Raw genomic sequence first — 219,246 nt, 5'->3', positions numbered from 1 at the left:
CAAATCGGCGTTTCCGGCGATTCCCCGGGTCAGAACCGAAGTCCCAATCCGCTACATCCGGACCCCCAAGCCACCGCCTCAGCGACTGACTCGTTGCTCCGAAGCAACTTTTATAGCTTAGAACCTTGTTTCCTTCTCGTCAAATCGGCGTTTCCGGCAATTTTTTGTTCAGAAAATCATCAGTTCTTTAGTTATTTCCATCTAGGAATAGGTGCCGGCCACAAAGGGACTCAAACACATCTTCGCTACATGATCCGCACATCATGCGGGCCACTGACGTTACACCGTTGAGGGCGCAGTAGTCTAGGCCTGCATTTCAGTTCGGGGTTGGCCACCGTTTTCCCGCTTTCGCGGCTGGCGACTTGAAGAACTATACACACGGATCCACGGGGTGGCAAAACCGGCGAAGGGGCCGCTGCGGAGCCGCTGAATCCGCGTGATTCCGGGGTTTTCATCCCCCGGGCGGCAGCTTGGCCTGACGACTGTGAGGCAGGTCTCCCCCGCTGGATCGGACCGGTAGGCCGCCAGTGCTCTGCCGGTGCGGGGCGCGGTCCCCATCCTGTCAGCTGAGGCTGCACTCCGGCGGGCAAAAAGGGGCACCCCCGGGGATGTTCACCTGACCGTCATGCGGTGGTCAGATGCTCGTCCACGGGGGTGCCCGGATGCTCGGCGGTTGCGGCGATCAGTTCGTCAGGTCCACCAACGCCATGTTCTTCTTCCCACGGCGGATCAGCAGGTACTTGCCGTGCAGCGCGTCCCCGGTGCCGAAGACGGCCTCCGGGTCGGCCACCTTGACGTTGTTGACGGAGGCACCGCCGTCCTTGACGGTGCGGCGCGCCTCCGACTTGGAGGACGAGAGCCCGGTGGCCACCAGCAGGTCCACGATGCCCACGGGCCCCCCGGCACCCAGGCCGGCTGCCGCGGTCGGCAACTCCGCGGTCGCCGCCGCGATGGTGGGCTCATCCACGCTGGTGAGGTCGCCCTGGCCGAAGATCGCGGCGGAGGCACTGATGACCTTGCTCGTGGCGTCCTCTCCGTGCACGAGCGAGGTCACCTCCCACGCGAGCGTCTTCTGCGCCTGACGGCGGAACGGCTCGTCCCGCACCGCGGACTCGAGGTCCTCGATCTGCGCTCGGTTCAGGAAGGTGAAGACCTTGAGCCGGTCGATCACGTCAGCGTCCGCGGTGTTGAGCCAGAACTGGTAGAAGGCATACGGCGAGCACATGCGGGCGTCCAGCCAGATGGCGTTGCCCTCGGACTTGCCGAACTTGGTGCCGTCCGAGTTGGTGATCAACGGGGTGCCGATGGCGTGGGCCGAGACCCCCTCCACCTTGCGGATCAGGTCCGTTCCGGACGTCAGGTTGCCCCACTGGTCCGAGCCACCCGTCTGCAGCACACAGCCGTAGTCCCGGTAGAGGTTCAGGAAGTCCATGCCTTGGAGCACCTGGTAGGAGAACTCGGTGTAGGAGATCCCCTCATCCGAGTTCAGGCGCGTGGCCACCGTCTCCTTCTTGACCATGGTGCCCACCCGGAAGTGCTTGCCGATGTCCCGCAGGAAGTCCAGGGCACTGAGCTGGCCGGTCCAGTCCAGGTTGTTGACCATCCGGGCCGCGCTGTCCCCCTCGAAGGAGAGGAAGCGCTCGATCTGCCCGCGCAGGTACCCCACCCACTCCGTGACGGTGTCCCGGTCATTCAGCACCCGTTCCGCCGTCTGCCGCGGGTCCCCGATCAGGCCGGTGGAACCGCCGACCAGTCCCAGCGGCCGGTGGCCGGCGAGCTGGAGGCGACGCAGCACCAGGATCTGCACCAGGTTGCCCAGGTGCAGCGACGGGGCCGTCGGGTCGAAGCCGCAGTAGTACGTGATCGGGTCACCGGCGAGCAGTTCCTCCAGCGCGGACTCGTCCGTGGACACGTGCACGAGCCCGCGCCATTGCAGCTCGCGCCAGATGTTCTCGAACGATGGGTCATTGCTCTGGCCGGCCAGAGCCGGGTTCACGGCGCCGGGGCCGGTGGACGTGCTGGTCACGATGGAGTGCCTCTCAGGGGAATCGACAGGGTGAAGATCAAGGAAGGAATCAGGGCCCGACGGCGGACGGCCGGCTACCCCAGGCCAGCGGGCAGTTCGCCCGTGGTCACCACGCGCAGGGTCTGGGTGGAGCGGGTCATCGCCACATAGAGGTCGCCGACGATGCCGCCGGCCTCCTGGACGATCTCGGCCGGCTCGAGCAGGACCACCGCATCGAACTCCAGCCCCTTGGCCTCGCCCGGGGTCGTGGCCACGATGTCCTGGCCGAGCCCCCCGCCGCCTGCACCGACGCGCTCCCCATAGGTGGCGCGCAACAGCTCGGCGACCTCACGTTCGAGGGATACCGGCGCGATCACGGCGAGCAGGCCGCCGTCGATCCTCTCCAGATCCTCGGCGATGCCGGCCAGCAGGGCCGCCTCCCGCTCGGGCCCGGAGACCCGGGTCACGGTGGGCTCCCACTCGCCCTCGCGGACCGCCTGCGGGGTGGACACCGGCAGGCCGGCGGCCTGGGCCACCTTAGCGGCCAGTCGCGTGATCCTGGCGGGCGTGCGGTAGTTCACGGTCAGCTCCTCCAACCGCCAGCGCTCCTGGACGAAGGGCTCGAGCGCCTCGGCCCAGGAGGTCACGTTGGCGGCCGAAGAGGCCTGGGCGATGTCCCCCACGATGGTGAACGACTTCAGCGGACACCGGCGCATCAGCAGCCGCCACTGCATCGGCGACAGCTCCTGGGATTCGTCCACCACCACGTGGCCATAGGTCCAGGTGCGGTCCGTGGAGGCCCGCTCGGCCGCCGGGACGTACTGGTCTGACGCCTGGTTGGCATCAACGAGGGCCTCCGCGGAGACCACCCCGTCCACGCCGAAGTCCTCGAGCATGGCGTGCACGTTCGTCAGGGTGGCCTCGGCATTGGCCAGGTCCCGCTTGCGGGCGGCCTTCTCATCCGCCTGGGTGCGGCCCGCGGAGGCGTCCCACTCCCCCAACAGCTCGGCGGCCTCGTCCAGGAGGGGGACGTCCGCCTCCGTCCAGGGGGCGTCGGCGGCCCGGAGCAGGCGGCGGCGGCGCGTGGAGCTGAGGAACGGGGCCGCCCTCTCGAGGTGTTCGGGTTTGGAGAACAGATCCGTCAGGAGCTTCTGGGGGGTCAGCGGCATCCAGCACAGGTTCAAGGCGACGCGCACGTCCCGGGAGGTGCGCACATCCTCGGTGAGGTAGGAGCGATCGATGTTGTTTCCCGCTCCGGAGGATTTCTCCAGCTTGTCCTTGAGCTGATCCGCCAGTTCCCGGACCATGATCTTCACGAAGGTGGCGCGGGCCTCGTTGTGCGGTTTACCCGTGGCCCGGGCACGGTCCTGCGCCCGGCGGACCTGCTTGGGGCGGATCGTCAGCACGGTGCCCCCCACGTCCAGCTGACGCGGTCCCGCCGGGACCCGCTGGCGATTGGCGACGGCGCTGGCCATCACGTCTGCCATGAACAGCTGGCCCTTGATCTGGGCGATCCGGCGGTCCGTCTCGGGGACGGCCTGGATGCCGGGCATGAGCCGGCCGAGCGAGGACATGACCACGCCGGTCTCCCCGAGGGAGGGCAGCACGCGGTCGATGTACCGCATGAAGGACTGGGAGGGGCCCACCAGGAGCACCCCGGCGGTCTTCAGCCGGTCGCGGTGGGTGTAGAGCAGGTAGGCCGCCCGGTGCAGCGCGACGGCGGTCTTGCCGGTCCCCGGTCCCCCTTGGACCACGAGCACACCCTTCAGGGGCGAGCGGATGATGGCATCCTGCTCCGACTGGATGGTGGCGACGATGTCCCCCATCTGGCCGGTGCGCCGCGCCGTGACGGCCGCCAGCAGGGCTCCGGGGCCGTGATGCACCGAGGAGTCGTCCAGCAGGGTGGCATCCAGGACGTCGTCCTCGAGGTCCACCACCGTGCGACCGCGCAGCATCAGGTGGCGGCGGCGGCGCACCCCGAGCCGCTGGTGGGCCGTCGCCTGGTAGAACGCCCCGGCCTCCGGCGCACGCCAGTCCACCATGAGCCGGAGTTGGTCCTCATCCGTCAGGCCGATACGGCCGATGTAGCGCTCGTCCCCGCCGTCCAGGTCCAGGCGACCGAACACCATCCGGTCGTCCACGGCATACAGCTGGGCCAGGCGGTCCTCATAGAGCGTGGCGAAGGCGTCCCGCTCGGAGACGTTCTGCACGGATCCCTGCGGCCCCTCCCGGCGGACCCGGGCCAGCTGGTCCTCCTTCTCGGCACGCAGTTCGTCCAGACGCTCATAGAGCCGGGCGACGTAGCCGCGCTCATGCTCCAGTTCGGTTTGGTGGACGGGAACCACATCAGTCATGCCTGGCACACCTTAGGACTATCGATGGTGCCCGTGCAGGGTCCGACGAATCCGCCAGAACCCCCAGGCACCTCGGAACGAGTGACCATCCATGGTACAGCCGTTGGGATGAACGAAATGTTAATGGGGCCTAGTCAGCCACGGCGCCGGGGCTTCGCCGCCCGGTAGGTCGAGACCGAAGGCTCGTCAGGGAGCCAGAACCGCCAGGGGAAGTCCGCGGTACCACCGGGACCGGAGACCCCGGTGCGCGGGCCGCTCAGGGTGCCGGGCCGGCGTCGTGCCCGGAGCCCGGAGAGCCACACGCCGTCCGGGACCTCGGCACCGGCAGCGGGCTGGAGAACGGATCGAGGGGCCGGGCCGCCCAGCAGTACGGAGCCGTCATCACCGGCCCCCAGGCCCAGGCATTGGGCCAGCCGGGCCGGGCCGGAGGCCAGCCGAGGCCCGCCCGGCGCCCGGGGTCCGCGCCGCTCGGTGGCGGCCTCCAGCCCGGCGGTGACCTCCCCCGCCCGGATCAGGACGGCCGAGCTGGACCCCGGAGTCCCGCAGACGATGTTCAGGCACCAGTGCATGCCGTAGGTGAAGTACACGTAGATGAAACCCGGTGGACCGAACATGGTCTCGTTCCGCGCGGTGCGGCCCCGGTAGGCGTGCGAGCCCGGGTCCAGGGCCCCCTCATAGGCCTCGACCTCCGTCAACCGCACGCTCACCGCGGCCCCGGCACGGGCCACGGTGAGCGTGGACCCGAGCAGCAGCGGTGCGGCGCGCAGTCCCCCGCGCTCCAGCACCGGCCAATCCGAGAATTCGCCGGCCGGGCCCGCCGGATCGTCTGGACCGGTCCCCGTCAGCTCGCCACCACTCACGGCAGGACGGAGGAATCCCCGAAGGCGCGGAGCGGGGCGAGCTGGCGCCGCAGCTCGGCCAGCTGCGCCTCGACCGCCTCCGGTGCGGTGCCGCCCTGGGCGTTGCGCGAGTTCAACGAACCGGACGTGGACAACACGGTGCGCACCTCGGGCGTCAGCGCCGGGGAGATCGCCGCATAGTCCTCGTCCGTGAGGTCCCACAGCTCGACGCCGCGCGACTCGGCCACCCGGACGGCCTCGCCGGAGAGTTCATGGGCGTCACGGAAGGGCACTCCGGAGCGGACCAGCCATTCGGCGATGTCCGTCGCCAGCGCGAAACCCTGCGGCGCCAGCTCCGCCATCCTGGACGTGTTGAACGTCAGGGTCGCGATCATCCCGGAGACCGCGGGCAGCAGGAGCTCCAAGGTGTCCGCCGCGTCGAAGACCGGCTCCTTGTCCTCCTGCAGGTCACGGTTGTAGGCCAGAGGCAGGCCTTTGAGGGTGGCCAGCAGACCGGTCAGGTCACCGATCAGGCGGCCCGACTTGCCCCGTGCCAGCTCCGCCACGTCCGGGTTCTTCTTCTGCGGCATGATCGAGGACCCGGTGGAGTAGGCGTCGTCCAGGGTGACGAAGCCGGCCTCCTTGGTGGCCCAGAAGATGACCTCCTCGCTGATGCGGGACAGATCCACGCCCACCATGGCGCAGACCCACGCGAATTCGGCGAACACATCACGGGCGGCGGTGCCGTCGATCGAGTTCCACGCCGCGGAGGAGAAGCCCAGCTCGGCGGCCACCGCGTTCGGGTCCAGCCCCAGCGAGGAGCCGGCCAGCGCACCGGAACCATACGGGGACACGGCGGCACGGCGATCCCAGTCCACGAACCGCTCCACGTCCCGGGTCATGGACCAGGCGTGGGCCAGCAGGTGGTGACTGAGCAGGACCGGCTGGGCGTGCTGCAGGTGGGTCCGGCCCGGCATGGGGGCATAGGGGTGCGCCTCCGACTGGGCGATCAGCGCGTCCACCGTATCCAGCAGCCGGGAGGCGATGAGCCGGGCGTGGTCCCGCAGGAACATCCGCCCCAGCGTGGCGATCTGGTCGTTGCGGGACCGTCCGGCCCGCAACTTCCCGCCCAGCGCAGGTCCGGCCCGTTCGATCAGACCACGCTCCAGCGATCCGTGCACGTCCTCATCCGTCTCCGCAGCCACGTAGGCCCCGGAGACCACGTCCGCCTCGAGCGTGTCGAGCGCCGCCAGCATGCCGGTGAGCTCGGCCTGGTCCAGCAGGCCGGCCGTGTGCAGGACCCGTGCATGGGCGCGCGAGCCGGCGATGTCATAGCGGGCCAGCCGCCAGTCGAAGTGGGTGGACTTGCTGAGGGCGGCGAGGGCATCCGCGGGACCGCCGGCGAACCGGCCGCCCCACAGGGAGCCCTCATTCGTGCCGTGGCGTTCGGACACGGCTCAGGCCCCCGTGTTCCCGGCGTTCCCGGCGCTGTTCTTGTTGCTCAACCGGGCGACGTCCTCGAGGGAGTCCACCGAGCTGCCGCCGGCCACCCGCAGGTCGCGCTCGGTGGCGACCTTGGAGGACAGGCCGAAGATGTCGATGAACCCGCGAGCCGAGGACTGGTCGAACGCGTCGCCCTCGTCATAGGTGGCCAGGTTGAAGTCATACAGGCCGGTCTCCGAGCGGCGGCCCTGCACGGTGGCGCGGCCGCCGTGCATCTCCATCCGGATGTCCCCGGAGACGTACTTCTGGGACTCGTCGATGAAGACGTCCAGGTTCTTCTTCAGCGGGGAGAACCACTGGCCGTCATAGACGATCTCGGTCCAGCGCTGGTCCACGGACTTCTTGAACCGGGCCTGCTCGCGCTCCAAGGTGATGTTCTCCAGCTCGCGGTGTGCCGTCATGAGGGCCATCGCGCCCGGCGCCTCATAGATCTCGCGGGATTTGATGCCCACGAGGCGGTCCTCGACGATGTCCACCCGGCCGATGCCCTGGGCACCGGCACGGCGGTTCATCTCCTCGATGATCTGCAGGGCGGACAGGGAGCGGCCGTCCAGGGCGGTGGGGATGCCCTGCTCGAAGGTCACGGTCACCACGTCCGGAGCCGGCGGGAAGGCCGGGTCATCGGTGTATTCGTAGACGTCCTTGGTGGGGCCGTTCCAGATGTCCTCCAGGAAGCCGGTCTCGACGGCGCGGCCCCAGACGTTCTGGTCGATGGAGAACGGATTCTTCTTGGTGGTGACGATCGGCAGCTCGTTGCGCTCGGCGTATTCGATCGCCTTGTCCCGGGTCAGGGCGAGGTCGCGCACCGGGGCGATGCACTTCAGGTCCGGCCCCAGCGTCTGGATGCCGACCTCGAAGCGCACCTGGTCATTGCCCTTGCCGGTGCAGCCGTGGGCCACGGTCGAGGCACCGAACTGGCGGGCTGCGGCCACCAGGTGACGCACGATGACGGGGCGCGAGATGGCGGAGACCAGGGGGTACGCGTCCATGTAGAGGCCGTTGGCCTTCAGGGTGGGCATGCAGTACTGCTCGGCGAACTCGTCCCGGGCGTCGGCCACGTAGGCCTCGACCGCGCCGCAGTCCAAGGCACGCTGGCGCACCGTCTCCAGGTCCTCGCCGCCCTGGCCCACGTCCACGGCCACGGCGATCACCTCGGCACCCGTGGCCTCGGCGATCCAGCCGATGGCCACGGACGTGTCCAGTCCGCCCGAGTAGGCCAGGACGATGCGATCTGTCATTGCGTGCTCCTTAAAGATTGCCTGCGTGGCCGCCCGAGGTCGGGACGGCCGCTCCGCTCTATGCAGCAGTCTACATATTTATGCAGGATTGCCGAAGCCGGATCCACTCACGTCGTTCCCTCACCGTAATCTGGTGGAATGACAAGCGATACCCCAGACGCCACCCCAGAGCTGACGGACGAGCAGCTGGACTTCCTCAACTCCCTGTTCGACCTGGCCCGGGAGGGCGATGCGGACCAGTTGCTCCCCGTGCTCGACCAGGGGGTGCCGGTGAACCTGGCCAACCACAAGGGCGACACCCTGCTGATCCTGGCGACCTACAACAACCACCCGGCGTTGGTGAAGGCGCTGCTCGAGCGCGGCGCCGAGGTCAACCGGCTCAACGCGCGCGGACAGTCGGCACTGTCCTGTGCGGTGTTCATCCAGAGCGAAGAGTCCGTCCGGGCCCTGCTCGCAGCCGGCGCCGACCCAGACGAAGGCCCGGTCAGCGCCCGAGCCGCCGTGGAGATGTTCGGGCTGGAGTCCATGCGCACCCTGCTGGACACACCATGAGGGCACCATGAGAATCTGCACGAGGATTTGACGTTATCGTTCTGATGCCTTTCACTAGTCCTAGTCCTGCTTCGTGATCTTATCGTGATCTAGCAGGAAGCCTGCGGAGCTCCCCCACCTGCACCGTCCCTTGGGAGCCCCGCGCCGTGAACTCCATCGCGGACGGCGGACGGTGCTGCATGGACGGTCGGGGACGGCCTGAGCAGTGGTGGGCCGAAACCCTCAAACACCATGCAGAAGACCTCCACTGCCACTCAGTCCACCCGCGGCACCATCGTCCGCCGCTCCGCCGCCGGCCTCGCCGGCCTGGCTGTCGCCGGCGCCAGCCTGACGGCGCTGTCCGCCCCTGCCACCGCCGCCCCGGCCTCCAGCTGGGACGCCCTGGCCCAGTGCGAGTCCGGCGGAAACTGGTCCATCAACACCGGCAACGGCTACTACGGTGGCCTGCAGTTCTCCCAGCAGTCCTGGAATGCCGCTGGCGGCTCCGGCAGCCCGGCCAACGCCTCCAAGGGCGAGCAGATCCGCGTGGCCGAGAACCTGCTGTCCATGCAGGGCTGGGGCGCCTGGCCCGCCTGCTCCGCCAAGCTGGGCCTCTACGGCAACGGCGGCAGCGCGCAGGTGACCAGCCAGTCGTCCGAGTCCTCGACCCAGACGAAGCAGGCCCCCAAGAAGCAGGCCGCGCCGAAGCAGCAGGCACCGAAGAAGCAGGCTGCCCCGAAGCAGCAGGCCCCGGCCCAGCAGGCTCCGGTTCAGGAGGAGCGCGCCTCCTCCGTCTCCCCGGTGGAGAAGTCCGAGGAGACCATCACCGTCCAGGCCGGTGACACCCTGTCCAAGCTGGCTGACGCCAACGGCGTCGAGGGCGGCTGGGAGGCCCTGTACGCGGCGAACACCGACGTGGTGTCCGACGCCAACCTGATCTTCGTCGGCCAGACCCTGCACCTGCCGGCCTGATCCATCTCGACGCATCGCGTCACCACCGGTTGAGCGGCCCCGGCGGGCCGTGACCGGACCAGTAATGCGCTGGATGGGGAGCACCCCCATCCAGCGCATTCCTGTCTCTGCCCGGCGGCCGATAAGGTGTCAGCAGCAGATTTCCCGCCGGATCCCGCCGTGCCTGCCGTGCCCGCCGGGATCGCGGCGCCGGGGCATCCAGAATCTTTCCTCAGGGGGACACCATGACACTGACCAGCACCTCCACACGGACGTCCCGACGTCTGTCCCGCCCCAGGCCGCACCACCGCCGGACCCCACGCGTCCTGGCCCTGACCGCGTTGGGTGCCGCCGCGGCCCTGGGTCTGGGCGCCTGCGCCGGATCCGGTGTGCCGGACCTGCAGGAGGTGTGGCCCGAGGCCTACGCCTCGATCGAGGACGCCTCCTCCGTGGCGGTAGACGGCAACGTGAGCCAGGGCGGCCAGGATACAACGGTCAAGTTTGCTGGTCAGATCGACGACTCCTCCTACGCCGGCAGGGTCTCCATGAACGGCGTGACGATCGAGATCATCGGCAACACCGAGCACGCCTATATGAAGCCCAACACGGCCTTCTATGAACAGAACGGCGGCGCCCAGCTGCAGGACATGGTGGGTGACAAGTGGCTCCGGGTGTCCGCCGGCGAGGGCGTATTATCCATGTCCACCCTGTGGGAATCCATCTTCAGGGACATCCCCGAGGGTGACGAATTCAGCAATTCGGACTACACCTCCGAGAAGGTGGAGCTGGACGGCGAGCAGGTCTACAAGTACACCGTCAGCAACGAGGACACCGGCAAGCCGGTCAGCGTCTATCTCTCGCAGGACAACCGGCTGCTGCGCGTCGAGGCCGAGGCCGGCGCCACGGACGAGGCCTCCGGCGACCCCTCCGGTTCCGCCTCACCCTCGGCGTCCGAGTCCGCTGCCTCCGACGCCGCGGCCGAGTCCGGCATAGGCACCATGGATTTCGAACATTGGAACAGCGTTGGGCCAGCCGAGATGCCGGCCGAGGACGAGGTCTTCGCCGTCCCGGCGATGTAGCCCCCGGCCCTCGCGACCGAGAGGGACTATCCCGCGTACTCGAGGAAGCGGCCGGCCACGGCGACCCCGCCGTCCGGCGCGCGGGTGACGATCATGATCGTGTCATCGCCGGCGATGGTGCCGAGGATGTCCGGCTGGCGTGACTGGTCGATCACGCTGGCCAGGAACTGCGCCGCGCCGGGCGGGGTCCGCAGGATCACGAGATTGGCACTGGACTCGGCCGCCACCAACAGGTCGCGACACAGGCTGGACAGGCGACCCTCCACGGCCTCCGGCGGCCGGCGGCCGGCCAGCTCTCCGGTCACGGGGCCTTCCGGCGGCACGGAGTACACCAGCTGGCCGCCCACCCCCCGCACCCGGTAGGCGCCCAACTCCACGAGGTCCCGGGACAGGGTCCCCTGCGTCACGGAGACGCCCCGGTCCCCCAGGGCCGCGAGCAGCTCCGCCTGGCTGTGCACGTCCGTGTCCGCGAGCACGTCCTTGATGGCGGCCTGACGGGCGGTCTTGGTGGACGGCGTGCTCATCGGGCGGCGCTGTCCGGAGCGGTCGCCAGGCCGGAGCGGTACAGCAGCCAGGCAATCAGGGCCTTCTGGGCGTGCAGGCGGTTCTCCGCCTCGTCGAAGACCACGGACTGCGGGCCGTCGATGACCTCGGCGGAGACCTCGAACCCCCGGTACGCAGGCAGACAGTGCAGGAAGATCGCGTCCGGCGCCGCCTTCCCCATGGCCTCGGCATCCACCGCGTAGTCGCGGAACAGGGACTGCCGGGCCTCCTTCTCGTCCTCCTGTCCCATCGAGATCCAGGTGTCGGTGACCACCACGTCCGCCCCCTCCAGGGCCTGCGCCGCGTCCGTGGTCACCAGCACCGATCCCCCGGTCTCGGTGGCCCGGGCCTCAGCGGCCGCCACGACCCCTGCCTCGGGCAGGTAACCGGACGGTCCGGCGATCCGGACGTGCATCCCGGCCGTCACCCCGGCCAGCAGGTAGGAGTTGGCCATATTGTTGGCCGCGTCACCGAGGTAGGTCATGACCAGACCCTCGGTGCGGCCCTTGTGCTCGCGCACGGTCAGCAGGTCCGCCAGCAGCTGACAGGGGTGGTAGTCATCCGAGAGCGCGTTCACCACGGGCACGGTGGCGTGCTCGGCCATCTCCTCCAACCCCGATTGCGCGAAGGTCCGCCAGATGATGACGGAGACCATACGGGACAGCACCTGCGCCGTATCGGCGATGGACTCCTTGTGCCCCAGCTGCGTCTCCCCCGGGTTGATGATGAGCGGCTGTCCGCCGAGATCGGCGATGCCCGCCGCGAAGGACACCCGGGTCCGGGTGGAGGTCTTGTCGAAGAACACGATTCCCGTCTGCGGCCCGGCCAATGGACGGTGCCGGTACCTCTCGGCCTTCATCGCCTGGGCCAGGTCCAACACCTCGGACTGCTCGGTCGGGGAGAGATCCGTGTCGACCAGGAAGTGCCGGAGGGCCGACGCCGTAGCGGCTGCGGGGGCCGGGGTGGTACTGGTGCTCATGCGCTCTTCTCCTGCGTCGGGGCGGCTGTGGTCGGTGCCGGGGCACCCTGCACCAGGGCGGACTCCAGGAGGGAGGGCAGATCGGCGACCAGCTGGTCGGCCTCCGGCTGGCCCAGCACCAGCGGCGGTGCCAGCCGCAGGGTGGAGGGCCCGGTCGCGTTCAGCAGGTAACCGGCCTCCAGACCGGCACGGACCAGGGCAGGCGCCAGGCCGCCGTCGGGCACGGGGTGTTCAGAACCCGCCGGGACGGTCACGTCCACCCCGATCAGCAGGCCGTACTGGCGTACCGCGCTCACACCGTCCACCGCCCGCAGGGCTCCGGCGAGCCGGGCACCCAGGGTGCGGGCATGCTCCAGCAACCCCTCCTCCACGATGGTGTCCAACACCGCCAGGCCCGCAGCCGTGGCCACTGGGTTCCCGCCGAAGGTGGTGCCGTGCTGACCCGCCGTGAGCAGCTGCGAGGCCCGGGGCCCGAAGCTGAGCAGGGCCCCGATGGGGATGCCCCCGCCGAGGCCTTTGGCCAGGGTCATGGCATCCGGGACCACGGGGTCCTGCTGGCCGGTGACGGCCGGGTTCTGGTGCGCGAACCAGGTACCGGTGCGGCCCGTGCCCGACTGCACCTCGTCGAAGATCAGCAGGGCACCGTGCCGGCGGGTGAGATCCCGGGCGGCCTGAAGATAGCCGGCGGGCCAGCCGTGCACCCCGGATTCCCCCTGCACGGGCTCGATGACGACGGCGGCCACGGTCTCGTCCACCGCCGCTTCCAGCGCGGCGACGTCCCCGGCCGGGAGGAACTCGATACCGCCGGGCAGCGGTTCGAAGGGCTCCCGGTAGGCCGGCTTCCAGGTCATGGCCAACGCCCCCAGGGTGCGGCCGTGGAAGCTGTTCTCCAGGGCGAGGACCCGCGTGCGGCGTCCGGAGGGGTCCTCGTGGCCGTGGCGGCGGGCCAGTTTGAGGGCCGCCTCGTTGGCCTCAGAGCCGGAGTTGGCGAAGAACACGGTGGATCCCTCGGGGGCGTCCGCCAGACCCAGCAGCCGTTCCGCCAGACCGATCTGCGGTTCCGAGGTGAAGAGGTTGGAGATGTGGCCCAGGGTGCCCAGCTGCCCGGTCACGGCACGCAGGAGCGCGGGATGGGCGTGGCCGAGGGAGTTGACGGCGATCCCGCCGAGGAAGTCGGTGTACCGCCGGCCGTCCGCATCCCAGACGTGCACGCCCTCGCCACGGACCAGGACGCGGCTGGGGGCGCCGAAGACGCCGGTCAGGGCGGAGGTGTAGCGGTGCAGCAGGGTCTCGTTGGACCCGGCGGTTCTCTTCTCAGTCATCATGCTCCCGGGAGGTGGTGGTCATCCGGCAGGACCTGGGTGCCCACGCCGGCGGTGGTGAAGATCTCCAGCAGCATCGAGTGCGGCTCGCGGCCGTCCACGATGTGGGCCTGCGGCACGCCGCCGTCCACGGCCTTCAGGCAGGCCGCCATCTTCGGGATCATGCCGGATTCCAGGGCGGGCAACAGCTCGCGGAGTTCTGCCGCGCCGAGGGAGGAGACGAGCGAGGTGCGGTCCGGCCAGTTCGAGTAGAGCCCCTCGACGTCCGTGAGGACCACGAGTTTCGAGGCCCCCAGAGCCACGGCCAGGGCGGCGGCGGCCGTGTCCGCGTTGACGTTCAGCACGTCCCCGGTCGGCTGCCCGCCGGAGTCGACCTCCGGGGCCACGGAGGAGACCACCGGGATCCGCCCGTTGTCCACGAGGTCACGGATGGCCGTGGGGTTGACCCCGGTGACCTCACCGACCAGTCCGAGGTCAACGGGCTCACCGTCCACCTCGGTGCCGGTCCGTCGGGCCCGGAAGAGGGCCGCATCCTCGCCGGACATCCCGACGGCGTAGGGCCCGTGGCTGTTGACCAGGCCCACCAGCTCGCGGCCCACCTGGCCGGTGAGGACCATCCGGACCACGTCCATGGCCTCGGCGGTGGTGACGCGCAGCCCGCCGGCGAATTCGGACTCGATGCCGAGCCGGTCCAGCATGGTGTTGATCTGCGGGCCGCCCCCGTGCACCACCACGGGGTGGATGCCGCAGTGGTGCAGGAAGACGATGTCCTCGGCGAAGGCACGGCGCAGCTGCTCCGAGACCATGGCGTTGCCGCCGTACTTGATGACCATGGTGGTGCCGGCGAAGCGTTGGATCCACGGCAGCGCCTCGATCAGCACGGCGGCCTTGGCCGCCGGGAGGAACGGGGTCTCAGGGGATTCAGTCACGGCGGCGCTCAGCTCGAGTAGAAGGAGTTCTCATGCACGTAGTCGTGCGTGAGGTCGTTGGTCCAGATCGTGGCCGAGGCCTCACCGGCGTGCAGATCGATCACCACGTGAACCTCGCGTCCGGTGAGGTCCACCAGCTCACGGTCCTCCCCCACGCCGGCGGCACGGCAGACCTGCACCCCGTTGAAGGTGACGTCCAGTTGGTCCGCGTCGAAGGGGGCCACGTCCTCCGGCACGGTGCCGACCGCGGAGATCACCCGGCCCCAGTTGGGGTCCTGGCCGAACACGGCCGTCTTGAACAGGTTCGAGCGGCTGACGGCACGGGCCACCGCCTCGGCTGCCTCCTCCGTGGTGGCGTTGACCACCTGGATGGCGATCTCATGGGCCGCGCCCTCGGCATCCCCGATCAGCTGCCGGCACAGGTCAGCGCACACCGCGCGCAGCCCCTCCTGGAATTCGCCCGCCTCGGGAACGGTGCCGGAGGCGCCGGAGGACAGCAGCACCACGGTGTCATTGGTGGACATGCAGCCGTCCGAGTCCGTCCGGTTGAAGGTGGTCCGCACGGCCTCCCGGAGGGCGGCGTCCAGTTCCGCGGGCGCGAGCACCGCATCAGTGGTGATCACGCACAGCATGGTGGCCATCCCCGGGGCCAGCATGCCGGCTCCCTTGGCCATGCCGCCGATCAGGTACCCCGGGCCGTGGTGCACCGCGTTCTTCGGGTGGGTGTCCGTGGTCATGATCGCCTCGGCGGCGGCGTTCCCGCCGTCCTCGTCCAAGGCGGTGACCCCCGCGGCCACGCCGGGCAGCAGCCGGTCCATGGGCAGGGGGATCCCGATCAGCCCGGTGGAGCACACCACCACGTCACCGGCGGAGACCCCGAGCAGCTGCGCCGCATGCTCCGCGGTGGCATGGCTCTGCTGGAATCCCTCCGGCCCGGTGGCGGCATTCGCACCGCCGGAGTTCAGGACCACGGCATCCACGCGGCCGTCGGCGAGGACCTGCCGGGACCAGCGGACCGGAGCGGCGGCCACCCGGTTGGCCGTGAACACCGCGGCGGCGTGAGAATCAGGACCGTCATTCACGACGACGGCCACGTCCGGTTTGCCGGTCGACTTCAGTCCGGCGACCACACCGGAGGCGCGGAATCCCTGGGCGGCGGTGATGCTCATGGCGCGGTCCCCTGCTGGTTCAGGCCCGTCTGCTCGGCGAAGCCGAGGGCGATGTTCATGGACTGGATGGCGCCGCCGGCGGTGCCCTTGGTCAGGTTGTCCAGGGCGGCGGAGACGATGACGCGGCCGGCGTGGGCATCCACGGCCAACTGCATGACCACATGGTTGGAGCCCAGCACGGACTGCGTGGTGGGCCACTGCCCCTCGGGCAGCAGGTGCACGAAGGTCTCGTCCGCGTAGGCCTGCTCCCAGGCAGACCGGAGCTGGCCGGCGTCGACCCCGGGTTTGATCCGGGCGGTGGCGGTGGCGAGGATGCCGCGGGGCATCGGGGCCAGGGTCGGCGTGAAGGAGACGGTCACGGGCTGGCCTGCCGCCTGGCTGAGCCCCTGTTCGATCTCCGGGGTGTGGCGGTGTCCGCCGCCCACGCCGTAGGGGCTCATGGACCCCATGACCTCGCTGCCGAGCAGGTGCGGCTTCAGCGACTTCCCGGCCCCGGAGGTCCCGGAGGCCGCCACGATCACCACATCCTCGGGCTCGAGCAGCCCGGCGGTGAAGCCGGGCGCCAGCGCCAGCAGACAGGTGGTGGGATAACAGCCGGGCACCGCGATGCGGGAGGCCCCCGCCAGCTGCTGACGCTGGCCGGGCAGCTCGGGCAGGCCGTAGGGCCAGGTGCCGGCGTGGCCGGGTCCGTAGAACCTCTCCCAGACCTCGGCGGACTCGAGCCGATGGTCCGCGCCGGCGTCGATCACGAGCGTTCCCGGCGAGCGCGATTCGAGTTCTGCGGCGATCGCGCCGCTGGCGCCGTGGGGCAGGGCCAGGAACACCACGTCATGGCCGGAGAGCACCTCCGCGGTGGTCTCCTCCAGGACGCGGTCCGCCAGTGCATGCAGGTGGGGTTGGAGCGCACCCAACCGTTCCCCCGCATTGGAGTGTGCCGTGATGGCACCGATCTCCACCTCGGGGTGGGCAAGGAGGAGACGCAGGACTTCTCCCCCGGCATATCCGCTGGCACCGGAGACGGCAACTGTGTGACTCATGGACCCATCCTAGGGTAAATATGCAGTCGTGCCAATATTTATGCATACGGGGGCGGCCGGACCTGACGGCTTGCCGGTTCATCCTCCTGCCACCCGGCGTCCGCCGTCACGCCACCCTCCACACCCCCACGGGGGCACGAGCCCGGATACGGTAGGGACCATGATGGAAAACTCCCTGCCCACCACCCAGCACGCCGTGCGCGTGGACGTCTCCGGCGGCCCCGAGGTCCTGCACTGGACCGAGGTCGAGGTGCCCGCCCCGGGCCCCGGCGAGGTCCTGGTGAAGACCGCGGCCGCCGGGCTGAACTTCATCGAGACCTACCAGCGGTCCGGCGTGTACCGCATGCCACATCCCTTCGTCCCCGGATCGGAGGGATCGGGAACGGTGGTGGGCCTCGGTCCGGACATCAGCGCCGGCACGGTGTCCCTCGGTGATGTGGTGGCCACCGCCGCCGGGTCCGGCACCTATGCCGAGTACTTCACCGCCCCCGTGGGCCAGCTGCTCCCGGTGCCGGCCGGGGTGGACCCCGTGCACGCGGCCGCCATCCCCCTGCAGGGGCTGACCGCCCACTACCTGTGCCGCTCCACCTTCCCCGTGGAATCCGGGCAGACCGTCCTGGTGCATGCCGGGGCCGGAGGGGTGGGCCTGCTGCTCACCCAACTGTGTGTGGCGCGCGGCGCCACCGTCATCTCCACCGCCTCCACCCCGGAGAAGAAGGAGCTGTCCCGGCAGGCCGGCGCCAGCGAGGTCCTCGACTACACGGGCTTCGCGGCCCGGGTCCGTGAGATCACCGGCGGCGAGGGAGCCCACGTGGTCTTCGACGGCGTCGGGAAGGACACCTTCGACGAGTCCCTGGACTCCCTGCGCGTGCGCGGCACGCTGGTGCTCTTCGGAGGCTCCTCCGGACAGGTCCCACCCTTCGACCTGCAACGACTCAACGGCGCCGGCTCACTCTTCGTCACCCGACCATCCCTGGCCTTCTATACGCGCACCGCTGAGGAGACGCGGTGGCGGGCAGAGGAACTCTTCGCCGCCCTCGAGGCCGGCACGCTGGACTTCCGGGTGGGGGCGACCCACCCGCTGTCCGAGGCCGGACGGGCCCATCAGGACCTCGAGTCCCGCCGGACCACAGGGAAGTCGCTCCTGCTGCCGTGAGTTCCCCCGACACCGTGCCCCATCGCCGGCCGCAGTTGCCCGCCGCCGAGAAGGCCCCACCGGCCCGTACGCTCGTAGACATCCTGGTGGCCACGGCCGAGCAGCACCCGGAGGCCCCGGCCCTTGACGACGGTGACACCCTGCTGAGCTATGCCGAGTTGCTGGACGAGGTCAAGGCCATGGGCCGGGCCCTGCACGGGGCGGGCCTCGGCGCCGGAGACCGCATCGGCATCCGCATCCCCTCGGGCACGGTGGAGCTCTACATCGCCATCCTGGCCACCCTGTACATCGGGGCCGCATATGTCCCCGTGGACGCCGATGACCCGGAGGAGCGGGCCCGGCTGGTGTTCTCCGAGGCCGGGGTCGCGGCCATCCTCGGTGCCGACGGTCAGGTGCGGACCTCCTCGAAGCGCCCCAAGCCCTTCCCCGCCCCGCGGCCGGCCCGGCTCGACGACGACGCGTGGATCATCTTCACCTCCGGCTCGACGGGTACCCCCAAGGGGGTGGCGGTCACGCATCAGAACGCCGCCGCCTTCGTGGACGCCGAGGCCCGGATCTTCCTACAGGATGATCCGCTCGGACCGGACGACCGGGTCCTGGCCGGCCTCTCCGTGGCCTTCGACGCCTCCTGTGAGGAGATGTGGCTGGCCTGGCGGCACGGCTCCTGCCTGGTCCCCGCCCCACGATCGCTCGTGCGGTCCGGGATGGACCTCGGCCCCTGGCTGGTCTCCCGCTCCATCAACGTGGTCTCCACCGTGCCCACCCTGGCCGCCCTGTGGCCGCCGGAGGCCCTCGAGAACGTCCGGCTGCTGATCTTCGGCGGTGAGGCCTGCCCACCCGACCTCGCGGCCCGGCTGGCGGAGGACGAACGCGAGCTGTGGAACACCTACGGCCCCACGGAGGCCACCGTCGTCGCCTGCGCCGCGCCCATGGACGGCACCGGCCCCGTGCGCATCGGCCTGCCCCTGGACGGCTGGGACCTGGCGGTCGTGGACCCCACCACGGGGATCCCCGTGGCCGAGGGTGAGACCGGTGAGCTGATCATCGGCGGCGTCGGGCTCGCCCGCTACCTCGACCCCGCCAAGGATGCCGAGAAGTACGCCCCGATGCCCACCCTCGGCTGGGACCGTGCCTACCGCTCCGGCGACCTCGTGGTCTGGGACCGCGAGGGACTGCTGTTCGTGGGCCGCGCCGACGAGCAGGTCAAGCTCGGCGGCCGCCGCATCGAGCTGGGCGAGATCGACGCAGCGCTGCAGGCCCTGCCGGGCGTCGCCGGCGGTGCCGCCGCCGTGAAGACGACCCCCGCCGGGACCCAGCTGCTCATCGGGTACCTGGCCGTGCCGACGTCGACCCCCACGCGGGACCGACCGGATCTGAAGGCCTTCCGGAAACAGCTCGAGAGGGACCTGCCCGGCGCCCTGGTCCCCCGCCTGGTCACGGTGGACACCCTGCCCACGAAGACCTCCGGCAAGGTGGACCGCCAGGCCCTGCCCTGGCCGCTGCCCGGACAGGCCGGCCAGGGCTCGGGCCACGGTGGCTCGGGCCCGAACGCCGAGCTGCCCGTGGACCCCGAATCCCCCGGCGGCTGGGTGCTGGGCCACTGGGCGGACGTGCTGGGCTCCGCGCCGGAGGACCTGGACACCGACTTCTTCACCTCGGGCGGAGGCTCCCTGGCCGCCGCACAGCTGGTGTCCAGGCTCCGTAGCCGCTACCCGCGCGTCACCGTGCGGGACATCTATGCCCACCCGCGGGCCGGTGCCCTGCTGGAGGCCGTCACCGGCAACGACGGCCGGCCGGTGGAACCGGCCGCGCCCGTCCAGCCCCGCCCCGTGGCCCGCACCGCCCGCAAGGCCCAGGTCTTCCAGACCCTGATGGGCATCCCCCTGGTGATCCTGGTGGCCATGCGGTGGGTGGTCTACCTGGCCGCCGGCTCCACCCTGGCCGCCGCCTGGGGCATCCTCCCCGAGGCGGCGAGCGTGTCCTGGTGGTGGGTGCTGGCCGGCTGGCTGGTCTTCGTCTCCCCGCCCGGCCGGATGATGATCTCCGTGATCGCGGCCCGCTCGCTGTTGCGCGGGCTGAAGCCCGGTTCCTACCCGCGCTCCGGCAAGGTCCACCTGCGCCTGTGGCTGGCCCAGCACATCTCCGACCTGGTGGACCCGGTGTCCCTCGGCGGTGCCCTCTGGGTCCCCGCCTATGCCCGGCTCCTCGGAGCCAGGATCGGCCGGCACGTGGACCTGCACTCGGTCCCGCCGGTCACCGGACTGCTGGATCTCGGCACGGGCAGCTCGATCGAACCCGAGGTGGACCTCTCCGGCTACTGGATCGACGGGGACGTGGTGCATATCGGCGCCATCACCGTGGGCGAGGACGCGACGGTCGGCTCCCGGTCCACCCTGATGCCGGGGACCACACTCGGCACCGGAACGGTCATCCAGGCGGGCTCCACCGTGTCCGGCAAGGCCAAGGACGGCATCGAATACGCCGGCTCCCCCGCCCGGCGGCTCGGCCAGGCCATCTACTCCGGGCCCAACATCGCACCACCACGGGCCACCGGATGGCTCGTGCTCTCCACGATCGGCTCCGGCCTGTTGGCCCTACTGCCCTTCGTCGCCGCCACGCTCGCCGCCCTGGTGGGCGTGTGGTCCCTGACGTGGTGGCCGGATTGGTCCGCCGACGGCGCCGGCACCGCCCCCGGGACGCTCGTGGGCTCGGCCGGCCGTCTCCTCGCGGCGAGTCCCCTGATCGCGGCCGTGTGGTTCGGGGCGAACATGCTGTTCACGGTGCTCTCGGTTCGCCTGCTGTCCCGCGGGGTGAGCGAGGGGTTCCACGCCGTGCGCTCACGCATCGGCTGGCAGCTGTGGGCCACCGAACGGGTGCTGGACACGGCCCGGGACCTGCTCTTCCCGATCTACGCCTCCCGGTTCACCCCCACGTGGCTGCGCTGGCTCGGAGCCACGGTCGGGTCCAATGTGGAGGCCTCCACCGTGGTCCTGCAGCCGGCTCTCACGGAGATCGGGGACGGCGCCTTCCTGGCCGACGACACCATGATCGGTTCCTATGAGCTGTCCCGCGGCTGGATGTACGTGGGCCACGCCAAAGTCGGCAAGAAGTCCTTCCTGGGCAACTCGGGCATGCTGGCCGCCGGCCGCAAGCTCTCGAAGAACGCGCTGGTGGCCGTGTTGTCCGCCGCACCGGAGAAGACCAAGGCCGGCTCGTCCTGGCTGGGTTCGCCGCCCGTGCGCCTACGCCGCACCGAGGTGGAGGCCGAGGACGCCCTCACCCACGATCCCCCGGCGCGGCTCAAGCGGGCGCGCAGCGGGTGGGAGTCCCTGCGACTGCTGGCGGTGTGGACCTCCGCGGTCATCGCCCTGGGCGTGGCCCTGGCCCTGGACGGACTGGCCCAGCTCGGCGGTGGCTCTGCGGCGGGTCCCGGCCCCGGCGGCTGGTGGCTGGCTGCGCTGTTGGGCGGAGTGGTGCTGATGCTCGCCGGTGCGCTGGCCGCCGGCACTTCCGTGGTGGCCAAGAAGGTGTTCGTCGGTCGGATCGAGGCCGGCGAACACCCCCTGTGGAGTTCTTTCATCTGGCGCAACGAGGTGGCGGACACCTTCACCGAGATGGTGGCCGCCCCCTGGTTCGGCCGCCTGGCCTCGGGCACCCCCTCGCTGGTGTGGTGGCTACGGGCCCTCGGCGCGAAGATCGGCCACGGGGCCTGGATCGAGTCCTACTGGCTCCCCGAGGCGGATCTCGTCACCCTCGGCGACTCCTCCACGGTCAACCGTGGGTCCGTGGTCCAGACGCATCTGTTCCATGACCGCGTGATGTCCCTGGACACCGTGGAGCTCGGCGAGGGCTCCACCCTGGGCCCGAACTCCGTGATCCTGCCGGCCGCCTCCATCCAGGACGGCGCCACCGTGGGCGCGGGCTCCCTGGTCATGCGCGGCGAGATGGTCCCCGGCCACTCCTGGTGGACCGGCAACCCGGTGGCGCCGTGGAAGGGCCCCAAGGTGAAGGGCCGGGCCGCGGCCATCACTAGACTGGAGAAGCTCGAGGAGAAGGCCGAGCGGGCCGCCGAACGCCGGGCCGCGGCAGCCGCCGCCGCCTCCTCGTCCCCCGTGTCCGACACCCCGCCCGCGTCCTTTGAGGAGAGCACCCGACCGTGAGTGAAGAGACCCCGGCCCTCCCCGACCCCTACGTGCCCGGGTCGGGGACCGGCGACTTCACGGTCAGACACTACGACCTCCAACTCGAGGTCAAGCTGGCCGCCAACCGGATCGCCGGGCGGGCCCGCCTCGAGGGCACCGTCCTGAACCCCCTCAAGCGGGTCGAGCTGGACCTGCACGCCCTGGGCGTGGGCAAGGTCAACGCCCGATCCGGTCCGCGTGCCGTCACGGTGACCAAGACGGCCGTGCGGCACGACCGTCTGATCATCGAGCTGGGCAGCCAGCTGGAGGCCGGCTCGGACCTGACCCTGGACATCGCCTACTCAGGGGTCCCGCGCATGCTCCGGGGCCTGTGGGGCGAGATCGGCTGGGAGGAACTCGAGGACGGTGTCCTGGTGGCCGGCCAGCCCAACGGCGCCCAGACCTGGTTCCCCTGCGTGGACCACCCCTCCGTCAAGTCGACGTACAGCATCGCCATCACCACGGATGCCGGCTACCTGCCCGTGTGCAACGGCGTCCCCACCGGCCACCGACGGCGTTCCTCGCGGGAGGAGTGGACGTGGGAACTGCGGGAACCCACGCCGAGCTATCTGGTCACGGTCCAGATCGGCCGCTATCAGCTCGTGGCGGTCCCCGAGCACGACGCCGGCCACCAGAGTCCCGCGGATTCCGTCCCGGTGTTCCTGGCCACCTCGCCGGCCCTTATGGACCGCGCCCAAGCCGCGCTCGGCCTCCAGACGCGCATGGTCGACTGCTTCAGCCGGCACTATGGCCCCTACCCCTTCGAGCGGTACACCGCGGTCGTGACCGATGACGAACTGGAGATCCCCCTCGAGGCGGCGTCCCTGTCCATCTTCGGCTCCAACCACCTGGACGGGTCCTGGGCCTCGGAGCGGCTGGTGGCGCACGAGCTGGCACACCAGTGGTTCGGCAACGCCCTGACGCTGCGGCAGTGGAAGGACATCTGGCTGCACGAGGGCTTCGCCTGTTACAGCGAATGGCTGTGGAGCGAGGAATCCGGCCAGGCCTCCCTCCGCACGCAGGCCCGCCGGGCCTGGCGTGGGCTGTTCGTCAAGCTCCGGACCATCGTGGTCGCAGATCCCGGGCCAGAGCTGATGTTCGATGACCGGATCTACAAGCGTGGGGCGCTGACCCTGTACGCCCTGCAATGTGCGCTCGGATCCGAGGTCTTCGCCGCGTTGATCCGGTCCTGGGTGGCCGAGCATCGGCACGGGACGGTGGACACCGCCCTGTTCCTGGACCACGCGGACCGCCACGCCCAGGGGGCCGGGCATCCGGAGGGTTTCACCACCGAGGTGATGAGCCCGTGGCTGTTCGAATCCGCGCTGCCGGCCTTCCCTGCTGCCGAGGCGTCCTGAGCAGCGGCGGCCTTCCGTATGATGGATCCGTGGTGAACAAAGAACAGCAACGTCATCTGATGGGCGCCTATATCCGTCAGCAACGCCGTATCGCGGACCTGTCCATGCGCCAGGTCTCCGCCATGGTGGGCATCTCCAACCCGTATCTCTCCCAGATCGAACGCGGGCTGCGCGCCCCCTCCGAGGCGGTGGCCGCCGGGATCGCCACCGCACTGGGCGTCGGCGTGGACGACCTCTACGAGAAGGAGCCCGGCCGGCCGGGCTCGGCGGACTCCGGGGCCCAAGGCTCGGCAACGGCAGGATCGGCAGCTGCGGATCCGGTTCCGGGCGGCCCCGACCAACCCGACGTGCTCAGCGCCATCCACGGGGCCCAGGAGCTCTCTCCGGAGCAGCGGACCTCACTGGCGGAGATCTACCGGTCCTTCGTCCGTTCCAACCAGAGCGACCAGCCCGGCTGACCCGTTCATCCACCGGACCGCCATCAGCCGGACTGCAGAGACGACTGACGCCCGGCTCCCACCTGTTGGGTGGGCACCGGGCGTCAGTCAAGGCCAGAGTCTAGTGACCGGCCGTCGGCAGGATCACGGCGTGGTCGGCGGGCGTTCCGCGGCCGGAGCGCTCTCCGGTGCGGTGGGCCCCTGAGTAGTGGCCGCCGCCTTCGTGGCCGTGGCAGCGGCGGTCGAAGCGCCCGGCGCCGGCTGGACCGGCGTCGACTCCTGGACTGGTGTCGACTCCTGGACCGGCTTCGCCTGAACGGGCTGAGCCGTGGTCGGGGTCGGGGTGGTGGCCGCCTTGGGTGCAGCAGCCTTCGGGGCAGCCGCCTTGGGAGCGGCAGCCTTCGGGGCAGCCGCCTTGGGTGCAGCAGCCTTCGGGGCAGCCTCCTTGGGAGCGGCGGCCTTCGGAGCAGCAGCCTTGGCAGTCTTGGCCTTCGGCGCAGCAGCCTTCGCGGTTGCCGTCTTGGGAGCAGCAGCCTTCGTGGTCTTGGCGTTCGGCGCAGCAGCCTTCACAGCCGCCGTCTTGGGAGCAGCAGCCTTCACAGCCGCCGTCTTGGGAGCAGCAGCCTTCACAGCCGCCGTCTTGGGAGCAGCAGCCTGGGTGACCGTGACCTCCTCGAACATGGTCGGCTGGGTCTGACTCGGCTCGTCGGTCAGGACCTCGGGATCATCCTCCAAAGTGGGCGTGGACAGTGCCCCCATCTCGGCGAAGATGACCGGCCAGTGCTTGGCCAGGGCCTCGTGGCTCATGAACAGGCCCAGGTGACCGCTCGAGGCGGACTGACGGCCGATGCGTTCTGGCGGCGTGGAGACGTAGTCGGCCAAGGCCCACACCTGGTCGGCGGGGGTGATGTGGTCGGTGCGGCCCGCCATGAGGAACAGGGGGCAGCGGATGTTCTTCAGGTCCACGGTCTGGCCCTCCACCCGCAGCTCACCCTTGATCAGCGAGTTGCGGATGAACAGGTGTTCCACGATCCACAGGTAGAACTCGCCCGGGATGTCCTGGGTCCACTGGAACCAGTCCTCAAAGGTCCGGTGGCGCTCCACGTAGTCGGCGTCGTGCATGTTCGTCAGCAGCTGCAGCGACCTGGAGAGCCCCTGGTCCGGCTGCAGGGCCTTGAACCCGTCCAGCAGGAACCGGCCCGGCAGAACACCGTTGTTGGCCGAGACCGCGGACCGGAAGTAGGACATGTCGTCTTCCGGGGCGAGAATCGTGAGCCAATCGTGGATCAGGGGTTCGCCGGCGTGGAAGTCGATGGGGGCCCCCGCAATTGCCAGCGAGTTGACCCGGTCTGGATGCAGGGCCGTGAAGATCGTGGCCAGCCAGCCGCCCTGGCAATCTCCGATCAGGTTGATCTTCCCGCCGAGCTGGTCGGAGACCTCTCGGAGCAGCACCATGTAGTCGTCGATCCCGGAGTCCTTGGTCTCCTGGGTCGCACCGATCCACTCCATGCTGTAGATCCGGGAACAGCCGTTCTCACGGCCGACCATGATCTGGCTCTGGTCCTGCGCGAAATCCACGATGCTGGAGGCATGTCCGGCCTGCGGCGGCAGGATCACCGTGGGGATCTGCGTGGGGTCGGCATCCGGGGCCGAATAGTCCCGCAGTAGCGCCAGCGGCCATTCACCGACCACGATCTGCTGTGCCTCATGAGCCCACGGCGGACGCTGGCGGGCCGCCAGTGCCACATTCCAACGGGTCAGGTCCCTCATCAGATCCAGAGGTGTGGCGCGGCGGCTGAAAGCGCCGGCCCAGTAGTCGATCACGGAAGTGTTGATGGTGTTCCACGCGCCCAGGCTCGCAGCGACCATCGAATCGATGACTGCGGGCGGGACGGTGGGACGGAGTGTGCTGTGCACAATGCCTCCTAGAAGTTTGGGTGGGGCCTGCAGACGAACCGACTGTGATGCCGGACACGTTGGGGATTGATATTACTCTGGGGTTCGGCGTCACGGCGCAGCAACGCCGAACGGCCCTGCCGAAATCGACAGGGCCGTTCGCCGTGGCGACGTCAGGGCCGGAGCCCCTCAGGTCACTTGAGCAGCTGGCGAGCAGCCTTCACCCACGCGTCGGCAACTTCCTCGGCGAACTGGATCTGGGTGGAGGAGGTCTCCTTGACCCAGTCGACCTGGCTGTTGCCGGCGATCTGGCGCTGCATCTGGAAGAAGCTCTTGGCGGCCTTCTCGTAGTTGTCGACAACCACGCGGGAGTTGGACTTGGCAGTCTCGGCCACGGCGGAGTTGAACTCCTTGGCGCGCTCGGTGTTCTGCTCGAAGCGCTTGGTGGCCTCTTCGGCCATCTTGCTGGCGGTCTGGTTGGCATTGGCGGTTGCGGCCATGATGACTCCTTGACGGTTGTTCTTGCGTTCACCGGCAGCTTGTCCTGCCTGCTAATAAAGTTAGCAGGACTTGCTAACTCATGCAAATTCCTTCGTCAGGTGAAATCTGTTACATGTCCATGCCGCCGTTGACGCCCCACACCTGCCCGGTGATGTACGAGGACTTGTCGGCGCAGAGGAAATGCACCACGCGCGCGATCTCATCGGGATCAGCCAGTCGCGCCAGTGGGATCTTACCCTTGATCTTGTCCATGACCTTCTCCGGGACGGCCTCGGCCATCTCGGTGTTCACATAGCCCGGCGTGACGGTGTTGACGGTGACCCCGATCGACTGGTCGTGCAGCTTGCCCGCGCGGTCCAGGTGGAAGATCGCTTCCCGGGCCAGCGTCTTGGTCAGGCCGAACAACCCCGACTTGGACGCCGCGTAATTGGCCTGCCCGATGTTGCCCATCTCTCCGATGATCGAGGAGACGTTGACGATGCGACCGGTACCACGCTCGAGCATGTGCTTGAGGGCGGCCTGGGCCATGTAGAAGGTCCCGGAGAGGTTGACCTGGATCACCGAGTCCCAGTCATCGTCCTCCATCTTCAACACGGTGCGATCCCGGGTGATCCCGGCGTTGTTGACCAGGATGTCCAACTTGCCATGCTCCTGCAGGACGTCCGCGATGGTCTGGCGCGCGTCCTGGGCCTTACCGACGTTGCCCGGATGGACGGTGAACTTCCCCTCCGGGAAGCTCGCACGCAGGGAGGCCAGGAATTCCTCCGCGCGCTCGTGGTCGCGGCCGTATCCCAGCGCCAGATCCGCGCCCTGACCGGCCAGGCTCCGACTGATCGCGGCACCGATGCCGCGCGTACCGCCCGTGACGAGAGCGGTGCGTCCAACCAGCTTGGTTCCCTGGGGTCCAGTGACTACTTCTGACATCGTTGTCTCCTCGAGTGTGTGGTGGGGGTTCCGGGTCACTCCGGACGGTTCGTTTGGCTCCGGGGTTCGAGCCACGCATTGAGATGGGGCCAGATCTCGCCTCGGGCCCGGGATCCGGCCATCAGGCCGATATGTCCGCCGACGCCGTCGAGGTGTTCTACGTCCGTACTGGTCAGGACGTCGAACACCGGCATGGTGCCGTCACGCGGGGCGATGTGGTCTTTGGTGGCGGTGACCACAAGGATGGACTGCTTGATGACCGAGAAGTCCACCTTCTGACCCCGCAGCCGCACGCGCCCCCGGGCGAGGCGGTTCTCCTTGTACACCCACGTCACCCACTGCCGGAAGGCCCGCATGGGGAAGTTCGGGTTGTCCGCCACCCACCGGGCCATGGGCTGGTACGCGCTCCGGTCCGCCGTGCCGTCCTGCACCTGGCGGAACAGTCGCAGCGGCGTCCCGACGTAGTTGGGCACGGGCTTGAGCAACTTGTTGACGGTGTCCACATAGGAACCGGGCAGGAAGGCCCCGTGCTGGCCCAGCCAGTCGGTGTCCAACTCATCGTTGCCGAGCAGCGTCTCGTAGGTGGTGTTCGCCGCGTCGAAGGGCATCGTGAGCGGAACCCAGTTCCGCACCGGGGCGTCCGGCGTGACGGACAGGTACATCCCGGTCAACACGGCGCCGATGCACCATCCGATCAGCGTGATCTCCTCGGCACCACTGGCCCGCCGCACCTCGCGGATCGCCCGAGGGACGTACTCGAGGGCGTAATCCTCCAGCCCCGTCTCCGCGTCCTCCTCGTCCGCATAGCCCCAGTCCACCAGGAAGACGTCATAGCCCTCCTCCAACAGGAACTCGACGAAGGAGTTTCCGGGCCGCAGATCGAAGATGTCCGGGCGGTTGATGAGCGCGAACGTCAACAGGATGGGCACCGGGTGCCTGCGCCGGGAACTGCGGTACCGGTACAGGGTGGTCTTCCGGTAGGTCCAGACGATCTCCTTCGGCGAGACCCCGACCGCCGCATCCGCCGTGGTGAGCTGGATGTTGGTGTACTTCCAGAGCACGGACGGCAACTCAGCCATCTCCTTCATCAACGACCACATGGGTCATTCCCCCTGGTCCGTGGCGGAACCCTGATGACGCCGACGCTCCTCGGCCAGATCGTCCTCCAGTCGTTCGACGGTCTCGAGGACCGCTTCCAGCTTGTCCTCGTTGCGGGCCAGCTGGCGGTGCAGGGAGACCACATCGGCACGGCCTGCGACCCGCGCATTGCGCACGGCGAGGTCCATGACGTCATTGCCGATCCGGCTCAGCGCCACGAGGTTCCCGGCGGCCTGGCCGAGCATCTCGCCGAAGGCCTTCGTGTTCACGACCTCATCGAGCGCCGGGGTTGCTGTGGACAGGAAATCATCCATCATCTTGCGGAATTGCTGGGAACCATTGGTGCGGGATTCTTCGGACATGCAGCCCTTTCGTCGTCGGGGTGGGCCCGCCTACACCGGTGCCCTACCTCGCGTTGCACGGAGTCAAGGTCCACAGTACAGACACCGTCAGTCGATGCGTGGCGATTCCGCCGACCATGTCGCCAATACCGTAAAGTAACCCGCCGCGCACGGCTCCGGCCCGACATGGCTGGGCCTCAGCGGTCTCCCGAGCGCCCGGGATCCTCGTGGCGCAGCAGGCAGAGCATTCCCGTCAGCCCCTTCCCCACCGGCCCGCCGGGCCAGTGGTCGCCGGCGACCACCACGGCCTCCGGGTGGCCGGGGATCTGCGGGGTCAGTGTCCCCGGCGCCGTCACGCGCACCTCGGAGGGATCACCCTCGAAGCCGGTTCCACGCGCCTTGACCACGGCCTCCTTGAGGGACCAGAGCGCGGCCCGGACAGCGGGCTGCTCCGCGGGTGCACAGCGGGACACCACGGCGGTCTCCTCCGAGGAGTAGGCGACCTCCCCGAGCCCGTCAGCCGAGGAGAAGGCCGGGGCACCCGAGACCTCGAGGTCTACGCCGATGCGCCACCCGTGGCCCGATGCCACGGGATCGACCCACGCCGTGGCCAGCCAGCCACCGGCCCGGCTGAAGCTCAGGGCGGGCAACGCCTCCGCCTCGTCGGCACCGGTGAGGGCATCCGGACCGCGCCTCCGCCGCGCCAGGGCACTGTAGGCCAGCCTCGGGGCACCATGATCCTGCGCACCGCACCGGGGACAGTGGTGGACCACCGTGAACGTGCCCGGACGGTGGCCGAGGGAGACCGCCAGGAAATCCAGGGCCTCACGACGCTGGTCACCGGCCTGCGGGCCCGTGAGCACCACGTGCCAGTCGGGCGCCGGGCCTGCGGACGGGCCCACGCCGTTCCCTTCGGATTCCGGCTCCGTGTTCACGTCCTGCCCCGGGGTCCCGGCGCCCTAGCGCTGAACGGCGCCGTGGCGCTGGGCGGCCAGCTCGGTGGCTGCGGCACGGGCCGCCGAGGCCTCATCAGCGGTCAACGTCCGGTCCGGAGCCCGGAACCTGAGGGTGAAGGCCAGCGACTGATGGCCCTCCGCCACGCCCGGCCCGGCGTAGACGTCGAACAGGGAGACATCCTCGAGCAGGGACCCGGCTCCCTGACGCAGGGTGGCCAGCACGTCCCCGGCCACCACGTCCTGCGCCACCACGAGGGCCACGTCCTGACTGGTGGCGGGGTAGGTGGACAGCGGCTGGGCCACCACCACGCCGGCCGCGGCCGTCACGAGCGCGTCCAGGTCCAGCTCCATGGCGACGGTCCGCGCCGGCAGGTCGGCGTCCTCGAGCCAGGCCGGCAGCAACTCACCGGCGACACCGATCACGATCTCGCCAGCCTCAGCACCACCGGCGGTGCCGGAATCGTGAGGGGCCGCGGCCAACCGTAGTTCGGCGGTCCGGCCCGGGTGGAAGGCCTGATGACGGCCTTGCGCCACCTGCAGCTCCACCCCGAGGAGGGCGGCGATGTCCTGCGCCGTTCCGAGAGCGTCCTGCCAGTCGTAGGCCCGCGGCGCGTGTCCGGGGCCCGGCGCGGAATCGTGGCCGGTGAACACGGCGGCCACCCTGTGCGGCTGGTGTGGGATGCCGGCATCCAGACCGGCCAGGACCTCATCGGTCGGCCTCAGGCCCAGCGGTGGGATCGAGGCCGAGCCCAGCTGGTCTCCCGGCAGGAACACCAGCCCGGACTCATAGAGGGAGAGGTCTCGGAACCCACGGGAGTGGTTGCGCCGGGCGATGTCAAGCAGTCCCGGCAGCAGGGAGGTGCGCAGGTAGCCGAACTCCGCGGAGATCGGATTGGCCAGGTGCACCATCCGCTGTTGCGAGCCCTCCTCCTCGGTGGCCGATCCGAAGAGCCGGTTCTGGGCCTCGGAGACGAAGGGGTAGGCCAGCACCTCGGTGAGCCCGGAGTCCGCGAGCCCCTGGACCACCCGGCGTCGGGCCGCCTGCTCGCGGGTCAGTCCGCGGCCGGGAGGGGCCACCGGCAGGGTCGAGGGGATCTGGTCGTAGCCGTTCAACCGGGCGATCTCCTCGACCAGGTCCTCACGGATCTCCAGATCATGGCGCCAGGAGGGCGCGGTGACGGTGAAGACCGGGCCGGCCGGGCCGGCGTCGTGCCCCACGCCTTCACCACCGTCAGTCCCGGAACGCCGGACCGTGGCACCCAACTCGCGCAGGACGTCCTCGATCTGCTGCTCGGTGTACTCGATGCCCATCCGGGCCCCCGGGTAGGAGGCGGGCAGCTCGATGACCTTCGGTTCGGGGCGGGAGCCCACGTCCGTGATGCCCGGTCCGGCGGTGCCGCCGGCCAGGGTGGTCAGCAGCTGCACGGCGCGCTCGGCGGCCTCGTCCGCGATCTCCCAGTCCACGCCGCGCTCGTTGCGTTTGGAGGCCTCGGAGGGCAACCGGTGCCGGCGGCGGCTGCGGCCCATCGAGACCGGGTCGAAGTGCGCCGACTCGATCAGCACGGTCGTGGTGGACGCGGTGACCTCGGTGGTGCCGCCCCCCATGACGCCGGCCAGGCCGATGGGACCGGAGCCGTCCGTGATGAGCAGGTCCTCAGCGTCGAGTGCGCGGTCCTTGCCGTCCAGCGTGGTCAGGCGCTCGCCTTCGGCGGCCCGGCGCACGACGATCTCGCCGTCGAGCTTCTGGGCGTCGTAGAAGTGCAGGGGCTGACCCAGCTCCCACATGACGTAGTTGGAGATGTCCACGGCCAGGGAGATGGACCGCATCCCGGCCAGGCGCAGGCGCTGGGCCATCCACGGCGGGGTGGGACGGGAGGCGTCGATCCCGGTGACCGTGCGGGCCACGAAGCGGTCGCAGCCGGGCACCCCGTAGATGGGGCGGGTGTCAGCCAGGCGGACCGGGTGGCCCTCGCCGTTGGCTTCCGGGACGGTGACCAGCGAGGCCGGGTCGGTGAACGGCACGCCGGTGGCGTGGGCGTATTCACGGGCCACCCCGCGCAGGGAGAAGGCGTAGCTGCGGTCCGCGGTGACGTTGATCTCCGCGGCCTCGTCCCGCAGGTTCAGCAGTTCGAACACGTCCGTCCCGGGCTCGGGGTCGTTGCCGTGCTCCGCGGAGAAGCCCAGGGTGGAGAGCACGATGATGCCGTCATGGTCATCCCCCAGCCCCAGCTCGCGGGCGGAGGCGATCATCCCGGCCGAGACATGTCCGTAGGTCTTCCGCGGGGAGATCCGGAAGTCACCGGGCAGCACGGCACCGGGCAGGGTGACGATGACCTTGTCCCCCACGTGGAAGTTGTGGGCGCCGCAGACGACACCCTGCACGCCGGAGGGGTCGATGCCGTCTCCGGTCAGGGTCTGCTCGGCCCCTTCCGGGACCACCCGGACCTGGCACCAGTGGATGGTCTTGCCGTTGGACTGCGGCTCGGGGACCATCTCGAGGACCTGCCCGACCACGATGGGCCCGGACAGCTCGTCGGCAGGACGGTGGACGTCTTCCTCCTCGAAGCCGACCCTGACCAGATCAGCCATGACGTCCTCGGCGGTGGCGTCCGCCGGGACCGGGACGAATTCACGAAGCCATGACAGCGGGATACGCATGGGTCAGATCTCCATTCCGAAGTGCTGGGAGAAGCGGATGTCGCCTTCGATCATGTCCCGCATGTCGGGGACCTCGTTGCGGAACATCAGGGTGCGCTCCACGCCCATGCCGAAGGCGAACCCGGAGTACTCCTCCGGGTCGATCCCGGCGGCGCGCAGCTCGTTGGGGTGGACCATGCCGCAGCCGCCCCACTCGATCCACTGCGGACCGCCCTTGGCCCCGGGGTGCCAGATGTCCATCTCGGCGCTGGGCTCGGTGAACGGGAAGAAGTTCGGGCGTAACCGGATCTTCGCCTGCGGACCGAACATCTGCCGGGCGAAGTACTCCAGGGTGCCGCGCAGGTCCGCCATGGTCAGTCCACGGTCCACGGCCAGGCCCTCGAACTGGTGGAAGACCGGGGTGTGGGTGGCATCCAGCTCGTCCGTGCGGAAGGTCCGCCCGGGGCACAGCACGTAGACGGGGGTGCCGCGTTCCAGCATGGCCCGCATTTGCACCGGGGAGGTGTGGGTGCGCAGCACCAGGTGGGATTCGGGCGGGTCCACGAAGAACGTGTCCTGCATCTCCCGGGCCGGGTGGTCCGGCTTGAAGTTCAGGGCGTCGAAGTTGAACCACTCCGATTCGACCTCGGGGCCTTCAGCGATCTCCCAGCCCATGCCGATGAAGATGTCCGAGACACGCTCCTGCAACACGGAGAGCGGGTGGCGGGCCCCCACCCGGCGGCGGCGCACGGCGGTGGTGACGTCCACGGTCTCCTCCACCAGCATGCGCTCGGCGTGCTCCGCCTCGAGGACCTCGGTGCGGGCGGCGAGCGCGGACTCCATGGACTTGCGGGCGGCGCCCATGAGCTTGCCGGCGGTGGACTTGAGCTCCTTGGGCAGGGTGCCGATCCCCCGGTTCGCCAGGGTCAGCGGGGCCTTCTCCCCCGTGTGGGCTAGCCGGGCGGCCTTGAGCCCGTCGAGGTCCGCGGCCGCCGCGAAGGCGGCCAGGGCGTTCTCGACGGCGGCGTTCACGGCGGTCTCGTCCGCCGGGGAGAGCTCCGGCCCGGTGGGCTCTAACTGATCAACAGGGGGGTGGTCCGTCATGGCGGGAATCGACCTTCGTGCTCTGCTGGGGCGGGTGGTGTCTTCGGCATCCGGCCGCCCGCACCCGGCGGGAGACCCCGTCCAGTCTAGGGTCCCGTCCGGCGGGCGCGCACACCGGTCTCCTATGCTTCACCCATGCCGCCTGCCCCGCCCGCCCCGTCCGCCCGGTGCCGCCTGCGCCAGCTGGTCAATGCCGCCAACCTGACCACCCCGCTGGGGCTGGTGCTGGCCCTGTGCGCCGGTTGCCGGATCCAGCGCGGTCCGGAGGGGCTGCTCCTGGCGTTCGGTTACCGGTGGGGATTTCCCGACGGCGGCGCCTTCACCGTGGGCAATATGGTCCTGTTCCGGCCCCACACCCTGCCCACGGCCCGGTTGCTGAACCATGAGTCGAGGCATGCCACCCAGTACGCATGGTGCCTCGGCCTGCCGTTCCTGCTGTTGTACTCCGCCGCGGCCGGCTGGTCGCTGCTGCGCACCGGGGACCCGGCCTCCCGGAACGTCTTCGAACGCCACGCGGGGCTGGTCGCCGGCGGGTACCGCGAGCGCCCCGTCCGGTGGCCGCAGCGCTCGGACTGACCGCCGCTGGCTAGGATCAGGGGTGGCCTTCCCGGGCCACCTAACCTGCGAACCCGCCTGCCACCTCAGGAGTCACCACGCGCCGCCCACCCGTAGCCAGCCCGTTCCTGCCCTGGATCATCGTCGGCATCGTCATCCTGGCGCTCAACCTGAGGGCGCCGATCATCGCCCCCACCGCCATCCTGGGGGACATCCAGTCCGGCACCGGGCTCAACGCCGCCGGGGCGGGCCTGCTCACGGGATTGCCGATCCTGCTGTTCGCGCTGGCTACGCCGCTGGCCACTCGGACCATCGGACGCTGGGGCTCGGAGGCCACGGTCTTCGCCTGCCTCGCGGGCGTGCTGGCCGGCACCGCGTTGCGCTCGGTGGGGCCGGCGTGGCTGGTCCTGACCGGCACCGCCCTGATCGGCTTGTCCCTGACCCTGGGGAACATCGTGGTGCCGGTCATCATCCGCCGGGAGGTCCCGTGGGACCGGGTGTCCCTGGCGACCGGGCTGTACTCGGCCGGCATGAACGTGGGCTCAATGGCCACCCTGCTCGGCACCGGCCCCCTGGCCGACCTCGTCGGCTGGCGGTGGGCCCTGGCCCTGTGGGGGGTGCTGACCGTGGTCGGGCTGGCCTACTGGATGGCGCTGGTGCGCCGGCGGATCCGGAGTCACCCCCCGGCCACCGCCGCGGGCGGACCCGGGTCCACCCTGGGAACCGACGGCGCCGCTGCCGCCGAGACCCCGGGCGACCCGGCGCCCAGAGTCCGGCCCACCCCACAGTTCCGCCGGGTCATGTGGCTGCTGGTCATCGCCTTCAGCGGCCAGTCGGCCGGCTACTACACCACCACCACGTGGCTGCCCTCCATCCTGGCCGACTCCCACGGCCTGGACACGGCAGGCTCGGGCGCCACGGCCTCCCTGTTCCAGGTGGCCGCGATCGTCGGGGCCCTGGGCGTGCCACTGCTGGCGGCCCGGACCCGGCCGTGGGTCCCCATGGCGGCCGTGGCCCTGCTGTGGCTGTCCCTGCCGCTGGGGCTGCTGCTGGCCCCGGAGGCCTACGTGCTGTGGTCACTCACGGGCGGGGTGGCCCAGGGCGGCGGCTTCACCGCCATCTTCTCCATCATCGCCCGCCTGGCCCGCACGGACCGTGAGGCAGCCTCCGGTTCGGCCTCCGTTCAGACCGGCGGCTATCTGGCCGCCACCCTGGCGCCACCGGCGGCCGGCTGGCTCCACACGAGCACCGACGGCTGGACCGCGCCGATCCTGCTCATCCTCGTGGCCACGCTCGCCTTCACGGTCGCCGGGCTTCTGGCCGCCCGGGCCTCGGCGCGCGACGGCGGCTAATGACGGCTAATACAGTGCGCCCGCCGCCTGCTGGAGGTCCGACGCCGGCCGGGCGGCTTCCTGTGCCGCGATCACCAGGGCGCGGGCGAGGTCAGCGGCCGGCAGTGCGGGCCACGGCTCCGCCTCGGCCGCTCGCCGTGGGGCCCCTTCATCCCACGGCAGGTGGATGAACCCGGCGCTACGCACGGAACCGCCTTGGGCCTCGGCACGGCGCATCACCTCGTAGAAGACGTGGTTGCAGACGAAGCTGCCCGCGCTCAGGGACAGCTCGGCCGGGATCCGTGCGCCGTGCAGCGCGGCCACGGTCCGCTTGACCGGCAGGCTGGAGAAATAGGCGGCGGGGCCGGCGTCGTCGATGGGGTCTCCGGCCGGCTGATGGCCGGCGTTGTCCGGGATCCGGGCGTCCTGGAGGTTGACGGCCACCCGCTCCACGGCCACGTGTGACCGGCCACCGGCCAGTCCACACGCGATCACCACGCCGGGGCGATGCCGGGCCAACGCCGTCTCCAGGACTCTGCTGGATCCGGCGAAGGTGCAGGGGAGCCGCTCGGCGACGGCGTCCACCCCCAGCCGGCGCAGCGTTCGGGCTGCCTCCCGTGCGGCGGGCCAGGACGGGTTGTGCCTCTCCCCGCCGAAGGGTTCGAACCCGGTCAGCAGGGTCCGGCCCGGGTGTGCTGCCAGGTGTGGGGAGGACATGCCGACCAGCCTAACGCCCCCTTGCAGAACCCTTAGTACATGTGTTCTAATCGATGCATGCGATGGGAAGCGCAGACACTGCGGGCCGGGGACGGATCAGAGCGGGGCGAGGGTGGCACACCAGCCGCACCAGCCGCCCTGCTCCCGCTCTCCGGCCTGCAGCGTTCCATCACCACGCCGGAGTTCGCGGACACCACCTTCCATGAGGTCCTGGCCAAGTCCGCCCTCAACAAGGTTCCGGACTCCTCCCCCATGCCCTTCCGCTGGACCGTCAACCCCTACCGCGGGTGCACCCATGCCTGCCGGTACTGCTACGCCCGCAGCACCCACGAGTACCTGGAGTTTGACGCGGGCGCGGATTTCGACCAGCAGATCGTGGTCAAGGTGAACACCCCCGAGATCCTCCGGCGCGAGCTGAACCGGCCCAGTTGGAACCGCGAGCTGGTGGCCCTGGGCACCAACACGGATCCCTACCAACGGGCCGAGGGCAGGTACCGGCTCATGCCCGGGATCATCACCGCCCTGGCCGATTCCGGTACCCCCTTCTCCATCCTGACCAAGGGCACGCTGCTGGGACGGGACCTGGACCTGCTGGCCTCCGCCTCCCGGCAGGTGCCCGTGCAGGTCTCGGTGTCCCTGGCCATGCTGGATCCGGGCCTCGCCCATCAGGTCGAACCCGGCACCCCGACACCGGCCGCCCGGCTGAATCTCGTCGAGAGACTCTCGGCAGTCGGCGCGGAGGTGACCGTCATGGCCATGCCGTTGCTCCCGTGGCTCACGGATTCGGACCAGCACCTGGAGGACCTGATGGCGGCCCTGGCCGGGGCCGGCGCCACCTCCGTGATGGCCGGGGCGCTGCACCTGCGGCCCGGCGCGCGCCAGTGGTACCTGCAGTGGATCGAGCAGGATCACCCGGACCTGCTGGACGGCTACCGCCAGCTCTATGGGCGCAGCTCCTATGCCCCCGCCTCGTACCGCAAGGCCCTGACCCGGCGTGCCACCGCCGCGGCACGCCGTCATGGGTTGCACCGGGACGGCGCCCACCGCATCACCCATCCGGACGGCGAGGGGCGGGGCCCGGCGGCGGATCGGCCACGCGGGTCTGGGGCGCCCGTGGCGCCCGCAGTACCGGGCCCTGCCGCCGCCCCGGCCCCCCCAGCCGGCGTTGTTCTGAGGTCAGGGGCGCAGCAGGTCCACCAGGGCATCCACGATCGGCCGGTCCGCGGGGATCCAGTCCAGCTCCTGGAGGGTGGATCTCTCCAGGGCGCGCCAGTCCAACAGGTCGTGATCCTCCAGGGGATGCGGCTCACCGCTGACGATCACCGCCGTGAAGACCTGCATCCTGGCCCCGTTGCCCAGCAGCCAGCCCTCCGGATGGTCGGCCGCCACCTCCCGGTCCAGGCGGATCTGCACACCGAGCTCCTCCTGCACCTCGCGGATGAGGGCCTCTCGTGCGTCCTCCCCCGGTTCCACCTTGCCACCGGGGAACTCCCACAGGCCGGCCAGGGACTCCGGGGCATTACGGCGTCCGGCCAGCAGCACCGTGGGCTCAGCCAGGTCATCCAGGATCGCGGCACCGACCACGGGACGGGGCCCGGCCACCGGGGTGATGTTGCTCATGGGCCCCGATCCTACCGACCGTTCCGGGCGCCGTGACCGTAGTCTGGATCAGTGCCGTACACCGCTGATGATGCCCCCGCACCCACCACCTCGCCCCGGAACCGGCCCATGCTGCCGGGCATCCTGGCGTTGGCCCTGGGTGGGTTCGCCATCGGGACCACCGAGTTCGCCATCATGGGTCTGCTCCCCGAGGCGGTCGCCGAGCTGGACGTCGACCTACCCGCCGGCGGCATCCTCATCTCGGCCTATGCACTCGGCGTGGTGGTCGGGGCCCCGCTGCTGGCCGCCGGCATGGCCCGGATCGACCGGCGCACCTCCGCCCTGTGGTTGATGGCACTGTTCGTGGTCGGTCATGCGGCCAGCCTGCTGGCCCCGGACTTCAACACCATGCTCATCGCACGGTTCCTCTCCGGCCTGCCGCACGGCGCCTACTTCTCGGCCGCCGCCCTCGCCGCCGCCCACCTGGCCGGCCCGGCCCGCCGCGGACAGGCCATCGCCTGGGTCATGTCCGGGCTCTCGGTGGCCAACCTCATCGGCGTCCCCCTGGCCACCTGGCTCGGGCAGACCTCCGGTTGGCGGTGGATGTTCATCCTCACCGGCCTCTTCGGCGCCGCCACCCTGCTCGCCGTGGCCCTACTGGTCCCGCGGGTACCCGCACCGCAGGGTGCCTCGGTCCGCAGTGAACTCACGGCCCTGAAGTCACCGACCCTGTGGCGGGCCATCCTGGTCGGCACCATCGGCTTCGCCGGCATGTTCGCCCTGTACACCTACATCGCCCCCGTCTTCACGGAGGTCGGGGGCATGCCGCCACGGTTGGTCCCCCTCCTGATGGGCCTCTACGGGGTCGGCATGGTAGTGGGCACCCTCGTGGGGGGTGCCCTGTCCGACCGCTCCGCACGGCGCACGCTGCAGTGGATGCTCGGGATCGTCGCCGTCTCCCTGGCCTGCTTCAGCCTGACGGCACAGTGGTGGATGGTGTCCCTGATCCCCCTGCTCGGGGCCGCCGCAGCCGCCTCCGCACTCGTCCCGTCCCTGCAGGTCCTGCTCGTGGACGCCGCACCGCAGGCGCCCCAGCTCTCCGGCGCACTCAACCATTCGGCCCTGAACCTGGCCAATGCCATGGGCGCCTGGGTGGGCGCCGCCGTCATCCAGGGCGGGTTCGCCCTCCAGGTGCCGGCGGGCGCCGGGGCCGCGCTGGCCGGGGTGGGCCTGGTGCTGTCGCTGATCCTCTTGCGCCCCCGACATCCCTGAATTCCCGCACCGGCTTGCTAAGTTGTGATGTGGCGGGGCACAATCGTCGTCCACCAGAAGTGGACCAGGACCTGCTGCGGATGGAGACTATCCCCATCCGCTTCGCCACGAGAGTACGAACAAGAAGGGGTACACACCATGGGCTTCATCAGCTGGATCATCCTCGGACTCATCGCCGGCGCCATCGCCCGGCTCATCCTTCCCGGCAAGCAGGGCAGCGGCTGGATCGGCGCCCTCATCACCGGACTCATCGGCGCCGTCCTCGGCGGCTGGATCGCCAGCCTGGTCGGTGTCGGGGCCATGGACGAGTTCTGGAGCTTCGGCACCTGGATCTTCGCCATCATCGGCGGCATCATCGTCGCGTTCATCTGGCAGGCCATCTCCGGCCGGATGGCCAAGAAGGCCTGACCCACGCGAACACCGAGCCGGTGCGGGCACCGGCTCACACCCAGAGGGCGCCCCCGTCAGCGGGGGCGCCCTCTCGGCGTTCTCGGAGCCTGGCACCTCAGAGCCGGCGCAGGTCAGACCTGCGCGTGTTGGGCCATCGCGGAGGCATAGAGGCAGACGGTCGCCGCCGTGGCGACGTTCAATGATTCGGCCCGGCCGTACAGCGGCACGGCCACCCGCTCGGCGGCCAGCTCCAATTCCTCCGCGGACAGGCCTTGGGCCTCGTTGCCGAAGAGCCAGGCGGTGGGCCCGGACAACAGGTGCGACGGCGGCCGGTCCAGTCTCACGGTTCCGTAGCCGTCCGCCGCGAGCACGGTCAGCCCACGTCCCCGCACCTCACCGGCGGTCTCGGAGGGGTCTGCCGCCGTCACCAGGGGGACGTGGAACAGGGATCCGGCCGTCGAGCGCACCACCTTGGGGTTGAACACGTCCACGGAACCGGAGGTCAGCACCACCGCATCGGCCCCGGAGGCATCGGCCGCCCGGAGGATGGTGCCCGCATTGCCCGGATCCTGGACCCGGCACAGGACCGCCACCAGGCGGGCGGTCTGCAGGCCGGCCCACACCGAACGGGCGTCCGTCTCGGGGATGCGGCAGACGGCGATGATGCCCTGTCCCGTGACGGCATCGGCCATGGCGTTCAACACCTCGTCCGTGGCGTGACGGACCGGCAGGCCACGGGCCGCAGCCCGCCAGACGAGGTCGGCGAGTCCGGGGTCGCGCTCGGAGAGCCGCGGGGAGAGATAGACCGTCTCGACCACCCGCCCGGGGACCCACTGGGCCGGTGCGAGGCCCACGGCCGGTGGGCCTGCACTCTCGGGGGCACCGCTCGCACCGGACTCCAGACCGGCGTCCACGAGGCCCAGGTGCGCCCGCAGCGCCTCCCGTGCGGATTGAGGGCCCTCGGCCAGGAAGAGGCCCTCCCTCAGACGAGACGAGCGCCCCGCCAGACGTGCGACCCTCCGCACCCGGTCTGCCCGGGGGTTGGTCATCACGTCCTGTACGGGGCGCTCGTTCATTTGGTGTTCCGGTGGCGGTACGGCCTTTCAGCAGCACCGCCGGTGGATGCGCGTGCTTACTTGGCAGCGACCGGGGCGTTGACGTCAGCCGGCAGGGCCGCGCGGGAGGCCTTCACCAGGGCGGTGAACGCGGCGGCGTCCGTCACGGCCAGCTCAGCCAGCATGCGGCGGTCGACCTGGATGCCGGCCAGCTTGAGGCCCTGCATGAACCGGTTGTAGGTCATGTCGTTGGCGCGGGAGGCCGCGTTGATGCGGGTGATCCACAGGCGACGGAAATCGCCCTTGCGCTTCTTGCGGTGCTGGTAGTTGTAGACATACGAGTGCAGCAGCTGTTCCTTGGCCTTGCGGTAAAGGCGGGAACGCTGTCCGCGGTAACCTGCCGCGCGGTCAAGGACCACTCGGCGCTTCTTGTGGGCGTTGACTGCCCGCTTCACACGTGCCACGTGCGTACTCCTTAGAATCGGTGCCGACCGCGGGTTATCTCTGGCCGCGGCGGCGAGCTGTGTGCGGCCCTGGGGCCACGGGGAATGTCAGATGCCCAGCATCCGCTTGATGACCTTGACGCTGCCCTTGGACACCAGCTGGTCAGAGGCCAGACGGCGGGTCACCCGGGAGGACTTGTGCTCCAGGTAGTGGCGGCGGTTGGCCTGCTGTCGCATCAGCTTGCCCGAGCCCGTCACGCGGAAGCGCTTCTTGACTCCGCTGTGGGTCTTCATCTTCGGCATGGCTGCCGTTCTCCTTCATGTCGGCTGTCCCCCGCGGGGGCGGACAGTGCTACGTGGACCTCGCGGGGAGGCGGGGCCGATCTGGTCCGTGCCGGTGGTGGCCGGCGCGGAAGGGTGGTGCTGGCCTACTTGCCTCCGCCCGGCTTGGGGCCCGGTTTCGGGGCCCCACCGGGCTTGGGAGCCGCGGCCGGCTTCGACGCACCCGGCTTGGGTGCCCCGGCCGGCTTGGCAGCAGCAGGCTTCGGAGCTGCAGCCGGTTTGGCAGCAGCAGGCTTGGGAGCTGCGGCCGGCTTGGCCGGGGCAGCGGGCTGGGGGGCGGCAGCCGGCTTGGCGGCAGCCTTCGGGGCAGCGGCCTTCGGGGCAGCGGCCTTCGGCGCTTCAGCCTTCGGGGGCGTGGCCTCGGGGGCTGCAGCAGGCTGGGCCGCCTCAGGGGACGGTGTTGCCGGCGCTTCAGTCTTCGGAGCCTCGGCCTTCGGCGCTTCAGTCTTCGGCGCTTCAGTCTTCGGAGCTTCGGCCTTCTGTGCAGGGGCCGAGTCGCCGGACTGGGCCAGCTTCTTCAACTCCTCTGGCATGGCGTCCGACATGGCGCTGGACAGCGGCGCCGACGAGGTGTCCTCGGCGACCTTCTCCTTCGCCTCGCGGGCCGCCACATCACGGCGGGACCCGACGCGATCCGGCTTCGGCTCCTGATGCTTGCGGGCCTCGGCACGGGCCTCGGCCTTGTTCTTCAGGGGGCCGATCACCATGACCATGTTGCGCCCGTCCTGACGGGGGCTGGACTCGACCATGCCCACATCCGCCACGTCCTCAGCGAACTTCTCGAGCAGTCGGATGCCCAACTCGGGGCGCTGCTGCTCACGGCCGCGGAACTGGATCATGGCCTTGACCTTGTCCCCCGCCGTGAGGAACTTCCGGGCATGGCCGGTCTTGGTCTCGTAGTCGTGCTTGTCGATCTTCAACCGGAAGCGGACTTCCTTGAGGATCGTGTTGGTCTGGTTCTTCCGCGCCTCGCGGGCCTTGACCGCAGCCTCGTACTTCCACTTGCCGAAGTCCATCAGCTTGCAGACCGGCGGCTTGGCCGTGGGGGCCACTTCAACAAGGTCCAGATCGGCCTCGGCAGCTAGACGTAGCGCATCCTCGATGCGCACAATTCCCACCTGTTCGCCCTGGGGGCCGACCAGGCGCACCTCGGGCACGCGGATCCGTTCGTTGATTCTTGGCTCGCTGATCTTACAACTCCTGTGTTTGGGATCTTCGGTTGCTGGACCGCCTTCCCGGGCGGACCACTGCAGCGGGTCCGGAAACGAGAAAAGCCTCCGTGCTCAATGCAGTCGGAGGCCTGACCGGCAGACAATCCGCCGATCCATCGATCAGCCGTCCCCAAGGGGCTGGCATGACCGGTGACCCGGCAACTCGGCCCGTTCGACGACGGACATCCTGCTGGCGCGGGTGGGAGTAGGCCTCCACTTGATGGCTGGCCCCGTCGTCCATCTCACACTCGCTTGCGGCGGAAACGGGAACGGACCCAGCTGGTCTGTGACAAGCTTACCAGCATGAATGACGAACAGCAGAATCCCACTCCCACCGACGATCCCGTCAGCGACCGGGTCCGGGAAATCCATGAGGTCCCGGCCGTGGAACTCATCAACACGGCCGCCGTGCACCTCATGACCGCCTCGGCCGTCAAGGTCGGTCTGGCCGATATGCCCAACGCCGAGGAGCTCATCGACCTCGACGAGGCCCGCAAGCTCATCACGGCCCTGGCCGGGCTGGTCACCGCCGCCGCCCCCGAGATCGGCAGTCAGCACGCCGGTCCGTTGCGAGACGGCCTGCGCTCCCTGCAGCTCGCCTTCCGTGAGGCCTCCGCCTTCCCGGACGCCCCGGGGCAGGGCCCGGGCGAGAAGTACACCGGCGCCGTGAACTGACACCTCCGCCCCACACCCGGCTCGGCCCCGTCTGCGGACGGGGCCGAGCCTTTTTCAACGGTCCACGCCGGCCAGGTGCCCGGCGGCCTGACGGGTGAACATCAACAGCAGGGCCGCGGCGGCCGGCAGCAGGAACATCAGACCGACGCTCACGTTGCCGGCCGTGAAGAAGCTGATGGACAGGATCACCGCGAACATCTCGATCACCACCACGGCAGCACGGGTCCAGGCCCGTCCTGCCCAGAGGCCGAGACCGGCAGCGCCGATCCACACGCCCGCCAAGACGAACAGGACCGCCAGGAAGATCTGGGCACCTACGCCGAGGGCACCCGCACCGATGGCCATGGCTGATGCCACGGCGGCACCCAGCACCGCGAGGGACTGGAGGAGCAGCACGCCGGTCAGTGCCGTCACGGCCGGAGGGCGGGTCCTGCCCCGGCGCGGATCGGGCGTCCCGGTGGTGGCCAGAGGGGATGAGGTGGGCACGGAGGCAGTCTTCCTGTTGCGCGGTTGGAGCCCCCATGACCCTTGACAGTGGTCACGATGGGCCGCCATAGTCTACGGGACGCGTCATCAGGGGCGATCGGCGTCGTATGATACCCGCCACAAAACGTACTGGACCCCTTGTTTACTCGCAGACAACATGAAAAGCTATTTCACGAAGTTCCGCGGGGGTCGTCGCAACGGCCCTTTTTTGTTGCCTACGGCCGCATGTCGGCCGAGCCGCCCCCGCCTCAGGACTACCGTCCGATGACCCGAGACAGGTTTGCCGGGGCAACTCGTGTGCCCGGCATTGAATGGAGTGAGCGATCAGCATGGATTGGCGTAGCAGGGCAGCGTGCCTGGACAAGGACCCGGAGCTTTTCTTCCCGGTGGGGAACACAGGTCCAGCCCTGCTCCAGATCGAGGAAGCCAAGGCCGTCTGCCGCACCTGTGAAGTGGTGGACACGTGCCTGCAGTGGGCCATCGAGTCCGGCCAGGACTCGGGCGTCTGGGGCGGTATGAGCGAGGACGAGCGCCGCGCCCTCAAGCGCCGCGCGGCCCGAGCCCGACGAGCCTCCTAAGGCACCCACACCGCTGCCGGCCCCGGCGGCCGGCCCCCAGCTGGCCATTGACAGGCCCTGACCCGCCACGGGTCAGGGCCTGATCCATCTCCCGGCCGGTCAGTACTCCGGGACGGGCGCGAGGATCACGACGTCGGTCCCACCGTCCTGACGCGCCGTCCAGTCGATGGTGCCGCGAAGATCCCCGGTCACCAGGTTGCGGACGATCCGCAGGCCCAGCCCGGGGCTCAGCCCCGGCTCCGGCACGACCTCGGCCCGGCCGTGCTGGTGGGGCGGGGGCGCCGAACCGTCCGCATCCGGCGCGGCGGTGCGGCCGGCGTCGTGCTCCTGACCGCGAGGCGCACCCGGCACGGCACCGGTGTCCCACAGGCGCACCTCGAGCCATTCGCCGGTGGGGGTGTGGGTCCGGCGCGCCACCAGACCCACCTGCCCGCCCTCCGCTCCGGTCCCGTGCTCCACGGCGTTCATGGCGAGCTCGTTGATCACCAGGGCCAGTGGCGTGGCCAGATCCGAGGGCAGGTCACCGAAGCCGCCGCCGAACTCGGTGCTGACCACACGGCCATCCCCGGCCACCTCCACCGCCAGCCGAAACTGGCGGCCCAACAACTCGTCCATGTCCACGTGCTGATCGAGCCCACGGGACAGGGTCTCGTGGACCAGGGCGATGGTGTCCACCCGGCGCATGGCCTGCTCCAAACCCTTCTTGGCCTCCTCCGAATGCATGCGCCGCGACTGCATGCGCAGCAGGGAGCCCACGGTCTGCAGGTTGTTCTTCACCCGGTGGTGGATCTCCCGGATGGTGGCGTCCTTGCCGATGAGCTGCTGTTCGCGGCGACGCAGCTCGGTGACATCGCGCAGCAGGACCAGCGCCCCGAAGCGGCCCCCGTCATTGCGCAGGGGCACGGTGTGCAGGGTGAGGTTGACCGAGCGGACATCCAACTCGGCCCGGGCCGCCGCCTTGCCCGTCAGCACCAGCGGCAGGGATTCGTCCACCGGCCGGCGCTCATCCTGCAGGTCCGTGACGATCCTCGCCAGGGATCGGCCCTCCAGAGATTCCGTCTCACCGAGCCGGCGGAAGGCGGAGACCGCGTTCGGAGTGGCGAAGTCGACCGTCCCGTCCGCCTGCAGCCGCAACACCCCGTCGCCCACGCGCGGAGCGCCCCGGGGAGAGCCACTGGCCGGATCGTCCGGGGCCGGCCACTGTCCATGGGCCAGCATGGTCAGCAGCTGGGTCGCACTCTGGCGGTAGACGAGTTCGAGCCGGGACGGGGTGCGCTGCCCGGTGAGGTTCTGGTGCACCGTGACCACGCCGATGGTCCGGGACTCCCGGCGCACGGGCCAGACCGCCACCCGCATGGAGCTGTCCGGCCCGTGGACCGAGGGGGCCGTGGCGGACGGCTCCCCTGTGGACCACGTCTGCGCCACCAGGGACTTCAGGTCCGTGCGCACCCGGCTGCCCACGATGTCGCGGTGCAACGAGGTCTGGGCCGTGAAGGGCCGCGCCTGTGCCAGCGCCACGAAGCCCCGACCGGTCGTCGGGGTCCCCTCGACCGGATACCACAACACGAGGTCGGCGAAATCCAGATCGGCGATCAGCTGCCATTCGCTGACCACCGCCCGCAGCCAGTCGACATCACCGTCCGCCAGATCTGGATCGCCGTAGAGGGGATCGGTGAACAAGGCCATGGGACAGTTCTACTGGGCCGTGACCGATCGCAGTTGGCGCAACGCCACAGACAGGGCCGCCAGATCGTCCGCATCGGACTCCCTGATCTCATCCAGGAAGCTCTGCGCGCGTTCCAACCGGGTCGCGTTCTCAGACTCCCAGGCGGTGACGAGCTCCTCGCTGTCACCCGCAGCCCCCTCCCGGCCCTCGCCGAGGACCGCCATCGTGACGCTGACCAACAAGGCGTAGAGATCGTCCCGCATGGCAGCGCGGGCCAGCGCCTTCCACCGGCCGCCGCGGGGCAGGTCCGTGATCTGGTTGAGAAGCCCCTCGGCATCGAAACGCTCATACAGCCGGAAGTAGACATCCGCCACGTGCCGTGGCTCCTGCCCGGACTGCCGCGCCAGCCGGACGACGTCCAGCAGGCCGAAGGACTCGAACAGCACCGAACGCTTGCGGGCCAGGTCCTCCGACAACCCCGCCTGCAGGGAGAGGTCCCGCCAGTGCGCGTAGCGTTCCGCGTCCTGGCCGCGCATCAGCTCGGGCAGCACCCCCACGAGGGACTGCAGGGGCTCGGCGTAGTACTCGACCACCTCACCGATCCCCTCGCCTTCGGAGCGATGGTTGACGAGCCACCGCACGGCACGGTCCAGCAACCGCCGGGCATCGAGGTAGACCCGGGCCCTGAACTCCCCGTCCACGCTGGCCGGCAGGTCCCGGATCGAGTCGAAGTAGTCGCCGTAGCCGTAGATCTCCTTCATGGCCGAGTAGGCGGCCACCACCGTGGCCGCGTCGGCGCCCGTCTCCTCCATGGCCCGGAACACGAACGTGGTGCCGCCCGTGTTGACCACGTCATTGGCCACCAGCGTCGCGACGATCTCGCGGCGCAGAGGATGATGCTGGAGCTGATCGGCGAACCGCTCCCGCAAGACGGAGGGGAAATAGGCGTCCAGGGTCCGGTTGTACCACGGGTCGTCCGGCAGGGCGGTGGCCAGCAGCTGTCCGGCCAGATTGGTCTTGGCGTAGGCCACGAGGACGGCCAGCTCCGGGGTGGCCAGCGATTTCCCGTCCCGGAGGCGCTCGTCCAGCTCCGCGTCGTCGGGCAGGTATTCCAGTTCGCGGTCCAGGTCAGCGTGTTCCACCAGCCACCTGATGTGGCGTTCAAAACTCGGCAGCCACTCGGCGACCTTCTGTGAGTCGTTGCGCAACAGGGTGTTCTGGTCGATGTTCGTGGTCAGCACCAACTCAGCGACCTCATCCGTCATGGATTCGAGCAGCTCGGCCCGCTCGGCCGCCTCGAGCTCGCCCGACGCGACCAGTTGATCGACCATGATCTTGATGTTGACCTCATGGTCCGAACAGTCCACGCCCGCGGAGTTGTCGATGGCATCGGTGTTGATCAGCACCCCGGACAGGTTGGCCTCGATCCGGCCCAGCTGGGTGAATCCGAGGTTGCCGCCCTCCCCCACCACGGTAGTGCGCAGGTCGCCACCGTTGATGCGGATGGCGTTGTTGGCACGGTCCCCCACCTCGGCATGGTCCTCCGCCTCACCCTTGACATAGGTTCCGATCCCGCCGTTGTAGAGCAGGTCCACGGGCGCCTTCAGGATGGCCTGGAGCAGGTCGTTGGGCGGCAGCTCCGCGGTGGTCTCGGGCAGGTCGAGCAGGGAACGGACCTCCGGGGTGATCGCGACTGATTTCGCCGTGCGGTTGTACACCCCACCGCCCGTGCTGATGAGCGAGTCGTCATAGTCGGACCAGGACGATCGCGGTAGCCCGAAGAGCCGTTGTCGCTCGGCGAAGGACACTGCCGGGTCCGGGTTCGGATCCAGGAAGATGTGCAGGTGGTTGAAGGCCGCCACCAGCCGGATGTGCTCGGAGAGCAGCATGCCGTTGCCGAAGACGTCCCCGGACATGTCCCCGATCCCGACCACGTCGAAATCCTCGGACTGGGTGTCCCGGCCCAGGGAGAGGAAGTGACTCTTCACCGATTCCCAGGCCCCCCGGGCCGTGATGCCCATCGCCTTGTGGTCATAGCCCACCGAACCGCCGGAGGCGAAGGCATCACCCAACCAGTGGTCGTACTCAGCAGAGATCTCGTTGGCGGTATCCGAGAAGGCCGCCGTCCCCTTGTCCGCGGCCACCACCAGGTAGGCGTCGTCCCCGTCATAGCGCACGATCCGGTCCCGGGTGGAGAAGACCGTGCCCTCCGGTGTCCGGGTCTGCTGGTCGGTGATGTCCAGCAGCCCACGGATGAACGTCCGGTAGGCCTGTTTGCCGGACTCGATCCACGCGCCGCGGTCCGCGGCGGGATCCGGGAGCCGCTTGGCGAAGAATCCCCCCTTGGCACCCGCGGGCACAATGACGGCGTTCTTGACCTGCTGCGCCTTGACCAGGCCCAGGACCTCGGTCCGGAAGTCCTCCCGGCGATCCGACCACCGCAGGCCGCCGCGGGCGATCGGACCGAACCGCAGGTGTACGCCTTCCACCTCGGGGTCGTAGACCCAGATCTCCCGTGACGGGCGTGGTTGGGGTGCGAACGGCACCTCGCCGGTGGCGATCTTGAAACTCAACCTTCGGTGGCCCTGGAAGAAGTTCGTGCGCTGGGTGGCCCCCATGACCGTCAGGAAGCCGCGCAGGACCCGCTCGGCGTCCAACGTGGCCACCGCGTCGAGCGCCTCCTCGGCCCGTTCGCGAACCTGCTCCACGGCCTGGTGCCGAGCCGCGCCTGCGCTCGCGCCGTCGTCGTCCGTGGCCTGCGGCGCCGTGGGGTCGAAACGGGTGAAAAAGTAGTCGATCAGGATCCTCGTCACCGACTCGTTGGCCAGCAGCGCGTCGGCCATGAACTCGAAAGAGTTCTGCATGCCGAGCTGGCGAAGGTACTGCGCGTAGGCGCGGAGCATGCTCACGGTCCGGGCGTCGAGCCCGTGGAAGATCACGAGGCGGTCGAGGGCATCGGACTCGGTGATCCCCGTGGTGGCGGCCACCACGGCATCCTCCAGCAGGCCGGCGGTGGACTGGTTCTCCGTGCCGAGCGGGTATCCGAGGGCGAAGTCGTAGAGGTAGAACTTGCGGCCGTCGGCGGGTTCCACCTCGAAGGGGCGCTCGTCCAGCACGGACAACCCGAGGTGGTGAAGCACGGGCAGCACCTCCGTGAGGGTCCGCGGGCGGTCCGAGTAGAACTTCATCCGCCCCACGCTCATGTCCGTCACGCGTTCCTCCGCGATCCGGGAGCGCTCGTCCTGGTCCTCGGGAACAACATGCACCACGGGGGAGCCGTCCTCGGGCATCGCGTTGAACCGCCCGATGTCCTCCAGGGCGTTGTCGATCTCGTAGGCGACGCGGTACGCCGGGGGGAAAGCCTCATCCCACAACAGGGCGGCGTCCACCCCCGAGTCGGCTCCGAACGCCTCCACGGCCTGTTCGTCCACTCCCTCCTTCCAGGAGCGGACGGCGCGGACGAGGCGGCTCTCCAGGTCCTTCGCATCCACCGGTGCGCCGCGTTCACGCTCCCGGGGCAACCGGACGCGGAAGTACAGCCGCGCGAGCACAGACTCCGTGAGCCGGACCTGGAAGTCGAGTGACTCGCCTCCCAGGCTCTCGAGCAGGACGTCCTGGATCCGGCCGCGGACATCCGTGTTGTACCGGTCACGGGGCAGGAACACGAGGGCGTTCATGAACCGGCCGTAGGTGTCCGGACGCAGGAACAGCCGGGTCCTGCGGCGCTCCTGCAGCTGCAGGATCTGCCGGCACGTGTCCCACAGCTCCTCGACCCCCACCTGGAACAGTTCGTCACGCGGATAGGTCTCGAGGATCTGCTGGAGCTCGGCCCCGGAGTGCGAGTCCCGGGGGAACCCGGACAGCTGCAGTACGGCGGCGGCCTTCTCCCGCACCAACGGGATGTCCTCGACCGAGACGGAGTAGGCCTTGGGGTCCCAGAGGCCCACGAACCGGCGCTCACCGGTCACCTTGCCGTTGCGGCCATAGGTCTTGACCGCCACGTAATCCATGTAGGCGGAGCGCTGTACCCGGGATCGGGAGTTCGCCTTGGTGATGATCAACGGGATGGGCCGCTCGATCTGATTGCGTCCGGCGATCGAGAGCGGCGCCGGCGGCGTGGTGGGCCGCTGCCGCAGGATGCCGAGTCCGGTGTCCTCCACCGGGACGAGCACCTGCCCGTTGTCACCGCTGTGCAGCAGGTACTCCCGGTATCCGGTGAACGTGAAGTGGCCGTCCTCCATCCAGTTCAGCAGCTCGCTGCTCTCCCGCACGCCCTGCACGGCGGGCGGGGCGTCGTGGGCCAGGGTGCGGGCCGCGGTGAAGGCGGCCGAACGCATCCGGTCCGCGTCCGCGATCGCCGCGCGCACGTCCGCGAGGACCACGTGGAGACCCTTCTCGAGGCGTTGCGCCTCCTCCTCGTCCATGGGTCCCACCGTCTGGATGCCGATCCAGGACTCGATGCCCGCCCGTTCCCCCTCGCCGCCCACCAGCGGGCCGAGGTCGGCGAGCGCCGCCGTGGTGTCACCGCTGGCAGTGGCCTGCTGGGCAGGGATGCGATGGACCGCGGTGAGGTGGCCGGAGTCCTTGACACGGTGGGTGATGACGGTCGGGTGGGCCACCATGCGGATGGCATGGCCCTGGCGGGTCAGCTCACTCGTCACCGAGTCGACAAGGAAGGACATGTCCTCATGGACGATCTGCACCACGCCATGGGGCCGGCTCGGCGTCACCCTGACCACGGCCTCGTGGGTGCCACGGGCCTCGGCCATCGCCACGTGCCGGGCCACCAGCTTGCGGCGGGAGTCCGAGGACAGTTCCGCCAGGTCGGCCTCGGAGACGTGCTCGAAGTAGGCACTGGCCAGGTTCTCGAGATCGGCCATGGCGTCCGGGGTGTCGGCGGCCTGCTGGTCGGTCCACAAGGGGGTTGACGATGACATCTGGGGGTGTCCTCTTCCATCGCATGCAACGGCACCGGAGCCGCCCGGACGTATGCCGGATCGGTCCGTGTGAGCGGAGCGTCATTGGTCCACTAGTGCGAGCCTAACGGCCCGCACGTCAAAGCGGGAATGCCGCGCCAGCTAACCGTGGGGGCCCCTTCAACTCCGGCCGAGCGCCCGGAGAACACGGCGTCCGACGCCGGCCCGTGCGGTCACAGCGGAGCCCTCGCCGGACGCGTGCCCCGCCAGACGGGCCACGGCCCGCCTCAGCGCGGAGGAGGGAGCAGCTTCCGCCAGCACCTGTCCGCCGAGCAGCGCCCGGTCCAGGGACCGGCGGTCCCACGGCAGGAAGGCCGCCACCGACCAGGAGCCCCCGAACCGCTCGACCACGCCGGTGATCTGGGACCTCGGGGCCACGCCGGAGGCCTCGGCCCGGACCTGGTTCACCACGACCTCCACCACGGTTCCGTCTCCGGTCTCCACGTGGTGGCCCAGCTCGTCGAGACCGTGGATGAGCCGTGGCAGTCCCACGGGATCCCCGGTGCCCACGGCGATGATGCGGTCCGCGGCGCCCAGCCCGGCCAGCGTGGCCGCGTTGCGCTGGGGCGCCGGGATGTCGAAGCTGAGCTCCTCGTCCTCCTCCAGGCAGAACCCGCAATCCACCACCACCTCGTCCCAGCCGGCGGCAGCGGCCGCCAGGACATCGTCCACGGCGGACCGCCTGAGCTCAGGCCACCGGTCCGCCCGGGTCAGCCCGGTCAGGACCTGCAGGGTGGTCCCGGCCACCCGGGCCCGCAGGGCCGAACGTTCAACAGCCGCGGGCGTGATCCCGCCCTGGTCCGCCAGCCGACAGGCCTGGGCGATGCCCGCGGATTCCTCCAGCAGTCCCACGTGCACTCCGGCCGAGGCGGCGTAGGTGTCCAGGTCCACCAACAGGGTCCGCCGGCCGGACAGGGCGAGCTCCACCGCCAGGTTCACGGCCACCGTGGTCCGGCCAGGGCTCCCGGCCGGCCCCCAGACGGCGGTGACCCGGGGCGGCTCGGGCACCTCCTCTTCGGTCGGTACCGGGGCGGAGTCCGCGGATTCGGCGCCAGGGTCCACTGCGGGACCGGTCCTCGTGCTGGGTCCTTCATCGGCCCCTCCCTCAGTCCCGTCCTCCGTCCCATCGTGAAGCTCTGCCGAGCGGTCCTCAGGCCAGGCGTCCGGTAGGGCGCCCAGGTCCCCGTCCGACCCGGCGACTCCCGCCGTGACGGGATGACTGGGAGTCGTGGCGGCCTCCACGCCTCCCCTGCCGTGACCACCTTCCGCAGGACGGTCCGGGGCCGACCGACGTCCCCGGGACCGTGCTGCGGGTCCGGACCCGGCCGGAGAGGCGGGCTGTGGTGGGCCCTGAGCCGTGGCGTCTGTCAGCAAGGCGACCAACTCCTGCGGGCTCACCTCCGGCGAGGCCACGGGTACCCCGAGCCGGGTCAGCCGCTCGCGTTCCTCCGCCACCTCGCTCAAGGCCACGACGGCCACGGTCCGTCCACCCCACCCCTCGTCGGCGAGGGACGCGATGAAGGTCAGGGTGAGTTGTTCCGTGTCCCCCGCCACGAGTACCGCATCGGCCAATCCGGCCCGGGCCACCGAGATCAGTTCCGCGAGGCTTTCGCACCGGCGGATCACGGTGACCGGCCCGCGGAGCCTCTCTAGCCCGGACACATGGTCATAGCCGGGCATGATCGTGGTGGCCACCGAGATGCTGTGCATGCGCCCTCCTACCGGCCCACGAGGGAGGGGACCACGCTGATACGGGCGCCGTTGCCCTTCGCATCCAGCACCTGCGGCAGTTCCTCCGGACCGACCAGGACCTGTACGGTGACGCCACTGCTTGCACCGAACGACCCCGAGGCGTCGTTGACCTCGGACAACTCGGCTGAGGGGGCCACGAGCTCAGGTTCGGCGAAATCCTGGCTGCCGTCGCGCACGGCGATCCACACGTCCACGCGGGCCCCGGCTCCGGTCCCCTCCGGCAGGGGGTCGTCCACGGTGAGGGACACCGGCTGGCGGGATGCCGGATCCATGCCGGCCACCGCCCCAGCTGGAAGCAGCTCCCCCTGACGGACGGTCCCCACCACCGAGGAGTCCTCGGGGAAGGGTTCATGGGCGGGCAGATAGTCGTCTGCGGCATCGCCCAGCCGCGCTTGGACCACTGTCAGCTGGCCTGATTCCACGACTTCTCCGGGGACCAGGTCTTGGCCCGCCGCCCAATACCCGTCCGACGAATCGAGGGACTGCACCAGGGCCACGGTGCCGGCCACGGACAGCAGCACCAGTAGCAGCCCTGCCAACAGGCGTGGGTCGCGCCACCCCGGCCTGCTGAGCCGGGGTGCCTCCACGGTGTTCTTCCCCTCCACGCGCATTCTCCCTCTTCGGCCGGGGCGGATTCTTCTCCACCGTCATCCGAGTCCAGACTAGCCATGCCGCACGACGTCGAGGCGCCCTTGTGGACAACACCATCGTCCGGGTACCCCTGTGGACAACTGCCCCCTGACGATCATCCCGTGGGACAATGGTGACGACCACTGACCGCTTCCGATCCGGAGGACCGATGCCACGCTTCCTCACCCTGACCGATGTCGCCGAGGAGCTCCAGATCTCCATGGCCCAGACGCGGACACTGGTGCGCAGTGGCGATCTTCCGGCCATTCAGATCGGCGGCCGTGGCCAGTGGCGTGTGGAACAGGTCAAACTCGACGAGTACATCGAGGACCTCTACGTGCAGCAGGCCGCCAAGGCTGAGGCGCGGAAGTCCGGGGTCACTCAGACCGAGGACGCCTGAGCCGAGCGCATCACGTGGATGGCCCCGAAGGGGATCACCCGGAGTCCACGGACGTTGCGGCCGCGCCGTTGTTCGTCGCGCGGGTGCACGGCCAGGTCCAGGTGGTCCAGACCCACTCGGTCGATGGTGCCCTCACCGAGGACGCGGCCGTCCCGGCCCGAGACGAGGACGCCGGCCCGAGCTCGAGACAGTGACCGGAACAGTGAGCCGATCGTCAGGTTGCGCCGCCCCGGCGAGGAATCCGGCACCGTGACAGCCAGTGGACTGTCGATGGCGGCCACCGCGTCAAGGCTGATCACGAGGCTGCCATTCTGGTCGGTCCCCCCGAGCCAGGTGGCGCCCACCGTCGAGACCGTCAGCTCCAGGCGCTGCCCGTCCTCCAACAGCACGGTCAACGGCCTCCCGAGGGCACCGCGCAACCGGTCTGCCAGCACGATCGAGGCACGCTCGCCACGGGTCAGCTCCGCGGCCTCCATCTCCGTGTCCTGCCACCTGCCGTGGGCCAGTTGGGCCTCGAGGTCCGCGAACAGCCCATCCCATCTCATGTCCACAGCCTAGAGCCAGCCACCCGCATTCAACCGTCCCTCCCCCGGCGCACCAGGCCAACAGGACACATGAAAAGACACTCATCAAGCTCATGAGGCACTAAGAAGCATCAAACCTCATCACTTGACACTATCCGGGATCTATTGTTGCCTTGAGTCACTCACCACGAACTGCGGGGCCCACGGCGCCCGCCGAGCCACAAGGGGCACACCATGGGCGAACGTCCAGACGACCGCCGTCCGCCATTGCGCGGCGAGGACCTGTTCCTGAGCCTGTTGTGCACGGCCGCAGGGCCACTGCTGTGGTGGTCCGGCACCACCGCAGTGGTCGACACACCGTCCGGTGGGGGAATCCAGTTCGTCGAGCGCTCCGTGGCCTCCCTGTGCGTCGTCGCCGGTGCGCTCATCGCGGCGTGGTGGTTCGTGGCCGTCCTGGGCGCCGTTCTGGCCTCCTGCGGGCACCGGTGGCAGTCGGCTCGGCTGGGCCGGCTGGCCCACGTCGGCAGAACACTCTCGCCCGCCTTCCTGCGCCGCGTGGCAGCATCGGTACTCGGCGTGAATGTCCTGTTGGCCCCTGGGGCGTGGGCCGCTGACGGCCCCGGCCTCGGCCTGGAACAGTCCGGTCCCCCGGCCGCACCCACAGCCCTATCGCCCGTCGCTCATTCCGTGGCCCCCCACCCGGGCTGGCGTCCCCGGCCCGCAGCACCCTCCGTGTGGTCCACGGTGGCGCCATCGGCGGCCGCCACGTCGGGCGCCACTCCGGCCACCGGGGAACTGGCCTCGGCAACTCTCGATTCGAGAGTGGACCCCAGCCTGCCGACGCCCGCCTGGAAACCCGAGACGCCGACCCCGGCCACACCGGGGTCGACCCGCACGGCCCGGCCCTCCGCCGAGGAGCCCACCACGCTCTCGGTGCGCCACGGAGACTGCCTCTGGGACATCGCCGCCCACGAGCTGGGCCCCACGGCAACGGACCTGGAGGTCGACCGCCGCTGGCGCCAGTGGTACCACCACAATCGGTCCCTCATCGGCGCCGAGGCCGACCTGCTTCTACCGGGCACGGTCCTGACGGCCCCGCCCTTCGACTAGTGCCACCGCCCGTACCCACCACGATCGCTTTCCCATCACGGCTATCCCATCGCCAGAGCAACCGGAGGAATCATGACCACGCTGACCACGGCAGCAACCCCGAGCCAGGAACGGCCCCTGAACCTGACGCGGTCCCCCGTCCCCGCGTCTCTGCCGCCCCTCGCCGGGCCCGGGACCGCGGGAGCCGCTCAGCGGCAACCCACAGATCGGTCCGGCACAGCGTGGGCGCCCCGCCTGCATCCGGACCACAACCACCAGGCCGGAGACCGCGCCCGGCAGGAACTGCGCCGCGAAGAGGAACGCACCGTCCGTGCCCTGGCTCGGATCGTGGCACTGGCCTGCGTGGAGGCCGAACTCGGCTTGCGGCCCGCCCGCCAGCTGTCCAGGTGGCTTGACCTGCCGACCTACGGCAAGATGGTGCGCCGCTCAGAGCTCGCCCAACGCATCCGGCTGGCCGGACCCGGGCACGCGGTCACCGCCCCCACGGCTCTCGGCGCCCGGGTCTGTCCGGCGGGCGACGGTGTCTATGAGGCCAGCGCGACCATCCAGATGCCGGACCGCGCGAAGGCCATGGCCCTGCGCCTCGAGCAGCACCGGGGACGGTGGAAGGTCACGGCCCTGGAACTGGGCTGAACCGCCGGGTCTGCCACGGTCAGCGGCGGCTCTTCTTGGCCTTCTTGCCACCACCACGCGAGGCGGACGGGGTACCGACCCCGGGGGCTCCGTTGTTCGAGCCGTTCTGGCCGGATCCACCATCGGTGCGGCGCACCTGCGTGGTGACGTCCCCCGAGTCGGACGGGGCGGAGAAGCGCAGGGTGGACGGTTGCCGCGGTGCCTCCAGTCCCTTGACGTTCAGGACCGGGGTCATGGTCGCCGACCGGGCATCCTGAACACCGGGCAGCGAGGTCGGAGCCGGGGCGGTCTGGACCTCCAGGTTGAACAGGTAGCCGACGGACTCCTCGCGGATGGCCTCCATCATGGACTGGAACATCAGGAAACCTTCGCGCTGGTACTCCACCAGGGGGTCGCGCTGCGCCATGGAACGCAACCCGATGCCCTCCTTGAGGTAGTCCATCTCGTAGAGGTGCTCCTGCCACTTGCGGCCGATCACGGAGAGGACCACCCGCCGCTCCAACTCGCGCAGGGCCTCTGAGCCGATGGCCCGTTCGCGGTCCTCGTAGGCCAGCTTGGCGTCCGACACCAGCTCCCGCTTGAGGTCCTCGCCCTTGAGCCTGGCCAGTCCGCCGGACTCCTCCACGACCTCCTCGGCAGTGACGCCCACGGGGTACATCTGCTTCAGGTCGGTCCACAGCTGATCCAGATCCCATTCGCCGGCATGGCCGATCGCGGTCGCCTCGTTCACGATGGCCGTCACCGAGTCCTCGAGGAAGTGCTGGATCTTCTCCTCCAGGTCCTCACCTTCGAGGATCTGCCGGCGGTCCGTGTAGATCGCCTCACGCTGGCGGTTCATCACGTCGTCGTATTTCAGCACGTTCTTCCGCTGCTCGGTGTTGCGCGATTCCACCTGCTGCTGAGCGTTCTGGATGGCACCGGAGACCATCTTCGATTCCAGGGCCATGTCATCCGGGACCGAGGCGGAGTTCATGATGCGGGATGCCGCCCCCGGGTTGAACAGGCGCATCAGGTCGTCCGTCAGGGACAGGTAGAAGCGTGACTCGCCAGGATCGCCCTGGCGTCCGGAACGGCCACGCAGCTGGTTGTCGATCCGGCGGGACTCGTGGCGCTCGGTGCCGAGTACGTACAGACCACCGAGCTCGATGACCTCCTCGTGCTCCTTCTTGACGTGTTCCTGCGCCGCGGCCAGGACCTCGTCCCACACCTCCTCATACTTCTCGGCGTCTTCCTCCGGGTCCAGGCCACGCTGCTGCATCTCGGCCACCGCATTGTGCTCCGCGTTGCCGCCGAGCATGATGTCGGTGCCGCGGCCCGCCATGTTGGTCGCGACCGTGACGGCGCCCTTGCGTCCTGCCTGTGCCACGATCGCGGCCTCACGGGCGTGGTTCTTGGCGTTGAGCACCTCGTGCCGGACGCCGTTCTTCGCGAGCAACTTGGAGAGGTACTCCGACTTCTCCACGGAGGTCGTGCCGACGAGCACGGGTTGGCCGGCTTCGTGCCGTTCGGAGATGTCCTTGACCACCGCGTCGAACTTGGCGACCTCGTTCTTGTAGATCAGGTCTGTCTGGTCCGAGCGCTGTTTGGGCCGGTTGGAGGGGATCACCACCACGCCGAGCTTGTAGGTGGACATGAACTCACCGGCCTCGGTCTCCGCCGTGCCGGTCATGCCGGAGAGCTTGGAATAGAGGCGGAAGTAGTTCTGCAGCGTCACGGTGGCCAACGTCTGGTTCTCCGCCTTGATCTGCACCCCCTCCTTCGCCTCGATGGCCTGGTGCATGCCCTCGTTGTAACGACGTCCTGCCAGCACGCGTCCGGTGTGCTCGTCCACGATGTTGACCTCGCCGTTCAACACGACGTAGTCCTTGTCCTTCTTGAACAGTTCCTTGGCCTTGATGGCGTTGTTCAGGTACTGGATCAGCGGTGTGTTCGCGGACTCGTAGAGGTTGGTGATGCCCAGCCAGTCCTCGGTCTTCTCGATTCCGGGCTCGAGGATGCCGACCGTCTTCTTCTTCTCGTCGACCTCGTAGTCCTCGTCCAGGGTCAACTTGCGGACCAGCTTGGAGAACTCCGTGTACCACCGCGAGGCGTCCCCCTGCGCCGGACCGGAGATGATCAGCGGGGTACGGGCCTCGTCGATGAGGATGGAGTCGACCTCATCGACGATGGCGAAGTGGTGGCCCCGCTGGACCAGCTCGTCCTGGGACCACGCCATGTTGTCCCGCAGGTAGTCGAAACCGAACTCGTTGTTGGTGCCGTAGGTGATGTCCGCGGCGTACTGGGCGCGGCGGGTGGCCGGGTCCTGGTTGGCCACGATCACACCGGTCTCCAGGCCCAGGAAGCGGAACACGCGGCCCATCAGCTCGGACTGGTAGCTGGCCAGGTAGTCGTTGACGGTGATGATGTGCACGCCCTCGCCGGTCAGGGCGTTCAGGTAGGCCGGGGCGGTGGCCACCAGGGTCTTGCCCTCACCGGTCTTCATCTCGGCGATGTTGCCGAGGTGCAGGGCCGCACCGCCCATCAGCTGGACGTCGTAGTGCCGCTGGCCCAGGGTCCGCCCAGCCGCCTCACGCACGGCCGCGAAGGCCTCGGGCAGCAGGGAGTCCAACGACTCGCCCTCGGCAATCCGCTCACGGAACTTCTCCGTCTCCGCCCGCAATTCAGCGTCGGACATCTCGCGGAACTCGTCTTCGAGAACATTGATGGCGTCAGCGAATCCCTTGAGCTGTTTGAGGACCTTCTTGTCCCCGGTCTTCAGGATTCGTTCGATGAAAGATGCCACGTGCCTAGACTCCCTGTTCCCCGGTCCACCGGGTGCGTCGGTATGCGTTGCGCTCTGTGTTCCCTCCATGGGCCGGTGGCCGCAGGGATACCAGCACAGTCTACGGTCAAAAGGCTGGGAGCTTCCTCACGGTCCGCCGCAGTTCCCCTGTCAGGTCACCCTCGGCGTCCGTGTCCACCACCGTCTCCTCCAGCCCCAGCCATCGGGACAGTTCCGCCAGCTCGGCGGGCAGTTCGAAGACCACGTGCCCGACGCCGGCCCGCGGGTTGGCCGTGGTCGTCCCGTGGGCCGGGGGCCCGCCGGGGATCCCCTCCGGGTCCTCGGACCAGGCCCCGCGCACCCGCAACAGCCGAGCGCTGCGGTCGGCCTTGAGGTCGACCTGGGCGGCCAGCTGCTCGCCCAGCAGGAACAGCAGTGAGTAGTAGCCGCGGGTCCGCTGCGGGGCCGGGGTGTAGATCCCGAGTCGATACCGCACGCCGAACAGTGCCTGAACCCGGGGCCGGTGGAACACCAGCGGGTCGAAGGGGCTCACGAGCGCCCGGCCGGTGGCCCGGCGTGGCACGGTGGCCTCGACATGCCGCCAGGCCGGCACGGACTTTCCCCGGGGAGCCGGCCACCGGGTCGGTTCGAGGATTCCCGCACGGTGCAGCTCGTGGGCGGCGGAACGGGCGGCGGAACGGGCGGCGGCGACCGGGAGCCTGAAGTAGTCGGCGAGGGAGGCCTCGGTGGCCACCCCGAGGGCCCGGGAGGCGACGCGGACCAGTTCGACGGCGGCGGCGTGGGGCTCCGGCACCGACTGGTCCTGCGCGAGGCGCTCGCCCGGGAAGAACCTGCGCTCGAACTGGGCGGTACGGCCGGCACTGGCGATGCGACCTGCGGCGAAGAGGTCCTCGAGGACCCGCTTCACCACGGACCAGTTCCATCCCCAATTCCCCTCGGACCGGCCGTGATCGCCCAACTGGGCCTCGACCTGCCGGGCCGTCAACGGCGGGGAGGCGTCCAGCAACATCAGGATCCGGGCTGAGAGGGAATCCCGGAGCAGCGGGTCCAGTTCGGTGGCCGTCATCCAGGTGCGGCGCTGCACGGCCAGCAGCGCCGGCCTGAGCCGCACCGGGACCAGGGAGGCCTCATGGGCCCAGTACTCGGTCCAGCTGCGGGGATTGCGGTGGGACAACCTGTCCAGCAGTGCGGGGTCATAGGGACCGAGGCGACTGTAGACGGGGAGGTAGTGGGCGCGGGCCAGGATGTTGACGGAGTCCACCTGGAGCACGCTGAGCCGGTCTGCCACGGCCCGGATCCTCCGGGCACCCGGAATCCCCGGAGGTCGTCCTCGATGCAGCTGCTGCGCCGCGAGCGCGGCTCGGCGCGCCTCGGAATGGCCGAGCACAGGACCGCCCGGCTGCGATGAGCCGGGCGGTCCCTGACGGCGGGTCACCGGTGCGTCAGACCGTTGCGGCCCGGTAGTCGATGTCCTCTTCGTGGACCTCGGCGCCCGGATGATCGGCGTCCAGGGTGATGACGCCATAGCTCCAACCCTTGCGCCGGTACACGGCGGAGGGCTGGCCGCTGGATGCGTCGATGAAGAGATAGAAGTCGTGACCCACGAGTTCCATGGCATCCACCGCGTCATCCACGCTCACGGGTGTGGCCGGGAAGATCTTCTTCCGGATCCGCACGGGGACCTCATCCCTGTCACCCGGATCGGCCTGCTCCTGGGACGCCTGGTTGGCTATGGCCTGCTCGACCAGCGACTGGCCCGGCTCCGTCGGGGGGAGTACGGCCGTGGCGTCGGCCACGGAGACCCTCTTCTGCTGCCGGTCCTTCTGCCGGTCACGCAGCCGGCGCAGGCGCTCCAGGAGTTTGCCGAACGCCAGATCGAATGCCGCGAACTTGTCATCAGCCTGGGCCTCCGCGCGGATGACCTTGCCTTTGCCCTGGACTGTCAGTTCAACCGTGAGCTTCTCGTCCGAATGCCGGTGGTTGGCCTGCTGGGTGACCTTGATCTCCAGCCTTTGGGCCCGGGCGGACAGTTGCTCGATCTTGCTGAACTTTTCCTGGGCGTATTCCCGGAAGCGGTCCGGGATGGAGACGTTGCGGGCAACGTAGCTGACGTCCATGGTCATGATGTCCTCCTAGGAGCCTGACGGCTTTTCGAACACGAGGCGTGCCTTCAACAGGGCGGATGAGTCACCCTCTTAATGCACATCGGCGGCGGGAAGAACTCCTCCTTCCTGCCGCCGGGTACGGACCCCCGGGGGTCCGATGGGATCACCCTAGTACGTTCTGCACGTGGAGTTAAGACCTTCATCGGATACCGCTGCCGGGGCAGTCACCGCGGCAAGTACCACCGCCCCGACCGGATCGATCCCGCCGGCTTCGAGGGCCCTCCACGTGGCCGCGAGGGTCGAGCCCGTGGTCATGACGTCGTCGAAGAGCACCACGCTGCGGGTGCCGCGCCGGGCGGCCGCCGGAGCCTCTGCGGCGAGGCGGCGGGTGGGCCGGAAGCGATCCAGGGTGCCGGAGCGCCGCTGCCGTGACCCGGTGCCCGCATGGCTCGTCCGGTGCCGGAATGCCTCCAGCGGAGATTCCCTCCGGTGTGCCAACCAGCCCCGGGCCGTGGCCCATCCTGGCGGCAGGGCCCCGCCCAACAGCTCCTCCACCGGGTCGAATCCCCGGCGCCGGAATCCGGAGGCGCTCCCCGGGACCGGCACCAGGGTGAACGGTCCGCAGATCCCCAGCTGTTCGGGAACGGCCGCCAGCACGCGATACACGGCCGGTCGGAGGAACCGCACGACGGAGGTCCGCCCGTGGTCCTTGAAGGCCAGCAATGCCTGTGAGGCCTCCGCGCCGTAGCGTGCGGCGGCCAGCACGGGCACGGGGCTGGGCACGGGGCTGGCCTCCTGGTGCCCACCGGAGCCTCCGGTGGCCCCGGCAGTCCCGGCAGTCCCGGCGGTCCCGGCCGCACGGGTGGACCGCAGGGGCAGCGCGGCCGCGTCCCTCTCGGCCCGGAAGGGGTGTAAGAGCTCGGAGGCCAGCCGGGGCTCACAATCGGGGCACACCGCTCCATCCTTCGCGCCGCACAGGACACAGAGACTGGGCAGCAGCAGACCCGTCAGTTCACGGGATGCAGCGGCCGCGGCCTGCACGGCCCTCAGGTGCACCGCGGCGTCGAGGAATGCGGCCAGGCGCCCAGTGGTCTCCATCGGGCCAGTCTGCTCCAGCACACTGATCGGAGGCTGCCCCGCCGGGACCGGCTGTGGACGACATGCCCGGCGGCACCACGGGCGGCCGGCTGCCCGGCTTCCCTGCCGACCAGCCGGTCGCCGCCTACCCGGGGAAGGCCAGGTCGTGGGCCAGGGCCCCGGTCTGGGACCGCCAGGTGGAGCCGGCCAGGGTGTGCACCGCTTCGGCCGTCTCGGCGTAGATCGGGTTGTCACCCGGCCCCGTGGAGAACCCCGTCATCCCGAGCAGCGGCCGCAGGGTGACGAGCGAGCCGTCCAGTCCGATGATCTGGGCTTCCACCGAGGAGTCACCGCTGGTGGCGGCCACCAGCAGCTTCTGGTCGGAGACCCAGTTGACGTCGCTGATGGGGACGGTCGGCTCGAGGCGGACCGGTGAACCCAGGCCGCGAGGCACCCCCTCGGAGTCGCGGATGACGCCGGCAAGGTACAGATGGGCGGAGTCCCCCTCGCCGGCCACGATCGCCGCCCGGGTGCCGTCGCGGGAGGTCCGTAGCGCCAGGACGGTGCGGTCCCCGAGCCACTCGGCGCTGATCTCCCGAGACGCATCTTCCTGGCCTCCAGCCTGCACGGCCATGATGCGGGTGCCGTTGGCGTGGTCCACGGTCCAGATCCAGCCGGAGGAGTCGAAACTCGGCCGGGTGAGTTCCTCACCCTCGACCTCGAGCTGCTGGGATCCATCGGTTCCGGCGGACACCATCCGGGTTCGATCGCCGTTGAGGAAGGCGAACCGCGTGCCGTCCAGGCTCATGGCCGGGTCCACGGGCCCGCCCTCCACCTCGGCCTGCAGGCCGCCCACGGGGACGGTGGCGTCACCTTCGAAGTAGACCAGCTCGCCGTCGGCCACGGCGACCTGGGTCGAGCCCACGCCGGGGTTGATCCGTGCCGGCTCGAAATGATCCGCCACGGCACCCAGGTCCAAGGGGTTCAGGTCCACGGACATCTCCACCCCGGAGACGTTGTTGAGCCCATCCAGCGTCAACTCGAGTTGCTGCTGCATGCGCTGCCGGCCCAAGGAGTCCACGCTCTCGACAGACTGTTGGGTGAGGTCGACCTTGGCCAGGCCGCTGCTGACCGGCACGGACGGCCGGGACAACTCCGAGCCGGACTGGAACGCCGTCCGGACCGCACCGTCCAGGTAGGGGGAGGGACCGTCCATCAGGGCCGCGACGATGTCCGCGGCCGTACCGGATCGGTTGAGGAACCATCTCAGGTCCGGCACCGCGTAGGCATAGGACTGGTCATAGAAGTACAGCTCGTGGGAGGCGAAGAGGGCCCGGAACTGTGCCGTCTCCAGCATGCTGCCCCCGGGCACCTGGGAGATCCGCCACTGACCGTCCACCTGCGTGAGCTCGAACCCCACGGCCTCGGAGGTGTTGGCCGGCATGCGGTTCATGATGCCCCGTTCGTCGACCACCGAGTCCACCTCCATCTGGACCTCGTACTGGTTCTCCTGGGCCGAGGGCACCACGGTGGGAGCCTCGTTGTAGACCAGGGTCCGGGCCTCCGGGTTCCAGGACGTGGCGGCCTCCTCGGTGAGGAATTCCCGGGCGGTGGCGTAGTCGTCCTGGATGCCGGTGCCGGCATTGAGGAACCCGCGGATGATCTCCTCGGGACTGGAATCCTGCACCGGGCCGGCCGGCGTGAAGGAGTAGTTCATCTGGTTCTCGGCCCCGGGCAGGGGGTCGGAGGTCCCCACCGGCCCGCCCTGTGGCAGATGGGCGCAGCCACTGAGCATCAGCAGACCCGCCATCAGGACAGCGCAGAGCCCGGCCATCGGGCCGCGGGAGCGCAAGAGACGGGCGGAATCCGCCGGCTGGGAGCCCATCATCAGGATTCATCCTCCTCGTGGGGGGTGGCGCCCGGGTCCTGCTCGGAGCCGGGGTGCGGTGGTGAATCCGGGCGCGGCCGGTACAGCGACTGCTCCTGGATCCGGTCCGGCAGCACCTCACCGGTCAGCTGAGCTGGCGCAACGCCCTCAAGGTCCTCCAGGTCCTCAAGGTCCGACGGCAACCGGCGCTGGGCCTCGGTGTACACCGGGGGCAACTCCAGCGGCGCGTCCTGGCCCACCGTCGCTCCGCTGATGCGCGGAATGACGAGGCGGAAGGCTGACCCGTCCCCCAGACTGCCCCACGCGTCCAGGCGGCCGTTGTGCAACCGGGTGTCCTCCGAGGCGATCGACAGGCCCAGCCCCGAACCGCCCGTGGTCCGGGCACGTGCGGGATCTCCCCGCCAGAACCGGTCGAAGACATGCGAGGTCTGCTCCTCGGACATGCCGATGCCGTGATCGTGGATCACCACCGCCACGTCGTCGTCGTTGGCTCCGACGATCACGTCCACCGGGCGTCCCTCGCCGTGCTCGATGGCGTTGTTGACGAGGTTTCGGATGATGCGCTCGATGCGGCGGGGGTCCACATGTGCGCTGACCTCCGAGCCCATGGGCACCACATACACGTCGGTGTCGGCCTTGTGCGCCAAGGGTTGCGCCGTCTGGACCACGTCGGTGACCAGGTGCAGGATGTCCGTCTCCTCCGGAGCCATCGTGGCGGCACCGGCGTCGAACCGGGTGATCTCCAGCAGATCGGCCAACAGGGCCTGGAACCGTTCCACCTGGTGGTACAGCAGCTCAGTGGACCGGCGATTGATCGCGTCGAACCCGTCGCGGGAGTCGTACAGCACCTCGGCGGCCATCCGCACGGTGGTCAGCGGGGTACGCAGCTCGTGCGAGACATCGGAGACGAACCGTTGCTGCATCTGGGAGAGTTCCGCCAGCTGCGTGATCTGGTCCTGGATGTTGTCTGCCATCCGGTTGAACGAGATCCCCAGCCGGGCCATCTCATCCTCGCCCCGTACCGGCATGCGCACGGAGAGGTCTCCCGAGGACAGTGTCTCCGCGGCAGAGGCGGCCTGGCCCACCGGCCTGACCACGGACCGGGTGACGTAGACGGCGATCAGGGAGTTCATCATCACCAACATGGCCCCGGCCACCACGAGGACCCGCATCAGGTAGTCCAGGGTGTCCTGCACGCTGGAGAGGTCGTACACCATGTACAGGGCGTAGACGTTGCCCGGCGGAAGGGTCACCTGGGTCCCGAAGGCCAACGCCGGGCTGGTGCCACCGTCCTCCGCCGGCAGGGCGATGGACTGCCAGTACGTTCCGCTGCCGTTCTGGATCGCCTCGGACAACCCCTCGGGGATCACGTCCGCTGACAACCCAGAACTGGACTTCGGACCGACGAAGAGGTTCTGGGTGTCCTCGAGCGGGACCAGGACCATGTCCCGCACCACCGTGGCCCCCGTCTCACCGGCCAGCTGGTTCAGGGTGTTGGTGACCAGCAGGTCGGTCGTCTCCGAGTCATTGGTGTTCGCGTTGTTGAAGATGGACCGGGCCTGGTTCAGGCCGCGGTTGGATTCGGCCTCGACCTGGTCGAATCGGGACTGGAACAGCCCCGAGGTGATCTGCTGGGTCAGGAACAGGGCCAGCACGCCGGCCGCCACCAGGGTGAGCACCGCGGTGATCGCCACGGTGCGCAACTGCAGGGACGCAGTCCACCGGCGCCGAAGGGCCGAGAACCAACCGATGAGCACCGCACGGGGCCGGCCCCCGATCCCCGCATCCGAGCCGGCAGCAGCGGTGTCCGCCTGCTCGGGGGCGGTGACGGTGCCCGTGGTCAACTCAGCTCTGACCGGCCTTGTAGCCGACGCCGCGGACCGTCAGCACGACCTCGGGGATCTCCGGGTCCTTCTCCACCTTGGAACGCAGTCGCTGGACGTGGACGTTGACCAGGCGGGTGTCGGCCTGATGCCGGTAGCCCCAGACCTCCTCGAGGAGCATCTCCCGGGTGAAGACCTGCCAGGGCTTGCGGGCCAGCGCGACCAGGAGGTCGAACTCCAGGGGCGTGAGCTGGATGACCCCGTCCCCGCGGTTGACCTGGTGCCCGGCCACGTCGATGGTCAGGTCGGCGATCGTCAGGGTCTCCGGAGCACGCGTCTCGCCCTCCCGCAGCCGGGCCCGGACACGCGCCACCAGTTCGGCCGGTTTGAACGGCTTGGGGACATAGTCGTCAGCGCCGGCCTCGAGCCCACGCACCACATCAGAGGTGTCCGACTTGGCCGTCAGCATGACGATGGGGGTGTCCGACTCGGCGCGGATGGCCTGACAGACCTCGATCCCGTCCATGCCGGGAAGCATCAGGTCCAACAGCACCAGCTCGGGGCGGGTGGACCGGAACATCTCCAGTGCCTGTGAGCCGTCCGCACAGAAGGTCGGTTCGAAGCCGTCGTTGCGCAACACGATGCCGATCATCTCCGACAGTGCCTCGTCATCATCGACCACGAGAATTCTGGCCTTCACAGGATTGGTCCTCCCCTTCACCGAAGTTCTCGCCGGAGGGCTTCCTCCGTCCGACGCCGCCGACCGGTGGCCCAGTGCAGACCGGCCCGTTCGGCCATCCGTTCCACCTTATCCGACAAGCGGGGATGCGGCCGATATAGTCGTCATTGCAGGTGGGGCGCGCCGCACCACCATTGGTCGGCCCGCCCGCCCACCCACCGTCACAGGACCGCAGATACAGCAGATACCGCAGGGGGATCTTCCGTTGGACCAGCATCAGTATCCGAACGACGGCCAACGGGGCCCCTGGGAGCAGGACGGCCCTTCCCCCTATGGGCCACCCCTTCAAGGCCAGTCCCCCTACGGTGCCTATGGGCAGCCACCGATGCAGCAGAATCCCTACAGCAGCCAGCCCGCCTACGCTGCTCCGTCACGCCGGCCCGGCGTCATCCCGCTGACGCCGCTGGCCCTGGGTGATCTGCTGGGCGGATCCTTCGCCGTCATCCGGCGCAATGCGGCCGCCGTGGTCGGCACCGCCCTGATCGTCTCCCTGATCGAGATCCTCGTCTCCGTCCTGGCCACCACCCTGATGTTCGACACCGTCGCCGGCCTCCTGCGCATGGAGGATTCGGGTGTGGACCCCTTCCTCGAGGACTCCACGGCGATCCAGGTCTTCGGGGAACTCTCCGGCTTCGTGGCACTGACGGTGGCGGGCGCGCTGCTCGCCGGACTGGCCGGGGTCGTCGCCCAGGGCGTTCTGGCCGTGGTGGTCCTCCGTTCCGCCGCAGGTCTGAAGACCTCCCTCGGCCAGGCCTGGAGGCTGACCGGACGCCAGGTCTGGTCCCTGATCGGCCTCGGCCTGATCTACATGGTGGCCGGTTTCGTCCTGGTCCTGCTGTTCCTGGCCGTGATCGTGGGGTTGGTGATCGCCGCGCTCAACGAGGACGGCACCCTGGCCGGGGTGATGGGGATCCTGCTGTTCGTCCTCACCATCGCCAGCGTGGTGCTGGGGGTCTGGCTCTACGTCAAGCTACTGCTCGCCGCATCCGCCTCGGCCGTGGAACTCAGATCCCCCCTCAAGGCGATGGGCCGGTCCTGGACCCTGACCCGCGGCCACTGGTGGCGGACCTTCGGCATCATCCTGCTGGTGGGCATCATCGTCGGGGTGGTGTCCTCGATCATCACCACCCCGTTGTCCATGATCGGCGGGGTCTTCGCCCCCTTCTCGGAGGATGCCACGGCCGAGGCCATGTTCGAGGAATCGCGGATCTGGATGCTGGTCAGCGTGATCGCCACCTCGCTGGTGGGCTCCCTGGCCACCGTCTACACCGCCTGCCTCGTGGCGCTCCTCTACACCGACTACCGGATCCGTCAGGAGAGCTTCGACCTGGAGCTTGCCGCAGCGGCCGAGGCCGCCGGGCTGAGCGACGATGCACGGTTCAGCACGGTCCAGGACGTCCAGGCCGCCGCCGGCACCGACCATCTGGTTCCGGGACGCCCTCCCGCGGGGCCTGCCGATCGCTGAGCCGGGCGGCATGGGATGGGTGATGGGCCGGGTCGCGGCCGCGTCCGCGGCGCCCGGGGACGGGTGGGAACCGGACCGGGATGAGGCACGCCGTCTGCTCCAGGAGCAGCTGTCCTCCTCGGAGTATGCCGAGGCCAGACCCCATCCGATCCTCGAATGGCTCCGCGAGGCACTGGCGGCTGTGGTCGAGTGGCTCGACTCCCTCGGCGGCGCCGCCCCCTCCCTGCCCGGCTGGGTCCTGCCGCTCCTCCTGGTGGCGGTGGCCGGCGTCGTGCTCTGGCTGGTCCGCCCCCGCACCAACGCCTCGGCCCGCGCCCGCCGGGCCGCCGCCGTGTTGTCCGACCGCTCGATCAGCCCGGAGCAGTACCGGCGCACAGCTGCCTCCGCTGCGGCAGCCGGACAGCAGGGCGAGGCGCTCGCCGCCTGGTACCGGGCCCTCGTCCGGCAGGCCGAGGTCCGCACCGCGCTGACGGTCAAGCCCGGACGCACCGCCACCGAGGCCGCCCACGGACTGGGAGTGGCGTTCCCCGCCGAGCGTGATGCCCTCGAAGCGGCCGCGGACGGGTTCAACGCCGTGGTGTACGGCGAGCGCTCGGCGACCCCGGAGCAGGCGGCAGCCGTCCGGGAGCTCGACGAACGGCTGCAGCACCGGGCGCTGGCCGCAATCCCGGTGGGTAGTGGATCCGGTGGGCAGAACGGCATGGTGGCCCCCCGATGAGCACCGCGACCTCCACCCCCGAAACCGCCACTCCCGGCACCTCCACCCCTGGCACCGCCACCCCGGAGATCCCCACCACCGGCCGCGCCCTGGCGCACTGGTGGCGGAAGGCCTGGATCTGGTTCGTCCTGACCGCGTTGCTGCTGCTCGTGGCCGTGCCCTCGATGCTCCGGCAGACCCCGGACGACCGCCTGCTCTCCCCCGACTCGGCCTCCCCACAGGGCGCACTGGCCGTGGTCCGGGTCCTGCAGGACCACGGCATCACGGTGCATCCGGCCACCTCGCTCCACGAGGCGGTGGCCCTGGCCGACGAGCACCCCGAGGCCTCCGTACTGTTCCACGATGCCGCCGATCACCTACCCGCGGCCGGACTGGACGAGCTCGCCGCGGCGGTCGAGGCGGACCGCCGCGTCCTGGTCGAGCCGGACTTCGCGGTGCTGCAGCACCTCGCCCCCTCGGTCGCCCAGGCCGGGCAGGTGCCCGACGGCGACCGGCTGGCCTCCGGGGACCGGTGCCGGCTCCCGATGGGGCGCGAGGCGCGGTCCATCCCCGCCGCCGGCCGGGCCTATCGCGCTCCGGACGCCGAGGCCTGCTTCCCCGTTCCGGGGACCGGTGAGGGGCCCAGCGGGCCGGCCCACACCGTGCTGCAGACCGCCGACGGGACCCTCGTCTTCGGCGACCACGGCATCTTCGCCAACGAGTCGGCCGACACCGAGGGCCACCCCGTGCTGTCCCTGTGGTCGCTGGGCCGGTCCGCGGACGTGGTCTGGTACCTGCCGGGTCTGCAGGACGCCGCCGTGGACCAGGGCCCGCCGACCACGGAGCAGCTGTTGCCGGACTGGGTCCGCCCGGCCGGGATCTGGCTCATCATCTGCCTGGTGGTGCTCATGCTGTGGCGGGGCCGCCGCCATGGCCCACTGGCCGTGGAGCCCCTCCCCGTGGTGGTGCCCGCCTCCGAGGCCGCCGTGGGCAGGGCCCGCCTCTACGAACGTTTCGGTCACCACGATGCCGCGGCCCGGTCGCTGCGATCGGCCACCCTGGTGCGGCTCTCCCGCACCCTGAGACTGGGCCACGGCGCCTCCGTCCAGGCGGTCGTCTCCGCGGTGGCGCGCGTCACCGGCCGCGACCCCTCCCGGGTGGCCGCCGACCTGGACGTGGCGCAGGTGGGTACCTCCCGCGACCTCGTGGCCGCCGGCCGGCGGCTGCAGGGGCTGGAGGAGGCCGTGCAGGCGGCCCTGACCACCGATCCGACACCGCCCGGCCCGAAGACCCCAGACCCCGATGGAAGGACACCATGACCATTGCGAACCCCGAGTCCCAGCCGGACCAGCCGGGACAACCGGGACAGCCGGACCGGCAGGCCCCGACGGACCAGGACCTGCGCCGCGTCTTCGGCGCCGTGCGCGAGGAGGTGGCCCGCGCCGTCGTCGGACAACAGCCGGCCGTCACGGGACTGCTGATCGGACTACTCTGCAACGGCCACGTCCTGCTCGAGGGCGTGCCCGGGGTGGCCAAGACACTGCTGGTGCGCACCCTGTCCGCCGCACTGGACCTGCAGACCCACCGCGTCCAGTTCACCCCGGACCTGATGCCCGGTGACGTGACCGGCTCGCTCATCTACGACACGAAGACCGGTGAGTTCGAGTTCCGTGAAGGCCCCGTCTTCACCCACCTGCTGCTGGCGGACGAGATCAACCGCACCCCGCCGAAGACCCAGGCCGCCCTGCTGGAGGCCATGGCGGAGGGCCAGGTCTCGGTGGACGGGGTCTCCCGGCCGCTGCCGGATCCGTTCATGGTGGCCGCCACCCAGAACCCGGTGGAGTATGAGGGGACCTATCCGCTGCCCGAGGCGCAGCTGGACCGCTTCCTGCTGAAGGTCACCCTCGAGCTGCCCGAGCGCGAGGACGAGGTCGAGATCCTGCGCCGCCATGCCGAGGGCTTCTCGGCCTCGGACCTGGCCTCGGCCGGTGTCACCGCCGTGGCCGACGCCGCGACGATCCAGGCGGCGCGCGCCGCCGTCGGGAAGGTCCAGTCGGGACCCGAGGTGCTGGGCTACATCACGGATCTGGCCCGCGCGAGCAGACTCTCCCCCTCGTTCCAGCTGGGGGTCTCCCCCCGCGGGTCCACCGCCCTGCTGCAGACCGCCAAGGCGTGGGCGTGGCTGAACGGCCGCGACTACACCACCCCGGACGACGTCCAGGCCATGGCCCTGCCCTGCCTGCGGCACCGGGTCTCGCTGCGGCCCGAGGCCGAGCTGGACGGCGTCAGCACGGACCAGGTGCTCTCCGGTCTACTGGCCACCGTCCCGGTCCCCCGCTGATCGGCGCGCGCTGATGGTCCTCTCCGGCCGGTTCCTGGCCCTGGCCCTGGCCTGCCTGCTCCCCGTGCTGCTGCGCCCGGGCACGGACACGATCCTCTGGTGCCTGCTGGCCCTGGTCCTGGTGGCGGCCGCCGATCTGGTCCTCGCCGCCTCACCGCGCACCCTGCTGCTCGAGCGGGAGCTTCCGGCCTCCTCCCGCCTGGACGAGGACGTGGACAACGCGCTGCTGGTGACCAACCGGGGCCGGCGCCGGCTCCGCGGTTCGGTGCGGGACGCCTGGCAGCCCTCGGCCGGACAGACGGCACCCCCTTCGTCACCGTCGTCCCCCTCGACCTCGCAGCCCCCGTCACCGTCCCGCGCGGACGCGGCGGTGGCGCTGGACGTGCCGGCCGGGGAACGACGCCGGGTGCTCACCCACCTGCTGCCGCGGCGCCGGGGCACCCTGCGCACGCCCTCGCTCACCGTGCGCTCCTGGGGTCCACTGCGGATGATGGGACGTCAGCTCACGGTCCCCGCCGCCGGCCAGATCAGCATCCTGCCGCCGTTCCGCTCACGCCGGCATCTGCCCTCACGGCTGGCCCGCCTGCGGGAGATGGACGGGCGTTCTGCCGTCCAGCACCGCGGGGCCGGCACCGAGTTCGACTCCCTGCGTGACTATGTGCGCGGCGATGACGTCCGCTCCATCGACTGGCGGGCCACCGCGCGCCGGCAGGACGTGGTGGTGCGGACCTGGCGGCCCGAGCGGGACCGGCGCGTGGTGATCGTCCTGGACACCTCCCGCACCGCGGCGGCCCGCGTGGACGACGAACCCAAGCTGGACACCGGGATCGAGGCCGCCCTCCTGCTGGCCGCGCTGGCCTCCGCCGGCGGGGACCGGGTGGAGCTGATCGCCTTCGACCGGCGGGTGCGGGCCCGCGCCTCCTCCACCGAGAAGGGCAACCTGCTACACCGGATGGTCACAGCCCTGGCCCCCGTCCAGCCGACGCTGCTCTCCGCAGACTGGTCCAGCATCCCCGTGGAGGTGGCGGCGGTCTCCCGGCAGCGCTCACTCGTGGTCCTGCTGACCGATCTGGAGCCCTCCTCGCTGCAGGAGGGGCTGCTGCCGGTGCTGCCGGCCCTGACGGCCCGGCACCAGGTGGTGGTCGCCGCCGTGGCCGACCCCCAGCTGGCCGAGATGGCCCGGGTCCGGGACGACGCCGAGACCACCTTCCGCGCGGCAGCCGCAGAACGCGCGGGGCTGGAACGGCGGGCCGCCGCCCGCGAACTGGAGATGCTCGGCGTCGAGGTGGTGGACGAGGCACCGCACGTCCTGCCGCCCGCGCTCGCGGACGCCTACCTGCGGCTCAAGGCCGCCGGCCGCCTCTGACACCGACCCTTCCCCTAGCGTTTTCAGTCGATTTCGGGTGGGTGTTCGGCCGAAACACCCACCCGAAGTCGACTGGAAGTATGCCTAGAGGCCGCCGTCCTGACGGATCCGGTCCAGTTCCTCGGCGGCGGCCACCGTGCCGTCCACGGTCCGGTTGGCCTGGACGCGGGTGCCGGCGGACAGGTCCGGGGCGGCCAGGAGGAGCTGGCCGAGCCGCGCCGGGTCCAGACCCAAGCGCTCCCAGGTCCGGGCGAGACCGACGGCGGCGCCCCGGTAGGGCCGGCCCGCCGCGGTCCCAGCCATCTCCGCGGCCGCGGCAGGATCGGAGGACCCGGCACGATCAGTCGATCCGGACGGCGGCAGCCGGACCGCCACGTGGCGCCCCGCTTCGGTCCACCCGGCCACCAGCTCCCACCGTGCGGGATCGGAGCCCGGACCCTCCAGCGGCGCCAGCGGGAGGGCCAACGCGGTCAGCAAGCCGTCGCCGTCCCGCCCACTGTGGTCGGTGGTGGTGGCGGTCGTGGCGGTGGCAACGGTGGTCGTGGCGGTGGCGCGCGCAGGCAGCGCCTCGGAGGCCAGCAGCGCCAGGTCCGACCAGGACCAGTCCGACCCGGCCCCGCGCCGTCCGGGGGCCAGGATCAGACCGGTCGCGCCGGCGTCGAGCACGGATTCCAGGACCAGGGTCCATGCGGCCCGGACCTCCGAGCGGGGAATGGAACGCACGGTGCGGTAGCCGCTCGCCGTGGGCAGCGCCCCGGAGAGGACGGCGGCGGCCCGCGGCTCGTCCAGCACCACGGTCAGCCGTCCGGCGCCGATCTGCGAGCGCAGCGCCTTCACGTGGGCGGCCAGGCCCGCGGCCAGCGACTCGGCCACGTCCCGGCGGGCCCCGTGGTCCGAGAGGGAGCGTTCCCCGCCCGGCAGCCAGAGCTCGGCGGCCAGGGTCATCGGACCGGTGACCCGCACCAGGAGGTCCTCCAGCGAGAGGCCCGCTGCCCCGGCCACGTCGGTCAGGGCATGGCGATCGGAGCTCAGCGCGGAGACAGCCCGGCGGTGGTCCAGCCCGGCTTCGGGCACGAGCCGCCAGCCGTGAGGCCTCAGGTCCACGGTGAGTCCGTCCAACAGTGCTGTCGTGCGGCCGATCGGATCGGATCCGGGGCCCCGGGACGGCAGCTCAGGCAGCACCGGAAGGTGCGGGGGGCCCAGGACGTTGAGCAGGTCCCCGGCGGCTGCCACCGGATCGACCCCCGGCCAGTCCCCCAACAGGGTGGCCCGGACCGAACCGGGCTGAGTCCGGCTCAACGGTTCTCGGCCGCGATGGCGCGGTGGTGCTGGATGACCTCGGAGACGATGAAGTTCAGGAACTTCTCCGCGAAGGCCGGGTCCAGGTCGGCGTCCTCGGCGAGCCGGCGCAGGCGCTGGATCTGGGCGGCCTCCCGGCCCGGGTCCGAGGGGGGCAACTCGTGCTCGGCCTTGAGCCGCCCCACCCGCTGGGTGCACTTGAACCGCTCGGCCAGCAGGTAGACGAGCGTGGCGTCCACGTTGTCGATACTGCCGCGGATGGCGTACAGCTCCTCCAGCACGGCAGGGTCTGCGGTGCCCTGCAGGGACGAGGCGTGCGGGTCGTATCCGGCCGACCGGCCGGTCCCGGCGTGGGGCTGCTCACTCATGGTCTCCAGCCTACGGTCAGGCGACGCGTGCGGCGTTGATTGCGGCGTCGATCGTGGACTGGCCGAGCACCCGGCTGCCCTGGTAGAGCACGGCGGTCTGGCCGGGGGCGACCCCCGTGAGCGGTTCGTGGAGCTCGATGAGCCAGGTGGCGTCGTCGGATCCCTCCCCCGCGCCCTCCACCCGGGCGCGCGCCGGGACCGGGTCCCCGTGGGCACGGACCTGGACGTGGCACTCGAACCAGTCACCGGTGGCCTGCTCGGCGAGCGGGGCGCCTGCCCAGGAGGGCCGGATCCCGGTGACCCGGTCCACGGCGAGCATCTCCTTGGACCCGACCACCACGGTGTTGTCCTTGGGCCGGACCTCCAGCACGAAACGCGGTCGTCCGTCCGCGGCGGGCCGGCCGATGCTCAGGCCCTTGCGCTGGCCCACCGTGAAGGCCTGTGCCCCGGGGTGGGAGCCCAGACGCTGGCCCTCCGTGTCGAGGATGTCCCCCTCGGTCATCTCGATGCGCTCGTTCAGCCAGCCGCGGGTGTCCCCGTCCGGGATGAAACAGATGTCATGGGAGTCGGGCTTGGCGGCCACGGAGAGGCCGCGTTCGGCGGCCTCGGCGCGGACCAGGTCCTTGGAGGGGGTGTCCGCCAGCGGGAACATCGAGTGCTCAAGCTGCTGTGCGGTCAGCACGCCGAGCACATAGGACTGGTCCTTGGCCCAGTCGGCCGCGCGGTGCAGCTCCAGGGCGCCGTCCTCGGTGCGCAGCACCTTGGCGTAGTGGCCGGTGCAGACGGCGTCGAAACCCAGGGCGAGTGCCTTCTCCAGCAGGGCGGCGAACTTGATGCGCTCGTTGCAGCGCATGCAGGGGTTCGGGGTCCGGCCGGCGGCGTACTCGGCCACGAAGTCGTCCACCACGTCCTCTTTGAAGCGCTCGGAGAAGTCCCACGTGTAGAAGGGGATGCCGAGTTTCTCGCAGGCGCGCCAAGCGTCCCGGGAGTCCTCGATGGTGCAGCAGCCGCGGGAGCCGGTGCGCAAGGTCCCGGGCATCCGGGACAACGCCAGGTGTACCCCGACCACCTCGTGGCCGGCGTCCACGGCACGTGCTGCGGCGACGGCGGAATCGACTCCCCCGCTCATGGCGGCCAGGACCTTCATACGGTGGGGTTTCCCTTCGGTGTGCTGCTGGACGGTGTGTTGCTGGTCGGTGTGCTGTTGGCCGTCTGGATCGTGGAGGTGTGCCCGGCCATGCCGGCCCGGCGCGCGGAGGCATGGACGTCCGGCAGGACGGCCAACACCTGCTCAACGTCGGCGGCCGTGGAAGTATGCCCGAGGCTGAACCGCTGCACCGACCTGGCCTCCTGCTCGCCCACTCCGAGGGCCAGCAGCACGTGGGACGGACGCGGGACCCCGGCCGAACAGGCGGATCCCGTGGAGGCCTCCACCCCCACCATGTCCAGGCCGAACAGGATCGAGTCCCCCTCGCAGCCCGGGAAGATGAAGTGCACGTTGGCCGGCGAGCGCCGGGTGCCCGCCGGTACCCGCTGCCCCGTCTGGGGATCGTGGTCCTCGGGGCCGGTGAGCCGGGCCTCGGGGATCAGTTCCCGGATCCCCTCGATCAGCCGGTCCCGCAGGGCGCCGAGGCGTTCCCGTTCCCCGTCGAGGTGTGCCCGGGCCTGGGTGGCGGCCGCCGCGAAGGCCTCGATGAGGGCCGCCGGGATGGTGCCGGAGCGGATGTCCCGTTCCTGCCCGCCCCCGTGCTGCACGGGGGTCAGGGTGGCATCGCGGCGCACCAGCAGGGCGCCGACTCCCACGGGCGCACCGAGCTTGTGACCGGTCACCGCCAGGGTGGTGGCGCCCGATGCCTGGAAGTCCACCGGGACGGCCCCCAAGGCCTGCACGGCATCGGTGTGGAAGGGTACCCCGTACTCGGCCGCGATCGCGGCAGCTTCGGCGATGGGCTGGACGGTGCCGATCTCGTTGTTGACCCACATCAGGGTCGCCACGGCGATGGTCTCCGGATCCCGGGACAGGGTCTCGCGCCAGGCCTCCAGGTCCACCATGCCGTCGGCGTGGACCGGGACGAAGTCCAGTCGGGCCCCCTCGTGGGTCTCCAGCCAGGTCGCCGTGTCCAGGATGGCGTGGTGCTCCAGCCCGGTCAGCACGATCCGGTGGCACGCCCCTGCACTGGCGGCCCCGCCGCGTGCTGCCGCGTCCCGGCGGGCCCAGTACAGGCCTTTGAGGGCCAGGTTGTCCGACTCCGTGCCCCCGGAGGTGAAGATGACCTCACTCGGGTGGGCGCCCACGGCGGCAGCGAGTGCGTCTCGAGCGGTCTCCACCCGCAGCTTGGCACCCCGGCCGGACTGGTGCAGCGAGGACTGGTTCCCCACCGTCAGGGAGCTGGAGGTGAACGCCTCCAGTGCCACCGGACGGATGGCCGTGGTGGCGGCGTGGTCCAGGTAGACCCGGTTCCGGGAGGCGGAGGTGCTCATACCTCCAGTGTAGAAGCGATCAACCGGATGGACTCATGTCGCCCCGTCACCCCTCACCCTCACCCAGCACGGCCAGCAGTCCGGGCGCCACGGTGATCGTGGCCGGCAGCCGCCCGAGTGGCTCGCCGTCACCGAACACGACGGTCCCGCTCCCGGGCCCGGCCGGTTCCGGCTCCATCCCCTCGATCCGCACCGAACGTGCCGGCCGGATGGTGACCTCGGGGATCTGGGTGTGCCGGCCGGAGAAGACCCGGGGGAACAGGCGCAGGAACCGGGCGGGATGCATCGGTGGGACGTGGAAGACCTCCAGGATGCCATCGTCCATGCGGGTGCCGGGGGTGACCTCCATCCCGCCACCGATGAACCGGCCGTTCATGACGCACAGCAGGAACGTCGGCCCGGTCGGCCCCGGCACGCCGTCCAACAGCACCCGCAACCCGGCCGGGCGGTACCTCATCAGCTCCGCCAGCACGGCGACCACGTACCGGAGGCTGCCGCGAGGCCACCGCAGACGGTTGGCGGTGGCGTTGACGGCGGCGTCGAAGGCCACGTTCACCCCCGAGACCGCATACCGGACCACGGTCGTGCCGGGGTCCGCCTGCCCGCTGCCCACACCGGTGACACCGTCCAGTGCCCGTAGCTCCACCCGCGCGAGGTCGACTCCTCGCGGCGGGTGTTCCAGCGAGCGCAGGATCCGCTCCGTGGATTCCCGAACGCCCGCGGCTGCCCAGCCCAGCGCCCGCACGGTGTCATTGCCGGTACCGGCCGGGACCACACCCAGCGGGATCCCCGTGCCGGCCAGGACGTTGGCGCTGACGTGCACCATCCCGTCACCGCCCACGACCACCACGGCATCGGGTCCGCGTCCGGGCCAGTGGCGCAGCCGCCGGGTGAGGGCAGCGGCGTACCGCGCGGCCGGCGGGGCCCCGTCGTCACCGGGCACCTGTAAGGTCTCGACGTCGGCCCCACCGCTGCGCAGGCGGGCGGCGGCCTCGGAGCCCGCCCCGGCACCCCGACCGGCACCGGCGGCGGGGTTGATGCACAGCAGCAGGCGGGGAGGGTCGGGACGCGCGCCGCTCATGCGGCGGGGTCGCGATGGTTGACGGTGTCGGCGAACACCGTGAGGTCGGTATTCGGCCGGACCCCCACGGCCTCGAGCCCGGGATGGGTGCAGATCGCCCGGATGAGGTCCGCCGGCCCGGCCACCAGGGTGGAGTCGAGGTCGATCTCACTGGCCAGCGCCCAGGCGCGGTCCCGGGGCCAGGCCAGGTTCGGGGACTGGTACTCGGTGCGGTCCCCGGCCGGGAACATCGGGTGCAGCGCCCGCGGCCACGCCGGATGGCGCAGGCGCGTGCCGTCGTCGGCCACCAGCAGGTACTCCCGGTATCCGCCGCCCACGTCCAGCAGTCCGGTGCCGCGGCGCATCGACCGGGTGGTCTGCGGGCCGAAGGCCGGCGGCATCGGCAGGGAGGAGTGCCGACCACCGGTGGCCTCCACCACGGCTGGCCCGAACAGGGCGGACCCGCCATCCATCCAGCCGCGGCCCGGCCACAGTCCCAGGACCAGGTCCTCCGGCGTGCCGGTGTGGGCCAGGAGCACCTCGGCGAGCGACTCCATCGCCGGCGGGGCCAGTGACCCGGACTCCGGCGGGGCGTATTCCAGGGCCGGATCCCCGGTGGAGTACGAGGTCTCGTCCGCGGCCGCCCGGGCCAGATCCGCCCACTGTGCCGCCGCATGCAACTCGGTCCCCTGGTCCTCAGCCACCCGGCCCCACGTGGTGGTCCCGTAGGCGTGGACGGTGCCGTCGGAGGAACCCGGGTCATCACGGAAATCGGCGAACTCCTCCGGCACCATGCCGAACCCGCGCAGTCTGGCGGCCGTGCCGTCGCGCTCCCAGTCCCGGTGGTGCCAGGGCACCGGGTGGAAGATCCGCGCGATGGCCCCATACGGTGCGGGGTCCCCCACGGGTACGATCGACGCCGCGTGGCCGATGCGCTCCCCCGCCTCCAGCATCCCGGCCACCCAGGCACCCTCGGAGGGGTCGGTGAGCCGTAGTTCCGGGGCGTCCGGCTGGGGTCGGGGTCTGCGCTGCATCTGACTCATGGTGCCATCACGGGGCGCGCACCGCGTGGGAACGTGACCCGGCCGTTCCACGCCGCCCGGCGGTTCCTGCCAGAATGTCTGCAGGCGGACCGGTGGTCCGCTGGCCGCATCCACCCGAGGAGTCCGCCACCGATGCCCCTGGTCGAACCGGAGTTCAAGCACCCGGTCCAGCGCTTCGCGCACCGCACGGTGGACTTCCGCTCGCGCATCCTGGTCATGGCCGTGGTCAACCGCACACCGGATTCCTTCTACGACGACGGTGCCACCTTCGCCCTGGACGCCGCCGTGGGTGCCGCCCGGCAGGCCGCCGAGGAGGGTGCGGACTGGGTGGACGTCGGCGGGGTCCCCTTCTCGCCCGGTCCCGAGCTGCCGGCCCACGAGGAGGCCGAGCGGGTGGCCCCGGTCATCGCCGCGCTGCGCACCGGCGGCGGCCCGGCCGCCACGGCCATCCTCTCTGCGGACACGTTCCAGCCGCTGGTGGCCGAACGCGCCATCGCCGCCGGGGCGGACGTCATCAACGACACCACCGGACTGCACGACCCGGACCTGGGCCGCGTGGTGGCGGCCGGCGGGGCCCATCTGGTGATCACCCACTCCCTGGCCACCCCGCGCAGTCCCGTGCCCTCCCCGTACTACGCGGACGTGGTCATCGAGGTCCGCGACCACCTGATGCGGCGGATCGAGCTGGCCCTGTCCCTCGGTGTCCCGGAGGAGAAGATCATCGTGGATCCAGGCCACGACCTGAACAAGAACACCCTGCACTCCCTGGAGATCACCCGCCACTTCCATGCCTTCGCGACCCTCGGCTTCCCCGCGCTGGCTGCGGTCTCGAACAAGGACTTCATCGGCGAGACGCTGGACCAGCACAAGTCCGCCCGCTTGGCCGGTTCCCTGGCTGCAGCACAGTTCTGCGTGCTGAACGGCGCCCGGATCCTGCGCATGCACCAGGTGGGTCCCGCCGTCTCGACCGTCCGGATGACGGAGGCCATCCTCGGCTGGCGCCAGCCCGTGACCCTGGAGCACAACATGTATGCCGGCAACCGCGCGGCCGACCGCACCGCCGGTTCCGGTGACGGCGCCCGCTGGGACGCCGTGTCCACCACGAGAACGGAAAGGGCCGCCCGATGAGAGCGCTCAAGCACCCCTACCCCTCCGGGCTCCCGAGCCCGGGTCCGGCGTCGGAGCTCACAGATGATGAGCTGGTCGCCTTCTACGCCCCGCCGGCGGACGTCTCGGACCGGCTCTGGGTCCGGTTCAACTTCGTCTGTTCCGCCGACGGAGCCGCCACCCTGGACGGGCTCTCCGGAGGGCTCGGCACCGCGGCGGACCGGCGCCTGTTCGCCCTGCTGCGCCGGCCGGCCGATGTCCTCCTCGTCGGCGCGGGGACCGTCCGCGCCGAAGGGTACGCGGGCGAGTTCGTCTCCGCCGAGGACCGCGCCTGGCGCGAGGCGCGCGGCCTGCCCGGGCATCCGGGACTCGCCGTCGTTAGCGGCTCGCTCGACCTGGATCCGGAGGGCGGGTTCCTGAGCACCGCCCCCGTACGTCCTCTGATCCTCACCACCACCGGGGCCGACTCCGGCCGACGGCGGGCGATCGAGGAGGTCGCGGACGTGGTGGACTGCGGCGAGCACCGGGCCGAACCGGCTCGGATACGCGCCGAGCTGGCCCGGCGGGGCCACCGGCTGGTGCACTCCGAGGGGGGCCCGTCCCTGTTCGGGTCCTTCAGCGCGGCCGGAGAGGCCGATGAGCTGTGCCTGTCCCTGTCCCCGCTGGCGGCCGGCCCCGCGGGGCGCCGCATCATCGGAGGTCCCGAGCCGGCTGAGGCCTCCGCACTGGACCTCGTGGGCCTGCTCGAGGAGGCCGGCGCGCTCTTCCTGCGGTACCGGTTCCGGCATCTGCGGCCCCAGGGTGCCTCCGCCGTGGACGGAGACCCCACCCCGTGAGCCCGGCCGATTTCGGCGGTCGCTCCGCCTACGAGGTCCTCGAGGTGTCCTTCGACGCGGACACCGCACAGCTCAAGGCCGCCTGGCGCCGCGCCGCCCGCCGCACCCACCCGGACTACGGTGGGGACGTCGCCGAGTTCCGGCTGGTCAGCTACGCGTGGGAACTCGTGGGCGATCCGGGATCGCGCCGCGACTACGACCGCGGGTTCAGCACGGCCGGTGCCCGGCGTTCCGGGACGGGCCGGCAGACCGGCGGGCCGTCGTCGGGCCCCGCTGCCTCCTACGCCTCCGCCCCGTCCGCCTCCGCGCGTGCCAGCCGGACCGGCAGGTCCGCGAGCGGGCCCGGGACCATCACCTACGTGCCGCCGCTGGATGACGAGATGGTGCTGGACCTGGCCCGTAGCTCGCAACAGATCCATGGGGCCCCCCGCAAGCGCGGCATCCTGCCGGCCGGACACCGGCTGGTCCGTGAGGCCCGCGCCATCCGGACGATGCAGACCCACGTCTTGGCCTCCCTGCCGGCCACCCGCCTGGTCAACGGACTGCACCTGACCTTCGGACGGCTGAACTCCGGGGCCATCGACCACGTGCTGCTGTGCGGTGACCGGCTGGCGATCATCGGGTCCCTCCAGGTCCCGGACGGGGTCTACCGCTGGGATGGGGCCGAGCTGTGGAAAGGTGACCGCAGGATCTCCCCGCCCTCCCTGGCCCCGGCCATGGTGGCCTTGCAGAGGGCCTTCCCCGATTGCACGATCGGCGGGTTCGTGCTGGTCCTGGGCCCGGATGACAATCCGCATGCCCCCGTGATCCAGCTCGACCGCACCCGCTCGATGCTGGATTCGGAGGCCGGTTTCCTGACCGACCCGCCCGCCCATCCCCTGCAATTCGGCCGCGACGTCAAGATGTTCCTCGGCACCGGATCCCGCTCGGCCACGGTGGACCGGCGTCTGCTGGCGCGGCTGCTCGGCGCCATGTACTGAGCCCGGGCCGGGTGTTCAGCCATCACGCCGGGCCGCGGAACTACCATGGTCGGGTGTCTTCCGCTCCCCCTGCCCCCGGTACCCCCCAGCACGACGGCGGCCCGGCCACCTTCCCGGACAATCCGCACCATGGTGCCCCGCGTTCTCCCGCCCCCGGGTCCCCCGGGTTCCGCATCCTGCTGCACTGTCCGGAGATTCCGGGGAACACCGGCAACATCATCCGGCTGGCCGCCATCACCGGCGCCGAGCTGCACCTGGTGGAACCGGTCGGCTTCGATTTCTCGGATGCCAAGCTGCGCCGTGCCGGGCTGGACTACCACGACCTGGCCGTGATGACGGTGCACGCCGATCTGGAAGCGGCCTTCGAGGCCCTGCTGCCGGCCCGGGTGTTCGCCTTCACCTCAGCGGGCGAGAGCCTGTTCACGGAGGTGGACTACGGTCCCGGTGACGTCCTGATGTTCGGTCGCGAGTCCACCGGCCTGCCCCGGGACGTCCTGGCCGATCCCCGTGTCACCGACCGCGTCCGGCTGCCCATGCAGCCCTCGCGCCGGTCCCTCAATCTGGCGAACTCCGCCTCGATCGCCCTCTACGAGGCCTGGCGCCAGCACGGATTCGCCGGCGGGGCCTGAGCGTTCCGGCGTGCCACCGCCCCACCCCTGATTGCAGTGCGATCACGCTCCGCGTGGCGGCCGGGCCTCGGGCCGTGGCGTTCCTATGCTGGGACCACCATGGAAAAGAACGTCCCCGGTCTCTCCGATCGCACTCCGGCCCCGCATGACGGGTCCGCACCGTCCCCGGGCGCGCGCACTGCGTCGGGCCCTTCGGCGTCCTCGCCGTCGGCTGCGGCTCTCGGCCTGCCCGGCCTCGAGGACCTGCTGATGCTGGCCGGAGAGGGCGACCAGGCCTCCTTCTCCGCGTTCTATGACGCCACGGTGCCGTGGGTCTACGGCATGGCCTCCGCCCTCTTCGCGTCCGCGGCAGACGCCGCGGAGGCCACCGTCCTCACCTTCGTCCGGGCCTGGGACGAGGCCCCGTTCGAACGGTTCGACGAGGACTCCGCCACGGTGCGGCACCGTTCCGTGCTGTGCTGGCTCGAGGTCCTGGCCCATGACACGATGACCCGCCTGGTGCGCGAGGACGCACTGCCGGGGTTCGGGGAGGGGTTGCTGCCGGAGAATGCCGGAGCCTCCGAGGGTGGCCACCGCGAACCCACCACCGTGCTCTCCGTCCTGACCCCGGCACAGTTCGAGGCCTTGGATCTGGCCTGGGCCGGCGGACGCACCTACCGTCAGGTGGCCGAGGAACTGGGCGTGGCCGTTCCCACCGTGAAGTCACGACTGCGGGACGCGGTCCAGCGGATCTCGACGCGCTACCAGGAGAAGTTCCTCGGCCGCTCCGGCAGTGCGGACCCGGTCATGCAGCGCGCCGTCACCCCGGAGATCGCCGCCCGAACGGGCACCACGCGGAACTTCACCTTGAACCTGAGCCAGGACCTGGAGAACGGCTTGGGCAAGGAGTGGGCCGACCTCGCGGCCCTCGATGCCGTCACCGGCTCGGAACGCGAGGAGCTCGACCGCTTCCTGGACCAGCAGGGCCCCGAGTTCACCACCCTGTGGCGGGCCCGGATCGAGGCCGCCCGCCGCACCGTGACGTGGGCCTTCCGCGGGCTGGCGACCGAGCCTCCGTCCGAGCTGCTGGACGAGCTCCTGCACCGGCTGCCGGCACAGGACGTGGGCATGGGACTCGTGGACGGGCTGGGACCATCGGCCGAGCAGGAGGAGGAGACACCGCGCCGACCCGTGAAGAAGTGGATGCTCGTGGTGGCCGGCCTCCTGGTGCTCGCCCTGGGCCTGTGGACCGTGGTGCGGCTGATCATGGGCCCGAACATCGTGGCCGTGGTGGACAAAGCCGAGGACTCCTTCACCACCCAGCAGGTCTCGCTCACCGAGGGCGGTTCCATGCAGGGCCACGTGTCCAAGGACCACGGCATGGCCTACGTGAGCTTTGCCGGCCTGCCGGATCCGGGCGAGGGCCACGTCTTCCAGGTCTGGCTGTTCCCCACCGACGGCTCAGCGCCGAACAGCCTGGGCACCTACACCTTGGAGGATCTCCAGGACCCGGTCACCTTCCGCGGCATCGACCGTTTCCGGGACCTCGTGGTCACCGTTGAGCCCGAGGGAGGCTCCGAGACACCGACGACGGCCTCGCTCGGCAGCGTGAACCTGGTCCACCAGGTGACGCAGGGCCCGATCTACGGTGGTCACCCCAACAGCACGCCCACCCCGTCGACGGATGGGGAACGGGACTAGAAACCGCTGATGGTGCTGGCGTCATTGACGCTCACCAGCTGGAAGGTCTCCACGAATCGGCGCGCGGTACCCGGTGCGCCCACTGCCTCCCCCGTGCCGTGAGCGGTGGACCAGTCACGGTAGAGCTGCTCCATGCCGTCCAGGACGAAGGTCTCCATCCGCTGCACGTCCGGGTGCTGCGAGGCGTGGAACCGCAGTGCCGCCAGCTTCTCCTGCTCGAGCCCGGTCACGTCCACGGCCAGGTTGGACCGCTCCGCGGGGTGGCAGTAGACCATGAGCCACTTCAGGTGGAACGCCTCCAGGCCGCGGGCCGCGAACTCCGGATAGGCGAAGGGGTTCTCGACGGCCGGGTAGCTGGCCCGGACGACGGCCTCCCCGGCGGCCAGGTGGTCCGGGTGCGAGCGCTGCAGCCTGCTCCAGTCCCGCTCCGGGGACATGGTGAACACCGCGTCCGGACGGTGCCGGCGCATCGCCTCCACCACCTTGGCCTGCACGGCGTGGGACGGCTCGAGGTAGCCGTCCCGCTCCCCCAGGTATTCCACGTCCCGCACGCCCAGATGGGCAGCGGCCTCTCGCTGCTCACGGTGCCGGCGCTCGGTCATGGTGTGCTGGCTCTCGGCTTCGAATCCGCCGGCGTCACCATCCGTCATGACCACATAGGTGACCTCCACTCCGGCCCGGGTCAGTCCAGCCACCGTGGCGGCCGCGCCGAAGTCGAGGTCGTCCGGGTGGGCGCCGAAGGCCAGGACCTTCGTCCATCCGTAGTCGGCGGCCAGCTCGGCGGGGGTCATCAAAGGCATCATGCCCTCCATGGTGCCTCGTGTCGCTAGTCCTGGTTGGCATCCGAGACGAAGGTGACGTCCGCCGACTGCTCCTGGCCGTCCCGGGTGAAGTGCACGGTGGCCGTCTCGCCCTCCGCGTACTCACGCACCACGGCGGTCAGGGACTGACTGTCCGCGACCGGCCGATCTCCGACCCCGGTGATGATGTCCCCCTCTTTCAGCCCCGCCTGAGCCGCCGGGGTGTCCTGGACCACCTCGACCACCCGGGCCCCGGCACTGAAGCCACCGGAGGAGGCTGCCTGGCCACCAGCGCTGCTGGCCTCGGCCTCCGGTTCACCACCGGCAGGGTCGGCCGGCTGCGGTGTGACGGAGACCCCGAGGAAGCCGTGGGTGGCCTCACCGTTCTCGATGAGGTCCTGTGCCACCCGCTGGGCGTGGTCGATCGGGATGGAGAAGCCCACCCCGATGTTGCCGGCCGAGTCCGAGCCACCCGCCGCGGAGGCGATGGCCACGTTGATGCCGATCAACCGGCCCTCGGCGTCCACCAGCGCCCCACCCGAGTTCCCCGGGTTGATGGCCGCATCGGTCTGGATCACGTTGATGTAGATCGAACCCTGGGACTGCTGCTGCTGTTCGGGTGCCGGGAAGCCCGGGATCTCGAACTCGGGTGCGCTGCCGTCCCCGCCCTCGCCGCTGTTCTCCGGCACGGCCGAGGACGCCACGGAGATGGTGCGGTTCAGCTTGGAGACGATCCCGTCCGTCACGGTGCCGGACAGACCCAGCGGGGCGCCGATCGCGATGGCCGAGTCGCCGACGTTGAGTTCGGAGGAGTCCCCGGTCTCGATGGGGGTGAGCCCCTCGGCCTCGATCTTGATGACGGCGAGGTCGGATTCAGGGTCCGTGCCGACCACGGTGGCGGTGTGCACCGTGCCGTCGGCCGTCTGGACCGTGACGTCCGCTGAGCCGGTCTGCCCTCCCAGGGTCACCACGTGGGTGTTCGTCAGGATGTGGCCCTCCTGGTCCAGGATCACGCCGGATCCGGAACCGGCGGCCTGGCCGTCCGTGACGGAGATCGTCACCACGGAGGGGGCCGCCTTGGCGGCCGCGGCGGTGACGGCGGTGGCGTCCTCGGAGCGGTTGATCTCCAGTCCGTGCCCCTGTTCCTGGACGGATCCGGTCCCGGCCCGGCCGGCGTCGTCACCGGTGGCCGCATTGACCCCGGCCGCCACACCGCCCCCCGCGAGGCCCGCGAGGAGCATGCCGGCGATGAGGGTGCCCACGCCGACGGTGCGGCGCTTCGCCCCGGTGGGCCCGGTGCCGGCCGGCGACGGCCGGGTGGGGCCGGGCTGGCTGAACGGGCCGGGCCGGCTGTCAGGTGTCGGCGCTCCGGAGGCATCAGTGTGCGGCAGCGACTGGGTCTGGTCCACCGGGTAGGGGTTCCGGCTGGCAGAGACGTGCGCGGACGCGGGAGGACCCTCCGGACGCGGTGGCACGGACCTCACACCGCCCTCTGGCCCACCGGCGCTCCCGGCACTCCCGGCGCCTTCGGTGCCGCCGGTGCTGCCGTCTCCCCGGGTGTCCGGGTAGTCCTCGTCATGCATGATGCTCGTCCTTTCCTGCCCTGCACCGCAGTGGTGCTGGCCCGTGCTGCAGGGTCCATCTTTCCGCGTTTAGCTGTTTGGTGGGAGCACGTTGGCTGACAGGATCCTGAAAGGATGCTCCGTGGTTCACCCCCGGCGTACTCCAGCACCCGGCAGTTCATGGCGAACGTCGCCGAGCGCCCCATAGACTTCTCACCAGAGCCACCGTCCCACGTGTACCCCCAGAAGGGTGATCCATGAAGTCTCAGGCCCACGCGGTCCCATCCCGCCGTCTCTCTCCCGCCGTCCTGGTCACGAGTGCGCTGGCGGCCTCCGGGCTGGTCATGGTCTGCGGCGTGGCGCTGGCGGACGCGGCCCGGGCCGAGGCGCCTGTGGACATCCCGCCGGGCACCTTCGTGGTGGATGAGGCCCAGGTGCTGACCTCCGCGCAGGAGCAGGAGATCACCCAGGCCATCAACGAGCTGCGCACCGAGGAGGGACAGAACCTCTTCGTGGTGTATGTGGATGAGTTCACGGATGAGTCCGGACAGCCGATGGACCGCAGTGCATGGCTCACGGACGTCGCCACGGCCAAGGACCTGGGCTCCACCGATTCCATCCTCGCCGTAGCGGTTGATACCCGCTCCTACGCATACTCCGCCACCCAGGCCAACAACATCGCCCCGCTGACGGGGGACATCATCAATGAGTACATCGTCCCCGAACTGCCCGCGGTCGGTGAGGACGACTGGGAGCGCGCCGCGCTGGCCACGGTAGCCGGCGTCGAGGATGCCGCCGACGGCCGGGTCAACGGTCCCGATGCGGGCGGTGGGGCCGGCGGGTGGATCGCCGGTGGCGTTGTGGTGGTCGCCCTGGCCGGCGGCGGATACGCCCTGATGCGTCGGAACAAGACCAAAGCCGCCCAGCAGGGTCAGTCCGCCCGCGGGGCGCAGGGACCGAAGGACCCCCTGGACGAGATGTCGGTCGAGGACTTGCGCACCAAGGCCGGATCCATGCTGATCGGTGCCGACGATGCGATCCGGTCCTCGGAACAGGAGGTCGGCTTCGCCCTCGCCTCCTACGGCGAGGACTCGGTGCGCACCTTCGTCAAGGACATCGAGACCGCCAAGGACCACCTGCGGGAGTCCTTCAAGCTGCAGAACCAGCTCGATGACCACATCCCGGACACCGAGGCGCAACAGCGCAGCTGGCTCAAGGACATCATCGCGCGCTGCACGGCGGTCAACGAGACGCTCTCCGCCCATGCGGCGGAGTTCGACAAGCTCCGCGATCTGGAGAAGGACGCCGGCCCGGCCCTGCAGTCCCTGAACACCCGGGCCGACGAGGTGGCACTCACCGTGGCCCAGGCCGAGCAGACGCTCGTGGACCTGCATGCCCGGTACGCGGACATCGCCCTGGCGGAGGTCACCGACAACGCCACGCAGGCGCGCGAACGCCTGGAGTTCGTCCGGGCCGCCGCCCAGAAGGCCGAGCAGTCCCTCGCAGCCTCGGACCCGTCCACGGCAGTGCTGGCGATCCGGGCCGGCGAGGAGGGCGTGGCCCAGACCGCCACGCTGGTGGAGGCCGTGGGCAAGGCCCAACGGAACCTCGAGAGCGCCCTGGAGAACCTGCAGACCGGTGTCAACCAGTCCCAGCAGGATCTCGCGCAGGCCCAGGCCCTCGTGGCCGCCGGCCAGCACCCGGAACTCGCAGGACCCGCCGCCGGCATGGAGCAGACCCTCACCCGGGTCAGGTCCGAGATCGCCTCGGGCCGGCCCGCCCCCTTCCGCCTGCTGCAGTCGCTGGAGCAGGCCCACCGGCAATTGGACGCACCGCTCTCCGGCATCCGCGACCGGCAGGAGCAGGAGCGCCGCGCCGCGTCCTCCCTGCAGTCCGCCATCCTGCAGGCGCAGGCCCAGATCGACGGCACTCAGGACTACATCGCCGCCCGCCGCGGTGCCGTGGGCAGCCAGGCCCGTACCAAGCTGGCCGAGGCCGAGCGCACCCTGCAGGAAGCGGCCCGGCTCTCCGGCCAGGACCCCGTGACCGCCCTGAACATGGCCCACCAGTCCAGCTCCCTGGCGGACCGGGCCAGCCAGTTGGCCCAGCAGGACCTCAACCAGTGGGGCGGCGGCTATGCAGGCGCCGGTGCCGGCTACGGCGGTCGCGGGGGCTACGGTGGCGGCCGGGGTGGCGGCTTCGGCTCCGGCCTCGGCGGGGCCATCCTCGGCGGCATCCTGATGGGTGGCATCCTCGGCGGGGACGGTGACCACGGCGACTGGGGCGGCGGCGGCTTCGGTGGCTTCGGCGGTGGCGGTGGCCTCGGCGGCGGCGACTTCGGCGGCGGTGGCCTCGGGGACATCGGCGGCGGTAGTTTCTAGGGGTATGAGAGAAGTTTCCGGCGCCGCGAGGCGCCGGAGCCCAACGCCCGTCAAGCGGGGCACGGGAGACGGAGCTCCGGAAAACCCGGGGCCCTCAGGAATGAGCGGAAGGCGACATCGTGGTAAAGCAGTCCATTTTCGGCCGAATTGCAACCCTGGCCAAGGCCAACATCAACTCGATGCTGGACAAGGCCGAAGACCCGCAGAAGATGCTGGACCAGATGGTCCGCGACTACACCAACAGCATCTCCGAGGCTGAGGCCGCCGTGGCCCAGACCATCGGCAACCTGCGGATGATCCAGGACGACTACAACGAGGACCTGGACGCCTCCAAGAGCTGGGGCCAGAAGGCCCTGGCCGCATCCGGCAAGGCGGACCAGTTCCGCTCCTCCGGTGACACCGCCTCCGCGGACAAGTTCGACAACCTCGCCAAGGTCGCCATCGAGCGGCAGATGGATGCCGAGAAGTCCGCCAAGGCCGCCGAGCCGACCATCGCCTCGCAGACCGAGATCGTGGACAAGCTCAAGGACGGCTTGGACAAGATGAACGACAAGCGCCGCCAGCTGGTCTCCAAGCGTGACGAGCTGACCGCCCGCGCCAAGTCCGCCCAGGCCCAGTCCGCCGTGCATGACGCCGTGAAGTCCATCGACATCATGGACCCCTCCTCCGAGGTCAACCGCTTCGAGGAGAAGGTCCGCCGCGAGGAGGCCCGCGTGCGGGGCCAGAACGAGCTGGCAGCGTCCTCCCTGGACGCCCAGTTCGAGTCCCTCGAGGACTTGGGCGAGCAGACCGAGGTCGAGGCCCGCCTGGCCGCCCTGAAGGCCGGCGGCACCCCCTCCCTCACCGCCGGCGACGCCCCCGCCGGGGAATCCGAGCTGGACTACAGCGAGGGTGCGAACACCAGCAACTGATGCCGGCGCCCGTCAGGGCGTACGGCGTGGCCCACGACGACGGCCCCCCACCTTCCGGTCCATCTGCGGTTCCCGCAGGTCCCCACGGAAGGTGGGGGGCCGTCGTCTGTTCCCGGGTGTGGCCTTCTGATGTCGACCTGATGGCGACGGAAATCGCCGGGTTCCTGCTGGGGACAGCAGAAAACCCCCGAACCAATGGTTCGGGGGTTTTCCCTCTTCGTTGCGGGGGCAAGATTTGAACTTGCGACCTCCGGGTTATGAGCCCGGCGAGCTACCGAACTGCTCCACCCCGCGGCGACTCATATGACTATACGCAGGTCCTGGCGGAACACCAAATCGACGTCCCTGTGGCGTTCCCCACGTGGCCGTCCGGGGGCTACCGGACGGCCGCGTGGGGTTCACCGTGGCCCCGTGGGACCTCTCAGTCTCAGCCCTCAGTGCCTTCGGACGGCTGCCCGGAGCCGCCCTCACCGTCTGCCGGGGCCGGAGCCTCGGCCTCTGCGTCCGCGCTGGCTTCGCCACGGATGGCGTCGTCCGCCGCGGTGGCGCGGGACAGGGCGTCGTTGAGCTGGTTCTGGGCCTCACCGTAGGCGGCCCAGTCACCGGCGGCCATGGCCTCCTCCGAGGCCTGGATGGCTGCGCTGGCTTCCTCGAGTGCCTGACCCAGCTTCTCCTGCTCACTCCGGGTCTCGGGGACGTTCGGCTGGGAGCCCGGCTCGTCCGCGTCGTCGCCGCTCGTTGGGTCCTGTCCGTCCGCCGTCGAGGCACCCGAGTCGCCCTCGAACACCTGGTCCAGTGCCTCCTGGAGGGTGTTGGCGAAGCCGACCTCGTCACCGAAGGAGACGAGGACCTTGCGCAGCGTCGGGTAGGACGTGGGACCCGTCGACTGGATGTAGACGGGCTGGACGTACAGGATCCCCTCGGCCACCGGCAGCGTGATGAGGTTGCCGTTAATGACCTCCGAAGCACCCTGGCGCAGCAGGTTCAGCTCCTGTGAGACCTGGGCGTTGGAGTCGAAGTTCGCCTGGGCCTGGCCCGGTCCCGGGATGGCCGTCTGGCGTGGCAGCTCCAACAGTTGCAGGTGCCCGTAGTCCTCCGATTTCACCCCGTCCTCACCGGTGCTCGCATCACCGTTCGCGGACAGGAACCCGTACAGCACGTTGCGCTGCTGGGCCCCCTGCGTGAGCTGCGGGATATAGGTGTTCGTCAGGGAGAACGCCGGCTCGTCCTTACCGGGCATGCGCAGGGACATGTAGTACGGCGGCTGCTTGACCGTGTCGTCATCCTGGGTGGGATCCACCGGCACGGACCAGGCGTCGTTGTTCTCGTAGAAGTCGACCGGGTTGGTCACGTGGTAGCGGCCCAGCAGCTCGCGCTGGACCTTGAACATGTCCTCCGGATAGCGGACGTGGTCCATCAACTCGGAGCTCATCTCGGAGTACGGCTTCAGGGAGCTCGGGTAGACCTTCTGCCAGGCCTTCAGCAGCGGATCCTCCTCGTCCCACGCGTAGAGGGTCACCGTGCCGTCATAGGCGTCCACGGTGGCCTTGACCGAGTTCCGGATGTAGTTGACCTGGCCGGTCAGGTTGGCCGTGGCGTCCGTGTTCAGGGCGTCCCGGGTGGCCGAGTCCAGCTGCTGGCCGGTCGAGTACGGGAAGTCGTTGGAGGTGGTGTAACCCTCCACGATCCACTGCACGCGGTCCCCGACGATCGCCGGGTAGGCGTTGGAGTCCACGGTCAGGTAGGGGGCGATCTTCTGGACGCGCTCCAAGGGGTTGCGGTCGTAGAGGATCTGCGACTCGTCATTCACGTCCGAGGACAGCAGGATCTCCGTGGAACCGAACTTGATGGCGTAGACCAGCTGGTTGAAGAAGCTGCCCACCGCCGGTCCACCGTCACCGGCGAAGGTGTAGGTGGTGTCCTGGTCGCTCGAGGCGTCCTGCGGACGGTCGCGCTCACGTTCCGGGGCGCCCTCGGCGGCACCGACGATCGAGTAGCTCGGCGAGTTCATACCGAAGTAGATGCGCGGCTCGTAGGTCTCGTCGCTGCCCAGCTCACCGGAGGTGGGGATGCCGGAGAGCAGGAAGGACGGGCGCCCGCCCGCAGCCACCTCGGAGGCGTCCGCAGCGACCAGGCCGTAGCCGTGGGTGTACGTGATGTGCTGGTTCACCCACGAGGAGGTGGGGTCCACATTGATGTCACGCACGGAGATGACGGTGTCCTGCTTCTGTCCGTCCACCTCGTAGCGGTCCACGTGCAGGGTCTCCGGGAAGCCGTAGTAGGGCCGGAACTGCTGGAGCTGGCCGAAGGTGCGGGAGAGCAGGTTCGGGTCCATCAGGCGGATGTTCTCGGTGTTGGCCGACTCCTCCGCGAGGCTGCCGGCCTCGGCCGTCGTCTCGCCGGCGTAGTTGGTGGACTCGACGTCCGCGAGCCCGTAGGCCTCACGCGTGTGTTCGATGTTGCGGTTGATGTAGTCCTGTTCCAGCGTCACCTCGGACGGCTTGACCTGGTACTCCTGGATCAGGAACGGGTAGGCGGCACCGGCGACGATCGCGGCGATCACCAGGCCGGCGGCGCCGACCAGGGAGATCCGCCACCGGCCGGTGATGGCGGTGACGATGAAGAGGAGGGCCACCAGGGCGGCGGCCACGGCGAGGATGGTGGAGGTCGGGATCACGGCGTTGACGTCCGTGTACATGGCACCGGCCCAGTCACCGTCCTGCGATTGCAGGGTCCGGTAGCGGTTCAGCCAGTAATTGCCGGCCTGCAGCACCAGGAACAGCGCCACGAAGACGCCGAGGTGCACGCGGGAGGCGTTCTCGATGACCAGCCCGCCCTGCTCCTTCACCCGGACGCTGCCGTACAGGTAGTGCACCAGCAGACCGGCGATCCCGGCGATCAGCACCACGGAGATGAGGAATCCGATGATCAGGCCGAAGAACGGCAGGCTGGCCATGTAGAACATGTAGTCCAGCCCGAACTCGGGGTCGACCTTGCCATAGGGTTCCTGGTTGAAGAACAGCAGGACGTCCTGCCACCCGTTCATGGCCGCGGAACCGGCGAAGAAGCCGATGACCGCGGGGATGCCGATGAACACCAGCCGGCGCATCGGCTCCAGCTGTTTCTGGTACTGCGCCAGGGAATCCCTGGTCTGGCTCTGCAGGTTCTTCGGACGCGCACGCCAGGCCAGCCACATGGACAGCCAGACGGCCACGCCCATCAGGACGCCGGCGAGGCCGAACAGTGCGGCACGGGTCCAGATCTCCGTCCAGAACACCTCGGAGAACTCCACCTGGTTGTACCAGAGCACGTCCGCGTAGACGCCGGCGAAGAACATGAACACCACCACGAGTACCGCCAGTGCCACGATGGTGAGCACGAGCGCAGACGGCCGGCGGGAACCGGTACCGCCGGCCGAGGACCCACCACCGGGCCGGGCCGGCTGGCCTGGCTGCCCCGGTCCGCCGGGACGTCCGGGCCCGCCCGGGCCACCCTGGCCTCCGGACCCGCCGCCGAAGAGGCCGCCGGAGCCCCCCGCCCCGCGGTCATTGCCGCGGCCCTCGTCTGAGCCTCCGAAGAGACCCCCAAATCCTTGTCCGAAACTCACGTGTCCTTGCCCCTCTGCGCCCTCGCGCCGATCGTGTCCTGAACTGTGCTGGCGGCACTGGCTGTCCGCCGAAGTCTGTTGAGCCGTCCCGGTGGCCGTTCCCACAGGACCGTGCCACGCCCGGCCCGGTGCGGGGTGGGTCCCCGGGGGGTCCGGATCAGCCGCATGTCGGCACCTGTGGCGTCCCGCCGCTTCCCACGGCCTCGACGGCCGATCGCGCCTGGCCGAGGGTGGCCACCGAGTACACCGTGATCCCGTCCGGGACGCGGCCGGTCAGCTCGGCGCAGTTGCCCTCCGGGGCGAGGAACACCTCGGCCCCGCCGTCGGCTGCTCCGGAGACCTTCTGCACGATGCCGCCGATCTCCCCGACCGTGCCATCCGGGTCGATGGTCCCCGTGCCGGCGAGGTGCCGCCCGCCGGCCATCGGGCCCGGGGTCAGTTCGTCGATGATCCCGAGGGCGAACATCATGCCGGCGCTCGGCCCTCCCACGTTCTCCAGGGTGACGGTGACGTCCAGCGGGAACTCGAAGTCCGAATCGAGGTAGACACCCATGAGCCACTCCCCCTCGGCGCCCGGGTAGACGGGGACATCGACCGCGAGCTCCTCGCCGTCCCGGATGATGCCCAGCTCGACGGCCTCGCCGCCGGAGGCGTTGAGCCGGCCCTTCAACCCCTCCAGGCCGGTCACCTCCATGCCGTCCGCCGTCACCAGCTGGTCCTTCGGCTTCAGCAGGCTGGTGGCCTGTGACTCTGCGGTGAATCCCGCAACGAACAGGGTCTGCCGGTAGTCGATCCCCAGGTTCTCCAAGGCGGCGGCCACGGCCCAGCTCTGCGAGGTGGCCATGGCCTCCGTGTTCTGGGCGGTGACCTCGTCCGAGGTGGTGCCGGAGGGGTAGACGAGCTCCTGCGGGATCACGGCCTCGGTTGGAAGGGCCCAACTGCGGACCACGTCCAGGAACGTGGTCCAGCCGGTCGGTGCACCGGACACGTACACGGTCGTCAGATCCAGGTGGCCCTCGGTGGGGTAGGTCTCGGCCCCGTTGACGGTGATGACCGGCTCACCGTCGTACTCACCGATGGTGTTGAACGTGGGGCCGGGGGACTCGATGATGTAGGGGCTGGGCAACGCCACGGCGGTGAGGGTCAGCAGGCCCGCCAGGGCACCGCTCACGGTGGTGATGCGCCGGCGACGGCGGCTCGCACGCGTCCGGCGGTTCCAGACGGCGAGGTCGGTGGGTGGCTGGGTCCCGGGTGCCTCCCCCGGTGCGTCCGGGGTCGCGGAACCGGGCGCAGCCGACGCTGCCTTCGGCTGGTGTCCGCTCTCTGACACGTCAGGGCACCCGTCTTCACAAAAAACTGCCCCGGTTCGGTCCACCGTCCAGCGGGCAGAGGCGTACGGCCCGACTGACTGGGCCGTTCTGGTCTCGTACCATTCTACGGGCTCCGCGTCAGACACCGGGACCGGCCGCTGTGCGCCCAGAGTGAACCGGCGGACCCGCTGCGGACATGGGCATCATGCGCCGATACGCTGGGGTGCATGACGAATCCCCCGACCGGCCCTGGTTCCCCCGACGGCGACGACGCGCTGTCCGAGATGCTCCGCCGCATGTTCGGCGCGAACGCCCCCGACCCCGAGGAGTTGCGCCGCGCCCTCGGAGGGATGGGCGGGGCTGCCGGCGGCACGGGCGGGCTGCCGTTCGACCCCTCGCAGCTGGACCCGGCCATGATGTCGCAGATGATGCAGCAGTTCCAGGCCATGATGCAGTCCTCCCCCGAGGACGGGCCCGTGAACTGGAAGCTGGCCAGGCAGTCCGCCCGGCAGGCGGCCGCCGGCCAGGATCCCACGGTCGGCACCTTCGCCCGGCGCGAGATCGACGAGGCCCTGCGGTTGGCCGAGCTGTGGCTGGACGGAGCCACTGAGATCGAGACCACCGGACTGCTCGGCAAGGCCTGGTCCCGCGCCGAGTGGGTGGAGGCCTCCATGGACACCTGGCAGCGCTTCACCGAACCCGTGGCCGTCTCCATGTCAGAGGCCATGACCCGGGCCATGAAGGACCAGTTGCCGGGCCAGCTCCCGGAGGAGATGCAGGGCATGCAGGGCATGCTGGAGGGGTTGCAGCCGATGCTGCAGAACATGGGGGGCACCATGTTCGGCCTCCAGCTGGGGCACGCCGTGGGTGCCCTCGCCCAGGAGGTGCTCTCCGGCACGGATTCCGGTTTCCCGGTGGCCGGCCACCAGTTGGCCATGGTCCCGGTGAACATCGAGGAGTTCGGCGACGGCCTCGAGGTGCCGGACGAGCAGATCCGCATCTACCTGGCTCTGCGCGAGGTGGCCCGCATGCGGCTGTTCATACATTCGCCCTGGTTGGAACGGGACCTGTACGCGGCGATCGAGCAGTACGCCGCCGGTGTGCACATCGACATGTCAAAGATCGAGGACGCGGCCCGAGAGATCGACCCGTCCGACCCGGAGTCCATGCAGGCGGCCTTCGCCGGGGCCTCCTTCATCCCCGAGCCCACGGGCACCCAGAGGGCGGCCCTGGATCGGCTGGAGCTGACCCTGGCCCTGATCGAGGGCTGGGTGGACGTGGTGGTCACCCAGGCCGCCCAGCCCCTGGACGCCGCGAACGCCCTCCGCGAGACCATCAACCGGCGCCGTGCCACCGGTGGCCCCGCCGAGCACGCCTTCGGCACCCTGGTGGGTCTGGATCTGAGGCCACGCCGGCTGCGTGAGGCCGCCACCCTGTGGGAGAGGATCGGTGAGTCCCAAGGTCACGAGTACCGGGATGCCATCTGGCGGCATCCAGACCTGCAGCCGACGGCCGAAGACCTCGACGACCCGGATGGTTATGTGAGCCGCCGTCAGGCCCGCGAGCAGGCATCCGCCGGGCTGGACGACGAGTTGCGCAAGCTGCTGGACGGTGGCTTCGACGGCGGTACGCCGGACGAGGAGAAGCCCGGCGAGGAGAAGCCGGACGGGCAGAAGTAGACCGCCACAGGCTCAGACGGTCTACGCCTCCTTCTCCTGATCGGCCTCCGGGCCTACCTCGTCTGCACCGGACATCCCGCGGCCCGTCGCGTGGCTCACCCCGTTGAGGAAGGCCATCGCCTCCTGCTGCCGTGGATACCGGTTGGCCATCGCGTGGAACGCGGCGGAGTGGTCCCCATGCCTCAGGTGCACGAGTTCGTGCACCAGGACCCCGTCCAGCACCCACCCGGGCATGGCCGCCACCTCGGAGGAGATCCTGATGCGTCCCGTGCTCGGGGTGCAGGAACCCCACCGGCGCTGCTGACGGGTGGACCACACCACCTCGAGCGGGTCCACCTCACCGTCCAGCCACGTGGTGGCCAGCGCGCGGGCCCGGGCCAAGAGCTCGGTGTCCGCAGCCGGCCCGTTCGGCTGGCGCGAGGCGACCTTGGTGAGCATCTTGCGCGCCCAGTCCCGTTCGGCCTCCGGGTCCAGCCCCATCGGCACGGACACCTGGACGATCCCGTCCCGCCAGGCGGCGGAGACCGTTCGGGTCCGCCGCGAGGACCGCACGATCCGCACCGTGGTGCCGTCGATCTGGAGGTCCTCGGTCTCCCGCACGGTCCGGGCAGTGGCCCGACGTCGGCCGGTCCCGGTGGTGCGATGGCCGGCGGCTCGGGAGGCCGGCCGGTGAGTGCTCGGCGGACCATCGGTCCATGAAGAGGTCATGGTCCCATTCTGCCGCCGACACCGGCGGGCGCGGGAACCGCCTCCGCCACCGTTGTGGATATCCGTGCCAGGCGGACTCCTGCCGGTCGATCCTGTGGATAACCCCGGTGGCCCGTGACCCCACGATGCCACGATGGTCACGGCGGCCCGCACCGGCCGCGGTCATCCTGCCCAGAGAGGATCCCGATGCGTCTTGACCCCGGGCTCACCGTGCTCCAGATCACCGAGGACACCGTCCAGATCGGTTCCGGCACCCGTTCGACCCAGCTCTCCGGCTGCACTCCGGGGGCTGTGGGCTATCTCGGCGACCTGGCGAAAGGTATCCCGGATGGTCATGAGGCGGAGGCGGCCCGCCACCGTGGCATGGACCCCGCCGAGGCGCGCCGGCTGGAGGCGTCTATCGCGGACTTCCTGCGCCGGCACGAACGGCCCGGCTCCTCCGGGGCAGGCCACGCATCCGATGTGCTGGCTGACGACCTGGCGCTGGCCCTGGCCCTCGACGCCGCGCCCCAGTCCGGGGCAGAGGACTCCGGCACCAGGGCCACCGACGCCACCGAGCGGATGGCGCACGTCATGGCGTCCCGTCAGGGCCTCCACGTGCAGGTGCTCGGGCTCGGCCGCACCGGCGCCACCGTCGCGCGGGTGTTGGCAGCCTCCGGCGTCGGCCGCCTGGCCCTGTGGGACCACGAGGAGGTGACGGTGGCGGATCTGGGGACCGGGTTCCTGACCTCGGACCTGGGCCGTCACCGGGCCATCGCCCTGTCCCACCGGCTGGACGACTCAGGGCTGGACGCCGTGATCCTGCCCCTCACCTCCCCCGCCCGTCCGCGTCCCGGTGGCACCCTCACGGTGTCGGTGACCCGGGGCGCCGCTGATGACGACTACATCGCCCTGGCCAGTGCCGCCGACCATCCGGTCCTGCCGGTCGTGATGAGGGACGATGACGCCGTCATCGGTCCCTGGCTGATGCCCGGTCTCGGTGGGTGCCCGCTGTGCTGGGATCTCGCGGCCCGGGCGGCGGACCCCCTGCGGGTCCGCCGCGCCACCGCCCTGAGCGGACAGCAGGCCGGCTGCGAGGACGTGGGATTGGCGACGGCGGCCGGGGCCCTGGCCGCCCGGCAGGTCGTGCGCTGGGCCGAGACGGGAACCGTGGACGCGGGCTCGGTCCTGCATCTGCACGGTGACGGCAGTCGGGTGGAGACGCTCGCGGTGGCCGCACATCCGGACTGCGGTTGCGGACCGGCCGGGGCGGCACGGTGACCGGGGAGGGAAGGGTCAGGCGGTCGGCGTACCGTTGATGAGTTCCAGGACGTCCGCACCGTATTTCTCCAGCTTGGACTTCCCCACCCCGGGGATGCGCAGCAACTCGGGCGGGGACTTCGGCTCGGCCTCGGCGATGGCCACGAGCGTGGCATCCGTGAAGATCACGAAGGCCGGCATGGACGCCGCCTGGGAGGTGGTCAGCCGCCAGGCCTTGAGGTTCTCGAACAAACCCTCGTCATAAGTCGGCGGGCAGTCCACGCAGCGGCCGGTCTTACGTTCCGCCCCGGTCTCCAGGGTCTTTCCGCAGGTTCGGCACTGCACCGGGTGGTTGCGTTTCCGACCCGAGCCGCGCCCACCGGGACGGCCTGCGCCGGAGGTGCTGGGCCGGCGTCGGGCCGCTCCGCCCTGGGCCCCGTGCCGGGAATCCGCCTCCGGGTCCAGCGAGTCCAGGAAGCGGGAGGGCTTGCGGGTGGACCGGCCGCCGGTGCCGCGGGCCAGGGTCCAGGAGAGGAACAGCCGCAGCCGGGCGCGGGTGATGCCCACATAGAGCAGTCGGCGCTCCTCATCGATGTCCTCCTGCGTGTCCGCGAAGCTGATCGGCATCAGCCCCTCGGACAGCCCGACGAGGAACACGGCGTCCCATTCCAGGCCTTTGGCGGAGTGCAGGGAGGCCAGGGTGATGCCCTGCACGGTGGGGGCATGCTGGCTGGCGGCCCGCTCGTCCAGTTCCGCCACGAGGTCCGTGAGCGTGAACTGGTCGCCGCGGGTGGCCGCGAGCTCCTCGGACAGGGCGACCAGCGCGTTGAGGGACTCCCACTTCTCCCGCGTGGCGCCGGAGACCTTCGGAGCCTCGTCGGCGTAGCCGAGGGAGGCGAGCACATCCTTGACCCGGCCGGGGACCTGGTCGCCCACCACGTCCTGGGCGGATCGTGCGGCGGCGCGGAGCTGGAGGATCCCGTCCCGGACCTCACGCCGGGAGAAGAACCGCTCGCCCCCGCGCAGCTGGTAGCTGATGCCTGCCGCCGTGCACGCCGACTCCAGTGCCTGTGACTGCCCGTTGGTGCGGAACAGCACCGCGATCTCGGCGGCTTGGATGCCTTCCGCGAGCAGCTGCTGCACCTGGGTGGCCACCCAACCGGCCTCCGCCTCGTCATCCGTGCATTCGGCGAAGACCGGAGCCGGGCCGTGGTCCCGCTGGGAGAGCAGTTCCAGCGGCTCGGCCCAGCGTGGCATCGGCCCGCGGGTGCCGTCCGGGCCCGGGACCGGGACCCGCTGCCGGGTGCGCTCCGCGAGCAGCCGGTTGGCCAGGTCCACGATCTCGGGGGTGGACCGGTAGTCCCGGACCAGCTTGACCAGCGTGGCGTCCGGGTGCTGCTGGCGGAAATCGAGCAGGAAGCGCGAGGTCGCGCCGGTGAAGGAGTAGATGGTCTGGGAGGCGTCTCCCACCACGCAGAGCTCGTTGCGGCCGCCGAGCCAGAGGTCGAGCAGCCGGTGCTGCAGCGGGGAGACATCCTGATACTCGTCCACGATGAAGACGCGGTACTGGTCCCGGATCTGGGCCGCGATCTTCGGTTCGGTCTCCAGGATGCCGACCATGATCAGCAGGACATCCTCGAAGTCGATGAGGTTCCGGTCCGTCTTGACGTCCTCGTACCCCTGGAACAGCCGGGCCACGCCATTGGCGTCCCAGCCGACGGGCATCTGTCGGTCGGCCGCCGCCGCGGCGTACGAATCCGGGGTGCGCATGGAGACCTTGGCCCATTCGACCTCCCCCGCGAGGTCCCGCAGGGCGGCCCGGTCCGTGGTGGTGCGCAGCCGACGGGCGGCCTCGGCGAGGAGGTTGACCTTGTGGTCCACCAGCTCGGGCACGGCCCCGCCCACCGCCTGCGGCCAGAAGAACTGCAACTGCCGCAGGGCGGCGGAGTGGAAGGTGCGGGCCTGCACGCCATGGGCGCCCAGGTCCCGCAACCGGGTGCGCATCTCGGCGGCCGCCCGGGCGGTGAAGGTCAGGGCCAGCGTCCGGTGCGGGTCGTACACCCCGGTCTGCACCCCGTAGGCGATGCGGTGGGTGATGGCCCGGGTCTTGCCCGTGCCAGCACCGGCGAGGATGCACACCGGCCCGTTCAGGGCGGTGGCGGCCTGGCGTTGTTCGGCGTCCAGGCCGGTCAGGATATCAGTAGTCGTCTCGGTCACAGCGCTCCGGTGGATGGTGTCAGTTCTGCAGGGTGCGTGGCTCGGGCAGCGCCCCGCCAAACCAGTGTTCGATCAGGGCCCGGGAGATGGAGGCGGACCCGGGAAGGGTGATCTCCCCGCCGTCCACGGCTTCCGCCAGCTCCTGGCGGGAGAACCACCGCACGTGGGCGACTTCCTCCCGGTCCGCCGCCGCATCCTCGGGGTGGTCCGTGACGGCGGTATAACCGAGCATCAGGGACTGCGGGAACGGCCACGGCTGGGACCCGAGATAGACCGGCGAATGGACCGTGAGGTTGGACTCCTCATGGATCTCCCGGACCACGGCCGCCTCCAGGGACTCGCCCGGTTCCACGAATCCCGCGAGCGTGGAGTACATCCGCGGCCCCCAGGCGACGTTGTTGCCCAGCAGCACCCGGTCCTCGTGGTCGGTCACCGTGACGATGATGGCGGGGTCTGTGCGGGGGAAGTGCTCGGAGCGGTCCCGGGGGCAGACCCGGACCCACCCGGACTGGGTGATCTCCGTGGGCGTGCCGCACCGGGGGCAGTGTGTGTGCACGGCGTGCCAGTTGGCGATCGCCACGGCTTCGACGAAGACTCCGGCGTCCCGGTCCGTCAGGGCCGCTGCCACGTCCCTCAGCCCCACCCAGGCCACGTCCTCCGGGCTGGGCACGGGTCGACCCCCGGCCTCGCCCCCGTCGAGGGAGGGATGATCCGGGGAGACCAGCAGGATCAGTTCCGCCGGGGGCCCGGACTCGGGCGCCGGCCCAGCCGTGGACCGCCCCAGATAGACCGCACCATCCGGCAGCTCGCCCGACGGCCGGGTCAGGACCAGCTGTCCGCCCAGGACCGGCGCGCGACCCCCACTGACCCACAGCACCCGGGTCTCGTCCCGGGTCCAGACCTGCTCCAGCCAGCCCTCGCGGGCCCGGACCTCACAACCGCGGTCCACATCCTCGCGGGCCAGGGGCAGTCGCCCGAGGGCGGGAAGGATCTCTTCAGGGGTGCGCATGTCTCCACGGTACCGCTCGTTCCGGACACCGTTCCCTCCGGCCGGCGCATCCTGTGGACGGCCGGGTCCACCCGCCCGGACCCGTCATGGTCCGGAACATTCGGCGACTCGCCGCGCCCGAGCCCGCCCGCTGCCGGGCAGGGAACGTACCGTGGTGGTTGTGAACCGTACGCCCATGGAACTAGCTGCCTTGGCCAGCGCCGCCATCCCGGACCTGTCCCCCACCGGAGTGGTCGGATCCCCGGACGACCCCCGAGACTTCTCGGCCGCCGTCGTGTTCGACCGCCAGGGAAGCCAGTGGCGGGTGCGCTCCCCCCTCCACGAGGAGGCCGCCATGCGGCTGGAGACCGAGTTGCAGGTGCTCTCCGGGTTCACCGCGGGGATCCGTGCCGGCCTGCCCTTCCGGGTGCCCTCGGTGGCCGGGGCCGTCCGCCTCGATGGCATGCGCACCTTCGTCTACCACGACATGCCCGGGGTGGAGATGGAGCTGGAGGAACTCGCGGAGCTCGGCAGCAGGACCTCGGAAGACATCGGGCGGGTCATCGCCGCGGTGCACGCCCTGCCCGCGCATGTGGTGGAGAACGCCGACCTGCCGGTGTACACGGCGGATCAGTTCCGCCAGCGCCGCCTGAACGAACTGGACCAGGCCGCGACCACCGGCCGCATCCCCGCCGTGTTGTTGCGCCGCTGGGAGAACGCCCTCGAGGAGATGGAGCTCTGGGACTTCACCCCGGTGGTGACCCACGGTGACCTGCACGAGGACAATCTGCTGGTGGACCAGGATCGGCTCGTGTCCGTGACCGGGTGGACGGACCTGCACATCGGTGATCCAGCGGAGGACTTCGCCTGGCTGGCCTCCTCCGGGAACCAGTCCTTCACCGAGGACGTCGTGACCGCCTACTGGCAGCACCGTTCCGGCGGCATCGTGCAGGACGAGCACCTGTTGCGGCGGGCCGTGCTGGCCGCCGAGTTCGCGCTGGCGCAGTGGCTCGTCCGGGGCCTCGCCGCCCGGGACGAGGAGATGTCCTCCGAGGCCGAGGCCATGCTGGGCGAGTTGCGGGCCGACGTGGAGGAACACGGGGGTCAGGAGATCAGCGCCGCCCCCGCCGGGCCGCGCGCCGCGCCGGCCCCGGAGGCTATGCCCCGGCAGGATCAGGGGAAGAAGACCACATCAGGACCACCTCCTGCGCCGACCGTTGCACCGACCATTGCGCCAACCATTGCGCCAACCGGTACACCGACCGAAGGCGAGAGATCCGCGGAGGCCGCCGACGGCGGGCCCGAGGGCAGTGGAGCCGGCGACGATGATCTGGCCGACGCCGTCATCATCGAGCGGGAACCGGAGGGCGAACCGGAGACGGCGGGACACGTCGAATCAGGGGAATCGGGCGCGTCACCCGATCCGGAGTCCGCTGATACGGACGGGACCACCGAACCGTCCGAGTCAGAGACCGACGCAAAGCAAGCCGACGCAGAGCAGACCGAGGCCGAAGACCCCGAGAACCCCGAGGACCCCACCCTCAATGAGGATGAGGACGCGCCGGTCGACGCCGGTGAGCCGGCTGTCCCTGCGGACCCGGCCGATAGTGCAGGCCCAGCCAATAGTGCAGACTCGGCCGGTAGCGGGGACCCGGCCGATGCCGATGCCGTCCGTGAGACCGTCAGCGAGGACGCCAGCGGGGCCGATCCCGTGGATCGTCCGACCACGGCGCTGAACCTGGACCTGGAACTGGACGAGGTCCGTCACCTCGATATCCGCCGCACCACGGACCCCTCGTGACGCCACCCTGACGTTGCTGAACCACCGCAGCCGCGGTGGTTCAGCCGTCCTGCTGGGTGAACGCCGCCGTCAGGACGGCCTCCAACTCGTCCTCTCCGGCCAGGTCGTGCAGTGACTTCTCCACCCCGTGCGCCACGTAGACGAAGCTGGCGCTGATGTTCTCCAGGGGGATGCGGTGCAGCCGTGACCAGGCCAGCCGGTAGACGGCCAGCTGCAGGGACTTGATCTTCAGGTCACGTCCCGAGGGGACAGCACCCGTCTTCCAGTCCACGAGCTCCCAGCGGGCCTCCGGATCGTTCGGCAGATCCGGTGCCCCGCCCTCGCGGAACACGGCATCGATGCGCCCACGCAGTGCCACTCCCCCGACGGTGGTCTCGACCGGCGGCTCGATGTAGGCGGGAAGCCGGCCCGCCCACCGGCTCGCCAGGAAGCTCTGCTTCATGGGTTCCAGATCCAGCGCATCCTCGACCCAGTGGTCCGCCGAATCCTCGGGGTCGTCGAAGTCGAGCATCCCGGTGGCGCCGAAGTGGTCCTCCACCCAGGCATGGAAGGCGGTTCCCCGGCGTGCCGCGTGGGCCGGCGGCCGGGGCATGGGACGGCGGAGTTGACGGGCCACGGCCTCGGGGTCGTCCGCCAGTGCCACGAACGTGGAGGCACTGACGTGGCCGGGCAGTTCAACGAGGCGTCCGCGGTGGTTGACGGGGGCGGCGCGTTCGAGGACCCACTCGACCTGCCGGGCCAGATCGCTGGTGGCCTCTCCGCCCGCCGGACTGTCCGTCGCCCCTTCCGCCTCCGGCTCGCCTGTCTCCGGCTCGTCCTCCTCCGGCCCCGTCACCAGCGGGGCAGCGGAGCGCACCCACCGTGCGGCCTCCTCCACGGCCTCGCGGCGTGGCCGGGACCGCGGTGGCAGGGCCGTCGCCTGGTCCAGGTCATCGGGGGCGTCCGGGTTCATCACCAGCACCTCCGGACCGTTGAGGGGGTCGAAGGGCCACCAGGCCACGAGCTTGCGGTGCGCGAACGGGTTCTCCTCGCCCACATCCTCGGGCGCGGCCCACGGACCGGTCACCACGTTCACACCGTCCGTGGCCTCCATCAGCTCGTCCAGGAAGGGCGACGGAGTGGACGGCGTCTTGGTCACGCCACGCCAGTGGCTTCCGCTGAGCAGCAACAGGGTCCTCGCCCGGGTGAACGCCACGTAGGCCAGGCGCCGCTCCTCCTCCAGGTGATGTACCGCTGCACGGTCCTTGTACGAGTCGGGATACTCGTCCTTCTGGCGTTTCAGGCTCCACCCCACCGCGTGACCGGCCCAATCGCGCTGGTTCGACCACTCCGTGTTCCAGTGCGGCAGGCTGTTCGCATCCCCGCGTAACGTCCAGGGCAGATGCCCCGACTTCTCCGACGTCCAGGTGTCCACGGTCTTGCCCGGGAATTGACCATCCACCAGACCTGGGACCGCCACGATGTCCCATTCCAGTCCCTTGGACGCGTGGGCCGTCAGCAGCTGGACGGCCTCGTGGCTCGGTTCGGCGCCGGCCATCCCCAGGCCCTTCTCCCGTTCCTCCGCCGCCTGGAGCCAGGCCAGGAACGCCGTGAGATCGGCGCCCGACCCCTCGACGGCTCCCTGGGTGAAGTCCCGGGCGGCGTCGAGGAAGCCGTCCAGGTGCCGGCGGGCCGTGATCCCGGACTGACCGGGACGCGCGGCGACCTCGATGTCCAGGCCGAGGGTCGTCTCGACCAGCCGGATCAGGGCGGTGAGCTCGAGCCCGGTCTGTCCGGACAGGTACCTCAGCTCCCGGGACAGCCTCTCGAGGCGTTCTCGGCCCGCCGCGCTGAAGCCGCGTCCGGCCGCGTCAGTCCACCCGGGATCGGGCAGCCAGTCCAGCGCCTCGATGAGGGACGAGGATTCCGCGTCCTCCTCCGGTGAGGTGTCCAGTTCGGCGTCCGAACCGTCCTGCAGTGCCTGCGGGTCCTGGGCTGGCCCGGCGTGCCGCCGGTTCCGTTCCAGGGTGGAGGCCCGGCCTTGCAGCACCACCAGGTCCGCTGTGCCGATGCGCCAGCGGGCCCCGGTCAGCAGGCGCATCAGGTGGTCCGATCGGCTCGGATCGGAGATGACCTGGAGTACGGCGATCACGTCCGCCACCTCGGGCACGGACAGCAGTCCGGACAGCCCGAGCACCTCGTAGGGCACCCCCGCCAGGTCCATGGCCTCCATGAGGGGTTCGAACTGGCTACGGGTCCGGCACAGGATGGCCCGCGTGGGCCGCTGGCTCGGTGTCCTGCCGTCACCTTCGGCACCTCCGGCATCTTTCAAAGCAGCGACGACGGCGGCCGCCTCCTGCTCGGAGTCCGGCAGCCACGCGGCGCGCACCTCGCCGTCCACGGCGATCGGTGATGCTGTGAGCGGTTTGACCTGGATCCCGCCCACCGATTCGCTCCGCAGGGGGCCGGCCACGGTGTTGGCCGCAGCCAGGATGGTGTGGGAGTTGCGCCATGCCGTGGTCAGGTAGCTGACGGGGGCCGGGTCCACGCCGCCGCCGGCCCTGGGGACGCTGAACAGCCCGGGGAAGGCGAACAGCTGACCGGCGGAGGCCCCTCGGAACCCGTAGATGGACTGGTGGGGGTCCCCCACGGCGGTGACCGGGTGGCCACCCGTCCCGTACAGGCCGCGGAACAGCTCGAGCTGGGCGTGGGAGGTGTCCTGGAACTCGTCCAGCAGGACCACCCGGTAGCGGGACCGTTCGATCTGCCCGACGGCCGGAACCTCCTGGGCGATCCGGGCGGCGAATCGGACGAGGTCGCCGAAGTCCATGACCCCGGCGTCCAGGGTGGCCCGCCGGTAGGAGACCACCAGTTCGGCCATGACGCGGCGTAGCCGGAGCATGGAGAAGATCTTGGCGACATCGGCATGGCTGCCCTCGGTCTGGGTCACGTCATAGGGCAGGGACTCACCGAAGCGGGACTGCTCCGCGAGGTAGGCCTCCACCTCGTCCGGATCCACGAGGTGTTCGGCGCAGTCGCCGGCCAGTTTGATGGCGCCGCTGACCAGACTGGACGCCGCGATGTTCGCGAAGCTGAGATCCCCCTCGTAGGCGCGGACGATCCGGGACATGATCTGGTAGGACTGGGCCTCGCCGATCATCCCGGTGTCAGGTTCCAGGCCGATGCGCATCCCGTGATCCCGCACGAGGGTGTTGGCATAGGAGTGGTAGGTGGACACGCTGGCCCGGGCGGCCCCCTCCGTCAGCATCCCCTCATCGGCATCGGCCCCCTCGGCCCCCGCCGGGAGCTCAAGACCTGCCTCCGAGAGGAGGTCCAGCTTGCGGTTGATGCGTTGGGCCAACTCGCCGGCGGCCTTACGCGTGAAGGTCACACCCAGGACCTGGTCCGGGGCCACGAAACCGTTGGCCACGAGCCACACCACGCGGTCGGACATCGTGGCGGTCTTCCCGGAACCGGCTCCGGCCACCACCAGCCGCGGCTGCAGCGGCGCGCTGATCACGGCCGACTGTTCCTCGGTGGGGGCGTGCTGGTCCAGCAGTCCGGCCAGGTCCTCCGGGCTGTACCGCGCGCTGCTGACGTCCGGGAACACCTCCACGGAAGTGTTCGCCGGGTCTTCCACGGAGACCAGACCGGCCTCGGGGTTCATCGGTGCCATTCGGTGGACTGCCTTCCCTCGCTGTGTATGGGGCAGAGTGCCGGCAGCGCGCATCGCGGATGTGCGGCTCCGCCGTGGACGGCCAGGAACCGGGGGCCGACCATCGCGGCCGCGGCGGTGAAGATCTGCTCGAGCGCCCAGTGCTGGTCTGCCCGCAGCGCCGCCTGGTCCTGGATCTTGACGTTCTTGTTGGTGGTGCGCAGTTGGACGAGTGCGGCGCCGCCCGGCTCGGTGGGCCGCCCGAAGTCCTCGGCCGGCATCGCTCCGGCGGCGATGGCTGCCTGGTACACGCCGAGCTGCGGCAGCTCCTGAAGGTCCTTGGCCGTCGGAGCATGTTTGCCGGTCTTGAGGTCGATCACATACGGACGACCGTCACTGTCCCGCTCGAGACGGTCGATGCTGCCCCGGATCTGGACTCTCAGGCCGCCGCGTTCCAGTTCCTGCTGGAACCGGTGTTCCACGGCCACGACGGACCGGCCCGCCTTCTCCATCTGGCCCAGGTAGCTCACGAAGAACTCCATCATGCGCCGCGCCTCTTGGGCCACGCGCTCGGATTCCCACCCGGGTTCCAGCCCGAGGTCCGGCAACCGCCGTTCGAGCTCGGCGAGCAGGTCCTCGGCCGGTCCCTCGGGGTAGGCCTCCGCGATGGCGTGGATGAACGTGCCGATCGACTGGGCCTGGGTGCTCCCGGCCTGGCCTCCGGCCTGGTAGACGAACCAGTTCAGCGGCGACTGCAGTGCCGTCTCCACGCGTGACGGGGAGACCGGGACCGGGGTGGTCTCTGTGTCCACGAGTGGTTCTTCGGTGGACAACGGAAGCAATCCCCACCAGTGCTCCGGATCCGCACCACGGATCCCCTCCGCCGCCAACCGGGCCAAGGCCGAGGCGACCGACCGCACCCGGGGTGGGGGGCCGGCGTCGGGCCCGGACCGGCCGTCATCCGCCGGGGCCTGGGGGTCCCGCACGACCGCCCGGGCGGCCTCCTCCAGCTCTCGCCGCAGTCCCGCGACGAGGGCGCCGGCGGTGAGCGGACGCGGCACCTCGGTCAGCGGACGCGGTCTGGCCACCTCCCGCCACGGCTCGATCAGGTCGAGGAAATCGGAGGGCTGGTGGTCCTCGGAGGCGACCGCGATCCCGATCACCCGCTGCCGGGCCCGGGACACTGCGGTGGCGAAGCTGCGCAACTCGTCCTGACGCACCTCGGCCAGGCGGGACCGGTGGTCCGTGCGGGTGGTCCTGCCCTGGGCCACGTCGGCCAGATCGGTGGCGCCCAAGAGTTGGCCGCGCAGCCGGGTGTTGGGCCAGACGCCGTCCTGCAGTCCCGCGATGATCACCGCATCCCATTCCCGGCCCGCGGCGGTCGCTGGGGTCACCACGGACACGGATCCCTCCTGCGAGGACGTCGAGGCGAGGGAGTCCATGGGCAGGTCCTGGGCCTCCATGTACTCGGCGAAGGCCAGGGGCGAGGCCCCCGGGAACTGGTCCACGTACCGTTCGGCGGCCTGGAAGAGCCCGACGACGGCGTCCAGATCGCGGTCCGCCCGCCGGGCCGCGGGTCCGGTTCCGGTCACGGCCTCCCGCTCCCAGCGGGCCGGCCTCTCGGAGGCGTCCCAGAGGGCCCACAGCACGGACTCGGCGGTGGCCGCAGGATCCTTCGCTGCGGCCCGGCCGGCCAGCACCATCCGGGCGATGCGCTGCACGCCCGCGCCGGGGATCGGATGACCGGCAAGGGCGGCGGGGTCCTCGAAGGCGGCCAGGAGCAGCTCGGTGCTGGGCCGGCTGCCGCCGGACGCCCGTTCGTCCTGCAGGAGCCGCTGGCGCAGCTGACGCAGGTGCAGGGCGGTGGCCCCGCCATAGCGTCCGCCGGCCCACCAGAGCGCCGTGTCCAGGTCTGGGTGAGCCTCCGGCTCCTCCGGGGCCGTGGAGACGGCGCGCAGCAGGGACAGCAAGGGTGTCACGGCCGGTTCGCTCTTCAGGACCGTGTCCGCCACGGAGCGGTTGACCGGGACGCCCTCGGCTTCCAGATAGCGCGCGAGTTCGGCCACGAGAGGTCCGGAGCGGGCGATCACGGCCATGTCCCCGAGGGGGATCCCGCCCCGGTGATGCAGGTGCAGCAACTGTTGGAGCACCAGCAGCTGCTCGTGCGGGGGCGAGGACACCAGGTGGGCGGTGGCACCGTGGACCCGACTCGTGGCCGGGGCATCAGCGGGCGGCGCCACAGTGGTCGGGGCCCCAGTCGTCTCGGTCGCCTCGGTGGTACCCGTGTCTGCGGTCGTCATCCCCTGCCGCATCTCCATGGTCCCCGGCAGGGCGGGGATCCGGCGGGCGACCCGTTGCCAGGCCTGCATCACGTCCTGGCGCATCCGGTACCCGGTGGTCAGGAGGAACGTCCTGCCCGGGGCGGACTCCGGGCCCGGATCCGCCGGTGCCGCACTCGTCGGCAGGAGGCAGCCGGGGTAGTCCCGGACGAGATCCGGACGGGCGCCGCGGAACCCCTGGACCACGGTGTCCGGGCTGGCCAACGCCACCACGTCCTGGCCCGTGCCGAGGATCCTGATCAGGCGGTGTACGGCCGGGGTGGCCTCCTGCAGGTCATCGATGACGAGTACGGGCAGATTCTTCCGTTCCCCGTCCAGCAGCTCCGGGTTCTCCTGCAGCAGGAGGCCGGCCGTGGTGATCAGCCCGGCGGGGTCGAACGCCTCGGCCATCCCCAGGTCCAACCGGTCCCGGTAGTCCTGGAGCAGCACAGCGGCGGCCACCCATTCGGCGCGGCCGTGTCGCTCCCCCAGGTCCTCGAGCTGGCCGGGTTCGATCCCGTACTCACTGGTGCGGTCGATCAACTCGCGCACCTCCTGGCGGAATCCCCGGGTCGGCACGGCCTCGACCAGGTCGGCGGGCCAGTCCGGCCCTCTGACCTCCCCCGAGGAGTAGGACTCCAACAGTTCCGCGATCACGGTGTCCTGCTCCGCGCCGGACAGCAGGCGCGGGGTCCGTTGCACCGATGGCAGGAATCCGGCCGTCCGTGCCCGTCGGATCAGGTCGAAGGCGTAGGCCGCCCAGGTCCGCACGGGCGTGGAGGTACGCGTGCCCCGGCCACCGTGGGCCAGCCGCACGGACAGGTCATCCCGCAGCCGCGCCGAGGCCTGCCGCGTGGGAGCGAGCACCAGCAGCTGTTGGGGATCCAGGCCGGCGTCGATGCGGCGGGCGGCGTACTCCACGGCCAATGCGCTGCGTCCGGTCCCGGGGCCGCCCAGGACGAGCACCGGTCCGTGACCCGGGGCGAGGTCGAGGACCCGCTGCTGCTCGGCGTTCGGGGTCATGGGCTCCGCACGAACCGTGCGGGGCGCGGTCAGTCGCAGGGCGTCCTGGTGGTGTTCGGCGGGCATGTCCTCATTCAACCAGCCGCCACAGACACGTTTGCGCGCGGTTCGCCTGACGGTCACCGTCACAGCGACTGAGGGTCATGTTCCTGCGCTGGGCTAGCGGCACCGTCTCCGGACTGCGCGGCCCCTCACCATCCCCTCACCGGGCCCGAACACCTCACCCACCCACTGAGACAAGGACCCCCGATGATGAAGAGCCCTGTACGCCCTGTACCCGTGAGAACTGCCGGAGCAGCTCTGGCCACAACCGCCATCCTGCTGCTCGCCTCCGTCCCGGCGACGGCCGGGAGCCCGCACGAGCAGGGTGGGGGCCACCACCCCTCGGACCGGACGATCACGGTAGCCACCTTCAACATCCATCACGGCGCTGACGCGGAGGATGTGCTGGACCTGGAACGCACCGCCGCGGACATCGAGTCCTGGGACGTGGACGTCATCGGTCTGCAGGAGGTGGACCGGCACTGGGGCGAACGCTCGGACTTCCAGGACCAGGCCGCCGAGCTGGCTGAGATGCTCGGCATGGACCACTGTTATGCCGCCAACCTGGACTCAGACCCCTCCGAGCCAGGGCAGGAGCGGCGCCAGTATGGCACCGCGATCCTGTCCACACACCCGTTGCAGGACTGCCACAACACCCCGCTGCCGAACTTCGAAGGTGGCGAGCAGCGTGGACTGGCCCAGGCGGAGGTCAAGATCCGTGGCTCGGAGTTCATCTTCTACACCACCCATCTCACCCACCGCGGTGATCAAGGCGAGTACCGCGAGATGCAGTTCGACGCCGTCAACGAGATCGTGGGCGCCTCCGGCCGCCCGGGCATCCTCGTCGGGGACCTCAATGCCGCACCGGACTCGCCCGAGTACCGCACGTTCACCTCACTGTTCGACGACGTCTGGGCCGAGGCCGGTACCGGGGACGGCTTCACGTTCGCTCCCGGCAACCCGACCGGCCGGATCGACTACGTCCTCGCCACCCCGGACATCACGCCCGTGTCAGCACAGGTCCCCGAAATCTTCTCCTCAGACCACTTCCCCGTGGTCACCGAGGTGACGCTGCCGCACCCCAGCGGCAAGAACAAATAGCCGGACGCCGAAGCATCACGGTGGGTGGTCAGCCCAGCCCGGAGCGTAACGCTGCCAGCACGGCCAGCTCCGCCTCGTCCGGCTCCCACCGGGCCCGCGCGAGGTCCACGCGGAGGTGAGGGCCGCCGTCGGGCCCTGCTGTGGGGTTCCCCGGGTGCCCCTTCAGCGGGGTGCGTTCCTCCCGGTAGTGCGGCGTGGCGCGGACGGACAACGACGGCGGCAGGGAACCATCCGCTCGGACGATCCGCCACCAGGGCGTCCCGTCCGGCGCTCCGGACATGGCGCGTCCGGCCTGGCGCGGGCCGCCGGCCCCGAGGAGCCCGGCCAGTCCCCCGTAACTGACGGCCAGTCCCGGCGGGACGAGCTGGGCGGCGAGCACGAGCGCCTCGGACAGCTCGAAGGGTCCGGGCGGCCACTGGGTGAGGTCCTCCACAGGCGACCATTCTGCCCTCCCGGCCCACCGCCCCCGGGCGCGCCGTGCCGCGCAGCCCACGGAACGGTAGCGTGTGGGGTGTGAGCGAAACCGCAGTGAACATCCCACGGCCTCCGGCAGCCGGCTGGCACCAGCAGATCCGCGTCGGGTTCGATCTGGAGACCACCGGACGTGACCCGGAGGAGGCGCTGGTGGTGACGGCCTCGCTCGTGGTGGTGGACCCGCACGGACAGCTCGCCGCCGCCTATGAGTGGCTGGTGGATCCGGGCGTGCCGATCCCCGTGGAGTCCTCCGCCGTGCACGGGGTGACCACGGAGAAGGCGCAGGCCGAGGGGATGCCGGCCGACCAGGCCATCGTGGAGATCGCGGACACGCTGCGCGACTTCTTCGACGCGGGGATCCCCGTCATCGCCTTCAACGCCTGCTATGACTTCACCGTGATGGACCGGGAACTGGCCCGCCGCGGCCTGGAGCCGCTGCAGAACCAGTGGATCATCGATCCGCACATCATCGACAAGCAGGTGGACCGCTACCGCAAGGGCAAGCGCACGCTCACGGACGTCTGCGCCTTTTACGGCGTGGAGCTGCTGGATGCACACACCTCCGCCGCCGATTCCCTGGCCGCCGTGGGCGTGGCCGATCAGCTCGCCTCGAAGTACCCGAAGCTCCAGATCCCGTTGGACGAGCTGCACGGGTTCCAGGTGCGGTGGAAGGCCGAGCAGTCGGCCAGCTTCCAGGACTACCTGCGCCGTAAGGACCCCTCGGCCGTGATCAACGGCGACTGGCCGGTGCAGGGACGCTAGGCCCCTGCACCAGCTGCACCGGCGGCGCGTCCCTCAGGCCGTGGCTGCTGCAGCCGCCCGGGCGGCGTGGGGCAGGGCGGCGGCGATCCGGTCCATGGCGGCATCGTCATGCGCCGAGGACACGAACCAGGCCTCGAAGACGCTCGGGGGCAGGTACACCCCATGCTCCAGCATGGCGTGGAAGAACGGCGCGTAGCGGAAGGTCTCCTGCCCCTGGGCGTCGGCGTAGTTCCGGACGCCGCCAGCCGAGGTGCCGAACGCCACCGAGAACAGGGTGCCGGCCCGCTGGATGGAGTGGTCCACCCCGGCCTCGGTCAGGGAGCCCCCCAGCAGGTCCTCGAGCTGCTGCGAGCGCCGGGAGATGGTGGCGTAGACCTCCTCCGTGGCGTTCTGCAGGGTAGCCAGCCCCGCAGCCATGGCCACCGGGTTCCCGGAGAGGGTCCCTGCCTGGTAGACGGGGCCCAGGGGTGCCAGCAGGTCCATGACCTCGGCCCGGCCGGCCACGGCGGCGGTCGGCATGCCCCCGCCGATGACCTTGCCGAAGGTCCACAGGTCCGGTGTCCAGCCCTCGGCCCGTCCGGACAGTCCCCAGTAGCCGGTGTCTGAGGCACGGAAGCCGGTGAGGACCTCGTCCCAGATCAGCAGGGCACCGTGGCGCTGGGTGATCTCGCGGAGGAAGGCGTTGAAGCCCTCCCCCGGGGTGACCACGCCCATGTTGCAGGGGGCCGCCTCGGTGATGACCGCGGCGATCTCGGACCCGCGGGCCGCGAAGGTCTCCTCCAGTGCCGCGCGGTCGTTGTAGTCCACCACGAGGGTCTCGGCGGCCTGCGCCTCGGTGACCCCGGCGGAGCCCGGCAGTGACTGGGTGGCCACCCCGGAGCCGGCGGCGGCCAGCAGGCCGTCCGAGTGGCCGTGGTAGCAGCCGGCGAACTTCACGATGAGGTTGCGCCCGGTGGCGCCGCGGGCCAACCGGATGGCGGTCATGGTGGCCTCGGTGCCGGTGGAGACCATGCGCACGCGCTCCACGGGGACCTTGCCGGCGATCAGCTCGGCCAGCCGGTACTCGTCCGGGGTGGAGGCGCCGAAGGACAGCCCGGCGTCCACGGCCCGGTGCACGGCGTCCACGACGGCGGGGTGGTTGTGTCCCAGCAGCATGGGCCCCCAGGAGCAGACCAGGTCCACATACTCGCGGCCCTCGACGTCCGTCAGGTAGGGTCCGGCCGCCTTGACCATGGAGACGGGGTTCCCGCCGACGGACCCGAAGGCCCGGACCGGAGAGTTCACCCCGCCCGGGATGACCGCGCGGGCGGCCTCGTACAGGGCCGCATTCGTGGTGGGGGCAGTGGTGGGGGCAGTAGTGGCCGTGTGTGCGGCCTGTGGGGCGGATTCAGTGGTCATCAGAGCCGTCCTTCCTTGATCCAGCGGGCCAGCTCGGTGGCCCAGTACGTCAGCACGGTGTCAGCCCCGGCCCGGCGGATGGACAGCACGGACTCCATCACGGCCGCGTCCCGGTCGATCCAGCCGCTGGCGGCGGCGGCCTCGATCATCGCGTACTCCCCGGAGATCTGGTATGCGGAGACGGGCACGCCCCGGTCGACGGCGACCTCGGCCACATCCCGCAGGATGTCCAGGTAGCTCATGGCGGGCTTGACCATCACCAGGTCCGCACCCTCGTCCAGGTCCAGGGACACCTCGAGCAGGGCCTCGCGGCGGTTGGCCGGATCCATCTGGTAGGTCTTGCGGTCACCGGTGAGCTGGGAGTCCACCGCCTCGCGGAAGGGACCGTAGAACGCCGAGGAGTATTTGGCCGCATAGGCGAGGATCGCGGTGTCCTGCCGGCCGGCGTCGTCCAAGGCCTGCCGGATGACGGCCACCTGGCCGTCCATCATGCCGGAAGGCCCCACCATGTCCGCTCCGGCCTCAGCCTGGGCCACGCCCATCTGCCCGTAGATCTCCAGGGTGGCGTCATTGTCCACCACGCCGTCCGCGGTCAACACCCCGCAGTGGCCGTGGTCGGTGAACTCGTCCAGGCAGAGGTCGGACATGACCACGAGGGCGTCCCCCACCTCGTCCTTGACGGCGCGGAGGCCGTCATTGAGCACGCCACCCGGATCCAGGGACGCGGATCCCCTGGCATCCCGGGTCTCGGGGATGCCGAAGAGCATGATGCCGCCCACGCCCAGTTCCACCGCCTCGGCGGCCGCACGCCGCAGGGTCTCTCGGGTGTGCTGCACGACGCCCGGCATGGAGGTGATCGGCACCGGCTCGGTGATGCCCTCCCGCACGAAGACGGGCAGGATCAGGTCGGCCGGATGGACCCTGGTCTCGGCCACCAGCCGGCGCAGGGCGGCGGACTGGCGTAGGCGGCGCGGACGGTGGGTGGGGAAGGCCATGGATTCCTCTGTACTCGGGGACTTCGGATGCCCTTCCAGTCTAACGAGCCGTGACGGCCCCACCCGCATGATGCGGCACCGGCCGGCCTTCAGCCCGGCCCCTCAGCTCAGCACGTCCTTCGAGGCGAAACGCCCGTAGGCCAGGGTCCCGAAGACGGCCACGTAGCCGGCTTGCACCAGGGCGTTCTCCTGGAACGACTCCCAGAGGATCGGCACCCGCAACAGGTCGGCGAAGTCCATCCAGTGACGGGTGAACAGCCAGGGGTGCAGCCACTCGAGCTGAGGCAGTGATCCGAGGATCTGGGCGACGATCGTGAGCACCACCGCGGCGGCCATCGCCCCGACGGGCACATCCGTCAGCGTCGAGACGAACAGGCCGATCGCGGCGAGTCCGGTCAGCGACAGGGCCGCGTAGAGGGTGGTCAACCCGATCCGGCCCAGCGTCTCAGCCGTCGTGATGGTGGTCCCTGATGGCAGCACGAGCGGGCCGGTGCCGAACAGGATGAGGCCGGTGAGCACGCCGACGCCGGCCACCACGAGGGCCGCGACCAGGCAGAAGACGACGGCGGCCGCGAACTTCACGGCCAGCAGCCCCGCCCGCCGGACGGGTGCGGTCAGCAAGTAGCGCAAGGTGCCGTGCGCGGCCTCCCCCGCGATGGAGTCGCCGGCCACCACGGACACGGTCAACGGCAGGAAGAACGGCGTGCACACGAAGACCGCCGCGACGGCCAGGAACAGCCCGTTGCCCGCCACCTGGTCCAGGAACGCCGGGCCCGCACCGCTCGGAGGCCCGGAGGTCACTGCGACGGCCACGCCCATCAGTACGGGTACTGCGGCCAGGGCGGCCAGCAGGGCCCAGGTGCGGCGCCGCCGGAACAGCAGGCCCAGCTCGGAGGACAACAGCGAGAACCTACCGTTCAACGTCGAACCCCTCCCCCGTCAGCTGCACGAACCGGTCCTCGAGGCTGGCCTGTTCCACCTCGAAGCCGCGCACCCCGACGCCGGCCTCGACCAGTTGCGCCACGATCCGCTCGGGGGACGGTGCCGACGGCCCGATCTCGGCACGCACGGTGGCGACCCGGCCTTCTTCGGTTGCCGGCCGTCCGTCGGCGCCCACCAGCGGTTCCATCCCCAACCGTCGGAGGACCTCGCCGGCGCGGGCCGCATCACGGGTGCGGAGTACGAGGCGCAACGCCCCGTCGTCGGACAGCGAGGCGAGGGTGCCCTGGGCCAGCAGGTGGCCGTTGCCCATGATGGCCGCGTGCGTGCAGACCTGCTCGATCTCGCTGAGCAGGTGGCTGGAGACGAACACGGTGGCGCCGGCCTCGGCCAGCGAGCCGATCAGGTGGCGGACCTCGCGGGTGCCCTGCGGGTCCAGGCCGTTGGTGGGCTCATCCAGGATCAGCAGCTCACGATCGGAGGTCAGAGCGTGGGCCAAGCCGAGGCGCTGCTTCATCCCGAGCGAGTACGCGTGGACGGCCAGCTTCGCGGCCTGGCCCAGGCCCACCCGGTCCAAGGCGCGGTCGATGCGGTACTTCCGGGTCGCGGGATCGGTGGCCCGGGCTGAGGCATCGAGACGCAGCAGGTTCGCCCGGCCGGACAGGTAGGGGTAGAAGGCCGGGCCCTCGACGAGGGCCCCCACCCGTGGCAGCACGTCGAATGCGGCGGACGGCATGGGCCGGCCGAGCACACTCATCTGACCGCCGGTGGGCGCGGCCAATCCCAGGAGCATGCGGATGGTGGTGGTCTTTCCCGAACCGTTGGGGCCCAGGAATCCGAACACGGAACCGCGGGGCACGGCCAGGTCCAGGTCGTTGACGGCGTCCCGGGAGCCGAAGCGCTTGCTCAGGCCGCGGGTGTGGATGGCCAGCTCTGCCTCGGCATCCCGGCCGACGACCTGGTCGGCCCGGCCGGCGGAGGGGGCGCTCACTCGGCTCCGGCCACGTCCAGCAGCCGCTCGAGCGGCACCGGTCCGGCGAGTACCCGGCCGTCGTCGGTGAGCAGGATGGTGGCCAGGGGCGTGCTGAGCACCCGCCCGGCCTCGGTCGCGGTGGCGTACTGCTCGAGCAACGGCGAGGTGGCGAACCCCTCCGGCACCTCGTCGGCGGGGATGGCGACGACGGCATCCCAACCGGAACCGTGTTCAGTCCCGAGGCCGGGCTCGGGGTCGTCATGCCCGGCCACGCCATCGTGCGGTGCCGTGACGTCCCGGACGTCCAGCTCCTGGACCTCGGCCCCCTCGGGTGGGGTGAACTCGAAGAGGGACGCGTCCGGGGTCTCCGGTGAGAAGGTGGTGAAGCCGACGCTGATGGCGGGGTCATCCTGGCCGACGGCGTTGACCTGGACGCGGAGGGCGGCCCCGGTGGCGGCGTCGACGGCGACGGTGACGTCCTTGACCAAGGTGTCCCCGGTGCGCGGGTCAAGGCGCAGCAGGTAGGCATCACGGCCGGCGACCCGGGTGTCCTGTTCGACCGTGACCTGTGTCGACGGGCCCAGCTTCGCCAGGACCTGCTCGGCCAGCTGTTCGGGCGTCGGCACCTGCCCGTGGGACGCGCCGTCACCGCCGGCCGTGGCATGGTTCCGCTGCACGTCCTCGGGGATAACGGCGCGGGTTGCCGTGTTCTCGGCGGAGTCGTAGGTCCAGACCTCCTCGCCGTTGCGGACGACGTTGCGCTCCTCGGTTCCGTCGAACACCTGCACGCGGGTGCGGTCCGGGCCATCCGCGAAGACGCGCGCCTCATGGGTTCCGGAGAGCAGCGCGAAGGCCTCCGCGAGCTGGGAGGGGACCGCGCCGCCGTCGGGCCCTGCACCGCTGTCCTGAGCTGTGCTGCCGTGCTGACCCCGGTTTTCGGGCAGCTGCGGCAGGCCGAGGGCGAAGCTGGCTTCGAACTGGCCGGAGAAGGAGGCGTCGTCCTGGGCGGCGACCATCTCCAGGACCTCCTCGGCGGTCTGGTCCGGCAGGTCCGTGTCCGCGTTCGCGGCGATCCCGCCGCCGAGCGCCGCCACTGCCACTACCGTCGACACGGCAAGGGCCGGCACCCACATCCTGCGCTGTTCGGATTTCACGGCCCTTACACCTCTTCGCTCGGCGTCGCCTCCAACGGTACGCCGGTGTTCTCCGTCTGGCGACCGGCTGCAGGCCTCCGTGCACCCCGGCCCCGCAACCTCAGGAGCGTGGCTTCAGCTTCTCCGGATCGTAGAACGACGTCTTCACCACGGTGGCCGGGATCCGTTTCTGCTGGCCGTCCAGCTTGCCGACCTGGACCTCGGCCCCGAGCTCGGCGTGCTCGACCATCATCCGGCACAGGGCGATGTTCCTGCGCAGGATCGGTGACCGGGTGGCGCTCGTGACCACGCCGACCTTGAACCGTCCCACGTGCACCGGGTCTCCGTGTTCAGCCTGTTCGTTGCCCTGCAACTCCAGGCCGACCATCTTGCGCTGCGGGTTCTCCTTCCGCTTGAGCAGTGCCTCACGGCCGGAGAAGTCGTCTTCCTTGGTCTTGAGCGGGACCGTGAAGCCGATGCCGGCCTCGTAAGGGTCGATCTGGTCGTCGAAGTCGTAGCCGGCGAAGACCAGTCCCGATTCAATCCGGAGCATATCCAGGGCGTCCAGGCCCAGCGGTGCCAGCCCGTGCGGTGTGCCGGCCTCCCAGACCGCGTCCCAGACGGCGGTGGCGTCCGTGGGATGGCAGAACAGTTCGTAGCCCAGTTCCCCGGAATAGCCGGTCCGGGAGAGGATGACCGGGATCCCCTGATGGTCACCGATGCGGCCGACCACGAACCGGAACCAGGTCACGGAGTCGAAATCGGCCTGATGCGGCGGAGTCCAGATCAGGTCCTTCAGGATGTCCCGGCTGGCCGGCCCCTGCACGGCGATGTTGTGCAGCTGGTCCGTGGAATCCTTGATCCACACCCGGTCCAGCCCCTGTTCGGTGGCCATCTGCCGCATCCACTGACCCGTGTAGTCGTCCCCGGGGATGACACGGAAGTTGGTGTCGGACAGGCGGAAGACGGTGGCGTCGTCGATCATGCCGCCCGTGTCGTTGCAGATCGCCGTGTAGACCACCTGGCCCTCGGAGAGCTTCCGGATGTTGCGGGTCATGCAGTACTGCAACAGGGCCTCCGCGTCCGGCCCCAGCACCTCGAACTTGCGCAGGGGGGACAGGTCCATCACCGCGGCCTTCTCGCGGCAGGCCCAGTACTCGGCCTTCGGGCCGTAGCCGTCATAGTGCGTGGGCAGCCAGAAGTTGCGGTACTCGGTGAACTGCTTGGTCAGGGCGCTGGTGCGCTCATGGAAACCGGTCTCGCGGGTGAGCTTCGGCTCGGCGTCCGGGGTGGTGCGGTGGGAGATGGCCATCGAGAATTTCCGCTCCGAGGAGTAGACGCGCAGGTGGATGTCGGTGGGGACCCAGCCGTTGGAGGGGTCGATGTCGTCCGGGCAGGCCGATGACGCGCAGACCAGGTCCTGCTGGGCCTGCATCATCACGTAGTCCCCCGGCCGGGACCACGGCTCGTCGAACACCAGCATGTTGTGTTCGTCGAACATGGTGTTGTAGAAGAGGTTCAGCGCCGGCCAGGACCGCCGGGAGGCCACCCTGTAGGAGTCCAGCTTCATGTTGAAGTTGTCCGTGCAGTTCACGTGTCCCGGATAGCCGAAGTCCTCGTAGTACTTGGCGTTGCAGGCCGGGGTGAAGGTGTCGTGGCGGCCCACGGTGTCCCGGACGACCTGCACCAGGGGATCCATGTCCTGGTTGTAGAACTTCCCGTACAGCCCGGGCTGGGAGAAGGCCTGTCCCACGATGTGGCGGGTGGTGCTGGCATCCAGGCCCAGCTCGCGGCCCTCCTGCAGGGCGCGGGCGTCGAAGGCCAGGAAGTCGGAGCACTGCCGGCCCTCGACGTCCAGGATCTGGATGTAGTCACCCTTCTTCACCTCGTAGGCGATGGCGGTGCTGTTGGTGATGCGGACGTCCAGGATCGGGTCCGCCAGGGGCGGGGGCAGCTCGATCTCGCGCGGGGCGTGCGGGTTCGCGCGCTGCACCTCGATCATCAGTTCGGAGGGCGGGTTCAGCTCCTCGAAGGTCATCTGCCAGGTCGGATTCCCGACGACGGCCGTCACCGGCCGCTGGGCCGTGAACGTCTCGCGGGACCCGGCGGGCGACCACCCGCCGAACAGCCGGACGGCGTGGGCGGCATCAGGCCGCAGCCCCCGCAACGCCAGCGCGGTGACGACCTTGGCCACCTGCTGGTTGTCGAAGGAGGAGCCCTCAGTCAGGGCGCCGAGCACGGTGGCCGGGGCATCCGCCCGTAGCCCCACGGCCGCGAAGTCCTCACCGCCGTTGCCCAGCACGGTGAACTCGGCGGCCTGGGCTCCGAAACGGTCGATGATCGTGATCTCATCACCGGCCCCGAGTTCCAGGGCCGTCACCCCGCCGGGGCGGACCCAGTACCGTTCGTGGCCGGGCACCACGGGCAGTAAGCCCGGTTGTACCAGCCTCGGCCTGGCCAGATCGAGTGGGAGAGAGGAAACGTCAGAGAGGTCGAGCGGTGCAGTCACCGGTATCCCTCCTCAGGGATGGGAGTCATGCGATCAGGGCCGTCCGGTTCCGGCGTTCCCCGTAACGTAGCCCACATTTCCCGCCCATGTAAGGGCCCTTTCGGGCCGGTTCTCCGGCGGGTCAGGCTGGCCCTGTCCAGCGGGCCGACACCGCCGGATCCCGGTACGGTGATCCCATGACCGAAATCTCCAGCGCCACCACCCGGATCGCCGTACTGATCGACTGTGACAATGTCTCCCCCACCCATGCCGGCGCGGTGTTGGAGGAGCTCGCCACCTACGGCACGCCGACCATCAAACGCGCCTACGGGGACTGGACCACCAACCAGCTCAGCGGCTGGAAGAACGATCTGAACCGGCTGGCCATCCAGCCCACCCAGCAGTTCTCCTACACGGTGGGGAAGAACTCCACGGACTCGGCCCTGATCATCGACGCCATGGACCTGCTGTGGATGGGCAATGTGGAGGCCTTCGCGATCGTCTCCTCGGACTCGGACTTCACCCGGCTCGCCACCCGCCTGCGTGAGTCGGGCAAGCGGGTCATCGGCCTCGGCGAGCGCAAGACCCCGGAGTCCCTGCGCAACGCCGTGGACCAGTTCATCTACCTCGAGCTGCTCGGCGGCGCCCCGGAGGAGAACCCCGCCCCCTCCCGGCGGGCCAGCCGCCGGAGCCGCCGGGGCGGTGCCGCGAACGACAACGACACTGATGACGCGACCGACGTGGCCGACGCACCTGACGCTTTCGATCCGGCGGACGCAGCGGACGCAGGGGACGGGCTGGATGCAGGGGACGGGCTGGACGAGGATACCGTGCGGATCAACCTCGAGAGTGCCCTCGCCAAGGCCGTCAACGCCACCAGCGGGGATGACGGCTGGGCCTCCCTGAGCCGCGTCGGCCAGCATCTGAGCCGCGCCCACGTGGACTTCGATCCCCGCGACTTCGGCCACCAGAAACTGAGCACCCTGGTCTCCGAACAGCCCTATCTGGAACACCGCACGACCGATTCCCGCATGCAGGTGCGCCTCAAGCAGGGCGAGCGGCAGGGTTCCAAGCAGACCGTCGCCTCTCGAGGGACGAGCCGGCGCGCCACCGGCTGAAACGGGGACTGACAGGTTACTCCCCGGTACTTCCCCGTACCTTCCGGCTACCCTCGGGTGCATGCCTGTATCCCCCGTCACACCCCGCCCCGGCGCCGGCGCGCGCCTGGGCGAGCTGATCCGGCTCCGCACCGTCTCCGCCTGGCACTCAGCACCGGACCGGGCCGGTGTCGCCGAGGCCTTCGCGGCGTTCCCCGGGGTGCTGGAGCGGCTCTACCCGCTCCTCCACCGCCACCTGGAACGCGAGACGGTGAACGGCACCGGGCTGTTGTTCCGCTGGCGCGGCACCAGCCCGCTCGAGCCGCTGGTGTTGATGGCCCATGGGGACGTGGTCCCCGCACCCGAGTCTGAGGACGAATGGGTGGGTGCCGGCTGGGGCACCGACCCCTTCGCGGGCACCGAGGAGGACGTGGCCGGGGCTCCGGCCGTGCGCGGGCGCGGCGCCCTGGATGACAAGGGTGCGCTGGTCACCGTGCTGGAGGCGGTGGAGAACCTCCTGACCGGCGGCTTCACCCCGTCCCAGGACGTCTGGCTCGTCTTCGGTGGGGACGAGGAGGTGGGCGGCCGTGACGCCGCGGCCATCTCCGACCTGCTCCGAGAGCGCCTGCGGTCACTGGGCACCGAACCGTGGCTGGTGCTGGACGAGGGCGGCGCCGTGGTCCCCACCCCACTGTCCTTCGTGGATGCCACGTGCGCCATGATCGGCCTGGCCGAGAAGGGTCAGGCCCAGCTGCGACTCACGGCCTCCGGCGCGGGCGGACACGCGTCCTCTCCGCCGGCCGGATCCCCCATCCCGCGACTGGCGCGCGCCCTGCGCCGAGTGGAGCGGCGTCCCTTCCCGCCCCGGATGAACGGCACGACGGCGGCCATGCTCGCCGCCCTCGTCCCCCTCGCCTCGGGCGCCGCGGGACGTGCCCTGCCCTGGGTCACCCGCTCCGGGGCCGTGGCGGCCCGCGCGCTGGGGGCCCTGGGCGGTGAGGCCTCGGCCATGGTGCGCACCACCGTGGCCCAGACCCGGCTCAGGGCCGGCACCGCGGACAACGTACTGCCGTCCACGGCCAGCGCCGTCCTGGACTGCCGGATCACCCCCGGCCAGAGCGTTCAGGACGTCCTGTCGGAGATCACCCGACGCGTGGCGGACCCGCAGGTGAGCCTGGAACTGATCCACGGGCAGGACCCCTCCCCCGAGTCTCCCGCGGACGGGGAGCGTTTCGCGGCCCTCGGTGCCGCCGTCGGGACCTCTTGGCCGGGCGCCGTCCCGGTGCCGTACCTGCTGATGGCCGCCACGGACTCCCGGCACTTCCACAGCTGGTGCCGGCACGTCTACCGGTTCGCACCGCTGCGGATGGACCAGGCCCAGCGGGCCTCGATCCACGGGGAGAACGAGTGGGTCAGCCAAGACTCCCTGGCCCGCGGCGAGCACTTCCACCGCGCACTCATCACGAGCCGGAGCCGGGCATGACGACCACCTCCAACCGGCTCCGCAGACGCGGCGCGATGCTCTTCGGCGGCCTCGGCTCGGTCGTCGGCTTCCTCGCCTTCGTCGAGTTCACCTCCGGCGTGCTGCAGGGCTACTACACCCCGCTGCTGACGGACCTCGCCCGGCACCTCGGCGTGAACGACGCGGATGTGAACTGGCTGGAGGGCTCGCAGCTGATGCTCTCCGCCCTCGTGGTCCCCGCCCTGTCCAAACTCGGCGACCAGGTGGGCCACCGGATGGTGCTGATCTGGTCCACGGCGGTGACGCTGGCGGCCTCGATCGCGTTGGTGGTCGCCCCCGAGTTCTGGATCTCCCTGGTGGCCTGGGCCCTGCAGGGGTTCTACGTGGTGTGGCTGCCGCTGGAGATCGCGCTGATCTACGTCCGGGCCTCGGCCCGCGAGGAGCATCAGGAGAACCAAGAGCACCAAGAAAACCAAGAAGACCCGGCCCCTGACCGCGGGACACCGGGGCCGGCGGCCCTGACCCGGCGTGCGGCCGCGCTGCTGGTCGGCGCCCTAGAGGTCGGGGCCATCGCCGGCGCGCTGGCCGCCGGGGCCCTGGTGGACACCATGGACGTGCAGGCGGTCCTGGCCGTCCCGGCCATCGTGGTCGGACTGTGCCTGGTGGCCATCATCCTCGGCGTGGAGGAGACCCCCGGCGTCTCACCGGCGAACTTCCGGCTCCGGGACTTCGACCTGCCCGGACTGGCCTGGGTGACCCTGGCCCTGGTGCTCATCATGGGCGCACTCTTCGTGGTGCGCGGGACCGGGATGGCACCAGACCGGCCGGGGCTCTGGCTCGCGGTGCTGATGCTCGGGGCCGGGGCGGCGGCCCTACGGCGGTTCGTGGCGGTGGAGCGGGCCCATCCGGACCCATTGATCGATGTGCGCATGTTCACCGATCCCGCCCTGTGGCCGGTCTTCGCCACGGCGGGCCTGTTCGGGGTCTCCGTGCTCGGGGCGCAGGCGCCGCTGTCCACCTTCGCCCGGACCGATCCGGGGGTCTACGGCTACGGTCTGGGCACCACGGGTTTCCAGACCTCGCTGATCATCGGCATCTACCTGATCTCGATGGTCATCGGCGCCCTGCTGCTGCCCACGGTCTCCCGGTGGACGACGCCCCGGCTGGCCCTGCTGTTCGCCAGCCTCGCCGTGGCCGTCGGTTTCGCGTTGTTCCTGCCGTTCCACGAGACGATCGGGCAGGTCATCGCCAACATGGTGGTGGTCGGCCTCGGCTCCGGGGCTCTGGTGGCCTCGCTGCCCGCTGCCGCGGCGGCCGCCGCCCCACCGGAACAGACGGGGGTGGCCACCGGTCTGACGAACTCGGTCAAGACCGTGGGCGGCGCCGTGGCCTCCTGTGTCTTCGGCCTGGCCCTGGCCACCACGGCCTTCGCGGGTGCTCCCGACGCGGCGTCGGCCGGACTGGTCGAGGGCGGCACGGCGGGCTCGTTCTCCGGCTACGTCACGGTGTGGATCGTGTGCTCGCTGACCGCACTGGTCTCAGCCGTGCTGCTGCTGTTCGTCCCGAAGAGGGCGTTCGCCTAGACCGGCCGCACGGTGCGGCCGGCGCGGGTCACTCCTTGGTCAGATGGGCCAGATCAGCCAACACGGCCAGCAGACCCGCGGCGTCCGGACTGCCGGCGGTTCCGGCCAGGTCCAGGCCGACCCCGCGTGCCGCCGCCTGCGTAGGCCGGCCGATCGCGATGAACCGGGTGTCCGCCGGGACTCCGGTCCCCCGGCGGCGGACCAGTTCGAAGACCGCGCTGGGGCTGGTCAGCACGACGTCGGCCCCCACCAGGTCCTGCAGGGTCACCAGTGCGGGGGCCGGCTCCTGCACGCCAGCCGATGGACCCGGCGCGCCACCGCCGCCAGGGTGACCGGCATCGGCGAGCAGCCGACGGCCGGGTGCCGCCGGGTAGGGCACGGTCCGGTAGGCCTCCACGCGCTCGACGTCCCAGCCGCACCGGGTGATCCCGTCTGCCACCTCGGCGGTGGCCAGGGACGACTGTGGGAGTAGGACGCGGCGGCGGGCGGTCTCGGGGCCGGAATCCGGGGTCGGGACGTGGGCGGGGAACTGGGCCGCGATCCCCTCGGCCGAGGCATCGTCAGCGGGCATCCACGGGGTCTCGGAACATCCGGCCTCGGCCAGCACCCGGGCGGTCCCCGGTCCGGTCACCGCGATCCGGATCCCGGGCTCCACGCGGCCATCCCACCCGCTGAGGACGAGGGCACGCACCGTGTTGGGGCTGGTCAGCACCAGCCAGGCGATGCGGGGGTCCACCGGGGCACCGTCGGGGGTGCCGCCGTCGTGCGTGGGATGGGACGGGGGCTGGTGGGTGGGGCGCCCGGTCAGGCGCGCCACCGCCGTCCGCAGCGGACCGGGGTCCGCCGGCAGCTCGAAGTCCGTCAGGGGAAGGAACCCCACGCGGTAGCCGGCCGTGGCCAGGCCGGCCTCCACGGCGCCGGACTGCTCGGGCTGCCGGGTCATCACCACGGTGCGCGGTGCCACGGGGTTCATCACCGCTTCACCCCCCGCGTGCCAGCGCATCGAGGTCGCAGGAATCGGCCCCGTCCTGGGCAGGACGGGGCCATTTCCTGCGACTCAGTGGCCATGCTCACGTGTCAGGGACAGGCTCAGGCGGCGGGGAACAGGTCGGCACCGCCGGCCAGCAGGGCCTCTGCCACCCGAATCCCCAGCTGCCGGGCCAGGTTGAGGAACTCGGCATCTGCGGTCCCGTCCTCCAGCCGCACCCGCACGGCCGGCAGGTCCACGCCGGCATGCTCACGCAGCAGCCGGCTGCCGTCCAGGGCGGCCACCACAGCGTCCATCACCAGGCGGCTGCCGCCCGACTCAGGCTCCGCCCCGGACTGCCGCTCCACCCTCGCCAGCGCACCGATGGGGGCCGAGCACCCCGCCTCGAGCCGTTCGAGCAGGGCCCGCTCCGCCGTGATCTGCAGTCGGCTGACGGCATCGTCGTATCCGGCCAGGGCCTGCGCCAGGGCATCGCCGGCGGCGGCGGTCTCGGGGCGGCATTCCACCGCGAGCGCGCCCTGCCCCGGGGCGGGCATCATCACGGTGGGGGCGAGGCGTTCGGTGATGGCCCAGTCGTAACCGATGCGGTCCAGGCCGGCACACGCCAGGACCACGGCGTCCAGGTCACCGCGCGGGGAGCCGGCGGCGGCCGGGGCGTGGTCGTCGTGCTGTTCCAGCCCCGGGACGCGGGCCAGCCGGGTCTGCACATTGCCGCGGATGTCCACGATGTCCAGGTCCGGCCGGACGGCCTTGAGCTGGGCCACCCGGCGCGGTGAGCCGGTGCCGACCCGCGCTCCGGCGGGCAGCTCGGACAGGCGCAGCCCGTCGCGGGCGCACAGGGCGTCCCGCACGTCCACGCGCTTCGGCACGGCGGCGATCTCCAGGCCTGCGGGCTGCACCGAGGGCAGGTCCTTGAGCGAATGCACGGCCAGGTCCACCCGAGACTCCAACACGGCCGCGCGCAGGGCGGAGGCGAAGACGCCGGTGCCGCCGAGCGAGGCCAGCGACCCGGTGGTCACGTCCCCCTCGGTCTTGATGATCTCCAGGCGCGGCTGAAGGCCGGAGGCAGCGGCGAGGGTCTCGGCCGCGCCGGTGGTCTGGGTACGCGCCAGATGGGAGCCGCGGGTGCCCACGGTGAAGGTGGTCCTCATCGGCTCGGAGCACCCACCTCCGCGTCGAAGGCCGCCACCGTCGGGCGGACCGTGCCGTCCCGCATCACCTTGACGCAGCAGTTCGGGGCGCAGACGTCGTTCCAGGCGCCGAAGCAGCCCACCGCGGCCCGTCCCGGGCGGCGGCCCAGGCGCTCCTCGATGATGTCCACCAGTCCGGAGACGAAGGCCGGGTGGGTCCCCGGCGTCGGGGTGCGGCGGAAGGCCAGGCCCAGGTTCTCCGCCGTCTCCTTCGCCTCCGTGTCCAGGTCCCAGACCACCTCCATGTGGTCTGACACGAAGCCCAGGGGAACCACGATCACGCCGGCGAGCGGGCCGGCGCCGGATCCGGCAGAGTCGCCGACAGCAGAGTCTCCGACAGCAGAGCCCGGCGCGGCGGCGAGCTGCTCGATCGCGTCATTGATGTCCGGCTCCAGCCAAGGCACGTGCGGGGCACCGGAGCGGGACTGGTAGACCAGTGACCAGTCGATGCCGGCGGCCTCGGGGACGGCCTGCAGGATCTGCTCCGCCACATCGAGGTGCTGGGCGGAGTAGACGTCCGCCCCATTGCCCTCGCCGGGGGCCAGCCCGGTCTGTTCCTGTAGCCCGGCGGCCAGCGGCCGGGGTCCGGCCGCCTCGGCATCCGAGGTCGGGATGGAGTGCGTGGCGAAGAGGATGTGCAGCGCCCCCTCGGGGTGCCCGGCCCCGGCCAGCTCGGCACGGATCTCGTCCAGCCCGGTGCGCAGCCCCTCGGCGAACGGCTCCACGAAACCCGGGTGGTTGAAGTACTGCCGGATCTTGTCCGCCTCGAGACGGCCCTCCAGTCCCGTGGACCGCAGGGCCATGCCCAGGTCCTCCCGGTACTGGCGGCACGAGGAGTAGCAGGAGTAGGCCGAGGTCGCCACGGTCAGCAGCTTCCGGTGCCCGTCGGCATGGATCTGTTCCAGCGTCTCGGGGATGTAGGGCCCCCAGTTGCGGTTGCCCCAGTAGAGGGGGATCTCGATACCGCGGGCCGCCAACTCGGACTCCAGGGCCGCGAGGAGGTCGCGGTTCTGGGCGTTGATGGGACTGATGCCGCCGTTGGCGCGGTAGTGGGTGGCCACCTCCTCGAGACGCTCGTCCGGGATGCCGCGGCCCGCGGTGACGTTGCGCAGGAACGGGATCACGTCGTCCTGGCCCTCGGGTCCGCCGAAGGATGCGAGCAGGATGGCGTCATAGGCCTTCGGTGCCATGGTCCCGTCCTCGTCAACGCCGGCCAGCGGGTCGAAGGACGGTTCCGGGCTGGAGGCGGCCGGAGTGGGCTCGTTCATCAGGCCAGCACCTCGGCGATCTCTGCCGTGGTGATGAAACGGCCGGTGTAGAAGGGGACCTCTTCTCGCACGTAGTGGCGGGTCTCGTTGTTGCGCAGATGGCGCATCATGTCCACCAGGTTGTTCAGTTCCGGTGCCTCGAGTCCGAGCAGCCATTCCCAGTCGTTCAGTGCGAACGCGCTCGTGGTGTTGGCCCAGACCATGGGGAAATCGCGTCCGAGCACGCCGTGGTCCTTGAGCATGCGGCCGCGCTCGGCGGGCTCCAGCACGTACCAGTCGTAAGAGCGGACGAAGGGGTAGAAGCACAGCCACTTCAGCGGCTGGCGGCCCATGGCGAACGCGGGGACGTGGTCCTTGGCGAACTCGGCCATCCGGTCCGAGCCCATGGCGGAGAGGACGATCCTGGTGCCGGCCAGCAGCTCGGTGCGGCGCAGCCGGCGGATGGCTGCCTGCAGGTCCTCGGCCACGTGGCCGTACATCCACACCATGATGTCCGCGTCCGCGCGCATGCCAGAGACGTCATAGGTGCCACGGACCGTCACGCCCTGCTCGGCCAGCGACGCCACGAGGGCGTCGAACTGCTCCACCGCGCGGAGACGTTCGGTCTCCGTGTGCGCCCCGGCACCGTGTCCGCCGTTCCGCGCGAAGACGGTATAGGTGGTGAACCACTCGACGGCTCGGGTCTCCTCCGTGCTGTCGGGTCCGGTGGTGCCGGCGTCTGCGGCCTGGTTCTCGGTCATCGTCACAACTCCTGTGGTGTCACGTCTATCGGTGCCCACCGCCGGTTTCTACAAGCGGTAGAACGAGCGGTCTCAGCCTACCCCTCCTGCGCGTCCGGTGTCCCTTCCGAAGCTGCACCGATCCTGCGCCGGACATCGGCCACGATGGCGGCCAGCCCGGTCCCGGCCACCCAGGCCCCGACGGCGTCCAGACCGGGTTCGGTCTCCAACCAGGTCCGTGCCGCACCCACCCTGGCGCGGTGTTCCGGGGTGGCTGCGGGCAGGGCGGACCTCCAGCGGACCACGAGGGTCTCGATCACTCCCGCAGCCAGGTCCACGCCTGTCAGCGCGGTGGCGTCCGCCACGGCCAGGCGCTTCAGCCCGGCGTCCGGCGTCCGATAACCCGGCGCCGAGGAGTCCGGGGCATCACTCACCCGCCCGTAGGACAGCCGGATCGCGTGGCGATGCCCCTCTTGCCCGGACTGTCCCGCGTTGAGCGCGCGCCGCGCCCAGTCCCACTTGGCACTGATGTGTGTCATGGCCTTGGCCGAGACCACCTCCGCCGACACTGCCGGTGAGACCAGCAGTCCGGTGCCCCGCGGGTGTCCGTCCAGTCCCGAGGCCTCGGCCACGAGCGTCACGAGTGCGACGCCGGCCCCCTCCGGCGGGCGGTCCGCGGCCGCCAGTTCGCCTTCGGAGACCGGCGCCAGCAGGTCCCAGGCCCGCGGCCCGTCGGTCGCCACCACCACGCGGTCCGCTCTCACGGACTCGGCCCGGCCGGCCGGAGCACCGACGGCCGCGTCGGAGGGCTTCAGGGACACCGTCCAGCCGCGGCCCCCCGCCCCACGGACCAGTGCCACGGCCCGGGTGCCGGTCAGTACGCGCACACCCTGGCGGTCCAACTGCTCGGCCAGGGCGGCGGTCAGGGTGTTCATGCCGCCCCGCAGGGAGGCGACGACGGCCCCCGGCGGTGCGGCAGCCCGGCGGGCCGCGACGGCCCTGGAGAGGGATCCTGTCTCGACCACGGCCTCGAGCAGACCGGGGGCCACGGTACGCAGGTCGATGGTGTCCGGGTCGGCAGAGTGCACGCCCGCGACCACCGGAGCCACGAGACGCTGGAGTACGCCGTCTCCCATCCGGTCCCGCACGAGAGCACCCACGGTGACCGGGCCGCCGTCGCGCAGGATCTGCCGCCACCGCTCCACGGTGCGCGCCGGGTCCACGTCCTGCAGGGCCCGGGCCAGGGCCTCGGGGCCGAGCGCCTCGGCGACCTCGGGTGCCTGCAGGTCACCGGGGATCCCCACGATCCCCAGCCGGGGGGAGGGTACGGCGCGGTGCTGGCCTCCGGGTTCGACGGGCGGGAGGTACAGCCAGGATCCGGCGGGGTTCGGCTCCACGACGGCGCTCCCCAGCCCCAACTCCCCGACCAACTCGCGGACGGCCGGGGTGCGGACGGCAAAGGACTCGGCGCCAGCGTCCAGGGTGATGGACTCCCCCCGCCCCAGCTCCACGCGCCGTGATGACACGCAACCACCGAGGCCGTCGCCGGCCTCCACGAGGGTGGTGCGGTGACCGGCCCGGGCCAGTTCCCAGGCGGACAGCAGACCGGCGATCCCCCCGCCGATGACCACGGCGGAGGGACGGTCCGGGGTCTCAGCAGAGGCAGCCACCGGGGCCACAGCCGGGGTCACGGCCGGATGGAGTGGATCAGTTCGACCACGCGGGTGAGGACCTGGGGGTCGGTGCTCGGCGGGACGCCGTGGCCGAGGTTGACCACATGTCCCGGCGCCACGCGGCCGGCCTCGACCACTTCGCGGACATGGGCCTCGAGGACCTCCCACGGGGCGCTGAGGAGAGCCGGGTCGATGTTGCCCTGCAGCGGCACCGCACCGCGCCCATCGGGGCCGGGCGTCGCACCCAGCCGGCGGTGGGCCTCACCGAGCGGCAGGCGGTAGTCGACCCCCATGACCGAGGCGCCGGCGTCGCGCATCAGGGGCAGGATCTCCGAGGTGCCGGTGCCGAAGTGTACGAGGGGCACGGACTGCCCGTCCCGGCCCACGAGGTCGCTGACGTAGGACAGTGCCCGGGTGGAGTGCGGCTGGACGTACCGCTGGTAGTCCGACAGCGACAGCGAGCCCGCCCAGGAGTCGAAGAGCTGGCCGGCCGAGGCCCCGGCCTCCAGCTGGGCTCGCAGGAACTTTCCGGCGGCATCCGCGGCCCAGCGGGCCAGCGCGTCCCAGGTCTGCGGGTCGGCATGCATCATGGTGCGCGGGCCCAGGTGGTCCCGGGACGGCCCACCCTCCACCATGTAGGCGGCCACCGTGAAGGGTGCGCCGGCGAAGCCGACGAGCGGGGTGCTGCCCAGCTCGGCGACCGTCAGCCGCACGGCCTCACGGATCGGCTCGAGGGATTCCTCGGTCAGTTCGGGCAGGGCCGCCACATCGGCGGCCGTCCGCACGGCGGATCCCAGCACGGGGCCGGTGCCGGGCACGATGTCCACGTCCACGCCGGCCAGGCGCAACGGGACCACGATGTCCGAGAAGAAGATGGCCGCATCCACATCATGGCGGCGCACCGGCTGGAGCGTGATCTCCGAGGCCAGTTCCGGCTGCAGGCACGACTCCAGCATGCCGATGCCCTGCCGGAGCTCGCGGTACTCCGGGAGGGATCGGCCGGCCTGGCGCATGAACCACACGGGGGTGCGGGACGGGGTGCTGCCGCGGTAGGCCGTGATGAGGGGGGAGGCCGCAGTGGAGCGGTTCGGATCGGCGGTGGCCAGGGGGTGGTCGGCGGGCAGGGTGATGCCGGACTGAAGGCCGGTCTGGGCGCCGTTCTGAGATGTAGACATGAGGCCCATTCTTTCATTGACCGTCGGCCGTGGAGCCCGGTGAGTCTGATCACTCAGGGTCACCTTCTTAGACCGGGGCGCCCGCTGGGTCTAGAATCGGGCTCATTGTGGCTCTTTTTTCCCTGGTTGCCTCGCACACCGACCTTGACCTCGACACGGTGGCGCAGCTGAGCAACGGTACCGGTGAGGTCGCCTCCACCATCCCCGATTCGACGGTGGACGGTGCCGTGGTGCTGGCCACCTGCAATCGGGTGGAGATCTACGCGGAGGCCCCGGATGAGAGTTCGGTGGAGCAGGCCCGCGCCGAACTGCTGCAGGCCGTCTCCCGTGGTTCCGGCCTGACCGCATCCACCGTGGAGTCCTCCTTCCAGCTGCTCTCCGGTGACTCCACCGTCCGGCACCTCTTCGAGGTCGGCTCCGGCCTGAAGTCGGCCGTTGTCGGCGAACGGGAGATCGCCGGCCAGGTTCGCCGCGCCCTGGGCACCGCCCAGGAGACCGGCACCGCCACCGGCTCGCTCGTCAAACTCTTCGAATCAGCCACCCGCACCGCCAAGGACGTCGGGGCGCGCACGGCCCTCGGCGCGGCCGGCCGGTCCATCGTGTCCGTGGCCCTGGACCTGGCCACCGACCTGCACGCGGGGACCTCCCCCCAGGGATCCCGGCAGTTCTGGGCCCAGGCCAATGTGTTGATCATCGGTACCGGTTCCTATGCCGGCACCACCCTGGCCCAGCTCTCGGACCGCGGCGCCGCCCACGTCGGGGTGCATTCCGCCTCCGGCCGTGCCGAGGCGTTCGTGGCGGACCGTGGCGGCTGGGCCCTGGCCCTGGGCGGGGAGAAGATCCACGGCGCCATCGCGGAGGCCGACGTCCTCATCGGCTGCTCCGGTGGAGACCGTCGCCTGGAGGCGGAGACCCTGCGGCGGCTGCGTGAGGGCACGGCACGCCGGTTGACCGTGCTGGACCTTGCCCTCAGCCATGATTTCGATCCCGCGATCGCGGACCTGGACGGCGTGGACCTCATCACCTTGGAATCCGTCAAGTTGGCCGCCCCCGAGGGCCAGCAAGACGCCCTGGTGGAGGCCTCTCGCCTCGTGGACGGAGCCGTGACCGGCTACCTCACCGAGCGCAGGTCCCGGAGCGCCAACGAGGCCATCGTGGCCTTGCGCAAGCACACCCAGCAGGTCCTCGAATCCGAGATGGAACGGGTCCGGGGCAAGCACGGCTGCACGGCGGCCGCGGAGGAGGTGGAGTTCGCCCTGCGCCGCATGGTCCGCCAGATGCTGCATGAGCCCACCGTCCGGGCCAAGCAGATGGCCGCCCAGGGCCGGCTCGAGGACTACGAGGATGCCTTGAACGTCATCTTCGGGCTGGAGCTCTCCGCCCCCGCCCCGGTCGCCTCCGAAGAGGTCTGCCCGGCCGACGTGGAGACAGGCACCGCGGCCAGCACAGCGCGCATCGCCTGAACTACTACTGGTCGGTAGAGTGAGATGCACCGTCCGCACCTGACGGGACACTCGAGAAAGGCATCACCGTGAGCACCACCCCCGTGCGCCAATCCCGGCTGCCCCGTGACGAGCGCCGCAAGCAATTGCTGGATGCCGCCCGCCAGGTCTTCGTGGACCATGGGTTCCACGCCACCTCCATGGATGACATCGCGGTGGCCGCCGCCGTGTCCAAACCAGTGCTCTACCAGCACTTCCCGGGCAAGCACGAGCTCTTCCTGGACCTGATGGACACGCAGGTGGATCTGCTGGAGTCCGCCGTCAGCGGGGCCCTGGCCTCCACCACGGACAACAAGGAACGGGTCCTGGCCACCATCCACGCCTATTTCCAGTTCGTGGACAGCCCCGACCGCGCCTACCGTCTCCTCTTCGATTCGGGGTTGAACAACGACCCGGACGTCGCGGCACGGCTGGAAGGCCTGGACCACCGGTTCGCCACGGGCATCGCCGAGATCATCACCGCGGACACCACGCTCTCCCGCGAGGAGGCACTGCTGTTGGGCCACGGCCTGGCGGGGCTCATGAAGTCCTCCGCCCGGCATTGGGCGGAGCAGTCGGGCGAGCCCTCCCGCCCCGACCTGGCCACCGCTGCCGAGCTGACCTCCCGCCTGGCCTGGCGCGGTATCAGCCGCTTCCCGAAAGAACGCTGATCAACCCGACTCCGCACCTCGGCAGACCGCAGACTCCGGACCGTTACGCCCGTGGCCGAAGTGCCGGTGCGATTCCTCCTGCAGGCCCCGGGATCCAATAGTCTGCTGTGGGACGAAGATCCGGTTCCGGCGCCGGGAGCCACCCCGCGCCACCGGATCCCCGATCAGCCAGTGAACCTGAAGGAGTCAGCATGGAAATCCGCATTGGTGTGCAGAACGTAGCCCGTGAAGTCGTCATCGAATCGGATGCCAGCAACGAGGACGTGGCCCGCCTGGTCTCCGACGCCCTGGCTGACGGTGGCCTGCTGCGCCTGAAGGACACCAAGGGGCGTCTGGTCATGGTCCCCTCCGGCATCATCGGCTATGTGGAGATCGGCACCGAGACCCCGCGTCCGGTCGGTTTCGTCCCGACCCCGGGTTCCTGAACCCCGTCCTCCCCCACCCCCCTTGTTGCCCCGTCCGACCAGCGGACCGGGGACAGCCCACTACGGTGCGGGCAGAACGCCTCGGTGCGTTCTGCCCGCAGCATTGGTTAAGGCCGTTGGTTAAGGCCGTTGTTTAAGGCCCTTGGTTGATGTCGGTTGATCAGGTCGCCCGGTAGGGTGTGGCCGTGGCCCAACTGCACCTGGATCTTGCCCGCTCAGCCCACCAGACCGAACTGACCGGGCACCTGGCGGCCCTCCGCCGGGAACTGTCCCTGCCCGACGGTTTCCCACCTGAGGTGCTGGCGGATGCCGAACGGGCCGCTGCGGCCATGGCGGACCGCCTGCCACAGAACGACCGCACCAACCTGCCACTGCTCACCATCGACCCGCCGGGGTCCACCGACTTGGACCAGGCGGTCCACATCCGGCGTGGCACGGAGGTCACCGCGGACGCGAACGGCCGGGGCGGCGCGGCCGAGGGGTTCACCGTCCACTACGCCATCGCCGATGTCCCGGCGTTCATCACCCCCGGCGGCGCCCTCGATGCCGAGACCCTGCGCCGCGGACAGACCATCTACCTGCCGGACCGGCGGATCCCGCTGCACCCCGAGGTGATCAGCGAGGACACCGGGTCCCTGCTGCCCGGGGCGGACCGTGGCGCCTATCTGTGGACCTTCCACCTGGATGCGGGCGGGGCCGTGGTCTCCACCGGCCTGGAGCGGGCCCGGGTGCGTAGCCGCGAACAGCTCACCTATGACCAGGCGCAGCAACGGATCGACGGTGGCGGCCGCTCCCAGCACGGCGCCGAGGGGTCATCCACCCTGGCGCTGCTCCGGGAGGTGGGCCTCCTCCGGGCCGCCCAGGAGATCCGGCGCGGTGGTGCCAGCCTGCGACTGCCCGCCCAGGAGGTCACCGCCACGGACCACGGCTACGAGGTCCTCGCCACTCCCCCGCTGGACGTGGAGGACTGGAACGCCCAGATCTCGCTGATGACGGGGATCGCTGCCGCGGACATCATGCTCACGGGACAGATCGGGATCCTGCGCACCATGCCGCCGGCGGACGCGGATTCCGAGGCCATGTTCCGGGCACGCACTCGGGCCCTGGGTCACCCGTGGGCCCAGGACCAGCCCTACGGCGAGTACCTGCGGGGCTTGGACACCACCGACCCCCGGGAACTGGCCATCATGCACGCGGCCACGTCCCTGTTCCGCGGCGCGGGGTACACCGCCTTCGACGGCGACACGCCCGAGGTGACGGTCCAGGCCGCGATTGCCGCGCCCTATGCGCACACCACGGCGCCGCTGCGCCGCCTGGTGGACCGCTTCGTACTGGTGACGTGCCTGGCCCTGGCCCAGGGGCAGGAGGTCCCCCAACCCGTCCGCGACCTGCTGCCGGCCCTGCCCGCGGCCATGCAGGAGTCCGGCCGGCTGGCCTCCCAGGCTTCCAACGCCGCCCTGCAGCTGGTCGAGGCGGCATCCCTCTCCGGGCTGGAGGGCCGGGAGTTCTCGGCAGTGGTCATCTCCGCCCCCAGCCCAGCGCAGGCCGAGAAGGCACGGGCCGAGGGACGGCTGCCCTGGGGCGAGGTCCAGGTGGCACAGCCACCCGTGTTGGCCCGGTACGAGGGATTCGCCGAGGCCGGCAGCGAGGTCCGGGTGGAGCTCGTCACGGCGGACCTGTCCACCCGCACCGTACTGTTCCGGATCGCCGGGCAGGCACCCGAGACGCTGCAGGCACCGGAAGCGCTTCCCGCACCCGAGGCGCTGCCCGCCCCGGACCGCACTTCGCCCCCGGGCCGCGCACGGGATCGGGCGGCCGACCCGGTAGAGTAGTGGTATCAAGGATGACCGATCGCACTGTTCAACTGCGTTCACCCTCGTGATTTGACTCCCCGGATCCGGCACAGCCCCACGGGCCAGACCGAATCCACCGGCCCATCGCCTTCGCGATGACGGCCTTGCACCTCCCGCGATCGGCTCCACCATGGACGCATGGAGTCCGGCCGAACCGCGCCGCCGCTGCCGCTGGCACCGCCAGCGGGAGCGAGACGCGTCAGTGCACTGGAAACAGTGCCGTCGTGCTGGATCCCTGCCTGAATGACGGGACCGAAACCCCATGACCCCAGAACAGAAGATCGCCGCGGACCACGACGTCGACACCGAAGACCTGGCCACCTCCGCGATCGAGACCATCGATGTGGAGGCCTCCATTGACATCGCCGAGGCCAATGAGCCCGTGGCGGAGAAGACCTTTGCCGACTTCAAGGTCCGCGCGGACATGGTCGAGGCCCTGGCCGAGAAGGGCATCCTCCACCCCTTCCCCATCCAGGCCATGACCCTCCCGATCGCCCTGAGCGGCCACGACATCATCGGCCAGGCCAAGACCGGCACCGGCAAGACCCTGGGCTTCGGCCTGCCCGCGCTGCAGCGCGTCATCGGCCCCGGTGAGCCAGGCTTTGACCAGCTCGATTCCCCGGGCGCCCCCCAGGCCCTGATCGTGGCACCGACCCGCGAGCTGGCCAACCAGGTGGCGCAGGACATCACCATGGCGGCCTCCAAGCGTTCGGTGCGCGTCGCCACGATCTACGGCGGCCGTGCGTACGAGCCCCAGATCGAGGAGCTGCAGCGCGGCGTCGAGGTCGTGGTCGGCACACCCGGCCGCCTCATCGACCTGATGCGCCAGCGCCACCTCAACCTCACACTGGTGAAGATCGTGGTGCTGGACGAGGCGGACGAGATGCTGGACCTCGGCTTCTTGCCGGACGTCGAGACGCTGCTCTCCGCCGTGCCCGAGGTCCGCCAGACCATGCTCTTCTCGGCCACCATGCCCGGCCCCGTGGTCGCCATGGCCCGTCGCTACATGACCCAGCCCACCCACATCCGCGCCGCGGACCCGGAGGACGAGGGCATCACCAAGAAGGACATCCGCCAGCTCGTCTACCGCGCCCACCACATGGACAAGGACGAGCTCGTCGCCCGCATCCTGCGTGCCGAGGGCCGCGGCCGGTCCATCATCTTCACCCGCACCAAGCGCACCGCCGCGCGCGTCTCCGACGAGCTGATCAAGCGCGGTTTCGCCGCCGGCGCCATCCACGGTGATCTCGGCCAGGGCGCGCGCGAGCAGGCCCTGCGCGCGTTCCGCGGGGAGAAGATCGACGTGCTGGTCGCCACGGACGTGGCCGCCCGCGGTATCGACGTGGATGACGTGACCCACGTGATCAACTTCCAGTGCCCCGAGGACGAGAAGACCTACCTGCACCGCGTGGGCCGCACCGGCCGTGCCGGCAACAAGGGCACTGCCGTGACCTTGGTGGACTGGGAGGACATGCCGCGCTGGGGCCTCATCAACAAGGCCCTCGGCCTGGATGTCCCGGTGCCGCCGGAGACCTACTCCTCCTCGAAGCACTTCTTCGCGGACCTGAACATCCCGAAGGGCACCAAGGGCCGCCTGCCCCGTGACCAGCGGACCCGTGAGGGTCTGTCCGGTGAGACGCTCGAGGACCTCGGCGGCCCCGGCGCCAAGCCGGAGCGCAGCGGTTCCGGCGGACGCGGACGGGGGGACCGAGAGTCAGGGCGCGACGGCGGCCGGTCCGGTCGCGCAGGACGCGGCGGCCGCGAGGGTGGACGCAGTGAAGGTGGCCGCAGTGAGGGCCGCGAGGGTGGTCGCGGCCGTGGGCCCTCCGGCTCCCGCCGCGAGGGCGCGACCGGCGACCAGCAGCGCACCCCGGAGCACGCCGAGCACCGCGGTGGCGAGACCGGCACCGAGGGTGAGGGCCGTCGTCGTGGGTCCGCGTCCGCGCCGGCCGGCACCTCCGAGGACCGCGCGCCGCGCACCCGGTCCCGGAGCCGTTCCCGCACCCGCCGCCGCAACGGCGACGTGGTCCAGGGCGGCGAGGGCCAGGGTGGCCAGAGCCGGGGCGCCGGCGGTCAGGACTCCTCCGGAGAGTGACACCGTTCACCCCTGAGGGAGCCAATCTGGTGGTGGGGGCGGAGAACCTGGAGTTCCTGCCCTCACTGCCGGACGGGGCCTTCACCGTGGTCTACCTGGATCCGCCGTTCAACACCGGCCGCACCCAGCGCCGCCAGCAGCTGTCCATGGTGCGTGCCTCCGGGGATGAGGCGGACCGGGTGGGCTTCGGCGGGCAGAGCTACAAGACCATCAAGGGCGCCCTGTCCTCCTATGACGACGCCTTCGCCGACTACTGGGAGTTCCTCGAGCCGCGCCTGCGCGAGGCCTGGCGACTGCTGTCGGACGATGGCACGCTATACCTGCACCTGGACTACCGCGAGGTGCACTATGCCAAGGTCATGCTGGACGTGATCTTCGGCCGGGACTGCTTCCTCAACGAGATCATCTGGGCCTACGACTTCGGGGGACGCTCGAAGCGCCGCTGGCCGGCGAAGCACGACACGATCCTGGTGTACGTCAAGGACCCGGACGGCTACTGGTTCGATTCTGCCGAGGTCGACCGGGAACCCTATATGGCCCCCGGGCTCGTGACACCCGAGAAGGTCGCGCGCGGCAAGCTGCCCACGGATGTCTGGTGGCACACGATCGTCTCCCCCACCGGCAAGGAGAAGACCGGCTATCCCACCCAGAAGCCGCTGGGCCTGCTGCGGCGCATGGTGGCCGCCTCCTCCCGCCCCGGCGACTGGGTGCTCGACTTCTTCGCCGGTTCCGGGACCACCGGGGCCGCCGCGGCGGAGCTGGGCCGCCGATTCGTGCTGGTGGACCAGAACCCGGCCGCCCTCGAGGTCATGCGCGCCCGGTTGGCCGAACACCTCTGACCCCACTCCGACACCACTTCGCGCACGGGTCCCACCCTCGCAGCGGCAGGTCGATGGATGACCCGGTTCCGAGGATTCCCGGCATTTCGGGTCACCCTTCGACCCCCAGTTGCTGGGGATACGGCGGAGGAAGTCAGGGGCGGATGACGGCGGTGCCCGTGGCCTGCTCCTCGATCCGGGCCACCACCTCCGCCGGGGTAGTGTACTCACCGATCCGGTTGGGCTTGCCGGCCCCGTGGTAGTCGGAGGAGCCGGTGATGAACAGCCCGTGCTCCACGGCGATCAGGCGCAGGGTACGCCGGGCCTCGTCGGGATTGTCCCGGTGGAAGACCTCGATCCCGGCCAGCCCGGCGTCGATCATCTCGCGAAACAGCTCCATGCCGATGATCCGGCCGCGCATGGAGGCCATCGGGTGGGCGAAGACGGGGACGCCGCCGGCCTCGAGCACCAGCCGGACGGCATGGACCGGGTCCGGGGCGTAGTGGCCCACGTAGTAGGGCGAGCGCGGGGTCAGGATCGAGGTGAAGGCGGCGGAACGGTCGTGGATGACGCCCGCGGCCACGAGGGCGTCCGCGATGTGTGGCCGCCCGATGGTGGCATCCGGGGTCGAGTGGTCCAGCACCATCTCCCACGTGATGGGGTAGTCCTCCGCGAGACGCTCCACCATGCGCTGGGCCCGGCTGAGCCGCGAGGACCTGGACCGGGCGATCTCCCCGGTGAGTCCCGGGGCATCGGGGTCGTGCAGGTAGGACAGCAGGTGCACGCTGATCCCGGTGTCCGAGACACAGGAGACCTCCATACCGGGTACAAGGACCAGCCCGGTCTCCCCGGCCGTCACGGCTGCCTCCGCCCACCCGGCGGTGGTGTCATGGTCCGTCAGGGCCAGGCCCGTCAGTCCGGCTCGCGCGGCTGCCCGCACCACGTCCGCAGGCGGCTCGGTGCCGTCCGAGATGTTGGAGTGCGTGTGCAGGTCGAACGACATGGGCCCCAGCCTAGCCACCACCGAAGACAATGCGATGATGGACGCCATGAGCGATGCACAGTCCCAGACCCCGGAGACCTCAGACAACCACCCCCAGCCCGTGGAGGACCGGGTGAACAACCGGTCCCAGAAGCCGACCTCGGACGCGTTCAAGCAGTTCATGGGCTCGAACTGGGCCCCGGCGCAGACCCCGCTCGTCATGCCGGACGCCTCCTCCCCCTTCGCCGCCCGGCGCCGCAAGGCCCTGTCCGCCGAGTTCCAGGGCGAGCGCCTGGTCATCCCGGCCGGCTCGCTCAAGGTGCGCTCCAATGACACCGACTACCGGTTCCGGGCCCACTCGGCCTTCGCCCACCTCACGGGTCTGGGCGTGGACCACGAGCCGGAGGCCGTCCTGGTGATGGAGCCGGTGGAACCGGGTGCCGGTGACCACGGCGGTGATCACGAGGCCACCCTCTACTTCCGCCCCCTGGCCGGCCGCGACTCCGAGGAGTTCTACTCCAACGCCCGCACCGGCGAGTTCTGGATCGGTTCCCGCCCGACCCTGGGCGAGATGGCGGCCCGCACCGGCCTGCGCACCGCCGACCTGTCCGAGCTGGAGGTCGCCGTCACCAAGAACGCCGGTGCCGTGGAGATCGGCGGCGTCCGCATCCGGCTGCTGCGCGGTTCCGACCTGGATGTGGAGGCCCTCGTGGACACCTCCCGCATCAACACCGGGGTGGACCTGGAGGCCTCGGACGCCCTGGACGCGGTGCTGACCGAGTTCCTCTCCGAGTTGCGTCTGGTCAAGGACGGCTGGGAGATCCAGGAGATGCGCGGTTCCGTGGCCGCCACCATCGCCGGGTTCGAGGACATCGTGAGGGTGCTGCCGCTCGCACGGGGCCATGCGCGCGGCGAGCGGATCGTGGAGGGGGCCTTCTTCTCCCGTGCCCGCCTCGAGGGCAATGACCTGGGCTATGACACCATCGCGGCCGCCGGCAACAACGCCACGGTGCTGCACTGGATCCGCAACAACGGTCAGGTGCGGGACGGGGACCTCATCCTCGTGGATGCCGGCGTGGAGGCGGAATCGCTGTACACCGCGGACATCACCCGGACCCTGCCGGTCAACGGGACCTTCACGGACGTCCAGCGCAGGATCTACCAGGCCGTCCTCGATGCGGCCGATGCCGCCTTCGCCGCCGTCAAGCCCGGGCTGCGGTTCCGGGACGTCCACGCCACGGCCATGCAGGTGCTGGCCGAGCGCCTGGACACCTGGGGCCTGTTGCCGGTGCCCGTCGAGGAGGCGCTCTCGCCCGAGGGTCAGCAGCACCGCCGCTGGATGCCCCACGGCACCAGCCACCACCTGGGCCTCGACGTGCATGACTGCGCCCAGGCCAGGCGTGAGCTCTACCTGGACGCCGAGATCGTGCCGGGCATGGTCTTCACCATCGAGCCGGGCCTGTACTTCAAGGCCGAGGACCTGGCCGTGCCCGAGGAATACCGCGGGATCGGCGTGCGCATCGAAGACGACATCTATGTGACGGACGAGGGCGCCGAGAACCTCTCCGCCGCCCTGCCGCGCACACCCGAGGACGTGGAGGCCTGGATGGCGCGGCTGCTCGGCTGATCCTCAGGGACGGTCTTCATCGGGCTGGGGGCCGCCCGTGACGTCCCGGGGCGCTGGAGTGGCGGGATCTGCAGTCGCTTCGGGATCGTCAGGACCCCCGGTGCCCGACGCCGGCCGGTCGCTTTCCGCGCCCGGTGCGGCGCCGTCCACGGGCCGGTTCCGATCGGCGCGGCGGCCCGGACGCTTCGAGACACCGGAGACGCCAGAGACGCCAGAGACGCCAGAGGCGCCAGAGCCGCCGGAGCCGCCCTTGCCGTAGGACGGGGCCTCGAAGGATTCCTGACCCTTGCCGCCCTTGGCGTCCTGACCGGCCGGGGCACCCTTGGCGGCGTTCTCCGCCAGGATGCGTTCCTGCACCACCCGGGCCTCGTCCTCGGGCAGCCGCACCCCGTACTGGGGACGGCCGTCCGGCAGGTCCGGGAAGACCCCGGTACGCGCAGGGGCTGGGGGCTCCGGTACCGGTGTCGAGTCAGTGGCCGGGACCGATACCGGGTCAGTGGGTGAGGCCGTCGCCGGAATCGGAGCGGCGGGCGCGCTGTCCGCGGCGCTGGAGGCCGACGTCGGGCCCTGGTGGTGTTCTGGTGAGGGCGTGCTCGGTGGGGTGGGAGCCACGGTTGCGACGGGGGCCGGGGACGGGGCTGCTCCCGGACGGCCCAGTGCCTGCTTGGCCTGGGCTGCGGTCTCGAACTCGCAGACCACGTCGAAGTTGGACGGGACGAGTTGCTGGACCGAGTTCACCCCCCGGCCTTTGCGCATCGCATGGCCGATCACCCCGAAGATCACCCAGACGGCCACGCCGAGTCCCACGGTGTAAAGGATCTGGATTCCGCTGCCGGCGGGATCGATCAGGGTCATGAGGATGCCGAGCATCATCCCGAAGAACGCCCCCTGGATGGCGGAACGCAAGGCCACGGACGGATACGTCAGCCGGTTGCGGATCCGTTCGACCGTGCGCAGGTCCGTGCCGACGATCGATACTGTGCGGACGTCGAACTCCTGGGCGGCGAGCTCGTCCACGACCTTCCGGGCCTCGAGGTAGGTCGGGAAGGACCCCAGCACCTCGCCGCGGGGCAGGCCGCTGACCGAGGGATCGGAGGACGTGGGACCGAAGAGCATGGACATGGCTCCATTGTGCCGTCCGGGCCGGCGCGGGGCACCACCGCACGCCGGGTTCTCCGCCACCGGCGTAAGGCCCGGACCTCCGGCGGAGCCGGCTCACGCCGACTAGTCTGGATGGGTGAATGCCCCCAAGATCTTCGTCGCCCGCCTGCTGGGTCTGGATGTCTTCGACCCGCTGGGTGACCGTCTGGGCCGCCTGCGGGACGCCGTGGTCACCGAACGTGGGCCGGGCCTGCCGCCGGTCGCGGTCGGTCTCGTCATCGAGGTGCCGGGCAAGAAACGCGTCTTCGTCCCCATGACCAGGGTGACGTCCATGGGTGCCGGACAGGTCATCACCACGGGGCTGATCAACCTCCGCCGCTTCGAGCGCCGGGGGGCCGAGCTGATGGTGGCCGCCGACCTCTTCGACCGCCGGGTCACCCTCGTGGACGGTCCGGGCCAGGCGGTCCTGGAGGACCTGGGCCTGGAACAGCAGCGCAACGGCGACTGGCTGGTGAGCGACCTGTATATCCGCCGCGATGCCGGGCGCAGCGCCTTCGGGCGGGCCCGGGGCGAGCACCTGCTGGTGGGTTGGAACGAGGCCCGCTGGGCCGCACGGGAGGAGCCGCAGGGTGCCTCCAGCTTCGTGGCGGCCCACGAGGACCTCAAGGCAGCCGACCTCGCCGATGTACTGCATGAGATGACGGCCAAGCGCCGCGTCGAGGTGGCCACGGAGCTGCAGGACGGGCGGCTGGCGGATGTGCTCCAGGAGCTGCCGGACGACGACCAGGTGGAGATCATCTCCAACCTGGACATCGAACGCGCCGCGGACGTGCTCGAGGAGATGGACCCGGACGATGCCGCCGACCTCCTCCATGAGCTCTCGGATGCCCAGCAGGAGCTGCTCCTCGAGTTGATGGAGCCGGAGGATGCGGACGATGTCCGGCGGCTCATGGAGTACGAGGAGAACACCGCCGGTTCCGTGATGACGCCGGTCCCGGTCATCATGCCCCCGGAGGCCACCGTGGCCGAGGCGCTGGCGAACATCCGCCAGCAGGAGTTCACCCCGTCCATGGCCTCCCTGGTGATCGTGGCCCGGCCCCCGTTGGAGACCCCCACCGGCCGGTACCTCGGCGTGGTGCACTTCCAGCGGCTGCTGCGCTATCCCCCGCCGGAACCCCTCGGGAACATCCTGGACAAGGACCTCGAGCCCGTCTCCGACCTGATGCCCCTGCCCGCGGTGACGCGTGAGCTGGCCACCTACAACCTGACCTGCATCCCCGTGGTGAACCACCACCACCGGGTGGTCGGTGCCGTCACGGTAGACGACGTCCTGGACCACCTGCTGCCCGATGACTGGCGCAGCATGGAGCACCCGGATGAGGCCCAGCACCCGGCGACCGATCCCTCGAAGGCCCCCTCGAGGACATCCTCGACAACGACGGAGGCGAGCTGATGGCTGAGAAGAACACGGAGACGTCCGGCTCCCCGTCCGCGCGCCGCTCCGGCCTGGACACCCCACTGGGCGCCCGGGCCCGCCGCTGGCCCCGGCCGAGCCCCAACCCGGACGCGTTCGGTGAGGCCACCGAGGGCTTCGCACGCTTCATGGGCACACCGCAGTTCATCCTGTGGATGACCGTCTTCTGCGCGCTCTGGCTGTCCTGGAACTCCTTCGCCCCGGCGCAGTTCCGTTTCGATTCGGCCGCCATCGGCTTCACCGCCCTGACCCTGGTGCTGTCCCTGCAGGCGTCCTACGCCGCTCCCCTGCTGCTGCTGGCGCAGAACCGGCAGGACGACCGGGACAAGGTGTCCCTGCGGGAGGACCGCCACCGCGCGGAGCGCAACCTGGCGGACACCGAGTACCTCACCCGTGAACTCGCCGGACTGCGCATCGCCCTGCAGGACGTGGCCACCCGTGATTTCGTCCGCTCCGAGATGCGGGATGCCGTCGCAGAGATCACCGAGGACCTCAAGGACGAGTGGCGCGAGCAAGTGCGGACCGAGGTGCTCGAGGAGATGGCCCAACGCCCCGACGCCGGCCCCGCGCCCACCCCGGCCGGGTCGGGGTCAGGGTCAGGGTCCGCGCATCGCAAGAACAAGAAGAAGAAGAACCGGCCGAGCCGCGAGGCCCGCGAACGCATCGAGGGCGACGACGACGGCAACCGCACGACCACGTTGGCCGACATCGCCTCAGAGGAGGCCGGCGGCGTCCCGGAGCACCGTGGAGGACGCCCGACGCGCGGCGCTGACGTGGCCGGAAACGCCGGAGACACCGGCCGACCTGAAGAACCTGAAGAACCTGGAGTGGAAACCCCATGACTGACACCGCCGGGCCCATCGACGCCCCGGAGCTCACCACCGACCTGGAACGGGCCGCGTGGACCCGTCTCGGCTCCGTCCTGGACCCTGAGATCCGGCGTCCGGTGACCGAACTGGGCATGATCGCCTCCATCACCGAGGGGACAGCCGACGGGGCAGCCGGAGCCGGACACCTCACGATCGGTGTCCGGCTGACGATTGCCGGATGCCCGCTGCGGGACACCATCACCGCGGATGTGGAAGATGCCCTGGCCGATCTGCACGGCTGCACCTCCGTCACGGTCGTGATGGCCGTCATGACCGCAGAGCAGCGCGCCCGGCTCAAGGAGTTCCTGACGGGCGGTCGGCCTCCGAACCCCTTCGGCCCGGGCACCCTGACCCGGGTGTATGCCGTGGCCTCCGGCAAGGGTGGCGTGGGCAAGTCCACCGTGACGGCCAACCTTGCCACCGCGCTGGCGGCCCGCGGCCTGTCCGTGGGTCTGGTGGACGCCGACATCCACGGTTTCTCCATCCCCGGGCTGCTCGGCACCACCGCCCGGCCCACGCGGGTGGACGAGATGATCCTGCCCCCGGTGGCCCACGGGGTGAAGGTCATCTCGATCGGCATGTTCTTGGACAGTGACCGTCCGGTCGCCTGGCGTGGACCGATGCTCCACCGGGCCCTCGAACAGTTCGTGACGGACGTGTACTGGGGCGATCTGGACGTCCTGTTGGTCGACCTCCCGCCGGGCACCGGGGACATCGCCATCTCCGCCGCGCAGTTGCTGAGCACCTCCGAGCTGCTCATCGTCACCACCCCGCAGCAGGCGGCCGCCCAGGTGGCGGCCCGGGCCGGGGAACTCTCCGAGCAGACCGAGCAGCGGGTCGCCGGGGTGGTGGAGAACATGGCCGCCATGACCCTGCCGGACGGGTTCGTGCTGGATCTCTTCGGCTCCGGTGGCGGGCAGACCGTATCGGACCGGCTCACCGCCGCGCTGGGCCGGCCGGTGCCGCTGCTCGGTTCAGTGCCGCTGGACCCCCAGCTGCGTCAGGACGGCGACGGCGGCACCCCCGTGGTACTGGAACATCCGCAGTCTCCGGCCGGGACCGAGCTACGGCGTGTGGCCGAGTCCCTGGCGGTGCGGCCCCGCGGGCTCTCGGGGTTGAAGCTGCCCGTCACCCCGCGCGACTGAGGACAGCCCGACAGGCGCCGGGTCCCCGGTCTCGGGCCTTCGGCGCCGAGTAGTCCAGGTGCGTCAGATGAGCCCGGGTGCGTCAGGTGGCGTCGGTGTCGAAGGGGGCCGGTGGGAGGTCTGCGGACGGGGCCGCGGCTGCGACGTCGTCGAGCTCGGGGATCTGCACCGTCTCGGACACCGTGGGCTCCGTGGACGCCCCGGCCTCGGGCATCGTGGTGGTCTCGGCGCCGCCTGCGGCCGTCGCAGCAGTCCCGGCGACCACAGCGCCGGCAACCGACGCCGAGCGCCGCGGGGAGGAGCCGAACAACAGGGCCCGGGGGTCCATCTCCTTCAGGTCCTCGCGCAGTGCATCACGCTGGCCACGAACCGCTTGGAGGTCCCCGCGCAGGCCGTCCCGCGCCGTGGACGGTGCGGGTGAGGACGTTGCGGTGGCGGCACCGGAGGACGGGCCGGAGGAGCCGGAGACGCTGGCTGCGGCAGCCCCCTGGGTCTCACCGTCGACCGGCTCGGACAGGGCGTCCCGGATGATCCGCCGCGGATCGTACTGCCGAGGGTCGTACCTCTTCCAGTCGATCTCGTCGAAGTCCGTGCCCGTCTCCTCCTTGAACTGGCTCTTGGCACCTTCGGCCATGTTCCGCAGGGTCCGGACCCACTCGGTGAGTTTGCGCGCGTATTCGGGAAGCTTCTCCGGTCCGAGCACGAGGACGGCTAGCAGGATCAGGATGATCAGCTCTGCGCCGTTGATACCGAAGGTCACGGAACCTTAGCCTACCGGAGAGTCCTGCACCGTTACCGGCGCTCGTAGCCCGGTTCGGCCATCCACGGCATCAACCGTTCGAAGCCTCTCGCCAGACGGTCCGCGGGACGTTCGGGAGCCAGGCCCGACTGCACGCGCGACCGTTCTGAGATCACCACGAGGGACATCAACCGGTCGGCGCGCTCCACCGGCAGGTCCGACTCCACCGTGTAGGCGGCTTGGGCGGTGCGGGCGGTGGCCGTCCACGTGCCGTCCCCATGATCCAGCACGGACATCTCCACGCCCACGGGCAGCTCGCGGGTCTCCCCCGCCAACGCAAGGCCCTCTGCCGGCTCACCGGCGCCGGTGAGCCCCGCGCCCACCGGGCACCCGGGCGCCCCGTCCTCCTCGGCGTCTCCGGCCAACGAACGGCATTCGTGCAACACCATCGAGGCCCCGTCCCCCCGCAGGGTCATGACCACCTCGGCGGCGTCCCCTGCCAACGCCCACCCGGTGGAGTCGTTGCGCAGGCCGAAGCCGTTCAGGCTCGGGACGTTCCAGCCATGCTGCCGGAGGTCGGCGACCATGTCCGGGGTCAGGGCCACCGCCCCGGCCAGGGCCACGCCCGGAACCCCCGAGTCGCCCGCCGCGGCATCGGCCGCCGCTGTCGATGAGGATACGGCGCCGCCGTCCACGCCCGCCGGGCGCAGTACGGCCGGATCGGGGTCCCCGCCGTTGTCCCGGTCCACGGCGTCCAGGTCCCCTCCCGAGTCGTCCGGGACAGAACCCCCGGTAACCTGCGCGGTGGCCTGCGCGCCGTGCGCGGCCGGGGAGCCGTCCCGCTCAGCGGAGGGGCCGACGTCGTCCTCGGTCACGGTGGCGGGCGGGCTGACGGCAGAGGGACTGGCGGCGGCCGGCAACAGTTGCCCACCATCCCCGGCGCCGGCCATGAACTCGGGGTCGCCGGCGATCCAGGCCGCGGACAGCACCACCACGGCGGTCAGTCCGAGGGCTCCCATGCCGGCCACCACCTTCCAGCCCGCCACACCGTCCCGTGTCTCGAGCACCGGCTGGGTGGTGGAAGGTGGACTGGACGCTTCGTCGTTCTGGAAGGCCGCGTCCCCGGAGGCTGCGTCGGATCCCGAGGAGACAGGCCGGCTGGGATGCGAGGACTGCACGGAGGAGGCGACCTGCAGGATGCGTTCGCGTTGGGAGACTTCCCGGCGGCACTCGCCGCATTGGGTCAGATGCGCGGCGACCCTCGCCCTGGAGACCGGAGGAAGGGCATGCTCCACGTAGGAGTCGAGGCGTGCCCGGGGGTGGAACACCGCCATCAGCGTGGACCCTTTCCTCCGCAGACTCGTGCGGGGGTCGGCACGAAGGGCACGAAGAGTGGGGTGCAGTCGGGGATCATCACCGCAGTCGACTCCTTTCCGTCAGCATCCAGTCTGGCCCCACATTCTGTGAGGAGCCTGAGCATGAAGGCGTCCGGCCGGACTCCCCGTAGTATGGACTGCCGATCGGCATCACCCCCCGGACCAGAGAATTGAGCACGCCGCATGAAGGCCCTGAGCCCCCACCAGACGGACAAGCACGCCAGCTGGGCCTTTGCTGAGTCCCGTCCGGCCGAGGACGACGTCCTGCTGCGGGCCCGCGAACGCTCCGCCGATCTGGGGATCACCCCCGTCACCGAGGGCGCCGCCGCACTGTTGACCGTGTTGGCGGCCACCCGCTCCCCCGCCAACGTGGTCGAGATCGGCACGGGTGCTGGAGTCTCCGGCATCGCCTTGATGCGGGGCCTGACCCGGGATGCGATGCTGACGACCATCGACCCGGATGCCGAGGCGCTGCGGGCCGCCCGTGAGGGCTTCGCCGAGGGCGGCTTCCCGGCCAACCGCACCCGGATGATCACCGGCCGCGCCCGGACGGTGGTCCCCCGCCTGAACAGCAAGGCCTATGATCTGGTCTTCCTCGACGCGGACAAGGCCTCCCTGGTCTTCCATGTGGAGCAGGCTGCACGGCTGTTGCGCCCCGGGGGTCTGCTGATCGTCAATGACGCCCTCGACGAGGACCGGGTCCCCAAGCCCGCCGTCCGGGAGGCCTCCACCGTGGCCTGCCGTGAGGCCGGCAAGATGCTGCGGGACGATGAGATGTGGCAGTCAGCGCTGCTCCCCACCGGGTCCGGCATCCTCTTGGCCGTGCGCCGCTGACCTTTTGGCCGTGCACTGCTGACGGGTTCCCCCAGCACGCCGAACCCCCGGCCGCACAGCCGTCAGGCTGCGGGACCGGGGGGTTGGTTCGTACTGGACGGTGTAGTCAGCACCAGGTGATGCTGTCAGACCGGGCGAGCTGACGACGGTCAGCCCTCGGTGACGCCGACCAGGCACTCCTTGAGTGAGGCGGCCTCATCCTTGTTGAGTTCAAGAACCAGGCGACCTCCGCCATCGATCGGCACGCGCATGATGAGGCTCCGGCCCTCCTTGGTCACTTCCATGGGACCGTCCCCGGTACGAGGCTTCATGGCTGCCATCTGTGTTCCCTTCTCGAAGCGGCCCCCCTCGTCACAGCGGGACCGCAAGACTTTTCGTGTGGCCGGCACGGCTTGAGGCAATCCGGCACGGCCGCGGAGCGCTTGACAACCCCTATTATTCCGGATTCCGCGCGGTGCCGCTAATCACACCGTCTCAACGCATCGCGGCGTCGTCTCCTGGCACCCCTGCCGGCATGGATTCCGCGCGCCGTCCCCGCAGCCGGGAGATCTCCGCATCCCTCTCGGCAAGCGCTGCAGCGAGCATCTGGAGGGCCTCGTCCACCTGGTCCATGCGGTATCCGCGGAGCCCCGGTGCGAAGCGCAGACGGTCCACGTCCTCCGGGGACGGATCCGGCGGCAACAGCACGGGTGGCACCAGACGCACGGGATCCGCCAGGGGGGCCGCGAAGCCGCCCCGTCCCATCACGACGAGGGCCAACAACCCCACCACCAGGACGGCGGCGACCAGGACCAGCACCACGAAGACGCTCACTGCGGGTCACCTGCTGCCGGACCGTGGTCCGCGGCGACGCGGTGGTGCTCGGGATCCCAGTCCTCCCGGTCCGGCCAACGGCCGCCGGCCACGGTGTTGATGACCAGGGCCACGGCCTCTTCCGGCGTATCCGCCACCTGGAGCAGATGGACATCCACGGCGTTGATCATCCCGCGGGTCACCAGGGTGTCCCGGATCCAGTCCACCAGCGGGGCCCAGAAATCCCGGCCCAGCAACACCACGGGGAAGGCGGTGACCTTGCCGGTCTGGACCAGGGTGAGCGCCTCGAAGAGCTCATCGAGGGTCCCCAGCCCTCCGGGTGCCACCACGAAACCCTGGGAGTACTTCAGGAACATCACCTTGCGGACGAAGAAGTAGCGGAAGTCCACCCCGACATCGATCCAGGCATTCATCCCCTGTTCGTGGGGCAGCTCGATCCCCAGGCCCACGGAGAGGCCGCCGGCCTCCTTGGCACCCCGGTTGGCAGCTTCCATGGCCCCGGGGCCTCCCCCGGTCACCACGGTGAACCCCGCCTCGGACAGCATCCGGCCGACCTGCCGGGCCTGCTCATACTCCGGGGCACCCGGTTGCGTGCGCGCCGAGCCGAACACGGAGATGGCCGGGCCGAGGCCCGCCAGCGTGCCGAAGCCCTCGATGAACTCCCCCTGGATGCGCATCACCCGCCAGGCATCCGTGGTAGTGGAGCCCTGGGGCTGCTCCGGCTCGGAGCGCAACAGCAGCTGGTCGAAGGTGGGGCCGGTGGCCGCCGCACCGCGGAGGGTCTGGGGCCCGCGCCGGATGCCGGGGCGCGGCGTGGCGCCTGGGCCGCTGGAGGGCGCATCGGAGGACATGTCCCCCAGCCTAGGCCTTCAGGAACGCTCAAGGGACGTTTCAGACAGGCAACGATTGGATTAAAACCGGGCCGTGACGACCGCTGATACCTGATCAGGACCGGCCATGTCCTATAGTCTCCCACTATGACGCAGAGCACACCGGCCCCAGCGGATCCCCCCGCGGCCGAACCCACCGAGAAGCGGGCCCTCGTCGAGCTGGAGAACGTGAACAAGCATTTCGGCTCGTTCCAGGCCCTCACGGACATCAACCTGACCATCCCCGAGGGGCAGGTGGCGATCGTCATCGGACCCTCGGGTTCCGGCAAATCGACGCTCTGCCGCACCATCAACCGTCTGGAGACCATCGACGACGGCGGCACGATCCGCATCGACGGCAAACCCCTCCCTGCGGAAGGCAAGGGGCTGGCCAAGCTCCGCGCCGACGTCGGCATGGTGTTCCAGTCCTTCAACCTCTTCGCCCACAAGTCGATCCTCGAGAACGTGACCCTGGGTCCGATCAAGGTCAAGGGCCTGAAGAAGGCGCAGGCCAACCAGGAGGCCATGGAGCTGCTGGAACGCGTCGGCGTGGCGCAGCAGGCCAAGAAGATGCCGGCCCAGCTCTCCGGCGGCCAGCAGCAGCGCGTGGCCATCGCCCGGGCCCTGGCCATGAAGCCCAAGGTCATGCTCTTCGACGAACCCACCTCGGCACTCGACCCGGAGATGGTCCAGGAGGTCCTGGATGCCATGGTCCAGCTCGCCCACGAGGGCATGACCATGGTCGTGGTCACCCACGAGATGGGCTTCGCCCACAAGGCCGGCGACCGGGTGATCTTCATGGACCAGGGCACCATCCTCGAGGACACGGACCCCGAGTCGTTCTTCTCGAATCCGCAGCACCCCCGGGCCAAGGACTTCCTGGGGAAGATCCTCACCCACTGAGACTCCACGTCCCTCGCACCATCGAACCTGTCACCACAGCACCCAACAGCTCTCATCACGAGCACCGTCACTGGAGGAACAATGCGCAAGAAGCTCCTGTCCGTCGCCGCCATCGCCGCCTCGGCCGCCCTCGTCCTGTCCGCCTGCTCGCCATCGGCCGATGACGGCGGCGGTGAGGGCGGCAGCGAATCCGCAGGCAGCGGTGGCGGGGATTCCGTCCGTATCGGCATCAAGTTCGACCAGCCGGGACTCGGCTTCCGGGAGGGCAGCGGCGACCCGACCGGGTTCGACGTGGACGTGGCCAAGTTCGTGGCCGGCGAGCTCGGCTACTCCGACGACCAGATCGAATGGATCCAGACCCCCTCGGCCAACCGCGAGAACGCTCTCGAGGGCGGCGAGGTCGACATGATCTTCGCGACCTACTCGATCACCGACGAGCGGGCCCAGCGCGTCGGCTTCGCCGGACCGTACTTCGTGGCCGGCCAGGACCTCCTGGTCCGTGCCGACGACACGGAGATCACCGGACCCGAAGACCTGGAGGGCAAGAACCTGTGCTCGGTCACCGGCTCCACCTCCGCACAGAAGATCAAGGACGAGTTCGCCTCCGGCGTGAACCTGGTGGAGCAGGGTGGCTACGCCGAGTGTGTGACCTACCTCGAATCCGGCCAGGTGGACGCCGTCACCACGGATGACATCATCCTCGCCGGCCTCGCCGCGACCCCGGAGAACTCCGGCAAGTTCAAGGTGGTCGGCAACACCTTCACCGTGGAACGCTACGGCGTCGGACTGCCCAAGGGCTCGGACCAGTGCCAGGCCGTCAACGACGCCATCACCAAGATGAAGGATGATGGCGCCTGGGAAGAGGCCCTGACCTCCAACACCGAGGGCACCGGATACACGCCGGATGAGGCGCTCAACAACGGCCCCGAGGCCGAGATGGAATCCTGCGACGCCTGATCGGGCAGCATCGTGAGACGGCGGCGGGCCGGGCACCCGCCCGCCCCGCCGCCGTCGTCATCCTCCGGCCACCCACCGCGGCACACCCCCGGCCGTCGGTCACCGAAACAGGAAGCTCATGAACGGATTCCTTGAACTCTTCGCCGAGTACGACATCCTCGGCGCCTTCTGGATGAACGTCCGGCTGACCTTCTTGGCGGCCATCGGCTCCTTCATCCTCGGCACGGTCCTAGCCCTCTTCCGGATCTCCCCGGTCGGTTCACTCCGGAGCATCGGCACCTCCTACGTGAACATCGTCCGGAACACCCCGCTCACCATCATCATGGTGCTCGGCGTCCTGGCCGTCTGGGGCCAGCTGAAGATCGAGTTCTCCAAGGACTTCGACATCAACTTCTTCACGTATGCCGTGATCGCCCTGACCCTCTACCATGCGTCCTTCGTCTGCGAGTCGATCCGTTCCGGTGTCAACACCGTGCCCCTCGGCCAGGCCGAGGCCGCCCGGGCGATCGGGCTCAGCTTCCTGCCTGCCGCTCGCATGGTGGTACTCCCCCAGGCGATGCGCGGTGCCGTGACCCCGCTGGGCAACACCCTGATCGCGCTGACCAAGAACACGACGGTGGCCGCAGCGGCCTCCGTGGCCGAGGCCTCGGGGCTGATGAAGTCCATGATCGAGTTCAACCCGGACCTGATGATCTACATCTTCCTCACCATCGCGATCGGATTCTGCATCATCGTCATCCCCATGGGCATCCTGACCACCTGGCTCTCCGACAAACTGGCGGTGGCACGATGACCGCCACGACGTCCGTCCTCTTCGACGCCCCGGGCCCCAAGGCCCGGCGCAACATCCTGGTCTCCAACCTGGTGGCGCTGGCCGCCGTGCTGGCCGTGGTGGTCCTGGTGCTGATGCAGCTGGACCGCCAGGACCAGTTGGCCCCGGACAAGTGGGTCAATGCCCTCAACGCCAACGCCTGGACCAACTACTACCTGCCGGGACTCCAGTTCACCCTGCAGGCCTCCGGGATCGCCGTGATCACGGCCCTGGTCTTCGGCCTCGTCTTCGGCTTCCTGCGGCTGGCCCCGTTCGCCATCATCCGGGCGATCTCCGGCGTCATCATCGAGTTCTTCCGCGCCGTCCCGGTGCTGGTGATGATGTTCTTCCTGTACTTCTTCTTCGCCCGGGTGGTGGCCCCCGCCGGGCTCATGGCCAGCTCGGACGCCGCCTACTACGGGGTGATCGTGGGGCTGACGCTCTACAACGGGGCCGTGATCGCCGAGCTGGTCCGCTCCGGCGTGAAGTCCCTGCCCAAGGGGCAGCGCGAGGCCGCGGCGGCGGTCGGCATGACGAACAACCAGTCGCTGCGCCTCGTGGAGGTCCCGCAGGCGCTGACCGCCATGCTGCCCTCCCTGCTCAGCCAGTTCGTGGTGATCCTCAAGGACTCCGCACTCGGCTATCTGATCGGTTTCTACGAGCTGCTGCAGTACTCCCGCCAGCTGGGTTCCGGATACTCGAACATCTTCCAGACCCTCGTGATCGCTGCGCTGATCTTCATCGTCCTCAACTTCATCCTGACGTGGCTGGCCACCAAGCTGGCTGGCAACCTGTCCTCGCGGACCAGTGGGGACGTAGCCCCGGCCACCTCCACGACCATGGCCCCGACCGTGGACGTCGAGACGAAGTAGTCGGGTCCAGGCGGGTCTAGACGCGCGGAAGCAGCCATCGGGTGAGTGCCGCCAGGCAGTCCCGGACCGCCCCGGCACTCACGTGCTCGTCATCGCTGTGGGCCAGCAGGGCATCGCCGGGGCCGAAGTTCACGGCGGGCACCCCCAGGGCGGAGAAGCGGGCCACGTCGGTCCAGCCGTACTTGGGCTGCGGGCTCCCCCCGACGGCGGCCACGAAGGCTGCGGCGGCCGGATGGTGCAGCCCGGGACGGGCCGCGGCGGACTCGTCGGTGATCTCCACGCGATCCCGGTCCACTCCGGCCAGGGCCAGGACGGAGAACACCTGCTCGTGCGCTTGGCGCAGGTCCTTGTCCGGGGCAAAACGGTAGTTGACCTCCACCGTGCAGGCGTCTGGGATGACGTTGCCGGCCGTGCCACCGTGGATCCGCACCGCGTTGAGACCCTCCCGGTAGTCCAGGCCTTCAACGGTCACGGTGGCCGGCTCGTAGGCGGCCAACACGGACAGCAGGGGTGCCGCGGCGTGGATGGCGTTCACCCCCCGCCAGGACCGACCCGAATGCGCCGCCACCCCGGGCACGGTCACCCTGTACCGGCTGGTCCCGTTGCAGCCCCCCTCGACCACCCCGTCGGTGGGTTCCAGCAGCACCGCGAAGTCGGCCTCCAGCAGCCCCGGGGCGTCGCGGACCACCCGTCCCAGCCCTGAGAACTCGGAGCCGACCTCCTCATGGTCGTAGAACACCCAGGTGACGTCGCGCCCGGGGATCGGGCCGGCGTCGTGTCCCAGCAGCCCGGCCGCCGCCAGCTGGACGGCCACCCCGGACTTCATGTCCGTGGCCCCGCGCCCGTAGAGCAGGTCGGCGTCTTCCGGCAGGCCGGAGGGCACGACGCCGGCCGCCGGCTCCCAGCGCGAGGGCACCGTCCCCCGGGCGCCGGGGGTGGTGGGCAGGGGCACGGTGTCCAGGTGTCCGGCCAGCACCACGCGGGAGGACAGACCGAAGTCCGTGCGCGCCACGATGGTGTCCCCGAGACGCTGCACGCGCAGTCGGGGCAGGGCACGCAGGGCGGCCTCCACCACGTCCGCGAGCGGGCCCTCGTGGTCCGAGACGGAGTGGATGTCCAGCAGGGCCGCCGTCAGCAGGGCCACGTCAGAGTCCAGGGGCGGCAACGCGGGGCTGGGAGATTCCATGAGCGTCAGTCTAGGTCCGGCCCAGTAGGATACGTCCCATGACATCCCACCCCATCCAGCGCGATCCCACCGTGCGTCCCGACCGCTCAGACCAGGCCGGAGAGCGGCGCGCCGGGCCGTCTCGACGGGCCTCGGGCACGGGGTTGGCCACGGTCGCTGCGGACGGCACCGTGCTCGATGTCTGGTACCCGGCGCCGGTGCTGGGCGGTCCCTCCGGTGACGACCTGACGGCGGCGCTGAGCGCCCTCGTCGTCGCGGATGCCGACCGTGGAACGAGCCAGCAGGTCCATGCCGTCCAGATCGACCTCGATGCCGCCCCCGCCGATGCCCTGGACGCCTGGCTTCGCCTGCACTTGCTCTCCCACCGACTCGCCACGCCGAACACCCTCAATCTGGAGGGGATCTTCGGCGTGTTGGCCAACGTGGTGTGGACCAACGTCGGGCCGTGCCAGCCGGCCGGATTCGAGGCCACCCGCCTGAGGCTGCGGGCCCGCGGTCCGGTGCAGGTGTACGGCGTGGACAAGTTTCCGCGGATGACCGACTACGTGGTGCCCACCGGCGTGCGGATCGGTGATGCCGACCGCGTCCGCCTCGGTGCCCACCTGGCCGAGGGCACCACCGTCATGCACGAGGGTTTCGTGAACTTCAACGCCGGCACCCTCGGCGCCTCCATGGTGGAGGGCCGGATCTCAGCCGGCGTGGTCGTCGGGGACGGCTCGGACGTGGGCGGTGGGGCCTCCATCATGGGCACCCTGTCCGGCGGTGGCTCCCAGCGCATCACGATCGGCGACCGGGTCCTGTTGGGGGCGAACTCCGGTGTCGGCATCTCCATCGGCGACGATTCGGTCATCGAGGCGGGCCTCTACATCACCGCCGGCACCCGGGTCACGGTCCGCACCGGCACGGGCAGCGCGGCCACGGACGGTTCCACCGACCGCGGCGGGGCACAGGAGACCACCGTGAAGGCTCTGGACCTGTCGGGCGTGAAGAACCTGCTGTTCCGCCGCGATTCATCCACCGGGCAGGTCCAGGCCCTGCCCCGTGCCGGCCGCACCGTGGACCTCAACGACGCCCTGCACGCCAACTGATGCCCACCCGGGTCCCCGGCGGACAGGCCGCTCCGAACCGCTCGATGATGCACCCGTGAAGGCCTCCGTGAAGGCCCCGGTGAACAGGAGATCCCGCCGGCGCCGGCGCACCCTGGGGGTCCTCGTGCTGGGCGTGGCCGTGGTGGCCGGCGGCAGTTGGGCCGCTACCCGGTTCATCGACTCCTCCGAGATCATGGTGCGGGAACACTGCACCGCGATCGTCGGCTCGGATTCCTTCAGGCTGGACCCGGAGCAGGCCTCCCATGCGGCCCTGATCTCGGCCGTGTCCATGGACCGTGGCCTCCCGGCCCGGGCGGCCTCGATCGGCATCGCCACGGCCGTGCAGGAGTCCAAGCTGCGCAACATCGACTACGGTGACCGTGCCGGCCCGGATTCCCGTGGACTGTTCCAGCAGCGGCCCTCGCAGGGCTGGGGTTCCGAGGCGCAGGTCATGGATCCGGTCTATGCGGCGAACCGCTTCTACCAGGAGCTCGAGCTGTTGGTCCCGGACTTCGAAGACCTCGACATCACCGTGGCCGCCCAGACGGTCCAGCGCTCCGCCTACCCGGAGGCCTACGCCGACCATGAGCCCGAGGGGCGGGCGTACGCCTCCGCGCTCACCGGCCACTCCCCCGCGGCCTTGAACTGCGTGTTGAAGTCCCCCGCCGGCCCCGGGGATGCCCAGGCGATGACGGCGGCTCTACAACAGCAGTTGTCCTCTGCCTGGCCACAGATCTCCGACGACGGCCGGACCGTGACGATCCCGGTCTCCGGCCCACGGGGCTGGGCCCTCGTGCAATGGGCTGTGGCGAACGCCCAGCGGTTCGGCGTCACCTCCGCCTCCTTCGGCGGACAGGGCTGGGTGCGGGCCGATCACGGCTGGGCGCCGGCCACCGGCACCGAGGGCGCCGTCACGGTGACCTTGGCCGGCTGAGCCGTTCACCGCCAGCATGCCGCAAAAGCACCGTAGAACACTTTGAGGGCAGAACGAACCGGGTCGTTCTGCCCTCAAAGTGGGGGTGGGGGGTGGGCGCTCAACGGACGGGATAGTCCCGCAGGTCGTGGCCGGTGTAGAGCTGGCGCGGGCGGCCGATCTTGGTGGCCGGGTCCTCGATGAGCTCGCGCCACTGGGCGATCCAACCCGGCAGGCGGCCGAGGGCGAACAGCGGGGTGAACATCTTCTCCGGGAAGCCCATCGCCTTGTAGATCAGGCCGGTGTAGAAGTCGACGTTCGGGTAGAGCTTGCGCTCGATGAAGTAGTCGTCCGCCAGTGCCTTCTCCTCGAGGCGCATGGCGATGTCCAGCAGCTCGTCGTTGCCGCCGAGCTTGCCCAGGATGTCATGGGCGGTCTTCTTGACGATCTTGGCGCGCGGGTCGTAGTTCTTGTAGACGCGGTGGCCGAAGCCCATGAGCTTGACCCCGTCCTCCTTGTTCTTGACCTTGTCCATGAAGTCCTCGGGCTTGACGCCGTCCGACTTGATGGAGCGCAGCATGTTCAGCACGGCCTCGTTGGCACCGCCGTGCAGCGGGCCGTAGAGGGCGTTGATGCCGGCCGAGATGGAGGCGAACATGTTCGCGTGGGAGGACCCCACGAGCCGCACGGTGGAGGTGGAGCAGTTCTGCTCGTGGTCCGCGTGCAGGATCAGCAGCAGGTCCAAGGCCTTGACCATGTCCGGGTCGAGCTCGTACGGCTCGGCGGGGACCCCGAAGCACTGGCGCAGGAAGTTCTCCACCAGGTTCAGGGAGTTGTCCGGGTAGAGCATCGGCTGGCCGATGGACTTCTTGAACGCGTAGGAGGCGATCACCGGCAACTTGGCCATCAGCCGGATGGTGGAGATGTGGACCTGCTCCTCGTCAAACGGGTCCAGCGAGTCCGGGTAGAACGTGGAGAGGGCGGAGACCGCCGAGGACAGCACCGGCATGGGGTGCGCATCCCGCGGGAAGCCGGAGAAGAAGCCCTTGAGGTCCTCGTGCAGCATGGTGTGGCGGCGGATGTTCTGGTCCCACTCGCCCAGCTGGTCGCCGGTCGGCAGCTCGCCGTAGATCAGCAGGTAGGCGACCTCAAGGAACGAGGAGTTCTGGGCCAGCTGCTCGATGGGGTAGCCGCGGTAGCGCAGCACGCCCTCGTCGCCGTCGATGTAGGTGATCGCGGACTTGGCATTGGCCGTGTTCATGAAGCCCGGGTCATAGGTGACCTGACCGGTGGACTTCAGCAACGGTCCGATGTTCAGGCCGTCATTGCCGATGGTGGCCTTCTCGCGGCCCAGCTCGACGGTGGTGCCGTCCACGGACAGCTGAGCTGAAGTGTTCTCGGTCATGGGTACTCCCTCATGAGTTGTGCAGTGTGCGAACCGCCGCCAGGATCCAGGCAGCGCGTCAGGGCGACCGTGGATGATCGATCCGGTGGTTCAATCCACGGCAACGCTACCAAGCCGGGAGGCCGGACAGGGAATCGGTGACATTCGCGACGGCCCCGGGGTCACCGCAGGCCGCAGGGTCACCGCCAGGTGCGCAGTCGCTCCGCCGCCCGGGCCACGGCCTCATCCGTGCCCGTGAGTGACACCCGCACGTAGCCGTTGCCGGCCTCCCCGTAGAAGGTCCCCGGACCGACGAGGATGCCCAGCTGGGCGAGGGCGCCGACCAGATCCCAACTGTCCTGCTCGCTGGGATCCGACCGGCCGGCGTCGTGCCCGGTGGTGTTGTCTCCGGCCGCACCGTCCACGGCACCGCCCGCCCGGCCGTCCCGCGTCCACAGGTACAACCCGGCCTCGGAGTGGTCCACCACGAGCCCGGCGGCCTCGAGGGCGTCCTTCAGCAGGGCCCGGCGGGCCCGGTAGCGCCCCTTCTGCCGACGCACGTGCGCATCATCGGCCAGGGCCACGGTCATGGCCGCCTGGACCGGCATCGGGACGATCATGCCCGCATGCTTACGGCTGTTGACCAGGGTGGACACCAGGGCGGGGTCCCCCGCGGCGAAGGCGGCCCGGTAACCGGCGAGGTTGGACTGCTTGGACAGCGAGTACACACTGAGCAGGTTCGTGTGGTCCCCGCCGCTGACCTGATCGGACAGCAGGCACGGGGTCCCGGGCCGCAGGCCCTCCGGATCGTCCCACTCGCCCCAGCCCAGCTCCGCATAACATTCGTCCCCGGCCACCACGGCGCCCACCGTGCGGGCCTGGGCGACGACGGCGCGAAGCTGTTCGGCCGAGGCCACCTCCCCGGTGGGGTTGGCCGGGGAGTTGGTCCAGATCAGCCGGACCCGGGCCCGGGTGTAGGGGTCGAGCTCCTCGAGGGAGTCGGCGGCGACGGCGGTGGCACCCACGAGCAGGGCCCCGATGTCATAGGTCGGGTAGGCCACGGTGGGGCGGACGACCACATCGCCGGGACCGAGGCCCAGCAACAGCGGCAGCCAGGCGATGAACTCCTTGGAGCCCACGGTCGGGATGACCGCGTCCGGGCTCAGACCGGGGACGCCACGGCGGCGCGCGAACCACGCGGCGATGGCCTCCCGCAGCTCGGCGGTCCCCTGGGTGGTCGGGTAGCCCGGAGCATTCGCGGCAGCCGCCAGCGCATCCTGGATCAGGGCCGGGGTGTCATCCACCGGGGTGCCGATGGACAGGTCGGCGAGGCCACCGGGATGGGCTTGGGCCGTGGCACGGTAGGGGGCCAGGGACTCCCAGGGGTATTCGGGCAGCCGCAGCATGGGCTCTAGAGGCCTTCGGGAATCGGCTGCGGCGGCAACGCCATGATCACCTCGTGGTCCTTCGGGATGAGGCCCAGCTTGGCGGCACCACCGGGGGAACCGAGGTCATCGAAGAACTCGACGTTCGCCTTGTAGTAGTCGGCCCACTCCTCCGGGGTGTCATCCTCGTAGAAGATGGCCTCGACGGGGCAGACCGGCTCGCAGGCGCCGCAGTCGACGCACTCGTCCGGGTGGATGTACAGCATCCGCTCGCCCTCGTAGATGCAGTCAACGGGGCATTCATCGATGCAGGCCTTGTCCTTGAGGTCCACACACGGCAGGGCAATGACGTACGTCACGTGAGACCGTCCACCTTCCAGGGGTCGGATTGAGCCCGGACTCACGCCGGGCTCAGCGAGGATTCCATCCCAGTCTAGTCCCCATGCCGGGTAGTCAAGGGCCCGCCACTGGGGTCAAGGACCGACTGCGGTGTGTCTCGGTGTCGGGTCCGGTGATCGTGATCCGGGCGATCGTGCGGGTGGTGGTGGTCCGGTTCGGTGGGTGCTTGCTCCAGCGGGACAGCGGGGATCTGACCCGGCGGGGACACACCCGCGGTCGGCGCGGCGGGTTGAGTCCGGCAAGCACGGCTTGGCCGATGTCGCCGACAAGGTCGCCGGAGTCATCGGTGACGTTCCGTGCGCAGGTGGCCAGGTCCTGAGCGGTCTGGACCGCCACCCCAGTGGTGTGCGCGGAAACCGTCGGCCCGGCCAACAAGCTGAACAGCTCGCGCAGCGGGGACGGGCCCAGCCGGCGGCGGAGCTCGCGCAGCGCCTTCGCCGAGGGCCGCTTCAGCCGTCTCGAAGTCGATGATGCGGGTCAACTCGCCCAGATGGCCCGGAGCGAACACCCCGGCGACGACCGTGATCGGCCGCACGATGGTCGTCAGCGTCGTGGTGATGGCAGAAGGGGAGCGCAACGGAGGTCCTCGTGACGGGTGTCTTCAAGGTCGTGCTCCGTGGGTCCCGTCTCAGCCCAGGAGGCGTCGCAGGCCCTCACGGTACTGACGGTACAGCTGGACAGGTTCCAGGGATTCACCGGCGTCGGCCAGTTCGGCCCAGTGGTCCCAGCACGATCGCCAGAGCAGCATGGCGGTCTCCGCGATGAGTCGGGCGGTCATGAGGTCCATACCCGCCCCGCCTCGTCTCAACAGGCGGTCGCGCAGGCGCATCACGAGCTCCTGCTCCTGGGCGGTCGCCAGCCCCCGGATGTCCGGCTCGCGCAGCAGGATCCGTCGGACCCGCTGGTTCGCCTCCAGGTCCTCCTGGGGCTCGGCGGCGATGACGGTGGCGGCCATCTCCTCGACCGCGCGCAGCGCGGCGTCGGGCCCGGCGCCGTCGAACTCGAGGGCGTCGATGGCCTGGCGCAGCCGGCGTTGGCCGGGCAGCACCGCCTGCTCCTTGACGGCGAAGTGCCGGAAGAACGTCCGGGAGGAGACGCCGGCGCGGGCGGCGATCTGCTCGACGGTGGTGGCCTTGGCACCCTGGGCCTCGATCAGTTCGACGGCGGCCCGGTGGATCTCTGCCTGGGTCTCCAGTCTTCTGCGGGTCCGCAGGTTCGGCACGTCCTGGACCGGGATGCCCGGGGCGGGCTTCCCGCCGGCGGCGTTCCTCGGGGGGTTGTGGTGGGTCACGGGCACCTCTCGTCGTTCTTCCGCTATCCGTTGTGATCCTAGGCACTTTCCAGCACCGACGGCTAGCGACAGGTCTTGCCATTGTGGCACACTATGACACGAACCCGGTCGGCCTCTGCCTTGGCCGAGTGCGCCCATTTCATCCCTTATCCCACGCCCCGGTCTCCCCGAAGCCGGGATGCCCAAGAAAGTACTGGTAGTCCATGACCGATGTCATCAACCGGGATGCCAACCCGCCCACGGACAGCATTCCCGCTTCAACTTCTCGCCCACCCGCCAACAGACGTGTCGGGGGGATGATCGCAGTCGCAGCAGCCGCTGCCTTCCTTGCCACCTTCAACGAGACCTTCCTCAACGTGGCCTTCACGCCGATCATGGAAGACTTCGGCGTCGATGTGAACACCGTGCAGTGGCTGACCACCGGCTACCTGCTGGTGGCCGCAGTGTTCGTGCCGGTCTCGAACGTCCTCTACCACCGGTTCCCCACGAGGCCGCTGTTCGTCGCCGTCGTGGCCCTGATGGTGGTCGGGTCCGTGGTGGGAGCCTTCGCTCCGACCTTCGGCGTGCTCCTTGTCGCACGGCTGGTGCAAGCCATCGGAACGGGCCTGCTCACCCCCATCGGCATGAACATCACCTTGGCCGTCTCGCCGCGCGAGAAGCTCGGACTCAACATGGGCATCATGGCTGCGATGACCACCCTGGGGCCGTCACTGGCGATCGTGCTCTCTGGTGTCCTGCTGACCATCGCCCCGTGGACCACTCTGATGTGGGTCTTCGCCGCTCTCACCCTCATCGTCCTGCTCGCCGGTGCGATCATCCTGCGGACCGTTGCTGACCTGGGTCGCCCGGTACTGGACATTCCGTCGCTCATGCTTGTCGCGGTGGGCCTGGTCGGCGTCCTGTACGGGGTCACCGCGGCGTTCGGGGGATCCCCCCTCTACGCGGGCATCGCCGGCGTCGTCGGACTGTTCGCGATGTGGCGGTTCATCGTCCGCCAGCGTCGCATCGAGCATCCTCTGCTCGACCTGCGGCCGTTCTCCAATCCCGCTTTCGTGTTCGGCGTGCTAATGACCATGCTGGGGCTGGTGTTCGTGTTCGCGATGAACGTCATCATCCCGTTGTTCCTGCAGGGTGCACGCGACATCACGCCGCTGGGTGCGTCCCTCACGCTGGCACCGGGAATCCTTCTCACCGTCGTGATGGGGCCGCTGGCCGGTCGTCTCTTCGACCGCCGCGGAGGTCGTTGGTCGATCCCGCTCGGATTCCTCATCATGGCGGTCTTCGTCACGTTGGTGGCGGTCGCTGCGGGACAGGCATCGGTCCCGGTCCTGGGACTGCTCTACATCCCCGCAGTGCTGGCTACCGCGTTCGTCATCGGACCTTCGCAGACGTTCGCACTATCCCATCTCGACCGGGAGACCAGTCCGCACGGCGTGACGGTGGTCTCCACCAGCTTCCAGATCGCCGGCTGTGTGGGCACCTCGCTGGCCGCCGGCATCTACGGTGCACTGACATCCGCGAACGTACGCGCCGGGCTCGACGAGAGCGAGGCAATGCTCACGGGCTTCCACGGCGCGGCCGCCCTGGTGGTCGTCACCTCACTCATCGGCATTCTCCTCGCCATCCTTGCGTACCGTTCGGTGCGAGCGCATCGCTCGGGTGCGCCCGCTCAGAGCTCGGCGCACACCGTCGAGTCGATCATGAAGTCCGAGGTCTACGCCCTGTCCTCAGACCAGACGGTGCTTGACGCTATGCAGACCTTCGCAGAACGCGGCATCTCGGGCGCGCCGATCCTCAACGAAAAGGGATCGTTGGCAGGCTTCCTCTCCGACGGTGATGTCATGCGCTATTTGTCTGCCGCCCATCCGTCCTCGACCTCGATCTACTCCTATGCGATCGGTGCTGAGGACGACCTCGAACAGGCCATGTCCGATCTGGCGAACCTGAGTGTCATGAGGCTGGCCACCCGCGATGTCGTCACCATCCCGGCGGGCGCATCGGTCGCCGATGCCGTCTCTGCGCTGTCGGACGCGCGGCTCAAGAAGGTGCCGGTGGTCAACGGCGAGGATGGTCGCCCTGTGGGCATCGTGAGCCGGTCGGCGATCAACCGCCTGGCGATCGCCAGTTACCTCCGCACACGCGGTCAGACTTTGCAGCCTGAAGAGATCAAGACGGCCTGATCCGCGGAGAAGCCGACAAACCGTTCATAGAAGTAGGTCGGGCCCAAAGCGCCTGACGTACTTCTATCGGACTAGAACACCGTGGTTCGTCAGTTCGGGTCTTCGAGGCTCAGGACGATTTCGCTGCCACGCATGAACCGCGACTTGTAGGGAGGATCGAACCGGGCACAGCACGGTGAGCCGACAGCAGTGAGTCCAGCCGAGCGGAGGCCGGTACGCAACGCGTCCAGATGCCGTAGACAGTTGGCCGCACTCCAGCGTCCCCGGGACCGGAGGGCGGCGACCAAGACCAGAGGGGACAGAACCTTGACGGCTCAGAAACCTACGCAGGAAACGGCATGCGCTCATTCCGGCACGCTCTAGTCACCCACAGATGTGTCGGGAGAGCCCTTGACTACCCGGCATTGAGTCTAGTCCTGCCGGTCCTGGACTAGTCCGACGCCACGGGATGACGCAGGAGTGGCTGTGCCGCGAGCATGGTCAGGATCGCCACGAGCGGGATTCCCCAGATCCACACGGTGCCGGCGATCGCCGGCCCGGGGACCACCGCGAGCGTGTACTCGTTGGCCGCGACGGCCAGGGTGTCCAGTCCCGGCCAGTTCCCCAGCACCATGGCGGTGGTGAAGGCCGAGATCGCCAGCACTCCCCCGGCCCACGGGACCGAGCACTTCAGGGTCCACCACAGCTGCGCGGAACCGGTGAGCAGCAGCGCCAGCACCGCGCCCCACGGCAGGATCCACGCGCCATCGGCCGTGCTGGTCCCGCCGATCCAGGTGAAGTTCAGGTGCAGGATGGTGCCGAGGACCGCGGCGCCGGCCCCCACCAGGACCGCGGCGGCCGCCGGGACCCAGCCCGGCCGCCGTCGGCCCTGGTGGGGTTCATCAGGACTTGGCACGCGCGCGGGCGGCCTTGTGGCGCTCGTTGGAGTCCAGGATGAGCTTGCGGATGCGGATCTCCTCGGGGGTGATCTCCACGCACTCATCCTCGCGGGCGAACTCGAGGGACTCCTCCAGGGTGAGCCGCTTCGGCGGGGTCAGGCCCTCGAAGGAGTCGGAGGAGGCCGCACGCATGTTGGTGAGCTTCTTCTCCTTGGTGATGTTCACGTCCATGTCATCGGCGCGCGAGTTCTCGCCGACGATCATGCCCTCGTAGACCTCGGCCCCGGGCTGGACGAAGAACGTGCCACGCTCCTGCAGGTTGATCATGGCGAACGGCGTGGTGGTGCCGGCGCGGTCCGCCATCAGGGAACCCTTGTCCCGGTACTCGATGGGGCCGGCCCAGGGCTCGAAACCGTTGGCGTACGACGAGGCGATGCCGGAACCGCGGGTGTCCGTCATGAACTGGGTGCGGAAGCCGATCAGGCCACGGGCGGGCACGTTGAACTCCATGCGGATCCAGCCGGTGCCGTGGTTCTTCATCTCCGTCATACGTCCCTTGCGGGCGGCCAGCAGCTGCGTGATGGGGCCCATGAACTCCTCGGGGGTGTCAATGGTCATCAGCTCCATCGGCTCGTGGAGCTTTCCGTCGATGGTCCGGGTGACCACCTGCGGCTTGCCCACGGTCAGCTCGAAGCCCTCGCGGCGCATCTGCTCCACCAGGATGGCCAGGGCGAGTTCGCCACGGCCCTGGACCTCCCAGGCGTCCGGGCGCTCGGTCGGCAGGACCTTGAGCGAGACATTGCCGATGAGCTCGGCATCGAGACGGTCCTTGACCTGCCGGGCGGTGACCTTGGCGTTCTTCACGCGGCCGGCCAGCGGAGAGGTGTTGATGCCGATGGTCATGGAGATCGCCGGATCGTCCACGGTGATCAACGGCAGCGGCTTCGGGTTCTCCACGTCGGTGAGGGTCTCACCGATCATGATGTCCTCGATGCCGGCCACGGCCACGATCTCGCCCGGGCCAGCCGATTCGATAGCCTCACGGGACAGGCCCTTGGTGCCGAGCAGCTCGGTGATCTTCACGGTCTTGAGCTGGCCGTCCTGGCGGGCCCAGGCCACCTGCTGACCCTTCTTCAGGGTGCCGTTGAAGATGCGCAGCAGGGCCAGGCGGCCGAGGAACGGGGAGGCGTCCAGGTTGGTGACGTGCGCCTGCAGGACCTCGCCCTCGGTGTAGGTCGGGGCGGGGATGTGATCCATGATGGTCGCGAACAGCGGCTCGAGGTCTTCGCTGTCCGGGAGCGCGCCATCGGCCGGCTGCGTCAGGGAGGCCCGGCCGGCCTTGCCGGAGGCGTAGACGATGGGCAGGTTCAGCACGGAGTCCAGGTCCAGGTCCTCGACCTCCTCGGCCAGGTCCGAGGCCAGGCCGAGCAGCAGGTCCATGGAGTCCGAGACCACGCCGTCGATGCGGGCGTCCGGGCGGTCGGTCTTGTTGACCACGAGGATCACGGGCAGGTTGGCGGCCAGGGCCTTGCGGAGCACGAAGCGGGTCTGCGGCAGCGGGCCCTCGGAGGAGTCCACCAGCAGCACCACGCCGTCCACCATGGACAGGCCGCGCTCGACCTCGCCGCCGAAGTCGGCGTGGCCGGGGGTGTCGATGACGTTGAAGGTGACGCTCTCCACGCCGTGGGCGGCGGCGGAGGGGCCGGAGTAGAACACGGTGGTGTTCTTGGCCAGGATGGTGATGCCCTTCTCACGCTCCAGCTCGCCGGAGTCCATCACCCGGTCCGCCACCTCACCGTGGCTGGAGAAGGCTCCGCCCTGGCGCAGCATCGCATCCACCATGGTGGTCTTGCCGTGGTCCACGTGGGCCACGATGGCGACATTGCGGAGGTCGGTGCGCTGGGTAAGGGCTTCAGTCATAGGGGTGCCTGTTCATAGAGGGCGGCGTGCTGGTTGGGGGCTCGGTGGCGCGGACGGCTACCGTCAAGGGCCCCGTCCGATTGTACGGGACACCGGCAATCGCCGGATCCACCCCGTCCACAGCACCATCACGGCCCGCCCACCAGCGCAGAGTGACCCCACCATGTCACAACGGTGGGGGCCGGGTCACTTTCGCCCGGCCATCCGCCCACACATCCGCCCAGACCGGAGGCCGCGGATGTCAGTAGGCGCGCTCGCCCAGCGACTCCAGGAACCGCCGGCGCTCGGTGCGCTTGGTGAGCTGCTCATCCGGATCCGGCACGGGGGCGGCGGCGAGCAGACGCTTGGTGTACTCCTGCGTGGGGTGGTGCAGCACCTCCTGGGTGGGCCCCTGCTCCACCTGGCGGCCGTCCTTGAGCACGAGCACACGGTGGGCCAGCATGTCCACCACGGCCAGGTCATGCGAGACGAACAGGCAGGCGAACTCGTAGCGGGACTGCAGCTCGGCGAACATGTCCAGCACGGCCGCCTGCACAGAGACGTCCAGGGCGGAGGTCGGCTCGTCCGCGATCAGCACCTCCGGGTCCAGGGTCAATGCGCGGGCGATGGAGATGCGCTGGCGCTGACCGCCCGAGAGCTCGTGCGGGAACCGGTTGACCACGGAACGCGGCAGCTTGACCGCGTCCAGCAGCTCGTAGGCGCGGTCCAGCTGCGACTTCCGGTTGCCGACCTTGTGGATGACCATCGGCTCGGTGATGATGTCACCGATCGGGAAGCGCGGATCCAGCGAGGACGCCGGATCCTGGAAGACCACGCCGATCCGCCGGCGCAGGGCGCGGGCCTCCCGTCCCGCCAGGCTGGGTAGGTCCTTGCCATGGATCTTCAGGGATCCGGACGCCACGGGCAGCAGCCCCAGGACGGCCTTGGCGATGGTGGACTTGCCGGATCCGGACTCCCCCACAAGCCCGAGGATCTCCCCCGATGCCACCTGGAAGTCGATGTCATGGACCACACGGTTCTTCTTGCCGCGGTGGTCGTACTCGATGCTGAGCTTCTGGGCCTCAATCGCGAAAGTGCCCGTTTCCTGGGCGGAGGCCTCCTCCGCGGGTTCCGAGGCCGGCTCCGTCACCGTCAGCTCGGCGCCCAGGCGCGGCACGGAGCCGAGCAGGCGCTCCGTGTAGGGGTGCTGCGGATGTTGCATCACCTGGTGGACCTCACCGGATTCCACCAGTTCGCCGCGCAGCATCACGCACACGCGGTCGGCCATGTCCGCCACCACGCCCATGTTGTGGGTGATGAGCAGGATGCCGGTGTTCAGCTGGTCCTTCAGCGAGCGCAGCAGCTCCAGGATCTCCGCCTGCACGGTCACGTCCAGGGCGGTGGTCGGCTCGTCCGCGATGATCACCTCGGGTGAACAGCTGATCGCCATGGCGATGACGATGCGCTGGCGCTGACCGCCGGAGAACTGGTGCGGATACTGCTTGAGCCGGTTCTTGGCGTCCGGGATGCCCACCATCTCCAGCAGCTCCGCCGCCCGACGGTCCGCCTCGGTGCCGTAGGCGATGTCGTGCACGTTGAGGGATTCGGTGAGCTGGTCCCCCACGGTCAGCACGGGGTTCAACGCGGTCATGGGCTCCTGGAACACCATGGCGGCGTGGCGGCCGCGGATCTTGCGCAGCCCACTGCTGTCCAGCTGGGTGACGTTCCGTTCGCCCAGCATCACGGTCCCGGAGACCCTGGCATTGGCTGGGAGTAGCCCCATGGCCGTGGCCGAGGTCACGGACTTGCCGGATCCTGATTCGCCCACCAGGGCCACCACTTCACCGGGCTTGACGTCGAAGCTCACGCCCTTGACAGCCTCCACGTCACCGAACTCGGTGCCGAAGGTGACCGAGACGTCCTGGAAGGACAGGATCGGCCTGCCGTCCAGGTCCGGGTGCCGCTGGACCAGGCTCAGCGATCCGGTGACCGGCGAGGGGTCCGACGTCGGCCGCCCGGCTCCTGCGGTGCCCTTGACTGGGGTGCCGGGCCGGCCGGCTTCGTCGCTCTCACGGGACTGGTCCCTCTTGCGTCCGAAGATGCTCATCGCTCGTCCTCTTCCTCGTTCCGGTCCCGGCGACGCCGCTTCAGGGGCCCCTCCGGTGTGTCGTCGCTGCCCAGCCGGCCCGATCCGCCGCTCTGGACGTCGAGCCCGCCGGGACCGGCCGGCGACTCCGTGGCCGCCCGGTCCAGGGCCTTCTCGCGTCCCCGCAGTCCGAGGACCGCGGCGACGGACGACTTCTTCTTGCCGCGGGACCCCTGCCGGGGGTCGAAGGCATCCCGCAGGCCGTCACCGATGAAGTTCACGGACAGGGCGATGCCGAGGATGATCATGCCCGGCCACCAGAACAGCCACGGCCGCGTGGTGAAGGCGTTCTGGTACTGGCTGATGAGCAGTCCGAGGGAGGAGTCCGGCGGCTTCACCCCGAAGCCGAGGAAGGACAGGGACGTCTCCAGCAGGATGGCGGCGGCGATCGCGAAGGTCGCGTTGACCACGATCACGCCGACCGTGTTGGGCAACAGGTGCCGCAGGATCACCCGTCCGGGTCTGGCGCCCATGGCCACGGACGCGGCCACGAACTCCTTCTCCCGCAGGGAGAGGACCTCACCGCGGACCAGGCGGGCCAGCGAGGTCCACGTGACGAGTCCGAGCACCAGCGCCAGCGGGAGGATGCCGGCCCCGAGTTCTGAGGACATCTGCCCGAGGACGGCGGCCAGCACCAGCAGCGGGATGACGATGACCAGGTCGGTCAGGCGCATCAGCAGCGAGTCGATCCAGCCGCGGAAGTACCCGGCGATGGAGCCGACCACGGAACCGATCACGGTGGAGACGACGCCCACCACGAGGGCGATGATCAGGGACTGCTGGGTGCCTCGCATGACCAGGGCGAAGTAGTCCTTGCCGGTGGTGTCCTGACCGAAGGGGTGTTCGCCCCAGCGGAGGCCCTCGCCCCCCAGCCACTGGGGGACCACCGAGAGGGTCGGATTGCCGCCGTCCACCACGGCACCGGCCGCCGTGTAGGACTTGTCCCACCAGCCGGGGATGCCGGCGAAGCCGATGGAGCTGAAGGCGACCAGGAAGATCAGCAGCAGGAAGACGGCGGAGGCCATCGCGGCCTTGTGGTTGCGGAACCGGCGCAGGACCAGCTGTCCCTGGCTGTAGGACGTGCCGGTCTGCTGGCGCAGCTTGGCGTCCTCGACCTCGGCCAGGTTGGCCATGTCCACGGCCTGCTGGGAGGGGCCACCCTCGTTGCTCGGGGTAGTCATCGGGCTCACACTCGAATCCGGGGGTCGAGGACGGCGTACAAGATGTCCGCCAGGAGGTTGAAGAGGACTGCTGCGGTCCCGGTGACCAGGAAGAAGGCCATGACGGGTGCCGGGTCCACCTGCTCCAGTCCGACCCGGAACAGGTTGCCCATCCCCTGCCAGCCGAAGACCTGCTCGGTGATGACGGCCCCGCCGATCAGGCTGGCGAAGTCGAACGCCATGATCGTGGTGATGGGGATCAGGGAGTTGCGGAAGGCGTGCTTGAGGATGACCTGCCGTTCGTTCAGGCCCTTGGCCCGCGCCGTGCGGATGTAGTCCTGCTGGCTGACCTCGAGCATGGACGCGCGGGTGTAGCGCGAGTAGCTGGCCAGGGAGATCAACGCCAGCAGGATGGTGGGCAGCAGCAGCTGGGTGCCCTTGTCCAGGAAGTCCTCCCAGAAAGTGCCGGTGAAGTTCGGGGTCTGCGAGCCGATGGTGGCGATGGGCCGGCCCACGGCATCCAGGTAGGAGGGCCAGGCCCGGAACAGGTGCTCCACGATGATCAACCCGCCCATGATGACGGCGGTGAAGAGGGTGACCACGGTGGCCGCGCCCTTGGAGTAGCCGCCCATCAGGCGTCCGACGAGGACGGCGACGCCGATCGCCACCACGGCGAGGATGAGGATGATCAGCCAGTTCGGATCCCACAGCAGGTTGTAGGTGGCGTAGTAGGCCACCAGTCCCAACCCGGCCGTGACGAGACCGGCGTAGAGGACCCGGCGGTTCTTCAGGCCGGCCCCCAGGACGGTGGCGCCGACGGCCGCAGAGACACCGACCAGGGTGATCACCACCGGTCCGAGCTGGGGATAGCGGGCGAAGTTCAACCAGTCCATGTAGGGAAGGACTGCACAGGTGAAGGCGAAGGCGCCGAGGAAGGTGAAGAGCCGGCGTCGGGCGTTGCCGGCCAGGACGGCCTGCAGGGCCAGGCCCAGCACCAGGCCGACCACGACGATCGTGGGCCAGGAGAAACCGGGGTCAGGATTGACGAGCCAGTCGTTGAAGCCGATGGCCAGGTACTCCTTGAGGAGCACGGCGGCCCAGAAGACCGGCAGGGAGAAGAACAGGAAGGTCAGGAACGTGACGGCGTAGTCCAGTCCGGAGTACTGGCGGATGGCCGTCAGGATGCCGATGAGGATGCCGAAGACCATGGCGATCACGGTGGCCAGGACGACCAGTCGGAGGGTCGAGGATGCAGCTAGCCCCAGCAGGTCGATGACCTGCTGGCCGGACCGGTTGGTGCCGAGGTCACATTGGCCGATGACGCACTGGCCGACGCCGGTCAGCCACTCCCAGTACCGCACGTACCAGGGCTCGTCGAGGCCCATGAACTCGACGCGCTGGTCCATCAGGTACTCGCGGTTGTCCGCATTGGACTCGCGCAGGTCCTTGAGGGGGTCGCCGGAGTTGATGGTGAGCACATAGAGCAACAGAGACGCCCCGAGGAGGACGAGGAATGAGCTGCCGAAGCGGCGGAGGATGAATTTCAGCACAACAGAACGTTGCCTTCCGTGCCAGGGGATCGAGGACGTCGGCCTGGACCGACGGCGGCCTCAGGAGGACACCGAGGTCTCAGGTGAGATCTGCCGGGGACCGAGTGGGGGCCTGGCCGGTTAGGCCAGGCCCCCACTGGTTCCGCGGTTCAGCACCGGATGACCGGTGGACTGATCAGCTCACGCGATCACTCGACACGGACCCACTGTTCCGCGTTCCACACGGCGCCCGACTGGGTGGCGGTGTTGCGCACATTGGCGACGTCGGCCGAGTGGGCGACGAGCCCCGGGTGGGCGTACAGCGGGATGCCGTGGAGGTTCTCCCACAGCCCCCGCTCGATGAGCTTCACCTGCTCGGCGTGGACGGCCGGGTCAACGGATCCGGCGAGGGCGTCCCACGCGGCGTCGACCTCGTCGTTCGAGAACTCGCTGTAGTTCTGCGCGCCGGTGGAGTGGTAGATGTTCCGGCCCGAGGCGATCTGCCCGGAGCCGGCCCAGGCGAACAGTGCCACTTCCCAGTCACCGGCCGGCTGGACCACACCGAAGAAGTCCGCGTGACCGGCGTCGATCACGTTGAAGCCCGCCTCGTCACAGGAGGACTTGATCATGGCCACGGTCTCGGTGCGGCGCTGGTTCGGCTGGCTGTAACCGATCCGGACGTCCAGTTCGGTCTCCCCGGACTCCTCGACCAGCTGCGTGGCCTGCTCGATGTCCACTTCGTCGTACTGGCCGTCATAGGCCGCGTCCACGACCTCCTGGTAGCTCTCCTGGAACGGGAAGACCTCGCGGGCGTTCATCACGGTCGCGTCCGGGTTCAGCGGCTTGATCAGGTTGTCCACGATGTTCTGGCGCGGCACGCACAGGGCGAAGGCCTCACGCAGTTCGGGGCTGTCGGAGAAGACCGACTCCTCCATGAAGTTGAAGTCCAGGTGCTCCCAGGTCAGCGAGGAGGCCTGCTGGATGACGATCTGGTCGCCGAGTCCCTCCAGCTGCTCGAGGGTGTCCACGGTGGCCTGCGGTTCGATGACGTTGAGGTCACCGTTCTGCAAGGCCTGGACGTGCGTCTCGGGGGCGGCGAAGCGGATGACCAGTTCCTGGGTGGCTGCCGGGGTACCCCAGTACTCCTCGTTGGCCTCCAGGGTGATGGACTGGCCGGGCTCCCAGCTCTTGAACTTGTACTGACCGTTGGAGGGTGCGAGCTCCTCGGCGGGCAGCTCGCCCGGCGAGGTGTTCCAGCCGGTGTTCCAGAACTCTGCGGCCGGCGCCAGCGCCTCGGCGTCCTCGTTCTGCACGGCCTCGATCATGGCCTCCATGCCCATGCCGGACTGTTCGGCGACCACGTGGGCCGGCTGGGCCGTGTCCACCATGATCGGCCAGTCGGCGTAGGGCTCATCGAAGGTGATGGTGAATTCCTTGCCGTCCGCCGCTCCCTCCGGAGCCTCCGGGACGTACTCGCCGAAGGTGTGCGACACCGCGTTGAACAGCGGCGTGGCCTCCTCGCCCTCCCCGGTGGAGATGCGGGGGTTCTCGACGCCCCACTTGAGGATGTAGTCGGCCGCGGTGACCGGGGTGCCATCGGACCAGACGGCGTCCTCGTTGATGGTGTACTTCACCTGGAGCGGGTCGTCCGCGACCTTCTCGTAGGTCCCGTATTCCTCGTTCTGGTAGATCTCGCCGTCCGTGCCGAAGTAGGCGAACGTGGAGATCATCCGCTCGGTGATGGCGCTGTTGTAGCTGGAGTAGGTCTCCGGGGTCATCGAGTTGTAGGAGATGAACTCGTCCTCGCCCACGGAGTAGGCGATGGAGCCGTCCTGGGTCTCGATCTCGCCGAGGTCGGCCTTGCCCGTGTCGGCCGGTTCGACGGTGAGCTTCTGCCCGTTGTCCCCGGTCATGACCTCACCGTTGCTGCCCCCGGCAGCGGATTCTTCGGATTCGTTGTTCTCGGCCGGGCCGCCCGGTGCACAGGCGGTCATGACAAGTGCCGAGCTGGCCAACAGGGCAGCAGCGGCAGAAAGCTTTGTGTACTTCATCAAAGCGTCTCCATTCAAACAGGTGCGAGACGTGGAGTGCTCCCGATCCGACCCGGATATGGGGTGGGAGGGCCGGTCCGATGCCGGTGCCGATCCGATTTCCCGGAGTGGCACCAGAGGGTGAGCAACACCACAAGGTGTGCACGAGAATAGCCTCGCAACATACGAAAGCAACATTGAATAGTGTGGTTCGGAGCCAATCGTTACTATCCCGTAACCTCTCGGGGTCTCCCCGAAAACCCCGTGTTTCCGGGCTGTTACAGGAGATCGCCTCGACGTCGACGGAAGTCACGAAATGGACGTTTCACATCACGACCTGCGGTTTTCCGCTTATTCAGCGGTCCCTTCACGACTTCCCCACGACTCCTGCACGACCTAGCGAGAGAACTTTGAGGGCAGAACGAACCGGTTCGTTCTGCCCTCAAAGTTCTCAGACGGCTCAGCGGGGCAGTTGGGGACCCATGGGGAAATAGGGCAGGTAGGACACCCCGGAGACGTTGTACTTGAACTTGATGCCCATCACGATGCGGATCCCGACGTGCATCCCCCACGCCCCGAGGGCGAACAGCTGACCCAGCCGACGGTTGACCAGGGACAGGGGCGCCCCCAGCTCGACGGCCAGGGAGAGCGCCGCCATGACGGTGAACAGCTCCTTCTGCTGGTAGAGCGCCGTCCCGGCCGCCGGTTTGGCGGAGCCGAAAAGGTCCTTGCGCATCCCGTCCACCGCGATCTGGCCCCGCAGGACGTCTCCCCCCGCCCACTTCAGGCCCAGCGGGCCGCGGACCTTGGCCATCCCGGAGATGAAGTACACGACCACGGTGACCACGTTCAGGGCGGTGGGGACGGCCCCGTAGGACCGCTCATACCGCTGGGGGAAGAGGGTTCCCTCCCGCAACAGTGCATCCACGCTGAGGGCGTCCGCGGACCGGGTGACCCCCAGGACCATCTGGTGCAGGGTCATCATGTTGTCGCTGTGCAGCAGCATGGTCCAGGAGTTGCGGTAGCTGATGGTCCAGAGCTGAAGCGCCGCATTGAGCGGGCCCGTGACCCGGTGTCCCACTCCCAGCGTCGCGGCGAGGTTCACGATCTGCGCCGCATCGAAGATCCCGTCCGCAAGCCGCGGCGGTAGGGGCTTGGAGAGGACCTTGACCACGCCTACCGGCGTGAAATGGGAGGCGTCCTGGGCGTGGAGTTTCCGGAACATCGGGCGGCGCCTGATGTTGTGGACCGCGGAGAACACGCCCGTCGCCACGCGCAGTACGGCCGGGCGGATCGGCTGGGCCGCCGGCCTCAGGTGATCCACCACCGCCTGGAACACCGGCGACTGGAACGACGGAAATGCCGGAAGGGACGGGACAACGGAATCGGCGCCGGTCATCGGACGGCCTCCTGCTCGGGTGCGGACACGGGTGCGGTCACGGATGCGGACACTTCTGCGGACACTGCTGCGGCCCCCGCGACAGACACGCCCGAGTCCTCGGGTGCGGCCTGGACGGTGTTCTCGGTGAGGTAGTGGCCGGGGGTGTTCCCGTGGCCCACGGGCCGCGGTGGGATGTTGCCGAGTTCGGAGCGTGCCATGGGACCGGTGGGAGGGCCTTGCGGGTCCTGGTCCACGTCGCGGCGCGTCTGCGAGACGGCCACGGCGGAGCCGCCCACCTCGGCCCGGGCATGGACGGTCTCCATCTGCGGGATGGTGTTGCCGGCGTAGTAGGTGTCGAAGAAGTACCGCGAGCGCACCACCTCCACACGGACGATGTCCGCCTCCCTCCGCCGCCGCAGCGCACCTGGTCCCGGCCCGGTGGCCGCAGGGCGCCGCTGCTGTTCGGCGAGGGCGTCGGCGTAGCGCTGGGCGATCTCCACGCCGCGGCCCTGGCGGACCATCCGGGTGATCTGCTTGCGGACCTGGTTCAGGCCGCCGGCCCCGAAGTGGCTGTAGTGCGGGGTGATCCGCCGGCCGTCGGCGGTGAATCCGGCCACGTGCGGAATGCGCGTGCGGTCCTTGCGGTCATCCGAGAACATCGGGTATGTGGACAGCGGGAAGGAGTCCCGCTCGTTCTTGTCCTGACCGTTGAAGTAGTGCCGCACCGGTGAGAGCAGCACGGCGGCGAAGGCGACGCCGGCCGTGAGGGCCCAGAGGTCGCGTTCCGTGGCGGGCGGGGACAGCTTCCTGGCCAGGTGCGTGGCCAGGTGGGGGTGCGGGAGGTCGGTGTTCACAGTGTGGTCCTTCGGTGCGAGGCGGCATCGGCCAGGGCGGCGCGGGCGGCGTGGAGGCCGGCCATGCCGTGGACTCCCCCGCCGGGTGGCGTGGAGGAGGAGGCGAGGTACAACCCGGGCGTGGAGGTGCGGTGCGGGCTGAGGACGGGAGCGGGGCGCAGGATCTGCTGCAACCCGCCCATGGATCCCCCGGCCACGTCTCCGCCGATGAGGTTGGGGTTCCAGGATTCAAGGGCCGAGGGCGGGGTGGCCACCTGGTGCACGATCCGGTCCCTGAAACCGGGGGCGAACCGTTCGATCTGGGCCTTGATCGCCCCGTCGACCGGGTCGTCATGACCACCGGGGACGTGGGCATAGGTCCACAGCACGGTCTTCCCCGCGGCCTGGCCGGTGGCGCGGGAGGGGTCCGCGCCCTGCTGCTGGCAGACCATCACGAAGGGCTTCTCCGGCATGCGGCCGGCCTTCGCCTCGCGCTCGGCGTGCTCCATCTCGGCCAGGGAACCGCCCACGTGCACGGTGCCGGCGCCGCCGACCCGGGAATCCGTCCACGGGACCGGCCCGTCCAGCAGGAAGTCGACCTTGGAGACGCCCGTGCCGTATTTCCAGCGCTTCAGGTGACCGGCATAGCGGTCGGTCAGGTCGGTGCCTTTCAGCCCGAGGAGCTGGCGCGGGGTGACATCGAGCAGGATCGCGTCCGCTCCGGCGAACTCGCCGAGGTCCGTGACCTCATGGTTCAGGTGGATGCGGCCGCCGTGGGAGCGGAGGACGGACACCAGGGCGTCGGCGATCGCCTGGGATCCCCCACGGGCCACCGGCCAGCCCCGGGTCATGCCGAGTGCGCCGAAGATCAGCCCGAAGGCCGAGGTCAGCAGGTGCGAGGGAGGCAGGACGGCGTGGATGGAGGACCCGGCGAACAGGGCCCGGGCCGGTTCCTCCCGGAACAGGGCCCGGCCCAGTGCCCCGGAGGGCCAGAGCGCCCGCATCCCGAAGCGGGCCATACTCACCGGGTGCGGGGGCCATCGCACGAGCGAGGGGCCGAGGATGTTGGCCAGGTGGGCGTCGACGTCGCCGACCAGGGGCGCATGCAGGGCTCTCCAGGCCGCGGCGTCGGCGCCGAGCCCGGCCACGGTGGCCTCCATCGAGTCATGCAGCACCGCGGCGGGCCGGCCGTCCAAGGGGTGGGCCATCGGATACTCCGGATGCGCCCATTCCAGCCCGTGGGAGGCCAGGTCCAGGTCCCGGAACACGGGACTGGCGACCCCGAAGGAATGCCCTGCCGCACCTAGGTCAACGATGGTGCCCGGGCCCAACAGGTCCGAGGACGCGCTCGCCCCGCCGTAGGCGTGGTGCCGCTCGTAGACCTCCACCTCCCAGCCGGCGCGGGCCAGCACGGCGGCGGCGGTGAGCCCGTTGGGCCCGGAGCCCACGACGACGGCCCGTCGCCCGCCGCTGGGGCGTGCGCTGTGGTGCGGTGTCTGGTTCAGCATGAAGACTGCTTCCGTCCTTTGAAGTTCCTGTGAATATCCTGCAGGCCCGGAATGAGACGTCCATGAGCGCTGGATGAGACCGTGATGAGGACCCTCACGGTGCCCCGACTGACAGGGCCGTGGCCCGGATCAGGTCCGAGACTCGGGCCATCAGCTTCCGGTCCGCCGGATGTCCGCTGGCGCGGTCCGTGACCATCCCCACGGCCAGGTCCAGGTCGGGGTCGGCCCACCCGAGGCACACATCCGAACCGTTGTGTCCGAAGGTCCGCTCCGTGCTGGTGGCGCCAAACGGGCACCCGTCCCCCGTGCCGCCCAGCTGCACCCCGGTCCCCCAACGGGTCGGCAGGCGCGTCCAGGCGTCCCGGCCCCCGTCCGAGCTCGGCGCACACAGTGCGGCCCGTTCCGGGCAGTGCAGCAGCTCCGCGTAGAACCGGGCGAGCTGCCGGGCGGTGGTGGAGATCCCGGCTGCGGGGATGCGGGCCTGACGCACGGCGCGGCGGTTCAGCACGGCGGCGACCACGGGCCCGCCCGGCCCGGCCCGCCAGGACCCGTCCAGGGGCAGGCACCGGTGCATCTCGGCGTCCGGAACCCCGGGGTGTACATCATCCATCCCCGCCGGGTCCAACACCTCCCGGCGCAGCAACTCCGCCCAGCCCTCCGCGCCACGACCGGCGGCCCGGCGCGCCACCTCGGCCAGGATGAACCCGGAGTCCAGCGGCTGATACGCGGAGACCCCCGCATACCGCCGCCCACGACGCCGGCCACGCGCCACCCGCACAGCCGAGGGCTCGGCGCGGTGCATGGTCAGGACCGCGGCCGGGTACGGGCCTGCCGTGGGGACGGCGGTGCGGTGGGTCAGGACGTCCCGCAGCGTGGTGCCGGACTTGGAGCCGCGGCCGCCCGTGCCGTAGGCGGGCCAGTACGCGGCCACGGCAGCGTCCAGATCGAGTAGTCCCCGGCCGGCCAGGCGGTGGACCAACAGGGAGGTGAACGGCTTGGACGCGGAGAACAACCAGCCCAGTGCATCCGGCGTGCAGCCGGACGCGCCGTCCAACACCACCTGACCGCGATGCACCACCGTGAGCTGGACCGCGGCCTGCCGCGAGGCCGCCATCTCCAGAACCGGCTGCCAGGCGGGGAAGGAGGTGGCCGACGTCGTGCTCATGGGACCCCAGCGTAGTGAACCGCGAGTCAGGCTCACTCCCCCCGTACCCGCCCCTACACTCGGGACGTGGAAAACTTCTGGCTGGCCCTCGGGCTGACGGTACTGGCTGGACTCAGCACCGGCATCGGCGGTCTGATCTCGGTGCTTCCGCGCCGCACCTCCGGACCGTTCCTGTCCGTCTCCCTGGGATTCTCGGCCGGTGTCATGCTCTACGTCTCCTTCATGGAGATCATGCCCAAGGCGCTGTCCTCCCTGACGGACGCTGCCGGGCCGATGACCGGGCCGTGGGCCGCCGTCGCCGCCTTCTTCGCCGGCGTCCTGGTCATCGGCGTGATCGACCGGCTGGTTCCCGAGCAGATCAACCCCCACGAGCCGGGGCTGGTGCACCATCCGGCGGCCGCCGTGAAGCGCGCGCGCATGATGCGGACCGGCACCGTCACCGCCGTGGCCATCGGCATCCACAATTTCCCCGAGGGCTTCGCCACGTTCATCGCCGGGCTGACGGACCTGCAGGTGGCACTGCCCGTGGCCCTGGCGATCGCCCTGCACAACATCCCCGAGGGGGTGGCCGTGGCCGTCCCGATCCGCGAGGCCACCGGATCGCGGCGCAAGGCCGTGCGCTGGTCCTTCCTGTCCGGGCTGGCCGAACCGGCCGGCGCGTTGATCGGCTTCGCGTTGCTGATGCCCTTCATGAACGATTTCACGCTCGGCACCACCTTCGCCCTGGTGGCCGGCATCATGGTGTTCATCTCCCTGGACGAGCTGCTGCCCACCGCCCGCGAGTATGGCAAGCACCACCTGGCGATGTACGGGCTGGTGGCCGGGATGGCCGTCATGGCGATCTCCCTGCTGCTGTTCTCCACCCTCTGATGACGTGTTGGGGACGGGCCGGGGACGCCATACCTATGGCGAGAGGGTAGAACTGGTGTATGACCACTGACCCGGGCGCCGCCCCCGAACCCGCCGCCAGCGCCCCGTCCAGCGGCTCAGCCAGCAGTCCCCTCCGCTCCCGGACCGCCGCTCGGACCATCGGGTTCGGGTTGGCCGTGGCCGCGGTCGTCTTCATCGCCTTCTCCCTGCGGCCCGGGGCCACGGCGCTGGGTCCGGTGCTGGCGGAGATCTCCGCCTCGCTGGGCATCGACGGCTCGGTCGCCGGGATCATCACCGCCCTGCCGGGGCTCCTGTTCGGGCTGGTCGGGTTCGTGGCGGTCAGCCTCGGCCGCCGGGCCGGGCTGTCCCTGAGTATCGCGCTCAGCCTGATCATCGTGGTCCTCGGTCTGCTGCTGCGCCCCGTGGCCGACTCCTTCTGGGTCTTCGTACCGCTGACGGCCCTGGCACTGGCCGGCATGGCCGTCGGCAACGTGCTCGTCCCGGCATGGATCAAGCGGCACGGCGGCACCCGCACGGTCGCCCTGATGACGCTGTACAGCATGTTCCTGACGGTCGGCGGTTCCGCCGGATCCGGCCTGGCCGCGCCGCTGGCCGAGGTGGCCGGTTCCACGGTGTCCATCCCTGCCGACGGCTGGCGCTGGTCACTCGGCTTCTGGGGGCTGGTCGCCGTGGTCCCCCTGGTCCTGTGGCTGGTGGTGGCCCGCCGGACCGGGCACGACTTCCCGGGGGCACCGCCCCAGGCCTTGCCGGACCGGCCGCTGCGGACCTCGCCGACCGCCGTGTTCCTCATGCTGTTGTTCGGCCTGCAGTCCATGAATGCGTACGTCCAGTTCGGCTGGCTGCCCCAGATGTACCGCGACGCCGGACTGGAGCCCAACCTGGCCGGCGGCCTGCTCTCCGTGGTCGCCGCCCTGGGTGTGATCGGCGGGCTGGTCATGCCGACCGTGATCGACCGGTCCCGGACTCTGGCGCCGTGGATGATCGGCTTCGGAGCGATGACCACCTCCGGCTGGGTGGGGATGCTCCTGGCCCCGGCCGAGGCCGGACTGCTGTGGGCCGTCCTGCTGGGCCTGGGGGGCTTCGCCTTCCCGACGGCCATTGCCCTGATCCCCGCCCGCAGCAGATCACCCCACGTCACCGCGCGGTTGTCCGGCTTCGTCCAGCCCTACGGCTACCTCGTGGCCGCCCTCGGACCCTTCGGCGTGGGCCTGATCCATGCGGCCACCGGCTCCTGGACGCCCGTCCTGATCCTGCTGGCCTGCTCCGGGGTGCTGATGGGCCTGGCCGGGCTCCGCGTGTCTGGACGGGTCTTCGTGGACGACGAGATCGCCGCGCGTCAGTAGACCACGGCCTCCTGGAGGGTGGCCTCGCCGGACTTCTCCTCGCCGGACGTGGTGGTCCATTCCACCTCGATGACCTCGCCGACATTGTGGTCGTTGACGATCTCGGAGAGCTCGGTGGCACTGGTGACAGCCTGACCGTCGACGGCCCGCACCACGTCGCCCTCCCGCAGACCGAGCTGTTCGGCCGAGGATCCGGGTGTCACCTCGATGATCACGGCTTGGCCCCCCTCACTGCGGACCACGACGCCCAAAGCCCCGTCCACCCCGATGCTCACGGTATCCGTCTCCTCGCCGGAAACCACCTGCTCCACGACAGCCAGCGCGATGGTCACGGGGATCGCGTACCCGTTCACCTCCTCGGCAGTCTCCCCCTGGGAGGCCGCCGTGGTGATACCGACGATCTGGCCGTCGCCATCCACCAGGGGTCCGCCCGAGTAACCGGGGACCACGTCAGCGGTGGTCTCGATCAGCCCCGCCAGGCGGGACATGTCATCCGGGACTCCGGAGGACGCCACGATGGACTCGTCCAGTCCTGTCACCTCGCCGGTGACCGCCGTGAGATACCCCTGGCCGCCTCCGTTGCCGACCGCGGCCGAACGCTCCCCGCGATCCGGGGGATCGGTGTTGATGGACGCCGTCGCCAGGGAGGGGGCGTCCTCGATCTGGAGCACGGCCACGTCATGCAGCGAATCGCGGCCCAGGACGGTGGCCGTGTAGGCCTCGCCGGTGTCCGCCACCGTCACGGTGACATCCGAAGCGTCCTCGACGACGTGGTAGTTGGTGATGGCCAGACCGGCACCCGTCAGCACGACACCGGTGCCGGTGCCCCGGCCGTTCATCAGCAGGGTGTCCACCAGGATGACCCCCGGGGCGTCCTGGACCCGGCTGCCCTGATCGAGTCCCGCCTCGTCCGGCACCGGGCCGGCGTCCCAGTCCACCTGGATGCCGTCGTGGCTGTGCTGCAGTGCCTCGCCGAGCGGCACGCCGCCCGTGGCCGGGAGGGCGGGCCCCTTCTCCTGGCTCGCCACGATGTCCTGGATCTTGTCGAACACCACCAGGCCGACGCCCCCGGCGAGGACGGCCCCGGCCAGGAACCCCACGGCGATGATCATGCGGTAGGCGACGCTCCGACGTCGCCGGGGGCGGTGCGGGCGTGGCGGGCCCGCTGGTCCCGGCCACGCCAGCTGAACCGGCTGACCCGCCTGACCGTGCTGACCCGACTGATCCGACTGATCCGACTGATCCGACTGATCCGACTGATCCGACTGATCCGACTGGTGAGAATGCCAGTACTGCTGTGGCGGCCACCCGCCCTCTGAGGTTCCGTAGATCGGCCCGACGGCGGGCGGCCGCTGAGGAAAGGGCGGGACCCCGTCCGCAGTGCGGTCGGGGTCCCGCGGGTTGTCGGGGTCGTTCACGGTGTTCCGGTTCTCGGGTGGCTCGGAGGGTTGATCAGCCGCGGACGGCGGCCAACGCGGACTCGTAGTCCGGCTCGGTGGTGATCTCCGGAACCAGTTCGGTGTAGGTCACGGTGCCCTGCGGATCGATCACGATGACGGCGCGTGCCAGCAGGCCGACCATGGGGCCATCGGCCTGGCTCACGCCGTAGTCCTCGCCGAAGGTCGAGCGGAAGACCGAACCGGTGGTGACATGGTCGATCCCCTCGGCGCTGCAGAAGCGGCCGGCCGCGAACGGCAGGTCGGCCGAGACGGCCACCACGGTGGTGTTCTGCAGATCGGCGGCGGCCTCGTTGAACTTCCGCACGGACTGCGCGCACACGCCGGTGTCCATGGAGGGGAAGATGTTCAGCACCACGGTGCGGCCACTCAGGGATTCGAGGGTGACCGGGGACAGATCGGACCCGGTGAGTTCGAATGCCGGCGCGGGCGAGCCCACCGAGGGCAGCTCTCCAACGGTGTTGACGGGGGTGGACTTGAATGCGGTAGTTGCCATGCGCTCCAACCTAGCCGCTTAGGCTGGCACAGTGGAACTGCACAGCAATGTCACGGACGCCGCCCTACTCTTCGAGGGCGGCGGAATGCGCGCCTCCTACACCTCGGCCATGGTGGTGGCCCTGTTGGAGGCCGGGATCCACCTGGACTTCGTGGCCGGCATCTCCGCCGGATCATCCAACTCCGCCAACTACCTGGCGCGGGACCCCTGGCGAGCCCGGCACTCCTTCGTGGACTTCGCCGCCGATCCGAAGTTCGGCAATTGGAAGACGTTCCTGCGCGGCGACGGGCTGTTCAACGCCCGGTACATCTACGAGGAGACCGGGCTTCCGGACCAGGCCCTGCCCTACCCGTGGGACCGGTTCCAGGCCAATCCCGCGGACCTGCGGCTGGGTGCCTTCGACGCAGAGTCCGGAGAGGCCGTGTGGTGGGGGCGCGAGGATGTCCAGGAGATGACGGACCTGATGGTGCGGGTCCGGGCCTCCAGCACCATGCCCGTGCTGATGCCGCCGGTGCATCTGGACGGCCGGACCTACGTGGACGGAGCCTTGGGCCCGGACGGCGGCATCCCACTCTCCGTGGCAGAGGATGCCGGTTTCGAGAAGTTCCTGGTGGTCCTGACCCGTGAACGCGACTACGTCAAAGGCCCCGAACGGTTCCCCCGGTTCTATCTGCGCTACTTCCGCCGGCACCCGGCCATCGCCCAGGCGTTGATCACCCGCTGGCAGCGCTACAACGCCACCCGGGAGCGGCTGTTCGACCTCGAACGCCGGGGCCGGGCCTACCTGTTCGTCCCCGAGACCATGCCGGTCGCCAACGGGGAGAAGGACGTGGCCAAGCTCGCCGCCTCCCACGAGTTGGGGCTGGCCCAGGCCCGCCGGGAGCTGCCGGCCATCCGGGAATTCCTTGGACTGCCAGCCGCCTGATCCTTCGCTTTGAGGGCAGAACGAACCGGTTCGTTCTGCCCTCAAAACGGTGGGGCCAGCGGTGGAGGCTACTGGGCGGAGTCCGGCAGGCCGAAGACCCGGTCGAAGCACCAGGCGTACACGGCGTTGTAGATCAGGAAGAAGACCAGCAGCACCGCCTCGTAGAGGAAGGCCTCCCACAGTCCGACCTGCAGCAGTAGGGCCACGGCCGGTATCAGGAACACCAGCAGGCCCGCCTCGAACAACACGGTGTGCATCAGGCGCACCCAAAGCGGACGGCCGGTGTGGCCGGAGCGACGCTCCCACCGCTCGAAGAGGGTGTTGAACACCATGTTCCAGATCAGGGCCACCACGGAGGACACCACCCCGACGGCGGCGCTGGCGGTGGGCGGATTGCCCATCAGGGTCAGGATGAGCGTGGCGAACAGGATGGCGAAGGCCTCGAAGATGACCGCGTAGACCACTCGGCGGACCATCGGGGTCCGGAAGACGCGGCGGCCGACCAGGGCCGGGCGGCCACCCGGCGCCATCGGAACCTCCGGAGTCTTCGGAACCTCGCGGGCGGCGGGGGCCGCCGGAGTGGCGTCGGCGACCTCGGGCTTCGCGGTGTGACCCAGAGCCGAATGCTGGGCGTCAGTGGGGCAGGGCGCGTTGGTGGACATGAGAAAAGACCTCCCGGAAATCTCCATGGGAAGTCCTCGACCGGTTTCGCGTCCATGGAAGCGGATGCTCGGCGCCGGGGACCGACTGGCTGCAAGAGCCGGGTCGGTGGGGACCGGTGGTCCCGTGGCACCGTGTACTGATTCTACCAAGATCCAACGCCCCACGTGACGCACTCATTCCACCATGCCGCACACGGCCGCCCACGCGCCGCGGTAGGCCACGGGACCCGGCCCGGCATGTCCCCGCGACCAGATCCGCCACCACGGCCGGCCCACAGGTCCCAGCCGGAACGCCAGACCGCCATGGACACCGCGGCCAGCAGATGCGCGGACGACTCGTCCAAGGTGACCCTCGGGTCCACGGATCTCCAGGAGACGCTGCCGCAGCCTGCGTGAGACCGCCTGATCTCCGGTGGCACGCCTACCACGCCTACGATGAGGGGGTCCGTCTGCACCGAACGGTGCGTGCGGCCCCCTCGGCATCTCACCCTGAGTCCGTCAGCAGAAAGAGGACCCTCCCCATGACCGCTCCGTCCGCCACTCCGTCCGCCACCTCGACCTCGACCTCGACCATCCGGGCCGCCATCGTCGGCTACGGCAACCTCGGCCGCAGCGTGGAGAAGCTGGTCCGCGCTCAGCCGGACATGGAGCTGGTGGGGATCTTCTCCCGGCGCACCGAGCTGGACACAGACACCCCGGTCTTCCCGGCGGCCTCGGCGGCAGAGCATGCGACCGAGGTGGACGTGCTGTTCCTGTGCCTCGGCAGCGCCACGGACATCCCGGAGCAGGCCACGGGATATGCCCGGCACTTCACCACCGTGGACACGTACGACAACCACAAACTGGTCCCCGAGCACTACGCCGCCATGGGTGAGGCGGCCCGCGCCGGCGGACACGTGGCGATGGTCTCCACGGGCTGGGACCCGGGCCTGTTCTCCGTCAACCGCACGCTGGCCGATGCGCTGTTCCCCGACGCCCAGCAGAACACGTTCTGGGGCAAGGGCCTGTCCCAGGGCCACTCCGATGCCGTGCGCCGGGTTCCGGGCGTGCAGCGGGGCGTGCAGTACACGATCCCGAGCGAGGACGCGATCGCGGAGGCCAAGGCCGGCCGCGGCGCCGAGATCACCGGTGCCTCCGCCCATGTCCGCGAGTGCTACGTGGTGGCGGATGAGTCCGATCACGCCGCCATCACCGAGGCCATCACCACCATGCCGGACTACTTCGCCCCGTACTCCACCACCGTGCGCTTCATCTCCGAGGAGGAGTTCGAGCGGGACCACCGGGGCATGCCCCACGGCGGTCACGTCATCACCTCCGGCGACCTCGGCGGATCCCGCAGCTCGATCGAGTTCGCCCTCGAGCTGGGCAGCAATCCGGACTTCACCGCCGCCTCCCAGGTGGCCTACGGTCGGGCGGCCGCCCGGTTGAAGGCCTCCGGACAGAGCGGCGCGTTCACCGTCCTGGAGGTCGCCCCCTATCTCCTCTCCCCCGTGCCGCTTCAGGAGCTCATCCGCCGGGACGTCTAATCGACTCAGCACACAAGGCGTCTACGGGGCCTGGTACCCCCGCGGCACCCGAGCCCGCTGCGGCAGGTGCGCCGCCGCCGTCGTACACTCTGACCATGCCGAGCACGCGCGACCACCGCGAGATCCAGCCCAGCCCCGCGCCCCCGAGGCGCGCCACCCTGAGGGGCACCCGGTGAGCGGCGGGCTCGTCGCCCTGCTGGACGACGTCGCCGCCCTGGCCCGCATAGCCGCGGCCTCGGTGGACGACATCGCGGCGGGCGCGGCCAAGGCAGGGACCAAGGCCGTGGGCGTGGTCATCGACGACGCGGCCGTCACCCCGCAGTACATCTCCGGCGCCGACCCCTCCCGCGAGCTGCCGATGATCAAGAGGATCTTCTGGGGATCGCTGCGGAACAAGCTGCTGATCATCCTGCCCGCCCTGCTGCTGATCAGCTCGTTCATCCCGTGGCTCATCCCCTGGATCCTGGTCCTCGGCGGCACCTATCTGGCCTACGAGGGCGCCGAGAAGGTCTGGCACAAGCTCCGCGGCCACCACGCCGAGACGCAGGCCCCCGCCTCCGAGAAGGGTCCGGAGGCCGAGGACAAAGTGATCAAGGGGGCCATCACCACCGACTTCATCCTGTCCTGCGAGATCATGGTGATCTCCCTGAACGAGGTGTCCGGCGAATCCATCTGGCTCCGCGCCATCATCCTCGGGGTGGTGGCCATTGCCATCACCGTCCTCGTGTACGGTGCTGTCGCGCTGATCGTCAAGATGGACGACGTCGGCCTGCACCTCGCGCAGAAAGAGGGCGCCGGAGACGGCACTCGGCGGTTCGGCGAGACCCTCGTGAAGGCCATGCCGAAGGTCCTGGCCGCCATCACCCTGGTCGGCACGGTCGCCATGCTGTGGGTGGGTGGGCATATCCTGCTGCAGCAGGCCGCCGAACTCGGGCTGCACGGCCCGTACGACCTGGTCCATGCCCTGGAGGCTCCCGTGGCGACGCTTCCGGCGGTGGGCGACTTCCTCGGCTGGCTGGTGAACACCCTGTGCTCGGCCGTCGTCGGGCTGGCGTGGGGCCTGCTGGTCCTGGCGGTGCTGCACCCGCTGCTGAAGCTGCTGCCGATCGGCCGTGAGGGCGAGAACGACGGTGCTGGCGGCGGAACCAACGGTGGAGCTGAGGGCGGTCGGGCTGACGGCCGTGACCGAACCGGCCGCGGCGGCCGGGCATCGGGTTCACTCCGGGCCGCCGTGGCGGGTCACCGGCCGGGGCGCAGCACGCGGGCCCCGGACCGGCGCCCCTAAACGACGTTTCTAGCCGGCGTCTGCGACGGCCGAGGTGGAGAATGCCCACATCACACCGAAGCGATCGAAGACCTGGCCGTACCAGTCGCCCCAGGGTGCCTGCTCGAACGGCATGTTCTCGGAGCCGCCGCCCGCCGTGAGCAGGCCGATCAGCCGGCGGGCCTCGTCCGGGGTCTCCACCGTGTAGAGCAGCGAGTAGGCGGTGTCCCGGACCGGGTAGTCACGGTCATCCACGGAGTCGCCGCCGGCCAGCTCCCCACCGGGCAGGGACAGCGTCACGTGGGCCACGGCCTGTGGGTCCGGCTCGAACGGCATGCCCTCCATGGGCGTGTCACCGTAGCGCAGCAGGTTCAACTCACCCCCGAAGACCTCGTGCCAGTGCTCGAAGGCCTCGGCGGTGGTGCCGGGCAGCGAGATGTAGGTGGCTAGGGAGGTGCTCATGGGGTGCTCCTGGTTCTCGGTCGGCCCGTCGAGACGATCTCACTCTGGCCCGGGCCGTGCAGCCATCACCAGCATGCCGGGCGCCCCCGCTGATTGCACCTCCGATCCTGCGCTGCCGACCCCGGTATTCCTGGCGCACCCTGCGGTGCGCGCTGGACTGGCCTGTCGGGTGGGCGTCGTGGAGCTCGATCGGATCGCCGGCCCGGGTCCTGCCCAGCCGCACGGGGGTGACACGGCGGAATCGAACTGGGACGGTGGAGTCATGAGCGCCACCGTCCCGCAGATCCTGCAGTTGGCCGCCGCCCACGGGTTGAATCTCGACCCCGGCTCGGTGGCCGTCAACGAGATGGGCCTGGACTTCCGCGTGGCCCTGGCGACCACGGCCTCCAGCTTCAGCTCCAGCTCCAGCTCCAGCTCCAGCTCCAGCTCCAGCAACACGGTGGCGGACGCCGGCCAGCGGTGGGTCCTGCGAATCCCCCGCCGGCCGGACGCCATGGACCGGGCCGAGGCAGAGGGCCGGCTCCTGGCGGCGATCCGCCCCCACCTGGAGGTGGCCATCCCGGACTGGGCTGTCCATGCCAGCGATCTGATCGCCTACCCGGCCCTGCCCGGTGAGCCGGGGCTGACCCTGGACGGGTCCGGGACCCCCGTCTGGCACCTGGACATCGCCTCCCAGCGTTATGCCCGCTCCCTCGGTGCGTTCCTGGCCCAACTGCACGCCATCGATCCCGCCGAGACGGCCGGGGCCGGCGTCGAGGTCCTCACTCCGGACGCGGTCCGCGAACGGTGGCGGCGGGACATCGAGCGGGTGCGGTCCGCCTTCACGGTGGCCGCATCACTGGCGGACCGGTGGCAGGCCTGGGTGGACGCGGACAGCTACTGGCCGGACGTCTCGGTGCTGACCCACGGGGAGGTCTACCCGGCGCACACCCTGGTGAAGGACGAGGAGGTCACCGCCGTCCTGGACTGGACCACCGCCCGCGTGGGCGATCCGGCGATGGACTTCGCGATCCACCACGCCGCGGTGCCCCCGGAGGCGTTCCGGGCCACCGTCCAGGAGTACGTCCGGCGCGGTGGCTGTGTGTGGCCCCGGTTCGCCGAGCACTGTGCCGAGATCATGGCGGCCGGTCCGGTCGGTTACGGGATCTTCGCACTCCAGACCGGTGCGGAGGAACACCGGCAGTCGGCACAGGAGCTGTTGAACCCGCCGGGCTAGATACGCCAGCTCAGGTGTGCTCGAGGAAGCCGCGCAGGACCTCCGTGAACTTCTCCGGCGCCTGCGAGTGCACCCAGTGGCCAGCCTCCCGGATGGTCACCTTGTGGGTCCGCGGGAACAGGGATCGCATGCGCGGCGCATACTCGTCCCGGACGTAGTCCGAGCGCCCGCCGGCCACCCACAGCACCGGCCCCTCGAAGGTGGCACCGCCCGTCTCCGGGAAACCACCGATGGCGTCCAGGTTGGTGCGCAGCAGCTCCAGGTTCGGCTCCCAGGAGTACCCCTCGGAGCCGCCCCGCAGGTTCTGCAATAGGAACAGCCGCGTGGTGTCCCACGGGATGGGTTCCCGCAGCGCCTCGTCCGCGTCCGAGCGCCGTGAGATCGTCGTCAGGTCCACGGCCGCCAGGCTGTCCAGCAGGTGCGCGAACTCGCCCTCCGCCCCCCCGGCCTGGGTGGGGGCGATGTCCACCACGATCAACCGGGAGACCACGTCCGGATGCCGCAGGGCCAACACCATGGCCACCTTGCCGCCCAAGGAATGCCCGACGACGGCCACGGGGCCTTCCGCGGCCGCGCCGGCTCGGAGCGTGGCGGCCACCGAATCGGCCATCTGGCGGTAGTCCACCGTGTCCGTCCACTCGGACTCCCCGTGGTTGGGCAGGTCCACCAACAGGCTCCGGTACTCGGGCGCCAGGTCCTTGGCGATCCGGGTGAAGTTCTTGCCACGGCCGAACAGGCCGTGCAGGAACACGACCCGGTGGCCGGGGTCGGAGGGGGCGTCCGGACTGCCGGCGTCCGTGGTGTGCAGGGTGCTGAGAGGTAGATCGTCCACGCCTCGAGCCTAGAGGATGCCCGCAGACAGGGGCCGGGCAGTACCCCGGGCAGCGTCCCGAGCACGTTGACACCTTCCGTTGGGCGCAGGGCAACGGACCCGTTTAGGGTGGCAACCATGTCATCCCAGGAATCCTCTGGCGGGAACCCGCCGAGCACGAACGAGTACAGTACCCGGCTCATCCCGTGGGTCCTCTGGCCCTCACTGATCATCATCGTCCTGTTCGTCGGCGCGACCATCGCCTTCCCGGCCGCCATGGAGTCCGGGATCGCCGCCGTCCAGCAGACCGTCATCAGCAACTTCAGCTGGTGGTACATGCTGCTCGCCTTCGGCTTCGTGGTCTTCTGCATCTATCTGGGGTTCTCCCGCAAGGGCAACATCAAGTTGGGCCGGCCGGATCAGGAACCCGAGTTCTCCACCCTGTCCTGGCTGGCGCTGCTCTTCGCCGCGGGCATGGGCATCGGGCTGGTGTTCTTCGGGATGACGGAGCCGATCACCCACTTCGCCACGCCCCGGCCCGGTCTCGCGGCGGAGGACCCCGGCGTTGGTGCCCTGGCCCAGGATGCCCTGGCCACGACCTATCTGCACTGGGGCCTGCAGCCCTGGGCCATCTACGCGGTGGTCGGCCTGGCGATCGCCCACGCCATCCACCGGCGCGGACGCCCGCTGTCCATGCGCTGGGCCATCGAACCGCTGATCGGCGAGAAGGCCACCCGCGGGGGCTGGGGACACGCCATCGACAGCTTCGCACTGATCGGCACCGTCTTCGGCGTGGCCACCTCGCTGGGTCTGGGCGTCACCCAGATGGCGGCCGGCCTGCGCTCCATGGGCGTCGTCGGTGAGGCGGACCTGTGGGTCGAGTACGCCATGATCGCAGCCGTGACCGGCCTGGTGATCTGGTCCGTGGTGTCCGGTGTCAACCGCGGCATGAAGTGGCTCTCGAACACCAACATGGTGCTGGCCGCCGGACTGGTGCTGTTCCTGCTCATCGTGGGGCCCACCCAGTTCCTGGCCAAGGAGATGGTGCAGACCTTCGGCCACTACCTGCAGAACTTCATCGGCAACTCCCTGAACTCGTCCGCGTTCTTCGGAGCCGAGGGTGATGCCTGGCAGGCCTCATGGTCCACGTTCTACTGGGCCTGGTGGATGTCCTGGACACCGTTCGTGGGCGTCTTCATCGCACGCATCTCCCGCGGGCGGACCGTGCGCGAGTACCTGCTGGGCGTGATCCTGGTGCCGACCCTGATCTCGGTGGTCTGGTTCGGGGTCCTCGGCGGCACGGCCATCTACTACGAGGCCACCCGGCCCGAGTGGTACACCTCCGTGGTGGCCGCCGACGGTGCGGTGGACGTCAACTCCGCGCTGTTCCAGGTCCTGGAGCAATTGCCGGGCGGCACGGTCCTGGTGGTCGGGGCCATCCTGCTCTCCGCGATCTTCTTCATCACATCCTCGGATTCCGGCTCCCTCGTGATGGCCATGATCGCCACCGGGGGCAATCCCGAGCCGCCGAACCGCATCCGCGTGATGTTCGCCGTGGCCACGGCGATCATGGCCGCCGCGTTGCTGCTCGCCGGCGGCCTGACGGCCATCCAGACCCTGGCGATCACCATCGGCCTGCCGTTCACCATCCTGATGGTGCTGATGTGCATCGCGGTGTTCAAGGCACTGCACGTCAACGTCCAGCGGACCGAGGCTATCCGGAGAATGACCTTCCTGGCGGACATCTCGGAGCGCTTCGGCCTGGACACCGATGACGACGCCGTGGATTCCGGCCCGGTCTCTGCCAACACGTGGTGGTCCTCCCTGAGCCGCGAGCGGCAACGGGAGATCCACCAACGCGTCGGGCCGCATACCGGCCGTCGGGTCCGTCAGGCGGCCGGCCAGGTGGACGATCAGCCGGACAGCACCTCGGATTCCAGCCGCGAGTAGCTGGTCTCCATGCCGTCCGCCATGCCGGTGGCCAGGATGGTCTGGCGCAGGGATTCGTCCGGATAGGTCACGAGCAGGGACAGGAGCGTTCCGCCGTCGACCGCGGTGAGCGTCAACTCATTGGTGGTGGATGCCTCCTCCTGTCCGATCATGGCCTCCGTAGTGACCGAACGGTGCGGCGCATTGATCTCGAGCACTGTGCCGGTGAAGCCGAAACGGTCGGCACCTGACTCCCGCTCCCATTCGTAGCGGTAGGTCTCGCCGACGGAGGTGCCCACCTGGCAGACGGGCATGGTCCACCCGTCCGGACCGAGCTGCCACCGGCGCAGCACCTCGGGGTCGTGGTGGGCCCTCCAGACCCGGTCCACCGTGCCGCGGATGACGCGGCTGAGCCGGGCCTGGCGGTCCCCGATCAGCTGGGTCCGCACGGACTCTCCGGCTGCGAAGGACTGCAGGTCTGTCACCACGGCGTCGATCTGACTCATGGCCGAGAGCGTGCCCTCCTCCATGCCCAGGCTGAGGATCTGCTCCAGTTCCTCTGCTGAGTTGAAGTGGGTGGTGTGGACCAGGCGGGACCCTCCCTCCGTGGACTCGAAGGCGAACACCATGCGCATGACCGGAGCGTTCTGGTCCCGCCCGCCGTCCTCCGCGGTGAAACCATCCAGGACCTCGAAGGACTCGCCCTGGGTGACGGTGAGGAACTCGAACCAGGCGGCGGACCTCTCCCCCTCCGGGCCGGTCATGTAGTAGTGCGACTCCCCGCCCGGGTACATGTCATGGCGGGTGAAGGTGGCCGGCCAGCCGACGGGTCCCCAGAACGATTCAAGTTGCCGGGGATCCGCGTAGGCGTCCCAGAGCCGGCGGACGGGGACGGGGAAGTCCGCGACGATGGTCATCGTCAGGGCCTGGGGGTCTTTGGAAACGTGGGTGACGGGCATGGTCATGCCTTTCCGAGGGTTATTCAGGTGCTGTCGGGCTGTGGACCCGGATCGTCCGCCAGCAGGGCGTCGAGACGTCCGATGCGCTGGCGCCACAGCTGTTCATAGCGGTCCAGCAACAGCTGGACCTGGCGGATGGTGTCCGGATCGCCGCTGACGAGCCGCTGGCGGCCCCTGCTGTTCTTCTTCACCAGACCCGCCGATTCGAGGACGGAGACGTGCTTCTGGACGGCCGCGAACGTCATGTCATAGTCCTCGGCGAGCGCGGAGACGGAGATCGACTCCGTGAGGGTCCGGCGCACGATGTCCCGCCGGGTGGCGTCGGCGAGGGCCCGGAAGATCCGGTCCACCTCGTCGTCACTGGGCCGTTCCGGCGGGACGGGCGTGCCGGACGCTGCGTCGGCTGCTTGATGTACAACCATGTGGTTGTACATTAGTTCGGGCCGGGGCTCGCGTCAAGGGCCGTCTGGACCGGAGGTTCCCACCGGGAGCCACATGCCGACCTGAACGTCTGCTGGCAGCTGGCTGACCGCGGTGCCCAGACTCCGTTGGTACGTTGCCGTAAGTCACCATCGAAAGGACGGTCATCGCCGTGCGCTCAACCCCGCAATCCACCGCGCGATTCACTCTGCGGTCCGCCAACCCCAAGAAGCTCCTGACCAGCGTCGCGCTGGTCGGCTCCCTGTTCGGACTCGCCGCATGTGGCGGCGGGGGCGACGGAGAATCCACTGAAGGCGACCAGGGTGCCAGCGCCGGCGCCTCGCAGCCGGCCTCCGAGGGTGCCCAGGCGGCCCCCGAAGACGCGCAGCCCTCCATGCCCGAACCTGATGTGGAGAACGTCCCCGACGTCGTGGCCACCGTCAACGGCGAGGAGATCTCCGGCGAGGAGTTCACCACCGCCTATGAGGGTCAGTTCCAGCAGATGGCCATGCAGTCGCAGATGTCCGGCCAGGAGATGAACCAGGACGAGATGAAGAAGCAGCTCGCCGAGTCCATGGTGGGCACGGAACTGCTGGTCCAGGATGCTGAGGAGCAGGGCTATGAGGCCTCCGAGGAGGATGTCAACGCCTTCCTCGAGGAGACCGCCGAGTCCAGCGGCGTGGCCTCCGTGGACGAGTTGCTGGCCACCTTTGAGGAGCAGGGCTTCAGCGAGGAGCAGATCCGTTCCGACGCGCAGAAGCAGCTGATGCTGGACCAGACCATCGAGCAGCTGGACATCCAGAAGCCTTCAGACGAGGAACTCAAGAAGCTCTACGACTCCTCCGTTGCGGCCCAGTCAGAGGCTCAGGGCGGCGCCCCGGCTGAGGACGGCGGCGAGGGTGAGAGTGCTGCGCCCGAGACTCCTTCCTTCGAGGAGCTCAAGCCCCAGCTGGAGCAGCAGCTCACCTCCCAGAAGGAGAATGAGGCCCTCACGAAGCGGATCGAGGAGTTGCGCGAGGGCGCAGACGTGCAGATCAAGCTCTGACCACACGGGAGGCCGGTTCACGCCGGGGTCTTTTCACACCGGGGCCTGTTCACACGAGCGGCCGGTTCACACGAGCGGCCAGGGGAAGCGCATCCCCGTGGGGTCATCCGGGAACACACCCAGGAGCAACAGGTCTCGGATCCGCTGACGGAGCGCCTCCATCTCGAACCAGGTGAGGTGCTCCGTCAACCTCTCCCCCGACCCTGTCGGCGCTACCGGCGCATCTGCCGGTGTCTCGGTCAGCACGTCGGCGAACCCGACGACGTCGGCCAGCAGGCCGGCGTCGATCTCCTCCCCGGCGAAGTCCCAGATCACGGTGCGTAGCTTGAAGGAAGCCGAGAAGCACAGGCCGTGGTCGATTCCCCAGAGACGCCCGTCCTCCCCACATAGCACGTGCCCGGCCTTGCGGTCCGTGTTGTTCGCCAGGAGATCGAAGACGGCCATCCTCCGCAACTGGTCGTGGAACCCGGGACCTTCGTCGAACAGGGTGAAGTAGTGCCGGTCTGGATCATGGTTCACGAACCACTGCAGGGAGCCGACGCCGAACGGGGCGTCATGGCGAATGACGGTGGGCGGGACGATCCCCCACCCCAGTGCCTCACTCAACAGATAGGCGGCCCGCTCCCGGCGGTGGAGCCCGGGCCTGAAGTCGCGCAGCGGACGCTCGCCGAGTTCCGGCTTGTAGATGGCCCAGTGCCGGACTACCGCCGATTCACCATGCGTGCCGACCGCGTGGTTGCCTCGCGATTCCCGCGTCGGCTCCCCCGCGGTCAGTTCGACGAGGAACGTCTCGTTGCTGCTGTTCGCCAACTGGCCGAGCACCTCGATGCTCCCTGATGCGAGCAGGGCGAGCCGCTCTTCACACCCGTCCATGCCGACATCCACCCGCCTCACCCGTCCTAGGAGGCCACGAGCCGGTCCAGGGGGTCCTGCGTCGAGTTGACGGTCAGCACCACGGGGTCGCGTCCCTCCTGGTAGGACAGGACCGAGACAGAACACGGCCCGACACTCAGCCGCTGGAAACGATCCAACGGGGTGCCCATCGCATCGGCGAGAGCCACCCGGATGGGATCGGCGTGCGAGAAACACGCCACCGTGCCGCCCGGGTGGGCAGCACGGAGCCGCGCCAGGGTGGAGACCATCCGGTCGCGGATCTCCGTGAAACTCTCCCCACCCGGGAAGCGGAAGACCGAGGGCTGCCGCTGGACGGTCTTCCACTCGGGCTTGCCATACAGATCGGTGAGTCGGGCCCCTGTCCAGTCCCCGAAGTCGCCCTCCAGGAGCCCCTCATCCCGGACGATGGGCACCGAGGCGCGGGCCGACGTCGGGCCAGCGGTTTCCATGGCCCGCTCCAAGGGTGAGGAGTAGATGGCGGACAGGGGCAGCACGGCGAGCCGTTCCGCGACCTGTTCCGCCTGCTCCTGCCCCCGCTCTGAAAGGTGCAGTCCCGGGGCGCGGCCGGGGAGGACCATGCCGGTGGTGGGCGTCTGCCCGTGCCGGACCAACAGAATCAGGGTGGTCGGGCGGCTCGGTTCTGTCTCTGGTAGTGCCATCCCGGCCAGCCTACGGCGGTGTCCGCGTTCCGGGACACCCTGTACGGCGCCCGGTGCCGCCGATACCGTGAGACCCATGGCCAGTTCCCACATTCCCTCCGTCTCTCCCACCCCACCCACTCCCACTCCCGCTCCAGGTCCGGGTCCGGGTCCGGGTTCGGGGCCGGGTCCCACGGTGGCACCAGGTATCAGCACCGTCGATGAGTTGCGCGCCTCCGGCCACGAGCAGGTCTCGCTGCGGGAGGAGATCCGCACCAACCTGCTGGCGGCTCTTGCCGCGGGTGTGAACCCCTGGCCAGGCCTGCACGGATTCGATCGCACCGTCATCCCCCAGCTCGAGCGCGCCCTCATCGCCGGACATGACGTCGTCCTGCTCGGTGAGCGCGGTCAGGGCAAGACGCGCCTACTGCGCACTCTGAGCGGACTGCTGGACGAGTGGTCGCCCGTCATCGCCGGATCCGAGCTGAATGAACATCCCTATGAGCCCCTGACCGCTGAGAGCCGGGCGCGGGCCGAGCGCGACGGCGGCCAGTTGCCCGTCGCGTGGAGGCACCGGTCCGAACGGTACGTGGAGAAGCTCTCGACCCCGGACACCTCGGTGGCCGACCTCATCGGCGACGTAGACCCCATGCGGGTGGCCGAGGGACGCCGACTGGGCGATCCCGAGACCATCCACTACGGCCTGGTCCCCCGGTCCAACCGCGGGATCGTGGCCCTGAATGAGCTGCCCGACCTGGCCGAACGCATCCAGGTGGCGCTGCTTAACGTCATGGAGGAACGGGACATCCAGGTCCGTGGCTACGTGCTGCGCCTACCCCTGGACGTGCTGGTGGTGGCCTCGGCCAACCCGGAGGACTACACCAACCGGGGCCGGATCATCACCCCGCTGAAGGACCGCTTCGGCGCCGAGATCCGTACCCACTACCCCCTCGAACTGGACGACGAGATCGCCGTGATCCGGCAGGAGGCGCATCTGACGGCGGAAGTCCCCGAGGTGCTCCTGGAGATCCTGGCCAGATTCACCCGCGCGCTGCGTTCATCCAGCGCCATCAATCAGGCCTCGGGCGTCTCGGCCCGCTTCGCCATTGCGGGTACGGAGACGATTGCGGCGGCAGCCCGCCACCGGGCCACCGCCCGCCGCGATGACCCCGTGGCCCGGCTGGTGGACCTGGAATCCGCAGTGGAGGTCCTCGGAGGCAAGATCGAGTTCGAATCCGGTGAGGAGGGGCGGGAAGACGAGATCCTGGAGCACCTGCTACGGACCGCGACGGCCCAGACGGTACGCAGCCGGTTCCGAGGATTGGATCTCTCCCCGCTCGTTGACGCCTTCGACGGACACCACACGGCCACCACGGGTGAACGCGTGACGGCCGACGAGTTCCTGGCCGGATTGCCCGAGCTCGACGAGCCGGGGCTCTACGACGAGATCGCTGCCCGCATCAGCGCCGATCCTGCCGGCACGGAGGTGAACCCACCGGCTCCTGGCCAGCTGAGCTCAGGCCACCGCGCCGGCGCGATCGAGCTGGCTTTGGAAGGCCTCTACCTGGCTCGCGAGCTCTCCAAGGAGTCCGGTGACGGCGAGACCGTCTACGGCTGACAGTCCGCCCCACGACCAGTCTGACAACCTGCCAGCCCGCCAACCCGACAACCCGACAACCCGCCAGCCCGCCAGCCCGCCACACGGTCTGCCGCCGGCAGTCATCGCGGGGCCTCAGTGCGCTATTTCATCACGTGACCTCATCACGCGGCCTCATCCGCGGTCCCATCACGCAGCATCCTCCTGCGGCTCGGCTTCACCGGGACGCCAGAAGCGGTTCCGCCGCGGCCGCTGCTCGGGATCTTGGTAGCGGGCCGGGATGAACCACGGGACACCGTCCTCGACCCTGATCTCCCACGCCTCAGAGTGCACAGCATGGTGGTGATGGGAGCAAAGCAGCACACCGTTCTGAACGGAGGTAGGTCCACCGTGTTGCCAATGCTGGATGTGGTGGGCTTCGCACCAGGGCGCGGGAATGGAACAGTCCGGTGCCGCGCAGCCACCGTCCCGTGCAGTGATGGCCTGTCGCAGCCGTCGGGAGAAGAGCCGCTGCGACCGCCCTACGTCCAAGACCTCACCCCGCCCGCCCAACACGACCGGGACCAGATCGGCCTCACACGCCAATTGCCGGATCATCGTCGGATCGACCGGTCCCGAATAGGCTGCCTCAGACAGGAACCGTCCCGCCTTGCCGGGTGATATGTCTTCACGTCCACCCGTGGAGCCGGGAGGCGGCGGTGGTCCGATGCCATCTGCATCCCACATTCCGGGAGATGCTCGGTGACCCTCGTACTGCTGGGCCAGTGTCTGGAAATCGATGGTGACCAGCATCTGCGGTCTGATGCGGTGGGTGAACCGCGTGGGTGACGTCTCGCCGCTCGGTGTACTGTCCACCCCGGTCAGCGCCAGGGCACCCGTCAGGGCGCTCACGAGTCCGTCCAGTTCGCGCTGAGCTCGCGAGCGCCCGTCCAGTGAGTCCGCCTGATCACGCTGCCGCCTCCACGGATCCGCACTCGACTCGTGCACCTCGCCCAACTCGTCCGACTCATCCGACTCTCCAGCATCGCTCAGCTCCCGCTGCCGCTTCGTGTCCTGCGGCATTCGGTCGCCGGGAGGCGCGAGGTCCTGCGTGGCGGAGGCCGGCAGAGCGTTCCGCAAAGTGGAGGCGGCTGACACCACCGTTTTGAGACGCTCATGCTGGGCATCCGTCGCCAGCACAGTCCAACGGTGCAGTTTGGCCCGACCCCGGCCGTGATAGTAGAGGCCCTGGGCGGCATCGATCTGGGCATCGCTCGGGGCCGCACCATCAGGATTCACGAGCGCGTCGAACCGTTGACGCCAATGGTCGACGGCCTTCTTGACGGAGGCCGGGTCACTCTGACTCGCGAAGTCCGCGAGGACCCGTTCGCCGTTGACCAAGAGTGGATCGATCAGTTCCGCTGCGGCCCCGCCGAGCATGGCGTCCTGCCGGGCGTCCATCAAAGCATCACCCACCAGGTCCACCGAACCCGGGTCGGCTTGAGCCTGCCGGACGATCTCTCCGATAACCGGCAGAGGCGGCAGGACCACGTGATCTCGAGCCAGGGACAGCGTCCCCATGATCCGAGAGGCCCGGACCACCCGCCGTTTGGCCTCTGCCCGGTGGATCCCCAGCACCTGCCACAGATAGTCAGCCCCATGGCGATACGCGCATTTCCCCGGTGGAACCCCCAGCACCTCCAGACGGACCGTGTGGCTCTCGAAGACCCGGTCCACGTGCCCTGCCAACCCCGTCCGCGCGGCATCAACCCATCGGCCGAGCTCCTCCACGCCGGTCAGGATCACCGGCAGCGAGCCGGCCGGGACGTGCGGGTCGCCGCCAGAGCCTTGCTCTCCCGGCCCGCCCGCATCGTGAGAGTCTCCGGGCTTACCAGGCCCACCAGGTCCACCGGGGCCAGCCGTCTCCTCCGCCGCCAGTGCATGGGCATACAGGCCCCACTGTTCCGACGGGTCCACGCCGTGCCCCGGAGGAATCCGTTCCAGAGAATCCAGCAGACTCGGGTCCAGGGCCCGGCGCGCCAGCTCAGCGGTCAGCCGACGGGCCTGTTCCAGCAATTCCGTCATTCCCATGCTTGACATCTCGTCCTCGTGACCCACAGTGCCGCCTCACCTCCCCGTCCACCGCAATCCGGCGCCCTGCCTTCATCTCTAGTACACACATTCGAACATGGGAGCCGGACACGATAAGGGCCGCGATCGGACACTGTGGAGAAAAGCCCCGGATCGGCCGGTTGTGGAGGACGAACGTGGAGGTCGGCACGTGCCTTGGCCTCTGGCGGCTTGCACGTGGCGATAGGCACCTGCCGGTCGGCACGTCGCGGTGCGCCTTCCAGTCACAGCGCCCACCCTCACCGCCCACCCTCACCCCTACCTTCGCTCCCCACACCCGCTCCCACACCCGCACCCCTCGCCACCCACCTCTCCACCCACGTCCCCACCACCTCCCCACTCCCAGCCCGGAGACGTAGAGTGGCCCCACCTACCCCGACGTGAACCAGAGGGCACCATGAGATACCGGTCCTCCTCCCGTTATGGCCGCTACGACGGCGGCCCCGACCCCCTGGCCCCGCCAGTCGACCTCTCCGAGGCACTCGACGCGGTGGCCGACGATGTCATGGCCGGATACTCCCCCGAACAGGCCCTGCGCGAGTTCCTCCGCCGCGGCGGCCGGAGCCTGACCGGACTGGACGATCTCGCCGGCCGGGTCCAACAGCGGCGCCGTGACCTGCTGGGCCGCCACCGGCTCGATGGCACCCTGCAGGAGGCTCAGAAGCTCCTGGACGAGGCGGTCCTGGAGGAGCGGAAGCAGCTCGCCCGCGACATCCACATGGACGAGACGGACCGCTCCTTCCGCGAGATGCAGCTGCAGAACCTCCCGGATTCCACGGCCGCCGCCGTCACCGAGCTCGCCGGCTACGACTGGCAGTCAGACACCGCGCGCCGGGCCTACGAGCAGATCAAGGATCTACTCGGGCGGGAGATGCTGGACCAGCGTTTCGCCGGCATCAAGAACGCCCTGGAGAACGCCACGGACGAGGACCGTGAGGCCATCGCCGCGATGCTCGCAGACCTCAATGACCTGCTGGAGAAACACGCCCGCGGGGAGGACACCCCGGAGGACTTCGAGCAGTTCATGGCACAACACGGCGACCAGTTCCCGGAGAACCCCGAGGACATCGACGAGCTCATCGACACGCTCGCCCAGCGTTCGGCGGCGGCCCAGCGCATGCTCCGCTCCATGACGCCCGAGCAGCGAGCGGAACTCATGGCCCTGTCCGCACAGGCCTTCGGCTCCCCCGCACTGATGGACCAGCTGAGCCAGCTGGACGCGAACCTCCAGGGGCTGCGCCCCGGCGAGGACTGGACCGGTTCCGAACAGTTCGACGGCGAACAGGGGCTCGGTCTCGGAGACGGCACCGGGGTGCTCCAGGATCTGGCGGACCTCGACCAGTTGGCTGATCAGCTCGCCCAGTCCTCCCCCGGCTCCACCCTGTCCGACCTGGATGTGGACAAGCTGGCACGGCAACTCGGCGATGAGGCCGCCGTCGAGGCCCAGACCCTGGACCGGCTGGAGAAGGCGCTGCGGGACAGCGGTCTGCTGCGCCGCAGCACCGAGGGCGACCTGACGCTCTCCCCACGGGCGATGCGCAAACTCGGCACCTCCCTGCTCCAGGACGCCGCCGGCCGACTCTCCGGGCGGCAGGGGCAGCGGGACACCCGTCATGCCGGCGCGGCCGGGGAACTCACCGGCTCCACCCGACCCTGGAATTTCGGTGACGTCGAGGCCTGGGACGTCACCAAGACGCTCACCAACGCGATCGGACGCACGACGGCGGCCGGCCGGGATCCGGCGTCCGGCCTGCGGATCGAGGTGGCCGACGTCGAGGTCCAGGAGACGGAGGCACGCACCCAGGCCGCGGTGGCGCTGCTGGTGGACACCTCGTTCTCCATGGCGGCCGAGGGCCGCTGGGTGCCGATGAAACGCACGGCGCTGGCCCTGCACCATCTGGTCTCCACCCGCTTCCGCGGCGACCAGCTGCAGCTGGTGAACTTCGGGCGCTACGCCGGCCGCGTCGAGATCGGCGAACTCACGGCTCTGGCCCCGATGCGCGATCAGGGCACCAACCTGCACCACGGCCTCATGCTCGCCACCCGGTTCTTCCGGCAGCATCCCACCCTGCAGCCGGTGCTGCTGATCGTCACCGACGGTGAACCCACCGCCCACCTCATGCCGCAGGGCGACTCGGGTCCCGTGGCGATGTTCTCCTACCCGCCGGAACCGGCCACGCTGCGGGCGACCATCGCCGAGCTGGACCGGGTCGGCCGGCTCGGGGCGGAGACCACCTTCTTCCGGCTGGGCACCGACCCTGGCCTGGAGAGCTTCCTCGCGGCCATGGCCCGCCGGGTGGGTGGACGCGTGGTGGCGCCCGATCCGGAGGACCTGGGGGCCGCCGTCGTGGGCGAATTCCTGCGGGCCCGCTCCACCTTCTCGCCCTGGGGCGCCGATCCCGACTGGCTGGGCTGAGCCAGCGGATCCGAACCGGCGGATCTGAACCGGCTGGTCTGAACCGGCGGCTCTGAACCGGCCGGTCGGGATGGATCAGCCGGTCGGGTTGAATGGGAGGATGCACATCGTCCTCGGCCCGGCTCCGGTCCAAGCATCCGGGCCGGCAGATCTGTGGCTCCCGGTCGTGCTCCGCGAGGGCCGGGTGGAACAGCTCGAGCCGGTCCCGGCCACAGCACTTCCTGACCTGGTCCGCGACCTGCCGCGTCGGCTCGGAACCGACCCGGACACCGTGCGCTGGGTCTTCGCCTCGGTGGCCGCCGGGTACCGCCCCCTGCTGGAGGCCGGGGTCCAGATCAGCCGGTGCTGGGACCTGGGACTGTGCCAACGCATCCTGTCCACCGCATCCGCATCCGCAGCCGCATCCGGGTCGGGATCCGGCTCCGGATCCGGATCCGACCACGCTCTCACGTACTCCCCCGCCGTGGACGTGCCCGTGGCGGAGCCCGAACCGTGGGTTCGGGAGCAACCTGCGGTACGTCTCGACCAGGGGACGTTCTTCGATCTGCCCACCGCCGGCCGTCGGCAGCAGGACACTCCTCATGCCGTGGACCTGGCGCGCGAGCTGACGGCCCAGCTGGATGCGGTGGCCCGATCCCGGAACCCGCACCGGCTGAAACTGCTGCTGGCCGCTGAATCCCAGGGGGCCCTGATCGCAGCTGAGATCCTGCAGGAGGGCCTGCCCTGGCGCAGGGACCTGCACGAGGCCATGCTCGCGGAGAGCCTCGGCCCGCGTCCCGCCGAGGGACAGCGGCCCCGACTGCTCCAGGACCTGGCGGAACGGATCGGCGCCACGCTCGGGGTCCCCGGGCTCAATCCGGACTCGACCCAAGACCTGTTGCGCGGCCTGAACCTCGCCGGCATCCGCGTATCCTCCACCCGGGCGTGGGACCTCAAGGCGTGGGCTGCCGAGGGTGGGCCCGATGCGCCCCGGCGGACCGAGCTGATCTCCGGCGTCCTCGAGTACAAACGCCTCTACCGTCTCTGGACGGCCAACGGCTGGCATTGGCTGGACGAATGGGTGCAGGAGGGCCGATTCCACCCCGCCTACTCCGTGGGCGGCGTGGTGACCGGACGGTGGGCCGCCCACGGAGGCGGTGCCATGCAGATCCCCGCCGCCGTCCGGGACGCCGTCCGCGCCGACCCGGGCCACCTGCTGACGGTGGCCGACGCCTCCCAGGTGGAGCCGCGCATCCTGGCGGCGATGTCCGGGGACCGCGCCCTCGCCGAGGCTGGATCCGGTCACGACCTCTACCTGGCGGTCGCCGAACAGGGCCGGCGTGCCGGATCTGAGCTGGCCGAACGCTCCCGGGCGAAGGTCGCCCTCCTGGGCGCGATGTACGGGGCGACGACGGGCGACTCGGCCGCGCTGATCCCGCACCTGCGCCGGTTGTACCCGCACGCCATGGGACTCCTCGAGCAGGCCGCACAGCGCGGCGAGTCAGGAGGGCAGGTGGCCACGTGGCTGGGACGCACGTCCCCGGCACCGGGCCAGCAGTGGCTGGCCACCTCCGCCGATGTCTCCACGGCCGAGGCCGAGGCGCGGTCGCGCACGGCGCGACGATCCGCCGGACGGTTCACCCGCAACTTCATCATCCAGGGGACTGCCGCCGAATGGGCCCTGTGTTGGATGGGCGAGATCCGCCGCCGCCTGCGTCTGGGGGCCGGTCCGGACGCCGGGGCTGGTGCCGGCCAGGGCGCCGGCCAGGGCACCGCACTGCAGACCCGCCTGGTGTTCTTCGTCCACGACGAGGTGGTGCTGCACGGACCGGCCGGGGAGGCCGACGCCGTCCGACGGATCGTCACCGAGGCGGCACAGGCCTCCGGCCGGATGCTGTTCGGGGCCGCGCCGGTGGAGTTCCCGCTCTCCGTGATGGCTGTCGAGTCCTACGCCGGAGGCCAGTGACCGACGGAGGCCAGTGACCGGCGGAGCCGAGGCTCAGAGCCCCAGGTCGCGCCCGATGAGTTCCTTCATGATCTCGTTGGAACCGGCCCAGATCTTGTTGACGCGGGCATCCTTCCAGGCGCGGGCCACGCGGTACTCGTTCATGTAGCCATACCCGCCGTGCAGCTGCACGCAGTGGTCCAGCACCTCGTTCTGCATATCCGAGGCCCAGTACTTGGCCTTGGCGGCGTCCACGGCGGACAGCTCGCCGGCGGTGTGGGCCATGATGGCGTCATCGAGGAAGGACTGGGTGACCTCGACCTTGGTGAAGAGCTCGGCCAGCAGGAACTTGTTGTGCTGGAAGGCGCCGATGGACTGGCCGAAGGCCTTGCGGTCCTTGGTGTACTGGAGGGTCTCGTCCAGGATCTGCCGGGCATGGGCCAAGCCGTAGACGGCGGCGCCCAGACGCTCCTGCGGCAGGTTCTTCATCATCTGGATGAACCCGGTGTCCACCTGGCCGATGATGTTCTCGCTGGGGACGCGCAGGTCCGTGAAGAACAGCTCGGAGGTGTCGGATTCCGGCTGGCCCACCTTGTCCAGCTTCCGGCCACGTTCAAAGCCCTCCATGCCGGCCTCCACCCCGAACAGGGTGATGCCCTTGGCCTTCTTCTCCGGGCTGGTGCGAGCGGCGACCACCACCAGATCAGCCGAGAAGCCGTTGGTGATGAAGGTCTTGGAGCCGTTGATGACCCAGTCATCCCCGTCCCGCACGGCGGTCGTCTTGAGGTTGGCCAGGTCGGAGCCTCCGGACGGTTCCGTCATGGCGATGGCCGTCACGGTCGAGCCGTCCGCCACCCCGGGGAGCCAGCGGGCGTGCTGCTCGGGGGTGCCCAGGTCCACGATGTACGGCGGCACGATGTCCGCGTCGATCCCCACGCAGGAGGCGACGGCGAAGCTGGCCTTGGCCAGCTCCTCGAACACCACGGCGTTGAAGCGGTAGTCCTGCGGGTAACCGCCGCCGTGCTCCTCCGGGACTTCGAGGCCCAGCAGGCCCTGCTGACCGGCCTGCAGCCAGAACTCACGCGGCAGCGCCTTGGCCTCGGCCCAGGCCTCGAGGTTCGGGGTGACCTGGCGGGTGACGAACTCCGCCACGGCATCGCGGAAGTCTTCGTGTTCGGTCTCAAAGATGCGGCGGCGCACGTCGGGGTCCTTCCGGGACGGTGGGGGCCAGATCCTCCTGGCCTGTCTCTCGCCGACTCAGACTCAGACTCTGACCGAGTCGGCTGCAACGACCTCTGACGGCCGCTCAACACCGACTCTACTCGTCAGTAGCTTAGGAATCGAGGCCCGGGTCCCCGGGTGCCACCGGCCCGTCGTCCACCCGTGGTCTCACGGCGGTGACCCAGGACCACACCATCGCCCCGCAGGCCACGGCCCAGGCTCCCATCCCCACCCAGATCCACTGCTCGCCGATCCACGCGACGATCGGCAGCCGGTCCGCCCGCCCCAGGTACATCCCGGCCACGGCGTACATCCCCAGCGGGAAGACGATGCTCCACCACGTGGGGTTGTAGACCAGGGGCACCTTCTTCACCCCGTGGCGCCAGATGCCCCCGGCCACCAGCGCGGGGATGAGCCACGTCGCGAAACACCACAGCACCACGGCCACGCCCGCCACCAGTCCGCGGACCGCGTCCACCATCGGGGTGCTGTGCATCTCCACGATGCGTGAACCGGCCACGATCGTGATCGCCAGGGCCCCCATGGACACCCAGTAGGGCGGCGTGAAGTCCTCGGGTTCCAGCGGGAACGCGAGCATCCGGTAGACCACGAGGATCGCCACCGCCACGTACAACGCCAGGCCGACCGACCAGGCGAAGACGGCCAGGACGGCCAGCCCCTCGCGGAAGCCCGCCACCTGGGGCTCGAGGGTCGCGGACACCACGGCCACCGACTGGCTGGCCACCACCCAGATGAACCAGGTCCCGTTGGCCGCCGGGGTCACCGGCCGCTCCGAGCGTCCCAGCACGGCCGCCCAGGGGATCGAATAGCCCAGCACCAGCCAGCTCACGGAACCGATCACCAGCAGGACGGAGGCCGCACCGAAGGCCCCGAAACCGGCCAACGCCGAGGCCACCACATTGACCGCCGCCACGAACGTGAAGGCCAGGAAGGCCTGCGCAGAATCATGCAGGTCCGCCTCCAGCGCGTCCCGGAAGGCCAGGAACCGCCAGACATTCAGCCCCACCAGGACCACGAGCCCGACGCCGGCCACCACCAGGAAGGCGATGGAGAGCCAGTCCCAGCCCCGCTGGGAGGCGCCGATGGACAGGATCCCCGTGCCCATCACGAAGGCGAAGTACCCCGGGGACAGGTTCTGGGGCGAGATCCGTTTGAGGTGCGGGGCCGGTGCAAGGGTGCTCACGCCTTCGATGGTAGAACGAGTGCCGCGTTGGCCACCGCACCTGAGGGGTTCCGACGTCATGCACCCGGCCGCCCGACGAAGCCGCTGGCGGGAATAGAGCGTTCAGTCCCCGTGTTATCCGCGGTCCAAGGGGCAACCAGGTTCTCCGGCATCGTCGGGGATCCACGGAGGAATCCAGGCCCCGACAGCGGGGCGATCCCCCGCGTGAATCATGTATTGGAGCGTGCAACCCATGGCCACTGATTTCGACACTCCGCGTCAGGACGCGGAAGAGACCACCGACGGTTCGATCGAAGAGCTGAAGAACCGCCGCACCGACACGCAGTCGCCCGTGGTGGATGAGGATGAGACCGCAGCGGCGGAGGGATTCGAGCTACCCGGGGCAGACCTCTCCGGCGAGGAGCTGACCGTCAAGGTGCTACCGGCGCAGCAGGACGAGTTCACCTGCGCCTCGTGCTTCCTGGTCCGGCACCGATCCCAGGTGGCCCGGGTCAAGGACGGCCTGCAGTACTGCACCGACTGCGAGGGCTGACGCCCCGGCCGGTGGCCACGCCCCGGCTGGTGGCCACGCTCCGGACGGCGGCCGGATCGCCGCGGAGCGCCCCGTCCAGCCTGTCCAGACGCTTCCAGCCCGCCCGGACCAGGTCACGGAGCCGTCGACGGGCCTGAATCCGACGGGGTGTCGGCGTTCGGGTTGTCCGGGGTGGACTCGGCGGCATCACCGGGACGTTCCGGCTCATTGCCGGGTTCCGTGCCGTCACCGCCCGTGGCGTAGCGGTCCCGGGAGCCGGGATCCTCGAACGGGGAATCCCGCGGTGTCCGGAACTCCTCGGCGGGATGGGACTGCGCGGTCTTGCCCATGTAGTCGAACCACTGCGGTCCGGCCAGGGTGCTGCCCCAGAAGTCCTCGTGCTTGGTTCCCTTGATGGGCACGTCCGCGAGCGTCTTCAGCCCCGTGTAGTTGCCCACCCAGCTCGCGGTGGCCAGGCCCGAGGTGTAACCGATGTACCAGGTGGAGGACTGGGAGTTGTTGGTACCCGTCTTGCCCCCCATGGGCAGCTCCTGCACCGAGTCGGGCTGACCGGCCTCCTCCGCATTGCGGTGGGCGATGTTCGTCAGCGACTCGTTCAGCTGGGCGACCACCTCGGGGTCCACCGCCCGCTCACACCGGGGAGCGCCGACGTCGTACTCCTTGCCGTTGGTGTCCTTGACGGAGAGCAGGGACCGCGGGGCGCAGTACTCGCCGTCGTTCGCGAAGGCGGCGTAGGCGGCGGCCTGGGTCATGGGGGCGAACTCCTCGGAACCGAGGATGAAGGACGGGTTGGCCGGGTTCAACGGCTTGCCGTCATCCGCCCGATGCACGCCGAGCCGGGTGGACACGTCCGTGATGTCACACAGATCCAGCTCCTCGGCCATGTTGACCATGACCGTGTTGATGGACCAGTAGAGCCCGAAGTCAGCGGTCATCTCGCGCTTCATGTCATCGATGACATTGTTGACCTTCCACCCGTTCTCGTCCGGGATGGCGACGGACCCGCCCTCCAGGCAGGAGGCCTTGAATTCCGAGCCCTGGCGCCAATGGTCCTGGGAGGCGTCCACCATGTCATACATGGAACGCCCGCTCTCCAGCCAGGCGGCGGCCACATAGGGCTTGAGCGAGGACCCGCCCTGGAAGCCGTTCCCCCCGCCTTGGGCGGCATCCACGTTGAGGTTCAACATGGTGTTCCCGGCGTCCGTATCCTCCTCGGGGTCGTACCTGGTGTTCTGCGCCATCGCCTTGATGTTGCCCGTTCCCGGCTCCACCGTGACCAGGGTGGCGCCAGCACCGGAGGCGTCGCCGGCGGGGACCGTCTTCTCCACGGACTGCTGGGCGTGACCCTGCAAGCCGGTGTCCAGCGTGGTGGTGATCTCCAGACCGCCGCGGTTCAGCAACTGCTCGCGGGACTCCACGTCCGGACCGAAGGCCTCGTTCGCGAGGACCTCGTGCGTGACGAAGTCACAGAAGTACGGGGCCTGGGAGGCGGAGATGCAGCCGGTGGATTCCCGGTGGATGTCCAGATCCAGCCCCGCCTCGGTGGCCTGGTCATGTTCCTGCTGGGTGATCTTGTCCTGCGCCAGCATGGAGTCCAGCACGATGTTGCGCCGTTCCACCGAGGCCTCGGGGTTCGTCTCCGGGTTGTAGCCGTTCGGGGACTTCACGATCCCGGCCAGGGTGGCCGCCTGGGCGATGTCCAGCTCTGCGGCCGGGACGCCCCAGTAGTACTGGGCGGCGGCCTCCACGCCGTAGTTGCGACCGCCGAACAGCACGATGTTCAGATAGCCCTCGAGGATGTCCTCCTTGGACAGGTCCTGCTCCACGGAGACCGCGAGCTTCATCTCCTTGAGCTTGTCCGCATAGGTCTTGGTGCCGGAGATGGTCAGCCGCTCCTCACCGCGCAGCATGTCAGCATTGATGAGCATGTTGTTGACGTACTGCTGGGTGATCGTGGAGGCGCCCTGCTGGGACCCCGACGAGGCGTTGCTGACCAGGGCACGTCCCACCCCCTGGGGGTCCACCCCGCCGTGTTCGTAGAAGCGCTCATCCTCGATCGCGACGATCGCGTCCTGCATGGTCGGGCTGATCCGGTCCAGTTCCACGGGCTGGCGGTTCTCCGCATAGAACGTGGCCAACTCCGTGCCGTCCTCGGCCAGGATGCGGGAGGGCACGCTCACGGGCTCCTCGCGCAACTCCGCCGGGAACTCCTCGATCATCTTCTGGCCGGTCGCCGCCGTGGCGCCGCCCGTGACCGCCAGCGGCAGGAACAACCCCGCCACCAGAAGGCCCGCCAGGGCACTGACCCCGAGGAAGGCGAGGATCTTTCCGGCCGTGGTGGACGTCGCTCTGCGGACAAAACTCATTCGAGTCACGTTGTCAGGAGTTCCTGAACGAAACCTCAACGTCTGATCGGCGGCGCCGCCGGGGGCCAGGGCGCGCCCTTCACCACATAGGCGCGCACCTGGGCGATCCGTCCTGTCGCCGCGGCGGCCGAGGTGAACCGGACCATCACGGACAGGCTGGTGGACCCGGCCTCGTAGGAGCCGGCATGGCTGCCCGCCCCCTGGCCGGAGAAGGTCAGGGTGGCATCACAGGCGGCGAACCGGCCGTGGGAGATGGTGGTGTGGATGGCGAGCGTGTCCGGGCGTACCTCAGGCAGGGTCTGCAGCACGGACCGGCGCCCCTGATAGGTGGCACCGCCCACCACGTTCCATTCGACGTCCTCTGCCAGCCAGGCCGAGACGGCGTCCCGGTCCCCCCTCGCCCACGCCACGAGGACGTCATTCACGATGCCGATGCGCGGGGCGTTGCCACAGTCTGCGGGTAACCGGATCTCCATGGGCCCACTATGGCATCGGGATGCGGGCGGCGACAGGTCCTGCGCCACCGAGCTCGAGCACTCCACCGCACTCCGTTGCCCCCGGTCAGCTCTGGACACGGCCGTCCTTCCGTCACAGTCTTGAGGGACGACGAGAGGGCCCACAGCCATGTCCACCACCACCGCCCCGGACGTCACCACGGAGTCCGTCTGGGAGACCCATCCGGTCACGCCGGACCGCTTCGAGGACTTCGCCGACGTCATCAATGCCAACCGCCGGGACAAGCACTGCTGGTGCCTGTCCCACCGCCTGCGAGCCCCCGAGATCGAGGAACTCGGCGGAGGCGATCGCCAGGCGGCCATGCGGCGGCTCAGCGAGCGGGAGAACCCTCCCGGGGTCGTCACCTACCGGGACGGTCTCCCCGTGGGCTGGTGCAGCATCGGACCCCGCGCCGAGATCCCCCTGCTGGCCGCCTCGAAGCTCATCCGTCCGATCGACGAGGTCCCGGTCTGGAGCATCATCTGCGTGGTGGTGCGCTCCGGATACCGCCGGCAGGGCGTCACCACACGGATGCTCGAGGGCGCCGTGGCCTACGCCGCGTCCCGTGGTGCCCCGGCCGTCGAGGCCCACCCGGTGGACCCCGAGGGTCGCATGGACCTGACCATGGCGTTCGTGGGGACCCGGGCGATGTTCGAGAACGTCGGCTTCCGGGTGGTGGGCACCACGGACGCGAAGGCCAGCAGGTTGCCCCGGCTGGTCATGCGCCGGGACCTTCGCCGATCACGGGCCCCGGAGACCTCCGGCCGCCCCGCAGGGCCCCCTACAGCACCATCGCGGCGATGATCCCGCCGAAGAACAGCGGGATGTTGAAGTGTACGAAGGTGGGCACGCAGGTGTCCCAGATGTGGTGGTGCTGGCCGTCCACGTTCAGCCCCGAGGTGGGGCCGAGCGTCGAGTCCGAGGCGGGTGAGCCGGCATCACCGATGGCGCCCGCCGCACCCACCAGGGCCGCGGTGGCCAGCGGGGAGAACCCGACGGCGGCGCACAGCGGCACGAAGATCGCGGCCAGAATCGGGATGGTGCCGAAGGAGGAGCCGATGCCGATCGTCACGAGCAGGCCCACCGTCATCATCACCACGGCGGCCAGCAGCTGGCTGTCCCCGATCCATCCCGTCGCCGTGACCACGAGCGATTCGACGGCGCCGGTCTCCGTGAGCACGGAGGCATAGCCCGAGGCCACCAGCATGATGAAGGCGATGGTGCCCATCATCGTCACGCCACCGTGGGCCAGCTCATCCGAGGCCCGCCACCTCTCGCCGCGGAAGATGAAGATGATCAGCACCCCGCCCAGCGCGGCGATGACCAGGGAGCCGAACACCAGCTGGAGCACCAGGGTGACGGCGAGCGCGATCAGCACCACGATGTGCTGACGCGTCCAGCGGGTGTCGGTTCCGGTAGCGCTGCCCGTCCCCCCGGTCCGGGAGCCGCCGGAGGCACCAGAGGTGCCGGCCGCGCCGACGGCCGCCATCCCGAGGTTCGGTGCGGTGTCCCGGTACTCGCGCGGACGGCGGTAGGTCACGAGGATCGCGATGACGAGACCCACCACCATGGTGGCCACCGGGATGGCCATGGCCAGCGGGATCTGGGCGAGCTCGATCTGCATGCCGTAGGTGGTCATCTCCCCCACGATGATGTTCTGGAAGATCAGGCCGAAACCGAGCGGGATCAGCATGTAGGGCGCCTTGAGGCCGAAGGTCAGCGCGGTGGCCACGGCCCGGCGGTCCATCTTCATCCGGTTGAAGACCGTCAGCAGCGGCGGGATGAGGATCGGGATGAAGGCGATGTGGACCGGGACCAGGTTCTGGGAGAAGCAGGCCAGCCCGGCGATGCCGAACAGCGTCATGGCCCGCTTGCCCTGGATCCGCGGCAGGATCCAGCGGATGAGCTTCTCGGTGATGCCGGAGCGGGCCACCATGACCGAGAGGATGCCGAGCAGGATGTAGCTCAGCGCGGTCTCCCCCTGCCCGCCCAGCCCGCCGACGAGCGTGGACATGGTGTCCTCGATGCTCAGCCCGGACATCAGACCGGCCACCAGGGCCGCGATGAGCAGGGCGACGATGACGTTGACCCTGGCCAGGCTGAGGGCGGCGAGCACCACGACGGAGACGACGACGGGATTCAGGAGCACGGCGGTGATGACCTCGGTTTCCGGTGGGGTGAAGGCACGATATGGGCCCCCAAGAGTGTACCGGCGGGGCCCATCCACCACTCCACAGGTCACCGGTCGGCTCGACCTGTCCCCACCGGGCTGCTTCCCGGCCCCCGCCCGACGGGATGGCCTCAGAGTGAGGACATGACAGACGTGGACGACAGACCCCCACCCCCCTTTCGCCACAAGCAGCCGTGGACGGAACTGGACCTCGCCGCGGCCATGGAAGCTGTCCGTGAGGACTGCCCTCTGGAAGACATCGCGGAGCGGATCGGCCGCACCCCCATGGTCCTCCGGAACCAACTACGCCGGATGCTGCCCGCCGACGAACGTCGTCTCCGGGCGGATCTGATCCAGGCCCGCCTGCGGCAGCTCAATCGGGACGGCGACTACGACTGGTTGGCCGCCATGGCCCAGCAACCCACACCGGAGTGGACGCTGAGAGAACAGGCCCACCAGCGCAGCCTCGCGGCGCTCGTGGACGGCGCGCGTTCCGTCGGAGTGGGCGCGTTGTCCGACAACGACCTGATCATGCTGGCCACGGCCATCCTCGACAGCCAAGGCGGGTTCCCGACCGAGCTACGGCAGATTGTGTCGACGCTGATCCACGAGCGGGAGTTGGTCCACCAGCTCGACCGGTGGATGAGGGCGCGCAGCACACGAGCTCTGGAACTGTTGATGGCGGAGGCTGTTCGAGGACCTGACGATGAATGGCGCCGTTTCCCTCCGGATCCATACGACGAAGAGTTGGCCCCCTGGGAACGGTGAGGCTACCGGGCGACCTCACGGTGGCTGCTGTCCACCCGGCGTGTCCAGCCGCGGGCGTCGAGGTGTTCGAGCAGCGGGATCGCCACCCGCCGGGACGTGCCCAGCGCCTGCCGGGCCTGGCTGGTGGTGAACGGCTGCTCAAGCCGGGCCAGTTCCCGCATGGCCCGGGCCGGGGCCGTGGGCAACAGGACCACTCCCCCGTCCAGCCTCAGGATCCGGCCCGTCCGCTCGGCGGCGGCCAGCGCTTGGGGGCCCAGATCAAGAGTGGTGAGGTCATCCCCCTCCGGGGCGTCGAAGGGGTCCCGGGCCAGCCGCGACTCCACCGCCGCGATGGAGGCCTCCGCCGGACCGAGACCGCCTCCCCCGCCCGGCAGGACCACATAACCGCCGTCCAGTCCGAGTCCCGCCTCGGTGATGACGACGTCCAGCAACTCCGGATCAGCGCCGATGGCCTCGGCTGCGGCCCCCCGGCTCAGCCCCGCGGCCAGGGGGTCCCGCTCTGCTACGTCCTCCACGGCGGCCCGCAACCGGCTCGCCCAGCCGGCCAGGACCGGTTCGTGGACCCACCACGGTCCCACCGCACGGACGTCCGTCAGCTCGCCCTCATCCGCCGCAGCCCGGCCCTCAGTGCCCCCCGTGACCCCAGTGACCTCACCGACCTCCGTCACCAGGCCCAGCCGCCGCAAGACCTCGACCCGCACGGCGCCCCGACGCGCCACCTCAAGACGGGCGCTGCCCGTGCTCGGAACCGTCTCCAGGTAGGCCGCGTGTCGGGTGCCGTCACCACGGCGGTTCAGCGCCGGCGGATCCACGTCCAGCACGTGCGCCCCGCCGAAGACCGAGCGGCTGCCGGGATCCCGCAGCACGAGCCGGTCTCCGGGGATCAATGGGAGGGGACGGTCCAGGACCAGCCGCGCATGACGGGCGGAGAACGGCCGGACATGGGCGGAGACCGTGGCGGTGCCCACGTGCACCGTCAGCTCCCCCGGCGCCTGGGTCAGCTCGGTCCCGGTGGTGCGGCGGACGTCCACCACCTCGGCCAGCGGCCACGCGCCGGGCGTCACGAGGGCATCGCCGCGGTGGATCACCTCGGCGGGGATCCCGCGCAGGTTGACGGCCACCCGACGGGTCGGGCCCAGCGAGCCGTGGGCCTCGTTGCGACTGTGCAGGGCGCGCACCGTGACGGGCCGCGGGGCACCCTCGCCGAGCACCTCCAGGCGGTCTCCCTCAGCCAGGGTTCCCGCTGTCAGGGTGCCGGTGGCCACGGCACCGGCTCCCTTGACCGTGAACGAGCGGTCCACCCAGAACCGGACCCGCCCGCCCGCCGTGGGCTCGGGCAGCCCGGCCAGGACCCGGTCCAGTGCGGCGCGCAGCTCCGCCAGGCCTGCGCCGGTGGTGGCGGAGACGACGATGGCCGGGGCCTGGGCGAGCCCGGTCCCGGCCAGCTCGGTGCGGGTCTGGGCCAGCACGGCGTCCACCCGGTCCGGGGCCCGGTCCGCCTTGGTGACCACGATGATCCCGTGTCCCAGGCCCAGGGCGGCGAGGGCGTCACGGTGGTCGCCGGACTGGGCCTGCCACCCCTCGTCGGCGGCCACCACGAAGCACACGGCCGGGGCCGGTCCGAGCCCGGCGAGCATGTTGCCCAGGAAGCGCTCGTGCCCGGGCACATCCACGAACGCGACATCCCGGCCGGAGGGCAGCACGGTCCAGGCGAAGCCGAGGTCGATCGTCAGCCCGCGGCGCTTCTCCTCCGCCCAGCGGTCCGGTTCCATCCCGGTGAGGGCGCGGACCAGGGTGGACTTGCCGTGGTCCACGTGTCCCGCGGTGGCGACGACGTACACCTCAGTGGCCGCCGTCCGGGACAGGGGTGTCCGGGTGGGTGCCGCGCCGCGCCTGGGCCGCGCGGATCGCGTCGGCCAGCCGGCCGTCGTCGGGCTCGGGGATGCAGCGCAGATCCACCAGGCAGGCGCCGTCATGCACGCGGGGCAGTACGGCGGTCCGCCCGGTCCGCAGCAGGGGGGCCAGCTCCGCCGGCAACCGGACGGCCCAGCCGGCCAGGGGCACCCCGGGGGCTCCCCCGCCGCCGACGCGGCCCTCGTGGGCCACCACGGGCGCGCCCACCGCCGCGCCGAGGCGTTCGGCCCGCTCACGCAGCCGCTCCGGATCGGCGTGCAGGGCCCGGGACACCGGGGTGGGGCCACCGTCCAGGGTGGCCTCGAGGGCAGCCAGGGTGAGCTTGTCCGCACGCACCGCGCGGGCCAGAGGGTGCCGCGCGAGCCTCTGGATGACCGCAGCCCGGCCCAGCAGGATCCCGGCCTGCGGGCCGCCGAGCAGCTTGTCCCCGCTGGCGATCACGACGTCGGCCCCGGCCTCGAGCGCGCTCGTCAGGTCCGGCTCCTCCGGCAGGGCGGGGTCCGCGGTGAACAGCCCGCTGCCGACATCCACGATCAGCGGCAGGCCGTGTTCATCGGCGAGAGAGCGCAGCTGGTCAATCGGCACGGCCGAGGTGAAGCCGTCCACGCGGAAGTTGCTGGGGTGGACCTTCAACAGCCCGGCGGTCTCGAGGCCGAGGGCGCCGGCGTAGTCAGCGCGGTGGGTGCGGTTCGTGGTGCCGACCTCGCGCAGCCGCGCCCCCGTGGAGGTGATGAGGTCCGGCAGACGGAAGCCCGCGCCGATCTCCACGAGTTCCCCCCGGCTGACGATGAGTTCCCCGGTCCCGACGAGCGCCGTGGTGGCCAGGACGAGGGCGGCGGCCCCGTTGTTGACCACGAGGGCGTCCAGCCCACCGGGGACCTCGGCCGGGCAGGCGGCCAGCAGCGCCGCGCGGGCACCGGCCCCGCGCTTCGACCGCTGACCGGTGGACAGGTCCATCTCCACGTCCACATAACCGCTCGAGGCCACGAGCGCCTCCACGGCCGCCGCTGAGAGCGGCGCCCGGCCGAGATTGGTGTGGACCACCACGCCGGTGGCGTTGAGCACCGGATGCAGGGTGGTGGCCGTGCGGGCGGCGACGGCGGCGAGCACCTCGGCCTGGACCTCGTCCGGGGACAGCACTCCCCGGCGGGCACGGTCCTGGGACTCGCTGACCAGGCCGTGTAGGACAGTCCCGCTCAAGCGGTCCCGCGCCGCCACGAGCTCCGGCAGCGCCAGCAGGTCGTCCGTCCGGGGGATCCGGCGCCGGGGATCCCCGGCAGGCTCGGATTCCGACCCGGACTCCGTCAGCGCACTGGGCACGGGCCCTCCTTGTGGGCAGAGTTCTTGACTGCATCGGGACGTTTGGCGGAGGCGGACGGGAATCGAACCCGCCAGACCGAGATGCTCGGTCTCACCGGTTTTGAAGACCGGGGGGACCACCAGGACGCCAGACGCCTCCGTGCACGAAACTACCAGCAGCCCGGGCCCGTGGGCGGCGCGGGCTGTGGCACGCGGCTAGGGTGGCGTCATGGAGCCCACAGCAGCGACGACCACGGATGCCCGTGCGGACCTCACCCAGTTCAAGCTGACCCAGTACGGCCACGGCGGTGGCTGTGCCTGCAAGATCCCCCCCGGCGAACTCGAACAGGCTGTCCGAGGCCTGGGAGGACAGACGAATCCAGAGGTCATCGTCGGCCTGGACGACGGCGACGATGCCGCGGCCGTGCTCGTCCAGGACGGGCTGGCCGTGCTCTCCACCGCCGACTTCTTCACACCCATGGTGGATGACGCCTTCGACTGGGGACGCATCGCCGCCGCCAATGCCCTCTCGGACATCTACGCGATGGGTGGCACGCCCGTGGTGGCCATCAACCTGGTGGGCTGGCCCCGCGGGGTGCTGCCGATGGAACTGCTCGCCGAGGTGCTCCGCGGCGGGCTCGCCGTGGCACAGCTGGCCGGCATCCCCGTGATCGGCGGCCACACGATCGACAACCCGGAGCCGACCTATGGCATGGCCGTCACGGGCACCGCGCACCCGGAGAAGCTCCTGCGCAATGACGCCGCCCAGGCCGGCCTGCCCCTGACGCTCACCAAGCCCATCGGCGTCGGGCTGATGAACAACCGCCACAAGCAGACCGGCGAGGTATCCCAGGCCGCGGTGGATTCCATGGTCTCCCTGAACCGTGAGGCCGCGGCCGCCGCCCTGGCCGCCGGGGCCACCGCGGCCACCGACGTCACCGGGTTCGGACTGCTGGGGCACCTGCACAAGATGGCCCGGGCCTCCGGTGTCGGCGCCGTGATCGACCGTTCGGCCGTCCCCCTGATCGAGGGTGCCGCCGAGGCCTTGCGGGACGGCTACGTCTCCGGCGGGACCCGCCGCAACCTGGACTGGGTCCGCCCGCACGTCACTCCCGGTAGCGGGATCACCGAGGAGGACCTGTTGCTGCTGGCCGACGCGCAGACCTCCGGCGGGCTGCTGGTGGTCGGTGAGGTCCCCGGCTACCCGGTCATCGGTCAGACGGTGTCCGGCGCCGGGATCTCCGTACGCTGACCGTGTCCGTCATGTCCTCGAGCTCCCGGCCCTTCGTCTCCGGCACGAACCACCACACGAAGAGGAAGGACAGGCCGGCCATCACCGCGTAGAGCCCGTAGGCGAGGGTCAGCCCCACGTCCGCCAGCAGCGGGAACGTGGTGGACACGGCGAAGTTGGCCGCCCATTGCGCCGCCGCGGCCACGGCCAACGCCCCGGCACGGATGCGGTTGGGGAACATCTCCCCCAGCAGGACCCAGACGAGTGGGCCCCAGGTGGCGCCGAAGAAGACCACGAAGGCGTTGGCCGCCACGAGGGCCACCGTGGCCCAGGCCCCACCCAGCTCGGCGCTCGTGCTGCCGTCAGCGGCAGTGGTCATGGTCGCGAAGGAGAACGCCACGGCCATCAGGGCCAAGGAGAGTGCCATGCCCAGGGAACCGACCAGGAGCATGGGGCGCCGGCCGACCTTGTCCACCAGCAGGATCGCGATGATCGTCACCACGATGTTCGTGACCGAGGTGATCACCGTGATGGTCAGCGCATCGGATTCGCCGAAGCCGACGGAGCGCCAGAGCGTGGTGGAGTAGTAGAAGATCACGTTGATGCCCACGAACTGCTGGAACACCGAGAGGGCGATGCCGATCCACACGATCGGTTTCAGGCCCATGAGGGTCCCCCGCAGATCCCGCAGGGACTCGCGTTGCTCCGAGTCCAGGGTGTCCTTGATCTCCTGGATCTTCAGGTTGACCTGATCCACCCCGGTGAAGTCGTAGAGCACCTGGGCGGCCCGGTCCAGGTCCCCGCGAGCCACCAGGAACCGCGGTGACTCGGGCAGCCGGAACGCGAAGAGCCCGTAGGCCAGGGCGGGGACGGCCTCCGCCATGAACATCCACCGCCAGGCCTCCAGTCCCCACCAGTACGGTTCGGAGGCACTGCCGGCGAGGTTGACGAACAGCGCATCGGAGAGCAGGGCCACGAAGATGCCGGTGACGATGGCCAGCTGTTGCAGCGAGCCGAGCCGGCCGCGGACAGCGGCTGGGCTGACCTCGGCGATGTAGGCCGGGGCGATCACCGAGGCGGCCCCGACGCCGAGACCGCCGACCACCCGCCACGCGATCAGGTCCCAGACCCCGAAGGCCAGCCCGGATCCCAGCGCCGAGACGAGGAAGAGCACCGCGGCGATCAGCATGACCGGGACGCGGCCCAGGCGATTGGCCACGGGACCGGCGAACCAGGCCCCCAGGGCACAACCGATGAGTGCCGAGGACACGGCGAAACCGGTCAGCGCGGGGCCCAGGGCGAACTGCTCGGAGAGGGCGTCCACGGCCCCGTTGATGACCGAGGTATCGAAGCCGAACAGGAAGCCGCCCAGCGCGGCCGCGATGCAGATGCCGATGACGCGGTGGTTCAACCGGCTGGTGGGGTCTTTCGGGGTCATGGGATTCCTTCGACCGTTCCTTCGACCGTTCCCTCGAGAAACGGCGACGTTGCCCACACCTTACGCCCGGCATCCACCTCACCGGGGGACCTCACGGGCGTCAGCGGACGGTCGTGATCGAGTCGTCCGTGATGCCGGCCGCACGGCGGGCTGCCAGGCGCCGCCGCTGCGGCTCGACCGTGTACCTGGGGTCCAGCGCGGAGTCCTTGCCGGCGTAGAACACCCCGAAGCGGGTGAACGCGGAGGCCGTGAGGAGGGCGGCACCGGACAGGGCGGCCACTACCCGGTTCCGTCCCCCGAGCAGGGTGCCGACGCCGCCGGCGATCGCCAGCCGTTCGCTCCAGCGCATCAGCATCCCGGGGCGGCCGGTCTTCAACGGTTCCACGGCGACCGGGTCCATCCGGGCCTCCATGGTCCGGGTGGCCACCACATCCGCCACCGCCCCGAGCACCGCCAGGGTGCGTGCGGGAGCGGTCTCGCGCACCGGCGTGGTGATCATCGCCAGACCGGAGGCTGCGATGGAGGCGGAGCTGACGAAGACGAACGGCAGGTCCTCCTTCGCATCGTTCCACGTCGGCATGGCCGTGTCGGAGAGCAGCACCGCCGTGTACCCGGCCAGTGGCGCGCCCAGCAGGGCCGCCGCCCCACCGGCGGGGGCCTCCACCGCGCGCAACACCGCACGGAGCGGCCCCAGGGGCAGGACCTCGCCCGTCATCCGGTCCACCTCGGCGGCCGCGGCCACCCCGGCCCCGGTGCTGAAGCCGACCAGCACCCAGGAGCCCAGGCTCATCGGCGAGGTGAGCTTCACGGTGCGCATCATGTTCAGGAAACGCTCGGGCCGGCCGAGGTCAGCGATCAGGGCCACGGCCCCGATGCCGGCCGCTGCCAGGGCGCTGATCCTCGCGTTCCGGCGCAGCAACCCCCGGCCGGTCAGCTGGGCGCCGAAGGCCAGCAGGGAGGACCCGCCCGCGATGCCGCCGCAGACCAGGTAGGCCGCGACGCGCTCGTCCCACGGTGGGGCCTTGACGATGGGCCGGCCGTAGTAGGAGTCCGCCCCGGTGTCAGCTGCGGTGCGGGAGAACTCCGGTTCCGGCACCATGGCCATCTCGCGGCCACCGTCCGAGGTGGACGGGGCCAGTCCGCCCCGGCGCCTGCGACCCGTGGGGCGGGCGCCGGCCGAGGCACCGGATTCCCCAGCACCGGCGCCGGCAGCACGGTCGCGGCGGCGCCGACGCGGGTCCTCGGGCGGGCGGTAGCTGTCGAACTCGGAGGTCGTCACCGGCGGCCTCCCGCCAGGAACGCGACCCCTGCGGCAGCCACCATCCCGGCCATGGCGATCCCGGCGCGGGCGTACATCCGCGGCAGGTCCCGGGTGGGGACCCGGGGGTCCGGGGGCAGGCCGTAGACCTCGGGCTCATCGAGCAGCAGGAACACGGACCCGGTGCCACCGACACCGTCCTTCGGGTTGGCGCCGTAGAGGCGGGCCTCGGTGCGCCCCTGGGCGTGGAGTTGGGCGACCCGTTCCTGGGACCTGGCCAGCATGTCCGCGCGTTCACCGTACTGGATGGAGGTGGTGGGGCAGGCCTGGGCGCAGGCCGGGGTCTGGCCGTCCGTCATGCGGTCATAGCAGAGGGTGCATTTCTGGGCCACGCCGGTGTTCTTGTTCTTGCGCTTGGTCTTGCTCTCGTTCTTCGTCGGCTTCGTCGGCTTCGCCGGCTTCTCCGCGTGCACGCCCGG

The 219,246-nt window shown here is 70.0% G+C and carries 178 protein-coding genes, 2 tRNA genes and 1 pseudogene (1 of these 181 only partly in view); 70 read left to right on the top strand and 111 right to left on the bottom strand.

Annotation, left to right across the window (positions count from 1 at the left end; genetic code table 11):
* Nucleotides 1–682: 682 nt before the first annotated feature.
* The 5 genes from tyrS to ACSU1G_RS17605 form a co-directional block, all read right to left on the bottom strand.
* Nucleotides 683–2,026, bottom strand: a complete 1,344-nt coding sequence (tyrS, locus tag ACSU1G_RS17625) for a tyrosine--tRNA ligase (RefSeq protein WP_439281267.1) — start codon at nt 2,024–2,026, stop codon at nt 683–685.
* A 74-nt stretch (nt 2,027–2,100) separates the two neighbouring features.
* Nucleotides 2,101–4,359 carry a HelD family protein gene (locus ACSU1G_RS17620; RefSeq protein ID WP_439281266.1) on the bottom strand — a complete coding sequence of 753 codons (2,259 nt, stop codon included), beginning with the start codon at nt 4,357–4,359 and terminating at the stop codon, nt 2,101–2,103.
* Between the two features lie 134 nt (nt 4,360–4,493).
* Nucleotides 4,494–5,219 (bottom strand): DNA-3-methyladenine glycosylase, encoded by a 726-nt coding sequence (locus ACSU1G_RS17615; protein WP_439281265.1) that lies wholly within the window; start codon nt 5,217–5,219, stop codon nt 4,494–4,496.
* Nucleotides 5,216–6,652, bottom strand: coding sequence for an argininosuccinate lyase (gene argH, locus ACSU1G_RS17610; RefSeq protein ID WP_439281264.1), 1,437 nt, complete (start codon nt 6,650–6,652; stop codon nt 5,216–5,218). The genes ACSU1G_RS17615 and argH overlap by 4 nt, the downstream gene beginning before the upstream one ends.
* A 3-nt stretch (nt 6,653–6,655) precedes the next feature.
* On the bottom strand, nt 6,656–7,939 hold the full coding sequence (locus ACSU1G_RS17605; protein WP_439281263.1) for an argininosuccinate synthase: 1,284 nt from the start codon (nt 7,937–7,939) through the stop codon (nt 6,656–6,658).
* Between the two features lie 138 nt (nt 7,940–8,077).
* Between ACSU1G_RS17605 and ACSU1G_RS17600 the strand changes: the two genes are divergently transcribed.
* From ACSU1G_RS17600 to ACSU1G_RS17590, 3 genes are all read left to right on the top strand, one after another.
* On the top strand, nt 8,078–8,491 hold the full coding sequence (locus tag ACSU1G_RS17600; protein WP_439281262.1) for an ankyrin repeat domain-containing protein: 414 nt from the start codon (nt 8,078–8,080) through the stop codon (nt 8,489–8,491).
* Nucleotides 8,492–8,722: 231 nt separating this feature from the next.
* Nucleotides 8,723–9,442, top strand: coding sequence for a resuscitation-promoting factor Rpf (gene rpf, locus ACSU1G_RS17595; protein ID WP_439281261.1), 720 nt, complete (start codon nt 8,723–8,725; stop codon nt 9,440–9,442).
* A gap of 224 nt (nt 9,443–9,666) precedes the next feature.
* The gene (locus tag ACSU1G_RS17590) at nt 9,667–10,500 is read left to right on the top strand and encodes a hypothetical protein (RefSeq protein WP_439281260.1); all 834 of its coding nucleotides are present in this window, start codon (nt 9,667–9,669) and stop codon (nt 10,498–10,500) included.
* A gap of 26 nt (nt 10,501–10,526) precedes the next feature.
* On the opposite strand, the gene ACSU1G_RS17585 is transcribed toward ACSU1G_RS17590, so the two are convergent.
* Genes ACSU1G_RS17585 through argC form a run of 6 tightly spaced genes read right to left on the bottom strand, consistent with a single transcriptional unit; the run spans nt 10,527 to nt 16,479 of the window.
* Entirely contained in the window at nt 10,527–11,024 is a 498-nt protein-coding gene (locus ACSU1G_RS17585) for an arginine repressor (protein ID WP_439281259.1), read from the bottom strand.
* Nucleotides 11,021–12,022 (bottom strand): ornithine carbamoyltransferase, encoded by a 1,002-nt coding sequence (argF, locus tag ACSU1G_RS17580; RefSeq protein ID WP_439281258.1) that lies wholly within the window; start codon nt 12,020–12,022, stop codon nt 11,021–11,023. Before argF ends, ACSU1G_RS17585 begins: the two co-directional genes overlap by 4 nt.
* Nucleotides 12,019–13,344, bottom strand: a complete 1,326-nt coding sequence (locus ACSU1G_RS17575; protein WP_439281257.1) for an acetylornithine transaminase — start codon at nt 13,342–13,344, stop codon at nt 12,019–12,021. The genes argF and ACSU1G_RS17575 overlap by 4 nt, the downstream gene beginning before the upstream one ends.
* Nucleotides 13,344–14,273, bottom strand: a complete 930-nt coding sequence (gene argB, locus ACSU1G_RS17570) for an acetylglutamate kinase (RefSeq protein WP_439281256.1) — start codon at nt 14,271–14,273, stop codon at nt 13,344–13,346. The genes ACSU1G_RS17575 and argB overlap by 1 nt, the downstream gene beginning before the upstream one ends.
* An 8-nt stretch (nt 14,274–14,281) precedes the next feature.
* Nucleotides 14,282–15,442 (bottom strand): bifunctional glutamate N-acetyltransferase/amino-acid acetyltransferase ArgJ, encoded by a 1,161-nt coding sequence (gene argJ / locus ACSU1G_RS17565; RefSeq protein WP_439281255.1) that lies wholly within the window; start codon nt 15,440–15,442, stop codon nt 14,282–14,284.
* On the bottom strand, nt 15,439–16,479 hold the full coding sequence (gene argC, locus ACSU1G_RS17560; RefSeq protein ID WP_439281254.1) for an N-acetyl-gamma-glutamyl-phosphate reductase: 1,041 nt from the start codon (nt 16,477–16,479) through the stop codon (nt 15,439–15,441). The genes argJ and argC overlap by 4 nt, the downstream gene beginning before the upstream one ends.
* Before the next feature lie 160 nt (nt 16,480–16,639).
* Between argC and ACSU1G_RS17555 the strand changes: the two genes are divergently transcribed.
* Genes ACSU1G_RS17555 through ACSU1G_RS17540 form a run of 4 tightly spaced genes read left to right on the top strand, consistent with a single transcriptional unit; the run spans nt 16,640 to nt 23,632 of the window.
* Complete coding sequence (locus tag ACSU1G_RS17555; RefSeq protein WP_439281253.1) at nt 16,640–17,635, top strand: quinone oxidoreductase family protein; 996 nt, start codon at nt 16,640–16,642, stop codon at nt 17,633–17,635.
* A complete protein-coding gene (locus tag ACSU1G_RS17550) occupies nt 17,632–21,795 on the top strand; it encodes a Pls/PosA family non-ribosomal peptide synthetase (RefSeq protein WP_439281252.1) in 4,164 nt (1,387 codons plus the stop codon). The genes ACSU1G_RS17555 and ACSU1G_RS17550 overlap by 4 nt, the downstream gene beginning before the upstream one ends.
* Nucleotides 21,792–23,174, top strand: coding sequence for a M1 family metallopeptidase (locus ACSU1G_RS17545; RefSeq protein ID WP_439281251.1), 1,383 nt, complete (start codon nt 21,792–21,794; stop codon nt 23,172–23,174). Before ACSU1G_RS17550 ends, ACSU1G_RS17545 begins: the two co-directional genes overlap by 4 nt.
* Before the next feature lie 29 nt (nt 23,175–23,203).
* Entirely contained in the window at nt 23,204–23,632 is a 429-nt protein-coding gene (locus ACSU1G_RS17540) for a helix-turn-helix domain-containing protein (protein ID WP_439281250.1), read from the top strand.
* A 123-nt stretch (nt 23,633–23,755) separates the two neighbouring features.
* Here ACSU1G_RS17540 and ACSU1G_RS17535 read toward each other — a convergent pair whose 3' ends face one another.
* The 8 genes from ACSU1G_RS17535 to pheS form a co-directional block, all read right to left on the bottom strand.
* Complete coding sequence (locus tag ACSU1G_RS17535; protein ID WP_439281249.1) at nt 23,756–25,528, bottom strand: alpha/beta fold hydrolase; 1,773 nt, start codon at nt 25,526–25,528, stop codon at nt 23,756–23,758.
* Nucleotides 25,529–25,701: 173 nt separating this feature from the next.
* Entirely contained in the window at nt 25,702–26,007 is a 306-nt protein-coding gene (locus ACSU1G_RS17530; RefSeq protein ID WP_439281248.1) for a hypothetical protein, read from the bottom strand.
* Nucleotides 26,008–26,116: 109 nt separating this feature from the next.
* Complete coding sequence (locus tag ACSU1G_RS17525; protein WP_439281247.1) at nt 26,117–26,932, bottom strand: beta-ketoacyl-ACP reductase; 816 nt, start codon at nt 26,930–26,932, stop codon at nt 26,117–26,119.
* 35 nt (nt 26,933–26,967) lie between these two features.
* Nucleotides 26,968–28,011, bottom strand: a complete 1,044-nt coding sequence (locus ACSU1G_RS17520) for an alpha/beta fold hydrolase (RefSeq protein WP_439281246.1) — start codon at nt 28,009–28,011, stop codon at nt 26,968–26,970.
* A gap of 24 nt (nt 28,012–28,035) precedes the next feature.
* On the bottom strand, nt 28,036–28,392 hold the full coding sequence (locus tag ACSU1G_RS17515) for a hypothetical protein (RefSeq protein WP_439281245.1): 357 nt from the start codon (nt 28,390–28,392) through the stop codon (nt 28,036–28,038).
* 176 nt (nt 28,393–28,568) lie between these two features.
* Complete coding sequence (locus ACSU1G_RS17510; protein WP_439281244.1) at nt 28,569–29,273, bottom strand: 4'-phosphopantetheinyl transferase family protein; 705 nt, start codon at nt 29,271–29,273, stop codon at nt 28,569–28,571.
* A gap of 57 nt (nt 29,274–29,330) precedes the next feature.
* A complete protein-coding gene (pheT, locus tag ACSU1G_RS17505) occupies nt 29,331–31,985 on the bottom strand; it encodes a phenylalanine--tRNA ligase subunit beta (protein WP_439281243.1) in 2,655 nt (884 codons plus the stop codon).
* 3 nt (nt 31,986–31,988) lie between these two features.
* Nucleotides 31,989–33,068, bottom strand: coding sequence for a phenylalanine--tRNA ligase subunit alpha (gene pheS / locus ACSU1G_RS17500; RefSeq protein ID WP_439281242.1), 1,080 nt, complete (start codon nt 33,066–33,068; stop codon nt 31,989–31,991).
* A gap of 135 nt (nt 33,069–33,203) precedes the next feature.
* On the opposite strand from pheS, the gene ACSU1G_RS17495 reads away from it, so the two are divergent.
* Both ACSU1G_RS17495 and ACSU1G_RS17490 read left to right on the top strand, forming a co-directional pair.
* A complete protein-coding gene (locus ACSU1G_RS17495) occupies nt 33,204–33,644 on the top strand; it encodes a hypothetical protein (RefSeq protein ID WP_439281241.1) in 441 nt (146 codons plus the stop codon).
* A gap of 107 nt (nt 33,645–33,751) precedes the next feature.
* Nucleotides 33,752–34,975 carry an MFS transporter gene (locus ACSU1G_RS17490; RefSeq protein WP_439281279.1) on the top strand — a complete coding sequence of 408 codons (1,224 nt, stop codon included), beginning with the start codon at nt 33,752–33,754 and terminating at the stop codon, nt 34,973–34,975.
* 6 nt (nt 34,976–34,981) lie between these two features.
* Here ACSU1G_RS17490 and pcp read toward each other — a convergent pair whose 3' ends face one another.
* Nucleotides 34,982–35,671, bottom strand: a complete 690-nt coding sequence (pcp, locus tag ACSU1G_RS17485) for a pyroglutamyl-peptidase I (protein ID WP_439281240.1) — start codon at nt 35,669–35,671, stop codon at nt 34,982–34,984.
* Nucleotides 35,672–35,728: 57 nt separating this feature from the next.
* Here pcp and ACSU1G_RS17480 point away from each other — a divergent pair.
* A pseudogene (locus ACSU1G_RS17480) lies at nt 35,729–36,845 on the top strand (Rv2578c family radical SAM protein).
* A 2-nt stretch (nt 36,846–36,847) separates the two neighbouring features.
* On the opposite strand, the gene ACSU1G_RS17475 reads toward ACSU1G_RS17480, so the two are convergent.
* The gene (locus ACSU1G_RS17475) at nt 36,848–37,291 is read right to left on the bottom strand and encodes a (deoxy)nucleoside triphosphate pyrophosphohydrolase (protein ID WP_439281239.1); all 444 of its coding nucleotides are present in this window, start codon (nt 37,289–37,291) and stop codon (nt 36,848–36,850) included.
* Between the two features lie 51 nt (nt 37,292–37,342).
* Here ACSU1G_RS17475 and ACSU1G_RS17470 point away from each other — a divergent pair, with 51 nt between their 5' ends.
* Nucleotides 37,343–38,542: an MFS transporter gene (locus tag ACSU1G_RS17470; protein ID WP_439281238.1), complete on the top strand. Its 1,200-nt coding sequence runs from the start codon at nt 37,343–37,345 to the stop codon at nt 38,540–38,542.
* 138 nt (nt 38,543–38,680) lie between these two features.
* Complete coding sequence (locus ACSU1G_RS17465) at nt 38,681–38,950, top strand: GlsB/YeaQ/YmgE family stress response membrane protein (RefSeq protein WP_439281237.1); 270 nt, start codon at nt 38,681–38,683, stop codon at nt 38,948–38,950.
* Nucleotides 38,951–39,063: 113 nt separating this feature from the next.
* On the opposite strand, the gene ACSU1G_RS17460 is transcribed toward ACSU1G_RS17465, so the two are convergent.
* From ACSU1G_RS17460 to infC, 4 genes are all read right to left on the bottom strand, one after another.
* Nucleotides 39,064–40,008, bottom strand: a complete 945-nt coding sequence (locus ACSU1G_RS17460; RefSeq protein WP_439281236.1) for a TrmH family RNA methyltransferase — start codon at nt 40,006–40,008, stop codon at nt 39,064–39,066.
* 56 nt (nt 40,009–40,064) lie between these two features.
* On the bottom strand, nt 40,065–40,451 hold the full coding sequence (rplT, locus tag ACSU1G_RS17455) for a 50S ribosomal protein L20 (RefSeq protein WP_439281235.1): 387 nt from the start codon (nt 40,449–40,451) through the stop codon (nt 40,065–40,067).
* An 87-nt stretch (nt 40,452–40,538) separates the two neighbouring features.
* Entirely contained in the window at nt 40,539–40,733 is a 195-nt protein-coding gene (rpmI, locus tag ACSU1G_RS17450; protein WP_439281234.1) for a 50S ribosomal protein L35, read from the bottom strand.
* 125 nt (nt 40,734–40,858) lie between these two features.
* On the bottom strand, nt 40,859–41,929 hold the full coding sequence (infC, locus tag ACSU1G_RS17445) for a translation initiation factor IF-3 (protein ID WP_439281233.1): 1,071 nt from the start codon (nt 41,927–41,929) through the stop codon (nt 40,859–40,861).
* A 357-nt stretch (nt 41,930–42,286) separates the two neighbouring features.
* On the opposite strand from infC, the gene ACSU1G_RS17440 reads away from it, so the two are divergent.
* Nucleotides 42,287–42,658, top strand: coding sequence for a DUF1844 domain-containing protein (locus tag ACSU1G_RS17440; RefSeq protein WP_439281232.1), 372 nt, complete (start codon nt 42,287–42,289; stop codon nt 42,656–42,658).
* A gap of 54 nt (nt 42,659–42,712) precedes the next feature.
* On the opposite strand, the gene ACSU1G_RS17435 is transcribed toward ACSU1G_RS17440, so the two are convergent.
* Entirely contained in the window at nt 42,713–43,144 is a 432-nt protein-coding gene (locus ACSU1G_RS17435) for a hypothetical protein (RefSeq protein WP_439281231.1), read from the bottom strand.
* A 329-nt stretch (nt 43,145–43,473) separates the two neighbouring features.
* Here ACSU1G_RS17435 and ACSU1G_RS17430 point away from each other — a divergent pair, with 329 nt between their 5' ends.
* Entirely contained in the window at nt 43,474–43,722 is a 249-nt protein-coding gene (locus tag ACSU1G_RS17430) for a WhiB family transcriptional regulator (RefSeq protein ID WP_010144519.1), read from the top strand.
* 99 nt (nt 43,723–43,821) lie between these two features.
* Here the strand turns inward: ACSU1G_RS17430 and ACSU1G_RS17425 are convergent, their stop codons facing one another.
* The 4 genes from ACSU1G_RS17425 to ACSU1G_RS17410 form a co-directional block, all read right to left on the bottom strand.
* Nucleotides 43,822–45,408 (bottom strand): sensor histidine kinase, encoded by a 1,587-nt coding sequence (locus ACSU1G_RS17425; RefSeq protein ID WP_439281230.1) that lies wholly within the window; start codon nt 45,406–45,408, stop codon nt 43,822–43,824.
* 9 nt (nt 45,409–45,417) lie between these two features.
* Nucleotides 45,418–50,325 (bottom strand): NAD-glutamate dehydrogenase, encoded by a 4,908-nt coding sequence (locus tag ACSU1G_RS17420; RefSeq protein WP_439281229.1) that lies wholly within the window; start codon nt 50,323–50,325, stop codon nt 45,418–45,420.
* A 159-nt stretch (nt 50,326–50,484) separates the two neighbouring features.
* On the bottom strand, nt 50,485–52,074 hold the full coding sequence (locus ACSU1G_RS17415) for an AAA family ATPase (RefSeq protein WP_439281228.1): 1,590 nt from the start codon (nt 52,072–52,074) through the stop codon (nt 50,485–50,487).
* A gap of 8 nt (nt 52,075–52,082) precedes the next feature.
* Complete coding sequence (locus tag ACSU1G_RS17410; protein ID WP_439281227.1) at nt 52,083–52,721, bottom strand: SAF domain-containing protein; 639 nt, start codon at nt 52,719–52,721, stop codon at nt 52,083–52,085.
* Nucleotides 52,722–52,915: 194 nt separating this feature from the next.
* On the opposite strand from ACSU1G_RS17410, the gene ACSU1G_RS17405 reads away from it, so the two are divergent.
* Complete coding sequence (locus ACSU1G_RS17405; protein ID WP_439281226.1) at nt 52,916–53,146, top strand: helix-turn-helix domain-containing protein; 231 nt, start codon at nt 52,916–52,918, stop codon at nt 53,144–53,146.
* On the opposite strand, the gene ACSU1G_RS17400 is transcribed toward ACSU1G_RS17405, so the two are convergent.
* Nucleotides 53,128–53,691: a hypothetical protein gene (locus ACSU1G_RS17400; RefSeq protein ID WP_439281225.1), complete on the bottom strand. Its 564-nt coding sequence runs from the start codon at nt 53,689–53,691 to the stop codon at nt 53,128–53,130. The two genes, ACSU1G_RS17405 and ACSU1G_RS17400, sit on opposite strands and share 19 nt — an antisense overlap.
* A 213-nt stretch (nt 53,692–53,904) precedes the next feature.
* Here ACSU1G_RS17400 and ACSU1G_RS17395 point away from each other — a divergent pair, with 213 nt between their 5' ends.
* On the top strand, nt 53,905–54,780 hold the full coding sequence (locus ACSU1G_RS17395) for a LysM peptidoglycan-binding domain-containing protein (RefSeq protein ID WP_439281224.1): 876 nt from the start codon (nt 53,905–53,907) through the stop codon (nt 54,778–54,780).
* Nucleotides 54,781–54,852: 72 nt separating this feature from the next.
* Entirely contained in the window at nt 54,853–55,413 is a 561-nt protein-coding gene (locus tag ACSU1G_RS17390; protein ID WP_439281223.1) for an Rv3235 family protein, read from the top strand.
* A 19-nt stretch (nt 55,414–55,432) separates the two neighbouring features.
* On the opposite strand, the gene secA is transcribed toward ACSU1G_RS17390, so the two are convergent.
* From secA to mtrA, 7 genes are all read right to left on the bottom strand, one after another.
* Nucleotides 55,433–58,195 (bottom strand): preprotein translocase subunit SecA, encoded by a 2,763-nt coding sequence (gene secA / locus ACSU1G_RS17385; RefSeq protein ID WP_439281222.1) that lies wholly within the window; start codon nt 58,193–58,195, stop codon nt 55,433–55,435.
* A gap of 106 nt (nt 58,196–58,301) precedes the next feature.
* Nucleotides 58,302–59,483 carry a winged helix-turn-helix domain-containing protein gene (locus ACSU1G_RS17380; RefSeq protein WP_439281221.1) on the bottom strand — a complete coding sequence of 394 codons (1,182 nt, stop codon included), beginning with the start codon at nt 59,481–59,483 and terminating at the stop codon, nt 58,302–58,304.
* 154 nt (nt 59,484–59,637) lie between these two features.
* A complete protein-coding gene (gene hpf, locus ACSU1G_RS17375) occupies nt 59,638–60,318 on the bottom strand; it encodes a ribosome hibernation-promoting factor, HPF/YfiA family (RefSeq protein WP_439281220.1) in 681 nt (226 codons plus the stop codon).
* 150 nt (nt 60,319–60,468) lie between these two features.
* Nucleotides 60,469–61,398 carry a ComF family protein gene (locus tag ACSU1G_RS17370; RefSeq protein WP_439281219.1) on the bottom strand — a complete coding sequence of 310 codons (930 nt, stop codon included), beginning with the start codon at nt 61,396–61,398 and terminating at the stop codon, nt 60,469–60,471.
* Nucleotides 61,399–61,522: 124 nt separating this feature from the next.
* The gene (locus tag ACSU1G_RS17365) at nt 61,523–63,265 is read right to left on the bottom strand and encodes an LpqB family beta-propeller domain-containing protein (protein ID WP_439281218.1); all 1,743 of its coding nucleotides are present in this window, start codon (nt 63,263–63,265) and stop codon (nt 61,523–61,525) included.
* Complete coding sequence (mtrB, locus tag ACSU1G_RS17360; protein ID WP_439281217.1) at nt 63,265–65,109, bottom strand: MtrAB system histidine kinase MtrB; 1,845 nt, start codon at nt 65,107–65,109, stop codon at nt 63,265–63,267. The genes ACSU1G_RS17365 and mtrB overlap by 1 nt, the downstream gene beginning before the upstream one ends.
* A 1-nt stretch (nt 65,110) precedes the next feature.
* Nucleotides 65,111–65,788 carry an MtrAB system response regulator MtrA gene (gene mtrA / locus ACSU1G_RS17355; RefSeq protein ID WP_439281216.1) on the bottom strand — a complete coding sequence of 226 codons (678 nt, stop codon included), beginning with the start codon at nt 65,786–65,788 and terminating at the stop codon, nt 65,111–65,113.
* A 364-nt stretch (nt 65,789–66,152) separates the two neighbouring features.
* Between mtrA and ACSU1G_RS17350 the strand changes: the two genes are divergently transcribed.
* The 5 genes from ACSU1G_RS17350 to ACSU1G_RS17330 are packed head-to-tail and all read left to right on the top strand — an operon-like array spanning nt 66,153 to nt 71,696.
* Nucleotides 66,153–67,292 (top strand): hypothetical protein, encoded by a 1,140-nt coding sequence (locus ACSU1G_RS17350; RefSeq protein ID WP_439281215.1) that lies wholly within the window; start codon nt 66,153–66,155, stop codon nt 67,290–67,292.
* Between the two features lie 10 nt (nt 67,293–67,302).
* On the top strand, nt 67,303–68,010 hold the full coding sequence (locus ACSU1G_RS17345; RefSeq protein WP_439281214.1) for a DUF4129 domain-containing protein: 708 nt from the start codon (nt 67,303–67,305) through the stop codon (nt 68,008–68,010).
* A complete protein-coding gene (locus tag ACSU1G_RS17340; RefSeq protein ID WP_439281213.1) occupies nt 68,007–69,308 on the top strand; it encodes a DUF4350 domain-containing protein in 1,302 nt (433 codons plus the stop codon). The genes ACSU1G_RS17345 and ACSU1G_RS17340 overlap by 4 nt, the downstream gene beginning before the upstream one ends.
* Nucleotides 69,305–70,330 carry an AAA family ATPase gene (locus ACSU1G_RS17335; RefSeq protein ID WP_439281212.1) on the top strand — a complete coding sequence of 342 codons (1,026 nt, stop codon included), beginning with the start codon at nt 69,305–69,307 and terminating at the stop codon, nt 70,328–70,330. Before ACSU1G_RS17340 ends, ACSU1G_RS17335 begins: the two co-directional genes overlap by 4 nt.
* Nucleotides 70,331–70,343: 13 nt before the next feature.
* The gene (locus tag ACSU1G_RS17330) at nt 70,344–71,696 is read left to right on the top strand and encodes a DUF58 domain-containing protein (protein WP_439281211.1); all 1,353 of its coding nucleotides are present in this window, start codon (nt 70,344–70,346) and stop codon (nt 71,694–71,696) included.
* A gap of 84 nt (nt 71,697–71,780) precedes the next feature.
* Here the strand turns inward: ACSU1G_RS17330 and ACSU1G_RS17325 are convergent, their stop codons facing one another.
* From ACSU1G_RS17325 to ACSU1G_RS17300, 6 genes are read right to left on the bottom strand one after another with little or no spacing between them, the layout of a single operon-like run.
* Nucleotides 71,781–72,995, bottom strand: coding sequence for a hypothetical protein (locus ACSU1G_RS17325; RefSeq protein WP_439281210.1), 1,215 nt, complete (start codon nt 72,993–72,995; stop codon nt 71,781–71,783).
* Nucleotides 72,992–73,363: a chorismate mutase gene (locus ACSU1G_RS17320; RefSeq protein ID WP_439281209.1), complete on the bottom strand. Its 372-nt coding sequence runs from the start codon at nt 73,361–73,363 to the stop codon at nt 72,992–72,994. The genes ACSU1G_RS17325 and ACSU1G_RS17320 overlap by 4 nt, the downstream gene beginning before the upstream one ends.
* A 16-nt stretch (nt 73,364–73,379) precedes the next feature.
* Nucleotides 73,380–74,510: a tRNA 2-thiouridine(34) synthase MnmA gene (gene mnmA / locus ACSU1G_RS17315; RefSeq protein WP_439281208.1), complete on the bottom strand. Its 1,131-nt coding sequence runs from the start codon at nt 74,508–74,510 to the stop codon at nt 73,380–73,382.
* On the bottom strand, nt 74,507–75,844 hold the full coding sequence (locus ACSU1G_RS17310) for a cysteine desulfurase family protein (RefSeq protein WP_439281207.1): 1,338 nt from the start codon (nt 75,842–75,844) through the stop codon (nt 74,507–74,509). The genes mnmA and ACSU1G_RS17310 overlap by 4 nt, the downstream gene beginning before the upstream one ends.
* 46 nt (nt 75,845–75,890) lie before the next feature.
* Nucleotides 75,891–76,925 carry a diacylglycerol/lipid kinase family protein gene (locus ACSU1G_RS17305; RefSeq protein WP_439281206.1) on the bottom strand — a complete coding sequence of 345 codons (1,035 nt, stop codon included), beginning with the start codon at nt 76,923–76,925 and terminating at the stop codon, nt 75,891–75,893.
* On the bottom strand, nt 76,922–77,938 hold the full coding sequence (locus ACSU1G_RS17300; RefSeq protein WP_439281205.1) for a hypothetical protein: 1,017 nt from the start codon (nt 77,936–77,938) through the stop codon (nt 76,922–76,924). Before ACSU1G_RS17300 ends, ACSU1G_RS17305 begins: the two co-directional genes overlap by 4 nt.
* A gap of 141 nt (nt 77,939–78,079) precedes the next feature.
* Here ACSU1G_RS17300 and folP point away from each other — a divergent pair, with 141 nt between their 5' ends.
* From folP to ACSU1G_RS17275, 5 genes are all read left to right on the top strand, one after another.
* The gene (gene folP, locus ACSU1G_RS17295) at nt 78,080–79,075 is read left to right on the top strand and encodes a dihydropteroate synthase (RefSeq protein WP_439281204.1); all 996 of its coding nucleotides are present in this window, start codon (nt 78,080–78,082) and stop codon (nt 79,073–79,075) included.
* On the top strand, nt 79,072–79,890 hold the full coding sequence (locus tag ACSU1G_RS17290; RefSeq protein ID WP_439281203.1) for a pyrimidine reductase family protein: 819 nt from the start codon (nt 79,072–79,074) through the stop codon (nt 79,888–79,890). The genes folP and ACSU1G_RS17290 overlap by 4 nt, the downstream gene beginning before the upstream one ends.
* A complete protein-coding gene (locus ACSU1G_RS17285; RefSeq protein ID WP_439281202.1) occupies nt 79,887–80,870 on the top strand; it encodes a DnaJ domain-containing protein in 984 nt (327 codons plus the stop codon). The genes ACSU1G_RS17290 and ACSU1G_RS17285 overlap by 4 nt, the downstream gene beginning before the upstream one ends.
* A gap of 173 nt (nt 80,871–81,043) precedes the next feature.
* A complete protein-coding gene (locus ACSU1G_RS17280) occupies nt 81,044–81,499 on the top strand; it encodes a tRNA (cytidine(34)-2'-O)-methyltransferase (protein ID WP_439281278.1) in 456 nt (151 codons plus the stop codon).
* Between the two features lie 99 nt (nt 81,500–81,598).
* A complete protein-coding gene (locus ACSU1G_RS17275) occupies nt 81,599–83,179 on the top strand; it encodes an anti-sigma factor domain-containing protein (RefSeq protein ID WP_439281201.1) in 1,581 nt (526 codons plus the stop codon).
* On the opposite strand, the gene ACSU1G_RS17270 is transcribed toward ACSU1G_RS17275, so the two are convergent.
* Nucleotides 83,176–83,982, bottom strand: a complete 807-nt coding sequence (locus ACSU1G_RS17270) for a PIG-L deacetylase family protein (protein WP_439281200.1) — start codon at nt 83,980–83,982, stop codon at nt 83,176–83,178. The genes ACSU1G_RS17275 and ACSU1G_RS17270 overlap by 4 nt on opposite strands.
* Nucleotides 83,983–84,005: 23 nt before the next feature.
* Nucleotides 84,006–85,562, bottom strand: coding sequence for a S1C family serine protease (locus tag ACSU1G_RS17265; RefSeq protein ID WP_439281199.1), 1,557 nt, complete (start codon nt 85,560–85,562; stop codon nt 84,006–84,008).
* Nucleotides 85,563–85,798: 236 nt separating this feature from the next.
* Here ACSU1G_RS17265 and ACSU1G_RS17260 point away from each other — a divergent pair, with 236 nt between their 5' ends.
* On the top strand, nt 85,799–87,922 hold the full coding sequence (locus ACSU1G_RS17260; protein ID WP_439281198.1) for a TPM domain-containing protein: 2,124 nt from the start codon (nt 85,799–85,801) through the stop codon (nt 87,920–87,922).
* Nucleotides 87,923–88,041: 119 nt separating this feature from the next.
* The gene (locus ACSU1G_RS17255) at nt 88,042–88,833 is read left to right on the top strand and encodes a PspA/IM30 family protein (protein WP_439281197.1); all 792 of its coding nucleotides are present in this window, start codon (nt 88,042–88,044) and stop codon (nt 88,831–88,833) included.
* A gap of 220 nt (nt 88,834–89,053) precedes the next feature.
* Here ACSU1G_RS17255 and ACSU1G_RS17250 read toward each other — a convergent pair.
* The 3 genes from ACSU1G_RS17250 to ACSU1G_RS17240 all read right to left on the bottom strand — a co-directional run bounded on the left by ACSU1G_RS17250 (nt 89,054) and on the right by ACSU1G_RS17240 (nt 93,770).
* Nucleotides 89,054–89,127: transfer RNA gene (locus tag ACSU1G_RS17250), tRNA-Met, on the bottom strand.
* Between the two features lie 133 nt (nt 89,128–89,260).
* On the bottom strand, nt 89,261–92,440 hold the full coding sequence (locus ACSU1G_RS17245) for a UPF0182 family membrane protein (RefSeq protein ID WP_439281196.1): 3,180 nt from the start codon (nt 92,438–92,440) through the stop codon (nt 89,261–89,263).
* Nucleotides 92,441–92,597: 157 nt separating this feature from the next.
* Entirely contained in the window at nt 92,598–93,770 is a 1,173-nt protein-coding gene (locus ACSU1G_RS17240; RefSeq protein WP_439281195.1) for a YlbL family protein, read from the bottom strand.
* A 207-nt stretch (nt 93,771–93,977) separates the two neighbouring features.
* On the opposite strand from ACSU1G_RS17240, the gene ACSU1G_RS17235 reads away from it, so the two are divergent.
* Nucleotides 93,978–95,429: a zinc-dependent metalloprotease gene (locus ACSU1G_RS17235; protein ID WP_439281194.1), complete on the top strand. Its 1,452-nt coding sequence runs from the start codon at nt 93,978–93,980 to the stop codon at nt 95,427–95,429.
* A gap of 21 nt (nt 95,430–95,450) precedes the next feature.
* Here ACSU1G_RS17235 and ACSU1G_RS17230 read toward each other — a convergent pair whose 3' ends face one another.
* The gene (locus ACSU1G_RS17230; protein ID WP_439281193.1) at nt 95,451–96,137 is read right to left on the bottom strand and encodes a YgjP-like metallopeptidase domain-containing protein; all 687 of its coding nucleotides are present in this window, start codon (nt 96,135–96,137) and stop codon (nt 95,451–95,453) included.
* 186 nt (nt 96,138–96,323) lie between these two features.
* Between ACSU1G_RS17230 and ACSU1G_RS17225 the strand changes: the two genes are divergently transcribed.
* Nucleotides 96,324–97,397, top strand: a complete 1,074-nt coding sequence (locus ACSU1G_RS17225) for a ThiF family adenylyltransferase (protein ID WP_439281192.1) — start codon at nt 96,324–96,326, stop codon at nt 97,395–97,397.
* Between the two features lie 15 nt (nt 97,398–97,412).
* Here ACSU1G_RS17225 and ACSU1G_RS17220 read toward each other — a convergent pair whose 3' ends face one another.
* A complete protein-coding gene (locus ACSU1G_RS17220; protein ID WP_439281191.1) occupies nt 97,413–99,593 on the bottom strand; it encodes an ATP-dependent DNA helicase UvrD2 in 2,181 nt (726 codons plus the stop codon).
* 19 nt (nt 99,594–99,612) lie between these two features.
* Nucleotides 99,613–100,602, bottom strand: a complete 990-nt coding sequence (nudC, locus tag ACSU1G_RS17215; protein WP_439281190.1) for an NAD(+) diphosphatase — start codon at nt 100,600–100,602, stop codon at nt 99,613–99,615.
* A gap of 175 nt (nt 100,603–100,777) precedes the next feature.
* Here nudC and ACSU1G_RS17210 point away from each other — a divergent pair, with 175 nt between their 5' ends.
* On the top strand, nt 100,778–102,382 hold the full coding sequence (locus ACSU1G_RS17210; protein ID WP_439281189.1) for a phosphotransferase: 1,605 nt from the start codon (nt 100,778–100,780) through the stop codon (nt 102,380–102,382).
* Nucleotides 102,383–102,422: 40 nt separating this feature from the next.
* Here the strand turns inward: ACSU1G_RS17210 and ACSU1G_RS17205 are convergent, their stop codons facing one another.
* Together ACSU1G_RS17205 and ACSU1G_RS17200 are read right to left on the bottom strand one after the other, a co-directional pair.
* The gene (locus ACSU1G_RS17205) at nt 102,423–106,037 is read right to left on the bottom strand and encodes an ATP-dependent helicase (protein WP_439281188.1); all 3,615 of its coding nucleotides are present in this window, start codon (nt 106,035–106,037) and stop codon (nt 102,423–102,425) included.
* A complete protein-coding gene (locus ACSU1G_RS17200) occupies nt 106,025–109,423 on the bottom strand; it encodes an ATP-dependent helicase (RefSeq protein ID WP_439281187.1) in 3,399 nt (1,132 codons plus the stop codon). The genes ACSU1G_RS17205 and ACSU1G_RS17200 overlap by 13 nt, the downstream gene beginning before the upstream one ends.
* 183 nt (nt 109,424–109,606) lie before the next feature.
* On the opposite strand from ACSU1G_RS17200, the gene ACSU1G_RS17195 reads away from it, so the two are divergent.
* Nucleotides 109,607–110,500, top strand: a complete 894-nt coding sequence (locus ACSU1G_RS17195) for an endonuclease/exonuclease/phosphatase family protein (protein WP_439281186.1) — start codon at nt 109,607–109,609, stop codon at nt 110,498–110,500.
* A gap of 28 nt (nt 110,501–110,528) precedes the next feature.
* Here the strand turns inward: ACSU1G_RS17195 and ACSU1G_RS17190 are convergent, their stop codons facing one another.
* Nucleotides 110,529–110,933, bottom strand: a complete 405-nt coding sequence (locus ACSU1G_RS17190; protein ID WP_439281185.1) for an MGMT family protein — start codon at nt 110,931–110,933, stop codon at nt 110,529–110,531.
* Nucleotides 110,934–111,013: 80 nt separating this feature from the next.
* Here ACSU1G_RS17190 and ACSU1G_RS17185 point away from each other — a divergent pair, with 80 nt between their 5' ends.
* Nucleotides 111,014–111,736, top strand: coding sequence for a 3'-5' exonuclease (locus ACSU1G_RS17185; RefSeq protein WP_439281184.1), 723 nt, complete (start codon nt 111,014–111,016; stop codon nt 111,734–111,736).
* Nucleotides 111,737–111,769: 33 nt separating this feature from the next.
* On the opposite strand, the gene hemL is transcribed toward ACSU1G_RS17185, so the two are convergent.
* The 6 genes from hemL to ACSU1G_RS17155 form a co-directional block, all read right to left on the bottom strand.
* On the bottom strand, nt 111,770–113,134 hold the full coding sequence (gene hemL, locus ACSU1G_RS17180; RefSeq protein ID WP_439281183.1) for a glutamate-1-semialdehyde 2,1-aminomutase: 1,365 nt from the start codon (nt 113,132–113,134) through the stop codon (nt 111,770–111,772).
* Nucleotides 113,134–114,129, bottom strand: a complete 996-nt coding sequence (hemB, locus tag ACSU1G_RS17175; protein ID WP_439281182.1) for a porphobilinogen synthase — start codon at nt 114,127–114,129, stop codon at nt 113,134–113,136. Before hemB ends, hemL begins: the two co-directional genes overlap by 1 nt.
* Nucleotides 114,130–114,231: 102 nt before the next feature.
* Nucleotides 114,232–115,029, bottom strand: coding sequence for an ABC transporter permease (locus ACSU1G_RS17170; protein ID WP_439281181.1), 798 nt, complete (start codon nt 115,027–115,029; stop codon nt 114,232–114,234).
* A 10-nt stretch (nt 115,030–115,039) separates the two neighbouring features.
* Complete coding sequence (locus ACSU1G_RS17165) at nt 115,040–116,059, bottom strand: ABC transporter ATP-binding protein (RefSeq protein ID WP_439281180.1); 1,020 nt, start codon at nt 116,057–116,059, stop codon at nt 115,040–115,042.
* The gene (locus tag ACSU1G_RS17160; protein WP_439281179.1) at nt 116,056–117,195 is read right to left on the bottom strand and encodes a LolA family protein; all 1,140 of its coding nucleotides are present in this window, start codon (nt 117,193–117,195) and stop codon (nt 116,056–116,058) included. The genes ACSU1G_RS17165 and ACSU1G_RS17160 overlap by 4 nt, the downstream gene beginning before the upstream one ends.
* Nucleotides 117,196–117,295: 100 nt before the next feature.
* Nucleotides 117,296–119,683: a DUF1989 domain-containing protein gene (locus ACSU1G_RS17155; RefSeq protein ID WP_439281178.1), complete on the bottom strand. Its 2,388-nt coding sequence runs from the start codon at nt 119,681–119,683 to the stop codon at nt 117,296–117,298.
* 176 nt (nt 119,684–119,859) lie between these two features.
* Here ACSU1G_RS17155 and ACSU1G_RS17150 point away from each other — a divergent pair, with 176 nt between their 5' ends.
* The 3 genes from ACSU1G_RS17150 (at nt 119,860) to ACSU1G_RS17140 (ending at nt 123,804) form a co-directional block, all read left to right on the top strand.
* The gene (locus tag ACSU1G_RS17150) at nt 119,860–120,780 is read left to right on the top strand and encodes an NYN domain-containing protein (RefSeq protein WP_439281177.1); all 921 of its coding nucleotides are present in this window, start codon (nt 119,860–119,862) and stop codon (nt 120,778–120,780) included.
* A gap of 61 nt (nt 120,781–120,841) precedes the next feature.
* Entirely contained in the window at nt 120,842–122,242 is a 1,401-nt protein-coding gene (locus ACSU1G_RS17145; RefSeq protein WP_439281176.1) for a M20/M25/M40 family metallo-hydrolase, read from the top strand.
* A complete protein-coding gene (locus ACSU1G_RS17140) occupies nt 122,239–123,804 on the top strand; it encodes an MFS transporter (protein ID WP_439281175.1) in 1,566 nt (521 codons plus the stop codon). The genes ACSU1G_RS17145 and ACSU1G_RS17140 overlap by 4 nt, the downstream gene beginning before the upstream one ends.
* Nucleotides 123,805–123,832: 28 nt before the next feature.
* Here the strand turns inward: ACSU1G_RS17140 and ACSU1G_RS17135 are convergent, their stop codons facing one another.
* The 6 genes from ACSU1G_RS17135 to hemE all read right to left on the bottom strand — a co-directional run bounded on the left by ACSU1G_RS17135 (nt 123,833) and on the right by hemE (nt 130,817).
* Nucleotides 123,833–124,777, bottom strand: coding sequence for a uroporphyrinogen-III synthase (locus ACSU1G_RS17135; protein ID WP_439281174.1), 945 nt, complete (start codon nt 124,775–124,777; stop codon nt 123,833–123,835).
* A gap of 116 nt (nt 124,778–124,893) precedes the next feature.
* The gene (gene hemC / locus ACSU1G_RS17130; protein WP_439281173.1) at nt 124,894–125,943 is read right to left on the bottom strand and encodes a hydroxymethylbilane synthase; all 1,050 of its coding nucleotides are present in this window, start codon (nt 125,941–125,943) and stop codon (nt 124,894–124,896) included.
* On the bottom strand, nt 125,940–127,250 hold the full coding sequence (locus ACSU1G_RS17125; RefSeq protein WP_439281172.1) for a ferrochelatase: 1,311 nt from the start codon (nt 127,248–127,250) through the stop codon (nt 125,940–125,942). The genes hemC and ACSU1G_RS17125 overlap by 4 nt, the downstream gene beginning before the upstream one ends.
* A complete protein-coding gene (hemQ, locus tag ACSU1G_RS17120; protein ID WP_439281171.1) occupies nt 127,250–127,990 on the bottom strand; it encodes a hydrogen peroxide-dependent heme synthase in 741 nt (246 codons plus the stop codon). Before hemQ ends, ACSU1G_RS17125 begins: the two co-directional genes overlap by 1 nt.
* A 77-nt stretch (nt 127,991–128,067) precedes the next feature.
* Nucleotides 128,068–129,660 carry a protoporphyrinogen/coproporphyrinogen oxidase gene (locus ACSU1G_RS17115; RefSeq protein ID WP_439281170.1) on the bottom strand — a complete coding sequence of 531 codons (1,593 nt, stop codon included), beginning with the start codon at nt 129,658–129,660 and terminating at the stop codon, nt 128,068–128,070.
* Nucleotides 129,657–130,817 carry a uroporphyrinogen decarboxylase gene (gene hemE / locus ACSU1G_RS17110; protein ID WP_439281169.1) on the bottom strand — a complete coding sequence of 387 codons (1,161 nt, stop codon included), beginning with the start codon at nt 130,815–130,817 and terminating at the stop codon, nt 129,657–129,659. Before hemE ends, ACSU1G_RS17115 begins: the two co-directional genes overlap by 4 nt.
* 107 nt (nt 130,818–130,924) lie before the next feature.
* Here hemE and ACSU1G_RS17105 point away from each other — a divergent pair, with 107 nt between their 5' ends.
* From ACSU1G_RS17105 to ACSU1G_RS17080, 6 genes are all read left to right on the top strand, one after another.
* The gene (locus ACSU1G_RS17105) at nt 130,925–132,280 is read left to right on the top strand and encodes a glutamyl-tRNA reductase (protein ID WP_439281168.1); all 1,356 of its coding nucleotides are present in this window, start codon (nt 130,925–130,927) and stop codon (nt 132,278–132,280) included.
* Nucleotides 132,281–132,348: 68 nt separating this feature from the next.
* Nucleotides 132,349–132,969, top strand: coding sequence for a TetR/AcrR family transcriptional regulator (locus ACSU1G_RS17100; protein WP_439281167.1), 621 nt, complete (start codon nt 132,349–132,351; stop codon nt 132,967–132,969).
* Between the two features lie 191 nt (nt 132,970–133,160).
* On the top strand, nt 133,161–133,394 hold the full coding sequence (locus ACSU1G_RS17095) for a DUF3107 domain-containing protein (RefSeq protein ID WP_439281166.1): 234 nt from the start codon (nt 133,161–133,163) through the stop codon (nt 133,392–133,394).
* 185 nt (nt 133,395–133,579) lie between these two features.
* Nucleotides 133,580–135,226, top strand: a complete 1,647-nt coding sequence (locus ACSU1G_RS17090) for an RNB domain-containing ribonuclease (protein ID WP_439281165.1) — start codon at nt 133,580–133,582, stop codon at nt 135,224–135,226.
* 283 nt (nt 135,227–135,509) lie between these two features.
* Nucleotides 135,510–137,342 (top strand): DEAD/DEAH box helicase, encoded by a 1,833-nt coding sequence (locus tag ACSU1G_RS17085; protein ID WP_439281164.1) that lies wholly within the window; start codon nt 135,510–135,512, stop codon nt 137,340–137,342.
* Nucleotides 137,339–138,181: a DNA-methyltransferase gene (locus ACSU1G_RS17080; protein ID WP_439281163.1), complete on the top strand. Its 843-nt coding sequence runs from the start codon at nt 137,339–137,341 to the stop codon at nt 138,179–138,181. The genes ACSU1G_RS17085 and ACSU1G_RS17080 overlap by 4 nt, the downstream gene beginning before the upstream one ends.
* A gap of 133 nt (nt 138,182–138,314) precedes the next feature.
* Here the strand turns inward: ACSU1G_RS17080 and ACSU1G_RS17075 are convergent, their stop codons facing one another.
* Nucleotides 138,315–139,163, bottom strand: coding sequence for a PHP domain-containing protein (locus ACSU1G_RS17075; RefSeq protein ID WP_439281162.1), 849 nt, complete (start codon nt 139,161–139,163; stop codon nt 138,315–138,317).
* Nucleotides 139,164–139,209: 46 nt separating this feature from the next.
* Here ACSU1G_RS17075 and ACSU1G_RS17070 point away from each other — a divergent pair, with 46 nt between their 5' ends.
* On the top strand, nt 139,210–140,769 hold the full coding sequence (locus ACSU1G_RS17070; protein ID WP_439281161.1) for an aminopeptidase P family protein: 1,560 nt from the start codon (nt 139,210–139,212) through the stop codon (nt 140,767–140,769).
* Between the two features lie 3 nt (nt 140,770–140,772).
* On the opposite strand, the gene ACSU1G_RS17065 is transcribed toward ACSU1G_RS17070, so the two are convergent.
* A complete protein-coding gene (locus tag ACSU1G_RS17065; RefSeq protein ID WP_439281160.1) occupies nt 140,773–141,891 on the bottom strand; it encodes a general stress protein in 1,119 nt (372 codons plus the stop codon).
* A 115-nt stretch (nt 141,892–142,006) separates the two neighbouring features.
* On the opposite strand from ACSU1G_RS17065, the gene ACSU1G_RS17060 reads away from it, so the two are divergent.
* The 3 genes from ACSU1G_RS17060 to ACSU1G_RS17050 are packed head-to-tail and all read left to right on the top strand — an operon-like array spanning nt 142,007 to nt 145,358.
* Nucleotides 142,007–143,323, top strand: coding sequence for a magnesium transporter MgtE N-terminal domain-containing protein (locus ACSU1G_RS17060; RefSeq protein WP_439281159.1), 1,317 nt, complete (start codon nt 142,007–142,009; stop codon nt 143,321–143,323).
* Nucleotides 143,323–144,186 carry a DUF1003 domain-containing protein gene (locus ACSU1G_RS17055; protein WP_439281158.1) on the top strand — a complete coding sequence of 288 codons (864 nt, stop codon included), beginning with the start codon at nt 143,323–143,325 and terminating at the stop codon, nt 144,184–144,186. Before ACSU1G_RS17060 ends, ACSU1G_RS17055 begins: the two co-directional genes overlap by 1 nt.
* The gene (locus ACSU1G_RS17050; protein ID WP_439281157.1) at nt 144,183–145,358 is read left to right on the top strand and encodes a P-loop NTPase; all 1,176 of its coding nucleotides are present in this window, start codon (nt 144,183–144,185) and stop codon (nt 145,356–145,358) included. The genes ACSU1G_RS17055 and ACSU1G_RS17050 overlap by 4 nt, the downstream gene beginning before the upstream one ends.
* An 82-nt stretch (nt 145,359–145,440) precedes the next feature.
* Here the strand turns inward: ACSU1G_RS17050 and ACSU1G_RS17045 are convergent, their stop codons facing one another.
* Nucleotides 145,441–146,118: a twin-arginine translocase TatA/TatE family subunit gene (locus ACSU1G_RS17045; protein ID WP_439281156.1), complete on the bottom strand. Its 678-nt coding sequence runs from the start codon at nt 146,116–146,118 to the stop codon at nt 145,441–145,443.
* A gap of 32 nt (nt 146,119–146,150) precedes the next feature.
* Complete coding sequence (locus tag ACSU1G_RS17040) at nt 146,151–147,431, bottom strand: zf-HC2 domain-containing protein (protein ID WP_439281155.1); 1,281 nt, start codon at nt 147,429–147,431, stop codon at nt 146,151–146,153.
* Nucleotides 147,432–147,656: 225 nt separating this feature from the next.
* Between ACSU1G_RS17040 and ACSU1G_RS17035 the strand changes: the two genes are divergently transcribed.
* Nucleotides 147,657–148,307, top strand: a complete 651-nt coding sequence (locus ACSU1G_RS17035) for an O-methyltransferase (RefSeq protein ID WP_439281154.1) — start codon at nt 147,657–147,659, stop codon at nt 148,305–148,307.
* 149 nt (nt 148,308–148,456) lie between these two features.
* Here the strand turns inward: ACSU1G_RS17035 and ACSU1G_RS17030 are convergent, their stop codons facing one another.
* From ACSU1G_RS17030 to ACSU1G_RS17020, 3 genes are all read right to left on the bottom strand, one after another.
* Nucleotides 148,457–148,627 carry a DUF3117 domain-containing protein gene (locus ACSU1G_RS17030; protein WP_345355382.1) on the bottom strand — a complete coding sequence of 57 codons (171 nt, stop codon included), beginning with the start codon at nt 148,625–148,627 and terminating at the stop codon, nt 148,457–148,459.
* 154 nt (nt 148,628–148,781) lie between these two features.
* Nucleotides 148,782–149,120, bottom strand: a complete 339-nt coding sequence (locus ACSU1G_RS17025) for a DivIVA domain-containing protein (RefSeq protein ID WP_439281153.1) — start codon at nt 149,118–149,120, stop codon at nt 148,782–148,784.
* Complete coding sequence (locus tag ACSU1G_RS17020; RefSeq protein WP_439281152.1) at nt 149,117–149,971, bottom strand: TIGR00730 family Rossman fold protein; 855 nt, start codon at nt 149,969–149,971, stop codon at nt 149,117–149,119. The genes ACSU1G_RS17025 and ACSU1G_RS17020 overlap by 4 nt, the downstream gene beginning before the upstream one ends.
* Nucleotides 149,972–150,097: 126 nt before the next feature.
* Between ACSU1G_RS17020 and ACSU1G_RS17015 the strand changes: the two genes are divergently transcribed.
* The 4 genes from ACSU1G_RS17015 (at nt 150,098) to ACSU1G_RS17000 (ending at nt 153,532) form a co-directional block, all read left to right on the top strand.
* Entirely contained in the window at nt 150,098–150,892 is a 795-nt protein-coding gene (locus tag ACSU1G_RS17015; protein ID WP_439281151.1) for an amino acid ABC transporter ATP-binding protein, read from the top strand.
* Between the two features lie 81 nt (nt 150,893–150,973).
* Nucleotides 150,974–151,849 carry a glutamate ABC transporter substrate-binding protein gene (locus ACSU1G_RS17010; RefSeq protein ID WP_439281150.1) on the top strand — a complete coding sequence of 292 codons (876 nt, stop codon included), beginning with the start codon at nt 150,974–150,976 and terminating at the stop codon, nt 151,847–151,849.
* Nucleotides 151,850–151,967: 118 nt separating this feature from the next.
* Nucleotides 151,968–152,642 carry an amino acid ABC transporter permease gene (locus tag ACSU1G_RS17005; protein WP_439281149.1) on the top strand — a complete coding sequence of 225 codons (675 nt, stop codon included), beginning with the start codon at nt 151,968–151,970 and terminating at the stop codon, nt 152,640–152,642.
* Nucleotides 152,639–153,532 (top strand): amino acid ABC transporter permease, encoded by an 894-nt coding sequence (locus ACSU1G_RS17000; RefSeq protein WP_439281148.1) that lies wholly within the window; start codon nt 152,639–152,641, stop codon nt 153,530–153,532. Before ACSU1G_RS17005 ends, ACSU1G_RS17000 begins: the two co-directional genes overlap by 4 nt.
* 16 nt (nt 153,533–153,548) lie before the next feature.
* Here the strand turns inward: ACSU1G_RS17000 and dapE are convergent, their stop codons facing one another.
* Complete coding sequence (gene dapE, locus ACSU1G_RS16995; RefSeq protein ID WP_439281147.1) at nt 153,549–154,718, bottom strand: succinyl-diaminopimelate desuccinylase; 1,170 nt, start codon at nt 154,716–154,718, stop codon at nt 153,549–153,551.
* A gap of 38 nt (nt 154,719–154,756) precedes the next feature.
* Here dapE and dapD point away from each other — a divergent pair, with 38 nt between their 5' ends.
* Nucleotides 154,757–155,806 carry a 2,3,4,5-tetrahydropyridine-2,6-dicarboxylate N-succinyltransferase gene (dapD, locus tag ACSU1G_RS16990; RefSeq protein ID WP_439281146.1) on the top strand — a complete coding sequence of 350 codons (1,050 nt, stop codon included), beginning with the start codon at nt 154,757–154,759 and terminating at the stop codon, nt 155,804–155,806.
* 55 nt (nt 155,807–155,861) lie between these two features.
* Entirely contained in the window at nt 155,862–156,740 is an 879-nt protein-coding gene (locus tag ACSU1G_RS16985) for a hypothetical protein (RefSeq protein ID WP_439281145.1), read from the top strand.
* A gap of 100 nt (nt 156,741–156,840) precedes the next feature.
* Here the strand turns inward: ACSU1G_RS16985 and ACSU1G_RS16980 are convergent, their stop codons facing one another.
* From ACSU1G_RS16980 to ACSU1G_RS16960, 5 genes are all read right to left on the bottom strand, one after another.
* Nucleotides 156,841–158,124 carry a citrate synthase gene (locus ACSU1G_RS16980; RefSeq protein WP_439281144.1) on the bottom strand — a complete coding sequence of 428 codons (1,284 nt, stop codon included), beginning with the start codon at nt 158,122–158,124 and terminating at the stop codon, nt 156,841–156,843.
* A 179-nt stretch (nt 158,125–158,303) separates the two neighbouring features.
* A complete protein-coding gene (dapC, locus tag ACSU1G_RS16975; RefSeq protein WP_439281143.1) occupies nt 158,304–159,509 on the bottom strand; it encodes a succinyldiaminopimelate transaminase in 1,206 nt (401 codons plus the stop codon).
* 5 nt (nt 159,510–159,514) lie between these two features.
* Nucleotides 159,515–159,847 carry a ferredoxin gene (gene fdxA / locus ACSU1G_RS16970; protein ID WP_439281142.1) on the bottom strand — a complete coding sequence of 111 codons (333 nt, stop codon included), beginning with the start codon at nt 159,845–159,847 and terminating at the stop codon, nt 159,515–159,517.
* A 320-nt stretch (nt 159,848–160,167) separates the two neighbouring features.
* On the bottom strand, nt 160,168–160,464 hold the full coding sequence (locus ACSU1G_RS16965) for a hypothetical protein (RefSeq protein ID WP_439281141.1): 297 nt from the start codon (nt 160,462–160,464) through the stop codon (nt 160,168–160,170).
* 51 nt (nt 160,465–160,515) lie between these two features.
* Nucleotides 160,516–161,178: a TetR/AcrR family transcriptional regulator gene (locus ACSU1G_RS16960; RefSeq protein ID WP_439281140.1), complete on the bottom strand. Its 663-nt coding sequence runs from the start codon at nt 161,176–161,178 to the stop codon at nt 160,516–160,518.
* 296 nt (nt 161,179–161,474) lie between these two features.
* Between ACSU1G_RS16960 and ACSU1G_RS16955 the strand changes: the two genes are divergently transcribed.
* The gene (locus tag ACSU1G_RS16955) at nt 161,475–163,358 is read left to right on the top strand and encodes an MFS transporter (RefSeq protein ID WP_439281139.1); all 1,884 of its coding nucleotides are present in this window, start codon (nt 161,475–161,477) and stop codon (nt 163,356–163,358) included.
* Between the two features lie 430 nt (nt 163,359–163,788).
* Here the strand turns inward: ACSU1G_RS16955 and ACSU1G_RS16950 are convergent, their stop codons facing one another.
* The 10 genes from ACSU1G_RS16950 to ACSU1G_RS16905 form a co-directional block, all read right to left on the bottom strand.
* Nucleotides 163,789–164,253: a hypothetical protein gene (locus ACSU1G_RS16950; protein ID WP_439281138.1), complete on the bottom strand. Its 465-nt coding sequence runs from the start codon at nt 164,251–164,253 to the stop codon at nt 163,789–163,791.
* On the bottom strand, nt 164,240–166,156 hold the full coding sequence (gene typA, locus ACSU1G_RS16945; protein WP_439281137.1) for a translational GTPase TypA: 1,917 nt from the start codon (nt 166,154–166,156) through the stop codon (nt 164,240–164,242). The genes ACSU1G_RS16950 and typA overlap by 14 nt, the downstream gene beginning before the upstream one ends.
* 241 nt (nt 166,157–166,397) lie before the next feature.
* On the bottom strand, nt 166,398–168,242 hold the full coding sequence (locus tag ACSU1G_RS16940; protein WP_439281136.1) for an ABC transporter ATP-binding protein: 1,845 nt from the start codon (nt 168,240–168,242) through the stop codon (nt 166,398–166,400).
* Nucleotides 168,239–169,414 (bottom strand): ABC transporter permease, encoded by a 1,176-nt coding sequence (locus ACSU1G_RS16935; RefSeq protein WP_439281277.1) that lies wholly within the window; start codon nt 169,412–169,414, stop codon nt 168,239–168,241. Before ACSU1G_RS16935 ends, ACSU1G_RS16940 begins: the two co-directional genes overlap by 4 nt.
* 53 nt (nt 169,415–169,467) lie before the next feature.
* A complete protein-coding gene (locus tag ACSU1G_RS16930; protein WP_439281135.1) occupies nt 169,468–170,991 on the bottom strand; it encodes an ABC transporter permease in 1,524 nt (507 codons plus the stop codon).
* Between the two features lie 188 nt (nt 170,992–171,179).
* Nucleotides 171,180–173,021: an ABC transporter family substrate-binding protein gene (locus ACSU1G_RS16925; protein ID WP_439281134.1), complete on the bottom strand. Its 1,842-nt coding sequence runs from the start codon at nt 173,019–173,021 to the stop codon at nt 171,180–171,182.
* Nucleotides 173,022–173,460: 439 nt separating this feature from the next.
* Nucleotides 173,461–174,399 (bottom strand): hypothetical protein, encoded by a 939-nt coding sequence (locus ACSU1G_RS16920; RefSeq protein ID WP_439281133.1) that lies wholly within the window; start codon nt 174,397–174,399, stop codon nt 173,461–173,463.
* Nucleotides 174,396–175,235 (bottom strand): hypothetical protein, encoded by an 840-nt coding sequence (locus tag ACSU1G_RS16915; protein ID WP_439281132.1) that lies wholly within the window; start codon nt 175,233–175,235, stop codon nt 174,396–174,398. The genes ACSU1G_RS16920 and ACSU1G_RS16915 overlap by 4 nt, the downstream gene beginning before the upstream one ends.
* Nucleotides 175,232–176,722, bottom strand: a complete 1,491-nt coding sequence (locus ACSU1G_RS16910; RefSeq protein WP_439281131.1) for a phytoene desaturase family protein — start codon at nt 176,720–176,722, stop codon at nt 175,232–175,234. The genes ACSU1G_RS16915 and ACSU1G_RS16910 overlap by 4 nt, the downstream gene beginning before the upstream one ends.
* A 94-nt stretch (nt 176,723–176,816) precedes the next feature.
* Nucleotides 176,817–177,887, bottom strand: coding sequence for a serine hydrolase domain-containing protein (locus tag ACSU1G_RS16905; RefSeq protein ID WP_439281130.1), 1,071 nt, complete (start codon nt 177,885–177,887; stop codon nt 176,817–176,819).
* A gap of 66 nt (nt 177,888–177,953) precedes the next feature.
* Between ACSU1G_RS16905 and zupT the strand changes: the two genes are divergently transcribed.
* Both zupT and ACSU1G_RS16895 read left to right on the top strand, forming a co-directional pair.
* Nucleotides 177,954–178,757, top strand: a complete 804-nt coding sequence (gene zupT, locus ACSU1G_RS16900) for a zinc transporter ZupT (protein WP_439281129.1) — start codon at nt 177,954–177,956, stop codon at nt 178,755–178,757.
* Between the two features lie 59 nt (nt 178,758–178,816).
* Nucleotides 178,817–180,121 carry an MFS transporter gene (locus ACSU1G_RS16895; RefSeq protein WP_439281128.1) on the top strand — a complete coding sequence of 435 codons (1,305 nt, stop codon included), beginning with the start codon at nt 178,817–178,819 and terminating at the stop codon, nt 180,119–180,121.
* Here ACSU1G_RS16895 and ACSU1G_RS16890 read toward each other — a convergent pair.
* Entirely contained in the window at nt 180,115–181,233 is a 1,119-nt protein-coding gene (locus tag ACSU1G_RS16890; RefSeq protein ID WP_439281127.1) for a S1C family serine protease, read from the bottom strand. The genes ACSU1G_RS16895 and ACSU1G_RS16890 overlap by 7 nt on opposite strands.
* Nucleotides 181,234–181,573: 340 nt before the next feature.
* The gene (gene tpx, locus ACSU1G_RS16885; RefSeq protein ID WP_439281126.1) at nt 181,574–182,074 is read right to left on the bottom strand and encodes a thiol peroxidase; all 501 of its coding nucleotides are present in this window, start codon (nt 182,072–182,074) and stop codon (nt 181,574–181,576) included.
* Between the two features lie 31 nt (nt 182,075–182,105).
* Between tpx and ACSU1G_RS16880 the strand changes: the two genes are divergently transcribed.
* Nucleotides 182,106–182,999, top strand: coding sequence for a patatin-like phospholipase family protein (locus ACSU1G_RS16880; protein ID WP_439281125.1), 894 nt, complete (start codon nt 182,106–182,108; stop codon nt 182,997–182,999).
* Nucleotides 183,000–183,067: 68 nt separating this feature from the next.
* Here the strand turns inward: ACSU1G_RS16880 and ACSU1G_RS16875 are convergent, their stop codons facing one another.
* Nucleotides 183,068–183,661 carry a PACE efflux transporter gene (locus ACSU1G_RS16875; RefSeq protein WP_439281124.1) on the bottom strand — a complete coding sequence of 198 codons (594 nt, stop codon included), beginning with the start codon at nt 183,659–183,661 and terminating at the stop codon, nt 183,068–183,070.
* Nucleotides 183,662–184,182: 521 nt separating this feature from the next.
* Between ACSU1G_RS16875 and ACSU1G_RS16870 the strand changes: the two genes are divergently transcribed.
* Together ACSU1G_RS16870 and ACSU1G_RS16865 are read left to right on the top strand one after the other, a co-directional pair.
* Nucleotides 184,183–185,187 (top strand): diaminopimelate dehydrogenase, encoded by a 1,005-nt coding sequence (locus tag ACSU1G_RS16870; protein ID WP_439281123.1) that lies wholly within the window; start codon nt 184,183–184,185, stop codon nt 185,185–185,187.
* A gap of 172 nt (nt 185,188–185,359) precedes the next feature.
* Complete coding sequence (locus ACSU1G_RS16865) at nt 185,360–186,472, top strand: DUF808 domain-containing protein (RefSeq protein ID WP_439281122.1); 1,113 nt, start codon at nt 185,360–185,362, stop codon at nt 186,470–186,472.
* Nucleotides 186,473–186,481: 9 nt separating this feature from the next.
* Here the strand turns inward: ACSU1G_RS16865 and ACSU1G_RS16860 are convergent, their stop codons facing one another.
* Nucleotides 186,482–186,913: a VOC family protein gene (locus tag ACSU1G_RS16860; RefSeq protein ID WP_439281121.1), complete on the bottom strand. Its 432-nt coding sequence runs from the start codon at nt 186,911–186,913 to the stop codon at nt 186,482–186,484.
* Between the two features lie 262 nt (nt 186,914–187,175).
* On the opposite strand from ACSU1G_RS16860, the gene ACSU1G_RS16855 reads away from it, so the two are divergent.
* On the top strand, nt 187,176–188,129 hold the full coding sequence (locus ACSU1G_RS16855) for a macrolide 2'-phosphotransferase (RefSeq protein ID WP_439281120.1): 954 nt from the start codon (nt 187,176–187,178) through the stop codon (nt 188,127–188,129).
* A gap of 10 nt (nt 188,130–188,139) precedes the next feature.
* On the opposite strand, the gene ACSU1G_RS16850 is transcribed toward ACSU1G_RS16855, so the two are convergent.
* Complete coding sequence (locus tag ACSU1G_RS16850) at nt 188,140–188,961, bottom strand: alpha/beta fold hydrolase (protein WP_439281119.1); 822 nt, start codon at nt 188,959–188,961, stop codon at nt 188,140–188,142.
* A 117-nt stretch (nt 188,962–189,078) separates the two neighbouring features.
* Between ACSU1G_RS16850 and ACSU1G_RS16845 the strand changes: the two genes are divergently transcribed.
* Nucleotides 189,079–190,890: a BCCT family transporter gene (locus tag ACSU1G_RS16845; protein ID WP_439281118.1), complete on the top strand. Its 1,812-nt coding sequence runs from the start codon at nt 189,079–189,081 to the stop codon at nt 190,888–190,890.
* On the opposite strand, the gene ACSU1G_RS16840 is transcribed toward ACSU1G_RS16845, so the two are convergent.
* Nucleotides 190,854–191,834, bottom strand: coding sequence for an SRPBCC family protein (locus ACSU1G_RS16840; RefSeq protein WP_439281117.1), 981 nt, complete (start codon nt 191,832–191,834; stop codon nt 190,854–190,856). The two genes, ACSU1G_RS16845 and ACSU1G_RS16840, sit on opposite strands and share 37 nt — an antisense overlap.
* 17 nt (nt 191,835–191,851) lie before the next feature.
* Complete coding sequence (locus ACSU1G_RS16835; protein ID WP_439281116.1) at nt 191,852–192,250, bottom strand: ArsR/SmtB family transcription factor; 399 nt, start codon at nt 192,248–192,250, stop codon at nt 191,852–191,854.
* 170 nt (nt 192,251–192,420) lie between these two features.
* Between ACSU1G_RS16835 and ACSU1G_RS16830 the strand changes: the two genes are divergently transcribed.
* Nucleotides 192,421–193,293: a SurA N-terminal domain-containing protein gene (locus ACSU1G_RS16830; protein ID WP_439281115.1), complete on the top strand. Its 873-nt coding sequence runs from the start codon at nt 192,421–192,423 to the stop codon at nt 193,291–193,293.
* A 66-nt stretch (nt 193,294–193,359) separates the two neighbouring features.
* Here the strand turns inward: ACSU1G_RS16830 and ACSU1G_RS16825 are convergent, their stop codons facing one another.
* Nucleotides 193,360–194,166 (bottom strand): SCO1664 family protein, encoded by an 807-nt coding sequence (locus ACSU1G_RS16825; RefSeq protein ID WP_439281114.1) that lies wholly within the window; start codon nt 194,164–194,166, stop codon nt 193,360–193,362.
* Nucleotides 194,167–194,192: 26 nt separating this feature from the next.
* Nucleotides 194,193–194,846, bottom strand: coding sequence for a histidine phosphatase family protein (locus ACSU1G_RS16820; protein WP_439281113.1), 654 nt, complete (start codon nt 194,844–194,846; stop codon nt 194,193–194,195).
* A 175-nt stretch (nt 194,847–195,021) separates the two neighbouring features.
* On the opposite strand from ACSU1G_RS16820, the gene ACSU1G_RS16815 reads away from it, so the two are divergent.
* Nucleotides 195,022–196,443, top strand: coding sequence for a sigma 54-interacting transcriptional regulator (locus ACSU1G_RS16815; RefSeq protein ID WP_439281112.1), 1,422 nt, complete (start codon nt 195,022–195,024; stop codon nt 196,441–196,443).
* 168 nt (nt 196,444–196,611) lie between these two features.
* Here the strand turns inward: ACSU1G_RS16815 and ACSU1G_RS16810 are convergent, their stop codons facing one another.
* Nucleotides 196,612–198,492: an HNH endonuclease signature motif containing protein gene (locus ACSU1G_RS16810; RefSeq protein WP_439281111.1), complete on the bottom strand. Its 1,881-nt coding sequence runs from the start codon at nt 198,490–198,492 to the stop codon at nt 196,612–196,614.
* Between the two features lie 436 nt (nt 198,493–198,928).
* Here ACSU1G_RS16810 and ACSU1G_RS16805 point away from each other — a divergent pair, with 436 nt between their 5' ends.
* Nucleotides 198,929–200,947 carry a vWA domain-containing protein gene (locus tag ACSU1G_RS16805; protein WP_439281110.1) on the top strand — a complete coding sequence of 673 codons (2,019 nt, stop codon included), beginning with the start codon at nt 198,929–198,931 and terminating at the stop codon, nt 200,945–200,947.
* A 100-nt stretch (nt 200,948–201,047) separates the two neighbouring features.
* Nucleotides 201,048–202,892, top strand: coding sequence for a bifunctional 3'-5' exonuclease/DNA polymerase (locus ACSU1G_RS16800; RefSeq protein WP_439281109.1), 1,845 nt, complete (start codon nt 201,048–201,050; stop codon nt 202,890–202,892).
* Between the two features lie 33 nt (nt 202,893–202,925).
* Here ACSU1G_RS16800 and ACSU1G_RS16795 read toward each other — a convergent pair whose 3' ends face one another.
* Complete coding sequence (locus tag ACSU1G_RS16795) at nt 202,926–204,071, bottom strand: acyl-CoA dehydrogenase family protein (RefSeq protein WP_439281108.1); 1,146 nt, start codon at nt 204,069–204,071, stop codon at nt 202,926–202,928.
* 133 nt (nt 204,072–204,204) lie between these two features.
* Entirely contained in the window at nt 204,205–205,296 is a 1,092-nt protein-coding gene (locus ACSU1G_RS16790; protein ID WP_439281107.1) for a tellurite resistance/C4-dicarboxylate transporter family protein, read from the bottom strand.
* Nucleotides 205,297–205,528: 232 nt separating this feature from the next.
* Here ACSU1G_RS16790 and ACSU1G_RS16785 point away from each other — a divergent pair, with 232 nt between their 5' ends.
* Nucleotides 205,529–205,828, top strand: a complete 300-nt coding sequence (locus tag ACSU1G_RS16785; RefSeq protein WP_363356312.1) for a DUF4193 domain-containing protein — start codon at nt 205,529–205,531, stop codon at nt 205,826–205,828.
* Between the two features lie 113 nt (nt 205,829–205,941).
* Here ACSU1G_RS16785 and ACSU1G_RS16780 read toward each other — a convergent pair whose 3' ends face one another.
* Nucleotides 205,942–208,194: a transglycosylase domain-containing protein gene (locus tag ACSU1G_RS16780; RefSeq protein ID WP_439281106.1), complete on the bottom strand. Its 2,253-nt coding sequence runs from the start codon at nt 208,192–208,194 to the stop codon at nt 205,942–205,944.
* Nucleotides 208,195–208,229: 35 nt separating this feature from the next.
* Entirely contained in the window at nt 208,230–208,670 is a 441-nt protein-coding gene (locus ACSU1G_RS16775; RefSeq protein ID WP_439281105.1) for a nuclear transport factor 2 family protein, read from the bottom strand.
* A 148-nt stretch (nt 208,671–208,818) separates the two neighbouring features.
* On the opposite strand from ACSU1G_RS16775, the gene ACSU1G_RS16770 reads away from it, so the two are divergent.
* The gene (locus ACSU1G_RS16770; protein ID WP_439281104.1) at nt 208,819–209,493 is read left to right on the top strand and encodes a GNAT family N-acetyltransferase; all 675 of its coding nucleotides are present in this window, start codon (nt 208,819–208,821) and stop codon (nt 209,491–209,493) included.
* On the opposite strand, the gene ACSU1G_RS16765 is transcribed toward ACSU1G_RS16770, so the two are convergent.
* On the bottom strand, nt 209,471–210,838 hold the full coding sequence (locus ACSU1G_RS16765) for a Na+/H+ antiporter family protein (RefSeq protein ID WP_439281103.1): 1,368 nt from the start codon (nt 210,836–210,838) through the stop codon (nt 209,471–209,473). The genes ACSU1G_RS16770 and ACSU1G_RS16765 overlap by 23 nt on opposite strands.
* A 165-nt stretch (nt 210,839–211,003) precedes the next feature.
* Between ACSU1G_RS16765 and ACSU1G_RS16760 the strand changes: the two genes are divergently transcribed.
* A complete protein-coding gene (locus ACSU1G_RS16760; RefSeq protein ID WP_439281102.1) occupies nt 211,004–211,627 on the top strand; it encodes a hypothetical protein in 624 nt (207 codons plus the stop codon).
* Nucleotides 211,628–211,629: 2 nt separating this feature from the next.
* Here the strand turns inward: ACSU1G_RS16760 and selB are convergent, their stop codons facing one another.
* The 3 genes from selB to ACSU1G_RS16745 form a co-directional block, all read right to left on the bottom strand.
* The gene (gene selB, locus ACSU1G_RS16755; protein WP_439281101.1) at nt 211,630–213,468 is read right to left on the bottom strand and encodes a selenocysteine-specific translation elongation factor; all 1,839 of its coding nucleotides are present in this window, start codon (nt 213,466–213,468) and stop codon (nt 211,630–211,632) included.
* 1 nt (nt 213,469) lies between these two features.
* Entirely contained in the window at nt 213,470–214,861 is a 1,392-nt protein-coding gene (gene selA / locus ACSU1G_RS16750; RefSeq protein ID WP_439281100.1) for an L-seryl-tRNA(Sec) selenium transferase, read from the bottom strand.
* Between the two features lie 43 nt (nt 214,862–214,904).
* Nucleotides 214,905–215,000 (bottom strand) — tRNA-Sec (locus ACSU1G_RS16745).
* A 69-nt stretch (nt 215,001–215,069) separates the two neighbouring features.
* Between ACSU1G_RS16745 and selD the strand changes: the two genes are divergently transcribed.
* Complete coding sequence (gene selD / locus ACSU1G_RS16740) at nt 215,070–216,092, top strand: selenide, water dikinase SelD (RefSeq protein ID WP_439281099.1); 1,023 nt, start codon at nt 215,070–215,072, stop codon at nt 216,090–216,092.
* Here selD and ACSU1G_RS16735 read toward each other — a convergent pair.
* The 3 genes from ACSU1G_RS16735 to ACSU1G_RS16725 all read right to left on the bottom strand — a co-directional run.
* The gene (locus tag ACSU1G_RS16735; RefSeq protein ID WP_439281098.1) at nt 216,049–217,509 is read right to left on the bottom strand and encodes a sugar porter family MFS transporter; all 1,461 of its coding nucleotides are present in this window, start codon (nt 217,507–217,509) and stop codon (nt 216,049–216,051) included. The two genes, selD and ACSU1G_RS16735, sit on opposite strands and share 44 nt — an antisense overlap.
* Before the next feature lie 100 nt (nt 217,510–217,609).
* Nucleotides 217,610–218,788: an NrfD/PsrC family molybdoenzyme membrane anchor subunit gene (nrfD, locus tag ACSU1G_RS16730; protein ID WP_439281097.1), complete on the bottom strand. Its 1,179-nt coding sequence runs from the start codon at nt 218,786–218,788 to the stop codon at nt 217,610–217,612.
* Nucleotides 218,785–219,246: the 3' portion of a 4Fe-4S dicluster domain-containing protein gene (locus tag ACSU1G_RS16725; RefSeq protein WP_439281096.1), read on the bottom strand. It continues 762 nt past the right edge of the window; 462 of the gene's 1,224 nt are visible here — the last part of the coding sequence; the start codon falls outside the window, past its right edge — the gene reads right to left on this strand; it ends in the stop codon at nt 218,785–218,787. Before ACSU1G_RS16725 ends, nrfD begins: the two co-directional genes overlap by 4 nt.

This window comes from Microbacterium sp. A93 (assembly GCF_051842835.1).
Note: the sequence above shows the minus strand (reverse complement) of the source record. Positions and strands in the feature narration are given on the sequence as shown.

What these genes read in the sequence shown, in the direction of transcription:
- ACSU1G_RS17195 (WP_439281186.1), top strand. Translation starts at nt 109,607, where the DNA reads ATGATGAAGAGCCCTGTACGCCCTGTACCCGTGAGAACTGCCGGAGCA.
- ACSU1G_RS17140 (WP_439281175.1), top strand. Translation starts at nt 122,239, where the DNA reads ATGACGACCACCTCCAACCGGCTCCGCAGACGCGGCGCGATGCTCTTC.
- ACSU1G_RS16835 (WP_439281116.1), bottom strand. Translation starts at nt 192,250, where the DNA reads ATGGTTGTACATCAAGCAGCCGACGCAGCGTCCGGCACGCCCGTCCCG.
- ACSU1G_RS17420 (WP_439281229.1), bottom strand. Translation starts at nt 50,325, where the DNA reads ATGTCATCGTCAACCCCCTTGTGGACCGACCAGCAGGCCGCCGACACC.
- ACSU1G_RS17320 (WP_439281209.1), bottom strand. Translation starts at nt 73,363, where the DNA reads ATGAGTGAGCAGCCCCACGCCGGGACCGGCCGGTCGGCCGGATACGAC.
- typA (WP_439281137.1), bottom strand. Translation starts at nt 166,156, where the DNA reads ATGACTGAAGCCCTTACCCAGCGCACCGACCTCCGCAATGTCGCCATC.
- ACSU1G_RS16820 (WP_439281113.1), bottom strand. Translation starts at nt 194,846, where the DNA reads ATGGCACTACCAGAGACAGAACCGAGCCGCCCGACCACCCTGATTCTG.
- ACSU1G_RS17125 (WP_439281172.1), bottom strand. Translation starts at nt 127,250, where the DNA reads ATGAACGAGCCCACTCCGGCCGCCTCCAGCCCGGAACCGTCCTTCGAC.
- ACSU1G_RS17235 (WP_439281194.1), top strand. Translation starts at nt 93,978, where the DNA reads ATGACGAATCCCCCGACCGGCCCTGGTTCCCCCGACGGCGACGACGCG.
- ACSU1G_RS17575 (WP_439281257.1), bottom strand. Translation starts at nt 13,344, where the DNA reads ATGACTGAGAAGAGAACCGCCGGGTCCAACGAGACCCTGCTGCACCGC.
- ACSU1G_RS17015 (WP_439281151.1), top strand. Translation starts at nt 150,098, where the DNA reads ATGACGCAGAGCACACCGGCCCCAGCGGATCCCCCCGCGGCCGAACCC.
- ACSU1G_RS17050 (WP_439281157.1), top strand. Translation starts at nt 144,183, where the DNA reads ATGACTGACACCGCCGGGCCCATCGACGCCCCGGAGCTCACCACCGAC.
- ACSU1G_RS17590 (WP_439281260.1), top strand. Translation starts at nt 9,667, where the DNA reads ATGACACTGACCAGCACCTCCACACGGACGTCCCGACGTCTGTCCCGC.
- hpf (WP_439281220.1), bottom strand. Translation starts at nt 60,318, where the DNA reads ATGACCATGGACGTCAGCTACGTTGCCCGCAACGTCTCCATCCCGGAC.
- ACSU1G_RS17270 (WP_439281200.1), bottom strand. Translation starts at nt 83,982, where the DNA reads ATGATGCCTTTGATGACCCCCGCCGAGCTGGCCGCCGACTACGGATGG.
- argJ (WP_439281255.1), bottom strand. Translation starts at nt 15,442, where the DNA reads ATGAGCATCACCGCCGCCCAGGGATTCCGCGCCTCCGGTGTGGTCGCC.
- ACSU1G_RS17520 (WP_439281246.1), bottom strand. Translation starts at nt 28,011, where the DNA reads ATGGCTGAGTTGCCGTCCGTGCTCTGGAAGTACACCAACATCCAGCTC.
- ACSU1G_RS17425 (WP_439281230.1), bottom strand. Translation starts at nt 45,408, where the DNA reads ATGGCCTTGTTCACCGATCCCCTCTACGGCGATCCAGATCTGGCGGAC.
- mnmA (WP_439281208.1), bottom strand. Translation starts at nt 74,510, where the DNA reads ATGAAGGTCCTGGCCGCCATGAGCGGGGGAGTCGATTCCGCCGTCGCC.
- ACSU1G_RS17300 (WP_439281205.1), bottom strand. Translation starts at nt 77,938, where the DNA reads ATGCAGCGCAGACCCCGACCCCAGCCGGACGCCCCGGAACTACGGCTC.
- hemC (WP_439281173.1), bottom strand. Translation starts at nt 125,943, where the DNA reads ATGAGGACCACCTTCACCGTGGGCACCCGCGGCTCCCATCTGGCGCGT.
- dapC (WP_439281143.1), bottom strand. Translation starts at nt 159,509, where the DNA reads ATGCTGCGGCTGCCCGAATACCCCTGGGAGTCCCTGGCCCCCTACCGT.
- ACSU1G_RS17055 (WP_439281158.1), top strand. Translation starts at nt 143,323, where the DNA reads ATGGCTGAGAAGAACACGGAGACGTCCGGCTCCCCGTCCGCGCGCCGC.
- ACSU1G_RS17400 (WP_439281225.1), bottom strand. Translation starts at nt 53,691, where the DNA reads ATGAGATGGGATGGGCTGTTCGCGGACCTCGAGGCCCAACTGGCCCAC.
- hemE (WP_439281169.1), bottom strand. Translation starts at nt 130,817, where the DNA reads ATGTCTACATCTCAGAACGGCGCCCAGACCGGCCTTCAGTCCGGCATC.
- ACSU1G_RS17395 (WP_439281224.1), top strand. Translation starts at nt 53,905, where the DNA reads ATGGGCGAACGTCCAGACGACCGCCGTCCGCCATTGCGCGGCGAGGAC.
- ACSU1G_RS17260 (WP_439281198.1), top strand. Translation starts at nt 85,799, where the DNA reads ATGAAGTCTCAGGCCCACGCGGTCCCATCCCGCCGTCTCTCTCCCGCC.
- ACSU1G_RS17345 (WP_439281214.1), top strand. Translation starts at nt 67,303, where the DNA reads ATGGGATGGGTGATGGGCCGGGTCGCGGCCGCGTCCGCGGCGCCCGGG.
- ACSU1G_RS17370 (WP_439281219.1), bottom strand. Translation starts at nt 61,398, where the DNA reads ATGGAGACCACTGGGCGCCTGGCCGCATTCCTCGACGCCGCGGTGCAC.
- ACSU1G_RS17010 (WP_439281150.1), top strand. Translation starts at nt 150,974, where the DNA reads ATGCGCAAGAAGCTCCTGTCCGTCGCCGCCATCGCCGCCTCGGCCGCC.
- ACSU1G_RS17310 (WP_439281207.1), bottom strand. Translation starts at nt 75,844, where the DNA reads ATGAGCACCTCCGCCTCCCGGAACCGGGTCTACCTGGACCACGCCGCC.
- ACSU1G_RS17605 (WP_439281263.1), bottom strand. Translation starts at nt 7,939, where the DNA reads ATGACAGATCGCATCGTCCTGGCCTACTCGGGCGGACTGGACACGTCC.
- ACSU1G_RS16920 (WP_439281133.1), bottom strand. Translation starts at nt 174,399, where the DNA reads ATGACCGGCGCCGATTCCGTTGTCCCGTCCCTTCCGGCATTTCCGTCG.
- ACSU1G_RS16785 (WP_363356312.1), top strand. Translation starts at nt 205,529, where the DNA reads ATGGCCACTGATTTCGACACTCCGCGTCAGGACGCGGAAGAGACCACC.
- hemQ (WP_439281171.1), bottom strand. Translation starts at nt 127,990, where the DNA reads ATGACCGAGAACCAGGCCGCAGACGCCGGCACCACCGGACCCGACAGC.
- selD (WP_439281099.1), top strand. Translation starts at nt 215,070, where the DNA reads ATGGAGCCCACAGCAGCGACGACCACGGATGCCCGTGCGGACCTCACC.
- hemB (WP_439281182.1), bottom strand. Translation starts at nt 114,129, where the DNA reads ATGGCCTTCCCCACCCACCGTCCGCGCCGCCTACGCCAGTCCGCCGCC.
- ACSU1G_RS17200 (WP_439281187.1), bottom strand. Translation starts at nt 109,423, where the DNA reads ATGCCCGCCGAACACCACCAGGACGCCCTGCGACTGACCGCGCCCCGC.
- tpx (WP_439281126.1), bottom strand. Translation starts at nt 182,074, where the DNA reads ATGGCAACTACCGCATTCAAGTCCACCCCCGTCAACACCGTTGGAGAG.
- ACSU1G_RS17210 (WP_439281189.1), top strand. Translation starts at nt 100,778, where the DNA reads ATGGAACTAGCTGCCTTGGCCAGCGCCGCCATCCCGGACCTGTCCCCC.
- ACSU1G_RS17585 (WP_439281259.1), bottom strand. Translation starts at nt 11,024, where the DNA reads ATGAGCACGCCGTCCACCAAGACCGCCCGTCAGGCCGCCATCAAGGAC.
- ACSU1G_RS16870 (WP_439281123.1), top strand. Translation starts at nt 184,183, where the DNA reads ATGACCGCTCCGTCCGCCACTCCGTCCGCCACCTCGACCTCGACCTCG.
- ACSU1G_RS17150 (WP_439281177.1), top strand. Translation starts at nt 119,860, where the DNA reads ATGACCGAAATCTCCAGCGCCACCACCCGGATCGCCGTACTGATCGAC.
- ACSU1G_RS17040 (WP_439281155.1), bottom strand. Translation starts at nt 147,431, where the DNA reads ATGGCGGTGTTCCACCCCCGGGCACGCCTCGACTCCTACGTGGAGCAT.
- ACSU1G_RS16910 (WP_439281131.1), bottom strand. Translation starts at nt 176,722, where the DNA reads ATGCTGAACCAGACACCGCACCACAGCGCACGCCCCAGCGGCGGGCGA.
- ACSU1G_RS17275 (WP_439281201.1), top strand. Translation starts at nt 81,599, where the DNA reads ATGGAAAAGAACGTCCCCGGTCTCTCCGATCGCACTCCGGCCCCGCAT.
- ACSU1G_RS16800 (WP_439281109.1), top strand. Translation starts at nt 201,048, where the DNA reads ATGCACATCGTCCTCGGCCCGGCTCCGGTCCAAGCATCCGGGCCGGCA.
- ACSU1G_RS17145 (WP_439281176.1), top strand. Translation starts at nt 120,842, where the DNA reads ATGCCTGTATCCCCCGTCACACCCCGCCCCGGCGCCGGCGCGCGCCTG.
- ACSU1G_RS17005 (WP_439281149.1), top strand. Translation starts at nt 151,968, where the DNA reads ATGAACGGATTCCTTGAACTCTTCGCCGAGTACGACATCCTCGGCGCC.
- ACSU1G_RS17620 (WP_439281266.1), bottom strand. Translation starts at nt 4,359, where the DNA reads ATGACTGATGTGGTTCCCGTCCACCAAACCGAACTGGAGCATGAGCGC.
- ACSU1G_RS17020 (WP_439281152.1), bottom strand. Translation starts at nt 149,971, where the DNA reads ATGTCCTCCGATGCGCCCTCCAGCGGCCCAGGCGCCACGCCGCGCCCC.
- ACSU1G_RS16735 (WP_439281098.1), bottom strand. Translation starts at nt 217,509, where the DNA reads ATGACCCCGAAAGACCCCACCAGCCGGTTGAACCACCGCGTCATCGGC.
- ACSU1G_RS17000 (WP_439281148.1), top strand. Translation starts at nt 152,639, where the DNA reads ATGACCGCCACGACGTCCGTCCTCTTCGACGCCCCGGGCCCCAAGGCC.
- ACSU1G_RS16955 (WP_439281139.1), top strand. Translation starts at nt 161,475, where the DNA reads ATGATCGCAGTCGCAGCAGCCGCTGCCTTCCTTGCCACCTTCAACGAG.
- rpmI (WP_439281234.1), bottom strand. Translation starts at nt 40,733, where the DNA reads ATGCCGAAGATGAAGACCCACAGCGGAGTCAAGAAGCGCTTCCGCGTG.
- dapD (WP_439281146.1), top strand. Translation starts at nt 154,757, where the DNA reads ATGACATCCCACCCCATCCAGCGCGATCCCACCGTGCGTCCCGACCGC.
- ACSU1G_RS16845 (WP_439281118.1), top strand. Translation starts at nt 189,079, where the DNA reads ATGTCATCCCAGGAATCCTCTGGCGGGAACCCGCCGAGCACGAACGAG.
- ACSU1G_RS17515 (WP_439281245.1), bottom strand. Translation starts at nt 28,392, where the DNA reads ATGTCCGAAGAATCCCGCACCAATGGTTCCCAGCAATTCCGCAAGATG.
- ACSU1G_RS17390 (WP_439281223.1), top strand. Translation starts at nt 54,853, where the DNA reads ATGACCACGCTGACCACGGCAGCAACCCCGAGCCAGGAACGGCCCCTG.
- ACSU1G_RS16810 (WP_439281111.1), bottom strand. Translation starts at nt 198,492, where the DNA reads ATGGGAATGACGGAATTGCTGGAACAGGCCCGTCGGCTGACCGCTGAG.
- ACSU1G_RS16760 (WP_439281102.1), top strand. Translation starts at nt 211,004, where the DNA reads ATGACAGACGTGGACGACAGACCCCCACCCCCCTTTCGCCACAAGCAG.
- ACSU1G_RS16780 (WP_439281106.1), bottom strand. Translation starts at nt 208,194, where the DNA reads ATGAGTTTTGTCCGCAGAGCGACGTCCACCACGGCCGGAAAGATCCTC.
- hemL (WP_439281183.1), bottom strand. Translation starts at nt 113,134, where the DNA reads ATGACCACTGAATCCGCCCCACAGGCCGCACACACGGCCACTACTGCC.
- ACSU1G_RS16890 (WP_439281127.1), bottom strand. Translation starts at nt 181,233, where the DNA reads ATGATCATCGCCGTGGGGTTCCTGGCCGGGGCCGTCCTCGCCGGGGGC.
- ACSU1G_RS16935 (WP_439281277.1), bottom strand. Translation starts at nt 169,414, where the DNA reads ATGGCCAACCTGGCCGAGGTCGAGGACGCCAAGCTGCGCCAGCAGACC.
- ACSU1G_RS17340 (WP_439281213.1), top strand. Translation starts at nt 68,007, where the DNA reads ATGAGCACCGCGACCTCCACCCCCGAAACCGCCACTCCCGGCACCTCC.
- ACSU1G_RS17075 (WP_439281162.1), bottom strand. Translation starts at nt 139,163, where the DNA reads ATGTCGTTCGACCTGCACACGCACTCCAACATCTCGGACGGCACCGAG.
- ACSU1G_RS16875 (WP_439281124.1), bottom strand. Translation starts at nt 183,661, where the DNA reads ATGTCCACCAACGCGCCCTGCCCCACTGACGCCCAGCATTCGGCTCTG.
- ACSU1G_RS17095 (WP_439281166.1), top strand. Translation starts at nt 133,161, where the DNA reads ATGGAAATCCGCATTGGTGTGCAGAACGTAGCCCGTGAAGTCGTCATC.
- folP (WP_439281204.1), top strand. Translation starts at nt 78,080, where the DNA reads ATGCCCCTGGTCGAACCGGAGTTCAAGCACCCGGTCCAGCGCTTCGCG.
- argF (WP_439281258.1), bottom strand. Translation starts at nt 12,022, where the DNA reads ATGAGCACCAGTACCACCCCGGCCCCCGCAGCCGCTACGGCGTCGGCC.
- ACSU1G_RS16770 (WP_439281104.1), top strand. Translation starts at nt 208,819, where the DNA reads ATGTCCACCACCACCGCCCCGGACGTCACCACGGAGTCCGTCTGGGAG.
- argC (WP_439281254.1), bottom strand. Translation starts at nt 16,479, where the DNA reads ATGAGTCACACAGTTGCCGTCTCCGGTGCCAGCGGATATGCCGGGGGA.
- ACSU1G_RS17035 (WP_439281154.1), top strand. Translation starts at nt 147,657, where the DNA reads ATGAAGGCCCTGAGCCCCCACCAGACGGACAAGCACGCCAGCTGGGCC.
- pcp (WP_439281240.1), bottom strand. Translation starts at nt 35,671, where the DNA reads ATGTCCTCCCCACACCTGGCAGCACACCCGGGCCGGACCCTGCTGACC.
- ACSU1G_RS17205 (WP_439281188.1), bottom strand. Translation starts at nt 106,037, where the DNA reads ATGGCACCGATGAACCCCGAGGCCGGTCTGGTCTCCGTGGAAGACCCG.
- nudC (WP_439281190.1), bottom strand. Translation starts at nt 100,602, where the DNA reads ATGCGCACCCCTGAAGAGATCCTTCCCGCCCTCGGGCGACTGCCCCTG.
- ACSU1G_RS16925 (WP_439281134.1), bottom strand. Translation starts at nt 173,021, where the DNA reads ATGAAGTACACAAAGCTTTCTGCCGCTGCTGCCCTGTTGGCCAGCTCG.
- ACSU1G_RS17465 (WP_439281237.1), top strand. Translation starts at nt 38,681, where the DNA reads ATGGGCTTCATCAGCTGGATCATCCTCGGACTCATCGCCGGCGCCATC.
- ACSU1G_RS17405 (WP_439281226.1), top strand. Translation starts at nt 52,916, where the DNA reads ATGCCACGCTTCCTCACCCTGACCGATGTCGCCGAGGAGCTCCAGATC.
- ACSU1G_RS17495 (WP_439281241.1), top strand. Translation starts at nt 33,204, where the DNA reads ATGCCGCCTGCCCCGCCCGCCCCGTCCGCCCGGTGCCGCCTGCGCCAG.
- ACSU1G_RS17290 (WP_439281203.1), top strand. Translation starts at nt 79,072, where the DNA reads ATGAGAGCGCTCAAGCACCCCTACCCCTCCGGGCTCCCGAGCCCGGGT.
- ACSU1G_RS16940 (WP_439281136.1), bottom strand. Translation starts at nt 168,242, where the DNA reads ATGAGCATCTTCGGACGCAAGAGGGACCAGTCCCGTGAGAGCGACGAA.
- pheS (WP_439281242.1), bottom strand. Translation starts at nt 33,068, where the DNA reads ATGACGGACCACCCCCCTGTTGATCAGTTAGAGCCCACCGGGCCGGAG.
- ACSU1G_RS17430 (WP_010144519.1), top strand. Translation starts at nt 43,474, where the DNA reads ATGGATTGGCGTAGCAGGGCAGCGTGCCTGGACAAGGACCCGGAGCTT.
- ACSU1G_RS16860 (WP_439281121.1), bottom strand. Translation starts at nt 186,913, where the DNA reads ATGAGCACCTCCCTAGCCACCTACATCTCGCTGCCCGGCACCACCGCC.
- pheT (WP_439281243.1), bottom strand. Translation starts at nt 31,985, where the DNA reads ATGCGTATCCCGCTGTCATGGCTTCGTGAATTCGTCCCGGTCCCGGCG.
- ACSU1G_RS17070 (WP_439281161.1), top strand. Translation starts at nt 139,210, where the DNA reads ATGAGCGATGCACAGTCCCAGACCCCGGAGACCTCAGACAACCACCCC.
- ACSU1G_RS17440 (WP_439281232.1), top strand. Translation starts at nt 42,287, where the DNA reads ATGAATGACGAACAGCAGAATCCCACTCCCACCGACGATCCCGTCAGC.
- dapE (WP_439281147.1), bottom strand. Translation starts at nt 154,718, where the DNA reads ATGGAATCTCCCAGCCCCGCGTTGCCGCCCCTGGACTCTGACGTGGCC.
- ACSU1G_RS17085 (WP_439281164.1), top strand. Translation starts at nt 135,510, where the DNA reads ATGACCCCAGAACAGAAGATCGCCGCGGACCACGACGTCGACACCGAA.
- ACSU1G_RS16805 (WP_439281110.1), top strand. Translation starts at nt 198,929, where the DNA reads ATGAGATACCGGTCCTCCTCCCGTTATGGCCGCTACGACGGCGGCCCC.
- ACSU1G_RS17225 (WP_439281192.1), top strand. Translation starts at nt 96,324, where the DNA reads ATGCGTCTTGACCCCGGGCTCACCGTGCTCCAGATCACCGAGGACACC.
- ACSU1G_RS16840 (WP_439281117.1), bottom strand. Translation starts at nt 191,834, where the DNA reads ATGACCATGCCCGTCACCCACGTTTCCAAAGACCCCCAGGCCCTGACG.
- ACSU1G_RS17030 (WP_345355382.1), bottom strand. Translation starts at nt 148,627, where the DNA reads ATGGCAGCCATGAAGCCTCGTACCGGGGACGGTCCCATGGAAGTGACC.
- ACSU1G_RS17230 (WP_439281193.1), bottom strand. Translation starts at nt 96,137, where the DNA reads ATGACCTCTTCATGGACCGATGGTCCGCCGAGCACTCACCGGCCGGCC.
- ACSU1G_RS17330 (WP_439281211.1), top strand. Translation starts at nt 70,344, where the DNA reads ATGGTCCTCTCCGGCCGGTTCCTGGCCCTGGCCCTGGCCTGCCTGCTC.
- ACSU1G_RS17555 (WP_439281253.1), top strand. Translation starts at nt 16,640, where the DNA reads ATGATGGAAAACTCCCTGCCCACCACCCAGCACGCCGTGCGCGTGGAC.
- ACSU1G_RS16895 (WP_439281128.1), top strand. Translation starts at nt 178,817, where the DNA reads ATGACCACTGACCCGGGCGCCGCCCCCGAACCCGCCGCCAGCGCCCCG.
- ACSU1G_RS17135 (WP_439281174.1), bottom strand. Translation starts at nt 124,777, where the DNA reads ATGAACCCCGTGGCACCGCGCACCGTGGTGATGACCCGGCAGCCCGAG.
- ACSU1G_RS17305 (WP_439281206.1), bottom strand. Translation starts at nt 76,925, where the DNA reads ATGAGCGGCGCGCGTCCCGACCCTCCCCGCCTGCTGCTGTGCATCAAC.
- ACSU1G_RS17350 (WP_439281215.1), top strand. Translation starts at nt 66,153, where the DNA reads ATGCAGCAGAATCCCTACAGCAGCCAGCCCGCCTACGCTGCTCCGTCA.
- rpf (WP_439281261.1), top strand. Translation starts at nt 8,723, where the DNA reads ATGCAGAAGACCTCCACTGCCACTCAGTCCACCCGCGGCACCATCGTC.
- ACSU1G_RS17525 (WP_439281247.1), bottom strand. Translation starts at nt 26,932, where the DNA reads ATGTCAGAAGTAGTCACTGGACCCCAGGGAACCAAGCTGGTTGGACGC.
- ACSU1G_RS17600 (WP_439281262.1), top strand. Translation starts at nt 8,078, where the DNA reads ATGACAAGCGATACCCCAGACGCCACCCCAGAGCTGACGGACGAGCAG.
- ACSU1G_RS16905 (WP_439281130.1), bottom strand. Translation starts at nt 177,887, where the DNA reads ATGAGCACGACGTCGGCCACCTCCTTCCCCGCCTGGCAGCCGGTTCTG.
- ACSU1G_RS17065 (WP_439281160.1), bottom strand. Translation starts at nt 141,891, where the DNA reads ATGTCCATGCTCTTCGGTCCCACGTCCTCCGATCCCTCGGTCAGCGGC.
- ACSU1G_RS17460 (WP_439281236.1), bottom strand. Translation starts at nt 40,008, where the DNA reads ATGAACGAGCGCCCCGTACAGGACGTGATGACCAACCCCCGGGCAGAC.
- ACSU1G_RS17365 (WP_439281218.1), bottom strand. Translation starts at nt 63,265, where the DNA reads ATGATGGGCTCCCAGCCGGCGGATTCCGCCCGTCTCTTGCGCTCCCGC.
- ACSU1G_RS17530 (WP_439281248.1), bottom strand. Translation starts at nt 26,007, where the DNA reads ATGGCCGCAACCGCCAATGCCAACCAGACCGCCAGCAAGATGGCCGAA.
- ACSU1G_RS17335 (WP_439281212.1), top strand. Translation starts at nt 69,305, where the DNA reads ATGACCATTGCGAACCCCGAGTCCCAGCCGGACCAGCCGGGACAACCG.
- ACSU1G_RS16980 (WP_439281144.1), bottom strand. Translation starts at nt 158,124, where the DNA reads ATGACCGAGAACACTTCAGCTCAGCTGTCCGTGGACGGCACCACCGTC.
- ACSU1G_RS16855 (WP_439281120.1), top strand. Translation starts at nt 187,176, where the DNA reads ATGAGCGCCACCGTCCCGCAGATCCTGCAGTTGGCCGCCGCCCACGGG.
- ACSU1G_RS16775 (WP_439281105.1), bottom strand. Translation starts at nt 208,670, where the DNA reads ATGGAGATCCGGTTACCCGCAGACTGTGGCAACGCCCCGCGCATCGGC.
- ACSU1G_RS17415 (WP_439281228.1), bottom strand. Translation starts at nt 52,074, where the DNA reads ATGCACAGCATCTCGGTGGCCACCACGATCATGCCCGGCTATGACCAT.
- ACSU1G_RS17265 (WP_439281199.1), bottom strand. Translation starts at nt 85,562, where the DNA reads ATGCATGACGAGGACTACCCGGACACCCGGGGAGACGGCAGCACCGGC.
- ACSU1G_RS16825 (WP_439281114.1), bottom strand. Translation starts at nt 194,166, where the DNA reads ATGGACGGGTGTGAAGAGCGGCTCGCCCTGCTCGCATCAGGGAGCATC.
- ACSU1G_RS17475 (WP_439281239.1), bottom strand. Translation starts at nt 37,291, where the DNA reads ATGAGCAACATCACCCCGGTGGCCGGGCCCCGTCCCGTGGTCGGTGCC.